Source organism: Stenotrophomonas sp. 80084_Sma (assembly GCF_056481995.1).
The window spans coordinates 1,351,318-1,574,830 of record NZ_CM151177.1; the positions used below are offsets into that span (position 1 = coordinate 1,351,318).

Sequence of the window (223,513 nt, forward strand, 5' to 3'; positions counted from 1 at the left end):
GTTCACCGTCCGCAAGATCTCGCACGGCTACGGCGTCGAGCGCGTTTTCCAGACCCACAGCGCCATCATCGACTCGGTCGAAGTGAAGCGTCGTGGTAAGGTCCGCGCCGGCAAGCTGTACTACCTGCGTGGCCTGGAAGGCAAGGCTGCCCGCATCAAGGAAGACCTGGCTGCCGCTGCTGCCGCCAAGGCTGCCCGTCTGGCCGAAAAGGCCTGATAAACAACTTCGGTTGTTGCCGCGACGGCCACCTTCGGGTGGCCGTTTGCGTTTCCGGCATCGCTTCGGCCACGATCAGGGGATGAACGACATCAACCCGCGCTATCCCGCCGTGATCCAGTCGGCGCTGCGCTTCCTCGACGGAAAAGGGCTGGCGCGCGTGCAGTCGGCACCGCTGCTGCATCGCCTTCTGTGGCGCATGGGCATCGCACTGCCACCGCCGATCCTGGCCGGCTTCGGCACCAATGCGCTGGTGCAGGGCCTGCTGTTCGGGCTGTTCTGGACCGCGCTGATGTGGCTGATGCTGTGGCAGGGCAGTGAGCGCCCGCTGGCCCTGCTGCTGGCGGCCGGCCTGGTGGCCGGTGCGCTGTTCGGCATTGTGATGGCGGCGCTGATGCGTTCGCTGCGCCGCCACCGCAAGCTGCCGGACTGGCAGCAGTTCCGGGCGCGGCAAGCGGACTGAGCCGATGGCGCACTGCGCCGTGACCGTTGGGGACAGGCCGCGCTAGGCTGCGGTTTCATCCCGATGGACGTGCTGTGCGATGCCTGCCAAGCGAACCGCACCTTCCACCGCGCCCGCGCTGTTGTCAGGCGGTAACCCGCAGATCGCCAAGGGCGAGGGCGATGCGCCGGTGCAGGCCTATATCGCGGCGATGCCGGACTGGAAGCGGCCGATCGGAGCACAGCTGGACGCGCTGATCGAACAGGCTGTACCCGGTGTGCACAAGGCAGTGAAGTGGAATTCGCCGATGTATGCGGTTGCGCCGGGCGAAGGCTGGTTTCTCAGCTTCCACTGCTTCACCCGCTACATCAAGGTGGCGTTCTTCCGCGGCGCTGCGCTGAAGCCGGTGCCGCCGGAGCCGTCGAAGAGTGCTGATACGCGCTACCTGCACATCCAGCAGGAGGGTGCGTTGGATGAGGCGCAGTTCCTCGACTGGGTGCGCCAGGCCGCGGCATTGCCCGGCGAGCGCATGTAAGTGCATCGTTCCGATCTCCCTGCCGACGAGAACCGCTGATGGCCACGCATGCACCGAACCCTGCCGATGCCGGAACCCCGGCCGCTGAACTGATCGATGCACGCATCGCCGAGCTGGGCGACTGGCGTGGCGAGGCGCTGGCACGCGTGCGTGCCTTGATCCACGAGGCGCTGCCGGACGTGCAGGAAACCTGGAAGTGGCGCGGCACGCCGGTGTGGGAGCACAACGGCATCCTGTGCACCGGCGAAACCTACAAACAGGCGGTGAAGCTGACCTTTGCCAACGGTGCGGCGTTGGCCGATCCGAAGGGCCTGTTCAACGCCAGCCTGGACGGCAACACGCGACGTGCGATCGACATCCATGAAGGCGCGATGCCGGATGCCGCCGCGTTGAAGGCACTGCTGCGCGCGGCGGCCACGTTCAACGCTGCCAAAAAGAAGCGGTAGAGCCGGCCGCTGGCCGGCTGTTGCGCGATGCTTCCGGAGGGGCTTGAGGTTGCCGGCCAGCGGCCGGCACTACCGTGGTAATGACCGGCGGCGAAGAAGAAACGGTAGAGCCGGCCGCTGGTCGGCTGTTGCGCGATGCCCCCGGAGGGGCTTGAGGTTGCCGGCCAGCGGCCGGCACTACCGCAGTGGCGCGGCATCCGGGTCGGCCACCGGCGACGGCGGGCAGGCCGGAATCTCCGACGGCGTGGCCAGTTCCTCGGCGTGCGAGGGCTTGCCCATCATCTTCGCCTTGCGCCAGCCGCCCCAGCGGTAATAGGCCAGCGACAGCAGCATCGACACCAGCGAGCTGACCGGGAAGCTCCACCAGATCGCATCGGCGCCCCAGTACGGCTGCAGCAGTTCGGCGAACGGCACGCGTACGCCCCACAGCGAACCGGCCAGGATCAGCAGCGGCGGAATCACCGCGCCGGTGGAGCGCACCACGCCGGAGATCACGAAGCTGACGCCGAAGAACAGGAACGAGCCGATCACCACGTGGTTGAGATGGCGGGCGATGTCCAGCGCCTGGCTGGCCGGTGGCAGGAACAGGGCCAGCAGCTGGCGATCGAACACCACCAGCGGCAGGATCAGCGCGCCGGTCAACAGGAAGTTGAACAGCACGCCCTGGCGCGCGGTGCCGCGCACGCGATCCCAGCGCTGCGCACCGACGTTCTGTGCCGCCATCGACGAGCACGCCGCACCGATCGCCATCGCCGGCATCTGCAGGTAGTTCCACAGCTGCAGGGCAGCGCCGTAACCGGCGCCGGTGTCGGTGCCGTACTGGTTGACCATGGTCATCAGCAGGATCACCGACAGCGAGATCAGCACCATCTGCAGGCCCATCGGCACGCCCTTGATGACCAGCGCCTTGAGGATGGTCAGGTCGAGCTTGAACAGGCGCATGTCGGCGCGGCCCAGCCACAGGGTGTGGCGCTTGTGCCGCATGTACAGCAGCAGGCCGGCCAGCGACAGCGTCTGCGCGACCAGCGTGGCCCAGGCCGAGCCGGCAATGCCCAGCGCGGGGAACGGCCCCATGCCGAAGATCAGCACCGGGTTCAGCACGATGTCCAGCGCCACCGACACCATCAGGAAACGGAACGGCGTGCGTGAATCACCGGCACCGCGCAGCGCGGCGGTGAGGAAGGCGAACGCGTACAGCGTCGGCATCGCCAGGAAGATGATCTGCAGGTAGGCCTCGGCCAGCGGCAGCGAGGCGGCCGGCGTGCCCATCGCCGCCAGCAGTGGATGGGCCATGAACCAGCCGGCGATGGCGATGATCACCGACAGGCCGATGAAGAAGGTGGCGCTGGTACCGACCACGCGCCGTGCCTGCGCGATGTCGCGCGCACCGATCGCCTGGCCGATCAGGATGGTCGAGGCCATGCCGAAGCCGAACACCGAGCCGATCAGGAAGAACATGATGTTGTTGGCGTTCGCGGTGGCGGTCAGTGCCGCCTCGCCGAGGAAGCGCCCGACCCAGACCGCATTCACCGAACCGTTCAGCGACTGCGCGATGTTGCCTGCCAGGATCGGCAGTGAAAACAGCAGAAGATTGCGGCCGATCGGGCCGGAGGTCAGGTCAAGCGGCGCTTTGGCCATGGAGTGGTGATCGATTCCCGGGAGGCGCACACTAGCACCAAGCCGGTTTGCAGGATGTGGCAATGCATCAACGACTGCAGGTGAAATGGAGCTTGGCGCTGGCCTTGATCGGCACCGCACTGGCCGCATGTTCGACAGGTGACCGGCTGGGCGATACCCAGGTGCGGCCAACCGACCGCCCCGAGTGCCTGGTCGGCAGCCAGCGCCAGGATCTTTCCGCCGGCGTTCCCACCCTGATCGGGGGCAGCGGTTGCCGCACCGACCCCGATAACCCGCGCCCCCTGAACAAGCCACCGGAGTAGTCCGCACCGATGCCTGAGCTTTCCCCGTTGTCGCCCAGTGTCCGCCTGGACATCTGGTTGTGGGCGGCCCGTTTCTTCAAGACCCGCAGCCTGGCCAAGCAGGCCATCGAGACCGGCAAGGTCAGCGTGGCCGGGCAGCGCCCGAAGTCCTCGCGCGCGGTGCGCGTGGGTGAGCAGCTGCAGGTCGACCGCGGCGAGGAGCATTTCGAGATCCAGGTGCTGGGCCTGAGCGACCAGCGTGGGCCGGCGCCAACGGCACAGCAGCTGTACGCCGAGAGCGAGGCTTCGAAGGCGCGCCGTGCCGAACAGCGTGCACTGCGCATCGCGGCACGCGATGGTTTCCAGCCGCCGGAACACAAGCCGGACAAGCGCGCGCGGCGTTTGATCCGGGCCTTGGGTGACATCGACGCGCTCTAGCGAAATCCTGATTCCAACGGATTGTTCCTATCGCGGTGCGAAACAAGGCGCCGGTCACGGTACGTTCGGATTGCGCTGGGCAGGCTGGTTTTTCACCTATCGAAGGCCTGCCCATGCGTCGTCTGCTGTTATGCCTGTCCCTGCTTGCTGCTGCGCCACTGCACGCTGCCGACATCACCTTCTGGGACGTTCCGCAACGCGGTGGCAACAGCATGAACATGTCGCCTCCGGACCGGAAATACTTCGAGGCGCTGCGTGCGACCGGTGCGACCTGGGTGCGGCTGGTGCCGGACAAGTGGAAGGGGCAGGGCGGTCGTGACTTCCTGATCGGCAACGCCGATGACTATCGCGGACTGGTTCCGGCCGACCTGGCCACGCTGCGGCGGGTGCTGGATGACGCCGATGCGGCCGGGCTGAAAGTGGTGCTGACGCCGCTGTCGCTGCCGTTGCTGCGCTGGAAGCAGCACAACGGCGATGTGGTCGACCAGCGCCTGTGGCAGTCCTTCGACAACCATGTGCCGGCCCGTCGCTTCTGGCATGACCTGGCCACGGCGCTGAAGGGTCATCCTGCCTTGGCCGCCTACAACCTCATCAATGAGCCGGTGCCCGAGTACGGTGCAGGCCTGGCCGAGCATGCGTCCACTGAGGCGATGCAGCGGTGGTATGCCGGTGTGCAGGACGGCCCACGCGATCTGCGCCGCTTCTACTCGGAACTGATCGCCAGCATCCGCGAGGTCGACACCGCGATGCCGCTGATGCTGGATGCGGGCTGGTATGCCGCCGCCGACGGTTTCAACTACTGGCCGGCACCGCTGGCGGATTCGAAGCTGCTGTACAGCGTGCACATGTACGAGCCGTATGCAGCAACCAGTGCACCGAACCAGACGCGTGCCAAACCCTGGCGCTATCCGGCGCAGGTGCCGTTCGGTGCAGGCAGCGAGCATTGGGATGCGGCGCGTGTACGCCGTTACCTGCAGCAACCGATGACGTGGGCCGCCTCGCATGGCGTCGGTGCCAACCGCATGGTGGTGGCCGAATTCGGCTGCATGCGGCGGTGGCCGGACTGCAGCCGCTACCTGCAGGATGTGCTGCAGGTGCTGGAGCAGGACAAGGTGCACTGGGCCTTCTACGCCTTCCGCGAGGATGGCTGGGACGGCATGGACTACGAACTGGGCGACAAGCCGCTGCCGTGGTCGTACTGGCAGGCGCAGGAAAAGGGCGGCCATGTCGAGCCGCCGCGTTCGATGCAGGCGCCCCTGTTCGCACCGATCCTGCAGCGTTTGAAGGCGGGCAACCGGTAAGCCGCCGGGCATGGCCCGGCGCTACCCATGGCGATGCCGGTAGCGCCGGCCCATGTCCGGCCAGGCTTTCCCTCAGCGCTTGCCGCCGAGCAGATTGCCGCCCAGCTTGAGCAGATCGCCCACGCCCAGCTGACCATCACCATCCTGGTCCAGCAGGCTGCCGAGCAGGCCACCGGCAAGACCGCCCTGTTGCTGCACCTGCTGCTTTTCCTGGCCCAGGGCCTGGCTGAGCGAGCCGGCATCGGCCTGGCCGCCGCCGAGACGCTGGGCGAGGAAGGCCATCACGATCGGGGCAAGAATCTGCAGCAGCTGGCTGGTGCGGCCGCTGTCGAGCTGGGTGGCCTGGGCCAGGCCGGTCTCCACCTTCTGCTGGCTGCCGCCGAAGATGTGGCCGAGGATGCCGGCACCGTCGCTGGCGGCACCACCACCACCACCACCCAGTACCGAGCCGAGCACGCTGCCCAGGTCCAGGCCGCTGTGGTTGTTCTGCAAGGCGCCGAGCAGGGCCTGCGCGCCCTGCGGCTGCGAGGCGTTGTTGCCCAGCGCGCCCATCAGCACCGGCAGCGCGGCACTGATCGCGCCGGAAGCCTGGGTATCGCTGATGCCGAGCTGCTGCGACACCTGCTGCAGCGGGGCGCCCTGCAATTTGGCGAGAAGTTCGTCGGTCAGGCTCATCTGCGGAATCCTTGATTGGGGTTGGGCGTGCAGAAGGTACGACGCGGACCGTTAAAACGGCGACGCCGCCTCACGGGGAGGCGGCGTGCCGTACACGGGGCAGGGCGATCAGAGCTCGATGTCTTCGGCGCCCGGGGTCGCGGTGGGGAAGTCCGCTTCCGGCTGCGCCGGCTTGAACGGATCCGACGGCTGGCTGGCCAGCGCCTTCAGCGCCGCGGCAACGCCGGCACCGTAGGCCGGGTCGGCCTTGCTGCAGTTGTCGATGTGGCGCTGCTTGATGAAGTCCGGCGCATCGCCCAGGGCGCGGGCGGTGTTGGCGAACAGGCGGTCCTTCTGCGCCTGGTTGTAGCTGCGGAACAGCGCACCGGGCTGGCTGAAATAGTCGGCGTCGTCCTCACGGAAATTCCAGAAGTCGGCGTCGCCGCGGATCTTCATCGGCGGTTCGCGGTACTGCGGCTGTTCCTGCCACTGGCCGTAGCTGTTCGGCTCGTAGTGCGGCAGGCCGCCGTAGTTGCCGTCCACGCGCATCGCACCGTCGCGGTGGTTGCTGTGTACCGGGCAGCGCGCGGCGTTCACCGGAATCTGGTGGTGGTTCACGCCCAAGCGGTAGCGCTGCGCATCGGAATAGGCGAACAGCCGAGCCTGCAGCATCTTGTCCGGCGACGGGCCGATGCCCGGCACCAGGTTGCTCGGTGCGAACGCGGACTGCTCAACGTCCTGGTACCAGTTGACCGGGTTGCGGTTCAGTTCGAACTGGCCCACTTCGATCAGCGGGTAGTCGCTCTTCGGCCACACCTTGGTCAGGTCGAACGGATGCACGCGGTAGGTTTCCGCGTCCAGCTCCGGCATGACCTGGATGAACAGCTTCCACTTCGGGAAGTCGCCCTTCTCGATCGCGGCGAACAGGTCGCGGCCGTGGCTTTCGCGGTCATGGCCGACCAGGATCTGCGCCTGTGCGTCGGTCAGCGATTCGATGCCCTGCTGGCTGACGAAGTGGAACTTGACCCAGAAGCGCTCGCTGTCGGCATTGGTGAAGCTGTAGGTGTGCGAGCCGAAGCCGTGCATGTGGCGGAAGCTGCGCGGAATGCCGCGGTCGCTCATCACCACGGTCACCTGCAACAGGGCTTCGGGCAGCAGCGTCCAGAAGTCCCAGTTGTTGCGCGCGCTGCGCAGGTTGGTGTGCGGGTCGCGCTTCACGGCCTTGTTGAGGTCGGCGAACTTGCGCGGGTCGCGCAGGAAGAACACCGGGGTGTTGTTGCCGACCAGGTCCCAGTTGCCTTCTTCGGTGTAGAACTTCAGCGCGAAGCCGCGGATGTCACGTTCGGCGTCGGCGGCGCCACGCTCGCCGGCCACCGTGGTGAAGCGGGCGAACATCTCGGTCTGCTTGCCGACCTTCTCGAACAGCTTGGCGCGGGTGTACTTGCTGATGTCGTGGGTGACGGTGAAGGTGCCGAACGCGCCCGAGCCCTTCGCGTGCATGCGGCGCTCGGGAATGATCTCGCGGTTGAGGTTGGCCAGCTTTTCCAGCAGCCAGACGTCTTCCATCAGCAGCGGGCCACGCGGGCCGGCGGTCTTGCTGTTCTGGTTGTCCACCACCGGCGCGCCGAAGGCCGTGGTCATCGGCGTGACCGGATCATCGCCATGCTTCTGCTTGGGCGTGGTGCTGAGCTCGCGCTGCTGCTCGGCGCCCTGATCCGGCGACGGGGCGGTGTGATACGGGCACTTGGCGTTGTTGTTGTCGGACTGGCTCATCGGCTGGCTCCTGGTGGCGGTGAAGACGTGGGAGAAACATCTTCACTCGACTTTAGCTATGGCCAGATGAAATGAATAATCGAATGATCCGTTCAGGTTGATAGGTTCTGTCAATTGAAACGCAGAATCGGATTTGCACAGTCTTTCAACAGGCCTCCCGCAAGGCGAGCGGGAGGCCATGGGCGTGCGCTGCGGCTACAGCAGTGCCTTCAACCGGTACAGGGCTTCCAGCGCCTGCTTCGGCGTCAGTTCGTCCGGGTCGATCGCCGCCAGCGCGTCCTGCGCCTTGCTCGACGGTGCTGCGAACAGGCCGAACTGCTGCGGCGCATCCAACGCCTGCGGCGCCAACTCGGCGGCATGGCTTTCACCACCGCGCTGTTCCAGCTCGGCCAGGCGACGCCGTGCCTGTGCCACGGTGGCGCGCGGCAGGCCGGCCAGTGCCGCCACCTGCAGGCCGAAGCTGCGGTTCGCCGGGCCATCCTTTACCGCGTGCATGAACACCAGCGCCTCACCGTGCTCGACGGCATCCAGGTGCACGTTGGCGATGCCGCTGCGGCCACCCTCGTGCTGCTCGTCGGCCAGCGCGGTCAGCTCGAAGTAGTGGGTGGCGAACAGCGTGTAGCAGCGGTTCTGGTAGGCCAGGTGACGGGCCACCGCGTCGGCCAGTGCCAGGCCATCGTAGGTGGACGTGCCACGGCCGATCTCGTCCATCAGCACCAGCGAATGGGCGGTGGCGTGATGCAGGATGTAGCTGGTTTCGGCCATCTCGACCATGAAGGTCGACTGCCCGCGGGCAAGGTCGTCACCGGCGCCGATGCGGGTCAGGATGCGGTCGATCGGGCCGATCAGCGCACGGCTGGCCGGCACGAAGCTGCCGATGTGGGCCAGCAGTACGATCAGCGCGTTCTGCCGCATGTAGGTCGATTTACCGCCCATGTTCGGGCCGGTGATGACCAGCATGCGACGGTCCGGATGCAGATCCAGATCATTGGGTTCGAACGGCTGCTCGCGCACCGCCTCGACCACCGGGTGGCGGCCACGCTCGATCTTCAGGCACGGCTCGGCCTGCAGCTCCGGGCGCGCCCAGTCCAGCGCCTGCGCGCGTTCGGCGAAGGCGGCCAGTACGTCCAGTTCGCTCAGCGCGGCGGCGCATTGCTTCAGCGGTTCCAGTTGGCCGCCGAGGGTGTCCAGCAGCTGCTCGTACAGGTACCTCTCGCGCGACAGCGAGCGGTCACGCGCGGACAGCACCTTGTCTTCGAACGCCTTCAGTTCTTCGGTGATGTAGCGCTCGGCATTGGTCAGCGTCTGGCGGCGGGTGTAGTGCACCGGCGCGCGGTCGGACTGGCCCTTGCTGATCTCGATGTAGTAGCCGTGCACGCGGTTGTAGCCCACCTTCAGGGTGGGAATGCCGCTGCTTTCGCGCTCGCGCTGTTCCAGGTCGACCAGGAACTGGTCGGCGTGGGTGGACAGGCGGCGCAGCTCGTCCAGCTCTTCATCGAAGCCATCGGCCAGCACGCCGCCATCGCTCAGCTTCAGCGGCGGCATTTCGGCGATGGCGCTGGCCAGCAGCTGCGCGCACTCGTCGTGTTCGCCCAGCGCCGCATGCAGCGTCTGCAGGCGCGGCGAATCCAGTGGTGCCAGCACCTCGCGCACCGCCGGCAGCAGGCCCAGGCCGTCGCGCAGGGTGGAGAAATCGCGCGGCCGCGCCGAACGCAGCGCGACACGGGTGAGGATGCGTTCCAGGTCACCGAGGCGGCGGAACTGCTCGCGGATGTCCGCATCGCTGCCGCGATCGATCAGGGTTTCCACCGCATGGTGGCGCTGTACGAGCACCTCGCGCAGGCGCAGCGGGCGGTGCAGCCAGCGCCGCAGCAGGCGCCCGCCCATCGGCGTCACCGTGCTGTCGAGCACACCCAGCAGCGTATTGCGGGTGTCGCCATCAACACGCGTATCCAGTTCCAGATGGCGGCGGGTAGCGGCGTTCATCGCGATCGCCTCGCCGGCGGTTTCCATCGCGATCGAGGTCAGGTGCGGCAGGCGCTGCTTCTGGGTTTCCTCGACATAGCCAAGCAGGGCACCGGCCGCAGCGGTGGCGCGCGGCTTGTCGTCGATGCCGAAGCCGCTCAGGTCATGCAGCTTGAAGAAATTCAGCAGCTGGCGGCGGCCGCTGTCGGCATCGAACAGCCACGGCGCGCGGCGACGTACGCCGGTGCGCTGGCGCAGGAACTCCGGCCAGTTCTCTTCATCGGGCACCAGCAGCTCGGCCGGTTCCAGCCGTGCCAGTTCGGCTTCCAGCGCGTCGTCGGTTTCCACCTCGTTGACCAGGAAGCGGCCGCCGGCCAGGTCGGCCCAGGCCAGGCCGTAGCCCTGCTTGCTGCGCGACAGGGCCATCAGCAGGGTGTCGCGGCGTTCATCCAGCAGCGCCTCGTCGGTGACCGTGCCGGGGGTGACGATGCGCACCACCTTGCGCTCGACCAGGCCCTTGGCCAGCGCCGGGTCGCCGATCTGCTCGCAGATCGCCACCGACTCGCCCAGCGCCACCAGCCGTGCCAGGTAGCCTTCATAGGCATGTACCGGCACGCCGGCCATCGGGATCGGTGCGCCGCCGGAGCTGCCGCGCTGGGTCAGGGTGATGTCGAGCAGGCGCGCCGCCTTGCGGGCGTCGTCATAGAACAGTTCGTAGAAGTCACCCATGCGGAAGAACAGCAGCAGGTCCGGGTAATCGGACTTGGCCGCGAAGAACTGCTTCATCAAGGGGGTGTGCTCTTGACTCCCCTTGGATTCGTTCCGTTTTGTTTTTGAATCAGTGGCTTGCAATGGAGTCCGTCTCGGTGAGTGAAGGCGGGTTGCCGTCAGAAACGGCAAGTAACGGGGTTTTTTGTTGCGATGGTGTTGCGACGGCCGGTTGCTTGGGCAAAGATCGTGTTGCGACGCCAATCGGGACACGGACGATCATGCCAAAAAATGTTGCGACGGACCGCGCCACCCGGCGCCAGGCCACCAAGTTTAGTCTGACCCACCAACAGGTGATGGAGCTTTCAGTTCGGCGCATCCCTGCGTCGGGAGGCTTGGGCAAGCGCGCCAAGCTGGTGGAGCGGCCGGCGGAGCAGGGCGATAAGGCCTATCGCGTGCTGGATGGAAACCAAGGGGCGCCGGTAGGGTTTGGCTTCTACGTGGGCAAGACCCGGACGACCTATGAAGTGGTTCGGCGCGGAACGCAGGGGGTCCGCCGCTTTGCGTTGGGCAACGTCACGGACATGGGGCTGGAAGAGGCCTACTCCGTGGCCCGGGAGCTGATTCAGGAGCTCAAGGCGTCAGGCGAGAACCCGAAGACTCGGGCAGCGCGGGCTAGCCAGCAGCAGCAAGAGGACGGTCGACTGGCTCGGCTCACCGTGGCCGACTGTTTCGACGTCTACATCGCCGACATGAAGGACCGGGTGACCAAGCGACTGGTGAAGCAGTCCAGCCTGACGGCGTTGGAGGACAGCCTTGCTCGATTGTCACGTCCGGAAGTGGGGTTCGCTCAGCGGGCCGTGGCCGATGTGACCGACGACGACGTGGAAGCCGCGTTCGACGCGTTGCGCAAGAGCGCGATGGTCCGATCCAACCGCATTCCGACCCCGATGCGAGAAGCTTTGGCGGGCTACGAGGACTGGGCGGAGCTGGATACGCGGACACTGGAAAGCCTGGGGATCACGGGAAAGTATGTCCAGCGCGTCCGGGCCAGTGGCCTGGCCGCCACCGAACACAGCTTCACGGATGCCCATCGCGCGGTGGCCATGGTGCTGAAACGTGAGAGCGTCCTGGCGGGACGGGAAGGGCGAGAGTCTAGGCTGAGGCACAACCCCCTGCAGGCCATCTTTGATAGGCACTTGCTGAGAGGCGCCCGGAACCTCCGCAAGCATTATGAGAAGGCGGCGGTCCGCAATCCGCTGACCGACAACACGCTCCCAAAGGTGTTGCAGTCGATTGTGGGGCGCCGGGATGAGCAGGGTGGCCACAACGCCGGCGCGTCCGATTATCTGCTGCTGACCTTGCTTTGGGGCACGCGTCGAAGCGAAGCCGCGCAACTGCGCTGGATGGATCGCTGTTCCCACAGCGAGTTGATCCAAGAAGAAGTGTCATGGGTCTGGCTGGGCCAGCCCGGGGAGATCAACCGCTATACGAAGCGGGAGGGCCCGCAGGTCTTCATGTTCGACACCAAATCGGGCGAAGAGCGCTTCCTGCCGATCAGCTACTTCGCGGAGAGGGTGCTGCGACTGCGCTTTGAAACCCGGCTGGACGACGACGGTGCCCTGCGCGAACTGGCTGCAGCAGAGTCGTTGCTGAAGTCAGCCAAGGCCAAGGGGGCGGCACGAACGGTCCTTGCTGCACTGGAGGCAGGCGTCCAGGAAGCGTTGCGCAAGGTGGACCGGACACGCTTCGTGTTCCCCGCCCGCTCTAGCCGCAGCAAGTCGGGCCATTACCTCGATAGCAAATCGATCCTCGCCAATGTGCGTCGCGACGCGGGCTTGGTTGGGCAGCAGGGAGATACGGGGGACATTCGGGATGACGTCGACCAGGGCCTGACCACGCATGATTTGCGGCGGACCCTTGGGCGTTATGCGGCCCTGAAGTTTGGCGAGAGCCGCATTGTCTCGCAGATGCTCCACCACCACGTCCGCACGGCCGGTGGCGATGGCATGTCTCCGGTCTCCGAACGCTACACGCAGCAGGAGTGGGCACGCCTTCGCGAGGCATTTGGTGAGGTTGAGGAGATGATGGTGGCCCGCAGTCCCCGGGTCTGGAACCGGCTCAAGGGGCTGGACAAGCCCCGCCTCGACGAGGCCGGCGAGGAGCCGGTTAAACTGTTCGCTCCAAGGAACAGGAAGTTGGCGCTGAGCCATGCAGACGATTGAAACGGTTCGCAGTGACGAGGACTACCGCGCCAAGCTTCAACGCGCGCTGGACCAAGAGCTGTCGCGCGCTGCAGCCGGCCTGACGCCCACCGTTTCAACCAAGGCCGCAGCCCAGTTTCTCGGGGTGCATTTCGACACGCTGGGCGAGTGGCGCCGCCGGTCGCCCCCGCTGGGGCCGCCCTTTCAAAAAGGCGCGGGCAGCCTTCACGGCGGGGCCAATCAGCACGTCCGCTATCTGTACGAGGATCTCGTCGAGTGGCAGCGCGCTCGATTGGGTCGCTCAGCCAAGGAGCGCCGGCTGGTGGCAGAGGAAGACGCTCTGCGCCAGCAGATCCGCGAGCTCGAGCGGGAGCTCGCGGTAAAGACGGGCCGGACGGAGTTGGAGAAGCTCAAGAAGGCGGTCGGCAAGGGCGTGTCCTTCCTGTCGTTGCGAGACTGCGTGTCGATCAGCCATGGGTGGGTAATGAGCGACGGCTGTATCGCCGGTCACGTTCTCTCGGTCTCGGAAGATCTGCTGGACCGGGCCCTGGACGAAGGCAACGTGTGGGATGCATCGCTGTCCGAGGCTCTGCTGGAGGCTTGGGTCAGCGTCGACGCAAGAGAACCCTACGACGCCGCCATGAGCGCTGCGTTGGACGAGGTGGAAAAGGTCTTGCGGGTGGCGCGTTCTTCTGCCCGCCAAGACGCATTGGACGACTCTCTGCCTGAGCCTGCCCGACCCGCAAAAGATGTCGGTGGCGGTCGATTCCGCTTCTGAGGCCGCCCAGTGAGAGAACGCCAGCCAACAGCTAAAGGTCGAGACCCAGGGATTATGGGGGGCAAGCGTCGTGGCCGGCCTCGAAAAGATCCGACGTCACCGCTCGTTACATTGAGCGAGCAACATCAGGACGAGCTATCGCGAGCAAGAAAAGGCTTGGAGCCTGATGTGAGCGGCGCCGTCGCCGCTTACACGATGGGCATCAGCCTAGACTCATTGAACAGTCGACGCCGGGCGGGGAAGGGGCTCTTTCCTGATTTCACGAGGGCGAAGAGCAACAAAGGTGGCACCCGTTACAACTGGAGATCCGTCCTGGATTGCAGCGAGGCGGAGGTGAACGGGCGATGGATATCGGCCGGCCGCCAACGTATCGAAGAGGATGAGGCAAGTGCGCTGTCGGCAGCATTGGCTGTAGCCAAGATCAGGCGCGCTGAGGCCGATGCCGAGATTGAATCCCTGACAAAGGCACTCAAGCGGCTTGGCATTAAGGCGCTTGAACGCGTGCTGCCTTGGGCGGTGGATGATCGAGGGCGGGTGCTTGGCTCTGCCGCGGCCTACCCTGCCCACCTCGCAAAGCCTCACACGACCCTGGAGGCGCTCCAGATGCCCTGGGTCGAGCGGCGTCTGCACGACGTGCTGATGGACGCTGTCGACTCGATCCTGAGCGATGTCCGCCAAGCGCTGAACAGGGCGCGTGAGGCAAGCCTCGGCTGAGGCAAAGGCTTACCGCGAAATGGGATGCCCGAATGCCGGGTCCTCGCGCACTTTGTCGTGAAAATGATTGCTTGCAAGCCCTTGAAAAACGATCACTTTCAGTGATTTAGCCCTTCATGGGAGGTCGCCAGCGAGTGGGTAGGATGGGCGCACAAGAAACGGAGACGCCCTTGAACACTTCCCCCGCCTACCAGGCCCGCCCAGTGGCACTGCTCTCAGCACGCACTTTGGGTCGGTGCCTAAGGAAACCTGTAGTCCGGGCGTGACCGCTTCCGAGTAAGGGCGTAGGTCAGGCCAAGCGGCTCACTACTTCGATCACTTCTTCCGCGCGGCAGATCTGCCGCGACGGCGAAGCTTTACCCAAAAACCAAGGAGATGCTCCCGTGGGACTCGATATGTTTGCAGGAAAAACCCGTAAAGACGTGGTGGACAACACCGCCGTGCCGATCATGGAATGGCGCAAGCACCCGGATCTGCATGGCTACATGCAGGCGCTGTATGCCAGCCGGAGCGGCTGCAAAGACCCGATGAAGTTCAACAAGAAGCCCCTGTTTCTGTCTAGGCAGGACCTGGAGGACCTCCGGCAGGCCGTGCTTTCCGGACAGCTTCCGAAAACGGAGGGGCACTTCTTTGGCGAGTCTCTTCCCGAAGAACAGCACTTCGACCTGATCTTCATCGATGGAGCGTGCCGCCTCATCGATCAGGGTTGGAATGTCTTCTACGACTCGTGGTGGTGATCTCTGTCCTCTCGTACCGCTACCCAACCTTCCGCATCCATCAACCTTCGGAGTCCATCGTGAGCAAGAAGCCCAGCAGCAAATCCCGCCGTAATCGGAAGTCGAATCGTTCCTCTCGATCTCATGGAGCGATCGTTCCGCAGATCTATTTGACGACCAGTGCGGCTTCCCTCATTGAGGGGATGGATAGCATTGAAAGGGAACTCTTTGAAATGACGCTCCCGGACTTGCTGACGTCGGAGGAAGTCACGTCCTGCATTCAAGTTTACGGTTCTTACCGAGCAGTCGTGACCCATTTCGACACGCAGTTTGTGGTCGAGTCCGTGGGGTGCCGCGCCGCTACGAAAGGCCATTCATCCAAGCCCGGCTTTGTTCTGGATACATACGATCAGCATGCACCCGGCGATTTGCAGCCTCCCTCGTGGCTCGGCAGCTTCCAGCCCCTCCTGCGCACGGCGCCGCTGCCCGGCTTGCAGTCCGAGTCGTAACCCCAACCCGGGCAGCGATCGCCTTTCCGGGCTTGCCTAAGGCAGTGCGGGCATCGCTTGCCTCTCTGCTGGCGCGCAGTAACCCAACCCCATAAAGCAAACGTTCAACGCGGCCCTTTGGCCGTGAGGGCGGAGCTTTGCCAAATCATCAAGGAACAGCCAATGAAACAGCGATACACCATCAGCGTCACCGGCCCGGTGTGGGTCGACTACAGCGTCGCCATGGATGTCACGTGTGTGTCCGATGCGATCAACCATCTTGAATCGCTTGATCCTGAAATCGCCGCACAGTGGCTGATTGAGTCATCGGCCTACTCTCTGGAAAGAATCGAACACGAGGTATGCGGAGGCGTGGGGGACGCGGTGTACGAGGCGATCCCGGACTACGTGTTCAACCGAGCCGGTGAGATGGAGTTCGGATCGGACGAGGAGGACGACCACGATGGTGTCGCCGATCCCGTCGCGCCCGCGTTGCCGCAACGCCTCTTGCTGACGGCGACGGGGCTCGCCAGCCGCCGCTACACCTTCGAAGCCGAGTCATGGGAAGACGCATTGAGTCAGTTTCACGGGCTCAGCACCGAGGAGCTCAATGCGCCGACGTGGAGCATTTGGGGAATTGATCTGGACGTGGACGTCAGCCTTGTCGTGGGGGCATTGGTCGAGGGCGGTGAAGCCGACGAAGACGCGCTGGAAGACATTGCCATGCACCTGGACGTGCAGCTGCCGTAGATGCCCTTGCTGTACCTCGGACCCGCTACGCAGGTCTGAATCCCTCGAACTAACAACAACTCCCTATCAACCATAAGGTGTGCACATTGAACATCCTCTCCGCTTCGTCTGACCCGAACAACCTCTTCATGCCGAAGGAGCGCAAAACCACCTCCATCCCCCGGACTAAAAAGCTCGCCGCAGCCACAGTTGGTTTCGACCGCTTGCCGCAGTTCGAGACAACCACCACTTGGCTCACCCCTCCGGAGCATATTTGGGGCAGCCCGAGGGAAGGCTTCACGGGCCTGGGGCCCTTCGACCTGGATCCGGCAACGCCCGAGAACGGGATGCCGTGGCCCACCGCGGCTCGGATGCTCAAGCCCAGCGATGACGGCCTGGCGTCGGAATGGCCGGCGGATGCCTTCGTTTTCATGAACCCGCCGTTCGGCCGGGGGCAAGAGGCCTGGATGGAGAAGATGGCCAACCACCCGGGGGGCGGCATCGCCCTGGTGTTTGCGCGAACCGAGACCCGCTGGTTCCAAAGTTTCGTGCTGAACCACCCCGATGTCAGCGCGGTGGTCTTCCAGGAGGGCCGCTTGAAGTTCCACCGGGCCAACGGAGACGTAGGTGACGCGCCCCCTGCTGGCCCTGCGTGGATTGCCTACGGCGAGGAGGGCGCCCGTCGCTTGAAGCGGGCGGTCAGGGAGGGGCAGATCCGCGGATGTTTCCTGGAGCTGGACTTTGCCCGGGTGAGTTCTGGGGTGGGCGCTGACGTGGGGGCGGCCAACGATGAGTAAGGGCACTTCGAAGAAGGCAAAGCCGACCGATCCCCGCAACAATGCTTACCAGCGGTTGTTGAAGGCTATCCAAGCCATCCCCGGGGAATCGCCCAGGGAAAAGATGCGCAAGTTCACCGCGTTTGCGCTGAAGGTTTGCGTGATCAATCAGGCCGAGGAGTTGTTCACCCGGGGATTTGGGCCCTTGGTCGCCTGGTGTGACTTGACGCTGCTTGGGACTGACGTGCAAGGAAGCGAGGATTGGTGCCACGAAGCGGGCCAGGCCTACGGCGGCGCAGTGGAAACCTTCGAGCCGTTCGAATGCATCCTGGGCCGATTGTTTAATGAGTTGGTGTGGTCAGGGAAAAAGAACGACGCTCAACATTTCACCCCTTGGGGCTTGGCGAGGGCGATGAACGCCTTTGCTCAAGCGCCTCAAAAAGACGAGTGGCCCATGGGTGACCCCACCTGCGGAGCCGGCACGCTGTTGCTTGTGAAGCTTCACGAACTGGCCGGGAAGGATTCGAAGGCCCTTCGGGGGCTTACCGTGAAAGCGAACGACCGCGATCCGTTGTGTGCTGCGATGACCGCACTTCAGTTGCTGTCAAACCAGTTGATCTGGCGGATGCCCATCGGGCGCGTGGTGGTCGAGTGCAAAGACATCATCACTCAATACCTGGAAACGCGGGTGGTGTTTTGGTCTCTCACGCGAGATCGGTTCATCGCCATGGATGAGGAGATCCGGCTCGAGAAGGCCAACCGGGTGACGGGCGCTGACATGGGGGCGGCCAACGATGAATGAGGTCGCCAACCTTGTGAAGGCCATCCGCGCCATCCCTTCCACTCCTGGCAAGCCGTGGAATCCGCGGGTTGCATTCGAAACGTTCGTTCAGCACGCACTGATGTCAATGGCACATATCCACGCAGACACCAAGGGTCACCTCGACACCAAAGTCCTTGCTTTTGGACCCTTGAAAAAAAATGTCGAAGAAGCGCCTGAAGTGGTAGCAGCCATCAACGCTTACATCAAAGCGGTCTTCGCAAGCAGGCCGTTTGACGATGTCCTGGGACGGGTCCATGCCGAGCTGCTGGCCAGGAAGGGTGGGGAAGGGCTGGGTCAGTCTTTCACTCCCGGCGATCTTCTCGATCTGGTTCAAACCCTTGCCACCAGGCATCGGCCTGGTGGGAGCGGAGCCAAGGTCTACGACAGCTGTTGCGGCGCGGGTTCGCTTGCCCTTGCCGCGATCAGGAGTCAACAGAAACACCTTCCAAGCGAAAAAATCCTGGTGCTGGCGGGGGACATCGATCCGTTGTGCGCAGCGATGACGGCTTTGCAGATCCACGCGAATCAAACGTTTCATTTCTTGCCGCTTGGGGCGGTCAAAGTCACGGTGGGGAACGAACTGATCGGTCCCAGGCGCCCCGGGTTTTGGTCCCGCTTCCACCTCTACGAGTAGAGGCCGGAGGCCCGCCTTTCCCTCTTCAAGACTCGGCGGCGAGCAGCCGCCGGCTCTTGCTTCAAGCCGCTTTTGCTCTTGTTTTTCCTAACAGGTAACAAGCACCTGTTACCCCCTTGTTACCCGTGAAAGCCTTGTCCCATAAGGAGGTAACAAGGGGTAACAGGGTAACGGGTGGATCGCGAGCTCCCGATGGGTGTATGCATGGATGTTGTGAGCGGTGAGTGGATTTTTCTTGCGTGGATCTCTTAAACCACTTGTTACCTTGTTACCACCTGTTACCCCCAGTAAACATAAGGGTTTGAAGGGTAACAAGTGGGTAACAAGCACTTGCTACCTCCCAGGCTGATGCTTGAGGTATTTCACACTTTCAAGTGTTTCTGGAGCATCGAAAGCAGAAACGAACATCCGTTGGCGCGAGCCCTTGCCAGTTCCGTAAAGCCTGCTTAGATGGATTTGTGGCCACAACAGGACCACAAATCAAGAAACGGAGCAGGCAGTGAAGACGAAACGCGAAAAGACCGCACGGGATGAGTTGTTGAAGGCCCGGGTCAGCAAAAGTTTTAAGGCGTTGGTGGAGGAGACGGCGGTGGCCCGTGGGCAAACCCCTTCCGAGGCCATGCGTCAGGCGCTTCAAGAGTGGGTGCATCGCCCCAGTCAAGCGGCATAAAAAACCCCGGGTGCGAACCGGGGCGTTTACTACTAGGGATTACAACATGAAGAGTAAGTCGAAGACTGGCCCTGTCAAGGGCGGGGAGGCCAATGGCGACGCCGTTGATCAGGCTCCGAAGAAAAAGGGCAAGGCCTTTGGGGCCGATGCCAATCCCAACGACGCCACGGATGACCTGGGCGTTATTGGGGAAGACCTCTCGTTTGAGCTGGCTTATGCCGACGATATGCGCCGCGCCAACTGTTTCCGCATTGGCGGCAAGATGGACAACGGCGAGATCGATTTTTCGCTGTATCAGTGGAATGAGTCCGAAGGCATCTGGGCCCCGCAAGCCACCCGGGAAGTAGAAGCCCACGCGTTGGACTGGATGCGCAAGCACGCCCCGGAGGACGCCAAGCAGAGCAGCGCGACCAGCTGCGTCAAGACGGCCATTCTCGAAATGATCCGCTTGCCTGGCATGAAGTTGCCTGAAAGCCAGCATCGGGCCATCGTGCCGCTGAAGGGCGGTTACCTGGAGATCCTCAAGGACGCCAACAAGAAGGCCTACATCGAATACCTGCCGGCCGACCCCAAACACGGGATCACTTCCTTGGTCCCAGCGAAGCTCAACCTCGACCAGGTGAGGTCCGGCCGCTACACCCCCAAGCCGTTGGACCCCAAGTCGCGGTGGGCCAACTACCTCGACCGCTTCATGCCGGACATGGCCGTGCGTGGGTTGCTTCAAGAAGCCATGGCGTCGTCGGTCATGCCGATGTGCCTTGAGAAGGCTTTCCTGCTGCTGGGCAGCGGCAGCAACGGCAAGAGCACCTTGCTTCACGTCCTGCGCGCCATCCACCCGAAAAATACGGCGGTCCGCATCGACAAGCTGGACGGCCAGTTTGCGATGGCACCCCTGGCATCCAAGACCCTTTACCTTGCAACCGAGGCACCCAAGGTCCTCTCCGATCCCATCCAGCAGGTCTTGAAGGCGCTTATCTCTCGCGATCCCATGTCCGCGGAGAACAAGGGCAAGGACGCTTACACCACGGTTCCTCGGGGCACGCTCTTTCTTGCCCTGAACGCCATGTTCTCGGTGACGAGCCACGAACACGGCTTCTGGCGAAAGATTTGCATGATTCCGTTCAACGTGCGCCTGGTCGAAAACGACAAGAACCGCGATCAGGACTTCTACAAAAAGCTGACCGGAGACCCGGCAGAAATGGCCGTGATCATCGACTGGCTGTTGGAGGGGGCCATGCGCCTCATTGAGCGTGGCGGCCTGCCTGAGGAAATGCCCGACGCCGTGAAGGCGCTTGCCGAGCAGACCCGGCAAGAGACGGACACCACGGCATCTTATTTCGCCGAGCGCATGGTCATCGAAGAAGAAGGCACGTGGACCGACAAGAACGACATCTATGCAGACTACCGAAACTACGTTCTGGATGAGCTGGGCCGCAAGCCGGTGGGTGCTGAAGAGCTTTGGAAGCGGGTGCGCGAACGGATGCCGGGGCTCCAGCAGAAGCAGAAGAAGGCGACGAAGGGATCGAAGGCCGAGCGCTGGGTCAACCTGCGCGTGGGGGGATTGAAGCCGCGCCTGGAGGGCGGGGCTCCCCAGGCCATCCCGGACGAGGAGGTTCCGTTGGGTGACCCTCTGAGCAAAGAGGCCATGGAAGCCATCGCCCTCCTGTCGGGCGCACCGATGGCTGAAGCCGCGTAGGCCTTTACAACCGGCGATGGTGCGCTATTGCAAAGGGGTATCCAAACCAAGACGGAGCCCCCATGCCATCGCCCGACCACATTCCCGAAGACGCTTTCCACGAAGAAGCTATCACCGCTGCCGATCTAGAGAGCCCAGAGACACCGGAAGCGGACCCGCAATACTTGCTCGTGCAAAGCGGGTTTGGTCTCCACGTCCGTCTGGGAAAAGACGGCGACCAGGGATTGCGCAGCGAGGACGAAATCGCCGAGCTGGTGCGGCGAGCGTTGTATCACCGCAAGAGTCTGACCCTTCATATCGAGTTCTGACCCCATCTACCCACAACCACCTGTTGAGAGGCGCAGGAGGTTGAAAAAGATTTGAGGCAACCACCCATGTCCAAGTATTCCGATCTCATCCAAGCCACCGCCGAGCGAATGCTCGACCTCATGAAGCAGGGCACCATCCCCTGGCGCCGACCCTGGAACGACCCCGACGCCCCGAAGAACGGCTCGATCAACGGGCCGTGGAATCCAACCTCGGGCAAGTCCTATAGGGGCTCGAACACACTGATCCTTCTCGGGGCGCAGATGGCCCATGGCTACAACGACAATCGCTGGCTGACCTACCGGCAGGCAGAAAGCATTGGGGCCCAAGTCAAGCGCGGCGAAAAGGGCCAGCAGATCGCTTACTGGGATTTCAGCAAGGCCGGCAAAGCCAAAGACGGTGCCGAGCCGTTGACCGAAGGCGAAGAGAAGAGCGGATACCAGGGACCATCGGTGTTCGTCGCCACGGTGTTCAATGCCAGCCAGATCGACGGCATGCCGGAGCCCCCGCCGCCCTTCGTCATGCCCGAGTCGATCCGTAACTTGCGTGTGCGGGAGCTGCTGGACCGTCACCAGCCGAAGGTTCACCACGACGGTGGCAACCGGGCGTTCTATAGCGTCGCTGCCGATTCAATCCACCTGCCGAAGCACCACACTTTCAGAGATGACGTCAGCTATCAGGCCACGCTGCTCCACGAACTGGCCCATTGGACTGGAGCGAAGCACCGCCTCGACCGAGACCAGACCGGGCGATTCGGCAGCCAGGACTACGCCAAAGAGGAGCTGGTTGCAGAGCTGTCCAGTTTGTTCATTTCCGAGCGCCTGGGCATTGGCTTAGGCAGGCAACACGAAGAGCAGCATGCGGGCTACCTGCAGAGCTGGATGAGGGCGCTTGAAGACGACGCGAAATGCCTGTTCCGCGCGGCCAGCCAAGCCGAGAAGGTCATGACCTTCCTCGACATTCCCGCGTTCGAGCGCGAACCGCTGCCGCAGGTCAAGAAGGAGCAGGGCATGGACCAGAGGCGGAAGGCGGAAGCCGACCGAAGGTCCCCATCGCGACGCAAGGAGCGCCAGGTTGCTTAGCGCAGGTAGGGGGTTGACCTTTTGAGGTTTCGAGTTAGAAATGAATGTGCTGGGGGAAGTCCCGGCTGTGGTCCGATTCCTCTACTTCTAACTGAGAACTTTTCCAGGGTGAGCGGTTAGAAGGTGGTTGGGTGGTTATCCTTGCTGTTTTTGGTGGTTTCCGGTGGTTGCTGTCGCCGGGGTGGAAAGAATGCTTAGTTAACCGACCTGAGAAATCAATAACTAGGCGCCATGTTTTTTCTTGAGCTTCTTACGCTGGGTTGAGAGGGGTGGCGAAAGCCGCCCCTTTTCTCTTTGCAGCCCCTTGCGCATCCCCCTTTCTTTGTTAAGACATGAGTATCACTCACCAAGCGGAGGAACCATGGCTGGCAATGTCTTTTCAAATCTACTTCGACCCTTCATCCGTCAAAAGGACACGGAACTACCAGGCGTGGCTTCTTCTGAGCCGCTTGAACCCCCGGTCCGGGAGCGCTTGGATGATTCAAGCCAGCGGCCAGTGGCTTCAGCGGAGCCGGCAACCCTTTCGCCCGTTGAGGGCCCTCAAAGTGTGCCCCCATCGTTCAACGATGAGGCAACGGATCGGTTGGGGAACACTTTGGCCTTCGCTGGTCTGAAGACGAAGGGTCGCTTCGAGCACGAGGTAAGGCAGGCCATCGAAGACGGCGCCGATGTGAAAGGGTATCGCGACGCGCGCGGCGATTCCGCCTTGCATAAATGTCAGGAGCCGTGGCAGATGGAACTGCTTATCTCGGCTGGGGCGGATGTTCACGCGTTGGACAAACAAGGGCGTTCGCCTTTTGATCGCCTGTTGAGCACATACCAAAGGGAACCCGCTTGGTCCGAAAAACCTACTGCGGAAGGTTTGGCGCTGTTGGCGAAGGCCGGAGCGGATGTCAATGCCCTAAGCCAAGGGCAATCCGCTCTGCATGTTGCTGCGAAGCGAGGGCTTGAAGGCGATTGCCACATGCTTATCGATGCCGGCGCCGACGTGAATCTGCGGACGGACGGGGGAGACACCCCGCTCCACCTGGCCAGCGACCCAAGCGTTGTGCTGCGCTTGCTGGATGCCAAGGCCGATCCCTCCCTGCTGAACTCGAATGGCGAGCCAGCGCTAAAACATGATCCTATGCTTTATCGAGAAAGTATTCGGAACCACCGAGACGATTTTTCGCCGCGTGAGCGCGTCGATGCGGCGACCGACCCGATTTTCCTGGCCGAGACGCCCAGCGAGCTTGTCGCTGCGTTGGGGCAGGGCGGTAGTGTGAGGGACACCGATGCGCTGGGCCGAACCGCGCTTCATTACGTCAAAACGGGGGAGATGGTGCAGGCGTTGGTGTTGGCCGGGGCCCAGGTTGACGCAAAAGACATGGAGGGAAACATTCCTGCCCATACCGCGGACGAGCGCGCGATGGAAGAGTTGGTCGATGGGGTGGGGAGAGGCGTTTCGCAACACCATGTGGAGAACGACAGGGGGGAAACCCCTTATGCGACCCGGGATCACTACCACGAGGCTCGGTATTGGGATGCCGAAGCGAAAGAGCAGGCCGCGGAAAAGGCGGAGCAGACGAAGGAGGCGCAAGACCGCGTGTTCAACATTGTGGAACTCATTGAGGCCGGCGACGCCAAACGTCTGCTGGAGCAGGTGGATCCCAACGAAGAACTGGTCAGTCGGAACCGAACGTTCAACATCGACGGAGACGAGGGCTGGGCTTACAACGACTATGCCGGCTACAGCGTCCTTCACGAAGCGGCGAAGCAGGGGAACACGGAACTCTGCCGAGAACTGGTGTTCGCAGGGGCGGACTGGAACAAAGAGTGTAAGCTCGTCGGCGAGCAAGGCTTTGACAACTACGTCAACGGCTTTCGAAACGAGCCTGGCATGAAGCCCATCGATTTTGCGAGCAAACGAGAGACCAAGTCGTTCTTGAGCAACGCTGAGAACGAGCTGCGATGCCACAACCGATCCAAGCTCTTGGACGAGCTTCTTCCCGCTGCCAACGCTTGGAAACCACCGGAAGGCGGGTTTGGGGCCGACGCCCAACGGCAGGTCGGTGCGGCCATGAAGGCCCATGGGCAGGACGGCCAAACCCTGGAAGCCCCTCGCTTGCGAGCGCGCTTCTAAGGCCAAGGGAAAGGGCGGCGAAAGCCGCCTTTTCTTTTCCCGATCCCCTTGCGCAAACCAAACCGTTTGTTATGGGTAGTGCAACCCATTCAAAAAAGGAGGCCTCATGCGCGCGTTGATTCTTTCTCTGGCCCTTGCCAGCCTGCTCCCCCTTGCCGCCAGCGCCGCCGAGCCCCGTAGCGATTCGGTCGCCGTTGCCGTCGGGGTGAATGCCACCGTGATCACGCCGCACACCATCGCAGTAAGGGTCACACACGCCTGGGAGGCGTCCCCCACGGAAACCGCCACCGGGGTTCAGTCCTTCGAACCCATGGAAGCGCCGGGCCGTGGCCCATACGCGGCTTACAACTCAATCTTGAAGAAGAACCCCGCAACACGCGAAAGCGTCACGCTGTGGGTGATTGACGAGGCGCAGCGCTACTACACGCTCCGAGTGACGTATGAGCGCGTCCCATGCCGCGACACGCGAAACAACGGTGTGGATGACAGCGTATGTGCGCTGCGCATCGCTGGCCGCATTCTGCCGTTCTACATGCAGGGCGACGAGCAGGGGGCTTTTGAGGTGGGGGATCAAGTTTTTCTCCGCTCCGAAGGGACCGCGCAGCCAGTGATTACAGAGCTTGAGGCAGCTTCCGTATCCGTAGTCATCGGTGCGGGCAGAGAAAATGTAGCCGTTGGAGGGCAGCGCTGATGAAATGGCTCGCATTTTTCCGCAAGCGCCCCGATGCCGCGCTGAGCATCGAGGACTTCAAGCAATCTCCAGGCCACGTTTTGATGGACGAGAGCGGATACCTGGGCCTTTCTCACGAAGCAGCAGCCCAGATCGATCGGTTGCGCCAAGCCAAGGGCTGGGGCGTGCGCTCTGCCAACGCGGCAACGACCGGCAAAGGGCGGCGCTAATGGGAGCCACATTCAAAAGCATTGCCCACCATTACGGTCACCTCATTCTAGACGGCATGGATTGCTCCCCTGCGCAACCTCACGAGCTGCACCACCTGCCAATGGCGTGGAATCTCAAGCCCAGCCAGTGGGGCCAACCTCTCACCTTCCAAGCGCGCCCTCTCAGAAGTCACCCGGGGGGCCGCCCATGGTGAGCGCGATTCTTTTGCTGACCCTGCTCGGCCTCATGGTCCTGGTCCCTCTCTGGACGCTGAAGCGCTTTGCCGACGCCAAGGCAGCCTGGCAACGGGTGAGGGGCGGTGAGCGAGACGCTCGCACGCACGGCCGCGTCGTGATCCATGGCGGGCTGTTTGGAGTTGGGATGGTGGTCATCGCCGCGTTCTTGGCCCAAGCCACCTTCAGCGTCTGGCACCAGCTCGCCACCGGGGGAGGCCTGTTTGTCCTCGGCACGGTCGCGGTGCTCTGTCTGCTGGCCTTTTTCTGGGGCAAGGGGAGGTCGCGCGGATGAGTGCGTTGACGATGCTGGTCCTTTCCATGCTGGTCCTTGCTGTGTTTCTCTGCTCGGCGGCGTTTCTCTCTTTTATGATCGCGTTGACTTACCCGACCGTAAAGCAATCGCTGGCCCTTTTCTGCGCCGGGAAGCGCGACGCATCGCTCTACGTGGATTTCGCGATTTTTATTTTTGGGGGGATCTTCGCGGGTTGCGTCCTCACGCTCGCATTCGGGGCGGTGGTAATGGCCCTCAACATTTCCAGCGCTGAGGACGCCGCTCTATACGCGGCCACCTTGCTTAGCGCGGGGCTGGGCTACTGGGTGGGCCGATGACACGCGAGCCGTCCACCTTGTTTGCCCCAGGCGTTCTTCCCGGGCCGGATGGCATCGAGCTGTTGCCGATGCCCGCAGACATCCGGGCCATCTACGACGCAGCCCAACGCAACACGCCTTTCAGCAAGGACGTGGACGACGCCCTGGCCGCGCACCGCAACGCACACGGCGAAGCGGAGCAAATCGAGCACGCCCAGCGTGTGGATCCTGCGGATGCCATGCCCTCGGCGCGCTACCGGGCGTATGTGAGCCAACGCCGCTATGCGGTCCGCGCCTGCATTCAGGCCGGCATGGCACGAAAGGACATCGCAAGGTTCCTCGGGGTGGCTGTTTACACCTTGCAGAAAGATGCTCAAGCCCTTGGACTGCGGCTGCCGGTCAGCCAACGACAACCGAGGAGCATTGCAGGGCACTCGGTTGAGGAAGTGCTGAGCCTGCTCCACGAACTGGGCACCCACACCCGTGTGGCGGCTCGGATCGGCGTCACGCAGCAAGCGGTTAGCCTGTTTTGCAAGAAATACGAACTGGACATGCCGCAAAACGGAAAGAAGGCGGTTGTTCTGGCTCGGCGCAAAGAGGTGCGCCGGTTGAGCGAGGCCGGCCTATCGGTGTCTGAAATGGCGCAACAGTTGGCCGTGCCATACGCGTGCATAGCGGCCGACCGCAGAACGCTGAAGCTGCCGCGTGTGCGTCCGCCGGCAGAGAAAATGACCCTCTTGGGCTTGAGTCGAGCAGAGATCGAGGCCCTTCTTGCTCGATTCCAGACCATCAAGGCAGTGGCGTTGCATCTCGGAACCAGTGGGGCGCATGTGTCCTCGTACATGAAGAGGGCCGGCCTCAAAGCGCCACGGGACGGGCGATGCCGCCAGGCCAACACACCATCGACCGACCGCAAACCGCTGAAGCTTCCGGGCATGCGTAAACCGGCGGAGAAATTGACCCTCTCGGGCTTGAGTCGAGCAGAGGTCGAGATCCTGCTCGCCCGATTCCAGACGGCCAACGCTGTGGCTCTGCATCTTGGGGTCAGCGCGTCGTCTATATCTGTTTACATGAAAAGAGCAGGTCTCAAAGCGCCGCGCGATGGGCGACGTCGTCAGGCCACTCCATCATGATTCCACGCAAAGGCTTCCTCGGCGGCCGTTCCCCGGCCCAGGTTCAATCCTTGCTGGACGAAGGGGTGACTCAGCGCGCCTTGGCCCAACGCCTGGGCGTCACCCACCAAGCCGTGAACCGCTTTGTCCGGCGGCACCGCCTGGCGGGCTCCGGACGGCAGGCGTTCCGGGACCGCCAAGCCCGCGAGCTCGCTGAGCGTCGCCAGCAGGTGCAGCGGCTGGTCCGAGCCGGGCTGACCTCGGTCGAGGTGGCCCAGCGCTTGGACGTGTCGCCGGCCACCATCGGCCTGGACCGCCGAGCCCTTCGTTTGGGGCGTGTCCTGAAAGGGCCGGAGCAGCGCAGCTTGCAGGGGCTGGGCCTGGACCAGGTTCGGGCTCGCTTAAAGGAGGTCAGCCGGGCTCAGTTAGCGCGGGAGCTTGGGGTGAGCAGCTCGGCTGTCTATCGCTACTGCGGGAAGGTGGGCCTCAGCCGTCCGTAGCCTAGTTGCCTCTTGGCCCGGCGGTCGTTAAGTGGCCCAGCATATAGTTCGCGATCTGGCTCCGATCACGGGAAGGTCATTTCGATCAAAGGCTTAGCCGCCGTTAGGCTTTGGAGCATTGGCCGAAATGCACCCTCTGAACGATACTTGGTGCCTGTTCGATGGGATGTATTCGATGCCGCTGCTCAACTGGTCTAACCGTGATGAAGACCTGACCCGTTCCGCCCTGACGCCCTACCGCCTTCTGGAGCCGGTGGCCAGCTTGTCCTATGGGGAGGTCGACTCTCCGAACATGCTGATCGAAGGCGACAACTTGGACGCTCTGAAGGCCCTGCTGCCTTACTACGCAGGGCAGGTGAAGTGCATCTTCATCGATCCGCCTTACAACACTCGCAGCGCCTTTGATCATTACGACGACAACCTTGAGCACGCCAAGTGGCTGTCGATGATGTATCCGCGCCTAGAGCTGTTGCGAGATCTGTTGGCTGAAGATGGATCGATTTGGATAACCCTGGATGACAATGAGGCCCATTACTTCAAAGTCATTGCTGATGAGGTGTTCGGCCGTAAGAACTTCATTGCAAACGCGATTTGGCAGAAGGTCTTCTCTCCGAAGAACAGTGCTCGACATCTTTCCGTCGACCATGATCATCTGTTTGTCTATGCAAAAGACGCAGATATTTGGCGTCCGAACGACATGCCTCGGTCTGAGAGGCAAACTGCCACATACAAGAACCCCGATGAAGATCCGCGTGGTCCGTGGACCTCAGGCGACCTTTCAGCGCGCAACTTCTATGGCGCTGGAACATATCCGATTACTTGCCCCAGTGGCAGGGTAATACCTGGCCCTCCAAACGGAATGTATTGGCGTGTGTCGAAGGAGAAGTTTCAGGAAATGGATTCCGATGGGCGGATCTGGTGGGGCGCTGCAGGGAACAACGCTCCTCGAATAAAAAGATTTCTTTCGGAAGTCAAGCAAGGTGTAGTTCCTCAGACGATCTGGATGAACTCAGATGTCGGAAATACGCAGGAAGCGAAAAAAGAGGTCGTCGCACTTTTTGGTAGTGAAAACTTCATGACGCCGAAGCCTGAACGTCTCCTTCAACGTGTCATTCACATAGCGTCTGAAGAGGGGGATCTTGTTTTGGATAGCTTCCTAGGCTCTGCGACTACTTCTGCGGTTGCTCACAAGATGCGCCGGAAATGGATTGGGATAGAAGTCGGTGAGCACGCTCGGTTGCTTGGTCAACCCAGGATGAAAAAGGTTGTTGATGGTGAGCAAGGAGGCATCTCAAAAAGTGCCGACTGGAGGGGCGGTGGCGGCTTCCGCTTCTACAAGCTCGGTGTGCCCGTGTTCGATGATGCGGGCCACATCCGCGAGGGCATCAAGTTCGAACACTTGGCCGCCCACGTCTGGTTTGCCGAAACAGGCACCGCACGCTCCACACGTGCCCCCAAGCAACCGTTTCTGGGTGAGCACCATGGGATCGGCTACTACCTGCTGTTCAACGGCATTCTCGGGGATGAAAGCAAGAGTGGCGGTAACGTGCTGACCAAGCGGATCTTGAAGGGCTTGCAGCCCTTTGAGGGGCCCAAGGTGATCTACGGGGAGTCCTGCGACTTGCCAAAGGAGCGTCTGGAAGAACTCCAGATCACCTTCAAACAGACCCCCTACGACATCAAGGCACGCTAAGCATGGCTCTTTCCCTCAAGGTGTATCAGCAACGGGCCTTGTCCAGCCTGGCCCAGTTCCTCGAAGACGCCCGGCTGACCGGCCCGGCATCCGCGTTTGAGAAGAACGCGGATGCCGGTCTGGTCACCCAATACAAACCCATGCCTCATCTCGAGGCCTCGCCCTACGTGTGCCTACGCATTCCGACGGGCGGCGGTAAAACGGTCATGGGCGCGCACATCATCCAGGCGGCGGGCGACGCCTACCTCGAGCGCGAGTTCCCGCTGGTCATGTGGATGGTCCCCACCACCCAGATCAAGACCCAGACGCTGGAAGCCTTCAAGAATCCCCGACACCCCTACCGCCAAGAACTGGACGAGGCGTTCGGGGGCAAGGTCGCTGTGTTCGATGTGGAGGACTTCACCCACATCCGCCCCGCTGACTTGGGCACCAAGGTGTGCGTGGTCATTTCGACCATGGCGGCCCTGCGCGTGGAGAACCAGGAAGGTCGCAAGGTTTACGAGCACCACGAAGATCTGGAGCCTCACTTCGCCGGCAGCGTGTCCGACTTGCCCTACTTGGAGCAGAACAAGGCGGGAAAGGCCATCGCGTCCTTCGCCAATCTGCTGAAACTTCACGGCCCGTTGGTCATCACCGACGAAGCCCACAATGCCAACACGCCCCTGTCCTATCAGGTCTACGAGCGGCTTGGTGCCAAGGTCGTGGTGGAGCTCACGGCCACGCCGGAAGCCAGCAAAAGCAATGTGTTGGTGAGCGTCAGCGCGTTCGAGCTCAAAGTTGCCAATATGATTAAGTTCCCAGTCGTGCTCAAGGAGCACGTCGGGCAATGGGAAGTCGCAGTGGGTAGCGCCGTGGCTCGCCGTAACGAGTTGGGCAAGACCGCGCTGGGCGAGCCGGACTATATCCGTCCCATCCTGCTGATTCAGGCTGAGAACGCCAAGGGCACTGCCACGGTCGAGGAGGTCAAGAAGCACCTCATCGACAACGAGAAGGTGCCCGAGAAGGCGATTGCCATCGCCACGGGCGATCAGCGCGAGATCGACGGGGTGGACCTGTTCGCCAAGGACTGCCCCATCGAGGTCATCATTACCAAGCAAGCGCTCAAGGAAGGGTGGGATTGCTCCTTTGCCTACGTCTTCTGCTCGGTGGCCCAGGTCAAGAGCGACAAGGACATCCAGCAGCTGCTGGGGCGCGTTCTGCGCATGCCGTATGCCACCCGCCGCAAGCAGGAGGCCATGAACAAGGCCTACGCGCACGTCACCACTGCGGCGTTCAATCTGGCTGCCGCAGAGCTCACCAAGTCGCTCATCGACATCGGGTTCAACCCTCTGGAGGCCGTGGGGGCGGTGCTGCCGGATCCCACACCTGGGCCCGGCTTGGACTTGCAAGGCGGCAAGGTCAATCCGGTGCCCGTGACGCCCAGGGCCACCATTGCTGTGAGCAAACAGCCTGATCTTACCGGCATCCCTGCTCGGGACCAGGCCAGCGTTGTATTCACTCCGAACGAAGAGGGTAAGGGGGGCTTGGTAGAGATCACGGGCGAGGTTGACGATTCCACGGTGGAGGCCATCACCAAGGTTGTGCCAACCAAGGAGCGCGAGGAGGCGGTCGCCACCATCGAGCGGCACCAGATCGCATCCAAGGCCGTCAAGGCACCCAGCCAGAACGGCGCAGTGTTCAGCGTGCCGCGGCTGGGGGTCATGGAGCAGGGCGAGCTGGAGTTCGTGGAGAGCGGTGCCACGCCGCCGGGCTTCACGTGGGACTTGCTGGCCTATCCCCCTGACTTGACCAGCCTCAAGTTCAACGCAGACAGCAAAACCTTTGAAGTCGATTTGGTGGACGAGAAGGTCAGCTATACGCCGATTGATGACGACGTGAACACTTATTTGCCAGGCTTCGCCAAGGACCGCACCCAAGCGGACTTGGTGGGCTGGCTGGACCAAAAGATCCGTGATCCGGGGGTCAAGCAGCCCGTGCTGCGGGAGTGGTTGCGCCGGTCCATCAGCGGGCTGTCCGAAGATCGGGGCTTCTCGCTATCGCAACTGCTCAATGGCCAGTTCGTGCTCCGACGGAAGCTCGGAGAGCAGCTTCAGATCGCCAAGGCGGAGGCGCTTAAGGATGGCTTCCAGCAGGCCCTGTTTGGTGCCGACGCTGAGATCGTGGTCAGCGACGAGCCCGATGCCATGTTCACCTATCCGGCGGACATGACCCAGTATCCGGCGCATGCCTACTACCAAGGCGGCACGTATCGCTTCCGCAAGCACTACTACCCCCTCGTGGGCGATCTTCAATGGAAGACCGCCGGGGGCAAGGTGGGTGAGGAGTTCCTCTGCGCCCAAGCCATCGACCAACTGGATGAGGTTGAGTTTTGGGTCCGAAACTTGGTGGACAAGAGCCAGTTCTGGATGCCGACGTCCAAGCAGCGGACCTACCCGGACTTCGTAGCAAAGCTCAAGGACGGTCGCCTCCTGGTCGTCGAATACAAGGGCGGCGACCGTTACACGGCGGACTCTGAGAAAGAGAAACGCATGATCGGTGAGCTGTGGGCCTCCAAAAGCAAGGGCAGGGGGGTCTACCTCATGGCCCAGCTGACGGACGAGAAGGGCAACAGCGTCACCGAGCAACTTAAAGCAGCGATCTCTAAATGATCAGGTGTGAATGCAATATTCGCAGCCGATGAGACGGAGGCGCGCGAAGATGGATCTGAAACCAACCAATGGAACAGGGGCAATGATTATTGACGATGTGAGCAGTGCAGGTAAGCAGGCCGAAGGTGATCTGTTCAAGGCTTTTGATGAGCTGGGCCTCAATCCATCCGATGAGCAAGTTCAGCAGTTGAAGGCTGCCGTCAGCGGGATCGTTAACGTTAAGCTCAAGGTTGGGGTCTTTGGGCAAACCGGTATGGGGAAGTCGTCCCTTTGCAATGCGCTATTTGGTGCCGAAATCTCCAAGGTTGGTCACGGCGTATCCATGACGCGCCAGCAGACGGAAGCGCAGATCAACCTGGGCAATGGGGGCGGCATAACCCTTGTGGACTTTCCCGGTTTGGGGGAGGACGAGGAGCGCGACGAGGAATACAAGGCGCTCTACAAGAAGGAGATGCCAAAGATGGATCTCATTCTCTGGATGCTGGCTGTCAATGATCGGAAGAACAAAGACGACATCCTTGCACATGAGGAGCTGGTCAGGCCGATTGCCAAGGAAAACGCCATTCCCGTGATTTTTGTTGCCAACAAGGCTGATGCGGCGCAGCCCTCGGGTGACTGGAACTTGGAAAACAACCGCCCCAGTCTCAAGCAACAAAAGTCAATCGACGCTGCGGTCCTGGGCTCTACTGACGAGAACGGCGTCTTGACAAAGGGCTTTGTGCAAAAGTTCTCCGTCGAGCATTCCGATATCTGTGTTGTTTCGGTCGATAAGGGCTACGGGCTGGTGCGTCTCGTAGACACCATTGTGAGGTCTCTTCCTGCCGACAAAAAGTTTGGTGTGGTCCGAGAGGCAAAGAAAGAAACGGTATCCGAGCAGGCGAAGACTGAAGCTAAGGAAGGGCTCTTCGATACCATCAAGCGCGAGGTGATGCGTGTTGTCAAGGAGGCCGCACCGGCTCTTGCGGCCGCAGCTGCCAAGAAGTTGATTGAGATCGGTTTGGGCTGGTTGCGGAAGAAGCCCAGCTTCCGGATCTAACGAGGCATCGGGGCATGATTCCCAAACGGCCGCCTTACTTCTTCATGTGTCGGAACTGCCTGCATAAGTTTGAGCGCAACATCCCGGTCGGTCTCATTTGCCCTGTTTGCCGGTCTCTTCGGATAGTGTCGAGACCGGTGATGAAGTGAACCAGCGGGCCCCGTCGGGACCCGCTCACTGCTAGGCGTTGATGGTGGATTGGTCGAATATCCTAGGGCTGGGGCCGCGCTCTGTCTCAACGGATAAGACGTGTGCATGGAAGTATGGCGACATCAAATACAAGGAACTGGGGACAAATGACGGACGATCTGAACAAGGCCCGCGAGCTAGCGGCGATGCCTGCGCGCAAGAGGCCTGTGCTGCTCATCGCTGATCGGAAGGCATTGGCAGAAATGACAGCCAGGGCAGAAATTCATCCTTGGGTCAGCGGATATCTGGGGCTCTACCGGCAGAAGGCATGGTGGAACCCGCAGGCTTGTCTGATTGAGGCTGGCGAGGACCTATACGCGGAAAAGAGCGCGTCGCTTCGCGAAGTCGATACCCCTGACGATCAGCTGATTGAGAGGTTGGGAAAGGCTCTGAAGTTCACCATCCCTCTGATCCGACTGACTCCAGCAATCGCCGACGATGTGTTCACCTTTGATTATTTGAAGCCCATCGAGAACGGGAAGTTCTATGTGCTCCACCCCGTTCGGCATAGCCACTACGTGTTAGCGGCTGATTACCCCCAGCGGGTTCTTGTCGAGACTCATTCGACGTTCTTGAAGCTCGCTGCTGCCTTGGGGGCTAAGAGTGTGAAGCTCACTTCGGTCACTGCGGAGGAGTCGAAAAAAGGTGGGGGATTTAAAGCACCCATTGAGGAGATTAAGGCTGTATTGGGGCTAAAGGCTTCCGTAGACGAGTCGGTCAGTGCCACGTATTCGCACGAGAAGACCTTTGATAAGCAGTCGCAAGCGCCTCACGTCCCTGAAGATTTGAAACAATGGGTCGAGAGCGATACAAACCTTGAAACGATGGCGCACCTCCGCCTGAAGAACGGTGTCACCAAGGACCACGTGAGCATCTCGGTCGCGAGAAAAGCAGGTGTCGATGCTGAGTTGCTCGCAAAGGTGGGAGACAAAGAGGCCAGCGCGAACGCGACGTATCATGCTGCGTCGACCTCTACTTGGCATTTCGCAGTCGAATACCATCCCCTCTAGCAACGGATTGCACCCATGAGCTTGGAAAAGATTTGCCTGGCCGCAGCACTGCTGGCCCTCCCGGCCGCCGCGCCAGTCCTCGCCAAGCAGGGCGAGGTGTGCTCATCGAAACCATCAGCCACAAACAACACGCTCTCCGACAGCATGGTGTCTGAATGCAAGACGGCGGGCGCCGCCACCATTCCGAAGCCCTACAGCTAAGGCTGGAAGGTCGTGACGACGCTGCCCCAGGCTAACATGGGCACGGATCCCAAGACCGGGTTGCCGCAGTCCAGATTTGCTTGGACGGTGGTGGTGGAGCACGACTGATGACGCAATCCATTCAACCGTATTCCGAAGAGGGCTTTGCCGCGTTCCGCGAACAGGCCCAGCAGGCGCAGGAAGCCCTTGTCGCAATGCGCAACGCGCTGGAAAACTTGGCCAAGGAGGAAGGAGTCTCTCCTGAGGTATCGCTGGAAAGGGAGATCCCAGATGGCCCGTTCTTCCCTCAAGGCCAGGCCGGTGTGGACCAGCTGAAGCTCATTCCCGGGCACGAGCCCCTGATGGCTAGCACTTCCACATCGCTGTCTGGTTGGATGGAATGGATCAAATCTCAGGTGATTGGATGACTAGTGGAATGTTGAAGAGTAGTCAGGAAAGTGCTTGGGGAACTGACGCAATGAGACATCAACTTCGAACTAGGTTCATGCACTACGCACGGACGTTTCAAGGGAAACGTGGACTCAAGCGATTTAGCAATGCTTCCAGTCAGACGCCCAACCTATATGTCTACTTTGCCGGGAGGAGTGCTGGCTACGTTCACGAGTGGCGGCTGAGTGGCTCCGATTTGATATTAGGGCACTTTGCTGTTGATAAGGCGCTTGAGGGTAAGGGGTTCGGTGAGTCGCTTTTACGTGGATTTGTCTGTTCAGCTCAACGTGAGCTTGGGATCAAAAGAGTTGTTTTTAGGCTGCGCAAGCACTCGCCGGCTTATACGAAGCTTCTCTTGAAAGTGGGCGCGATTGATACCGGTCGGGTGGTTGACTTCAATCCTGAGTGGCATTGGATGCTTCCTGCTCTTGAAAGGCGCTGCTTTTTTTGGCGGTGGGTAAAGCATCTACGAAGCAGATTTTCAGCATAGCCTGATGCTTGCAACTCACCGAGTCGCGGTCGCTTGCGCTCGGCGCTTGGACGCGATTTGAGCCAATGGTCCCAACCTTTGCAAATCGGGATAGGCAGAATCCTGCCCATCCCATGTTCCTCGGGATCGTTCGGCCGGCTCACTCCGGCCTATTTTTCGCCTAGTGTCAGGCCTCGCCTCGCTGGGCTTGGCGGTCCCTGGTGAGCGCAACCGCCTCCTCATACGTGGCTGCTTTGCCGCTAAGAAGCAGGTCCAACGCGACCCGGTGCCGGGCGGTGTAGTAGATATTCCCCAGTGGCAACACCGTCGCTGGACGCATCGCGGGGCCAAGGGTGTAGACGAAGTGCGGAGAATGGGTCTCCGGCCAATGCGGGTCTACGTCCTGAAGCCGATCAACCGTGTCTACGCGCTCGATGAAGTGGACACTTCGGAACTGCGATAGGTAACGGAAGCCGATGTAGGCCGGCGGGACAGTGGGCCAGCCATTGCCACCGATGGGATGGAAATACTTGCCCTGCTTGGTTACGACATCGATCCAGGTCAGCTCTTGAGAGCTGGGCATCAAGTCGCGGCTTAGCGAGACCACATAGGCGAGCGAGTCAAACGCGTTGGAGGTCATTCCATATTCCGATAGGTGTAAGGCGAGCTGGTCCAGCCACAAGCGTTCGATTTGGTTTCTGGTCGCAGCAAGAGCCCGCTTCGCCATGGCACGGATTTCAGACCAGGAGAGGTGATCGACGGGGATGCCCTCGACGTCCGCAGGAAGGTGCCGAACGGCCCAATCCTTCCGAGCCGCGCTGACCGAGATGAGCCGCTTGTGCTGCACATTCGAGTCGGCCAAGCGATGGACATACCGGGCAAGTTGCGCATGCGTGGCCACCTGCCAGTGTCGCTTGGCTTCAAACACCAGATGAAAGGCCGTGCCTGAAAGAACCTCCAAATCAGTGAACCCGCGATCCTTCATGCCGAAGTCTTGGCTGGAAAGCGCCACCTGTGCCAACGGATCAAGCCCCATGGCACCGAAGAGCTCCGCACGAAGCGCTGCGGACTGCTCCAGGCACCATCCCAGGGCATAGGTGCCCGCGTTCTCATCGCAGCCGGCTAGCCCAAAGCAACTGACGGGTTCTGCCCCCCGAATCAACATCAAAGCCTCCTTGCAGTGGGGCAAGGCATCGCCCCTACTGGGTCGACTGATGTTGCCAGAACTTCTGGTTTTGGGGCCACCACTTCCCCGCGTTGACGCGCCTCATCACGAGCGCGCGGAAAGCATCGGGGGAAGGGGCTGGCCCCTTCCGCTTATGCCTGCACTGGTTGCATCGGGCATGTGCGGCCACCACGTTCCCGGACACGTCTCGGCCCCCGTCTTGCTGGGCCAGCAGGTGTTCGGCGGTGCACTGAAAGGCTTGAGCCTTGCGGGACTTCAGTCCCAGTTCTGATGGGGCTTCGAGCCACATCGGCAGACCGCAATAGAAGCAGCGGCCCAACTGGGCATGGAAGGCGGACGTGCGGAGGGATTTGCGGCGTTTGGTCGTCATGGAAAGCTCCGGAATCGAAAAAAGATTCCCGCGCCCCCATTGGGTGGACCTCGGGCACCCGGAGCCTACTGGCATGCGGGCACAACACCGACGCTTCAGCGACCGGCGATTGCTTTTTAGCTTACTCGTGTCTTCGGTGCAAGCGCTTGGGTTGGCACCTCCAAATCTTGTTGCCCGATCCTCTTGCGGAAATGGATTTATCGAGTATTGGTGAAGCAAGCCCAAGCCGGGCCCTTTCCCCTTTCCCCAATATCCGAGGAGGATTTTTCATGCGCAAGACCCTTTCTTTTTCTCTGGCCTTGATGGCCGCGTTTTCTGCCACTTCGGCGTCCGCCGCTGACGTCACCGAAGACCTGATCATTTCTGCGACCGTGAACAACGAGTGCAGCCTGCTCGTGACCCAGCTGAGCGGCGGTGAATACAACGGTTTGGCGGTTGGCACGCAGGGTTATTCCAACGGCGCGTTGCTGGTGCGTTGTAACCAGGGCACGGCCTTTAGCATCGTGCCCGGCGATGGGTTGAACTACGGCGCCGCGATTGCTCGTCCCAATCACCGCGCCGTGTCCGATGGGGCCGGAAACTTCGTCGCCTACGGCCTCTTCAAAGATCCTGGTGTCAGCCAGATATGGGGCAGTGGGGCCGATGCTTGGGAGGGCGTGGGAACCGGTGAGCAGCAGATGATCGGCATCGGTTATGCCTTCTATGATCTGAACAAGGTGCCCGGCGGAACCTTCTCCGACACCATCGCCGTGACCCTGACTTACTGATCCTCAGCCGTTTTACTTGAAGCCCCCGGAAATCTCCGGGGGTTTTCTTTTGGTGGTGGGTTGACAACTTTAAAAGTTTTGTTTGGATCAAAGGAGTTGATCGTTTCGGAGGAATGATGTTGAAGCGTTTGTTGGTGGTTTCATTGTTTTTGCTGGGCGCCGCTCCTGCATCGGCGGGCAACGTGTCGTTGTTTCCCACAAGCATCGTGGCCCCGGCTGGAGAAAGGGCAGGCGCGTTGACCTTGGAAAACCATGGGAAAACCCCCGAGCGTTTCCAAGTGACGGTGCTGGACTGGTCCCAAGACGCCAGCGGGCAGGACGTGACCAGCCCCGCCAAGGCGGTGCTCGCGGCACCGTCCGTGGTCGAAATCCCGCTTGGGTCCCGCCGGGCCGTGCGGTTGGTGCGCACCCAAGGCATCGGCACGCCGGGCTACTACCGCGTGCTGCTGCGCCAGTTGCCCCAGCCGTCCACGGCGGGCCAGGTGCAGTTGTTGATCCACCAGAACCTGCCGGTGGGGTTTGAAGACGCCAAGGCCGGTCCTCCCGTGCTCAGGGCGCGCTTCACCGCCGACGGGCTTCTGCTGACCAACACCGGTTCGACCGCCGCGCGCCTGACCGCCGTCGGTCCTCAAGGCATGCCGGCATGGCGCGAAGGGGCGCTGGGATGGGTATTGCCAGGGCAGAGCAAGCACGTGGAGCTCAAGCCTGGCCTCAAGGCGTCCAAGCTCTCAATCACGGTCAACGGGGCTCCCGTCGTCGTCCCCGTGAACTGAGGGCGACACGTGCGGCGGGGAAGCGTCCTGGGCCTCGCGCTGGTCCTGTCCATTGGCAGCGCGCACGCGGCCATCCCAGACGGGGTGGAACCCGTGCTTGCAGCGGCTATCCTGGCCAACGGCCAGCCCGCCAAAGACCCCGTGTTGCTCTGGCAGCAGAACGGGGCTTGGGTCGCGCAAGCCACGACTTGGCAGCAGCTCGGCGTGACCCTTCGCCCGGGCGAAGAGGGGCAGGACCTGACTGACCAAGCCTTGGGCGTCTCGGTGGCTTACAACCCCGAGAACGCCACGGTCCGGCTCACCATCCCCGCCGACCGCAAGCCAGCCCAGCAGCTCACCCGACGAGGCACCCCGGTTTCCCAGGTCTCGCCGGCCATCGGGGGCGTCTTGGTCAACTACAACCTCGCCACCCAGATTGCAGGCGGCCAACAAGCGACGTCCTTGGCACTGGAGGCGCGCACCGGAGGGCGTTGGGGCGCGGTCTCCACCACCGGGCAGTTCAACCAATCCCCCGCCGGGTTTGGCATGCGCCGCGGCATGACGACCTGGCAGAAGGACGACCTGCAGCGCCAACGAACCTGGCAAGCCGGCGATGTCTACGCCACGCCCCGCATCGGCCCCGTGGCGCTGGGCGGCATTCGCCTCGCGAAGGACCCGGCAGCGCTGGATCCGCTCACGCCGACGTGGCCCGTCCCGACCTTGGGGGGCATCGCGCTGGATCCGGGGCAGGTCAAGGTCCTGTCCAACCAAGCCGAAATCACGCGCCAGGACGTCAAGGCCGGCCCCTTCACCGTGGACAGTCGAAACGTGGCCTTGGGAGCCAGCCAAACGGCTGTGGTGGTGCGAGACGCCTACGGCCGCCAGACCGCCGTTTCCACTGCACGCCTCTACGTCGCCCCAACCCTGCTGCGTCCTGGACTCTCCGCTTGGGAAATCGCCGCCGGACAAGTCCGCGAAGACGAAAACCGCTACGGCACGGCCGGCGTCAGCGCGTCGTGGGCCAAGGGCGTCAACGACCGCTGGACCATCCGAGCCGGTGGTCAGGTGGACGAGAACGGCAAGGGCAACGTCACCGTGGGTTCCACCTGGGCCCCGGGCACCTGGGGCGTGCTCGACGGGGAGGTGGGGCGCTCAAGCGACGGCGGGACGCGTTGGGCTGCTGCCTACGACTACCGAGGGCCCACCTTTGGCCTGCGGCTGGAACACGAAGAAAACGACGGTTTCTGGCGACTGCAGATCGAGACGGCGCTGCCCATCGCTTCGCGCACCCAAGCCAGCGTTTCCTACCGCCCGGATCGCCGCTTCACTTTGCGTGGCATCTACAGCGCCATCGACACGGGGCGCTCCAGCCTGGCCTTCGCTTCCTTGGGCGTGAGCGCGAACCTGGGCACTGCAGGCCAGGTGTCCGCCAACGTGCTGAAGGACCTCAACGGCGGCGATCTCCAGGTATCGGCGACCTACACGTATCGCTTCGGCAGCAAGGCCAGCGTGGGTGTGCGGGCCCGCCAGGCCCCAGGCCAGGATGCCCTGACCACCCGAGCGACCTACCGCACCGAGGGCGGCCTTCGCGTGGCTGCAGAGCACACCGAGGGCGATCAGGGCAGCACCCAGGCCACGGCGGATGCCATGACGCGTTACGGCGACGCCCGGATCATGCTGGACCGCTACGACGGGCAAACCCAGGTGGCGGCCAACTTCTCCGGCGCCGTGTTCCTGGACCACCGCGGCGTGGCCTTCGGGCGACCCGCCTACGCCAGCTTCGCCGTGGTGGATGTGCCGGGCCAAGCGGGCGTGCCGGTGCGGGTCAACGGCGCACCGGTCGGCCAGACCAACAAGCAAGGCCGCGTGCTGGTCACCGACGTTCCCTCCTTGCTGCCCACCACCGTCAGCCTCAAGGACAAGGAGCTGCCGGTGGGCGTGGAGATCGGGGAGACCGAAAAGCAATCGGTGGCCCCCCGCCAAGGCGGTGTGCGGGTGACCTTCCCCGTGCTGACGCAGAACGCCCGGGCCTTCACTCTGACAGGGGCCAGCATCGCGCCGGGCACCCTGGCATCTACGCCGAACGAACAAGCAATGGTGGGCTACGACGGAGCGCTCTACCTGGAACACCCCGAGCCGGGGATGGCCGTTGAGGTGTCGGACGTGTGCAAAGCCGTGTTGCCGTCTCCACTGCTGGGCGTGGACGAAGTGGCGAAGTTAAGGTGCAACTAGCCGCTCAGATCTCCCTCGCGAGTGGGCGGCACCCCTAGCACTCTTGCCTTTGCAGCAATGACTGCGCAAACGGTCAACCCACATTCCGGGCAAACCGCAGGCTTGAGGAGCCTCTCTGGCAAGATAGGAACGATGGCCCCGCATTCGCAGCGCAGCCCCAGGGCTTCGACCTTCTGCACCCGTCGCTCCGGGTCCCCCTTGATGGCCAAATAGCTCGAGTTGCACTTGGTATTCGGGCAGAAAACGGGCTTGTCCCCCGCTTGCTCTGCCGGGCCGAGAATCAGCACATGGCCGCAGTCGACGCATTTGCCCGTCGCGAGATCCTTGCCGGCAGCGATCAGCGTCGAGCTCGCAACCTCTTCCAGCTCACCGATGAGAACACGGAGCCTTTCGATCTTCGGCCGTGCGTTCGTCAGATCTTTGCGCAAATGGAGAAAGCTCCCCAACGAGTTGTAGTAACTGCGAAACTTGCCCCAAGGAATGCGTTTGGCCTCGCCTATCGGCAAAAAATCCTTGTCCTTGAAAGCGGCCTTCAAGTCAGTTGAGGCGAAATCGAGGTCTTCGGGCAGCGGCGTGACCGAGATGGAAAAGCTGGCTGTTTGATCAGAGTTGGGGTCGAACGTGGCCAGCATTTTGATGATCTGGTCCGGTCGCCATTCGCGAGCAAGCTCGGTGGAAACGTCTTCACCGTATGCAGCCAAGTTCTGATAAGCCACAGATTCCAAGCAGAATCGTAGTTCCAGCGCGGCGTAGATGAATGACGCGTCATCGCCCCTGCTGATTAGTTCTTTAGCCGTGCTTAAACGTTCCGCGATGTTGTAAAGGGCCATAATCAAAGGTTACTCGATTGGAACTCGGGATCAAGTTAACAGCCGCCTGTAGGCACTATCTCCCAACGAGATTGCCTAAATGCGTGGGCGGGACTAGAGTTCGTGGAAGGGGGGATGGCCAGACCAGTTGAGAAGGAGCGCCCAATGCCCATCAGGGCCGTGGTGTATGTCAGCGAGGCATCCGACGCGTTGCGCGGCGATCTGCTTGGCCTCCGGAGCGGCAAGCTCCAGGAGCTGGTCGACGACGCAACTCGATTTAACCGGGACGCAGGTGTCAGTGGGGTGCTCTTGTTCGACGGCACGCGCTTCCTCCAATACATGGAAGGCCCCCCGGACGGGTTGGACGTGGTGTTCTCCAGAGTGCTCGGTGCTTCGAGCCATCACGATCTGATCGAGCTGCAAAGAGGGACGATCACGGATCGTCGCTTGCCTTACTGGCCTATGCGCTGGTTGCCTGTGGAAGTCCAAGAGCTGAGCGAGGTCGCAGAGGGCGACTGGGCCGGCTTCAAGGTGCGGGGGGATGGAGAAGCGTTGAACGCAACCGCGATCGACCGTTTAATGTTCCTAGTGAGCAGGCGCGCACTGGTAGGAAGGTGAACCAGTGGCGACCGCCAGGCAGCGCAAGGAATCCGACCCCTACGTGCAGCCCAAGTCTTCGTGGATCGCCGTAACAAGCTGTCGGAAGCGGTAAGGCTTCGGGAGAAATCGAACCTTCTCGGGCAGCGGGGGCAGCTGCGAGCGTTGAAGGCCAGACGCGAGCATGACGCGGGCCTGGGGTTGAGCAACCGCGGCTTCCGCCGCGACCTCCAGCCCGTCGGCGCTGTCCGGCATGTTGAAGTCGGTCACTACCACCGCGAACTTGGCGCTGCCGCGCAGGAGGACGAGGGCCTCGTCCCCGTTGCTGGCGGGAGTGACTTGGAAGCCCTGAGAGGTCAGGGCCTCGACGACGACGCTGCGGAGATCGTCTTCGTCTTCAACAAACAACACGTGGATCGGCATCTCAATGCTCTGGTGCGGGGAAGCAAAGGCTGACGCGGGTTCCCTTCCCAAGCTCGCTCTGGAGCTCGGTGAACCCGCCGGACTGGGCCGTGAAGCCAAACACTTGGCTCAAGCCCAGCCCGCTGCCCCTTCCGATGGGTTTGGTAGTGAAAAACGGTTCAAATACCCTGGCCTGCTGGTCCGCCTCAATCCCTGAACCGTCGTCTCGGACGCTCAAGCAGATGTAAGGGCTTTCACTGGCGTTGGGCAACGTAGGATCGCGGGTTTGCCGCGCAGAGGCCGTGATGAGGATCGTTCCGCCCTTCGGCATGGCATCGCGGCTGTTGCACACCAGGTTAAGGATTGCGGCCTCCAGCTGTGCTTTGTCCAGCGACAAGGTCGGAAGGCCTCGAGAAACCTCGACCGTCAATGCGATCGCGTCGCCGGCAGAGCGGCGCAGCAGCGCTTCGCATTCGGCCATCAAGGCGGCCAAATCGACGGCCTCTGGCACCAGGGTTTGGCCCTTGCCAAAGGTCAGCAACTGCCGAGTCAGAAGGGCCCCGCGCTCAGCGGCCCGCTGCGCCGTGTCAATGAGCTTGGCCACGCCCCCGTCTTTGACCCGCAGGCTGATGAGGTCCAGGCAGTTGGCCACGATCGTCAACAGGTTGTTGAAATCATGGGCCAAGCCCAGCGTGAACTTACCGATGGCCTCCATCTTCTGCGCCTGCAGGAGATCGCGCTGGGCTTGGAGCAGCTGCTCCTGCGCTTCGTGGCGCTCGGTGATGTCGCGGGTGATTTTGGCAAACCCCACCAGTTCCCCGTCTTCCCAGATGGGGTCTATCACCACACTGGCGCGAAAGCGCGTTCCGTCTTGGCGCAACCGCCAGCCTTCGGCGACATAGCGCCCCTCCAAGGCCGCGGTCCGCAGGTTTCGCTCTGGTAGGCCGGCTTGGGCCTCCTCGGGCAGGTAGAAGCGGGAAAAGTTGGTGCCGACCACGTCGGCAGCCTGGTAGCCCTTGATTCGTTGCCCACCCGGGTTCCAGGTCTGGATCACCCCGCTGGGGTCGAGCATGTATAGGGCGTAGTCGGTGACCGAGTTCACCAGCAGGGCAAACTGCCGGCTCTCGTCCCTCAAATCGGTTTTCGCTTTCGCTGGTTGGTTCATGGGTCATCCTCTCGGCAGGGCCACCGAAGGGCGACAGAGTGCGCAGTGTAGAAGAGCGACGGCCGTCATCCTTTTGCGCCCTCTTAACAAATCGGGCGAGCCCTCGGGCCACACTGTCCAATCGTGGCACATCCACTCAGAGCGCTTGTAGGGAGAAAGTCATGGGATTGGACGGCAAAGCAGTAAGGGTTCTTCTTGTAGAGGACGAACCCACTCTCATGATGGTCTTGGAGCAGGCCATTGCCCAAGTCGGCTACGACGTCTCCAAGACGGCCGAAGATTTGCCCACAGCCTTGGTATGCGCCGAGGAGGCGGCCTTCGATGTTGCGGTGCTGGACGTCAACTTGAACGGGGTCGAGTCTTACCCCGTGGCCGATCGCTTGGTCGAGTTGGGGGTGCCGTTCCTGTTTACGACCGGTCTTGGGGCCAACCGGCTGCCCGAACGCTTCAAAGGCACGCCCTTCCTTGAAAAGCCTTTTCGCCTGAAAGAGATCGCCGCCGCCCTCCAGTCCCTTCGCCAGGAACTGGAGGTTCACTGAGTTTCCGGACCTAGCACCGGTCGGGACCTTCGGGTCCCTTTTTTTATTTCAGCGGGGCGGCGGTCTGCTGGTAGGTGCCCACGATCTCGCTCACGCCCAGGATGTGGCCCTTCGCGGCCTTCAGCACCTCGTCCCGCGTTGCCCCGGCCTTCATATCAAGCACGGTGTCCAAGGCCAACAGCTGGAAATGGTAATGGTGCGGTGGATCCTCGACCGGCGGTTTAGGGCCAAAGTAGCCTACCGAGCCTCGGCTGTTGGCCCCCTGCAGCATTCCCTCCGGTTTCAGCAGCCGTGGATCGACGGGCAGGCCCTCCGGCAGTGATTGTGTGGTGGCTGGGATGTTGTAGGCCACCCAGTGAACAAAGGGCTTGACGTTGGCCGCGTCCGGGTCCTCCATGATCAGCGCATAAGACTTGGCACCAGGCACCGGGCTCCACGAAAGAGCGGGCGACGCATCGTCGTGATACGCGCTGAAGCGGGAAGGCAACGCTTGGCCCGAGGAGAACGACGGAGAGCGGATCTCGAACGCAGCGGCGTTGCCGATCCGATCCTTGGCCAACGGGACCCCCGAGCCTTGATTGACTTGGGCCATCAAGGGCCCGCTAGGCACTGCCGCCGCGGGGGAGGCGGACGCTTGGCCCTGGCCGTAAGTCACACGGTAGATGACGCCGTTGGCATCGTCGCCAACCAGCAGGGCCCCCCCCCTTGGTCATCGCCAGACCGACGGGCCGTGCGATGTGCGCTTGGCCGTTGTCGACCAGGAAGCCGGTCAAGAAGGGCTCAAAGCCGACCGGCTTGCCGGCGTCGAAACGAACCCGCACCACCTCGTAGCCCGACGCAGGCTTGCGGTTCCAGGAACCGCGCATCGTCACGAAGGCGTCCCCCCGGTAAGCTGCCGGAAACTGCTGGCCGGTGTAGAACAGCATCTGCATGGGGGCCGCGTGGGCGGTGTAGCCCAGCACCATGGGCTCGCTTGTCGCCGCCCATTGCTGTTTGCTGATCTGCCCTGGCGGTGTGCTCTGGGGATTCACCCCGTCCTTGCCCCAGATGTGGGGCCAACCATACTTCTTTCCTTTCTGAATGCGGTTGAGCTCCTCGGGCTGCTCATCGTTGCCCAAGTAGTCGATGCCGTGATCCATCCCCCACAGCTCCCCCGTTTTGGGGTCCCAAGCAAAGCCGATGGTGTTCCGCAGGCCACTGGCGAAGATGGAACGGCTCTTGCCATTCGGCGAGGACCTCAGCAGTGCCGCGTGCTCGGGATTGGTCTCGTTGCACGCGTTACAGGACGAGCCCACGCTGATGTAGAGCATCCCATCGGGGCCAAAGGCCAGCGTGCGGTTGGGGTGCTGACCGCCATCGGGCAGGTCGTTGATGATCCGTTCCTCTGGACCCAACGTCCCGTCGGGGTGTATGGGGGCGCGATACACGTCGTTGGCCGTGGCGACATACAGCTGCCCGTTGGCGATGGCCAGGCCGTGCGCCCCTGGACGCGAGAAGACCACCTTCGGTTCGGCGTCCAAGGCTCCGTCTTCATTGGCATCCTCCAGCAACAGCACGTCGCCTTGATCTCGACGTGAGACATAAATCCGCCCGTCTGGTGCCACGGCGATGATCCGCGGATTCTGAAGGCCTTGCGCAAGGGGACGCACTTGGAAGCCACTGGGCACCGTCAGGGCCTGAACGCGCTCGGGCGTCGCATCTACCTTGGCGGGTTTGAACGTATGGACGTTGGCTTGGACGTCGGTTCCGTCCCCCTGCTGAGCGAAGGCGAGGGAGGGGGCCAAGAAGACGAGCAAAAGCGCGGAACGGGTCATGAGGATGGCCTGGCGCTGAGGAGCGTTCAGCATGTGGCGGGAGCGGTCAATGGCCTGCGAATGCGTTGCATGCGCGCCGTTCACCACGAGGGCCATCGATCTCCAGGCCCACGCACCGCCGGTCTGAGATGCTCCGCCGTTCGCCAAGCCTTCACTCGGGGATCGCTTGATCCGCATCCCAGCCTCGATACGGTAAGGCTTCGCCCGACACGAGAGGAGGACATCCATGGCAGAGCTCAAAGAGAACCTGTTGGACTGGCTGCGCGACGCACACGCAATGGAGCAACAGGCGGAGACCATGCTCAAGGGGCAGGCGTCCCGCATCGAGCACTACCCGGTGCTGAAGGCGCGCATCGAGGAACACATTCAGGAAACCATCGGTCAACGCGAACGGCTGGAAGGGTGCATTAAGCGCTTGGGCGGCTCGCCGTCGACCCTCAAGGACGTGATGGGCAAGATGGCAGCCTTCGGTCAGGCCGTCGGCGGCATGACGGCCTCCGACGAGATCGTCAAAGGCGCGATGGCCGGTTACGTCTTCGAGCATTTCGAGATCGCCTCCTACACGGCCCTGATCGCCGCAGCGAAGACGGTGGGCGATGCAGAAACGGCCCGGATCTGCGAAGAAATCCTCGTGCAGGAAGAGGCGATGGCCGACTGGCTGGCGGCCCACCTGCCCGAGGTGACCGAAGAGTTCATGGTGCGCGACGCCACGCCGGGCGTCGAAGCCAAAAAGTAACCGCTGCGCCGCGCCGGCCGGGTTCACGCCCGGCCGACGCGGCCGGGCCTACAACGAAAGGCCCTAGGATTGGAGGCGGCTGGCATGCCCAGGCCCATCTGGAGTGGTTCGTTGTCCTTCGGGCTGCTCAACGTTCCGGTGTCCCTCATGTCCGGCGAGCGTCGCATGGATCTGAGCTTTCGCATGTTGGACGCACGAAACAAAAAGCCCATTCGCTACGAGCGGGTCAACGCCGAAACCGGCGAAGAAGTGCCTTGGAAGGACATCGTCAAAGCCTTCGAATACGACAAGGGCAGCTACGTCGTCATAGAGAAAGAAGACATCGCCGCGGCCGCCCCCGAGACGCACGAGTCCATTGACGTGGAGGCCTTTGTCGACGCCGAGAGCATCGGGCTGAGGTTCTTCGAAAAACCCTACATCTTGGTGCCTGGCAAGAAGGCCGAAAAGGGCTATGTCCTACTCCGAGAGACCCTGAAGGAAACCGGCAAGGTGGGCATCGCCAGGGTGGTCATCCGCACGCGCGAATACATTTGCGCGGTGATGCCCGAAGGCGATGCGTTGATCATGATCCTGCTTCGCTACCCGCAGGAGTTGGTGGCTCCGGACGAATACAAACTGCCGCAGGGTGGGGCGTCGGACTACCGGGTTGCGCCCAAAGAGCTCGAAATGGCCAAGCAGCTGATTGAGAGCATGACCTCTGAGTGGGAGCCGGACAGCTACCAGGACGAGTTCCGCGAGCGCCTGTCCGACATCATCAAGAAGCGGGTCAAGCAGGCCGGTGCCACGACGACGTTTGAGGAACCGGAGCACCGCGAGGACTCGGCGACCAACGTGGTGGATTTCATGGCCTTGCTCCAAAAGAGCTTGGAGACCAACAAGCGCACCCCGGCGAAGGCAACGCCGGTGAAGACCGCCTCCAAGCCCTCCGCCAAAGACAGCAAGCCTGCCAAGAAGGCCGCCGTTAAGAAGGCGTCAGCCAAAAAAGCTGCAAAGAAGGTCCCCGCCAAAAAGGCTCGAAAGAGCGCCTGATCACCCAAGGAGAATCCCATGAGCGACGACAAGAAGAACACCGGCAGCCCGGACCGCGACCGCATCAACGTCAACGAAGACTACGAGCTCCAGTATTGGACCAAGGCGCTGGGCGTGTCCGCCGACGAGCTCCGGGCCGCCGTCAAAGCCGTGGGCCCCACCGCTGCGGCCGTTCGCAAGCACCTGGGCAAGTAACGAGGAGCCGTCATGTCCTTGGTCGAATACCGCCGCAAGCGCCGCTTTGACCAGACCAAGGAGCCGGAGCCTGGCAAAGCGCTGCCCCAAGGGCAGCGCGCCATTTTCGTGGTCCAACTCCACCACGCCAGCCGCCGGCACTACGACTTCCGGCTGCAAATCGGCGACGCCCTGAAGAGTTGGGCCGTCCCCAAAGGCCCCAGTTACGACCCCAAGGTCAAGCGCATGGCCGTGGAAGTAGAAGACCATCCCGTCGACTACGCCAGCTTCGAAGGCGAGATCCCCAAAGGGCAATACGGTGGTGGGCACGTGGCCCAGTTTGATCACGGCGTCTGGGCCACCCAAGGAGACCCAGAGGCACAACTTGCCAAGGGTCACCTGCGCTTCGAGCTGTTTGGCACCAAGCTCAAAGGCGGGTGGCACCTGGTCCGCTCCGGCAAGCCTGCCCGTCAGCCGCAGTGGCTGTTGTTCAAGGACGACGATGCGTATGCGAGCGATCTGGAAGCGGACGATCTGCTCGCCGATGTGTCGGCGGCCCCAACGGCAGACATCAGGAGGGCCGGCGGCGGTAAAGCCGACAAGAAGAAGCTCAAAGCCCTCCCTGCAAAGCGTGCGCGACGGAAGAACTGGGCCAAGAAGGCCTTGGTCCTGCCCAAAGCGAAAGAGGCGGCTCCGCCTTCCGGCCCCTTCGAGCCCCAGTTGGCCACGCTGGGGGAGGCCCCGCCGCAGGGCGACCAATGGGTCCATGAGATCAAGTGGGACGGGTATCGGATCCTCGCAACGGTCGCCGATGGGGCCGTCCGGCTCTGGTCCCGCAACGCGTTGGAGTGGACCGACAAGATCCCCGAGATACGCGACGCCGTGGCGGAGTTGGGCCTTACCTCTGCTGCCTTGGATGGCGAACTCATCGCCGGATCGGGCACCAAGGAGGACTTCAACCTGCTCCAGGCGACATTGTCCGGGGAGCGGCAAGGCGCGCTGGCCTACGCGCTCTTCGACCTGCTCTACATCGATGGCGTGGACGTGGCCGCAGCACCTCTGTTGGAGCGCAAGGCGCTCCTGCAGGAGCTACTGGCGGGCCAGGCCGGCCACTTGGCCTTCAGCTCTCACGTCCAAGGCGACGGCAACGAAGCCTACCGCCTGGCTGGCGAACAGCACTTTGAAGGCATCATTTCCAAGCGCGCCGATCGCGGCTATCACCCCGGCCGCAGCGACGACTGGCGCAAGACCAAGCAGCTGGCCAGCGACGAGTTCGCCGTGGTCGGTTACACGGCCCCCAAAGGAAGCCGCAGCGGCTTTGGCTCGCTCCTTCTGGCCAAACCTGATCCCAAACACGGTTGGCTCTACGTGGGCCGGGTGGGCACCGGGTTCTCCGACGCGTTGATCAAGGACGTGAGCAAGAGGATCCAAGGGGGAGGCAAGAAGCCCACGGCCTACGTGCCCACGGAGGACACCGATCTTCGGTCTGCCACGTGGTTCGAGCCACGCTTTGTGGTGGAAGTGTTCTATCGCGGCATCGGGGGGCAGCAACTGCTGCGCCAAGCCTCCTTGAAAGCCGTGCGGGCCGACAAGGACGTGGCCGATCTGACCGACTCAGACCGAGCCCCGGTAAAGGGCGGCCGCGGGAAGCGGGCATCGGCGGTGCCTTCTGCCCGCAAGACCGCCCCAACGCCTCAAGCCGATCGCATGCCGCCCAAGCTGTCCTCCCCGAGCAAGGTCCTTTTCCCTGGCGACGGCTATACGAAGCAAGACGTTTGGGATTACTACTCGGCGGTCATGGATCACCTGCTCCCAGAGGTGATCAATCGGCCCCTCTCGATCATTCGCTGCCCCGCCGGCACCGGCAAGCCTTGCTTCTTCCAGAAGCACCACACCGCCGGGCTGGAGCTGGTGGACTCGGTCAAGTTGAAGGAGGACAGCGGCATCAACGCCCACTACTTGGTGGTCCGGGACGCGGCTAGCTTGCTGGAGCTGGTCCAGTTCAATGCCCTGGAGTTCCATCCGTGGGGAAGCCACGCGGAGGAGCCCGACCGTGCCGACCGGGTGGTATTCGATCTAGACCCCGGCCCAGACGTGCCTTTCGCGGAGGTAAAAAAGGCTGCCACTGATATCCGGAAGCTTCTGGCCCAACTAGAGCTGGAGTCCTTCCTGCGGGTATCCGGAGGCAAGGGCCTTCATGTCGTGGTGCCCCTCAACCCGGGGTGCGACTGGGACCTGACCAAGCGCTTCGCCAAAGGATTCGCCGACGCGCTGGCCCAGTCGGAACCTCAGCGGTTCTTGGCCACCGCCACCAAGGCCCTGCGAAACAAGCGGATATTCGTCGATTACCTCCGCAACGGACGAGGAGCCACCGCCGTGGCATCCTATTCACTGCGAGGGAGGCCTGGCGCTCCGGTGGCCATGCCCTTGGCGTGGAGTGAGCTGGCCAAGCTCAAGCGGGCTGACGCGTTCACGATCAAGGACGTGCCGGGCAAGCTGAAACGTCGCCGCAAGGACCCTTGGGAGGGCATCGATGCGTTGAAGCAGAACTTGTCGAAATGGGCCCGAAACGACTAGCCCCTATCCCCGCGGTCGTGTCCGAGCGTAGACGGGCAGACGCGAGCGTCGTTGGCAGCTGCCGAGCACGTGATGAGCACGCGGGCTTGATGCCGGCTCCTGTCCAATGAGCCTCATGCAGTGCGATGCTCCCGCTCCGACCCCGGTGACCGTCTGGACCATCGGGCATTCCACTCGACCTTGGGACGAGTTCTTACAACTGCTGTCCGCACAGGGCATCTCGGCGGTCGCGGACGTGCGTCGCTTCCCAGGATCGCGTCGTCACCCTTGGTTCGCATCCGAGCAGATGGCTGAGACGTTGCCAGCGCACGGCGTGGCGTATCTCTGGATTCCTGAACTGGGCGGGCGGCGCAAGGTGCAGCCGGATTCGCCCAATGGTGCGTGGGACAACGCCGCTTTTCAGGGCTACGCAGACCACATGGCGACCGCCGAGTTCGCCGGCGGGCTATCGAAGGTGCTTGCACTGGGGGGCAAACATCGGACCGCGCTGATGTGCGCGGAGGCACCGTGGTGGCGCTGCCACCGACGTCTCATCTCCGACCTGCTGATGCACCGGGGCCATGAGGTGTTGCACATCATGTCCCACGCCGAACCCAAGCCGCATCCGCTGAACCCGATGGCGCAGGCCGTCGGGCCAGCGCTTGTCTACCCACCGGCTCAGACGGAGCTGTTCTGAACCAACCAGTAGGGCGATCGCGTGTCGCGCACGCCCGGCGCATTTCCCCCATCGAGCAAGCGAAGATGACCAGTCCAAGCCCACCAACCTCGCAGGACCTGCCTGCCTTCGACGCCATCGTGATCGGCGGAAGCTATGCGGGCATGTCGGCTGCCTTGCAGTTGGCGCGCGCTTGCCGCACGGTGTTGGTGATAGACCACGGGCAGCCCCGCAACCAACGCGCTGGGAAGACGCACGGGTGTTTGGGGTGGGATGGGGTGAGCCCCGCAGCCATGCTTGAGACCGGTCGCCGGCAGTTGCTCGCCTACGAGCGAGTGCAATGGGCGACCGATGAGGCCACCGACGCCGCCGGTTCACTCGAGGCAGGGTTCCGTGTCGATTGTGCATCCGGCGATTACTACTACGCCCAGCGACTGCTACTTGCGCACGGCGTGGAGGATCGGTTGCCCGACGTCCCGGGGCTCGCGGAGCGATGGGGAAAAACCGTCCTCCATTGCCCCTACTGCCACGGCTATGAAATCTGCGGAACAGCCATCGGCGTGCTTATTGCGTCCAGATCCGAAGCGATGGACCAAGTCAGGGCGCTTTCTCAGTGGGGACAGATCACGGCGTTCCACGACGGCGCGCTTTCTGCGTCGGAGGTGGAAGAGCTTTCTCTGCAGCTGAGGGGCATCGGTGCGACCCTGGAGAAGGAGGCCCTGGTTGGCATGACCGGCAAAGCGTCCTTGACTCTCGCAGACAGCAGCTCCCGCGAAGTGGAAGCCTTGTTCGTCCACCCGGAAACCACGTTGGCCTCCGGCTTGGCCAAATGCTTGGGTTGCGCAACCGAGGACGCGGGATGCATCACCACGGATTCGGCCAAGCAATCCACCATCCCAGGGGTGTTCGCGTGCGGCGATGCAGCCCGGTTTGCAGGGAACATCGCCCTGGCGGTGGGGGAGGGAGCCTTGGCGGGCGTGGCCGCACACCGATCTTTGCTTGGCTTGCTCCCCTAACGCAGGCCCCGAAGGGCTCAAGAATGTCTCTATTTCCGTCCAATAGGATCAATCGCTGAACGGCGAGGGCCGCTCTCGAGTGACTGAAGCAGCGCTCCGGTCGTGCGCACTTGGACGCTTCCTGTGGATCGCAGCAGCGTCAGCGCGGCGGACCTGCGCTTTGGCAGGCACGCCGTGGCGTCGGAGATGACAACGGTAGAGAACTCCCGCGAGTGTGCGTCGATAGCGGTGGCGTGAATACAGGAATCCAAGGCCATGCCTACAAGCACCAGGGTGCGAACGTCCAGCTTTGCGAGAAGCACGGCCAGTGGGGTCGCCAGGAACGCCGAGTGCTTCGGCTTGAGCACCGTGTAATGATCCGGACCAGGGAAAAGGAGTCGCGCAATGTCACCGGCCGGACCGTCCTCATGGCGACACACTTCCGCCAGCTGGTGAAAGCCGCACTTCCAGTCGCCAAAGTTGTCGTTGGCATAGATGACGGGCCAGCCCCTTTCGTCAAACGCCGCTCGAATCTGACCGGCTTTTTTCGCGGCCCGGAGGGCCAGCGGTGCGAGTTGCTGCCCATCGGAAAATTTGAACTTGCTGAACAGGTCGATGATCAGGAGGGCGGGGGAGCTCACCTCAGTCCCCCGTCTGTGAATGCGGCGCTTCCACCGTCTTGGATTGTGGCGAATCCTTCTGACGCAGGAAGATGGTCAGCACAACCTGCGCCAAGACCGCTAGAAACTCGCTTTGCCAGTTCTGCATGGACTCAAACCAAAAGTCGCTGCTGGAGAGGTGATCGGTAAACGATGGGGGCAGCAACCCGTCGATTTTCCTGAGACTTGGCCCTCCAACTTCCCACTGCCTGGAGCGAGAAGGAGAGGAAGAACAGGAGAAAGAAAACAATGGCCAAAGAGTGGCCGTAGAGGCTCTTCCAGACGTCCCCCTTGCGCACGGGCCAAGGAACCGGCCCTGATCCTACACGGGGCTCTTCTTCTGCTGGGTCGAGGGGCCCCGACTCCGCCGAGCCGGCTTGGCGCAGCCGGACGGTGAGCAGGACATACATGCCCATCTGGAGGAACTCGCTTTCCCAGTTCTCGAAGGTGGCGCTGCTGAAGTGGCCCGTGGTCAGGTAGCTCCAAAACGGCAGAGACTTCAAGCCGTGCTGCGCCAGTTCCTCGTTATGGACCTGCCATCCGGTCAGCGCTTGAGCCACCAGGAAGACGGCCATCAGCGCGAACAACACGATCGACAGGCCATTGCGACGCCACATGTTGTTGCCCTCCCGTAAGAAAGCGGGCCCGCAGGCCCGCTCCGACGTTACTTTTTGCTGGCAGCGCTCTGATTGCCGCCTTGCTCGGCCAGCATGGTCAGCTTCTCGTCCGTCGCCTTTTCCTCCTCCAACGTCTCCAGAAGGTAGGGCAGGGCGTCCTTGTAGCCCAGCTGTTTGGCCAACGCCGCGATGGTGCCGTAGGAGGCGATCTCGTAGTGCTCCACCTTTTGGGCACCGCCAATCAGGGCGGCGTCGCGCACCGGGCCCTTCTCAATGGAATCGATCACTTCCTTGCCTTCCTCCACCAAGCCTTCCATCGCTGCGCATTTGATGCGCTTCAGGCGGATCCCCAGCACCTCCACGACCTGATCGATGCGTTCGATCTGCCCTTGGGTCTCTTCCAAGTGGGCCTCGAAGGCGGCGGCCAGGTCCGGATTCTCCGCAGCACGGGCCAGGCGGGGCAGGGCCTTGGTCAGCTGCTTTTCAGCGCTGTAAATGTCAGAGAGCTCGTGCACAAACAGTTCTTCAGCGGTCTTGATAGCCATGTGGGCATCCGAGTTAGGGAGAGCCATTACCCTGCCCCGCTGGTCGGCGACGATGCGTGAAGGACCGGTGCAATCAAGGTTATGACACGCGCGTAGCGGAGGAAACGGAGAAATCTGCACCATCAGACGTGCCCAGAAAGGGAAGCGGTCAGGGCCGGAGCCCTGCGCCCTGTCAATGAGGAACTCCCCGGGCCGGTCGCCGACATGGGAGTTATGATGAACGTCCCTCCCACGGCGTGGTCCCATGCGCTTGAGCAAACTGGACATCGCCATCGGCCACTTGGAAGCCGCGTGCGTGCTTTATCTGGCGCGACTTCACCCCGCCACCGTCGTGCTTCTGGCCGGGACGGCAGAGGACATGCTCCGCGCGCTGCCCCCGGCCAACGACACCCCCACCATTGGCGAGCACATGCTCCAGGTGGCTAGGCAGATGAGCGCTCGCCAAGATCTGATCTACCGTGACATCAAAGAGGACATGGTGGGGCTGCGGAATGCAGTGAAACACGCGACTCGAGAGGGCGAGCACCACGTGGATCTGTTCCCCGTCGACGAGCACCGCTACCTCTTGGGCGCGTTGCTGAATGCGTTTCGCTGCGGCGCTCACTTCTCTGCGGCGATGACAGAAGCGTATGTGCGGATCGCCGATGCCGAAGGATGAATAGCCTTGCGAAGCGAGTGAGCGCAGTTAGACCTTGGACTGTCGAACCCTCAGGGTCTTCGCTTTCGCCCCGAGGACCTCAACGACCGTCCGGGCGGCGTAGCGCAGTTTCAAGGCCATTCTTGGCGCGGGGCAAGCGCAGTGTTGGATCTTCACGTGTGGCTCAACTGGCGCTCGGCAAGATTCCCGCATGGATACCCCCGACGTTCCTGAAAGTGGCTTGACCATCAAGCTTTATCGCGAGAAGGGCAGTTGCACGCTTCGATTGGAGGATCTTCCTAGCAATCCTCCGAGCGACGACGAACTTCTTTGGGTGGATCTATGCGGGGCTCCCAATCAGCAAGCCGAACAGGTGTGGCGCGCGCTGAAGTTGAATCCCGCGTCCCTGCCGAGCAGTCCCATCGCCACCAATCCCCGGCTTGAAAAGTTCGCCGACCATTTTATGGCGCGCGTGGTAGCCGTGTTGCGTGGGAAGGGGCTGAAGTTCCAGGGCGCGGTGTTGACCGTCGTGGCTGGGGCGAACTTTGCGGTGACCCACCACGACGAAGACATTGCCTTCTTGGCTGATCTGCGGGAGCGGGAACCCGAGAGCGCCCGCGACATCGGCTGCTTGGGCGAGGCGAGCTTCGTGGCCGCATTGTTGGATTGGCATCTTTCCACGTATTTCTCCGCCGTCGCGCTGTTTGAGGTGGAGATCGAACGGTTGGAGAGTCGGATCTTGTCTGATCAGCCCCCTGGGCGCTCGGCCCTGCCCGAGCTCGCCGCGCTCCGAGCCGCGGCCTCTCGGCTCCGACGGATGCTGGCACCGCACCGAACTGTCTTCGACGGCCTCTCGCGGCCGGACTTCGTGCCTGACGGGGCCGAAGAGGTGGCGCGGCACTTGCGCGATCTGGACGACAGGTTTGAGCGAGCGTTGGACGTGGTCGAGAACGCCCGAGAGCTCGTTGTTGGCAGCTTCCAGCTCTTCAGCACCCAGACCGAGCTCCAAACCAACGAACGCATGAAGCTGCTGACCTTCGTGACGGTGGTGACCGGCTTGCTGGCCGTCATCGCGGGCGCGTTGGGCATGAACTTCGATGCCAACTTCTTCGGCATGAAGACCGAAGGCTTCTGGATTGCGGTGGGCATCATGGCGGGGCTGGGCGCGACCTCCATTTTCGTCGGGCGAAAGCGCGGGTGGCTGTAATCCTGCCCCGGTCCGTGGCAGATAGGGTTTCTGCGAGGCACAGGCGGAAACCTGCCTGAATCCGCTGCGTGTCGTCCCTGGTCCCAGCTTCAGGTAATGGATCGGAGGCTGCCCCGTCAGAAAGTTGGCGTTCTCCTGAGGGATTCAGACTGGCTTTCGATCTTCATGTCTGCCATGAAGTAGTCTGGGATGGATGGTGAAGCGCAGGTTAGAAAACGATGCAAGGGGGAGTGAGGAGTGCTCAGTATGATTCGCTTTGCAGCGCGCTCGATGGGATTCATGGAAGGCAGGAGCTGACGGAGTTCGCTTCGGATTGGGGCCTCCACCGCAGTCCTAGCGAGGATGGCACAGTGGAGGTATGGAAAGGCGCGGCGATGGGGGCCGGCGTTGAGATCTTGTTGCTTCCGCCCGTGTCCGCTTCCAGCGACTGGGCCATCTCGACGCTGGTCACGGTCGGAGGCCGGGTCGAGCATGTCAGACGACGTCCGTTTCGGATCTGACGAAGAGTGGCTGCTAAACGCCTACCACGGCTTTCCTTGGTGCAGCCAATACTGGGTCAGCAGGGAGGCGGCGCGTCGGTTCGCCGACGTCGACGCCAAGCCAGGACCTGTCCCACCACGGCCGTGAGCAGCAGCAGGGCATTGGTCACCACGAATACCGTTGACCCCAAAAGTGCACTGTAGACGGTGAACAGGGTGGACGCGGTCATCTGACCGACGAACAGCCACTTGGAGACCGTTTCGGGGTGGGGAGACTGCCACTGTTTGATCGTTTGCCGGACCAGCGTGGCAATCAGCACTACGGTTGCAGCCCAGCCGAGAACATCAGGATGCATGGCCGCTCAACCGTCCTTTGAGTCGTGGACAGTTGAACCGTCTTGGTCGTGCGCCGGGCGCTTATGAGGCTCCTCAATGATTTCCTTGTTGAGGATGCGAACCTCACCCACCATCAGCAGGCGCATGTCGCGCACGATGTAGTCGGCCAGCGCCTCATTGGTGATGTCGTCACCGGCGATGTCCAGCCGGAAGCCTTGGCCCTGAATCCCGCCCCCGTTACTGAAATCAATCTCGAAATCAAAGCACACCCGCTTATCCATGTTGCCCTCTCCATCGGTGAGATTGGGCGGCACTGAAGGGCCGCTTGCTACGCTAAAGGCGATCATCGGCGTAAGGAGGGCAGCCCACAACTGGCCCCATGCCCGGATCTGAGGGCAGGCTCACTGCCGTTCCCGCTTTCGGCGGTCGTAGAGTTTCATGTCCGCGCGATTGATGGTATCGGCCACCGATTCCCAGGGCCGACCAATGGCGCAACCGCCGGAAAAGCGGATCGGTGCAGGTCAGCGTGGCCGAAATAGTGCGGCGGGCGTTGAACGATTTCTGACCGCGCCAGCACCCGTGGTGGTGCCCGTGTGCGACAAGATCCTGGCTTGGGGACACTAAATCCACGGTCGCCAGTGGAAGCACCCGGAAACCCTCCGGGCCGTGTTTGAAAGTCGGCTCATCCTGCACCCGGCTGATCCGTCTGACGACACCGCAAGCGCTTGGAACTGGGTCAAGGCATGCTTGCCAGCGCAAGTGTGGACGCGCATGGAGGCTCCAACCCCAGCAGAGCTTGAGCGGGTCATACAGACCGATGCGAAGGCCCGGGAAGCTTTGCTTGCTCCACGCCTGGAGCTATCCGAGGAAGAAACGAGGCGATGCTTTGACGTTCGGTTGATCGCCGGACTGGCCATGACCGTCGCCCGGAAAGGATGGCCAGGGGCGCCATTGATGCATGGCGCGTATGGCCGCCACTGGATCATCGAATCGACCGCGAGCAAGAGGGAAGATATCCTTCTGCAGGACATCGGATTGCGTGTCTGGGCCGAGTCGATGGCCATGAAGGCCAATCGCGCCACCCAGCAGGACGCTGCATCCGACGACACGCCGATCTCCAAAGGGTTCCTAGTGATGCACGAGACGGGCAACTGCTGAAGCCGTTCTTGGGTGAGGATGGGAGCTATTCCTGAAGCTCCGTTCAGGCCTAAGAGGGGGCTCCCTCTTAGCGCGTAGAGCCCGGCTCTGGCGGTCCGTAGCCTTTCAGTCACCAACTGACGAGGCAACAACTCATGACGAACGCAACGCCGATGTTCCCCCTGGCCCCCGAGCACCGGGATTTGGGCATTGTTGGCTTGGCCCAGGCCGGCACGCCCGCTCGCACCATCGCCGCTGCGGTGGAAGTGGAGCTGCTCACCGATGCGGGGACCGAGCCGATCCTGCCGCCACGCACGTTCCGCATCGAAAACATCGAGTGGGACACCGAGGGCGAGTTGGCGGAGCAGCTCCCGAGCGAAGGAACAATCACCGTCCCCGGCTGGGAACACGGTGAGTTGTCTGACCCCAACGGCGCCGAATATCAAGCGTTGAGCGATTTCAGCGACCTGCACGGCCACTGCATCCAGGGCAGCAAGGTCACGGAGGTGTTCCATGTCTGATCTCATCCCGGGCATGCACCTCCCCGAGTTCCTGGCTCGCCGCGACCAGGTGTTGGGCGGCTACCAACGCGCCTTCGAGGCGTTGCTGGACGCCAACGAGCAGGCCAAGCAGGCGGGGCTTGATGACTTCTCGACGCTGGAAGGCTACAGCGCAGGCGAGGGGCGGTTGTGGGAGCGCGTCTGCCAGGCCTTGGGGGCCGTCAATCGCCGGTATTCCAAGGAAGCGGAGCCCGAACCGCTCCAGATCCTCATGGAGCGCATCACCCCAGCCGTGGACGCTGCTTGTTGGACCCAGTTGATGACCCTCTCCGGTCTGTGGTCCTTCATCGACAGCAAGCGGCGGGTTGAATGGAACGAAGCGATTCGCCTGGGGGCTGGTTTGCGCGACACGGGCAAGGCGACCGCGCCACCCCCAACGCTCACGGCAGAAAACGTGGCGGCCACGTTTCAGTCTATCCACGCCGAGCGGGGGCAGATGCTCAACGAGGGCTTGCTGGCACTCTTCCGGGGGTTGTCGTGGGACTACAAATCCAACCTGCCCGTGTGCTTGGCCCCGAAGTTGATTCTTAAGGGGCACTTCGAGGCGCAGGACCGTTTCAGCACGAGCTGGTATCCCGATATCAGGAGTTCCAACCAATTGGACGATCTGATTCGGGCACTTTGCCAGGCCGACGGCAAGCCCGAGCCAGATTCGCGGAGCGGCTCAAGGCGATTTGCAGGCGCTCAAGACATGACGGGCGCCCCCTGGGAACCGTATTTCGAGTTGCGTCGCTTCAAGAACGGCAACGCCCACGTCATCTTCCACAAGCACGCCATGGGCCTGGTGGACAAGCTCAATGCCCGGATCTCGGAACTGATGCCCGGGGCGCTGCCGGCGCCCCGGTAGCGGCTGGACATTGCGAGATTGCACGGTAGAACCTGGGGATGAACACACCCGAGCTTGGTGGGCCCATTGTTGGAGGCCGGTGCTTGGCGAGAGAGCTTCAACCATGCCGGCATGACCCCGGTCCATTTGGCGTCCGACAACGGCGACACGGAGAGCTGCCTGCGGTTGATCGCCGCGGGTGTGGACGTGGCCCTGAGTGACTTCCAAGGGCGAAGCCCCGTGGCACTGGCCAACCGAAAGCCGGGTATGAGTCGTTGAGGGTTTACAGTGGTCTCGCAAAACGGCAGGATCGGGGTTTGATCAACCCCAAGGGAAAGCCGTGGCACTGACGCTTGAACAAATCCGAAAGAAAAAGGCCGAGGCCGAGGCCTTGCTGGCCGAAATGGAAAAAGCGGAAAGCGAAGCGGTCGCCGCTGAAGCCGGGGCCAGCTTTGCAGGAGTCTATGAGACCTTGCAGCAGTTTGGGCAGCATTACACAACGAAGCAGAAGAACGATCTGAAGGCGCTGCTTGAGCCACGCAAGGCGGTTTCCGCGAGCGCCGGCATCAGTCGCGCCCCGAAGTTCCAGATCCCGGACGGCACCACCTGGGCTGGCACTGGACGTCAGCCGAAGGCCTTCCTTGCGTGGGCCGAAACCGCCGAAGGCAAGGCGTGGAAAAAGAAGCACCCGGACCAGGAATGGCCGGCGCACCCGTTCAAGGCCTGATTGCCATTGAGCGTTGCAGACAGCGCCCCGGGAAACCGGGGCTTTTTTTGTGGGCGTTGAAACCAAGGGAAGGCAAAGCGGGGCTGGGGCGGGAGCCCCGGCCCATGTCCTAACCCTCCCCGGTGGGGGCTTTTCAGGCGCGGCCCAGGCCGCGTTCTTTTGATCTCTTGAAAAGAAAAAAGCAACGCCAAAATCAAAAGCGGTTCAAATCAAAAGCGTTGTGTGGAGAAGGGGCGGGTGGGCCTCGGCTTCCGCCGGGCCCGGCGCTTAGCTGGAAAATGTGCTGCGCTTCAAGTTCTTCAACGCTTTGCTGCCACTTTGGCAGTTTTGATATTTGGTCGATAAAACGTGGGGTGAAAGTATTGCGATTTTTTGTAGGCGGCTTAGTTTGAGTGGGTAGCGAGGGAGTGCCCCCTCTTCAAAGGTTTTCGCATGATTGCTTATGTTATTGGCCGGTCAGGCTTTGCTCCCCTTGGTTGTCGGGGGTGCTTCTAATGGCCCACCACCACGCCAGCCCTATCCAACTCAAGACGGGCGAGTGGGGCGCCCGGGTGCCCACCCAGAATGTTCAGAACGGCGACAGGCTCACCGTGGTTGCCCGGAGCGGCAGCTCGTGGGAAGCCGTCGTGGTCGGCGTGGTTTGGCAAGGCCCGGAGGCCGCGATTTGCCAAACCGCTCGGGGGCTCATGCAGTGTGGGTGCTGCGGGGAAGTGGGGCAGAAAGGGGCCTATCCCTTCTCAACGTATCCGGCAGAGATGCAGCGTTGCGACGATTGCGGGGGTTCGGCATGAAGACGCCAGCAACGAGTCGCCGCAAACGCTTCTACGCATACCAGCGCCGCTCGGGTGGTCAGTGCTACTTCGATAAGAACATGCACGCCCACCTCCAGCGGTATCCCCATACCATCGGCCATTACCACCTCACGCGCTTCCTGGGCACTTCCGCGTTGCTGACCGCTGAAGAAGCGGCCGCCCAAGGATGGATGGCCAAGCCGCACGGGAGCCCTGCATGACCAAACGCTACATTCTCCGCCCCCCAGAACGTTTGGTCGAAACCATCCACGAGACGTGGATTGACGCGCCCAGCAAAGCCGCGTTTCAAGCCCTGGCCGCCGCGCAAGGCCTGAGCATGCGCGCTGCACTGGCTCAACTCATCGAGCAACACGCCCAGATTCGAGAACCGTTTTCCCCTCGATGCCCGACGCCGTGGGCCGGAGAGGCAAAGGGGCGAGAGCGCTATAAAACCGCGCTTCCCAGTGTGCAGGTGGCTCCCCAGGTCGCCATGGCCCTGATCATCGACGGCAACCGGGCTGGGATTCGTCAGACAGAAGCCGTTCGCCAGTTGGTCTGGCGATGCATCCAAGCCTGCGCCTGACGAATCGGACTGCCTTTTGCGGGCATGGGGCCAAGGACAGCCACGCGGACGCTGGGGCGGAAGCCCCGGCCCATGTCCTAACCTCCCCGGAGGGGGCTTTTCAGGCGCGGCCCCGGGCCGCGTTCTTTTGAGCTCTAGGAGAGAGAAGGCAACGGCAAATGCGGCTCAAAGCAAAAGCGTGGTGGAGAAAAGGCAGGTGGGGCCTCGGCTTCCGCCGGGCCCGGTGTTTGGCGGGAAGTGGAAATATGAGAGGTTTCAAGGTTTTGGCGTTTTCTGCCAATGCCCGTCAGTTTTGCATTCTAGTCAGAAAAATACAGGGTCAATCTATTGCGAAAAGTTGGTTTTCTTTTACTTTGAGATCAGAGAGGAGCGCCGATGCTCTTTAACCAAAGGAAACCCCATGTTGACGTTCTTTGCTTTTTGCCTCTTGGCTGGATTGGTCGCCGGATTGGCCATTGCTGATCGATTGGATGCGCTCTGATGAATACCCGCAGCCAAACCCAAGCGCCCGCCCGGTCCTCCACCCCTGGAGCCCTCCTGCGATTCCTGTTCGACGCCATGTCGGGGATGGGGGCGGCCAAGCTGGGATGGGAGATGGTCACCGACCCCAAGGCCAAGCTGTCGGACATCGCCCTCGGCGTGCCGCTTTGCCTGGCTCCTCCAACGATTGCGGCCACCTGGGCGCTTTGCTTGTTCGGCATCGCCCAACACCACCAACTTTTTTGAAACCAGAACCCCTGACAACCACGGAGGACCCCGCTCGTGCGCAAACTTTTCAACAAACTGCTCAACATCGCCATTTTTGGCATGGTTCTGTTCGCCCTGGACCAAGTCCCGGAACGCCTGGATCGCATGTCGCAAACCGCCCAGAACCTGGTTCAGCAGGTGGGCTACTCGGGCCCCATGCAGGGCATCCCCTCGGGCGTGCCGGACGGTTACGAGTTCTGATGATCCCTCCGCCCTGGCCACCATCCGAGCTCGTTCGCCTCGCATGGACGGCGCGCCGGGATATTGCTGCCAGGCAGCAGCTGCTTCAGGCGTTCCACGAGGGGGCCGATTTCCATTCCCCTCTATCCAGCAGCGATTTAAACAACGACCCGTTCGCCGTCACTGGGGATTGCGTCGCAGGCGTGGTGGTTTGGGAACTGACCGGCGCCAAAGACGCGGAAGAGTGGCTGCACGCGTTTCTTCGCGCGCACGTGCTTCATCAAACGGGCGTAGCCCGATTTCCCGGCCCCGTTGGGTCCGTAGACCACGGTCATCTGGCCTTGGCTGAGGTCCAATGCCGCGTCCTCGCCAAGGGCATTGACGCCGCAGATGGAGGAGACCGAGTCGATGCGAAGCTCAGCGGCGGTGGGTGTCCCCAAGATGGTTCCCGGTGCCAACGCCGGGTGGGGAGCATCCAGCTTCTTGGCTGCCTCGGCCAGGCAGTGATCCGCCAGCGCCTCCATCTCCTCTTCGTTCGGCATGCGGCGGTGCTGGATCACCGCGGAAGCGGCCATGCGCAGCCAGCTTGGGCGGCCATTCAACCACTCTTCCAGAGTCGTAGGCGCAGCGGCCCCATTCTTGTTCGCCATCGGTCACTTCCCCTGTGAATGGCCAGAGCCAGGAAGGCTTCGTCCCCCTCCTCAATAGTGACGTGGGTCACATTTGGAGGCAAGTCGGTGATGGTGTTAGGTGCGAGGGAGAAGAGGCTCAAGGATCGGCAAGGCTGGCCGATAACGGGGATTCGAGGCCGAATCAAGGACGTTGGGCAATGTCGACAGATGCACCGAGTTCCACCACAAAAATGATGCCTTCCCCTCTCCGATGGGGGCTTTGTCTTCTGGGTGTGGCGATGGTTTCGGGTGCCGCAGCCCTTTTCTATCATCCCGCCAAGCAAAGCTCGGTTGAGCTTGACGGAAGCTTGAAGCCGTTGAAGGTTGAGGTGCGTGAGATCGAGCCCTCGACGTTGAGTGCCGCGCTGTTGGGTGGCGGTGTGATATTGATCCTATTTGGAGCAAACGGGCTTCCTTTGCTGCGCTTTTCTGCCGCTGGCATTTTTGCAGAGACGCATCCGGTTGCAGAGATTGCCCAAAAGGTTCTTAAGGAAAACCCCGAGCTCTTGCAAAACTCCGAACCGGTGAGATCCGGAGCTGAGTCACGCTCAACCCCAGATGAGGAGGGGGACGGGGAGGAAGAGCCGTCAGAGAGCCAGAGCGCGGCAGCAACCATTGAGCAAAACGGTATTAAGGTGAAGGTCTATGACCTTCGCAGTGTCCCATCTCGACTACTGGCCGATTCGATCTCAAAGTGGCCCGGCGGAAATCCGCCTGCAACTATTGATCAGTTTGAGTTTGCGTCCAAGCCGGAGGGCCGAGGCAACAAGTCTTGGACGGTGAAGTTTGGCGGGTTTGACCCACTTGTGGTGACCTACGGCGGAAACGGGAAGACGCGCGAAGCCACGGTTCGCTTTGCTACCAAGTGAGGGCGGAAGCTACTTCCTAAGCGACTCTGGGGGTGCCTTCTTTTCGACGGTTGGTGATGGGGTGGAACATCTGCATCTTTAAGGAAAGCTCGATACTAGGCGACAGCGCGCGTTACTCGGCCGCGGCTGTGGACTTGCCTTCAAGCAGTTTGGCGAATGCTTCGCGCTCTTGAGTCGGCAGCTTGACGAGCGCGTTCAACATGTCCGCCAAGCGGGACTGCTGGGAGACGCTCTCCATGCTCAGGGCGAGAATGGCTTCGGACATGCTTGGCGTCGTTGCGACCAAGTAAGCCGGTGGCACTTCCAGTGCTTCGGCCAGCTTGAAAAGGGCTTCCAGACTGATCGACATCGATCCCGACTCGTAGCGGGAGATGCGGGCGGATGCAGTGTCTTTGTCCAACCCCATACGCACTCCAACCTCCCGTTGGCTCAATCCCCTCAGCTCGCGGGCTTGGCGCAGGCGCGCCGCCACGATCGCCCGGGGAGCGGACGGGGCTGCTGTCATGGGCTGAACGGATGCAGTGCAGGCATGCGGGCAGGATGACGGATGACCTACGCCCCGGGTAGACTCTACGTGACACGTAAGTTGCAGGCAACCACGGCAAGGAGCAGGGCATGAAGCATTGGACAGGGGGCATTTTCGCTGTTGCGTTGATGGTGTCGGCCGGGGTCCAAGCCCAAGAGGCAAAAGGACTGCTGCGGCAGATCGGGCAGGCGATCTCGGGGACGCCCAGGACAGTCAGTGAACGGGCAAGGAGCCCCTATTTGGAACCAGCGGGGACTTACTGGGACGACGGCGACCCTCCGATGCTCGACGGCTACACCCGGATCCGGTGGGGCTTGGCGGCCACCGCTTCGGCCGGTTTCGGCATGTGCGAAGACAACCTCTTTGCCCAGGCCAAGGCCGGCGCGGCGCTGACACCGGCCATGCGGACGCACTGCATTGGCTCATGGGGGCACCAGTTCAAACGCGTAGGGCTGCAGGGCGACCCGGCGTCTGCGTTTGAAGCCAAGGCGCGGCAGATCGCCTCCACCGACGCGTTCTACCTGCGGCCCTACATCGACGTGGAGATCGACCCCAGCACCAACATTCTCCACGCCTACGTGCTGGTCATGAACCACGACTGGTATCCCCGCTCGCCTGACTTTCTTCCGACGGCTGTTATCGGCCCTTCGCCGTTGGGCAAGGGCAGTGCGGTGGTCGGGGTCGAGCATGGTGGGCGCTACCATGCCGCGCTGCGATTGAAGCCCGAAGACGCGGCCGAGCTGCGACGGGTGGGGCGCGACGCCACGGGAGACCGAATCTTTTTCAAGGTCGTGGAGGGCAGGTTGAAGCCCAACGGCCTGCCCGACATCGTTCTGCAAATCGACCGGCTCGAGATCGGCTACAAGAATCAGATCATCGGCATCACCCCCTCCAAAGACAAGGACGCATGACATGAAGCACGCACTGATCGTGGCCGCAGCAGCGGCACTTTTGACCCTGACGGCCTGCTCTGGCGACAAGGGCCCCACGAAGGAGGACGGGGTGAAGGTCGTGGAAGGCTTTTTCACCGAGCAGGGGAGGCAGGCAACCCTCCAGCGCTCTTGGCGGTTTGAAGTGACCGACGCGGGCGGCTTGGATCTCGACTGCGAGAAGAAGGCGAATGGGGATCAAGAGTGCTTGGTCAGCGGGTCAGTGAAGGCCCTGGGTTACATCGGCGGCCAGCCCACCAAGGAGGAGCCGAGCGCCCTTAAGCCGAAGCTGCGGGCCCTGTTCCGCCCGCAAGGCGAAGGTTGGCAAGTGGTCGAAGTGACCGACGAAGGGACGTCTGCGGGCTAAACGGGCCGCAGTCCGCCGCTTGACTGCACGCCGGTCCCGATCAAGCGTGCAGCCATCCAACAGGGGAGGACCATATGAACCGCGATCCGCCGCAGCAAGTTGTGTATGCGCCGCCGGGCCCATCCGCGCTGATCCTCCCGAGCGTCATCTTGGGCCCGTTGGGCCTGGTTGGGCTGGCGGCCGGCGTGGAGGTGATGAAGCGCGACTTCTTCATCGGCGTGGTCTGTTGTGTGCCCGGTGCGCTCGTCTTCGCGTTTTTGGCATTTTGCCTGGCGCTCCACATCCGCGCTCAGCGGCTTTGGGACTGGCACGTCCGAACGGGGCGGATGCCGTATTTTCGGAAGCACGGCTTCCTTAAAGGGGCGCTGCTCGGGGGCGGATTGGGCGTGGTAACGGTGGTGGCGGCCGCCGTTCTGGGCTTCAAATATGCCGATCATCCCCAGTTTGGGGAGATCGCTACCGCAGCGTTTTACTTGGCTTGGCTCTGGGGCGTGCTGTTGATCGGCGTGCTGGCCGTAGTGTTCGGGTGGGTCAAGCGGGCGTGGGATAGAACGGCCCTCCCCGGATGATGCTCTCTGCAACTGGCCGCCTAGTCTGAATGATATATTCGCCTACCTAAGCAGCACCACGCCGGACTTACGACCGCGCCGTTCATTGGGTCAGGAAGACCAGCTGGTGCCGCCTAATGTCATTCGCAACGCGCTTAGGTAAGCGTGCGGAAACTCAATCAGGGGGAGTCATGAATGTTATCCGAATCGTAGTCTCAGCATTGGCTCTAGTGCCTATTGCATGTTTTGCTAAGGGGCCTATAGGTATTGGAAAGCTTGAGGTTGGAGTGTCGCGCAGCGCCGTTGAGGGCCTTTCGCCCACTGACGGGGTTTACCTTGCCGCTCCTCTGGAGCCTTACGAATACAAACATTCAAGTCCAGTGTCGGGCGAGGATAAGTTTAATACGAAGATCGTCAGTCCTTTGAGTGACCAGCCTCAAGAGGCGGTTCTTACGTTCGTCGCAGGGCAGTTGCAATCGATAAATATTGATCTGGGTGATTCCAATCGGATCGTGGATAGCGTCAAGTCGTTGATCACCAGCAAGTATGGTGAGCCCAAGGTGGACAACTCCATGAAAGAAGAGCAGTGCGTCTACAAGGGCGGGCAAAACTTCAAGGTTTCGTCGGGAGCGATTCGCTACGAGTGGAAGCAGGATCGCCCAAATGCAGAAGCGGTCACAGCGTCGCTGTCGGATGTGGTGATGGACATGTGTCCTTCCAACCTGCGCTATGCGATTGGTGCGATCAAGGTTAAGAGTTTGACGATTGGTATTGCCAAGCCCGAGAAACCAGTGGTGAATCCCTTCTAAGGGCAAATCACCTGTTCTCGGGCTCTAGCTCGATGTCAGGTTGGCCCCCGGCACGTCAACGTAATCTCTTGATAGTCCACCCGCACCGGGTTGTAGAACTGGCGATACCAGTTGAACGCCAAGGTCTGACCCACGTTGTGCTCGTTGCACGCCGGCAGGCCTTGCTGGGTGCCAAACCCACCGTTGGGCGTGCATCCGGGCTGGCCCGTGCAGGTGGAATAGGGCGTCGAAGCCACCACCGACGACTCGGGCCACTCCCAGCGATAAGGATTGTTGGTCTTGCCCACCAAGTCGGACGCGCACGCTTGCCGGCACACGGCCAAAGAGGTGCCGCCGCTGGTCCAGTTGTAGTCGCAGTAGTGCATGCCCATGTTGGAGACGCATTCGAAGTCGTAGGAATAGGCGTAGCGGATGTTCCCGGCGTCCGAAAGCGCGTTGCATTGCTCTTCGTAGAAAGCCGACTCGCTCACGTTGGCGGGCCAGTTGCCGGGCATCGGTGCCGGCGTCTCGACCCGTTGGATGGGCACGTTGGCGATGGCCCAGTCCAGCTTTGCTTTCTCCGCTGCTGTCAGGCGCACCACAGCGTCGGGATACCAGTAAGAAATGCCACTCGAACCCGAGGGCGGCGGCACGTCCTGCCCATCGGCCGAGTGCCACGCCACAACCTGCAAGCTGCCATCGCTGCAGCGAGCAGCCGTGGGCTTGCATGTGTTGACCTCGTTGCGACGCGCCCCTGTATCCACCCAGTTGGACCAGCCGCCATAAGTGGGGCCGGGCAGAGCGGTGGTGCCAAACGGGCAATGGGTAAACACGTCCCTCGACCGCACCTGCCGCCCTTCCCAGGTGTGCGTGCCAGCTTGACCCGACGGGCAGGCTTGCGACGTGGGGAGCCATTGATCGCGTTCCTCACGGGTGGTCCCCGGGCAGGCCTGGCAATCCCTCGTCGTCACGGCCGCCACCGTCTGGGCTTGAACCCACGCCTCGGGATGCTTCCACGCGGCGTCTGAGTTTGGATCCACGTCGCCGGGAGCGCAGACCTGGCGCGTGCGCACCGTCTCTGTGCCCCACGTGCCCGCCGGACAGCTCGCCCGGGCCGCCGAGCTTTCCGATTGCCGGCACGGCACCAAGGCCGGCGGAGCCGGGGTGGGGACCGGCGTTGGGAGCGGCTGAGGCACCGCAACGCTGGGCGCAACAGGAAGCGGCGGAACCGCCGGGGAAGGAGCAACCCCAGGGCTTGGCGACACGCTCCCAGGAACGCCCGGCACTGCATCGGGCACGCTGGGAGCGGTGGATACGGGGCCAGCCGGTGTCGGCGTTGAAGGGCCAGGGACGGCGGGCGTGGAGGGCAGGGGAAGCGTGGGCACCACGGCCACCGACGAGCCGGCCACAAGGCCTGAGTAATAAACGACATCGACCACGGCCCCATCGGCCCCGCACGCCAATCCCAAGCCGGGGATGTCTAGGGTTCCGCCGTTGCCCAACAAAACACTGGTGTTGCCCACGATCACGTCCCGCACGTTCGCGTCGCCTGCGATGGCGGAGACGAACGGCACGCAGGCCCGCGCAGGAAGCCCAGACAGCCCCACGGTGAAGGCATCTCCTGCCAGGCGCACCGTGGCCGGGGCCACGGTCACCGCGCCGCCCCATGCGTTGCTCATGGTCGCTGCGCTGCCTTGGCGGAAGTCTGTGGGGGCCAGCCCATCTTCAAGCACGTTCAACGTGCTGACGCCGCGGAACGAGCCGACGATGCCATGGGACCGATCAACGCGGCTGGCCAGGTCCCGAACGTTCTCGACGTCCGACGCCAGGTTGACCCGAGTGGTGACGCGGGGGTAGACCCAGAACGCGGCGGCCCCCATTGCGGTGGCAACCCCCAATGCGAGCAGCAACTCGACCAAGCCAAAGCCTGGGGCGGAAGAACGGCGGCGAGGGCGCGCATGCGATGTCATGCACTTCAGCATGCGACACCACCGCGTTTTGACAAGCCCTGGCGACAGTTTTCATTTTTAGTCAAAAATCTTTCAAATCAATGGGTTGACAGGGATCTGGGGAGTGGTTCGATCGTGGTGTAGGAGCGGTTTAATGGGTAAGCCGACCTATCCACAAAAAGAGAGTGAAGACATGAAGATTCATCCCGTCGAGCCTGCCAGCACCGACCTGGCGCATTTCCAGATCCACACCGCCACGCAGTTTCTGGATTGCACGAACGGCTTGAATCAGCTGGCCAACAAGCATCGCCGGATCCAGCGCTTGGCCACGCGCGCCCGTTATGAGCGGCGTGGAAGAAGGAAGAGGAGCGGTTCGCATAAGCCTTTTGAACCTCGCCCCGCTCTTTGTTGGTCTCTTGGGAGTCGCGGTGTTCGATGACCCCCGCCTTCTCAAGGCGGCGGCGGTGACGGCGGCCGGATTGTCATCATAGGCAACGACTGCTACGGGAACTGCGAAGGGACGGAGGGGAAGCGAACTCCTGCTTACCCGAGACCTCAGCAGCCAAAGCAGATCCGGCCGAGAGGTCATTTATCGCCCTCTAGCCTCGCTCATCCGCGTAAGATTGATCCCAGCCTACCATTGCAAACCGGTCATGAAGACAGAGGGTTTCCGCCACACCATGCGAGACACGATGGGTGGGCATACCTACGTTGTCACCATCACCAGTCCGACCGATGAAGTCTTCCACTACTTGGCGACGGTAGACGGTGTGGACGTCAAGGTGCGGGAGAGGGGTGTGATCCGCAATAAGGGCGACGCGATGCAGCTAGCCTTGGCCGCCGTCGAACGGCACATCGCAGACCTGTCTCACAAGATCGCCCACGATTCGACTACGGCAAGTTGATAGCGCACCAGCGTTGTTCTGAAACTGCGGTTCTCGCAACCGCGTGTGGCTAACCGCCGTGAGTGGATCTCTGGCGCGCGTGGGAAGCAGGGGCTGCCTCCCCTTGGGCTGCGGCCTTACGCCAAGATCTGGCGCAGAAGCAACAAGCCACCGACCGGGTTGCCGGCGTGATCCAGCGAGCGGTCCAAACTTCCCCACGGGGCGACGAACAGCCGATCCAGCACAGTGTTGGGCTGCATAAAGCAGCACATGTCCCAAGCCGGGAAGCGCCGGGTTTCGATCAGCGATTCCCAAGCACATGGAGGTTGGTGTGGTCATCGCTGGCCCTGATGCGTCCAATGGCGCCTTCTATGCCATCGTTTGGTCCCTCCACGTATTGGAGAAAGCGGGCTCCATCGAAGAGCATCGCTCCTGTCACGCCGCCTAGCCGGTTGAAGCGTTGTGCACCGCGCACGATCTGATCGAGGCGGGTGGAATCAATTCCCGGGTCGGCAACGCTTCGGTAGGCAACGGCTCGCAGCATGGATGGGCTCGTTTGAAGTGGATTGAACACGATACTCCCTGGTGGTTCGCCGCGCTTGGCCGATCCAGTTCATCGCGCACCTGACTAAATCGGCTTCACGTGAGGCTCAGCAGCGCAGCACGCTGCCTTCTCCCTCGCCGTCTGATGCTAAGCCATACGCCACGGTTGGTAACTTGAATGTGCGAGCGGGACGCGAATGAAAGCTGTGGTGCGGCTGGTGAGACTGGACGGTTTCGCTTGGTCTGGGTCGAGCGCGTGAGCGCGGGTCCGCAGGCGGTGTCCAAAGCGCTGAAAGTCCACGCCCGTTGCCACATGTGCGACAGTGATTTCGTTTCAAGCGAGCCCATTGGGCTGACATCGATCTCCGGTGGCGCCGTGCTCAGCTGCAGCCATTGCAGCAACCGCTAGGCGATAGGTCAGGGCCTCTTCGACGATCTCCCTCCGGCATCACGCTGACTGGCGCTTTGATCGACGCGTCAAATGCCGCTGCAAAGGCGATCCCGGCGTCACTGCTCCAAAGGCGCCAAATCTCCTCCAGACCCAGCATGGCATTCGCGTTGCATCCCGGACAAGTGACCCAGACACCCGCGTTATCCGTCTGCAGTCCGCCACCGATGGTGACGGTGGACCTAGCTCGGCACGCTTGGCAGGTCATCAGGATAGCTGCAGATCCAGCCCTCGCCCCCTTGCTCAGCAGTGTGGGATCGACTTGGTGGATTACAAAGTCGGTCGAAGATTGCATTGAACAGTCAACGCGAAGAGAGAGCGCTGTCGGAAGCGGAGCGAGCAGTGTGAGATGTTTCTGACCGAATATGAACAGGATCACTGATGAAGACGGGTGCATTGCCTAGACTGTTCAATCAACTCGATTTCCCGGTTCCAAGCACTAGTAGGAGGTCAGAAGTGGGCGATTGCAACGGCAACAAATGACGCGGCTGGCTTTCACGCCGATATCACGCGGTTGTGGCGATCTTCACTTGTAGCGGACAGGGGACTGCTGAGCGCCAATGGCCCGGGCGCTCAGAGGTGCTGCCACCCCACGGGCCTGCAGGACCCCCGCCATGGACCTCCTTTTGTCTCTTGCTCTTGTGATCTTGGCTGCCGCAGCTGCGTTGGGGTTGCTCCAACTCGCAATCGCGCTTTTCAAAGCGCCGTCGTGTCGGCAATGGCTGCGCCGCGGAGAAGCGAAATGATGCGTTCGTTTCGCTACGCCTACCAAAAGGCTCGCACTTGGCACGGCTCCGTGCCGACATCGATTTGGGCCGGATTTCGCTATTCGTTGACTGGCGACACGGGCTACTTCAAGTCGCACGGTGGATGGCGTCTGTCTCGCGTGCACCGCGGAACTGAATCGGCGGAGCCATGAGCGCCTCGGTGCTCAAGCTGAGCCTGGCGAGGCAGTTAAAGGATTAGGCCCTGCGCAGCCTGCTCGGGTTGTTTCGCCCGGAGAACGGCATGTTGTGGTGCTGTGAGCGCGCCTACCTGGACGGCCGAAATGGTGGGCAGCGCGTGGGCGTTGCTCTCACCGCTGCCGCTGTCTGATACTGAACCCGTCCATCGCTGGAAGCTCCCAAGTCGGTCGTCCACGGGCGACAGGCGGGACGAATCGATCAACCCGGTCAACAACGAGCAGCCCGATGATACGCAGCAAGCTGGCTCACAAGCGCGTTCTCGCCCAAGGCGGATCAGTTCTGGTCTGGTTGACTTCGTTCAAGAAAAAGTACCTCTTCACCGCTAGTGGCATCGGGACGCCTGGGCAGTACGGTGTGGAGCTACGGCAGGACACGAAAGCAAGTCGGAGAGCCCTCCAGGTTCGCTTTTCGGGTCGAAGTTCCACGAGGTGTCCGTGGGCGATGAATCAGCGTCGATGATCACCCTCCATCGGTCTTTGACGTCGGCTGGACCGCGAGATGGAATCTTTTTTCTCTGCAGCACTTCGGTCGTTGAGGCCGCAGTCCTCGCGCACCTCGGGGCGACGCTGCCAACTAGGTCAACTCTCTTGCAGCCAGCTTGATTTAGAATGGTCCCAACCATGGCGCATCCTTAACGGTTCAGAAGGACCGCACCTTCGGTCCGAGCCCGACTGCGTTTTCTACACAGCTGATCTACTCTTGGCCTGTTTAGACTCACTGGTGCGGAGTTGGAGGTGGCCCTCAATGCCCAAGTGTGCGCTGGTGTTCGTGAGCGCGGCGGTGGATGGCATCGCTGATGAGCGCTTGCCCGAAGTCATGCGTGCAGGCCGAGAGTTCAATGCCAAGTGCGGCTCGCGTGCAGTTGTATGCTTCGACGGCAGCAGGTTTTTAACGTATATGGAAGGCACAGCGAGTGCGGTGGCTGCGAGCTCCGTTTACACCGAGTCCGTCACCCTGCATACCGAAATCGTTGAGCTGGCGCGGGGATCCATCCAGCAGTTGCGGTTCCCTGCGCATGCATTGCTCTTCCTGCGGATTTCAGAAGCCGAGCTCAAAGCACTGATGAGGTCGAACTGGGTGAATTTCTCCCAACGCTTCGGAGGGAAATTCATCCCAGAAACGGGGATGGAGCGGCTTGCCGCATTGGTCGGCAATCGTCTCGATGACGTTCCGCAGTGATGGGTAACGGATTTCCTCTGTAGGCCGCCCGATTCACGTTGCACAGTGGAAGCAGGGGAGTCATGAATTTGAGGCATTCGACAGGGGCATGCCATGCGGTTGGAATTTACTCACAGCCACATCTACCCAGGGGCCACCGCGTCCCTGACAGGCGAGCAGGCTGAACTGGGCGAGAGAACCACCTGCTTGGTCGAGCTCAGTGACGGCGTGGTCCTCTCGACCAGCTGTCTGATTCAAGGGGGGGAGATCATGCTATTCATGCCGGACTACCTGACCGCCCGTGGGGCAAAGATTCCGGCAAAGGACTGGGTGCTGCGGAAGGATCTGGAAACAGGCGCCTGGAAGGCAAAATCAAAGGTTGCTGTGTAGCACTTGTTGCTCTTCCCGACCCGTCAGGTTGTTGGGTCTGAAGCAATCTTAGGAGCGTGTCATGCCAAACCGTGCGGTGGTTTTTGTGAGTGAGGCCAGCCCCTACCTTAGCCTTGGGCGGCTGGTTGAGTTGATGGCCGACGCGGAGCGGTTCAACAGACAGGCCGGCGTGACCGGGGTGACCTTGTACGACGGGGCCCGGTTCCTGTCCTACATGGAGGGTCCACCGGATGGCCTTCGCGTTGCCTACGCCAGGGCATCCGAAGCGCGCAGCCACCTGAACTTCATCGAGTTGGCACGCGGGCGTGTCTCGCAACGTCGGCTGCCGCGGTGGCCTATGCGGCTGTTTGAGGCCAAGGAGGGCCAGCTGCAGAGCATCGCGATGGCAGACTGGGCCAGCTTCTCTCAGCGGGGCGATGCGGACGCAATGAATGCAACGGCGATGGATCTCCTTGTGCGCTTCACGGGAGGGCCGTCTGCCTCCGTCTACGTGGGGCCCCTCTCGAAGCCACTCTGAAGAATTCATCTACGGGGTCGTCCGCGCAGTCCGCACGCCAGATACCGCTGCCCGATCCCTCTATTGCCGCAGCAGAAATATGACCAAGAGGCGCGCTGTACGCTGACAGCCCACGGCACAGCGAAGGGACCGAGCGGCGCTGTTGGAAAGCGCTCAGCCAGTACGTTCACCAGCAAAAAGCCAGACCAGCGGCTAGGCGGTTTCGACCACTGGTTTGGTGCGCGGCGCACGTTGGCCTAGAAAGGCCAGTGGCTAGGGGTGCCGATCACGACGATGCCCTGAATTGCCGGGGCGTCACCTAGGGCGAGGGGGAGTCACCCCGTTGGTTCGGCGGCGCCAACTGGGGTCAGCGCCATAGCGGAGAGTTTCACGATTGTCGCGTCCATCGGACGCACGGACATCTTGCTAGGACGGAGGTCAAGCGCCAGTGAACAGGCTTGGGTCCAGCCGCGCGGGAGGGCTACCCAACCTGGATGGCGGCCAGAGCGTCTTTTGTTGAGAGAGGCCGGCCGTAATGCCATCCCTGGCCGATGGCGTCCGGCGCGATCCGGTAGAGCAGCAAATCTTGCTCTTCTGTTTCGACGCCTTCTGCGATGACATCCAGCCCAAGCTCACGTGCGATGCGATACATCCCTGGCAACACGGGCCGCAGGGGGGAGTCCTCGTTGATAGCGGCCACGAACATGCGATCGATCTTGATTCCTCGAAACGGCGATTGGGCGAGGTGGGAGAAATTCGCGCTGCCCGTCCCGAAGTCGTCGATCAAGAACCGGTATCCCAGAACCGAGAGGGCCTGCATGTTGCTCTTGGCGGTGGCAGACACGAGTTCTTCCCGTTCGGTGATCTCGATGCGAATTTGTTCGGGGAGCACGCCAAAATCGGTGGTAACGCTGCTGATGTAGCGAACGATGCACTCTTGGGCCATGTCCACAGGCTCGGCATTGATGCTCACGTAGAGGTTCCTGTGCTCCCGCAAAGCGGGGGCGAGGTCATTCATGGCACGGGCCAGGACGTATCGAAAAAGATCAGGACTCAGGCCGAGGCGGTGGGCGATGGGCACGAAGATGGCCGGCGGGATTTCATCGTCTCCCGGCGGGCGCCAGCGGCTGAGCGCTTCAAATCCCACGAGCTCCCGCGTGCCAATCCGACGCAGGGGCTGGTAGGCCAGTTCGATCTCGCTGCGCTTCAGCGCAAGCACCAGCCGTTGCTGGATGGTTTGCCGTGCCGTGATTCGGTGTTTGATCAGCAGGAACGCCAGCAACAGCCCCATCGTCGCCCCGGCTGCCAAGATGGTGGTGAGCAACGCCGAGGGCAGCTCGGACACCACGTGCCTAGGGCTGGTGACGAAGGCGCAGACGTCAGCCACATGGCTGCAATGCTGAGCTTGGACGACAGAGGGGTTGCCGACGCGGCTGGTCGGGGACAAGGTCCGGAATGCAAATGATCGGTCCTTCGTTTCGATGCTGATGGAGCTGCTGCGCGCAGGGTCCAAGCTCTCGAAGGCAGACGGAGAAGACACGGTGAACGTGTCGCCTTGGGCGATCAGATTGGACCCGGTGTAGGGGGAGCCAACGAGATCCGATGCATGCCAAATCCGGACACCTCCGCTGGAGAAGCGTGGAGCGGGGAGGCTGTAGGGGCGCGAGCGCCCCCAAAGGGCGCTGCAGACAAGGCGTCCGTCTTGGATGCGACCGATGTCGCTCATATAGCTGGAGCGAAACGCAATCTCTTTCAGCGAGTCAATGTCGGCGGCCGAGCAGCGAGGCAGCCCTATGCGAGACGCTTGTTCGGCCGCGACGCGCCTTGCGAGAGAGATAGCCTCCGAGCGTGCCACCGCGGCTTCTGCCACTGCCTCCGATCCTTCCTTGTCACGGACGTAGAGAATGGCTTGGGCGACGGCGAGCATCGCCAGAAGGCACACCGTCGTGGCCCCTACGACCGTCAAGGCATAGCGAACCCGATCCTTTCGAACGCTCAAAGCAACCCCCGATCTGAAACGCGCCATCGCTTCGCTGGGCTTCCCGCCTCATTTACCTTGTTACAGGTTTATCGGCAAGCTGCCCATGAACTTCAGCCCCACCTCCACTGGCTTGCAAGCCTTGATCGAACAACCACGCATCTGCGTCTGAACTGTACAGCCGCAGGCCGTGAGCGAGGCGACCGCCAGCGTTGACAACTGCGGCGGCCAATTATCGTAGATCAATACTGTTACACGGTTGGCGTGGGCAGGCGCTTGGTCGAGCCCAAGCTTGCGAGGGCACGCCTGCGCTCTCCGTCAGACACCCGATGCAATGGTGCTGTGGTGCAAGGAGCGGACGGGAGAGGTGTCGGCAGCTTGTGGGCGATGGCGCCTACTTTGGGGCGATGGGCGCGCTAGGCTGCTCTTTGATCAGCCAAGCGAGGAAGGCCAAACGATTCGGGAGAATTTCAGGTCGAACGCCCAGGCGCAGATTGCATTCGAATTCGTCGAAGTAAGCCATTCCAGCCGAGAACTCCACGCTGTTGGGTCGCATCGACTTGACCTTGGCAAGCGGCTCATCGACGGCCCCGCTACAACACGCCTTCAACATCTCCATCAGCTGCGACTTACCCACCTCGGTGAGTCCAAACCGGGCTGGCTTGCCCGGCTGGAACCAAACCAGGTCTTGATCACACAAGGCCGTCAGCCTCGTTTGCGAGGGACGAAACCCCTGGGCCGCCATGCACAGGTCTGCGAAGTGATCCAGAGGAGCGGTCATAGCGGTGGTTGTGTTCGCTCATGCAAGGCCATGCGTGTCACTGTGAGGCCCACCGATCGAAGGCGCAAGCCTCTTTGCGTTCAGCGTGGACGAGGCCCGGGCTGGCCTTAATACCGGTGGCGGCCCCCAGACAGATCGAGCGCTCCCTTGCTGGAGCTCCCATCCCGCGAGACGTGTGATGGAACAGGTACACCCATTGGACGATGACCGCCACGATTGGGCCGGCAGGTCGCCCACGGTCCATGGGGGTGCTGCTAGGGCTGGCCCCCTCCCCGCGTGTCTCAGCCGCCCAAGCGGATGGCGTCGTTTGGAGAGCTGCGGCCCACCTTTCCCATGAATTCCGATGATCAGCAGCCTTGTTCTTAACATGCAGTCCCTGAGCGATGGTGGGAGTGTTTGTGTCTGGCGCACCACGTTCAAGGGCAAGGTCTTCTACACCGCATGCGGGGTCGGAACCCCTGCAATGGAGCATGTCTCTGAGCGGACGGCGGTGGCTAAGCGCGCGCTTCAGGATCAGGCTGACCAAGCGGGCATGCAGCGCCAGCACGACGTGTTTGTGAGAACCCCCTAAGCCGCAGGAATCAGCATCCACTCCACGCTCACGGAGGCCTACCACCACGAGGCCGTGTTTTTCCTGTGCGCTGATCCGGCGGTTGAGCAAGAGCTTACTGCATTTTTGAACGTTGTAGCGTCGTAACATATCGCCTGGAAGGCTACTGACTACGAGACTGGTTTGACGGAAGTCGGCGGGAGCGAGCCCCTCCCCGAGAACGTTCATCGTGCTGGCGCTGCGTAGCGAGCCGGCGACGCCGTGGGAACCTTCAATACGGCTGGCCAGATCCCGAACGTTCTCCACATCCGACGCCACGTAGAGCCGGATGGCGACACGGGGGTAGACCCATAACGCGGCGGCCCTAATTGCGGTGGCAACCCAGTGCGAGCAGCACTCGACCAGGCCAACGCCTGGGGCGTTAACAGGAAGGCGAGGCCAGTAGTGACGTGTCATGCACGTCGACATGCGACAGAACCGCGTTCTGGCAAGCCCTGAGAGTAGTTTCTGTTTTTAGTCAAAAATGCTTCAAATCAATGGGTTGACACGGGTTGAACTTGTGGTTGGATCAGTGTGTAGGAGCGGTTTAATGGGTAAACCGACCTATCCACAAAAAGAGAGTGACGACATGAAGATTCATCCCGTCGAGCCTGCCAGCACTGACCTGGCGCATTTCCAACTCCACACCGCCGCGCGGTTCCTGGACCGCACCAATGGCCTCAATCAGCTGGCCGACAAGCACCGCAGGATCCAGCGCTTGGCCACCCGCGCCCGCCATGAGCGGCGTTGGAAGAAGGAAGAGGAGCGCTTCGTATGAGCATTTTGAACATGGCCCTGCTGTTTGTCGGTGTCCTGAGCACCGCGGTGTTCTACCGGGACCTGGTCGCCAACCCCATCTCCGCCGGGCGCGCCCTGATGCGCTTCTATCAACTGCCGGCGGAGCATCGCCAAGGAAGCGTTCTGCAAGAGGTTTCGAAGGCGTGGTGGAGCATCGTGCTGGTGGCCCTGGTGCTCATCGGGGTTCTGGGAGGTGGGCAATGAGTGCCGGGACCGAAAGCCTCATCAGGGCCATCCAAACCAACGACCCGCTGGCCTTCTATGGGTGGCTGCACACACTCAAGGGGACGCCCGACCTCGATGCTGGCGTGGCCGGCGATCCTGGGATCACACCGTTGGCGGTCGCGAGCGTCATGTACTCCAAGGCCGTCCAGTCGGACCGGATCTTGGCGGCGCGCTATGCCGCGATGGTCGAAGCGCTCATGGACGCCGGGGCCAACCCGCTGGTCCGGATTGGGGAGCGGTTCGTGGTGCGACGGGGGCACACGGGGAAGCTGGAGCGGCGACGGGTGGACGAAGGCCGAACGCTGGCGGAGGTCTGCGGGGGCGTTCTTTGCCCGGCCATGCAGGCATGGTTTGGACGCCAACGGGCAGGCGAATGGTCCCACACCGCGCTTCATCGGCCTCACCCCGCCTACGCCCACCTCCGTCGCAACCATAAAGCCGTGGCCTGACGCCCAGGCCGGCGGCTGCTCGCCGCCGAAAAGCGGGGTGGAGACAACGGCAGGGTGGGCCACGGCTCCCGCCGCGGCCTGAGGTCGCTGAACCTCCGACGTCTGCACGGCTAAACCCCTCTAGCTGCACGGCCCTTGCGGGATTAGGTTTGCACCGTAATGTGTTGCACAACCTACCCATAAAAGGAGCCCATCTCATGCGCCTCGTTGTCTGTTGCTTCAAAGGGGGCGTGGGGCGCACCACGCTTTCGCTCAACCTCGCCGCCGCGTTCGCCGGCCAATCCCGCGTGCTCGTCAACGACCGCGACCCGCAATGCGGTTCCGTGGCCTGGTCAGCGATGAGCGACGGGGAAACCCCGTTCACCGTGAGTCGCTCAAGTTCGCCTGGATTTGACCTGGAGATCCAGGACATGCCGCCCAGTGCCCCAGTGAAAGACCAGTTGCCGGACGCGGACCTCTATCTCGTCCCAACGCTGCTCGACGGCGGCAGCTACGTTGTCTACCTGCGGACCATCGACACGCTGCGACGTCAGGGTAAGCCCATCCTGCCGGTTGCCAACCGGGTCAACCTCAAACGGGCGGAGCACCGCCGCCGCCTGGAAGATACCAGCTTGGCAGGCGCCATCGTCATTCCCGAGCGGGCGGCGTTGGCGAGCTACTACGAGCTCGGCGAGACCGTGTTCTCCATGCGCGGCGCTGGCGTGGATAAGGCGCGTGAGGACATTCTGCGGGTAGGTCAGGCTATCCAAAAAAGGTTGGTCAACCCGGCGCGGGGGAAGGCATGATGGACATCCCAATGCTGCCCCTGCCGGACCTCATGGCTGCCCAAAAGACCCCCGCCAAGAACGCCGTTGCCAAGAAGGCCCCGGCCCGCAAAGACCTGTCCAAGGCCGCGAAAGTGGTCCACGCCAAGCCGGAACGCACGTATGCGCCGCTCATTGATCTGGGCCAGTTTTCCGAAGGGCAACTGGCAGAGCTGATGGTGGCTGCAGGGGACGCGCCTGGGCGGAGAACCTATTTCGACTACTCCGAGGAGCGGCCCTACCTGCGGGACGGCCAGAGGGTTCATCTGGACGTGGGACGCGACTCCACCATGTTCGACTACCGCGACGAGAACGGGGCGCGTGTGGAGCGAACGATGGTCACCGTGCCGCCCAAGCTCCGGGAGCAGATTCAGGACGTCACCGGGGAAGAACAGCCGATTCTCACCACCGCGCTCATTGCGCTGGCTTCCTGGGCTTGCCAGGAGCTCAAAAAGAGCAAGCGTCGCCTCGTCGTGACCACGGCAACCGATGACCTGGATCCAATGCGGAGACAGGTTCGGAAAGCCATCGTGGGGCGGGCGAGGAAACAACGGTAGCCCTGGGTTGGTAGTGAACGACAGGCGGCCATGGGCCGCCTTTTTTATGGCTGGCGGCGGGTGGAAAGAGCAACGGCAAAAGCGGCTAGAGCAAAAGCGTTGTGGAGAAAAGGCGGGAGGGGCCTCGGCTTCCGCCGGGCCCGTGCTTGGCTGGAAGTGTGAGGTGTTTCAGGGTTTTGGTGTCTTTTGCGGTTGCCCGTCAGTTCTGCACTTTAGTCAAACAAATGTGTTGTTTTTGAGTTTACATTTTTATGCCCTGTCGTAACCTGGATTTGTAGGGAGGCAATACCGCTGACCTGAAAACCAAACAAGGATTCATCATGAAAACCCCTCGCCGCCAAACCCTCGAAAACCGCGCCGCCCGTTTGGGACTGCGACTCTCCGAAGCTGGGCTCCACGTCAAAATGGAAGCCGCCAACAACTGCGAAGCCATGCCGCGCTGGGAACTCTCGGACGGGAAACACCAATCCAGTCTCCGCGGGTATGCCACCCTGGCCGAGGTTTCCGAAGCGTTGGATCACGAGGAAATCGCTGCAGAGCTATGAGCAGGTCCTACGCCATCCCTCGGGTGGCAGTGAAAGACAGGCGGCCATGGGTCGCCTTTTTTATGGCTGGCGGCGGGTGGAAAGAGCAACGGCAAAAGCGGCTAGAGCAAAAGCGTTGTGGAGGAAAGGCGGGTGGGGCCTCGGCTTCCGCCGGGCCCGGTGCTTGGCTGGAAACGTGAGGCGTTTCAGGGTTTGCGTGTTTTCTGCGGTTGCCCGTCAGTTCTACACTTTAGTCAAATAAATGTGTTGTTTTTGAGTTTACATTTTCAGGGCCTGTCGTAACCTGGATTTACAGGAAAGCAATACCGCTGACCGAAAAGGCCAAAAAGGTAACCGCCATGCAAAAAAACACTTTCACCATCGAAGCTGACTACTCCACCAACAGCTGGAGCAGCAACTGGGAGCCCATCGACAACGCGGAATACTCGACACTCGCCGAAGCCGAAGCCGGCATGGAAGATCTGGAGCAGAAACTGGGCTGGCGCAACATGCGCATCGTGGATGAAACGCGTTTTGTTTGGGCCTACGGACAGGAGGGCGAGGATGAAGATGCCTAAGCTCTATGCCATCCAATCCAAGCAACCGGCCCCGCGCCGGTTGTCTGGACCGAAGAAAGAGCTGATCTACGTCGATGCATCCAACGTTCTGATTGAAAGCGATGCGCATGTCCTAGATATGCGAGAGCTTCTCAAGCTCCACAAAGAAGATTTAAAAAAGAGGAGCAATAGCGTTTTGCAGGAGATCGCTCGTGGTTCGTAACCCCTACGCCATCCGACCCAAGCAGCCGGCCCCGCGCCGGCTGCCCACGGTTCGCATTGCCCCGGCCAAGGCGGCCGCATTCCGGGCTCTCGCTCGCCAGCAGGGGCTCACGGCCAGCAGTGCATTGGCTGCCCTGGTGGCCGCCCATGCCGACATCCGCCAGCCGTTCGGGCCCCGGGTCCGTGCCCAGCATGGGCCTGATGGGATGCGCTACGGCGCGGTGCTGCCCGATCCCAAAGTTTCTGAAGAAGTGGCCAAGAGCCTGATCCAAGACGCACGAGCTGCTAGGATCTCGCTGGGCGAGGCGATGCGGCAGTTGGTTGACCGGTGCCTGGAGCAGAGCAGGTGAGGCGGGGAACAAACGGGGGAGGGGAAGCGGCGGCCTGAGGGTCGCCTTTTTTATGTCTGCAGTCTGGCGGACACTGGTTCGGAAGGGGCAGGTGCCCCTTTGATGGGGGCAGGGGTAGATGGTTGGGGGATAGTAGAGCGGTGGCTGGGGCGGAAGCCCCGGCCCATGTCCTAACCTCCCCGGAGGGGGCTTTTCAGGTGCGGCCCCGGGCCGCGTTCTTTTGAGCTCTAGGAGAGAGAAGGCAACGGCAAAAGCGGCTCAAAGCAAAAGCGTGGTGGAGAAAAGGCAGGTGGGGCCTCGGCTTCCGCCGGGCCCAGTGCTGGGCGGGAAATGTGAGGCGTTTCGGGTTTTCGGGTTTTCGGGTTTTCTGCGGCTGCCCGTCAGTTCTGCACTTTAGTCAAATAAATGTGTTGTTTTAGGGTTTACATTTTTATGTCCTGTCGTAACCTGGATTCATAGGAAGGCAATACTGCTGACCGAAAAGGCCAAAAAGGTGACCAACATGAAAAACAATACTTTCACTGCCGAAGAATCCGTCATGATCGACTTGGGGCTGAACCCGGGTTTAGTGGAAAACTATTCCGAAGTCTCCCTGGAGCCCGTCAGCTTCGAAAAGGAAGAGGGCTTCTCTTGGGGCTCTCGCTGGATCGCCGTCCACGAGGCGCACTGTCACAACGATAATAGACTGATGGCAGACGGCCGAGAGTTTGTTGTCACAAAGGCCAACCCGACGTTCAAAACCTTGCTCAACGCTTGGCGTGAGGAGCAGCAACGAGCTGGGTGAGGTGAGGCATGGGGGGAGACAAAAGGCGGCCAGGGTGCCGCCTTTCTTTTGTCTGCTCCCCCGTCACCGCTCACCCCATACGCTCCCCAGCATGGATCCCCTCATCACACCAGACGGCCGTTACCTCATCGTCCGCGGGCGCCTCTGGCGAACCACCAACCCGGGCCTAAGCGAGCCGCAGAGGGAGCGACTGGTCCACGAGCTGATGGACGCCCGGCGTGCCGTGAAGTCAGCAAAAGCCAACCAGGATGGGGAAGCACTCGCCGCCGCACGGCGCGCCGTGGACAGCGCGAAAACGGGCTTGGGCGAACGTGGCCCGGTGTGGTGGACGGACGGGGAGCCGGATTGGAACCGGCACTTGGTGAAGAACTCTCCCTATGCAGGGTGGTTCTACCAACAAGCCAATGGTGAGGCGGAGGCCGGCGAGCTGTAGGATGTGGGCTTAGACCGACTTCCGCCTCATGCGTCAGGGATGCTGTAACCATGGCAAGGATCAAGCCCATCGACTTCCCCGTGCTCCTGGTCGAGTGCGACACAACTGGCGTGACGCGAGATGACCCGATCATTCACATCATGTGCGTGCTGGTCGAGAAGGGGCAGGACGGCAAAGCGCGTCCTGCTGCCATGTATACCGGCTACCAGGAGGTGGCCAGACCTTCCTCGGAAGAGGCGTTCAAGGCACACGGTATCCCAGATGAGCGGCTGAAAGGGGAGAGCCTCGACGTGGAGCAGATCCGCGGTCTGATCGCCCAAGCCGGCTCCATTGTTTCAAGGAGCCCACGGTTCAACGCCAAAAAACTTCACGCGCTAGTGCCCGAGTGCTTGGAGAAGCGTTGGTTCCCCTATCCCCACAGGATTCAGAACTGGCGCTGGGAGCATTTCCCGGCCGTGGCTCGCATGGCGATCATGTGTGGTGAGGTGGAGAACGACGGCTATGGAACCATCTATCACCTGTCCGAGCTGCTAAAAATCGAGGCAAGCTCATACGAGGTGGTGTTTGACGAGGACGGGCCGCCGACGCTGACCGTCAAGTTCGGGAGGCGCAAGGTGCTGGAATGCTTCCCCGAGGCCTTGCTGAAGTGTGTAGAAGGGGATCGGTTCCGCTTCCATGGGAAGGAGGGCTACGACTTCATCACCGCCTACTGCGACTCGGGCGATGCCTACCGTGATCGCGCCTTCCGCTTGCAAACAACCCCCTCGAACCTGGCGCTGTCTGGGACGTGGGCCTACCTGCAGAAGATCAAGGGCAACGAATACCTCATTGGTGCATAGGCCAGCATTTCGCGCCGAGCGTTAGCCCGTGCTCTCGTTTACCAATCGCGCCCAGACAGTCTGTAGAGATCTAACCTCATCGCTCCACGCCCGGTATTCGTCCAGCGGCATCGGGGCCTCCAGGCCGCGCTTCACCCGCTCCAGGTATTTGCTCTTCCGGGCCATAGCCCCGCGATACGCCAGCTCTGCTTCATCCAACCGGTCAGCCCGCTTAGCGGCCTTCAGCTGGGCCAGCCGCCGAACCGAATCCGGGTTGGTGGACAGCACTTTGGGAGCATGAGGCAGCAACGGGCCTCCGGTCATCGGGACGCGCTTGTGGTTACTGACAGGGTCCATCACTCGGTGGCGCCAGCACTCTCTCCACTCGTTTGCATCGAGCGGGCCGCCGCCTGGCACGTCCAGCTGCACGACGATCCCGTGGTCTTCAATCAGCGACCACACGGCCCTCAGGAACGCGTCTACCGGCACCCGCAGAAGCGTCACCTGGCCCTCTGCCAGCACCTCGCCCCCGTCCCGCATTCGTAACGCCAGCAGGGCCTCGCTCAGTGCCAAGGCATCGCCTGACCGGGTGCTCCAGCCCACCAGGCCTAAGCTCTCCCCATCCATCTCACCCGACCAGGCGTAGACCCGGAAGCGGGGCTTTGAGAAACGCGCCGACAGGTGGGAGAGCACGCGCTCGCGCTTGGAGTGCCGGCTCAACGGCGTGAGGTGGTTCTCTGCATACAGCAACGCAGAGCGCCGCCGCTCCGTCAGCAGGGCAACCCGGTCAGGGGCCGCTGACGCTTGCCAGTCCGACCAGCTAACCACGTCTCGCAGTCCCTTGGCAGCAGCGCAGGAACGGCAGGCAGGCACCCAGTTTTCGACCACGGAAGTTGGCCCTCCCAGTTGCGCAGGCACCAGCGACGTAGCCGTCCAAGACTTGGGAGAGGACAGGTCCAGAGGAGCGGAGCAGAACGCGCAGGCGTTGCCGAACTCGGACAAGACAGCTTTGCGTTGCCAGCCGTTGGCCTTGCCTTCCAGCGGGGCATCCGCTCGGGCGATGGCATCCACAAAGGGGGCAAGGTCAAGCACGGCGCACCTCCGACTCGTTCAACTAAGCCCCGGCACCCGGATTCCCAGGCAGGGGCAGAGGGGGAGCGCAGGAACCTGAAAAAGATTTGGCTAAAACGCTTTTCCGGGCCTGTCGAACCGTCCCAACAACCGCCGATCTCAAACCAACAACCCGCTTCTCCGATCCGTTCCCAGGCCAGCACTCAACCCGCAACCGCTGATCGAAAGCCGGGGGACAGCGAACGAGAGCAAGGTCAGCCCGCTTGACTAAAACGGATTGACTCAAGGCTTTCCAAGCACCCGAAAGGGAAGCAAGAACCGCAGCACTCCACCACCCGAACCCCCAAGCAGAGTTGACTAAAACGGATGGAGACAGGGCTTTCCGAACACCCCGGCAGCGTGACTGAACCCAACCACTTACGCGATCCCATGCTGGCCTCCGCTTGACTAAAGCGAACAGGGGCAGGGCGCGGGAGTGGGGAAAACGGTGGTCCCGGATTTTTGAGACAGGGGGGACGGAGTCGGTGGGGAGGTGGGGAGCTGGCTGGGTGGGGAGGAAGGCTGCGGGGGCTGGCGAAAACGTTTTTGAGCGGCTGAGCGTGGCGGGAGTGAGGGGCACTGGGGTCTCCGGGTTCGTTAAGGGTTGGGACTTTCCTTTACTTCTACCCCTGAAAACCGGAAGAGCAAGATCGGTGGAACGAAAACTGGGGGGAGGACTGCGGGGAAAGAGATTGGCTGCCCATTCACCGTTCAAGGTTTACCGAAGGGTGAAGGGAGTAGGCCATACACAAGTCGCACTGAAGTGTTTTTCCGGCTTGGCTAGAAACGCGCAGCGTTTCCACCCATCCAAGCCTTGCGGCGCCTTTCTTTTAGCCTTGGCTAACAACTTGGCCAACAGTTCGGCTGAAAAATGGCCGGCATCCCAGCAAAACAGCAGAAAAACGGCTTAGCCCACTTGCGCTTCCAAAAACTCCTGCTAATCCATTGGGTATGGATTTTCATTGCAGGGGGTTAAGTGGGTCGTCCGTCGCTTCTAACCAAATCTTTCAGCATCGCTCCCGATGAGTTGGAGAGCGCGCGGTATTGCGCGAAAGAGCAAGGCGTTTCCTTGAACAAGTATTTGCGCCTGGCGGTCTTGGAAAAGAACCGGGGCGTGGTTCAGGGGCTGGAGGCGTCCGATGCGTTGGGCGACATCCGAGCCACGGTCCGCGAATCCGAAACGCGGAATGCCCTTGCCCTAGAAAGCGCGCTGGCTGACTTGCGAGCGGAGCAGAGCGCGGCGCTTCAGGCCAACGAGGACCTGGTGGTGAAAACCCTTCAAGCGTTTTCCCAGTTCCTGGCGCAGCAAGAACCCGACGCCGAAACCCTCTCCAAGCAACCGGCCACCAAAGCAGCAAGCCGTGGGCCGGTAGCCAATCCGGCGTTCCTGCCTCCCAAGCCCTACTAACCCCTTTCCCAACTACCTCATAAGGAGGCATACCCATGAAGCGTTTCATCCTCACTCTCACCATCGCCGCGTTGCTGGCTCCGGGGCTTTCGTTTGCCCAGGACACCCCCCAGCCCGAACCCCAGAAGAAGACCGACAAGCTGCGCCTGTTCAAGGCGGGCGGGATTGGCTGCGCTGCCGGTGCAGGCATCGCTCTGCTGACCGGCAAGAAAGACAAGGCCCTGACGGCGTGCGCTGCCGGCGCGGTCGTTGGCGGGGTCGCGTCGTATCGCGCGCAGGTCCAGGAAGCCCAAGCAGTGGCCGACGCTGCCAAGGCTGCGGGGCTGGATGCTCAGGTGCATACCAAGACCGTTGAAGCCAAGGACGGCCAGGCCGAAGCCCTGGACAAGCTGGTCATCCGTTATCCGGCCGCTGACATGCAGCCGGTGAGTGCCAAGACCGCTGCCACGCTGGACAAGCTGGCCGCGCTCCTGAAGGCGAGCAAGGAAAAGCTGACGGTCTCCTTCAGCGGTGCGGACACCGCCGTGTGCCAGGTGCCGGTCGTTGAGCTGGCAAAGCGCGGCGCGCTTCAGAACGCCACGGTCGATGACCAGTGCGGCCGGGGCGATTACGCCATCACGGTTTCGCCGATCCCCGACGTTCGCTAAGCCAACCGAGAGCTGGGGGGCGAAAGCCCCTTGGCTCAAATCTTTTTCAAGCGCCTGGGAGGAACCATGACACCCGAAGAACTCATCAAACAACGCAAGCAGCGCGAGCTGCTCGCCAAAGCAGCACAAGCCAAGACCACCGCGCCCACGGACGCGGAGAAGCTCGTCAGCGATGCGACAAAAGAAAACTTGAAAACCGCAGGCCGGCTGGCTGCAAGTTTTGGCAAAGCCTTGGCAGACAAAACCAAGCAAGCGGCCTCGGTCGCCGCTGAGAAGGGGCGAGAGGCGCAAGAAGCGTTGGCCCGGCGTGCGGAAGAGGCCAAGGCGCGCAGGGAAGCCGAAGCCGCCGAGAACGCGCGCTTGGAGGCCGAGCGCGCCCAAGCGTTGGTCGAGCAAGAAGCGACTGCCCAGCCCGAGCCGCGGGTGATTGAGCCCGAGCCCGTTCAAACTGATTCCGCTCCCGAAGCGCCCGAGCCGGTTGTTGAGGAGGTGGTTCCCGAGCCGACACCAGAACCAGAAGCAGGCCCCGCGCCTGTCATCAAAGAGCCGGTCAGCGCTCCTGCGCCTGCCGTCAGTGAAGCCGTGGACGCAACGCCTGCCGCTCCAGTGCCGGCCGAGCTGGTGGCCCCGTCTGTTCCGAACCCCGAACCGAGCAAGTCAGCTCAAGCCCCGGCACCGGCCCCCAAGGCGACGTCGACCCGGGCCCCGGTGAAACCGGAAGCCCTCAAGGCCAATCCGGCCGGTGAGGCGTCGGCGAAGGCCAGCAACAAGAAGGGCTGGCAACTTCTGGCTGGGTCGGGCGTGGCCGTCCTTGTGCTGGGTGGGGCGTTGGCGTGGTGGACCACTCACCGCTCCAGCGAAACCGCTCCGCTCCAAGACAAACCGGCTGCAGCAGTGACTGCCCCGGCCCCCGTCGCCGTGCCAGTTGCTCCGGTTGTATCCGCGCCGCCCCAGGTCGAGGAGCCCAAGCCCGTGACTGCCCCGGTGGAAGAGAAGGCCGCGGTCGCTGCCCCGGTTGTGGAAGCCCCGGTGCTGGCAGAGCCACCTAAGGCCCAGACCCCGGCAACTGCCCCGGCGTCAAAGCCGGTGCCGGTTTCGAAACCAGCTGCAAAGCCCAAGCCGGCCCCCAAGCCTGTTGCTAAACCCGAGCCGAAAAACGATTGGCAGGACCAAGCCAACAGCGATATCGACGCGTGGGCAGAAAAGATCAGGTGAGGTGCTTGCGCTTATCGAAAGCCTTGCTAGAAAGAATGTGTATCCATGAAAGATGGGAGGAAAAATGTTTGGGTGGTTGTTTACGCAGTATCGAAAGCCCGGAAAGCTCCACTTCGGATCGAAGTGGCTCAACCTGCATGGGCGATTTTTCATTGGTAACCCAGAAAGATTTGGGCTCTCCGATTGCCGAGAGAACGTCCTGACCTCGTATTACTACCTGCGGGCGGACCGGAAGATGCCGGTGGCAAACGATGAGGACTTTGATGCCTGGAGGATGGACGGCCTGCGCGCCAGCCAGGTTCGGCACGCCAGCGAAAAACATGTGTCCAAAGCCGGCTTTCTTGTCACCTCCGCCGCGTGCGTGGCCCTTTGCTTTGGGGCATTGGTCGTCAACAAAGTGAAAGGAACACGCCCTTCGCCGGCGGCGATCCAACTCGCGCCCTCGTTGTCGTTGAACGAGTGCAAAAAGAAATGGACGAGCGGCACCATCACGCCTCAGGAAATCGTGGCGTGTCAGGCGCTATCTCAAACCAACAACAACAACAACGGGAGGCACTGAGCATGTTGCTATCGCTGATGGATTGGACGGTCGGTATTGGCCGCAAGCTGTTCAAGAAGGACGATCAAGCGTCGAGCACGCTGGAGCAAATCATTCTGGACGGCAATGACCGCTACGAAAACTTGGTCGGGCGCTTTGACGTGAGCGACCGCGTGAAGAGCCGCGTGCTGGACGTTCCCCCGGAGGACGTAGACATGGCGGTCGAAGCGGGCGCTGTTTTCGACGAGAAAGAGATGGCACTGGTTGTGCCCGAAGAACTGGATCTGGACCAGTTCCATCCGTGGTGGCCGAAGGTTCCGGAGGATCTGCGCAACACCCAGGCCCGCATGATCATCACCAAGGAAGGACGTCGTGCCGAAGGCTTCGTGCTGGGGGACGACATGGCGCTGGGCGGCGACAGCACTGCAACCTCGCTGATGTATCTGGCCTTCCCGCTGATCGGTGCGGTTCAATACTTCTTGGGCTCGCTCATTGGCGCTTTTAGTTACGTGGTGCTGCTGGCCGCGATTCCTTACTTTGTTGCGTTGAAGCAAGCGGAAGGGATGAAGGAAGCCTTCAAGGGCCTGGCCCTGATGGTGCTGCCCGTGCTGATTGCAACCGCTTCGGCGGCGTTGTCGTCCGCGCTCCAAGTGGACGCGGCCAGCATGGGGCAAGCAGCGGTTGACCCGATGAACACGGGAGCGGGGATGATGGCGGTCGCTGCGGGCTTTGCCAAAATGGCGGGCATCGTTCTTCTGATCTTGACCATTCCTGGCCTGCTGTTGTTCGCGGCCTTCCTGAGTGCGGCCTCGCATCCCCACCGGGGCGTGCTGGGCGGAACCGCCGAGCGCTTCATTCAGATGATGAAGTGGATGGTGGTGATCTTGGCCCTGGTGGGGATCGGCTCCCTTCTCCCGGACGGAATGGGCGTGGCCGTGGCGTTTGTGATCGCGGCCATGTATGCCCTGCAGTTCACGGAAGGCAACTTCGTTCAAACGGCCGCTCGCCTCTATCTGCAGAACTTGGACAACAACCTGGCGACCCAGGGGGCCCTGTCCAAGTCCCACGTGAAGGCCCGCGAGCAGCAGGCTGCCGAAGCGTTGCGCGACAAGACCCCGCTTTTGAAGGTGGGTCGAGCGTCTGGTCACCTGAACGACCGCGGCCATGGCTTTGCGCCGGACAAGGGCACGGTGATGATGCTGTCCTGGCGCGACCTGACCCAAGGCCTGATCGTCTACGGGCGTATCGGTTCGGGCAAGTCCTTCAGCGTGCTGCGGCCGTTGGCCCGTCGCTATCGCGAGTCCGCATTGGCCGTAGGACTGCGGAATGAACTGAAGGGGAGCGCCGCGGGCGAGACCGTTCTTGATGCGAAGCGCAGCGGGGGTGGAGCACTCATCCTGGACGCGAAGGACGGCGCCATCATCTCCGATTTGGGCAAGGACGCGTTTGATATCGTCGTGCGCGCAGGCATGTCGGTGGCCCCCTACGAGGGCCTGGAGCCCGATCAAATCACCAAGGCTCTTCGCGGCGCGACCGGTGGCAAGGTCGATGAGAAGTCCAAGCTCTGGAGCGATGGTGGCGACGCCTTCCTCTTCCACACCGGCATCATCCTAAAAGCCGCATGCCAGCATGAGCAGGCCTACCGAAACTTCTGCATCGCCAAGCTGGAAGGGCTGGAGCACGCCCGGTTGATGATGCTGTTGGAGCGGGAAGAGCTGGAGAAGCGCGGCATGGGCTTGGAAGACCTGGAAGCGGCGCTGGCTCGCGTGGAAGAGCAGATGGGCACCTACGCGATCGTAGCGGAGGCTTCCCGAAACTGGTTCTACACCCCATTCCACCATGCCAAGCTGTTGGCGATGGTCGAGCAGGTGGTGCCGACCCCGCGTGGCGGGGAGATTGCCAGCGCTCGCGTGCTGGAGTTGGTGAACTGGTTGGGGTTGGAGCGCCCGGATACGTCTAGCACGGACGAAGAGCGGGAGGCCTATGCCGCCTACTCCCGGGACTACCACAACCGCTTGGCCACCCGGTCCGAGACCGTCCATCCCGACTTGCTGCGTCCCATGTCCCAGCTGCAAAGCTCGTTGGAATGGGCATTGCTGGGCGTTCCCGCAATGCATAAGGAGCAGCGCCAGTCCTTCACGTTGAACTCGCGGGGGCTCATCGAAAAACTGCTTCGGGGTGAAAAGCTCCGGACGGCGGATGACATCCCGTGGCATTCCGTTGAACGTGGGGAAGTGGACGTCTCCCAAGCGCTTTACGGAAAGTTCGTGGGCTTGTTCCTGCCCCCCACGCAGTTCGGCGAAGCGGGCGACATGATGCAGCGGTTGCTCAAGCAGCGTGTCATGAACGGCATTCGGGCACGCGGGGCGCACGGCGACAAGTGGCGCGAAATGCTGCCGGGCCAAACCGACGTGCTGCTGATGATGGACGAGGCGCATTTGCTGCTGACTTCGGACGACGTGCTGCTCTTCAGCACCTCCCGAAGCCTGGGGTTGATGCCGGTGATCGCGGTGCAGGGCCACGACAGCCTTATCAACACCTACGGGTCGGAGAACGAAGCCGATTTGCTGGCCAACACCATGCAATCGGTCATCGCGCTCAACCACTCGTTTGTCACACGCAACTACTTGATGAAGCGGCTGGGCAAGGCTCAGTTGACCACCTTCAAGGAGCCGACGCGTGGCATCGATTTCTCGGGTGGCTTGACCAACTTCCGCCACAGCGTTCTCAACGACCCGAACCACCCCTATGCAGCGGCCTACGAGCAAATGCTGATGCAGGGCGCAGGCCGCTTGAGCGCGCTTCGCGTGGATCCGGCGACGGGGCGCAAATGGCGCGTCGGGGCTGAAGACACGGTGGGCCAAGAGGAGCTGGCACGGGACATCGACATGCCCACAGGGGGCAAGCGGGAGGTCCTGCCGCTCTTCCTGGAAGAGGAATACCCGGCCCTGACCGCTGCACGCGGCAATGCGATTGTCTCGCTCTGCCGGGCAGGCGTGAGCCGCACGGACTTGGCCGAGATGATGCCCAACGACTGAGCCCAAAAAGGGCAAGGCAACCCTTGCCCTTTCCCAAAATCGATCAATGCTGACCTAACCATCCATTTCCTTGAAGGAGGACTTTATGAGCAATGCCCACTTCGACGTCTTCAACGACCTGCTGGGCGCTCGCGATAAACGGCGAGCCAAGCTGGCCGGAGAGCGTCCAAACGACCACCAACCGCAGAAGAAAGCAGTCTTCGACCAGTCGCTGGCGAAGGACCAGGCCGATATCCAGGAGAAGCAACAAGCCGTTTTGGACTGGGCCAAGCAAGCCAAGCCCGACGAGATCACCGACGCACGAGAGCGCTTGCACGCACAGGTGCAGCAGCGCGCTGAAGACGCGCCCAAAGACAAGCACGCCCAAGTGGTGTTCAGCACCGTGGACGAATGGCGACAGAAGCGCCAGCAGAAGGACGGGGGGCAATCCTTGGGGGAAAACATCCCCATGCTGACTGCGGCCCAGCGGCAGCAAACCATCGGGCCTGGTAAGTTGGGCTACGCGCACTACGCCGCCAGCGCGAAGAAGGAAGCAGACTTCATGAAGCGCTATGAGGCGAACTTCGACTGGGACAAGCACGAGGCCCAAGTCCAGAAGAACATCTACCGTCAATGACGGTCCATTCCCCGCGCCGCATCCAGGGCCCTTCGGGGCCCTTTTTGTTGGGCGCGTTCCCTTGTTTGTGAGTGGATCGATCTACCCATAAAAGCAAACGTCAAAAGCGGCGGGGTGGGGGTTGGAAAAGAGAAGAAAGGTTTTGACTAAACATCAAAAGTGTCGATCAATCGAGATTTTCAGGGTTGCCAGTTTTGTGAGATGTGGTTGACTGTAATCAGTTAAACACAACCGGGGGAGGTCCCTATGTATATTTTTGCCGATGCTTACGAGTATGCCGTGGACAATGTGGGGAACCTGTTGATCACTTTGGGCGCGTTTTCGGTGGTGAGCTACGTGGCCGCCAACGTGGCGGGGTTGCTGGCATGATGACGTGGTTGAAGGAGGATTTGGAGCAGATGGATCTGCACACCGTTTCGCTTTTCCTGCAAACCGGGGTTTTGATTGGCGCGGCTTTCATCATCAAGATCGCTTGCTGATTGCCAAAACCGAAAAAGACGGTATGCAAAGGGGATGGAACCCCAACACGACAACCCAGTAGGCAACCCAGGTGGGGGCGATTTCTTGAATCGTCCCCACGAGCCGTTGCTTTATCCCATTCTCCACCCTCTGACGCTGGCCCAGTTCTACGGGAAGCATCACGCGGCCGCCGCTGCCGCCGATGCGCGGGAAGTGTTGGACCTGGCCACGCGGTTCTGCCGAGAGGCCCAGGTTTCCGGGTTGGACACCCAAACCGACGCTGGTTTTGACTGGGTGCTGACCCCCAGCCGTTTCTCCAACCGCATTTCCCTGGAGCTGGGGCAGGGCGGCCACGCCGCATTGCTTCAGGTCGATCCGGACCTGTCCGCTCACCCGCTCGACGCAGCCATCCATGCCGGCGTGCTGGGCCACAAACCCCTGGCCTCCGCCTACGCCTTGCTCCCGGCCGAGCAGCGGGAGGGGCTGTTGAGAGAGCTGAGGGAATCCATCGACCAGGTCCAGTCGAACCGTTCCGCAGCGAAGCAGCTCCAGGCCCTCCGAGCCCTGCCTGAACTGCCGGTGCCGTCTCAGCCGCCTCTGGACATCGCCCAACTGCTCCGGCGGTTTGAGGTCCCCGATGCCCAAGCCCGGTTGGCGGCGGACCACGTCAAGGCGACCTATCGAGAAGCGCTAACCACGATGCATGGTAGCCAGGTGCTGGCAGCAGCCCATGCGCATGCCCCGCACTTGGGGCTATACGGAGCCCCTTGGCAGACGTGGCTTTGCGAGAACGCAACGACCGGGAACCTCGATGGGGTGGAGGCCTGTTTGCGCATGCATGCCGAGCCCAATGTGCCCGACGCCAACGGCGAGACGCCGCTACACCTCGCCGCGCGCCACGGCCACCCCGGCATCGTTCGTCGGTTGATTGAGGCCGGCGCGGACCCCGCCTTGGGGAACCCCCGCGGGGAGACTCCCCTGCATGTGGCGGCCCAACACAAACGCGCGCAGTGCTGCCTGGAGCTCATGGCCGCAGGCGCGGACCCGGGGCAGTTGGATCGTGAGGAGCGCAAGCCGGGCGATGCTCACCGGGAGAAGGCACGTGAGCAAGTCCACGGTCTATGACTGCTGGAGCTGGACGGTTCCGTCGAGTATTGAACCGAGCCGCGAGGTGCGTTATTGGCCCCAGGCGTTGCTCTCCGGTTCGGTCATCGCAGCCCTGACGTATCCGGCCGCGCTCTGGCTGGGCTGGCAAATCCCATCCTCACACTCGCTGATGAACTTCGGTCAGGGACTGACTGGCAGCCTGGCAGCGCTGGGCAACCTTGCCACCGGCACGATCTCATTCCGAGAGCCTGCCGCCGCATTCTGGGAGGTGGCCAAGGAGCAGGCAACGTTTGGCACGTTGGCACGGGTCGGCGTTGCGGCAGGCTTGGCAGGGTGGGTGTCGGCGTGGGTGACCCGACGGGGGTTAATCCCTCGAGCCAACCAGTGGCACGTTTCGGGAGCTCAACTGCTTGAAGGCAAGGAAGCGGTTGCCGAAGCCCGTCGCCGTTCTCTCAGTCCAAAGGAGTCTCGTTCAGAGACGCACGCAGTCTCCATCCACCCGGAATGGATGCGATCAAAGAAGGACTGGGCCCAGCACATGTTCATTTGGGGCGGAACAGGCCAAGGCAAGTCCGTCATTCTCAAGCACATCCTCGCTCAGGTCGTCGGTAAGAACAAAAAGGCGTTCATCTACGACATCAAGGGGGATTTCACGGCCATATTCCGGCGCCCGGTGATCGTCTGCCCGTTTGATAGGCGGAGCTACGTCTGGGACGTGGGGCAAGATGTCGCAACGCAGACACAAGCCTCAGCATTTGCACAGTCGATCATCCCGCCGGAAAGCGGAGCCGGTGCGTTCTGGGCCACTGCCGCTCAGACCCTGTTAGAGGGGTGTGTCCGCGAACTGCAGGCCACCCGGCGACGGGATTGGGGCTGGGCGGACCTGGCTGCGTTGCTCGCCAGGCCGGCCAAGTCCATGTTCGAGGCCATGTCCGTTTACTTCCCTCGCGCAGCGATGCTGATCGCGTCTGAGGACTCCAACACGACCGGCAGTGTCCTCGCCTGCCTGGCCAACGGCACCGCCGTGATTGATCGCTTGGCGACTGCGTGGCCAAGGCGAGACCCGAAGCGGAGCTTCTCAATGGTGGCGTGGATCCAAGACGGATACAAAGGACGCAAACAGCTGATAGTGCAATCGGGGCCGGATCCATTGCTCGCACGCGCGTATATCAGCGCGATGGTCAACATTGCTGTTCCGGAAATCCTGGCATTGAAAGACGATGAGCGAGGTCGTCACCTGGGCTTCTACTTCGACGAACTGACCACGGCCGGAAAACTGAACATTGAACCGCTGATCGCCGTGGGCAGAAGCAAGGGCGTCTCGCTGGTCGCCTGCGTGCAGGACTTGAGTCAGATCCAAGACGTCTACGGAGACAAGGCCGCCCAAGCGTTCGAGTCGATGATCGGCACCGTGGTCTGCTGCAAGACCGCCGGGGCAACAGCGATCGAGCTGGCCGGCAAGATGGGCAAAAGAACCGTGGCTTGGCGCACGCATGACAAGAACGCCACGCTCCACGAGGAGTCGAGGGCCGTAGTTTCCCCCGGCCGTCTGATCGATGATCTAGGACCCAGGAAGGGAAAGCAATACGGCCCTGAAGGGTGGGGCATCCGGGCCATCGTCCAGACCACCGGTGACTTGCTCCTGCTGGACTGGCCTGGCGTGAGTTATCCGAAGGTTCGAGAGGGACAGAAGCGGGCGAAATGGACGAAGCAGGGCGCTCGCCCGGTGGAGCAAAAGCCCATGCCACCGTGTGACGCGCAGAGCGCCGCAGAGGTCCAGCGGGTCTTGAAGATGACCGCCGACCAGGCCGCCGCGGAGCTGCAAAAACGCGGTGCCACGCCGCCGAAGCTCCGCGCCGTTTCAGACGACGAGCTGGAAGCCATCTTCCGCAAGTAGTGGGGTTGTGGAGTCGCTGGGTTTTGGTAGATCTGAAGGGATAGCCAGGACCTGGAGAACTCATGATCAACACCACACTGCTGAAGCGAAACGCCGGGGGAACCAAGGGTGGTTCTGCGTCGATTTACTACCTCTTGGCCCAGGAAAAGCTCTCTGAAGAAGCCGAGCAGGCAAGCATGGCCGTTGGCTACTACAGCCGCTCCGCGCCGAGCAAAGAGGCGCAATCGAAGTTCTACGGCGGCTTGGCCCAGCACCTGGGTCTGGCAGGCGTCCGCGCCACGGAAGAGCTGATGATTCCGCTGACGGATGGATTTGACCCCAAGACCGGTCGAGCGCTATGCCACGGAGCCGGGGATCGCGGACAGGTCAAAGTCCGCTTTGATAAGACCGGCAAGGCCCCGTTGCGCGACAAAGACGGCAAGGTGGTCACGTATCTGGCCGGTGGGCATCGCATCGGCTTTGACCTGACAATCAGCGCACCGCTGGATATCTCCGTGGCGTTTGCACTGGCGTCCGATCCGGCAGAGCAAGAGGCCATTCATGCCGCGCACCGCAACGCGGTCCAGCGGGCGATGGCAGCCTTCGAAGCCATGTCCGAAACCCGGCGCAACAAGGCCGGGAAAGACGTCATTGGGGTGGATGGGTTGATCTGGAGCAGCCATCACCACTACGCCTCACGAGCCGACGAAGCGACCGGGGAGATGGGCCCGAACCTCCACACCCACAACCTGCTCTACAACCTTTCCTTGGGCAACGACGGCAAAGAGGCCAGCCTCTCTGCTGAAGAAATCTACCGCTACCGCAAAGCCATGGATGAGGTCTACAAGACCGAGCTCTACCAGGGCATGAACGCGCTGGGCTATGGGGTGGACCGCATCCGTGAACTGGACGACGACGGCCAGGAAACCGGGCGCGTCTACGCGCGGATCGCGGGCCTGGACGAGGAGGTGACGGATCGCTATGGCAACCGCCGCAAGGAAATCCTCGCTTACGCGGCCAAGCACAACGTGTCTAATCAGCAGGCCACGTTGGCCACGCGCAAAGACAAGGACGAGCCGCCTTACCAGGAGCTCATCGCGCACTGGCAGGACACGCTGAAAGGCTTCGACGTATCCACGGAAAGCCTGAAGCAGGCCAAGGGCAACGCGCACGAAATGGAGCAAAAATCCCCGGCAGAACTGCTGGAGCGGCTCCATGAGACCGACGCCATCTTCTGCGACCACAACCTCTTGGAGGTCTTGGGCCAGGAATACGCCGGCAGCGTGACCGTGCCAGAGCTCTACGGCTTGGTTGAAGCGTTCAAGAAGGAGCACGGCCTGGTGCTGGTCAACCCCATGCGCCTGCACGACGACGACAAGGGCGACTCGCTGGCAAGGCGGCATACCCAGGAGCGCTACTGCGCCCCGTGGATACTCCAGATCGAGCAGGAGGTGGTGGCCTTCGCGATTGACCGAGCCAAGGAAACCCATCACCACGTGCCCCAGGCCGACGTGGACCGGGTGGTGAAAGACTACGAGAAGGCCAAGGGCTTTCAACTCTCCCAAGAGCAGCGCCACGCGCTGGACCACATCACCCAGGGCAGCGGGGGCGTGGTCAATCTTTCCGGGCTCGCCGGAACCGGCAAAACGACCATTAGTGAATGTTTTAAGGCCGCTTTCCAAACCCAAGGATTCGAGTTGCTGGGTGTCTGCGTTTCCAACGCAGCAGCAGAGAAGCTGGAGGCGGAAAGCGGCATGTCCAGCGTGAGCATGGCGCAGATGCTCCATGATCTGGACGAAGGCAAGATGCAGTTCCGCAAGACGGACGTCATTGTCGTGGACGAGGCCGGGATGGTGGACGCTCGCAACACCCACAAGCTTTTCAGCTACGCCGCCAAGGCTGGGGCGAAGGTCATCATGCAGGGGGACGTGGAGCAGCTTCAGCCCATCGGGGCTGGGTCCGGCTTTCAGTTGAGCAAGCAAGCGGTGGGCGACGCCAAACTCACGGAGATCCGACGCCAGGGCAAACAGGAAGACCGAGACACCGCGCTGTCGTTCTACGCAACCGATGAAAACGGCCAGGTCATCGACCTGAAGAAGGCCAGCCGTTCCCGGGCGCAGACCCTCGACAAGGGCAACGAAATCAAGGCCCGGTTGCTCGACACCATCCGCGAAACGGCCACGGAGAAGGAAGCCCGCGAGCGCTTGCTGCACGAATACTTCGAAGACCCAACCCCGATGCAGGAGAAGTTGGTCATCGCCCACACCCGTGCAGACGTGGCCGCGCTCAATGCGGGCATCCGGGCTGGGTTGAAAGAACGGGGAGAGCTGGGCCAGGACGAAGTGGTGATCGAGGCCCGGGACAAGGGGCGCAAGTTCGACTTGGCGTTGTCCAAAGGCGATCAGATCGTCTTCACCGCGAAGAACAAGGACCTGGGGGTCATCAATGGCACCCAGGCCGTGGTGGACAACATCAAGCCCTCAAGGGCGGGCGGCTACGACATCAGCGTGTCCATTCGCTCGGAGACCAAGGGCGACGGGCGGCGGCTGACGTTCAACAGTTTTGAGATGAAGAGTTTTCAGCATTCCTACGCAGGGACAGTGCATAAGAGCCAAGGCCAGGGCAAGCGGGAGGTCTACCACCTGGCGAACCTGGGCATGCTCGACGCCCACAGCGCCCTGGTGGCCTTTACCCGTCTCACGAAGGGTTCCTACCGCATGTATGCGACGTCCGATGACGTGGAGCGGTTGAACGAGCGGCTCGGGTTGGAGCGCTTGAAGGAGACCGTGCTGGACGCTGGCTTGGTCAAGGACACCAGAGCCGCGCAGCGCAGCGGGGCCAAGGTGACGTTGGACGACTTGCTGAAAAAGCAGGTCGGGGAAGTAGAGCAGAAGGCATCCAACCGCCCGGGGCAGCAGCGCAGCGGCGCGGAGGTCAAGTTGGATGCCCTGCTGAAGGAGCACCAGGAGCAGAAGCAAGCGAAGATGGCCGTGGCGAAGATGAGCGAATCCGAGCGCAAGGCCCGCCAACTGCTGGAGGTGTTCGAGCTGGCACGAGGACAGAAGGCCAAGCCCGTGTTGCCGGTCGCACAGCCCGTCCAGCGCGAGCGGGTGCGCCAGGGCATGGATCGGTGAGTAACGCAGGGTTGCGGCGGAAGCCGCAGCCCATGGCTTTTCCCTCTCAAGACGCTTTTCAGGCGCGGCCCTCTGGCCGCGTTCTTTTCAAGAGCCGGCGGCTACTCGCCGCCGCAGTCTGAAAGAGGAAAGGCGGGTGGGCGTCGGCTTCCGCCGGGCCCCTGCTCCCGTATCAAGCTCGGTTCTTCACGATTCGGTGGTTATGAAGCGGGCGGATAAAGTTGGCAGGTGACGACTTGTCCAAAGGTTGCGCCCTGACTTGGTAGAGGCCGCTTTCGCACTTGCGAAGGAGGTCTGCCTCGTCAGTGACTTCAACCGTTCCATCCTTTGTATTCCCTTGCTTTGCCAGGCGGAAAGCCACGCGTCCCGTGTCTTTGTTCTTCATCATGACAGGAACGACCTTCTTCCCATCTCCGCGGACCAGGTGGAAGGTCTGGGCAAAGCGGTCATTGGTGGTGCTGGTCATCGGAATGCTGTCCTTGGCGACTGGGGCCTGGGTTGGAGTGCTTGATGCAGTGGGGCGTGGGGGCTTTGTAACGGCAACGGTCGGTGCGATTGCAGATGGCACCACAGGGGCTGAGCCAAGGGCCTTAAGAGCCAGCTGCAGCTTTCGCCCTGACGCGGATCCCATGTCCCCGCCCAGCCAGTGCTTGAACTCACCGTTGGCGGGGCTCGGGTGCGCAGCGAAGACCCAGGTCCGGCCCTGCGCAGTGAATGCCACCTCGTTGATGTTCCGGTAGTCGGAGAACCGGTCTGCCATCAGGGCCTTGACCCCTTTGATGTAGGCATCCGTGGTTCCCAGCATCACCACCTTTTCGACGCTGGCAGGCAGCGGGCTCAAGTGCTGCTCCACACAGGAGCGCATGACCTGCCGGGTGAACGTCGCCGAAGCCGCCTTGGGCATGATGGTGCCGCTGGTGGTCAGCTTGCCGTCGATGTCCAGCGAGAGGCCGCAGCGAATCAGCGACGCGGCACCCAGCCAACGGCTTGACGCCGAGAGGGCTTGATCGACTGTCTCCGTTCCCAGGTCGATGCCCAGCGCATCCAGAACCTGGCGTAGGCGAGGGCGCATGCCGGCGAAGGCAACCCCGTCGAAGTTGCCTGACTGAGAGGCGGAAATCTGAGTGGCGCCCTTGGAGAATCCCAGCACAAGAACCGTGGGCTCGCTGGTGCCCCAGTAGCCTGGATTGGCGCGTAGATGCCATGGCCCCTCAACGCGCAAATCGCTGTTGGAAGCGTGGCAGTTTCGGCAAGCCTGCCATCCGTGTTGCAGTGTCATTGAAGCCCCTGTTGTTTGTGAGGGCAACATATTTAGGACACGTTCCGTAGGCGCGCAACAGATTTCTTTAGGCAGTTTGTAGGCGATACGAGCGATTCCTATTTGAGCCCTCGCTTCACCGACCAATCCCAAAGGCCAGCAGCACCAGCAGCAGGACACCGGGGTAGACGAAACACCACTTGAACACCGTCCACCCAATCCCGCTGCTCCCCATGCTCCCACCCCCAGCCGGCGTTGGCGCAGCACCAGGCCACGTATAGCCCGCAGCCAATGACTTCATGTGCCCCGTGGTGCGGCGACGCGGATTGCGGATGATGAGGCCCGGCGGCTTGCTATAGATTCGCCAGCCATGCTGAAAGGCCTTGTAGCGCCACGCGTATTCGTGAGCCTCCGCATCGGCCTGGGTGCCCGTCATGCTCGACAGCGGCACGAACGAGAATCGGCGCCCCTGCCAGCCCCCACGAGCACTGCGGTGCTGCTGCTCGCGTTGCTTTAAATCGACGGTCTGCCCCACGTAGCAGCACCCGTTGTCAAAGAACAACCCGTAGAGATGGCGTGGGCGAGGCAGGTATTTCTGATTGCGTTTCCAGTTCAAAGTCCTCCCAAGATGGGTATACCTACATACCCATAAAAGAAAGATCCGATTCGTCAAGGCTCGCCACGAACAAAGGCCCCGAAGGGCCCTTGCCGAGATACGATCACCTCCGTTTTCCACCACGCAATCGTTTAACGCCCCAGGTTGATGCTCAGGCCGAACCCGGCCACCGGCTTGTTGCCAGAGCCGAAGGACAGGCCCGCCGAGACGCTGACCTTCTCGCTGACTCGTGCTCCCCAGCCCACGGCCATTGCAGCACTGCCACCCGAGAAGCCAACGCCGACATTCAGGTTCACCTGGCCGACGGCAGCCCCGCCGTTCTGCGCAGCAGCCGTCGCCATCTGGGTCATCGCGCCCATCTGCGCCCCCAGGCCATTGATTCGGCGATCTTGGTGACGGAAGCGGCGGTCGGTTTCCGTCCAGCGGTCATCCCACACCTGCTGCATTTCGTAGACCTGCCCACCGTTCACGGCATCCGTGGACCCGCGTTCGATGCGCCCCGGAGCAACGTTGGTCACGCGTTGATTGCCGGCATTGACTCCCGCAGTCGTAACCGAGGGACCACCTTGAATGGAGACGCCTTGGGCATTGACCGCGGTCGAGCCGACGCTCAGCGACCCAGCGTCCGACAGTTGCACGTTGTCGCTGACTGCAACGGTTTGGCTTCCGTCCGCGTTCGTGGTGACTTCGACGTTCTTGCCCGCCTTTGCAATCGAGCCCGAGCCGGTCCCGGTGGCTCCGTCCACCCCATCCGTGCCGGCAGGTCCTTGGACCCCTGGCTCCCCTTTCAGGCTTGCCAGCCAATCTTGTTCATTGCCTTGGAAGCCGTTGGCCAACGCCACCTCGTAGGCGCTTAACCCATCTGCGCCGCGCGGGCCGGGCGTGCCGGAACCGCTGCCTGGGTTTTGTTCAAGGAAAGTCACCCGTCCATCCAGGTCGTCCAAAGCGGCTCCCACAGTTTGATGCGTGGCACCGCTGCGGAACTGATAAATGGGCGCGACAAAGTTGCCGTTGACGAACGTGGCACCACCGCCCAGCGCTTGGGCCGCCTGACGGACCTGTCCGAGGTTTGCGACGTCGGTGTCTGAGGTGCCGGCCCGAACGTTAGTGATTCGGCGGGTGCTCTGGCCTCCGTCCTCAAAGGTGGATCCCACGCTGACTTCGTCGCTGGCCCAGCAACGGCTATGAGAACCCAAAGCGACGCAATCCTGCGCTCGGGCCTCAGCCCCAACGCCTAGTGCAAGTGACTGAAATGCATCGGCAACGGCAGAACTGCCTATGGCGACTGCATGGTCAGCGTTTGCCTCTGCCAAGGTGCCTTGAGCAATCGATGCATTGCCCCGCGAACGGCTGAAGTAGCCAAAGGACATGGAAAGATCCCCACTGGCTTGTGACTGGACACCAACCGCCAAGGAATGGGCTCCGGTAGCCGCGGATTGTGCCCCCAAGGTCATGGCAGCTTCGCCCCCCGCGTAGCTCAGCGTGCCTACCGCAACGGCGTTCACCGCCGCGGCGTTCGCGGCCTGGCCCGTCGCAATGGAGTTCGCACCGGACGCTTGGGCATTCGTGCCCGACGCCACCGCGTTGTCTGCGGAGGCGTTGGCTTGAACGCCCGTGGCGATGGCCCCGTTCCCGGAGGCATTGGCATAGGCCCCCGTTGCAGTGGCATTCGGGGCTGAGGCTTGGGCGTATTCCCCGGTCGCCGTCGAGTTGGGTTCCGAAGCCGTGGCCCCGGTTCCCGTGGCGGTTTGAGCAAACGATGGGGAGGCAAACAACGAGGCCCCCATCAAAGCCGTTAAGATCGAAATGCGAAGCGGCGACATGAAAACCCTCCCGAGTATGGACTGATACTTCATCCATAACAGGCGATTGCATTTCCGCAAGTCGATCAGGTGATCTTTTTCAAGGTGTTAGGGAAAGTTGCAAAACAAACCCGAGCCGGGAGCATCCAGCTCCAGGTCATCCGGTTTTCATTGCCCCAGGCCAAGCACGCCGTTTCCATCCCCGCAGGGCACCAAGCCGGTGCCAGCGCACGGGCCAGCACTTCCGAAGAGGGCTCCCCGGTCACCGAAGGAAACGCGCCCGGCTTGTGTTTACCGTAGCGGTAGGCCCACTTGGCCTGGCCGCACTCGGCTTTCAGCTCGACGTGCGGATAGTCTTTCGGGCTGGTCCATCGGCCGCCCCAGTTCAGCCCCACGATCTCCGCCAGCTCCCCAAAGCGTTGATAGCCGGCCATCACATGGGCATCGTCCAGGTTCCAGCTGGGCTCCCCGTTGACGAACACGGCGGCATCCAAGGCCAGCCCGAAGTTGTGGCAGCTGGAGAACGCTCCAACGCTGGTCACGCCGGACCCGGAGGCAAGCAGGGCCGCCTGGCGCTCGGGGCTTCGATACCCTTCCACGGGCCGCACATCAAACCCTTCCGCGGCCAGCTGGGCCTGGACGGCTTCCACCTTTTCCCGCAGCGCTGGGGAAACACCTTTCCACATCCTTTCGCTTTTCGGATGGAAGAACCGGTAAATGGCGCCGTGCGCCTTAGGGGTTTGGTAAATCCAGGGGCTGCTGGGCTTGGGTTTGGGTTGAACGGTCGAACACCCAGCCAGTGTCAGGCAAGCCAGAACGACGGCGATGGTAAAGCGCGGTTGCATGCTTTCCTCCCAGAAAGGTAGATAGATGCTTTCAGGGGTAGTGGATTTTCAGGAAAGCGCAAGCGAGCTAAAAAAAGCCCCCGAACGACCGGGGGAGGAGGCCTGCAGCTCGGGGGCTTAATGAGGCAGGGAAAAAGAGTAAGAAACCCTGCCCCGTTGCAAGCCATAGCACACACAAGGGCAAGAAGTCAAACCGATTGCCGATCGCGTGACAGGGGCAGAAGGCGCGTGGCATTGGGCGGTCAAGGCGGATGCCGGTGACTGGGCCTGGGGATGACGGGTGGCCGCACAGCGCGTAAGTAAGAGGGAAGAGTTGTTGCGATAGTGTTGCGGCGGTCAGGTCAGAGTATTGGCCTGGCTGTCCGGGCCTTGCCCAGCAAGGCTTTCGCGCTCGAAAATGAACAGACGCTAATGATGCTTCATCAGCGGGGTGTGTTCCTTGGACGCCTTGGCGTTGCTGGTGTTGTCTTTTGTATCAGTCACTTGGGGCGTTTCGCGTCTTGGCAGGGCGTCGGGGCGTGGCCACGCGCAGGCATGGCCGGAGAGGACATTAGTGTAGCGACCTGGGGCGGTCGATGATCCGCGGCACCCGCGCTGGGCCCGGGGGCTGTCCGTGTGCCAACGCCTGCGCCCCTGCGCCGGCACTTTGGTTGATTTCCCCAGGGGCCCACGGTAGTGTCAGCCCCGGCGATTTCCGCCAAGCGGCCTCCATGGAAACCGGGGCGACTTATCCCCCGGGCGGGCGTTGATGGAAAGAACAAGCATGACTGCAGCCTGCATGGCCGCCGAACCTCGTTACACCTGGCGTACCGTCCTGCTGAGCATCCTGGTCGCCATCGTTCCGCTTGCCGGCTCCGCACCCTACACCTTGCTGAAGGCGGTGCTGCTGCTGGCCCTGCTGGTCACCGGCGTGGTTCTGATCCGCCGCCAGCCCGATGTCCGCCTGCGCTACCGCATCGCCCGGTTCATCGTGATCGTCTGCTTCCTGCGCCTGGCCTATGCCTTCTACAGCATCCTCTGGCACGGGCTGCGCTGGAACGAGCTGGATCTGCCGGCGCAGACACTGCTCTACCTGGGTACCGCTGCCGTGTTCGCCACTGCGCTGGACTGGCGCCTGATCTGGAAGATCTTCGCCGTGTCCACCCTGGTCTTCGGCGGGTCGTGCATCGTGCAGCACCACGTGATGGGCCTTGAACGCGCGCACGGTTTCAGTGGCGGCGAATGGACCGCCATCGAGTTCACCATGGTGACGCTGTGCATGGCGTTGTTCTCGGTCATCCGGTTGATCCAGCCCAATGTGCATCCGGCCGAACGCTGGCTGCACGGCGTGGCCATCGCCGTTGGCGTCTACGGTTCGATCCTGGCGCAGAGCCGCGGGCCGATCCTGGCGTTCATTCCCGCCATGCTGATGGTGATTGCGGTGCACGTACGGCGCACCCGGCGCTGGCGGGGGGCACTGGCCTTCGTCGGTGCCCTGGTCATTGGCGTGGTCGGTGCCACCTCGGTGCTGAACCATGAGGTGATCCAGCGCTTCGGTGAGGTCAGTGGCGAGATCTCCGGTTTCAACCAGGAAAACGAGGTCGGCTCGGTCCGCGAGCGCATCGCCATGTGGGGCGTGGCGGTCGACGCCTTCGCCGAGCATCCCGTGGCAGGGGTGGGCCTGAACCAGTTCGGTACCTATGCACGTGAGGGCATCGCCCGCGGCGAGGTGTCCGAGTCGATCTTCCGCTACAACCACCCGCACAACGAGTACCTGGAAGCGGCGGTGACCGGTGGCGTGCCGTTGCTGCTGATCATGCTGCTGGTCTTCATCCTGCCCGGCATTCATTTCGTGCGACGTCTCGGCCACGCCGACGACATCACCGCGATGATCGCCACCGCCGGACTTGCCGTGGTCATCGTCTATGCGCTGTCGGCGTTCACGGACAACGTGTTCTACCGGGCGATGCCCCATTCGTTCTATTTCTACCTGGTGCTGGGCTTCATGCTGGCGACCGCCTTGCCTGCGCGCGACCTGCGCCGGCCAGGGAGTCCCTCCTGATGGCGCATATCCACCTGCTGGCCGCCGACAACCAGCGTGGCCTGTCCCATGACATCCAGGTGATCGAGCGCTCGTTGCAGCAGCTCGGGCACATGGTGACGGTCAGCCGTCTGGACGCGGTGCGCAATGGGGGGGCCTGGAAGCTCCGCGGGATGCGCCTGCGCAGGCTGCTGGCCTCGTGGCTGAGCCTGGGGCGCACGCCGGCCCGGTTCGACATCAACATCTCGCTGGAGCATGTCCGGCCGGCAAGCTTCGGACTGGCCGAGGTCAATCTGTTGATTCCGAATCCGGAATGGGTGTCCGCACGCAGCCTGCGGATCCTGCCGCGGTTCGATGCGTTGTTGACCAAGACCGAAGACGCTACGCGCATCTTCAACGCACTGGGCATGCGCGCGCTGGAAGTCGGTTTCTGCAGCCGTGACCGCTACGACCCGGCGGTGCCGCGCAGGCCGCGCACTTTCCTGCATGCGGCCGGTACCAGCCGCATGAAGGGGACGGCTGCACTCGTCAATGTCTGGAAGCGGCACCCAGAGTGGCCCTTGCTGACCATCCTGCGCGGCGGCCCTTCGGACGAAGATGAGGGCGGGGCCGCGAACCTGCGGATCGTCCGCGAGCGCCTGCCCGACCAGGAGGTGCAGCGCCTGCAGAACGAACATGCGTTCCACCTGTGCCTGTCGCAGACCGAAGGCTGGGGCCATTACCTGGTGGAAGCGATGAGCTGCGGGGCGGTGGTGATCACCTGCGACGGCGCGCCGATGAACCAGATGATCGACGACAGCCGCGGCATCCTGGTTGCCGCGCACGAGGGCGAGCCCTGCCATCTGTCCAGGACCTGGCATGTGGATGAGAAGGCGCTGGAACAGGCCGTCGAGCGTGCGCTGGCGATGGATGAGGCCGAGTGGACCCGGCTGGGCGCCAATGCACGCGCATGGCACCTGGCCAGCGAAGTGGCGTTCCCACGCCGGCTGGGCGAGGCCCTGGCCAAGCTTTGAGCTGATGGGGGCTGGTTGCTGCAGAGTGCTCAGCCTGGCACCAGGGTGATCTGCGGATGGCTGCCGAAGATCTCCATGACGATCTCGAAGTAGGTCTGTCCCTGGCCAAGTGACAGTGCCGTCAACTGAGCGTGGATGGCCGGACCGTTGAACCTGCCGCCCTGATCGAGTTTCGACTGCAGCCAGGCGCGTGTGGTCTCGCGGCCCAGTGCCTCGCGGCTGTGGGCGATGTCGCGCCACACCACCGTGGCGGTGGCATGACCGGCGAGCGCGCCGTAGCCCCCGTGCAGCAGGTCATCAAGCGCGTCCAGGCTTGCGCCCAGCTGCCAGTCTTCGTCGGCCATGAATACACGATTGATTTCCACGTAGAGGCTGGCGATGTCGTTGATGGACGCGCCTTCGATGTGCAGGATCCGTGTCATCTGCAGACTGTAGCCCTCCGGGGCGACGGTTGTAACCGGCGCAGATAATCCGGGCCGCCCTGGATGGGGTGGCGTTATTATGGTGTTAATCCTGCGTGATTTTCATCGGGCGCTGGCGTGTCAGCGGTATTCGATAAGGATATGGCGCCATTATTGGCCGCTGCATTTTCTGACTGCCTGCACAGTTCCATATATTTGGATCGGTCCATATATAAAGTCCCGTAAAGTTTCCCTCCGCTGCGCCGCCATCGAACGTACGGCCACGATCAAGGGAATTGAGATGCTTGCCTTACGTAATCTCCGTGTGGGATCCCGGCTTGGCGCCGGCTTCGGTCTGCTGTTGCTGTTCATTATGGCCATCGTCGGCCTGGTGCTGTATGGGAATCAGCTGAAATCCGCCCAGTTCGAGAAAGTGGTGGACGTCAACATGGTGAAGATGCGCCTGTTGAATGACATGCTTGATACCAACAACGCGGTGCTGATGCATCGTCGCCTGATGGTGATCAAGCGGGGTGACGAGTTCGACAAGGATTACCAGCGTGCCCAGGAGTTGTCGCGGACCTATGACGGTATCTGGGCCAAGTACATCAAGATTCCGCGTGACGCTACCGGCGATACCCTGGTCGCGCGCATCGAGGCGGCCCGCAAGGCCACCGATGCATCAACCCAGCAACTGCATGAGCGCATGAAGGCGGGGGATTTCGATGGTGCAGCGAAGGAGCTGCTGGCCGAGCACGGATTGGCAACGGCCTGGAATGAATCCATTTCGGCCCTGCTGCGCCACCAGGAAACACTGACCGAACGCAGCCGCGAAGAGTACCGCGCAACCGAATCGTGGACCGGCACGCTGTCGATCGCGTTCGGGGCACTGAGCCTGTTGCTGGGGACGTTGGCGGCCTGGGCGATCACCCGCAGCCTGACCCGCCCGCTGGAAGGAGCGGTGAAGCTGGCCGACGGCATCGCCAGTGGCCGCCTGGACAGCAGCATCGACGCCACCGGCAACGACGAGGTGACCCAGCTGCTGAAGTCGATGCAGCGCATGCAGGCACAGCTGCAGTCGGTGATGGCGGCACAGGGAGAGCTGGCCCGCCAGCACGATGCCGGCAGCCTCAGCTACCGCATGGACGAGAGCGCGTTCCCCGGTGACTACGGGCGCATGGTGCATGAGACCAATGCGCTGGTTGGATCGCACGTGCAGGTACAGAACCGGCTGATCGAGGTGATGAAACACTACGCACGCGGCGATCTGTCGGTGGACATGGACCTGCTGCCCGGCGAGAAGGCGGCGATCACCCAGGCGATGGACGAAACCAAGTCCAGCCTGTCGGCGATCAACAGCGAGATCCGCCGGTTGGCGACAGCGGCCGCGGCAGGCGACTTCAGCCTGCGCGGCGACGAAGATCGCTTCGCCTATGATTTCCGCGACATGGTGGCGGGGCTGAATCGCCTGATGCAGACCACCGACGAGAATCTGGTGCAGGTCTCGACCCTGCTGCAGGCCATCTCGCGCGGTGACCTGACCGTGCACATGCAGGGCGATTTCCACGGTGTGTTCGCGCGCATGCGTGATGACTGCAATGCCACGGTCGATCAGCTCAAGCAGATCGTCGGTCGCATCCAGGCCAGTGCATCCAGCATCAACCTTGCGGCAGGTGAGATCGCCTCGGGCAACACCGACCTGTCGCGGCGTACCGAACAGCAGGCGGCAAACCTGGAAGAAACGGCAGCATCGATGGAGGAACTGACCTCCACCGTGAAGCAGAATGCCGAGCATGCACGGCAGGCCAACCAATTGGCCATCGGCGCGCATGGTGTTGCTTCCCAGGGCGGTGAAGTGGTGGGCCAGGTGGTCACCACGATGTCGGCCATCGAGGCATCGTCGAAGAAGATCGCCGAAATCATCTCGGTCATCGATGGCATCGCCTTCCAGACCAATATCCTCGCGCTGAACGCGGCGGTCGAAGCTGCGCGCGCCGGCGAGCAGGGCAGGGGCTTTGCGGTAGTGGCCAGTGAGGTGCGCACGCTGGCGCAGCGCTCGGCGGGTGCGGCCAAGGAGATCAAGGGCCTGATCGAGGATTCGGTCGGCAAGGTCGCCGACGGCTCGGCACTGGTCCGCCAGGCGGGCACCACGATGGGCGAGATCGTGGCCTCGGTGCAGCGCGTGACCGACATCATGGCCGATATCTCTGCTGCCTCCCAGGAGCAGAGCTCGGGCATCGAACAGGTCAACCAGGCGGTGGTGCAGATGGATGAGACCACGCAGCAGAATGCGGCGCTGGTCGAAGAAGCCAGTGCTGCAGCGCGCTCGATGGAGGAGCAGGCCAACCTGCTGGCCGAGGCGGTTTCGGTGTTCCGCACGGGGGCGGTGACCGCCGCCGCCGCGGTGCGCCCGGCGCTGGCTGCCGTGGCGGCATCGGTTGCGCCGGTACGCCGGCCCGCGGTGCTGTCGCCGCGGATCGAGCCGACGCTGGCTGCCAATGCGGGTGGCTGGGAAGAGTTCTAGCAAGGCAGCACGCCGGCAGGGAGACGGCGCCCATCGCGACGGCTGGTCGCGATGGGCGCGGATTTTCTTCCTGAACGCGCGATGGCCGATGAGGTGGCGGACACGCGCATTTCACTTCCGGTTGCCAACCGCGGGAGGACACTGGCGCCATACCGGAACTCAGGAGATGGCCATGAAGACCTCGACCCGATTGCTTGTGCTGGGCACCCTGCTGGCAGCTTCGTCGGTGGCCGGCGCGCAGACCTATGGCCCGCGCGATGAGGGACGCAAGTTCAACGACGGCAGCCGCGTGGTCTGCAAGAACGTGGAAGTGCAGCGCAACTCGCGCGATCCGAACCGCATCACGGGTACCGCTACCGGCGCCGTGATCGGTGGCCTGCTCGGCAACCAGGTAGGCGGCGGCAACGGCAAGAAGCTGGCCACCGTGGCAGGCGCCGTTGCAGGTGGTGCGGCCGGTCGCCAGATCCAGGGCAACAGCCAGCAGAAGAACGGCGACCGCGTGGTGGAACGTCGCTGCGAACGCGTCTACCGCTGATCGATCGCAGCCAGACCCCGCTTCCCCTTCCACACCGCAGTACTCGAACGTTACGGAAAAAGGGGACGGAGGGGATTAAGTCGCAATCGCCCAAACCGGCCGTTTACGACTTAATCCCCTCCGTCCCCTTTTTTGCGAGGAGGCGCCAGCTGGCGAGGCTGCCGTAGAGCAGCAGCAGGGCGCTGAGGGTGACCAGTTCGTGGCTGACTTCGGCCAGGCGGGCGTCCATCTGGTTCAGGCGCACCATCAGGTTGATGCCCGAGGTGGTCGGCAGAAGCTGCGCCAGCCAGACCAGCGGTTGTGGCGTCATCACTGCCGGCCACGACAGGTTGGCCAGGAAGAACAGCGGGATCGAGGTGGCGATGATGTACTGGAAGGCGCGTTCGCGGGTGCGGAAAAAGCTGCCGACGAACAGCCCGAAGGCCACGGTGGCGGCGATGAACAAGGTGCCGCCCAGCAGCTGGCCCAGCGGATTGCCGCCGCGCGGGTAGTCCTGCACCCAGGCGGTGAAGCCGGCGTAATAGAACAGGCCAAACAGGCCGATCAGGCCGAAGCCCAGTGCCATGCCGGCCAGCGTCGGCAGGTCGAAGCGCAGGCGCCGGCCGAGTGCGAGACGACGGCCACCGAGCAGGACGCCGATGCCCATCAGCAGGGTCTGGTGCACGATCAGCTCGGCCACGCCCGGCACGATGGCGCTGCCGTAGCCTTCCTGGGTGTTGTACAGCGGGCGCTGCACCAGCGTGACCGGTGGTGCCTGCGGTGCGCCCATGAAGGCGGCCTGGCCGACCACGGCATCACGTCCGAACGCGCCCAGTGCATCGGCCACGCTGCCCAGCACCCAACTGGCACGGCCCAGGTAGGCGCCGTTGCCGAGCAGCACCAGCTTGGCCGGATGGCCGCGCAGGATGTCGCGCTCCAGGTTGGCCGGGATCAGCACGATGCCTTCGGCGTGGCCGGCTTCCAGCTGCTGGCGCGCGCTGTCGATGTCTGCCGGTTGCCCGACCACGCGCGCAACACGGAGTGCATCGAGCTTGCGCAGCAGCTCGCGGCTGGTCGCGCTGTGGTCTTCATCCACCACCAGCACCGGCAGGTTGCCGGCCACCTGGTGACGATACGCGGCCGGGTAGAAGAACGAGTACAGGATTACCGCGCCGACCATCACCACGATCGCATAGCGGTCGCACAGCACCGCCATCAGGGTCTGCCGCAGGCTGCGCCACAGTGCGCTCATGCGTCGGCCCCCGCCGGTTGCGCGGCTTCGGACGTACGCGCGAAGGCGATCAGGCGCAGCCCACCGATGCCGCCAGCCACCACTGACATCAGCAGCAACGTGGCCAGCGGCCATACCGAAACCTGCAGCGGCGAACCGATGAACTGCTGCTGGGTCTGCAGCTTGATATAGGCGCTGAGCGGCAGCAGCTGATGCCAGACGCGGGTGAATAACGGCCCGTCCAGCACCGGGAAGGTTGCGCTGGAAAATGCCAGTGCAGTACCGATGCTGAGGCCGACCGCGGACAGCGCGGTACCCATGTCGCGGGTGACGCCGACGAAGAACAACGCGTAGGCCGCAGTAGCCAGATAGAACAGGGGTTGAGCGAGCAGCAGCAGGAGCACGCTGCCGGCCACACCATCACCGCGCAGCCAGGCCAGGTAGCCGATGCCGAGCGCGCCATACAGCGAGAACAGCAGGACGTACGGCGCGGTCTTGCCGGCAATCGCCGGCCACGGTGTGCGGCCGAGCCAGGCGGGCAGGCTGCCGTCGCGGATTTCTCGGCCGAGGCTGCCGGCCACCGCAAGTGCCAGCACCAGCGACAACACCGCCGGGACGATCAGCGGCAGCAGGAACAGCTCGTAGCTGCGCGCCGGGTTGTACAGGATGTCCGACTGCACCGCGATCGGTGCCGCACGCAGCTTGCCCGGGCCGACCTGCAGGCCGATGCGCTCGCGCAGCAGGCGTGCGTTCCAGGCCGAGACCGCGTCGCCGATATCGCGCGCCGCGGACTGGCCGGTGGTCATGTAGGTGGCGTTGTAGTAGGCGAACACCGTGCCCTGGCGTCCACGCAACGCCTGCCGGGTGACATCGCGCGGCACCAGTACGATGGCGAATACATCCAGCCGACGCAGCTGCGAACGTGCATCTTGCATGTCCGCAGGCTGGCTGGCGATGCGCACGCCGGGGCTGGCATCGAGCATGCGCAGCAGCAGGCGGCTGTCGCTGCTGTGGTCGAGGTCGACCACGGCGATCGGGATGTCGCGCATCACCGAGGGCGTGAACATCCACGCCATCACGGCCAGCATCAGCAGCGGCAGCAGGGTGACCAGCAGCAGGTCGGCGCGGTTGCCGCGCAGCGACCGCAGCTCGCGCCGCCAGCTGGCGGCGAAGCTGCTGCTGTCGGGGCTCAGTGCTGGGGCCATGCGAACAGCACGCTCATGCCGGGGCGGAAGCCCTCGATGCGGCGTACCGGGCGCACCCGCACCTCGAAGCTGCGGACGTCGTAGCCGGACGACTGGCGGGTGGTCCGCCAGGTCGCATAGTCACCGGCCGGATTGATGAAATAAACCTCGAACTCGCCGTCCTGGCCAAGCGCCGGCACGCTGCCCTGCAGCTTGCTGCCGACCTTCAGGCCCTGCATCTGCGATTCGCGCAGGTTCATCGCCACCCACATGCGGTCGATGTCGACCAGGGTGAACACCGGATAGCCCGCTGGCACCAGTTCGCCCGGGTCGGCCATACGCTTGTTGATCTCGCCGGCCACCGGCGCGCGCCCTTCCACTTCGACGCGCGCGGCGTTGACTTCGGCCACCGCGCCCTGTGCCTGTTGCACCTGGCCCTGCGCGGCACGCTTGTCCTGCTCGCGTGCGCCGGCCAAGGCCATGTCGTACTGCGCGCGGGCGGCACGCGCCAGTTCGCGCGAGCTGGTGGCCTGGGCATGCGCTTCATCGCGCTTCTGCCGGGTCATCACCCCTTCGTTGAACAGGTTCTGCACGCGCTGGTAGGTCGCTTCAGCCAGCGTCGCACCGGCTTCAGCCCGCTTCCAGTTCGCTTCGGCGGCGCGGATGTCTTCGCTGCGCGCACCTTCGTCGGCCTTGTCGGCCACCGCCTGTGCGGCGGCCAATGCGCCGTGCGCCTGCTGCTCCTTGGCGGCCACTTCGGGGCTGTCGAGCAGGAACAGCACCTGCCCGGGCTGCACGCGGTCGCCCTCGCGCACCTTCAGTTCGGCCACGCGCGCGGTGATCTTGGCGGCCACGTTGATGGTGTCGGCATCGGCCATGCCCTGGATCTGGTCGGCCGGGCTGCGCCAGGCCAGCCACAGGCCGAGCACCACCACGACCAGCAGCACCACTATCAGGATCGGGCCCAGACGGCGCTTGGCCGGGGGCGTCGTTGCATCGTCGTGCAGCACATCACTCATGGTCGATCACCTCGTCCGCACGCCGCCGGAACTCTTCGAAACGGTCCATCTGTCCACTGACCTCCAGCAACTGTGCCAGCGCAATATCGTATTGGTAGGCGGCCTGTGCGCGCTCGACGCGGGCGCCGCCGAGGCCGAGCCGCGCGTCGATCACATCCAGCGAGGTGGCCTGGCCTTCGCGGAACGCCAGCTCCTGCAGGCGCAGGTTTTCCTGTGCCTGGGCGATGCTGCTGTCGAGCAGCACGTACTGCTGGCGCGCGGTTTCCAGTTCGTTCCAGGCCTTGCGCACGCCCAGTGCGACCTGGTTCTCGGCCTCGCGCAGGCCCGCTTCGGCCTGGTCCTGCTGCGCACGCGCGGCGCTGATCTGCGCCGGCCGCGAATTCGGCGACAGGAAGGTGTACTTCAGGCCGATGCCAAACGCCCAGTCCGGATCGGTCAGCATTTCGTCGCGGCGGCGGAAGTCGTACTGGCCGAAGGCGAAGATCTGTGGTTTCAGCTTGGCCTGCTGCACGCGCACGCCCTGTTCGGCCTGCGCCACCATCGCCCGCAGGCGTGCGATCTGCGGTTGGCGCGCCTGCGCCGTACGCTCGAAGCTGGCCACCGGTTCCAGCGGCACGCGCTGCACGAACAGCGGCGACACCGGCTGTACCTCGCCACCACTGCGCAGCAGCGTGGCCAGCGCCGCCTTCAGCGTGGCCAGGTCGTTCACCGTTTTCTGGTATTCGCGCTCGGCCTTGTCGCGGGCCACGGTGGCCTGCAGGCGCTGGGCGCGGGTGGCGAAGCCCTCGCGTTCCAGCTTCTCTGCGTCGGACAGGTGGCGGTTCAGGCCATCGCGTACGTCGCGCCGCACATCCACTGCCTGCTCGGCCAGGCGCTGGCCGAAATAGGCCTGGGCCAGCTGCACGGTTAGCGATTGGCGCTGAGCCTCGCGCTCGGCGCTGGCCTGCTCGTGGGCAGCGCTGGCGGCACGTTGCGCGGCCGGAATCACGCCGCCGGTGTACAACGGCAGCACCGCGGTAACCACGGGCCGGGTACGCCAGTCGCGTTCGGTGAATGACAGCGGTGAGTCGATGCCATAGGCCTCGGCGACAGGTGCCAGCGAACCCAGTGGCAGGGTGAGGGTCTTCTGGAACTGCAGGCGGCGCACTTCGCCGGTAATCTCCGGCAGGCGCAGCAGGCGCGTGGCGTCCTGCAGGTCCTGCTTGTTGCGCACCGCTGCGTCGGCGGCGGCCAGTGCATCGGAGACCTGCTCCAGGCGCTGGCGTGCCTGTTCCCAGTCCAATGCGGGTGCATCGGTGAGGCTCTGCGCCGGCACAGCCAGGGGCAGGCAGGCTGCCAGCGCCAGCGCGGCCTTCGCGCCGTGCATCCTTGTACGTCGGCCGATCACGCCCATGCCGTCCCAATGGTGAAGAAGTGCGCAAACGGTAGTGCGCGCGGCGTGAAGCCCGGGTCTGCGATCATCGGTTTGTCCTCAACGAAGGGTGCCGCTGGCTGCAGTGCGCAGCGCCTGCGTGATGTGCTGCAGCGTGCTTGAACGCACGGCGGCATGCTGCCAGTACAGCGGCACATCGAGCCAGCGGCGGGGTTCCAGTACCACCACGCGGCCGGCGCGCACGGCGGGCGCGACCAGGGTTTCCGGGGCCATGCCCCAGCCGAGTCCGCACGCGGCGGCTTCGACGAAACCGGTGGAGGAGGGCAGGTAGTGTAGCGGCGGCTGCAGTCGCGCGCGGGTCAGCCGCCGCACGAAGCGCCACTGCAGTTCATCCTTGCGGTTGAACACCAGCATCGGTGCGCGCGCCAGGGCCGTGGCCTGCATGCCGTCGCGGAAGTACTGGCGGGCGAAGCTGGGCGAGGCGATGGCGTGGTAACACATGGCGCCGAGCGGATGCACGTTGCAGCCCTTCACCGGTTGGCTTTCGGCAGTGACCGCGCCGAGCACGCTGCCATCGCGCAGCAGCTGCAGGGTATGGTCCTGGTCATCCATGCGCAGGTCGAACAGGTAGCCATGGCGCTGGTGCAGTTCGGCGATGGCCGGTACGAACCAGGTATCGAGCGAGTCATCGTTGACCGCCAACGGGATCGGCGTGCGCGCTGCATCGCTGCCGCGTTCGGGCAGCAGTTCGGCCAATGCCTCGGCCTCCAGCGCCTGCATCGGCCGGACCCGGCGCAGCAGCGCTTCGCCTGCGGCGGTGGGCCGGCACGGTGCCTGACGTACCACCAGTACCTGGCCGAGCCTGTCCTCCAGCGCCTTGATCCGTTGCGACAGGGCCGACGGGCTGATCGACAGGCGGCGTGCCGCGGCGTCGAAGCTGCCTTCTTCCAGCACCGCAGCAAACGCGGCCAGTTGCGGATGTACCAGATCCATGCCGGTGCCTCTTCAGTTTTCCTGCACAGGATAAAGAAAAATCAGATTGTCTAAACAGGGTCAGCGGCCGCACCCTGCGCGTCCTCTCGCTGCCTGGCCTGTCCTGATGTGGATCGCCGCTACCGCCGCCGGCCTGTTCGCAGGTGCCGGCCTGATCATCGCCATCGGTGCGCAGAACGCCTTCGTGCTGCGCCAGGGCCTGCAGCAGCGCCATGTGGGCAGGGTGGTGCTGGCCTGTGCCGGCGCGGACATCGTGCTGATCCTGGCCGGCGTCGGCGGCATGGGCGCGCTGGTGCTGCAGTGGCCGCTGCTGCTGCAGGTGCTGCGCTTCGGTGGTGCGGGCTTCCTGCTCTGGTATGGCCTGCAGGCGGGGCTGCGCGCATGGCGCGGTGGCAGTGCGCTGGCCGCCGCCGAGGCGCAGGGCGGCAGCGGACGGCAGGTACTGCTGACCTGCCTGGCCTTCACCCTGCTCAACCCGCACGTCTATCTGGATACCGTGGTGCTGCTGGGCAGCCTGTCCACGCGCTACCCGGGCGATCTGCGCTGGGCCTTCGCCGCCGGTGCCTGCATTGCCAGTGTGGTCTGGTTCTGCACGCTGGGCTATGGCGCGCGCCTGTTGCAGCCGGTGTTCCGCAGGCCGGGCGCCTGGCGTGTGCTGGATGCAGGCGTGGCGATCTTCATGTTCTGCCTGGCGACGTTGTTGCTGCTGCGTCCTTTATCGCCATGAGTGCGTGACGTACGCCGGTGTTGCGTATGTGTTCCACCGGTACGGTTCACGTGGCCGGATACTGCGCGGATACTGCGCGGATAATGCGCGCCTGGTCGCGACCCCGCCGCGCATGCCGTCGTTCGGCAGCCCCCCGGTCGCCTGTGTTCTCGTTGTACGACCGCCACGGCGCGGCATCGGTGTTGCATGAAAGACAATCTACAGCTGCTCCTGTCCCACCTGGGGCGCACCTTCCTGTTCGGCCTGATGATGGCGCTTCCGCCTGCGTTGGCCTGGCTCGACATCCATTGGCTGGGCAATGCAGTCGGCGAGTGGTCGCTGGTCGAACTGACCCAGGAAGGCTTCCTGGTCGCCAGCGTGGCTGCCTTCGTCCGGCTTGCATTGCGACGTGCCGATGATCGGGCCTTTGCCGTTCTGGCGGCCGCGCTGTTCGCCTGCATGCTCCTGCGTGAAATGGATGAGGCGCTGGACCTGATCGCACACGGCTTCTGGAAGTACCCGGTGGCCGTGCTGATCATCGGCTCACTGGCCTGGGCCAGCCGCGACTGGCGCCGGGCCATGCCGGCGCTGGTGCGTTTTCTCGTATCCCGGCCGGGTACCGTGATGACGATCGGCCTGGTTCTGCTGCTGTTCTATTCGCGTCTGATCGGCATGACGTCGTTGTGGACCGGACTGCTGGGTGACCAGTACATCCGCGTGTTCAAGAACACCATCGAAGAGACCACCGAACTCCTTGGTTACACCTTCATTCTCGCAGCCAGCGTCGGCTATGTGGCACAGCGGGTACGCGAACCGCTGACGGCACGGAAGCGCGCCGTGCACGAGGGTGCCGGGATGCAGCAACGGCCACTCTAGGCGGCATCCACCGCGCACAACGGCGTCTCGCCGGGGCGCAGGGTCAGTACGCGCACGCCGGTGCGGGTGACCGTCACCGTATGCTCGAACTGCGCCGACAGCTTGCCGTCGCGGGTGTACACCGGCCATTCGTCCGGCTGCTGGCGGATGGCCGGCTTGCCCTGGTTGAGCATCGGTTCGATGGTGAACACCATGCCTTCTTCCAGCACCATGCCGGTGTTGGGATGGCCGTAGTGCAGGATCTGCGGTTCCTCGTGCATCTCCTGGCCGATGCCGTGGCCGCAGTATTCCTTCACCACGCTGTAGCCGTGGCTGCGCGCGTGGCGGGCGATGGCGTGGCCGATGTCGCCCAGGCGCGCACCAGGACGCACGGCGGCAATGCCTTTCCACATCGCCTGGTAGGTGGTCTGCACCAGCCTGCGCGCGGCGTAGTCGACCTCACCGACCCGGTAGGTGGTGCTGGAGTCGGCGATGTAGCCGTTCTTCTCCAGGGTGATGTCGAGGTTGACGATCTGGCCGTTGCGCAGCACGTCGGTGGTGCTGGGTACGCCGTGGCAGACAACGTTGTCGATCGAGGTGTTGAGCACGTACGGGAAGCCGTACTGGCCCTTGCTGGCCGGCCTCGCCTGCAGCTCATCAACGATCATGCGTTCGACGAAATCGTTGATCTCCATGGTGCTTCGGCCCTGCAGCGGCAGCTGGTCGAGTGCGGCGAACACCTGCGCCAGCAGGCGGCCGGATTCGGCCATCAGCGCGATCTCGTCGGGGCGCTTGATGATGCCCATCGGCTCAGACCTGGCCCGGCGGCAGCAACGGGGGCTGCACGCCAGCCGCGCGCAGCTCGCTGGCGACGATGTCCTGGAAGCTCAGCGTGGGGTTCAGCTCGCACAGCATGCCGACCCGGATCCAGAAGTTGGCCTGGGCGTTGATCGAGCGGCTGGAGACGGTACAGGCACGGCGCAGCTGGTCGTGCAGGGTGTCATCGATGTTGACGATGCCCATGGGCGGTCCTGAAGGAGGGGGTATACGAAGCGTATATGTTTCGTATATCCGGCTCAAGGCCGCCCGGTTCAGCTCGCGTCGGTGGCGAAGCGCAGGCGGTTGCCGTCGGGGTCACGCAGCAGCATCTCGCGGCTGCCCCATTCGGTGTCATGCGGCGGCTGTTCGATGGGGACGCCTGCGGCGCTGAAGGCGCGGTGCAGAGCGTCGACGTCCTCTACGATGAAGTACACCGCGCCGCCGACCTCGCAGTCGCCGCTGTGTTCGGTGAGGAAGATCGTCTGGCCGTCGCGGGTGAGCTGGGCGAACAGCGGGAAGCCGGGTTCGAAGCGGTGTTCCCAGTCAACCACGAAGCCTAGTCCCTGCACGTAGAACGGCAGGGTGGTGTCGGCGTGGCGCATGCGCAGCTGCGGGATGACGGTCTGGGCCATGGTGGCGGCTCCTGGGCTGGGAACCCAGTGTAGTGCCGAGCCATGCTCGGCCATCGCCCCCTGTAGAGTCGAGCCATGCTCGACTGCTGTTTGCCGTCCGCTGAGTCGAGCATGGCTCGACTCTACAGAAAGCGATAGCGATAGCCGAGCATGGGCCCGGCACTACCGAGGCGCTCAACAGGCGGTCGGCACCGCGGCCATCGCCGCCAGCAGTTCGCGGTTCACCTGCTGGTGCCGCGCCTGCCACAGCGGTAGATCCCCGGCGCTGACGTCAGGCTGGCCATCCAGCGACGACAACCAGCGCTTGAAGCGGCTCTGGTAGTTGGCCAGCGACACTTCGCCGGTGATGTCACTGCCGACCAGGCCGCCGGCACGCAGTGCTTCAATCACCACCAGCGCGTGTTCCAGCTGGAAGCGGCCCTGGTCCCAGTTGCTGCGGGCGACGTCCTCGGCAAACACATCCTTGTCGATCGACAGGTAGGTCGGCTGCGGCGACTTGGCCTGCTCGGCGGCGAACGCGGCCACCAGCGCTTCGGGATGCTCGAAACGGCGGAAGGCGTGGCCCATGCCGAGACGATGCCCCCAGCCCACGTCCACATCCATGCACCAGTAGGTCAGGCGACTGCCGATCAGCGGGCGCCAGTGGTTCTCCCAGGCATGGCCGAGGCCGATGTCGCTGGAGGTGATGCCGAGCACGTGGATGTGCGAGATCTGCGGCAGCTTGCTGGCGGCGTTCACCCACGACCCGCAGTGCATGCCGAACGGGAAGCGCATGTTGTCCGGATGGTTGTCCAGCACCACCAGCTGGAACGGCGCCTGCGTGCGCATGCGCTGCAGCAGCGGCAGGCTGAGGTGGTGGAAGTCGCCACTGCCGAGCATTACCGTGCCGAGCTGGGCCGGCAACGGTGCCAGCACTTCAGTGGCGAAACGGTTCAGGGTGGCATTGCGGCAGGCGAAGCGCAGTGGATCGTGCCATTGCGGCAGGGCCAGGGTCTGCGCCTCTGGCAGCGGCAGCACGCCACCGTCCAGGTCCAGGATCAACGGGGAACGCAACGGCATCGTTCAACCGCCTCCATCAGGTTCGCCCTGCAGGTACGGGGCCAGCCTGCGCAGGGCGGCGCGCAGCAGCGGGGAACGGGCGTGGATCGCATGCCGGGTGGAGGTGAAGCTGGCACCCAGTTCGGCCTTGATCCGCGAATCGGTCCAGCCGGCCACGTAGTGGCTCAGGCTGTGCTGCAGCGCGTATTCGAGGTTGTGCATCCAGCTCACCGCGTACAGGTTGTGCTCGCGGGACTGCGGATAGGCCAGGCCGATGTACTTGTCCACCAGCTTGCCCGCATGCACGTAACACAGGTTCCAGCCGATCAGCTGGCCCTGGTGGCGGTACAGGAACATCCGTCCCTGGCCCTGGCTGTCGGCCAGAAGATGCTGGAAGTAGGGCAGGTCGAGCTGGTCGAAATGCACCGCGCTCTGCGCGTACACGCCCAGGTACAAGGCATACAGTTCGGCCTGGAGCTGCGGGTCGGCCAGGGCCGGATCGCCGGTGGCGATGCAGTCGATCTGCAGGTCGTCGCGCGAGCGCAGCTTGCGCCGGATGTTCTTGCGGCGCGAAGACGACAGGCGGCCGAGATAGCCATCGATCGAATCGAAATCGATCGCCACCCAGGCCAGCGGCATGCCTTCCAGTTCGACGAAGCCGCGTGCCAGCAATGCCTGCAGGAAGGCGCCGCTATGTGCGTTGGCGGCATCATCCAGCAGCGGTGAATCGATCGCCAGGTCCTTGACCACCAGCAGGCGGGTATCGCCGATCGCGTGACGCGTCACGTCCTCAGCCAATGCTTCTGGTGCGACGTGCGCGGGCAGCGGGGTGTACTCGGTGCTGGTGGCACCGACGAAGCGGGTTTGCCAGGTGATCCATGGCCGCCACAGGCGCGACAGCGGCAGGCCAAGCAGCTTGCCGCGCAGTGCGTCGTCCATCGTGGTGGTCAGGTCCAGCGGCGCACGGAAGGTCGGCAGGCCGCTGGGCAGGCGGCTTGCCTCGAATCCGAGCGGCGGGTGGGCCAGGAAGCCCTCCAGCAGCGCGGCCGGTTCCAGCGCAGTGCTGGACGCACGTGACGTCATCTCCATCGGCACGGGAACCGGCAGCGCATCCGACCTCAGCCCTTGGCCTTGGTCAGCGCCTGGTCGAGCAGGGTGATCGCCAGGTCGATCTCTTCGTAGCTGATGTCCAGCGACGGCGCGAAGGTGATCACGTTCTTGTACCAGCCACCCACGTCGAGCACGAGGCCCATGCGCTTGCCGTCGTGCAGCAGGTCACCGGCCAGGCCGATGTCGACCATGCGGTCCAGCAGTTCCTTGTTCGGGGTGTAGCCGTCGGTCTGGCAGATTTCCGCACGCAGGGCCAGGCCCAGGCCGTCGACATCGCCGATTTCCGGGTGGCGCTTCTGCAGGCCACGCAGGCCGTCGAGGAAGTACGCGCCCTTTTCCGGCACGGTGCGCTCGTAATCCATTTCCTTGCCCAGCTTCAGCACTTCCAGGCCCAGGCGGGTGCCCAGCGGGTTGGAGTTGAAAGTGGAGTGGGTGGAGCCCGGCGGGAACACGGTCGGGTTGATCAGCTCTTCGCGCGCCCACAGGCCCGACAGCGGGTTCAGGCCGTTGGTCAGCGCCTTGCCGAACACCAGCACGTCCGGGGTCACGCCGAAGTGCTCGATGGCCCACAGCTTGCCGGTGCGCCAGAAGCCCATCTGGATTTCATCGACGACCATCAGGATGCCGTACTTGTCCAGCACGCGCTTGAGGCCGGTGAAGAAGTTGCGCGGCGGGATGACGTAGCCGCCGGTGCCCTGGATCGGCTCGACATAGAACGCGGCGTACTCCGCCTGGCCGACCTTGGGATCCCACACGCCGTTGTATTCGCTTTCGAACAGGCGCTCGAACTGCCACACGCAGTGGTCGGAATACTCTTCCGGGGTCATGCCCTTCGGGCGACGGAACGGGTACGGGAACGGGATGAACATCGCGCGCTCGCCGAAGTGGCCGTAGCGGCGGCGGTAGCGGTAGCTGGAGGTGATCGACGACGCACCCAGGGTACGGCCGTGGTAACCACCTTCGAAGGCGAACATCAGGCTCTTGCCGCCGCGTGCGTTGCGCACGATCTTCAGCGAGTCTTCGATGGCCTGCGCGCCGCCGACGTTGAAATGCACGCGGCCGTCGAGGCCGAACTTCTCGTGCATGTCCACGGCAATGGTCTTGGCCAGCTGCACGCGGGTCGGGTGCAGGTACTGGCTGGCGACCTGCGGCAGGGTGTCGATCTGGTCCTTCAGCGCGTCGTTCAGGCGCTTGTTGCTGTAGCCGAAGTTGCAGGCCGAGTACCACATCTGCAGGTCGAGGTAGGGCACGCCCGCACCGTCGAACATGTAGCTGCCTTCGCCGCGCTGGAAGATCTTCGGCGGGTCGACGTAGTGGACGGTATCGCCGAAGGAGCTGTAACGGGCTTCGTCGGCCAGCAGCTGCGCGTCGGAGGCAGCGGCGTCGGCGTTCTTGTCAAAAATGTTCATGCAGTTCGGTTCCGTGAAGGACGTTCGAAAGAGGTAGCGGGGGCGTGCTTGGAAGGGAGTGCTCAGGCGGTGGCCAGCAGCAGGGGCAGTACGGCGGGCTGCGGGCTGGCGTCGATACGACGTGGCTGCAGCAGGCTGCCATCGAGCAAGCGCGGCAGCAGTGCGATTGCATCGTGGAAGGTATCGATGGCGGCATGCTCGATGCCGGCATGGGTGCAATGGGTGATCAGGCGACGCTTGGCGAACACGAAGTCGGCATCTTCGGAGACGCAGAAATCCGAACTGCCATCGCCGATCATCAGCACACGCGGTGCTTCGTTGGCGCGCGCCTGCGCAGCGCAGGTGCACTTGCAGGTGCCGCTGCGGCAGCCTTCGGCCTGGTAGGGCGATTCCAGTTCCCAGTGGTCATCGCACCAGCGCAGGTGGTTGGCCACCACCGGCAGTCGCGACAGGCCGTGGTTGGCGAGGATGCGGTGGATCGCATGGTCCAGGCCGTCGCTGACGATGCGCAGCGGCACGCCCAGCTGTTCGGCACGGCTGACAAAGGCGGCAAAGCCCGGATCGATCTGCACCTGGTCCAGGTGGGCGTCGAGCGTGGCCGGGTCCAGCTTCAGCAGCCTGACCTGGCCCTGCATGCATTCGCGCGAGCCGATCTTTCCCGTTTTCCACTGGTCTTCCAGTTCCTGCCAGCCCGGCTGGCCGTATTTCTCCAGCAGCGAGTCAATGACATCTTCGAGGCTGATGGTGCCGTCGAAGTCACACAGGATGCTCCAGTGCATGGGCAGGTCCGTCGATGAAAGGAACGTCCGGCGCGATGCCGGGCCAGGCTCAATGTAGGCAGGCAGCCTTTCTCGTTCCTTTCCTGTTGAAAGCCTGCATTGCAGGGCGCGGAAAGCGTTCAGGAAGGTGCATGGATGAATGCGTGAGGCGCACTCCATCCGTGCGTCCTGGCGTCACGCGCGGGCCAGTGCCCGCAGTATTTCGGCGGTCTCTTCACGGGTCTGCCAGGCGCTGTTGCCGAGGGTCAGCATGCGTGCGGCGAAGTCGCGTGCGTTGGGCATGTCGTCCTGCGGCACGATGCCGCGCAGGTAGGCATAGCCGGGCAGGGCATGGATGAACATGCGGCTGGCGCCAAGCCCGCGTGGCCACAAGTCCTTCAGTACCGCATCGCGGGCGCGTTGGCTGGGCAGCAGCAGCATTAACAGTGGCCAGGTGCCACCGCTACCGGCCAGCCCATCGACCACCTCAACGGCGGGCAGCTGTGCCAGCTGCACCCGCAGCTGCAACGCACGCAGCCGACCGGCCTGAAGGAATGCCGGCAAGCGCCGCGCGGCATGCGCGCCGATGTTCTGCCGCCACTGGCTGACCCGGTGCTGCGGGATATCCAGCGGGAAAATGTCACCGACCGCATCTTCCAGATCGCCACGCTGAAGCGCATTGCGCAGTGGATTGCCATACACCAGTGACAGCAGCGAAGGGCGATAGCAGGCAGCAAGGCCCAGCAACTGCAGGCTCCGCAGCAGCTCCCAGCGCAGGCTGGAGCGAACGTGCTGGACGGCATGTTCGGCCAGCGCAGCACGCAGTTCGTCATCGCGGCTGACCAGCAGGCCGCCTTCATGCAGGCTCAGGCCCTTGCCGGCGGCCAGGCTGAAGAATCCGATATCGCCGCGCAGGCCGACACTGCTGTTGCCGACCCGTGCGCCGAGTGCCTGCGCGGCATCTTCGATCACCCAGGCGCCGGCGTTGCGGGCGACTTCGCAGGCCAGCTCGACATCGGCAATGCGCCCGCCCAGGTGGGTGGGCAGGATCGCCAGCGTGCGCGCATCGGCCAGCCGCTTGAGCTGGCCGGGGTCGAAGTCGAAATGACCGCGCCGGGTATCGCACAACTGCACGCGCAGGCCCAGGCTGTGCACCGCGATCGGCACCAGCGGGCAGGTATAGGCCGGCATGATCACGGTGTCGCGCTTTGGCGCACGCTTGCGCAGCGTGCGCAGGGCGATCAGCAGCGCGTGCGTGCCGGAACAGGTCAGCTGCAGCGGCGGTGTGCCGAGCTGGCTGGCAAGGATGTCACGCAGGTCGCCGCCACCGGGAAGGAAATCGCTGGCCTGCATCGGCAGGCCGGCGGTTGGTGGCAGTTCGCGCGCGAACAGGCTCATCGCAGCGCGCTCACGGGGTGCTTTCGGCAGGGCTGTGCGGGTCGTGCGCCTCGGCGCGGCCGAGGCAGACGATGCCGGCCACGATCAGTACCGCACCGAGCAGATGGTGCAGGGTCAGCGGCTCGTTCAACAGCCACGCCGACAGCAGCAGCACGCTGATCACTTCCAGGTGCGAGGCAGCAAAGGCGGGACCGATCGGCGCATGGCGCAGCAGGCTCATCCAGGTGAAGAATGCACCCACGTAGCCGAGGATGGCGCCGTAAACCCACGGCTGCGACAGCACGCGCAGCAGCCAGGCGGTGTTGGCCTCGACCGGCAACGCGGCGTCACCGGCGTACTTGAAGCACAGTTGGGCCAGCGTGTCGAAAGCCATCAGCAGCGGGAAGCCGATCACATACAGGCGCCTCATGAGCCGGCCCCCACCACGGCTACGCCGGCGGTGACCAGCAGCATGCCGGTCACCCGCAGCGGCGTGAGTTTCTCGCGGAACAGGAAACGGCCGGCGATCATCAGCGCGACGATGTTGATCGAGCCCAGCAGCACGCCCTTGGACAGCGGCACCAGCGACAGGAACGCGATCCAGGCGACGAACTCAAGCACGTAGCAGGCGATGCCGATCCACAGCCAGGGACGGCTGAGCATGTGTTTCCAGCGCTGCAGTCCTTCGCCCTCCTGCGGGTCGCTGGCGGCGGCCTTGAAGGCGAGCTGGCCACCGGTATCGAGCACGACATTGGCCAGCCACAGCAGCGTGGCAAGTGCCCCCATGTCAGGCCACCGCCTTGAGCACGCCAGTGCGTTCACCGATTTCGGTGAAGAAGCGCGCGCTGCGGCGGATCACATCGCGGCGTTCGCGGTCGATGGTGATCATGTGGTAACTGTCTTCCAGCACCACCAGTTCCTTCGGGCCGCTGACCCGCGACATCACCAGCTCGGCGTTGCCCATGCTGGCCACGTCGTCCTCGCGGGCGTGCATCACCAGGCACGGCGCGGTGACCTGGTGCAGGTGGCGGCGGGTCCAGTTGCTCAGGGCGCGCATTTCGGCCAGGGCGTGCCAGGGGTTGCCCGGCAGGCCGGCGGCGGCGCTGTCGCCGGACAGCATGGCGGCACTGACTTGTGCACGCAGGCGCTCGTCACGCAGGCCGTACGGCGGCTCTTCCATGAACATGCGGTCGCGGCCGATGTTGAAGCGCTTGAACCACGGCAGCAGGAACGAGAAGCGGGCCACGGCGGGGATGTTCCAGCCGTCATAGCGGAAGGTGGCGCCGTACACGCCAACCCCGGACACCCACTCGGGGCGACGTGCAGCCAGTGCCAGCGACAGCACCGCGCCCATCGACAGGCCGCCGACGAACAGCTGGTCGACCTTGCCGCGCAGGGTTGCCGCCGCATCTTCCACGCCCTGGTACCACTGTTCCCAGGTGGTCGCCAGCAGGTCATCCACGCTGCCGCAATGGCCGGGCAGCTGCACGCCGTGCACGGTGAAACCGGCGTTGTTCAGCCCTTTGCCCAGCATGCGCATTTCCGCCGGGGTGCCGGTCAGGCCATGGACCAGCAGCACGCCCTGTGGGCCACCGGGGAGGAAGAAGTCGTGCGATTCGGTCACCTGGCGGCTCCGGGACGGCAGTGGGGATGGCAGGATCGCAAGCGCGATTTTCGCCAGCCTTTCAGCGCCCCGGGCCGGGTCAGGGCGCCTTCAGCAGCGGCAGCGTGATGGCGACTTTCAGTCCGCCACCTGGGCGGTTCAGGAAGCTCAGGCGGCCGCCGAAGTGCTCCACCGCCTCGTGCGCGATGGCCAGGCCGAGGCCGGTGCCGCTGGCAGCGGTGCCCGGCGCCCGGAAGAAGCGCTCGCCCAGCCGTGGCATCACGTCGTCGGGCACGCCAGGGCCGTTGTCTTCCACATACAGTTCGACATCATTGTCGTCCAGCGCGTGCACGCCCACCGTGACGGTTGCATTGCGGCCGGCATAACGCAGGGCGTTGTCGATCAGGTTGTCCAGCGCTTCCTGCAGCATGGCGCCGTTGCCCAGTACACGCAGCGGATGGGGACTGCCGCGGTAGCCCAGATCGATGCCATCGCGGATCGCCTCCGGTACGCGCATGCCGACCCACTGCGGTACCAGCTCGCACAGGTCCAGTGCCTCCACGGTATCGGGCACGGTCTGCGCCCGGCTCAGTGCCAGCAGCTGGGTGCTGACCCGCGCGGTGCGCTGGTTGAGCCGGCGGATGTGCTGCAGCGCCTCGCGCACTGTATCGGGGTCGCCATGTGCCAGTGCCTGGTCCACATGCAGGGCCATGCCCGCCAGCGGCGAACGCAGCTGGTGCGCGGCATCGGCGATGAAACGGTTCTGCAGGGTGATCATTTCCGCCTGGCGGGCAAACAGATCATCGATGGTGCTGATCAGTGGCTGGATCTCCTCGGGCACGTCGGCATCGGAGATCGGCGCCAGTTCGCCGCGGCGCTGGGCCAGGCGGGTCCTCAGCGGGGTCAGGATACGCAGGCCATAGGTCACGCCGAACCAGACCAGCGCTGCGGTACCCAGCGCCAGCATGGTCATCAGCGGGATGATGATCATCAGGATCTCGCGCGCACGCTGCCGGCGGTCGGCCATGCTCTCGGCCACGGTCACCGCCAGCTGGTCCTGCGGATCGTTCATCGCCTGCGTGCAGACGGTGGCCATGCGCACCTGCTGGCCATTGAGGTTGCCGTCGTACAGCGCCGGATGCACGCCGGTGCAGTCCTGCGAAGGGGCGTACGGGCTGAAGTCTGCATTGCCGCTGAGCGTACCCATGCGGCTGCTGTCGACGTTGAAGTAGCGATGGCCGTCGGGGTCGTACTCGATCAGGAAGCGCGCCTGCGGAGACAGGTCGCTGGTCACCGGCATGGTGCTCAGCATCTGCGCGAACGAATGCGTGTCGTCGATCAGGTTGCGGTCGTGGATGCGGTTGGAATAGTCCAGCGCAACGTAGTAGGCCAGGATCGTGTTGAACGTGAGCAGGCCCAGCATCGGCAACGCCAGGAAGGCGAGCAGGCGCCGACGCAGGCTGGGTGGTCCACTGATCACGGGGCGCTGTCGTCCTGCGCGTCTTCCAGCATGTAGCCCAGCCCGCGCACAGTGCGGATGCCCATGCCGCCGGGCTGCAGCTTGCGGCGCAGGCGGTGCAGGGCGATGTCCAGGCCGTTGTCGGTGAGGTCCTGGCCCCAGTCGCACAGCGCTTCCACCAGTTGCGCGCGCGACACGATGCGCTCGGCGCGTACCGCCAGTGCCGACAGCAGGCCGAACTCGCGCGCGGTCAGTTCCAGCGACTGGTCGTCGATCCACACCCGGTGCCCGGCCAGATCGATACGCAGGCGGCCGATGCGCAGGTCCGGGTTGCCATTGCTGGTGACCCGCCGCAGCTGCGCACGCACGCGTGCTTCGAATTCGTCCAGCGCGAACGGCTTGACCAGGTAGTCATCGGCGCCCAGGTCGAGCACGCGCACGCGTTCGGCCAGGCCATCGCGGGCGGTCACCACCAGCACCGCCAGGCCATCGCCGCGCTGACGCAGGCGCTGCAGCACATCGCGGCCATCCAGCTGAGGCAGGCCCAGGTCCAGCACCAGCAATGCGTACTGGGTCGAGCCCAGTGCCGCGTCGGCGTGCGCGCCGTTGTCGACGTGGTCAACCACGTGCCCCTGCCGGCGCAGCGAGGCGCACAGGCCGGAGGCGATATCCGGGTCGTCTTCAGCAATCAGAACGCGCATGCGCGGGGGCTCCTGTAACGGTCAGGCCCACCGGATGGACGGGGTGGGCCTCTCTCGGCTGCCGAGGGTAGCCGCAAACCGGGTGAAGGTGGAGCGCGCCGCCGCCGCCCGGTGCCGTCGCGCTGTCCCTTCATTCAGTCCTGCAGGCCCGGCTCACCCGGCGCCAACGGCACCCGCGAGCCATCCAGCAGGCCACGGCTGAGCCTGCCATTTTCGATGAACAGCAGTTCGCCGTTCTCGCCGTTCTTGATGCTGCTGTCGATGGCGATCACGCGGTCGCCATGGAAGCTGCTGACGTGTGGCATCGAGGTGTGGCCGACCACGATGCGTTTGAGCTGCAGGCGGTCGAGTACGGTCTGCACCCCCGCGGTGTCGAGGCGGCCATCGAAGTAGCCGCGGTACCAGATCGGGCTGGTCTTGCCGTCATACAGCGGTGCGGTGGCCGGGTCGGCCTTTACTTCGGCCTTTGGCAGGCCCAGTGACGCCTGGTAGGCCGCATTGGTGCGCGCCGGGTCCAGCGCCAGCTGCACTGCCTCGGGCGAAATACCGCCGTGCAGGAACAGGGTGTCGCCGATCTTCAGCAGCACCGGGCGGGTGCGCAGCCACTGCCCGATCACCGAATCGGCACCGTACAGCTGCGGGTAGCTGCGGCCGAGCAGCTGCGCGCTGCGCAGGTACTTCGGGTTGACGTAGCGCAGGTCGTCGTACAGCACCATGGTTTCGTGGTTGCCGAGCACGAAGTGCACCGCGCCGCCGGCGGCGGCCGCCTGCAGCTGCAGGCCATACAGCAGCCAGAAGGCCTCGGTCACCTGCGGGCCGCGGTCGAACACATCGCCGGCGATGACCAGCGTGTCCTTGCCCAGCGCCCAGCGATCCTGGGCATCGATGACCTGGTGGGCGCGCAGCAGGCGCACCAGCAGCCCGTACTGGCCATGGATGTCGGACAGCGCAACGATGCGCGGCACGGCCGGCAGCACGGAAACCGAAGGCGCATTCGGGGCAGCCACGTGCACCGAGTGCTCGTAGCCGCAGCGCGGGGCGATGTCGGTACCTGCGGCCTGCGTGGCAAGCGTGTGCGACTCGACCTTGTCGTCGCAGATCCACTTGGCCTGCAGCTGGTCGCCCTGGCGGAACACATAGGGGCCATCGGCCTGCACGTGGTCGGCGGGCGCGGCAACCTCGCGGGCCTGCGTGGTTGCTGTGGCGCAGGCCAGCAGCGGCAACAGCAGGGCGGTCAGCAGGGAAGGGCGATCGCGCGACATCGGCGGCATCCAGTGGCGGAAAGACCCGATGCTAACCGGCGCGGGTGTTCGTCGGTGTGCGCGAATGGGCGGATCAGGTGTCGCGCCCGCCGTCCCTGAGCTTGCGCACGCGGGTGGCGGTGGGCTGAAGTGGCTGGCCGTCGCGCCCGCGCGGCTGCATGTAGGGCAGCGGCCGCCGCGTCGCCGATTCGATCAGCTGTGAATGGGCTTCACCGGCCTCGAAGCGATGGCGTTCACCCCATTGGCGCAGCGCGACCAGTAGCGGGAACAGTTCCTGGCCAGCGGCGGTGAGCACGTATTCCTGGTAGGCCGATCCATCGGAGGCCGGCTGCAGCTGCAGGACGCCGGCCTCTACCAGCCGGCGCAGGCGGTCGCTGAGGATGTTGCGGGCCGCGCCGAGGCTGCGCTGGAAATCACCGAAACGGGTGACGCCATCGAAGGCATCACGGATGACCAGCAGCGCCCAACGGTCACCGAGCAGATCGGCGCTGCGGGCGACGGGGCAGGGGCTGTCGGCGTGCATGGTGGACCTCTCTGATGTGGTTGCAGTTTAAAACCAATGGCAGTAGCCTGCATCAAGTTTCAAATTGCAACCACATCATGAGTGCCATATCGCTTCCCCGCCCGCTGCTGGTCCTGCTCGCGGTTGCCGCAGGTGCCAGCGTTGCCAACGTCTATTACGCGCAGCCGCTGCTGGATCAGCTTGCACGCGCCTTTGCGCTGGACCGGGCCGTGGCTGGCGCGGTGCTGGCTGCTACCCAGGCCGGTAGCGTGCTGGCGTTGCTTGGCCTGCTGCCGCTGGCGGACCGTGGTGACCGGCGACGCCTGCTGCGGCTGCAGTTGATCGCATTGGTGCTGGCGCTGCTGTGGCTGGCAGCGTCACGCACGGCGGGCTGGCTGTTGTCGGGCATGCTGCTGGCCGGCTTGCTGGGCACGGCGCTGACCCAGGGCCTGATCGCCTATACCGCCATGCTGGCACCGCCCGAGCAGCGCGGTCGCGTGGTCGGTGTGGTGCAGGGCGGCGTGTTCATCGGCCTGCTGCTGGCGCGCGTGGTGTCCGGTACGGTGGCGGCGGCCTTTGGCTGGCAGATGGTCTACCTGTTGTCAGCGATGGTGATGGCGGGGTTGGCGGCGCTGCTGTGGCGGCGCCTGCCCGCAGTACCGGTGCCGTCGGTTCCCCCACGCTGGCGCGAGCTGCTGGGCTCGATGCTGGGCATGCTGCGCCGCGATCGAACGTTGCGCGAGCGTGGGCCGCTGGCACTGCTGCTGTTTGCCGGCCTCAATGTGTTCTGGGCGGCGGCACCCTTGCCGCTCTCGGCGCCACCGCTGCATTGGTCGACCGCCGCCATCGGTGCACTGGGCCTGGCCGGGGTGATCGGTGCGCTGCTGGCGGCGCGGGTAGGGCACTGGATGGACCGTGGTTTCGCGCATCCGGTCAGCGTCGGTGCGCTGTTGTTGATGCTGGTTGCGTGGTGGCCCTTGCTGGGCCTGCCGCAGTCGCTGTCGTTGCTGCTGTTGGGCGTGATTGTGCTCGACCTGGGTGGGCAGGCACTGCACGTATCTAACCAGGCATTGCTGCTGCGCGCGCCGGCTGAACAGCATGGACGCCTGGTGGCTTTGTACATGCTGTTCTATGCGGTGGGCAGTGGTGCCGGTGCAGCGGCCGGGCCGTGGATGCAGGCGCGCCATGGCTGGCCGGCGGTATGCCTGTTGGGGGCGGGCATCGCGTTGCTGGCGCTGCTCTGGTGGGCAGCGTGGTGGGTGGTGGCGGTGAAAGCAGCGGCCGGCGGCCGTATCGGTAGTGCCGGCTGTCAGTAGAGTCGACTGTCAGCCGACTGCTCTTCGCCCTGCGCGCGAAAAACCCCGCGGTGCGCGCGATAGTCGACCCGCGGTCGACTCTACCTGTCCTGCCGTCATCGCTGCAGTGCGCGCCGTCCCGGCGCTTCCTGCAGGTCCGCACTGGCCACCACCACGCGGTTGCGGCCGCTGCGCTTGGCCTCGTACATTGCCGCGTCGGCACGGGCCATCAGCCGCTCGTAGTCCGGATGGCCGTCGTGGCCGGCCACGCCGATGCTGGCGGTCAGTGCCAGCACCTGGCCGTTGGCCAGTGCCACCGGCGACTGTGCGATCTGCCGCCGCAGGCTCTCGGCGATCACGGTCGCCTGCGATTCGCTGGCAGCCACCAGTACCACCACGAATTCTTCGCCGCCATAGCGGAACAGGTAGTCGCTGCCGCGCGTGAGCTGGCCGAGCAGGCCGGCGACGTGCTGCAACGCGCGGTCGCCGGCATCGTGGCCGTGGCCGTCGTTGATTGCCTTGAAGTGATCCAGGTCGAGCAGCAGCAGCGAGAATGGTGTGCGGTTGCGTGTGGCCAGCTCGATTTCCCGGCGCAGCACGGTGGGCAGGAAGCGACGGTTGAGCAGGTTGGTCAGCGCGTCGCTGCCGGCATCCAGTTCGCCGATGCGCTCGAACAGCAGTGTCATCAGGGTGCGGATGGCGGCCAGGTCCTCGCGGATGGCCGGCAGCACCGCCAGTCGCTGCGCCGGAGCATCGCCGCTCGCGCGCTGCAGGTGGCCATCAATGCGGGCCATCAACTGGCCCACCTGCTGCGTTTCGCTGCTTTCGCCGAAGCTGGGGATGCCCTTGTGGGTGAACCACAGGCCGAACTCCGAGGTAGCCAGGCTGGCGTTGTCGCTGGCCTGCACGTGGCCGGCCAACGCGTAGAGCAGGGCGTTTTCCCAGTCCAGCAGCAGTGCGCGCTGGCGCTCGCGTTCGGTACCGACGTTCTGTACCAGCGAGAACAGCCGGTAGGCGGCGTCGGCACGGGTGGAGCGCTCGCGCGCGTGGGTGTAGGCCAGGGTCATGCCTTCCATGGCGATATCCATGATCGCGCTGAGGCAGTCGATGGCGGCAAAGGCGGTGTCGCTGTCCGGTGCATCGTCGCGCAGGCGCACGAACAGTTCGTGCTTGAGGACACGCGCACCGCGGGTAACCAGGTCGACCGGAATGCCGACGCGGGCGTGCACGTCGCCGATGATCCGCTGTGAGGCCACGGTGTTGGCGATGCCGCTGGCATCAGTGGTCAGCAGCTGCGCCAGCCAGCGCTGCATGGCCGGCTGCAGGCGCTGCTTGACCTGGTCGTGGGACAGGAAACGGCGCGCACGGGTGTCCTGCAGCAGCACTTCGTAAAAGCGCTGGGCCAGCGCGGGTGGGGCATCGGTAGCAGCGGCCTTGAGCAGCGCGGTGGCGGCAGGGCCGGCCTTCAGCAGACACTGCTGCCAGGCCTCGGCCAGCGGCTGGCTGGCATCGTCCAATTGGGGTGGTTCCACGTCGATCTCTGACTGCGTACGGCAAACCACGGGTATCGGCCGCGGCGGCATACGGTTGATGGCGGGTTAGCCGGCCAGTTTACGCGCGGTGCAGGGTTGCACGGTGCGCAAACCACATCGGCGCCGCTGCGGCAATGAGTGAACGCATTTGAGAATCAATCGCATTGATGGGAGAATGCGCGCACGGAACGGGCTGCAGGTGCCTGCTGCAGGACTGCTCCGCCTCCCCCTCGTCGTTGCCTCAAGCCCTTTGCCAGAGGCCCCGTAGCCCTGCCAGAAGGTCCTGATCATGTCCCCTGCCGTTGTCCTTTCGCCGCGCCCGCTGGCGCTTGCCGTTGCCGCCCTGCTGGCCGGCAGCGCCCTGACCGCCCACGCCGAAACCGACGCCACCGATATCGACACGGTGCACGTCACCGCCTCGCAGATCGCGCGCCAGGCCCTGGGTACCTCGACCATCACCGCAGAGGACATCGCCAGGCGCCCGCCGGCCAACGACATCGCCGAGCTGCTGCGCACCATGCCCGGCGTCAACCTGACCGGCAACAGTGCCTCGGGCCAGTACGGCAACAACCGCCAGATCGATCTGCGTGGCATGGGCCCGGAAAACACCCTGATCCTGGTCGACGGCAAGCGCATCGGTGCGCGTGATGCCGTGCGCATGGGCCGCAGCGGTGAGCGCAATACCCGCGGCGATACCAACTGGGTGCCGGCGGAAATGATCGAGCGCATCGAAGTGCTGCGTGGCCCTGCAGCGGCACGTTATGGCTCGGGTGCTTCCGGTGGCGTGGTCAACATCATCACCAAGCGCCCGACCGGCGACCTGACCGGCGCGGTCGACCTGTATGGCCTGGTGCCCGAGCACAGCGCCGAAGGCGGCAGCGAGCGCGTCGGCCTGCAGCTGAGCGGGCCGATGACCGACACCCTGTCGTTCCGCCTGTACGGCAATCTCAACAAGACCGACGCCGATTCGCTGGAACTCAATCGTGACTTCGCGACGAATCCGAACGCGGTGCCGCCGGCCGGTCGCGAGGGCGTCAAGAACCGCGATGTCAACGCGCTGCTGCGCTGGGACGTGACCGCCAACCAGGTGGTCGAATTCGAAGCCGGCACCAGTCGCCAGGGCAACATCTATGCTGGCGACCGCGCGGTCAGCACCACCGGTACCTCGACACCGATCGATCTGGGGGCGTTGGCCGAGCAGCAGGCCGAGACCAACCGCATGTACCGCAACACCGGCGCGATCACCCATCGCGGCCGCTGGGGTGATGTGACCTCGCGGGTAACGGCTGCAGTGGAGGCGGTGAACAACTCGCGCATCAACGAAGGCCTGGCCGGTGGCCCGGAGGGCAGCTTCAACGGCACCGACTGGTCGACCTCGCGCCTGCGCAACTACCAGCTGGACGGCGAAGTCAGTTTCCCGACCACGCTGGGTGGTGCCGAGAACATCTGGACGCTGGGCTTTGAATACCTGGACAGCCGCCTGACCGACCCGTACTCGATGAGCCAGTCCAGCAGCAGCGGCGGCGGCATCCCGGGGCTGTCGGCCGATCGCGCACGCGGCAAGTCCGACGCGCAGACCACCGCCGTGTTCGTGGAAGACAACATCTACCTGGGCGAGCGCTGGATCGTCACCCCGGGCCTGCGCTTCGACCACCACAGTCAGTTCGGCAACAACACCAGCCCCAGCCTCAACGCGCAGTTCCGCATCAACCGCGACTGGGTGGTGAAGGGCGGTATCGCCCGTGCATTCAAGGCGCCGAACCTGTACCAGTCGAATCCGGACTATCTGTATTACACCCGGGGCAATGGCTGCCCGAATGCACTGCCGAGCCTGGGCGCCGGCTGCTACATGCGCGGCAACTCGGACCTGAAGGCGGAAACCAGCCTGAACAAGGAACTGGGTATCGAGTGGGCTCCGCAGAGCGGCTGGCAAGCGTCGTTGACCTACTTCCACAACGACTACAAGGACAAGATCCAGGCCGGGTACAACCAGATCGGGCTGACCGCCGACACCAAGGGCCGCATCTTCCGCTGGGAGAACGCACCCAAGGCGATCGTGCAGGGTCTGGAAGGCAACCTGGTGGTCCCGCTGCTGGGCGAGCAGGGCAACCGCCTGAAGTGGAGCAACAACTTCACCTACATGGTGGAGAACGAGAACAAGAGCACCGGCCAGCCGCTGTCGGTGATTCCGAAGTACACCGTCAACACGATGCTGGACTGGCAGGCCACCGACAAGTTGTCGCTGCTGCTGACCGGCACCTTCTACGGCAAGCAGAAGCCGGCCACCACCAACATCAACAATGATCCGCGCTGCACCGGCACCTGCGATCCGTCGATCGCGCTGCAGGACCGTGGTGCGTACAACATCTGGGGCGTGAGCGCGCGCTACAAGGTGACCGAGACGGTCAGCTTCGGTTTCGGCGTCAACAACCTGGCCGACAAGCGCCTGTTCCGCGAGGCCAACAGCAGCGATGCCGGCGCGGCGACCTACAACGAGCCGGGCCGCGCGTACTGGGCCAGCCTGCGCTTCGGGTTCTGACCGCAGGCGGACGTCGGTCCGCTGCGTTCGCCAGGCGTGGCCTGGCGTTGCCGGCCGCGCTCCGGTAGCACCGGGCCATGCCCGGTGAGGGACCGCGTGGCCTGCAATGTTATAAACACCGTGATAGTTTCCCAACGCCCTCCGGCGTAGCCTGCCTCCCATCGCAAAGGAGCTGTTGCCATGGGCCACGACCACGATCACCTGCCATCCGAGATCCGCCACGAGAAACCCTTGTGGTGGGCACTCGGCCTGACCTCCACCTTCCTCGTCGTCGAGGTGGTGGGCGCGTTCTGGACCAACAGCCTGGCACTGCTGTCAGACGCAGCGCACATGGCCACCGATGCGCTGGCGCTGATGATCGCACTGGTCGCGGTGCGGCTGAGCCGGCGCCCGCCGGACGCGCGCCGCACCTACGGCTATGCGCGCCTGGAAGCGCTGGGCGCGATGATCAACGGCGCGATGCTGTTCGTGGTTGCCGGCTATATCCTGTGGGAGGCCATTGGACGTTTCCGCGAGCCGCAGGAGATTGCCTCGTCGGGCATGCTGGTGATTGCCGCGGCGGGCCTGGTCATCAATCTGATCTCGATGCGCCTGCTGCAGGCCGGCAGCGGCGAGAGCCTCAACGTGAAGGGCGCCTACCTGGAAGTGTGGGCAGACATGCTCGGCTCGGTGGCCGTGATTGCTGGCGCGCTGTTGATCAAGTGGACCGGCTGGAAGCCGATCGACCCGATCCTGGCGGTGCTGATCGGCCTGTGGGTGTTGCCGCGCACCTATGTGCTGATGCGCGAGGCGATCAACGTGCTGCTGGAAGGCGTGCCCAAGGGCATGGACGTGGCCAAGGTGCGCGACAGCCTGTCCGGCCACGCTGCGGTACTGGACGTGCATGACCTGCATGTGTGGGCGCTGGCCTCCAGCACCCCGGCGCTGACCGCGCACATCGTGATGCGCGACGGCACCGATGCCGATGCGCTGCGTCGTGATCTGGGCGGGCGCCTGCACGATGACTTCGGCATCGAGCACGTGACACTGCAGATCGAAGCGGACCACTGCGGCGAAGCCTGTGGTGAGCCGGCGCCGGCCAAGGCCGGCGAGCACGAGGGCCATGAAGGCCATGACCACGGCGAGGACGCGCAGGGCCACCGCGGCCACGTGCATCGCTGAACGAGGATGGCGACCGCGCCGGGTGATGCCCGGTGCGGTCATTCGTCCCGTCGCGAGGCCAGCCGATCCGCCAGCCGGGTCGGTTCCGGCAGCCGGTACCCGCGCAGGGTGCGCTGTACCCAGTCCAGCGCGGTATCCGCACTGACCCGATGGCCACCGGCCACGAACAGCGGCTTGCAGCGAATCTTGCTGCGCAGCACCCAGCCCAACTGTTCATCGCCATCCAGCAGCGGCGTATGCGCACCGGCCTCGGCGCCCGGTTCGACGAACCTGCCCACCAGCTTCGACTTGGCCACGCCGATGCTCGGCAGGTCGGTGACCACGCCCAGATGCGCGGCCACGCCCAATCGTCGCGGGTGGCTGATGCCATGGCCATCGACGAACACCAGGTCCGGCGTATGCGGAAGCAGCGCCAGCGCGGCCAGCAGTGCCGGCAGCTCGCGGAAGCTGAGCAGGCCGGGGATATAGGGCATCACCGTGGGGATGCGCGCGATCTCCTGCGCCACGGGCTGCAGCGTCTCCGCGTCCAGCAGTACCGCCGCGGCGCGTGTGATGGCGCCATCATCCTCGAAGCCGACATCCAGCCCGGCCAGCCAGCGCACCGTGCGTGGCAGCCGGTCCTGGCGTTCCACGCGACCGGCCAGCTGGATCTGCTGCTCGCGGGCCGCGGCGACGCTGCCTTCCCAGCGTCCGGGGTCGATCACCGTATTCATTGGTTGCAGCATCGCATGTGTGGGGCCACGGCACGGTGAGCGGCGCCCGGGGCTACAATGGCGGCCTGCCTTTCCTCGCGTTGGAGACCCTGCAGTGACCCGTAAACTCGTACTGTTGCGCCATGGCCAGAGCCAGTGGAACCTGGACAACCGCTTCACCGGCTGGGTCGATGTCGACCTGACCGAGCAGGGGCGCCGGGAAGCGGCTGCCGCCGGTCGCCTGATGCGCGAGGAAGGCCTGCAGTTCGACGTCGCCCACACCTCCGTGCTCAAGCGCGCCATCCACACCCTGCAGGGTGCGCTGGCCGAGCTGGAGCAGGACTGGCTGCCGGTGAACAAGTCCTGGCGCCTCAACGAGCGCCACTACGGCGGCCTGCAGGGCTTGGACAAGGCCGAGACCGCGGCCAAGCACGGCGAGGACCAGGTCAAGGTGTGGCGTCGTTCGTACGACATCCCGCCGCCGGCGATGGACCTGGAAGATCCGGGCCACCCGATCCATGACCGTCGCTACGCTGGCCTGGACCGCAACGCGTTGCCGGGCACCGAATCGTTGGCGACCACGCTGGACCGCGTGCTGCCGTACTGGCACGACGCCATCGCGCCGCAGCTGAAGGACGGCAAGACCGTGCTGGTCACCGCCCACGGCAACTCGCTGCGCGCGCTGTACAAGTACCTCAACAACGTCTCGCGCGAGGAAATCCTCGAGCTGAACATCCCGACCGGCATCCCGCTGCTGTTCGAGTTGAACGACGACCTGACGGTGCAGTCGTTCCGCTATCTGGGCGACCCGGAAGCAGCGCGCAAGGCCGCTGAAGCCGTGGCCAACCAGGGCAAGGCGAAATAAAACAGAAGGCCGGCGCAAGCCGGCCTTCGTTTTTTTGTAGAGTCGAGCCATGCTCGACTGCTGTTGGCCTCTTGCCGCAAGGACAATAAACCCGGAACGGAGAGCAGTCGAGCATGGCTCGACTCTACATAAGCGCGTCCTGTGACCTTTGGCCGGTCCCACCGCAGGCCTCCCCGGCTACCCTGTGAAATTACCCGCAGGAGAGCCTCATGAACGTCCGCAACCTGGTCCCGCTGGGCCTGACCATCGCCATCGCTGCCTCGCTGGCGGCCTGTGGCAAGAATGAAACCGCGCCGGCGGCCAGCGCCGACGCCAAACCGGCCTTCGACCTGTCGCAGATCAAGACGCCGCTGATCTCGCTCAACAGCGCCGACCTGGATCCGTCCATCTCGGCCTGTACCGACCTCAACGGCTTCGTCAACAGCAAGTGGCTGAAGGCCAACCCGGTGCCGGGCGACCAGACCACCTGGGGCAGCTTCGAGATCCTGCGCGAGCGCTCGCTGGAAGTGCAGCACGCACTGGTGCAGCAGGCCGCGGCCAGCCAGGCCAAGGCCGGCTCGGTGGAAGCCAAGATCGGTGACATCTGGAAGACCGGCAACGATGAAGCCAAGATCGAAGCCGCCGGCCTCGCTCCGCTGCAGCCGCAGCTGGACAAGATCACCGCGCTGAACGACACCGCCGCCATCACCCAGTACCTGCGCGACAGCCAGGCCGAGGGCAAGGGCGTGCTGTTCTCGCTGTTCGCCAATGCCGATTACAAGGATTCGGCCAACGTCATCGCCTACGTCGGCCAGGGCGGCCTGGGCCTGCCGGAGAAGGGCTACTACTTCGATGACGCGCAGGCCAAGATCCGCGACGCCTACGTGGCCTACATCGCACAGGTGCTGACCCTGTCCGGCGTGGACGCGGCGCAGGCCGCCGAGCAGGCCAAGGCCGTGATGGCCTTCGAAACCCGCCTGGCCAAGGCCTCGATGTCGCGCATCGAAATGCGTGACCCGGCCAAGCGCTACAACCCGCTCAGCGCCGCCGACGCCGACAAGCTGACCCCGAACTTCAGCTGGACCGCGCTGTTCGACACCCTGAAGGTGCCGGCCGCGCAGAAGTTCTCGCTGGCCCAGCCGGGCTTCTTCAGTGAAATGGACAAGATGCTGGCCGACGTGCCGGCCGCCACGTGGCAGGCCTACCTGCGCTTCCACACCATCGACGACGCCTCGCCGTACCTGAGCAGCCAGTTCGAGAAGGCCAACTTCGATTTCTATGGCACCACCCTGCGTGGCCAGAAGGAAATGCAGCCGCGCTGGAAGCGCGTGCTGGAGTCGGTCAACGGCGGCATGGGTGAAGCCCTGGGCCAGCTGTACGTCGACGCCGTGTTCCCAGCCGAATCCAAGGTGGCCATGCAGCACCTGGTGGAAAACCTGTCGCAGGCGCTGAAGGCGCGCCTGGAGCAGCTGCCGTGGATGGGCGAAGAAACCAAGAAGAAGGCCCTGGAGAAGTGGGCCAGCTTCACCCCGAAGATCGGTTACCCGGACAAGTGGCGTGACTGGGCGGGCCTGCAGACCAACGGCGACAGCTACCTGGGCAACATGCAGGCGGCGCGTGCGTTCAATTACCGCTACATGCTGGACAAGATCGGCAAGCCGGTGGACAAGACCGAGTGGGGCATGACGCCGCAGACCGTCAACGCGTACTACAACGCCACCAAGAACGAGATCGTGTTCCCGGCCGCCATCCTGCAGGCGCCGTTCTTCGACGCCAAGGCCGATCCGGCGCTGAACTACGGCGGCATCGGTGCGGTCATCGGCCACGAGATGATGCACGGCTACGACGACTCGGGCAGCCAGTTCGCTGCCAACGGCAACTTCGACAACTGGTGGACCGACGCCGACCGCAAGGCCTTCACCGAACGTACCGACCAGCTGGTCGCGCAGTTCGATGGCTATGAATCGGTGCCGGGCGTGTTCGTGAAGGGCAAGTTGACCCTGGGCGAGAACATCGGCGACCTGGGCGGCCTGACCGTGGCCTACGACGCGTTGCAGATGGCGCTGAAGGAAGATCCGAAGGCGAATGTCGAAGTCGATGGTCACAGCCAGGACCAGCGCTTCTTCATGAACTGGGCCACCGTGTGGCGCCGCAACTTCACCGACGGTGAGCTGCGCGTCCGCCTGAACACCGACCCGCACGCGCCGGCCAACTTCCGTGCCAACGGCGCGCCGTCGAACATGCCGTCGTATGCCGCTGCGTTCCAGTGCAAGGCCGGCGACGCGATGGTGCGTGCCGACGACAAGCGCGTGGTGATCTGGTAATCGATCGCACGTGATGCGTGATGCAGAAGGCCCGGCGAATGCCGGGCCTTTTGTTTGTCTGATCGGTAGCGCCGGGCCATGCCCGTCTCAGGCCAGCGCCGGCTCCTGCGCCAGCATGCGATGGAAGCGCTGCAGCACGTAGGGATCGATCAGGCCGCCGGATTGCTCGTCAATGATCCGCAGCACCTTTTCGTGCTCCATCGCGGTGCGGTAGGGACGCACGCTGGTCATCGCGTCGTAGGCATCGGCGATGGTGACGATGCGTGCACCGAGTGGAATGTCTTCGCCGCGCAGGCCATCGGGATAGCCACTGCCATCGAAGGCCTCGTGATGGGTGCGGATCAGCCGTGCCACCGGTACGGCATCGCTGCGGCCGGTGGCCATGAAAATGTGCTCGCCACGCACCGGATGCTCGCGCATGATCGCGCGCTCCTCGTCGGTATGCCGGCGCGGGGCCAGCAGCACATCGTCGGGAATGCCGATCTTGCCGATGTCGTGGAAACGGGCGGCCAGGCCGATCTGCGCGCAGGCTTCATCGTCGAGATCGCAGCGTGCGGCCAGGCGCTGCGCGAGCAGTCCGACGCGATCGCAGTGGTGGCGGGTGTAGGCGTCGCGCATCTGCAGCGACATCGAGAGGGCATCGATCAGGCAGGCCTGCGCGTGCAGCAGGTCGGGGGCGGGTACGGCGTCAGGAAACATGGTCATCCGCCCGCACCGGGTGGGGACCGGTGCGGGGTATTCGGGGGCGATCAACCCGGGGCGAGGGTGGTCAGAAGGGCGCGGGCCGCATTGAAGCGGTCTTCCGGCAACGGCAGCGGGTGCTTGATGCGCAGCTTGTCAGGCCCTTCCATGGCGTAGAGATTGGGTTGTTTCTGGATCAGCTGGATCACCGCCATCGGATCGATGTTCGGCTTGGACTCGAACACGATGCGGCCACCGTTCTCGCCCAGGTCCAGCTTGCGGATGCCCAGCGTATTGGCCTTCAGCTTCAGCTCGGCGATGGCGAACAGGTGCTTGGCCGCATCCGGCAGCAGGCCGAAGCGGTCGATCATCTCCACCTGCAGTTCGCGCAGCGCATCACTGTCGCGCGCGCTGGAAATGCGCTTGTACAGGGTCAGGCGGGTGTGCACGTCCGGCAGGTAGTCTTCCGGAATCAGCGCCGGCACATGCAGCTCGACCTCGGCACCGCGCACTTCCTCGCCGGCATCCAGGTCGGGCAGTTTGCCCTGCTTGATGCTGCGCACCGCGCGCTCCAGCAGCTCGGTGTAGAGGCTGAAGCCGACCTCGGCCATCTGCCCGCTCTGGTCCTCGCCCAGCAGTTCACCGGCACCGCGGATTTCCAGATCGTGCGTGGCCAGGGTGAAGCCGGCACCGAGCTCGTCCATCGACGCGATCGCTTCCAGGCGCTTTTCCGCATCCGGGGTGATCGAGCGGCGGTCGGGCGCCACCAGGTAGGCGTAGGCGCGGTGGTGCGAACGACCGACGCGGCCACGCAGCTGGTGCAGCTGGGCCAGGCCGAAGCGGTCGGCGCGGTTGATGATGATGGTGTTGGCGTTGGGGATGTCGATGCCCGATTCGATGATCGTGGTCGACAGCAGTACGTTGAAGCGCTGCTTCTGGAAATCAAGCATCACCTTTTCCAGCTCGCGCTCGGGCATCTGCCCGTGGGCGATGCCGATGCGCGCCTCCGGCACCAGCTCGGACAGCTCGCGCTGCATGCGGCCGATGCTTTCCACGTCGTTGTGCAGGAAGTACAGCTGGCCACCACGCGCCAGCTCGCGCTGGAAGGCTTCGCGCAGCAGCGCATTGTCCCACTGGGTGATGAAGGTCTGCACCGCCAGCCGGTTCGGCGGCGGCGTGGCGATGATCGACAGGTCGCGCAGGCCGGCCATGGCCATGTTCAGCGTGCGCGGAATCGGCGTGGCGGTCAGTGTGAGCAGGTGCACGTTGGCGCGCAGCGCCTTCAGTGCTTCCTTCTGGCGTACGCCGAAACGCTGCTCCTCGTCGACGATGACCATGCCCAGGTCCTTGAACTTCACGTCCGGCTGCAGCAGGCGATGGGTACCGACGATGACGTCGATGGTGCCGGCGGCGACCTTTTCCAGCTCGGCCTTGATTTCCTTGGTGGTCTTGAAGCGCGACAGCACCTCGACCTTCAGCGGGTAATCGGCGAAACGGTCGCGGAAGTTGCGGTAATGCTGTTCGGCCAGCAGCGTGGTCGGCACCAGCACGGCCACCTGCTTGCCGGCACTGGCGGCGGCGAATGCCGCACGCACCGCCACCTCGGTCTTGCCGAAGCCTACGTCGCCGCAGACCACGCGGTCCATCGGCTGGCTGCTGGCCAGGTCGCGCAGGGTGGCGTCGATCGCGGCCAGCTGGTCCGGGGTTTCCTCGAACGGGAAACCGGCCGCGAACGGTTCGTACATCGCGCGGTCTACCTGCAGCGCCAGGCCAGCACGGGCCTGGCGGCGGGCCTGGATCTCCAGCAGCTCTGCAGCCACGTCGCGCACCTTCTCGGCGGCCTTGCGCTTGGCCTTGCTCCACTGTTCGCCGCCCAGCGAATGCAGCGGCGCGGTTTCCGCCGAAGCACCGGAGTAGCGGCTGATCAGGTGCAGCTGGGCGACCGGCACATACAGGCGGTCGCCCTTGGCGTATTCGATTTCCAGGAACTCGCCGGGCATGCCGCCGACGTCCATCGCAATCAGGCCGCGGTAGCGGCCGACGCCATGGTCCTCGTGCACGATCGGCGCACCCTCGGTCAGTTCACCGAGGTCGCGGATGATCGCTTCCGGCTCGCGGCCGGCACGGCGCGTGCGGCGGGTGCTGCCGGCGCGCTCGGGGAACAGCTGGCGCTCGGTCAGCACCGCGATGCGCGGATCGTCCAGTGCGAAGCCATCCTCCAGCGGCGCCACCGCGATCGCGAAGCGCGCATCGTCGGCGAGGAAGCTGGGCAAGTCGGCCACCACCGGCGGCTTCAGCTCGGCGGCCTGCAACACTTCCAGCAGCGCCTCGCGACGCCCGGGCGAATCGGCGGCAATCAGCACCCGGCCCGGATAATGGCCGAGGAAGGATTTCAGCGCGTCGCCAGTGGGGGCCTCGCGCGCGGCCACCGGCAGCGGCGGCAGCGGCTGGTCGCCCAACGCATGGGCATCGGCGATGCGCGCGTGGTCAGCCGACCACACTTCGATGCGCGGGGCATCGTTCAGACGCTCGCGCAGTAGTTCCGGCGACAGATACAGCGCCGACGGCGGCAGCAGCGGCCGTTCCACATCGTGGCGGCGCTGCTCGTAACGCTCGCCGGTCTGCGCCCAGAACGCCTCGGCGGCTTCGCCGGCACCGGCGCAGACCACCGGCAGGCTGCCGTCGGGCAGGTAGTCGAACAGGGTCGCGGTGCGTTCGAAGAACAGCGGCAGGTAGTACTCGACGCCGGCCGGGGCCAGCCCGGACTTCAGATCCTGGTACAGCGCGCTGCGCCGGGTATCGACATCGAAGCGTTCGCGCAGCGTGGCCAGCACGCGGGCGATGCTGGCTTCGTCCATCGGTACTTCGCGGCCCGGCAGCATGTGCACCGCCTCGACCTTGTCGAGCGAGCGCTGGCTTTCCGGGTCGAAGGCACGGATCGAGTCGATGTCCTCGTCCAGCAGCTCCACCCGCAGCGGCTCGTCGGCGCCCATCGGGAACACATCGAGCAGGCCGCCGCGCACGGCGAAGTCACCCGGGTCCATCACCTGCGGGACGTTGCGGTAACCAGCACTTTCCAGGCGACGCTTCTCGGCTTCCAGATCCAGGCGCTGGCCGACCTTCAGGTCGAAGCTGCCACCGATCACGTAGCTGCGCGGGGCCAGCTGCTGCAGCAGGGTCTGCACCGGCACGATCACCAGGCCGCGTTTCAGCGTGGGCAGGCGGTGCAGGGCGGACAGGCGCTGCGAAATGATGTCCGGATGCGGGCTGAAGCGGTCGTAGGGCAGGGTTTCCCAGTCCGGGAAGGCCACCACCGGCAGGGCCGGATCGCCGCCGAGCAGGGTCTGCAGGTCGGCTTCAAGCTGGTTGGCTCCGTGGTTGTCACGGGCGATCACCAGCAGCGGGGCGTCGTGCGCACGCGCGGCCTGGGCCAGATACCAGGCCAGGGCGGTCGGCGATGCGGGGGCGCGCCACCAGGCGCGGAGCTGGCCGGCGCGCGGCAGCGGCGGGGCGGGGTATGAGGTACGCGACATGGACCCCGGATTTTAGCAGAAGCCCGATCGAAGCCCGGCGAGTCGTGCCGGCCGTTGGCCGGCCGCCTCATGTGCGGTTGGGGGAACGCAATGCCGGCCAGCGGCCGGCACTACCGGAATGACGCGCCGGGCGATGCCCGGCGCATCCATCAGTTGTCCAGCTCCAGCACCATCCGCACCAGGCCTTCGGCACCGGTCGGGTGCGGGACCGGCTTGAAGCCCAGCGAGGCGGCCAGCTGCTTCATCGGCTCGTTCTCGGCGGCAACGTCGCCGTAAAGACGGTCCAGGTACTTGCCGCGGCCCCACTTCACCAGCTTGCGCATCAGCTGCCGGCCGAGGCCCTGGCCAATGAGGAAGCGGCTGATCAGGATCGCGTACTCGGCTTCACGGGTACCGGGGATGATCGAGGCCCGGGCGACCGCGCCGACCACCGCTTCGCCAGCGGGCAGGGATTCGGCTGCGACCAGGGTGATCTCGGTCTTGGGATTCGGGTGGGTCAGGCGCTGGGTGGTTTCCGGCGACAGCTCGGTCACCGCCTGCAGGAAACGATCACGGATTTCTTCCGGCCCGAACAGGCTGAACGCCGCTTGCAGCGGCGCGCCATCTTCCGGGCGGATGGGGCGGATCAGCAGCTCGTGGCCGCTGGGAGCCTTGAAGATCTCATGCCAGGGCGGCATGCGGTTGCGAGTGGCCATACCGGGTGATTCCTTGGTGGTCCATCGATTGTGGCATCACCGGGGCTGCATTCCGTGAACGAAAGGCTCACAGCGGTACAGCCTCGTGAAGGCCGTTATTCGGGGGCTTTGAGCCAATCCAGGCGGGTGCTGGCACCGGGTTCACCCAGGTGCTGGCGCAGCGCCGGCAGGGCCGGGCCGACCACCCGGTCGAACTGCCAGGGCGGGTTGAGCAGCAGCATGCCGCTGCCGTTGAGGCGCAGCGGCGAGTCGTCCGGCCGCACCAGGAACTCGATCGTCATCGCCGATTTCACCGGCAGGGCGGTGGCCTTGCGCAGGAAGTGCAGGATGGTGCGGCGCTGCTTGATCGGGAACCACACCGCGCAGGTAGCCTGCGGCCAGCGCGCCAGGGTCTCGGCCAGCGCGGCCAGGACGGCCTGGTATTCGGCGTCCTGGGCCTCGTAGGGCGGGTCGATCAGCACCAGGCCGCGGCCGATCTTGCTGCCGTTGAACTTCGGCGGCAGCAGCGAGCGCAGCAGCGCATAGCCATCGCCCGCCCGCACGTCGACGCGGCTGTCATGGGCGAACAGGGCCTTCAGCGTGGCCGTTTCGGCTTCCTGCAGCTCACAGACCGCCATGCGGTCCTGCGCGCGCATCGCCTGCGCGCTCAGCAGCGGCGAGCCCGGGTAGTTGGTCAGGGCGCCCACCGGATTATCGGCCTGCACCGCCTTCAGATAGCGCTCGACCACCTCCGGCAGCTTGGGCTGGGCCATCAGCCGCATGATCCCGGATTCAGCCTCGAGGGTCTTGCGGCTCTCTTCGCTGGCCAGCAGGTAGCGGCCGGCGCCGCCGTGGGTGTCGAGCACAAAGAACGGGCTGTCCTTGCGCTTGAAGCTGTCGATCAGGGCCAGCTGCACGATGTGCTTGAGCACATCGGCGTGGTTGCCGGCATGGAAGGCGTGGCGATAGTTCATGGGCGGCAGTGTACGGGGCGGCGGCCGCAGCGGCTATGCTGCGCGCCATGACAGCTCCTGTTGCCCATGTCCTGGTGGTCGAGGACGAAGCCGCCATCGCCGAAACCGTGCTCTATGCGCTGCGCAGCGAGGGCTATGCCGCCAGTCACTGCCTGTTGGGCGGTGAGGCCCTGCAGCGGCTGCAGGCCGGCGATATCGATGTGCTGGTGCTGGACGTGGGCCTGCCCGATCTTGGCGGCTTCGAGGTCTGCCGGCGGCTGCGTGCGCAGCCGGGGCCGGCGGCGCAGCTGCCGGTGATCTTCCTGACCGCGCGCAACGACGAAGTGGACCGCGTGCTCGGCCTGGAGCTGGGCGCCGACGACTACATGACCAAGCCGTTCTCGCCGCGCGAGCTGGTCGCACGGGTGCGTGCACGCCTGCGCCGTGCGGCGCCGGTCGTCGCAGCGCCCAGCGCCGATGCGGGCTGGCAGGAGCATGGCGCGTTCGCCATTGACCGCGAGGGCCGGCGCATCCGCTTCCGCGGCCATGCGCTGGACCTGACCCGCTATGAGTACGCACTGCTGGAAGCGCTGCTGCAGCGCCCGGGTGCCATCCTCAGCCGCGCGCAGCTGATGGACCGGGGCTGGGACAGCAGTGCCGACAGTGCCGACCGCACCGTCGACACCCACGTCAAGACGCTGCGCGCCAAGCTGCGCGCGGCCGGTGCCAGCGACGACCCGATCCGCACCCACCGTGGCCTCGGCTACGCGCTGGAGGTCTAGCCGATGCGCCTGGTACTGAAGCTGTTCCTCGGCTTCTTCCTGATCACCGGCATCGCCGCGTTCTTCGTGATGCGCGTGTTCGTCAACGAGGTGAAGCCCGGTGTGCGCCAGGCGATGGAATCGACCCTGGTCGATGCGGCCAACGTGCTGGCCGAGATGGCCGCCGCCGACGTCAAGGACGGCACCATCCGCAGCGGCAGCTTCACCCGCAACCTGGCCAAGGCGCGGCAGCGCGACCTGAAGGCAATGGTCTGGCGTTTCCCCAAGCGCTCGCTGGATTACCGGGTGACCATCACCGATGCCAAGGGCATCGTCATTTACGACTCGCTGGGTCGTGACCTGGGCCGCGACAATTCGCGCTGGAACGATGTCTACCGCACCCTGCGCGGTGAGTACGGCGCGCGTTCCAGCCCCGAGATTGCCGGCGAAGAGGGCGATACGGTGATGCATGTGGCGGCGCCGGTATATGACCCGGCCGACGGCCGCACGCTGATCGGCGTGCTCAGCCTGGCCCAGCCGAACCGCAGCATCGATCCGTTCATCGCTGCCAGCCAGCGCGCCATCATCGAGCGTGGTGCGTGGCTGATCGGGCTGTCGGCGCTGGTCGGCGTGCTGGTGACGATGTGGCTGACCACCGGCCTCGGCCAGCTCAGCCGCTATGCACGCGCGGTCAGCGCGGGCGAACCGGTGCCACCACCACGGCGCCGCCGCGACGAGATCGGCGATCTCGGCCAGGCGCTGGAAACGATGCGCCAGAAGCTCGAAGGCAAGGCCTACGTCGAGCAGTACGTGCAGTCGCTGACGCACGAGATGAAGAGCCCGCTGGCGGCGATCCGCGGTGCCGCCGAGCTGCTGCAGGAGCCATTGCCGGAGGCCGATCGCGTGCATTTCGCCCGCAGCATCGTCGACCAGCAGGAGCGGCTGACCGAGACCATCGACAAGCTGCTGGCGCTGGCCGAAGTGGAACAGCACGGCTGGCTGCAGACGCGTGACCCGATCGCGCTGCCGGCATTGCTGGCCGATGCGGCGGCGGCCGCGCAGGTGCGCGCGCAGGCGGCCGGCGTGCAGGTCCGCATCGGCAGCGTGCCCGACCTGCGGGTGCAGGGCGACGCCTACCTGCTGCGGCAGGCACTGCACAACCTGATCGACAACGCGATTGCCTTCTCGCCGGCCGGCGCGGAGATCGCGCTGCAGGCCGAGGTGGACGGGCAGGGCGTGCGCCTGCAGGTGGCCGACCGTGGCGCCGGCATTCCCGACTACGCGCGTGAGCGGGTGTTCGAGCGCTTCTATTCGTTGGCCCGCCCCGGCAGCGGGCGGCGCAGCTCCGGCCTGGGCCTGCCGTTCGTGCAGGAGGTCGCGCGCCTGCATGATGGGCGTGCCAGCGTGGATATCCGCGAGGGCGGCGGCACCGTGGCCAGCCTGTGGCTGCCTTTGGGTGTGCCAGGCCAGCGCCCGCGCCGCTGACTTCACACTCGCTTCAAATTCGCCACAAACCCTGCTCACCGCGGCGGTCCATCCTGCAGCCCTCTCCAACGAGGATGGACCATGAAATCCCTGAAGATGCTGCTGCGGTTCGCCATTGTCGGCGGGCTGATCCTGCTGCTGCTGGTGCCGCTGACGATGATCCGCGGGGTCATCAACGAACGTAGCGCGTACCGCGACGAGGCCTTCTCACGGGTGGCCGACAGCCGCGCCGGTGCACAGCAGCTGGTGGGCCCGGTGCGGGTGGTGCCGTGGGTGGAACGCAAGCAGGTTGAACTGGTCGACCCGCTGGGCGTCAAGAAGACCGAGGTGCAGGTCACCGAGGGGCACTGGCTGCAGATGCCGGCGTCGCTGGAGGTGGGCGGCGAGATGCTGCCGAGCCAGCGTGAGGTCGGCCTGTTCAAGGTGCCGGTGTACAGCTGGAACGGCCAGATGAAGGCGACGTTCGCTGCAGACGACTATCCGGTGAAGGCCGGCCGCAGCTATGGCCAGCCGTATGTGGCGGTGGGCATTTCCGATGTGCGTGGCCTGGTCGGTACGCCGAACCTGCGCGTGGATGGCAAGCAGCTGCGCCTGCTGCCTGGCGTTGGTGCGGCCAGCGAGGTGGGGCGAGGCCTGCACGCACCGGTGGCCGGATTCGCCGAAGACCATGGCGGCACGCTGGCTGCCAGCACCGTCGAACTCGAGCTGCGCCTGGATGGCAGCCGCATGCTGTCGGTGGTGCCGGTGGGCGATGACACCAAGATCGCACTGCGTTCGAGCTGGCCGCATCCGTCATTCAGCGGTGCGTTCCTGCCCAACGAGCGTCGCGTCGACGCACAGGGCTTCGATGCGCGCTGGGCGGTGTCTTCGCTGGCCTCCGATGCACAGCGACAGCTGCGCAATGATGGTGCGGTCGAGTCGCAGGCGGTGACGGTGTCACTGGTTGATCCGGTCGATGCCTACACCCAGGCCGACCGTGCCTCGAAATACGGCGTGCTGTTCGTGCTGCTCACCTTCGTCGGCTTCATCCTGTTCGAGCTGATCAGGTCGCTGCGCATCCACCCGCTGCAGTACCTCATGGTGGGCCTGGCGCTGGCGATCTTCTTCCTGCTGCTGATCAGCCTGTCCGAGCACATCGCGTTCTGGAAGGCCTACCTGGTCTCGGCGGTGGCCTGTATCGGCCTACAGGCGGTGTACCTGGCCAACGTGCTGGGCCACTGGAAGCGCGGCCTCGGCTTCGCTGCGCTGCTGACCGTGTTGTATGGCGCGCTGTATGGCCTGCTGGTGTCGGAGAACAACGCGCTGCTGATGGGTTCACTGCTGCTGTTCGTGATCCTGGCGCTGGCGATGTGGGTGACCCGCCGGGTGGACTGGTACGCGCTTGGCGCGGAACTGAAGTAAGGAGCACGCCATGAGCTGGCGCCAGGGATTGCGGCAACGGGCACGGCAGGGCATTCCGGCCCTGCTGGAAGTGGATGCGCTGCTGCAGGCACATGGCGTGCTGGCGGCCCTGCCGGGGGCACGGATCGCCCCCGGCCTGGTCCGCTTCCAGCTGGCGGCGGCGACCTGCGAGGGACTGCAGGGCCAGGGACTGGCCTGGCTGCAGGGCGCACGGCAGGGACGCGGTGCGCTGGCCGGCAGGGTGCCGCGCTACCGGCCATGGAAGGCCGGGGCGGAGGCGCTGGCCGAGATAGGTATCGGCGGCCTTCCGGATGGCTGGCCGGCACACGCGGCGGTGTACGGCTGCAGCAGCATCGACCGGCGGCACTGGTTGCTGCTGCTGCCCGAGCGGGCGCAGTTGTGGCTGGGATGGAGTGGATGATTCGGTTGTTCATCCACGCATGGCGTGGATCTACTGTCGCTGTCCATGACCGATGGGACGGTATCCGCGCGCCCCTGCTGGCTAGACTCGATGGGTTGATGATCGAGCCGAAGGGCAGGGGTGCGATGTGTTGAAGTGGGGCATGCTGGCCGCAGCGCTGGCGATGGGTGGCAATGCAGGCGCGCAGCAGCGCGAGCCGGTGGACCTGGACATGGTCAGCCGCATCCGCCAGGAGGCCTTCCACCGTTCGCAGGTGATGGACACCTTCAGCTACCTCACCGAACGCATCGGTCCGCGCCTGACCAACTCGCCGGCGATGGGCCGCGCCAATGCGTGGACGCGTGGCAAGTTCAACGAATGGAAGCTGGACAACGTCCACGACGAAGCCTTCGACGACTTCGGGCGTGGCTGGGAGTTCACTTCGGCCAGCGTAGAGATGCTCGGTGACCGCGTGCAGCCGCTGCATGCGCTGCCCAAGGCCTGGACCCCTGGTACCAAGGGCCCGGTTGAAGGCGAGCTGGTGCAGGTCGAGATCAAGAAGCCCGAGGACATCGAGAAGTACCGCGGCAAGCTGCGCGGCAAGATCCTGCTGCTGGGCGAGGCGCGCGAGTACAAGCGCGGCACCGAGGCGGATTCGCACCGCCACGACGCCACCTCGCTGGAGGGCCTGCAGGAGTTCACCCTGCCCAAGGACAAGGACGCCACCGCCGAGCGTGCGAAGCGGGTCAAGGAATACCAGGAACGCCAGCAGCTGGCGACCAAGGTCAATGCGTTCTTCGTGGAAGAAGGCGCGCTGGCCTCGATCAGCATCAGCAGCTGGGACAACGGCATCATCCGCGTTGCCGGTGGCGGCTCGCGCAAGGCCGGTGAATCGGTGGGCATCCCCGAACTGGCGATGATCAGCGAACACTTCAATCCGCTGGTGCGCGCGCTGGAGGCCAAGCAGACCGTGCGCCTGCGCGTGGATGTGGCTGCGCGCTTCACCGACGAGGCCGACCAGCCGGGTTACAACACGCTGGCCGAGATCCGCGGCAGCAGCAGGCCCGATGAAGTGGTGATGATCGGCGCGCACCTGGATTCCTGGCACAGTGGTACCGGTGCGGCCGACAACGCGGCCGGCGTGGCGGTGATGATGGAAGCGATGCGCATCCTCAAGGCCACCGGCGCCAAGCCCAAGCGCACCATCCGCGTGGCGCTGTGGAGCGGCGAGGAGCAGGGCCTGATCGGCTCGCAGGCCTATGTGGCCAAGCACTTCGGCCGTTTCCCGGAACCCACCGATCCGGCGCAGAAGGCGCTGCCGGCCTCGCTGCGCGAGCCGACCGGCGCGCTGCAGAAGACCCGCGACTACGGCAAGTTCCAGGTCTACTTCAACATGGACAACGGCTCGGGCCGCTTCCGTGGCATCTATGCACAGGAAAACCTGGCGGCGATGCCGATCTTCGAAGCCTGGCTGGCCCCGTTCCATGACGTCGGCGCCACCACCGTGGCCACCCGCAACACCGGCAGCACCGACCACATCAGCTTCGACCGCATCGGCCTGCCGGGCTTCCAGTTCATCCAGGACCGGCTGGACTACTTCACCAACGTCCACCACAGCCACCTGGACACCTGGGACCACGCCGAACCGGAAGACCTGAAGCAGGCCGCGGCCATCGTCGCCTCGTTCGCCTACAACGCCGCGATGCGCGAGCAGTCCTTCCCGCGCAAGGTAGAACCGTAAAAGGGGACGGAGGGGATTAAGTCGTTTCTCCCCTCCGTTTCCCGGTCGCAGCCCCAGGAGCTGGGCAATCGCGACTTAATCCCCTCCGTCCCCTTTTTCCGTCGGGGGCGGTGGGCTGGTAAAATCGGGGGATTCCCGTTCCTCGAGCCGTCCATGACCTGCCGCACCCGCTTCGCCCCCAGCCCCACCGGTTACCTGCACATCGGCGGTGCCCGCACCGCGCTGTACTGCTGGCTGGAGGCCCGCCACCGTGGCGGCGAGTTCGTGCTGCGCATCGAGGACACCGACCGTGAACGCAGCACCCAGGGCGCGATCGACGCGATCCTGGAGGCGATGGAGTGGCTGGGCCTGGACTATGACGAAGGCCCGATCTACCAGACCGACCGCGTCGCCCGTTACCTGGAAGTGGCCGAGCAGCTGGTGGCCGACGGCAAGGCGTACTACGCCTATGAGACCCGCGAAGAGCTGGACGCGATGCGCGAGGCCGCCATGGCCAGGCAGGAGAAGCCGCGCTACAACGGCGCTGCACGCGAACTGGGCCTGCCGCGCAAGGACGACCCGAACCGCGTCATCCGCTTCAAGAACCCGCTGCAAGGCACGGTGGTGTTCGACGACCTGATCAAGGGCCGCATCGAGATCGCCAACAGCGAGCTGGATGACATGGTCATCTTCCGCCCGGACGGCTACCCCACCTACAACTTCGCGGTGGTGGTGGACGACTGGGACATGGGCATCACCGAGGTCATCCGCGGCGATGACCACATCAACAACACTCCGCGCCAGATCAACCTGTACGAAGGCATCGGCGCGCCGGTGCCGAAGTTCGGCCACATGCCGATGATCCTGGACGAGCAGGGCGCCAAGCTGTCCAAGCGCACCGGCGCGGCCGACGTGATGCAGTACAAGGACGCCGGCTACCTGCCGGACGCGCTGCTGAGCTACCTGGCCCGCCTGGGCTGGTCGCACGGTGACCAGGAGCTGTTCAGCCGCCAGGAGCTGATCGACCTGTTCGACGTGAAGGACTGCAACTCCAAGGCCTCGCGCCTGGACATGGCCAAGCTGGGCTGGGTCAACCAGCACTTCCTGAAGACCGAGGACGTGGCCGCGATCGTGCCGCACCTGGTCTACCAGCTGCAGAAGCTGGGCCTGGACGTGGCCGCCGGCCCCGCCCCGGAGGACGTGGTGATCGCCCTGCGTGAACGCGTGCAGACCCTGAAGGAAATGGCCGAGAAGGCCGTGGTCTGGTACCAGCCGCTGACCGAGTACGACGAAGCGGCGGTGGCCAAGCACTTCAAGGCCGGTGCCGAAGTGGCGCTGGGCAAGGCCCGCGAGCTGCTGGCCGCCCTGCCGGAATGGACCGCCGAGTCGGTGGGCGTCGCCCTGCACGACGCGGCCGCAGCGTTGGAAATCGGCATGGGCAAGGTGGCCCAGCCGCTGCGCGTGGCCATCACCGGCACCCAGGTCAGTCCTGACATTTCCCATACCGTTTACCTGGCCGGCCGCGAGCAGGCCTTGAAACGCATTGATGTGGCCATCACCAAGGTAGCAACGGCCTGAGGCATCCTTGCCAGGCCCGAACCGGAGAACACGCATGCCCGCCAAGACCGCCACTGCCTGTACCGCCCCGCACCACCACGTCCACGACGCATCGGATTTCGTGGCGGTGGTCGAGCGCGTCTCGCGCGAACGCGGGCTGCGCCTGACCCCGATCCGCGCCAATGTGCTGAAGCTGATCGCCGAGGCCGGCAAGCCGGTCAAGGCCTACGAGCTGCTGGAATGGGTGCGCAACGGCAAGGGCGTGGGCGCTGACGCCCCGCCCACCGTCTACCGCGCGCTCGACTTCCTGATGGCCAATGGCTTCGTGCACAAGCTGGAATCGGTCAATGCCTTCGTGGCCTGCCACCATCCCAGCAGTGCCGCGCACTCGGTGCCGTTCCTGATCTGCAACAGCTGCCACAGTGCTGTGGAGCTGGAAGACCGCGAGATCGTCACCCAGCTGGAGAAGCGCGCCAAGGAGCTGGGCTTCCAGCCGCAGGCGCAGACCCTGGAAGTGCACGGCCTCTGCGCGCGCTGCGCGGGCTGAGTCGCGGCGCGTACCCGGACTGAGCCGCACGCTCAGTCCCGGGCGGCGTGCTCTTTCAGACGCTTCAGGGCGCTGCGCTGTGCGTCGACCAGTACAGGGTCGTCCACCCGCAACTGCTCGACCCAGGCGAGCGCTGGTACCGGGTCGGCATGGCGCACGAAATACAGTGCCTGCGCCAGGAAATGCACATTGGGCACCCTGGCGTCCCAGATGAGCTTGGCGATACGCAGCATCGACGCCTGCATGCCGGGTGTAACCTCAACGCCGGTCTTCCCCGAAAGCGCGGTATTGAGGCAGTAAAGCGCCTGGCAGGGCAGATCACGCGGTGTGCCCGCACGCGACCAGTCAGCGCGTTCGGCAAAGTCCAGCAGGATGGCAATGGCGGCGGGGCCACCCACATCGGCCAGTGTGCCGAGCGCGAACACTGCCAGCTGGGGGTCACCCAGCATATCGCGCAGGCCCTCAATGCCCTGGCGTCCCCAGGCGGTGCAGGCCTTGGCCCAGCCGCCGAACGGTACGACCCGGCTACCATCGCCCAGCAGGCCATCATCCGGCCAACCGTGCAGTATCCGCAGCCGCTCAATCTCCTCGCCACCTTCGGCGCCGTGCTCCTGCACGAAGGCGATCAGATCTTCCGCTTCCAGCATGTCCTTGGCCGCCCGCCTGGCCAGTGTCGTGAATTTCATCGTCTTCCAGCGATCCTGATCCAGATCCGCAACGGTAGCGGATCAATGGGGTGAAGGCAGTCAGCAGCCTGCACCCTAGTCCATCGGCTTGGACCGGGTATCCACCCGCACGATCACCGACATGCCGGGCCGCAGCTGCGCGGCCAGCGTCTGACCTTCATTGATCGATATCCGCACCGGCAGCCGTTGCACCACCTTGGTGAAGTTGCCGCTGGCGTTGTCCGGGCGCAGTACGCTGAACTCCGAACCTGTGGCGGGTGCGATCTCCTGCACGCGGCCGCGCAGCACCTGGCCCTGGAACGCGTCCACCGAGAACGTGGCCGGCTGACCGATCGCCATGCCCCAGGTCTGGCCTTCCTTGTAGTTGGCCACCACCCATAGCGTGTCAGGCACCAGGAACAGCAGCTGCGAACCGGCGGCGACGTACTGGCCCACGCGCACGCTGGCTTCGCTGATCTGGCCGTCGCGCGGTGCGTGGATCACCGTGTTGGCCAGGTCGATGCGCGCCAGTTCCAGTTGTGCCTGTGCACTTTCCACCTGGGCCTCCAGGCTCTTGCGCGCCACCTGGGTCGACACCAGCGTTTCCTCGGCGATGCGGATCTGCGCCTGCGACTGCTGCACGCTGGCCTGTGCCGAGGCCTGGGTGGTGCGGAACTTGTCGCGGTCGTTGACCGACACCAGTTGCTGCGCAGCCAGTTCCTCGTAGCGTTTCAATTCATTGCGCGAACGCTGCAGCTCGGCCTGGCCGGCCGACAGCGTGGCGTGCGCCGAAGCGATCTGCGCACGATTCTGTGCCTGCGACTGGTCCGAGTTGGCCAGTGCCGCACGTGCGCTGTCCAGCGTTGCCTGCGCCTGGGCGACACGCTGCGTGTAGATGCGGTCATCGATGCGCAGCAGCGGATCGCCCTCCCTTACGTGCTGGAAGTCCTTCACCAGCACTTCGGTCACGTAGCCGTTCACCTGTGGCGCCATCACTGTGATCTGCCCGCGCACATAGGCGTTGTCGGTCACCATCACGCTGCTGGTGAACGGCCACAGGTGCCAGGCGCGCAGGATCAGCGCAATGCCCAGCAAGGCCACCACCACCATCACCACCACGCTGCGCGCGCTGGGCTTGAGGTACTTCGGCGCGGCAGCCGGTGTCGCGGGCGTGGGCGCAGGCGCCGCATCGGTCGGCGGCGGTGGAGTGACGTTGTCGGCGTCGATGTCGTCGGGGCGGGGCGGGACGGGAGGCATGGAGGAGGACTCAGCGGGGCGCGGCCGGCGTGACCGCAGCGGGGGAAGTGGGGTGGCGCTTGCGCCATTGCTTGAGCACGGCGGTGCGCAGCGACAGCAGCAGCAACCAGCACAGGAAGCCGATCGCCAGCCATCCGCTCAGCGTGAACACGTCATTGAAGCCTCGCACGTTGGCTTCGCGGCGCGTGGTCTGCGCCAGCTGCGCGCTGCCCTGCGCGCTGCGCAGCACCGGGTCGGTGATCTGCGCGCTGTACAGCTGCTGCTGGAGGCGCAGGCGCTGTGCCACCACCGGATCGGCCGGGTCGAGCTGGCTGGTCAGTGCGCTGGAATACAGCTGCTCGCGATGCAGCTGGAAGGTCCCCAGCACTGCCGAACCTGCCAGGCCGCCCAGGGTCTGCGTGATCGACAGCGTCACCAGGAAGGTGATCATGTGGTCCACGCCTTGTTTCAATGCGGCAGAGATGCCGAGCATGATCAGTGGGCCCATGAACATGCCGGCACCGATCGAGGCCAGGAACTGGCTGGCGTAGAAGTCGTGCGGCCGGTCCAGGCTGGTGCGGTGCTGGTCGAAGAACGCGGCGGCGCCCAGCAGCAGGATCGCCATCAGCAGCTGGGCGATCAGCCGTTTCGGGCCGAAGGTCAGCGAAGCGCCGGCGATGCCGACGATCACCCCGGCCAGGATCACCACGAACAGCGGCCGCATCTGGTCAGGTCCCATGCCCAGCGTGCGCATCAGGTTGACCACGCCGTAGGACTGCTCGGTGGTGAGGAAGCGGATCAGGAAGGCACCGACGATGAAATGCAGTACCGGCAGTGTCGACAGCCAACGGATCTGCAGCAGCGGATTGCGCCGGTAGTGTTCGATGATCAGTGCGACGGTGGTCAGCGCGATGGAGGCGATCAGCGCCCAGCCCAGCCACTGTGTGTTGAGCCACCAGCGCGTGTAGCCCTGCGCCAGTACGATCACCAGCAGCGCGACAGCCGGTGCGAGCAGGGCGAAGGTGAGGAAGTCCAGTGGCTCGAAGGCTTTCACCTGGATGCCGGGCGGCAGCTTCAGCACCACCACTGCCGCGAACGCGCACAGGGCGAGCCCGGCTTCGAACGAATACAGCTGGTGCCACTGGCCGGTATCGACCAGGCCTGGCGAGACGATCCAGGCAATCGGCACCGCCAGCTGCGAGAGGCCCACGCCAACCACCAGCAGGTTGCCGGTGAAGCGGCGTGGCAGCGCCTGCAGCATGTACAGCGTGCCCAGTGTCGAACAGGCGGCGCCAGCGAAGCCGCTGGCGGCACGGGTCAGCATCGTGGTCTCGAAGCTGCCAACGAACAGGTGCAGCACCGCCAGTGCTGCGTACAGACCCAGGCCGATCTCGGCGAACAGGCGGATGCCGTACTGCTGGCGGAACTTGAAGGCCAGCAGGTTGGCCGTGACGTTGACCATTGCATAGGCCGCCACCAGCCAGCTGCCCTGGGTCGGGGTCAGTGCCAGCTGGCCCTGCAGGAAGGGCAGGTTGGCGGTGACCAGCGCATTGCCGAGGCCACCGGTGATCGCCACCAGCAGCGACACCAGTGCATAGGCCACACGTCGATACGGTGGGTGCCAAGGCATCGACGCCGAACCGGGCATGGTCGGCTTCTCGTGCTCCTCCCAATCCGGAACCGGCTTCAGATACGGCTGGACCATCAGCGGGCCTCGCTGGTTGCTCCCTGGAGACCCCCGCGCAGCAGCTGCAGGGCACGCCCGGCCAGGTGGGCACGCTCGTCGCGGGTCTTGCCGCGCAGGGCTGCGCCCAGCATGCCCGAGATCAGTGAAATGTCCGTCTTCTCCAGGTCGGCACGGCACAGGCCGGCGGCCTTGGCACGGGCGATCGGTGCTTCCAGCAGATCGCGCACGGTCTCGCGCGCGGTGCGCATGGCTGGCACGTCCGAATCGACTGCACGCCAGTAATCGGCCAGTGCCGGCGAATCGATGATGCGCTGGGCCATACCCTCGAACACTTCGAAAAGGGCATCGTCGCGGTCGCCGAGCTGCTCGATCTGGCGCCGGATACGGTCGACCGTACGTTGCAGCAGTGCCTGGATCAGCGCGGTGCGGTCGGGGAAGTTGCGGTACAGGGTGGCGCGGCCCACCTGGGCGCGTTCGACCACCAGGTCCAGCGGGGCGGTGACACCGTGTTGGCCGAACACATGATCGGCGGCGTCGAGGATGAGGGCACGGCGGGCAGCAGCATCGGCACGTTGGGCAGTCATGGAATTATTTTCGGACAAAAGTGTCCGATTGGCGAGACTTTGAGTGACGGGATTGTCCGCTTGTTGTGGTACGCACATCTTTGTGACGAATGCGTGATGGATGCTCCATAAAGAGATGGGGGCCAGAAGGCCCCCATCGGATCTGCTTGCATTGGATCCACGCCATGCGTGGGCTGAGGCTGGGGTCAGAACCCATTCCTCTGGAATGGGATCCGACTCCACTACGCGATCAGAAGAACGCGCGGATGCCGAATGCGACACCACGGCCCGGCAGCGGCGAGTAATCACGCAGCAGCGAGGTATGCGGGCGCACTTCGCGGTTGGTCAGGTTGCTGCCATCCAGGAACACTTCGTAGCTGTTGCTCGCGTTGCGATCCCAGCGGTAGGCCAGATGCGCGTCGACCAGGGTGTAGCCGTCGCTCGGCGCTTCGTTCTGGGCGACATCCTTCTGGCGGCTGTAGCGGACCGCACCGACCGAGGCGCGCCAGCCGTCCTTCGACCAGCGCAGGTCGGCGCCGACGCGGGCCGGGGCGATGCGCGGCAGGTAGCCGGTGTTGGCCAGCTCCACGCTGTAGTTGTGGTTGTGGTCGCCATGCGGCACGGCGATGTCCAGGTTGCGGCTGCCGCTGCCATCCAGCTTGGCCTTCACGTAGTCGCCGAACACGCGCAGATCCCAATCACCGGCGCCGCCTTCGAACAGGTGCACCAGCGCTTCGGCTTCGGCACCGCGGAACACCGCATCCTGCTGCGTCCAGGCGCGGACCGGCAGACCCTCGGTAACGCCGGTGTCGGCCAGGTAGATGAAGTCCTTGAACCTGGTCTGGTAGACCGACGCGGAGAAGTCCAGGCGTTCGCTGTGGGTGTGGATACCCAGTTCCACGCGCTGGCCGCGCTCGGTCTTCAGGTTGGCGTCGCCGATTTCCAGCGAGCGGGTGGCGATGTGCGCGCCGGCGGCATACAGCTCTTCGTTGGTCGGTGCACGCTCGGAGCTGTCCACGCCGATGCGCAGGTCAACGGCATCGTTGAGCTTCCAGATGCCGGCCGCAGACAGGTTGGTGGCGCCGAAGGTGCGGCGGCGATAGTCACCGGTCGGGTCCAGCTTGACCTGGTCGTGGCGGCCGCCCAGCTCCAGCTTGAACGGGCCGAACTGCTTTTCCTGCAGTACGAACAGTCCGATGTTCTTGGTGCCGGTATCCGGAACGAACGCCTCTTCGCCCTTGGCACCGAAATCACTGTTGCCGAACTGCAGGCCGAACGCGCCGTCCCAGCCACCGATCTGCTGCTGCACCGCTTCCAGGCGCGCCTCGATGCCACGGTTGGTGAAGCGGGTGGACGGCGTGCCGGCTTCCAGCTCCACGTGCTCGTAGTCGGTGTAGGCCACGCGTGCATTGATGTTCTTCAGGAACGAGACCGGGTTGTAGATGCCGGCCTTGGTCTCGAAGCGGTTCTGCACCATGTCGATGCGCACGTCATGCTCGTCGCCGCCTTCCTCTTCATCACCATGGTCGTGGCCGTGGTCATGGCCATGATCATCGCCATCGGCATGCACGTGCGCGCCATTGGGAATGCCGTAGTTGGTGCGGTAGGTGCTGGCCGATACGCCGAAGTAGCCGCCGTCGCCCAGCCAGGTCGCGCCGACGCCGCCGGCGCGGGTGCGGATGGAGCTGTTGTCGAGGCGGCCGCGGCGCGGTTCTTCGCCTTCTTCGCCCGCGTGGTCATGGTCGTGATCGTGATGGTCTTCAAGGCTGTCGATCACTGCATAGCCGGGAATGCGGTAGTCGTCCCCATTGCGCACCAGGCCGTCCACATGCAGCACGACATTGCCGCTGACGCCATCGAGGCGGAACATGCCGCTGCGCTCGTTGTTCACCGAATTGCCGCGCAGCTCGGCGCGGCCGCTGAGCGGGCGCTCCGGCAGCTCGCGGGCGATGCGGCCATCCACCACATTGACCGCGCCACCGATGGCGCCACTGCCGAACAGCAGCGTGGCCGGGCCCTTCAGTACTTCGATCTGGTCGGCCAGGAACGGCTCGATGCTGGTCGCATGGTCGGCGCTGACGGTGGAGGCATCCATGTTGCCCATGCCATTGGACAGCACGGCCACGCGCGGGCCTTCCTGGCCGCGGATGATCGGGCGGCCGACGCCGGGGCCGAAGAACGTGCTCTGCACGCCCGGCAGCTTGGCCACGGTATCGCCGAGGGTGCCGGCCTTCTGCTCGTCCAGGCGTTCGCCGGCCAGCACCTCTACCGGGCGCGCCAGCGATTCGGCATCGCCCTGCAGCGGCGACGCAGTCACCTGCACCGACGACAGTTCGGTCAGGTGGCGGTCACGATGAGCGCTGTCATCGCCGGCGGCAAAGGCAACCGAAGGCAGCAGGGCGGCGAGGGCCAGAGCGAGGGAATGCGGCTTCAACCGCGGGGTGTGGGCGGGCATGGAGCGGGTCCTTTGTTACAGTGTATCAATCGCTGGGCGCACGTATCCCGTCAGCGGGACAGGGGGAGGGAAACCGTGCGGGTCGGGAACAGATGTTATATTATTCCATAACGATTCGCCGACCCTGCTGGAAGTCATGTCCCTGTCCTCACGCCTGCGCCACCTGCTAGACCGTTTCGGCGCCACCGGTTCGATGCTGTGCGCGGTGCACTGCGCGGTGATCCCCGTGCTGCTGGCGGCGGCGCCGTCGCTGGGCCTGTCGTTCTGGCTGAGCGATGGGGTGGAACAGGCGCTGGTGGTGTTCGTCACCCTGCTCGGATTGTTCAGCCTGGTCTGGGGCTACCGCCGGCACGGTGCGCTGCGTGCGCTGGGCTTCCTGATTCCCGGCCTGGTCGCGTTGTGGGCCGGCGTGCTGTACGACCCGCTGCACCACAATGCGGTGCCACACGCGGTGGTGATGACCATCGGCGGCCTGCTGGTGGGGGTCGCCCATCTGGTCAACCTGCGCCTCAACCACGGTCACGTGCACGACGCCAGCTGCGCGCACTAGGCGCTCCGTGATAGGATTTTCGATCGTGCGCGGGGGCGCCCAGCAAGGCGGCCCCGCCGAACCCGTGTCAGTACGGGGTAACCAGATTTCACATTTGAGGAGTTGAAGACATGGGTAAGGGTGACCGCAAGACCGCCAAGGGCAAGCGCTACAACGCCAGCTACGGAAACGCCCGTTCGCACACCGCGAGCAAGGTCGCCGTAGGCGCCGCCGCTCCGGTTGCCAAGAAGACCGTGGCCAAGGCTCCGGCGAAGAAGGCTGTGGCGAAGAAGGCCGTCGCCAAGGCCTGATCCGGCCTGGACCGGTTCAACGAAAAACGCGGCGCCTGGCGCCGCGTTTTTTTATGCCTGTCCGGCGAGCCGAGCGTGGGCTCGGCTCTACAACCGGATCAGCGCAGGGTTTTCTTCAGCGTTTCCGGATTGCCGTCGTTCGGTGCAGCCGGCACCTGCAGCAGGTCGGCCAGCAGCGGGTAGACGTCGACATTGTCGAAGCCATCGATCACCAGGCCTTGGCGGAACGACGGGCCGCTGGCCACGAATACCGCGCGCATGGAGGGCAGGGCATTGTCGTAGCCATGCGAGCCACGATCCTGATGGTCTCGCTTGGCGATCTTCTCCTGGTGCAGGGCATCCCAGCCTTCATCCATCATGCAGACAATGGCGGGAATGCGCGGGTGGGTGCCGTAGTGCAGGCGCGCCGGCAGATTCTCTTTCTTCCAGCACTCATACCGGTCGTGACGACCGAGCAGGGCGCGCTCGGCGGCGGCTTCGTGACCGGCCAACGGCGCAAAACCCACCGACTGGCCCTGGTTGACGTTGCGCGCGATGGCCGGGTCGACCATTGATTCGGTGGAGATCACCTGGCCGACCGGGACGCTGGCCATGCCATGGTCGGAGACCACGATCACGTTGGTGGTCGCGGCCAGGCCGCGCTGCTGCAGGCCGTCGAGTACCTGGCCGATGATCTGGTCGGCGCGCACGATGGCGTCGGCGTACTGCTTCGATTCGGGGCCGTAGTTGTGGCCGGCCTTGTCCACGTGCTCCATGTACAGCGTGGTCAGGCGGGGGGCATCGGCATCGGTCTGTGCAAGCCAGTCCAGCACGATGCCGGCGCGCTGCTCCAGTGGTTCCTTGCCGTCGTACACGCGCCATTGGCTTGGGCGCACACCACGGATTTCCGATTCACTGCCCGGCCACGAGGTGGTGGCCGAACGCACCCCGGCGTTCTCGGCGCCGACCCAGATCGGTTCGCCGCCCCACCAGCCGCTGGTGGTGACCGCCTCACGGTTGCTCAGCTCGAACCGCCCTAGGGCCTCATCGTCCATGCTGTTGTTGACGATGCCGTGGTGGTCCGGGCGCAGGCCGGTGACGATGGTGTAGTGGTTGGGGAAGGTCAGCGACGGATAGGACGGGGTCATCCAGCGTGCACGCACGCCGCCGTCGATCAGGCGCTGCAGGTTCGGGGTCAGGCCGCGGTCCAGAGCATCGGCGCGCAGGCCGTCGATCGAGATCAGCAGCAGCTTCGGCGGCGCAGCCGCAGCGACAGCGGTGGGAGCGGAGGCGGAAGGGGCGGGCGCGGTGGTGCAGGCGGCCAATGGCAGCAGCAGCGCCAGCGCGCAGGTCAGGCGTACGGAAGTCATCCGCCCATGATAAGCCGGTGCAATGACCACCCCAAGACACGTTGCGCCGAAGGGCGCAGCGTGTCCGCGCATTTTTCCTTATCCCTGCGCCATCGACGCGCGCCCTTGAACAACAAGGGGGCTCCTCACCAGACATACCCCGTCGATTGCATTCCACCCCTGATGCGGCCGGAGCGTGTCGACCAAGGTCGACACCTACCCACAGCCGCGCGTACCAATAATCGCCGTTACCAGCAGCCGCGTGAACCTGTCGCAGGCGGGGCGGTGTCGGATTGCGGGGTGTCCGCGGCATGGATGCCGCGGCCAAGCCTACAAGGACGTACTTGCGGCGTCCCCGCAATCCGACACCGCCCCGCCAACCCACGGATAGCCCGCTTTTGACGTTGACGTTGACGGTGATTCGGCGGGTGCAGGGCGCAGCCCTGCCGGAAAACCTGCCCCTCAGGCGAACAGCGGGGCCTGGCGTTGTTCCAGTCGCAGCAGTGCGGCCTTGGTTTCCAGGCCGCCACCGAAGCCGGTCAGTGCCCCGTTGCTGCCGATTACACGATGGCAGGGCAGGATGATCGGCAGCGGATTGCGCCCATTGGCAGCGCCGACGGCGCGGGTCGCACTGGGCTGGCCCAGGTGCTGCGCCAGCTGCAGGTAGCTCCAGGTCTGGCCGAACGGGATCAACGCCAGCGCCTGCCACACGCGCAGCTGGAACGGCGTGCCGCGTGGCGCAAGCTCCAGGTCAAAGCTGCTGCGTTCGCCGTGCAGGAACTGCAGCAGCTGCTCGCGTGCTTCCGGCAGCGCATCCGGCGCGTAGTGCCAGTCGTCGCGCCCGCGTGCCGGGTGGCGGTTTTCCGGGAACAGCACGTGGGACAGGCCACGCTCGTCACCGGCGATGGTCAGCACGCCGATCGGGCTGTCGAAACGGTCGAACAACAAGGTCATGTCGGTTCTCCAACGAAAGTGCCGGACAGGTGCCACAGGTGCAGCACGGCATAGGCACGCCAGGGGCGCCACGGTTGCGAGCGCGCTTCGGTCGCGCGTTCGCTCAGGCGCTGGCCCTGCGCATGGCCGAGCACCTGCTGCAGTACCAGGTCACCGGCCGGGAAGGCATCGGGCTGGCCGAGCCCGCGCAAGGCGATGTACTGCGCGGTCCACGGACCGATGCCGGGTAGTGCCACGCAGCGGGAAACGAACTCTTCCAGCGCCTGGCCCGGGCCGAAGTCGAGCGCGCCACTGGCACAGGCGGCGGCAAGCGCACGCACGGTGGCGGCGCGGCTGCGCGGCAGGCCGATTGATTCCAGTGGCGCCTCGGCCAGTACCTCGGGCGCCGGAAACTGGCGATCGAATTCCGACCGCATGCCCGGCAGGTGCGCGCCATAGGCATCCACCAGCCGCCGCGCGAAGGTGGTGGCCGCGGCCACGCTGACCTGTTGGCCGAGCACCGCGCGCACGCCCACTTCGAAGCCATCCCAGCCGCCCGGGACGCGCAGCCCGGGACGCTCGGCAATGCCGCGCGCCAGCAGCGGCTCTTCGCCGAGCGCGGCGTGTACCTGCTGCAGGTCGGCGTCCAGATCGAACACGCGACGTACGCGGCGCACGATGTCCGGGATCAGGCGCGGATCGACCGCGCCCAGCTGCAGGCGCAGTTCCGGGCGCTTGGGGTCGGCAGTGACGCGCAGCAGGGTGGGGCGCTCGGGTGTGCCGAGCACGCGCTGGTAGCTGTCTTCGCCGATCAGCTCGATGCCGGGCAGGCTGCGCTTGCGCAGGAAGGCCAGCATGCGTGGGAAATCCAGTGGTGGCCGGTATGCCAGACGCAGTACCAGGCAGCCATCGTCGGCGGCCAGCGGCTGGTGCTGGCGACGCAGTGCCGTCGGTGCCATGCCACAGCCCTGCAGGAAGGCGGTATTGAAACGGCGCAGGCTGTTGTAGCCGGCGGCCAGCGCGACGTCGGTCACCGGTAGCGTGGTCTCGGTCAGCAGCTGCTTGGCCAGCAGCAGGCGATGGGTGGCGTGGATCTGCCCTGGCGTTGCGCCCAGATGTTCGACGAACAGGCGCTGCAGCTGGCGCGCGCTGAGTCCGATCTTCTCTGCGAGGTCGGCTACCGGCTGTTCCTGCAGGAAGCCACCATGGATCAGGGCCAAGGCGCGCTGTACGGTCTGCCCGGCCAATGCCTGCTGCGCCTGCGGTGCCAGCTCGGGGCGGCACCGCAGGCACGGGCGGTAACCGGCTGCCGCGGCAGCGGCCGCAGTCGGGTAGTAAGTGATGTTGCGCGGCTTCGGCGGCGGTGCCGGGCACATGGGGCGGCAATAGATGCCGGTGCTGCGCACGGCGGTGAAGAACACGCCGTCGAAGCGTGCGTCGCGGGCCAGGCGGGCGCGGTCGCAGGCGGCGGTGTCGAGGGCGAGGGCGGTGTCCATGGCGCCAGTCTAGGCGTGTGCGGGCGGGGATACTCGCCGGATTCGGACATGGATGCTGGAGGGGGGGCTGGCAGGGCTTGCAGCCCTGCACCCGCAACGTCAACGTCAACGTCTCAATCAAAAGCTGGCAGTCCGTGGGATGGCGGGGCGGTGTGGGCTGTCAGGACACGCCGTAAACCCGTCCATGGGGGCTCGATGGCGCCATCCATGGCGCCAACGGTCCTGTCAGCCCACACCGCCCCACCTCTGACAGTTGGTCGCTGCAGTTGGTGGGTGCCGACCGTTGGTCGGCACGCTTTTGCTGTTGGTAGGTGTCGACCTTGGTCGACACGCTTTTTCCCAAGGGTCAGAAGGGGTTCAGTGCCACGCGCTGAATGCGCGGCCTGGACGGGTAGACTGTGGTTCTTGCTCCCATGAATCCCGGTTGCCCGATGTCCGCCAAATTCCGCTGGTTGCCCCTGTTGTGCCTGGCCCTGGCGGGCTGCAGTCAGTTGGAGAATCCGGGCAATGTGACGGCTGCCGACAAGGCGGCGCGGGCGCCGGCCAGCGATGGCGAGAACATGGTGTCGATCAATGCGGCTGACGCACCGCCACCGCCGGCGCCGCCGCGCAGCCGGGCGGATCGGCCGTGGCCGCAGGCGCAGTTGGAGAATGGCCGCGCCTGGGTCAGCTGCAGTACCGAGTACGCCGGTGAGGCGGGCGATGGCGTCGAGCTGGAGGGCCTGCAGCGCGAGCAGATTGCCCAGGCCCTGGCGCCGTGTGCCGAGCGTGGTCTGATGCGGGTGCGTTACGCCGGCAAGATCAATCCGGGCTTCGCCGAAATGATGTGGCGACTTGCCGTGGTCGCCGATGAACAGAAGATCCACAAGCGCATCCTCGATCTGGACTCCAGCGGCGGCCAGGTGGAATCGGCGATCGTCGCCGGTGACAGCATCGGTGAATCGGGCTGGACCATCTGGGTGCGCGAGGGCTCGATCTGCCACAGCGCGTGCGTGTTCGTGCTGGCCGCCGGTGACAACCGCCTGCTGTCGGGCAAGGTCGGCATCCACCGCATGATGCGCATCAGTTCCAAGGCCACTTCGCGCGCTGAGCTCAACCGCGAGCTGCACGAGGTCTACGACAACGTAAAGGACTACCTGCAGCGCAACGGCGTGGCGGTGGGCGTGGCCGATCTGATGATGACGGTGCCCAACCGCAGCCTGCGCCTGCTGACGCCGGACGAACTACGCCAGTACGGTCTGGATGGCACCAACGCGGTGCAGGACGATCTGGAACGGATCAAGCAGATGCGCGCCTGCGGCGATGACTTCGTGCAGCGCAAGGATGCGTTCCTGATCGCCTTCGACCAGCAGTGCAAGCGCGAAGGCGCCGACATGGAATCGATCAACAGCTGCGGCCAGGCACTGAAGCAGCGCTTCGGTTTCCCGGATGCGGTGTGCCCGGAAGAAAGCCCGCTGTCGGAAATCGATGTGGCAACGTTGCCGCCGGCACCGTCGGAGCCGCCGCCGGTGGCCGAACAGGCGCCAGCAGACACCGGCACGCCTGCCGCGCAGGCCGATGCCGCAGCGGTGGAAGGCAGCGCCCACGCGCGCTGACGAACAGCTCACCGCGCTGGCGTAGACTGCGGTTCTTTCCCGAGAACCGGCGGTGTCCATGAAGCGCGTGCTCCTGCTGCTGTCCCTGCTGCCCCTGACCGCATTGGCGCAGGCACCCGCGCCGGCCACGCCTGCACCGGCACCCGCGCGCCCCGCACCGGCATCGCCGGCGGCTGCGAAACCGGCCACGGCCGGCGCTCCGGCGTTGACTGCCGCGCAGCAGGCGCAGGTGCAGAAGCAGGATGCGGAAATGGGCGCGGCCGCAGTGAAGGCGGCGCAGCTGGTCGATGCCAACCGCGCAGGCGAGTTGTGGGATGGCGCTTCGGCCGTCGCGCGCCGCGCAGTACCGAAGGCCGCCTTCGTCAGCCAGTTGACCGCCGAGCGCACGCGCCTGGGTGCGCTGGCCGGGCGTGGCCAGCCGACCATCACCCGGGTCAAGTACAGCGCCGGTGCCGCGGTGCCGGAGGGGCTGTACATCAACGTCAGCTTCCCGACCCGTTTCGCCAACAGCGCGCAGCCGGTACGCGAGCTCGTCTCGTTCCGTTTCGACGAGGACCAGGTGTGGCGCCTGGCCGGTTACAGCCTGCGTGCGTCGGCACCCTGAGGAGATGATCGATGGCAACTGAACTGACGATGCTGGCCTGGTCGGTGCTGCTGGGCTTTGTCTACATCTTCGCTACCTCCACCGTGGTCACCCGCGAGCGCGGGATGAAGTGGAATGCCTCGGCGCGTGATGGCGAAGCCAGGCCACTCAGCCCGCTGGCCGGGCGCCTGCAACGTGCGCAGGCCAACTTCCTGGAGACGTTCCCGTTCTTCGCTGCCGCCGCCATCGCAGTGGTCGTGGCCGGGCGCGGCAACGACACCACGGCGCTGGCGGCGCAGGCCTACTTCTGGGCGCGCGTGGTCTACCTGCCGCTGTATGCCGCGGGCGTGCCCTACGTGCGCAGCCTGGTCTGGGCAGTGTCGCTGCTGTCGATCCTGGCGCTGGTGTTCGCGTTGTTGTGATCCCGGCCTGATCCAGATCAAGGCCGGTCAGGTGCGCGGCGCTATGCTGGCGCGGACTGAATCAACGGCAGGAGGCGCGCATGCGCAGGATGGACGTGGTGGTGGTCGGCGCCGGACCGGCGGGGCTGTGTTTCGCGCGTGCGCTGGCCGGTAGCGGCCTGCAGGTCGGGCTGGTCGAAGTTCAACCGCGCCAGGCCCTTGCCGAGGCCGCCTTCGATGGCCGTGAGATCGCGCTGACCCATGCCTCGCGGCAGAGCATGGAGCAGCTGGGGCTGTGGCAGCGCCTGCCGCAGGCCGAAGTCGCTGAACTGCGCGATGCCAAGGTGATGAACGGCGGCTCGCCGTTCGCGCTGACCTTCGCCAGCAGCCAGGTGGACGGTCAGCCGCTGGGTTGGCTGGTGCCCAACCATCTGATCCGCCGCGCTGCATGGGATGCCGTGCAGGGGCAGGACGGCCTGGAGCTGTTCGACGGGCGCAAGGTGCTGGGCGTGCAGGCCGATGCGCAGGGCCACGTGGTCAAACTCGATGACGGCAGCCAACTTCATGCGCGCCTGCTGGTCGCCGCTGACAGCCGCTTCTCCGCAACCCGCCGCATGCTCGGCATCGGCGCGCAGATGCGCGACTTCGGCAAGTCGATGCTGGTGTGCCGCATGCAGGTTGAGCGTGATCATCACCACACTGCCTGGGAATGGTTCGGCTACGGCCGCACGATGGCGTTGCTGCCGCTCAACGAAGGCCAGGCATCAGCAGTGATCACGCTGCCACCGCGGCAGATTGAAGAACTGCTGGCGATGGACGAGGTGGCCTTCGGTGAGGCCATCGGTGCCTGCTTCGAACACCGTCTTGGCCGCATGCAGCCAGTGGCCACGCCGCAGGCGTATCCGCTGGTGGGTGTGTACGCGCACCGTTTCGTCGGCGAGCGTTCGGCGCTGATCGGCGATGCCGCCGTCGGCATGCATCCGGTCACCGCACATGGCTTCAATCTGGGCCTGGCCAGTGCGCAGCGGCTGGCGCGGGGCATCGTCGAACAGCAGCGTCGCGGTGCCGACATCGCCGCCGCCGGCATGCTGGCCAGCTACCAGCGCGGTCATCGGCTGGCATCGAGGCCGCTGTACGAGGCCACCAACGCGATCGCCAGCCTGTATACCGACGATCGCCGCCCGGCGCGGCTGCTGCGCGCGGCCGGCCTGCGCCTGGCGCAGGGCGTTGCGCCGTTCAGGCAGCTGATCGCCTCGCACCTGACCCAGCGCGTGGCCTGAACCGGTTCAGATCAGCCCGTTCAGATCAGCCGGCGGCCAGCACGCGGATCTGGCTGTCGGCGAATTCAACCACCTGGCCTGCGCGGATCTTGCAGGCCTTGCGCAGTTCGACCTCGCCGTCGACCCGCACCTGGCCGTCGCTGATGACCATCTTGGCCTCGCCGCCGCTGGTGACCAGGTCGGCCAGCTTGAGCAGCTGCTTGAGTTCGACGTAGTCACCGTCGAGGTCGAATTCGAGAATCTGCATGGAGCGGGGTTCCTGGGGAAGGGCGCAGCAGCGGCCGGGCCGGTGAAGAGGGCGCGTATTGTGCGCCAGCTTGGGGCATGACGGTACGCGCACGGCAAGCTGTACGCCTTGTTCAGGATCAATGCGGTATGATTCCGCTCTGAGCGAGTGAAATCTCCTCCAACCGAGCAGCGCCAGGGCACGCGATAAGAAGGGCGCCCAAAGCGCGGACCATCACCTTTTTTATCGCACTGCCAGGAAGACGGCAGTGTCTTCGGAGTTCCCCATGTCCCAAGATTCCCAAGCGCCGCTGCAGTTTGCGCAGCTCGGCCTGTCCGAGCCCGTGATGCAGGCGGTCACCGCCATCGGCTACGAAACCCCGTCGCCGATCCAGGCCGCCACCATCCCGGCGATGCTGGAAGGCCGCGACGTGCTGGGCCAGGCCCAGACCGGCACCGGCAAGACCGCAGCGTTCGCGCTGCCGGTACTGTCCAACATCGACCTGCAGCAGATCAAGCCGCAGGCCCTGATCCTGGCACCGACCCGCGAACTGGCCATCCAGGTTGCCGAGGCGTTCCAGTCCTATTCGTCGAAGATCCCGGGCTTCCGCGTGCTGCCGGTGTACGGCGGCCAGCCGTACGGCCAGCAGCTGTCGGCCCTGCGCCGCGGCGTGCACATCGTGGTCGGTACCCCCGGCCGCGTGATCGACCACCTGGACCGCAGCACCCTGGACCTGTCAGAGCTGAAGACGCTGGTGCTGGACGAAGCCGATGAAATGCTGCGCATGGGCTTCATCGACGACGTCGAAGCCGTGCTGAAGAAGCTGCCGGAGCAGCGCCAGGTGGCCCTGTTCTCGGCCACCATGCCGCCGCAGATCCGCCGCATCGCGCAGACCTACCTGCAGGACCCGGTGGAAGTGACCATCGCGGCCAAGACCACCACCTCGGCCAACATCCGCCAGCGTTACTGGTGGGTGAGCGGCATGCACAAGCTGGACGCGCTGACCCGCATCCTGGAAGTCGAGCCGTTCGACGCGATGATCATCTTCGCGCGCACCAAGGCCGGCACCGAAGAACTGGCCAGCAAGCTGCAGGCCCGTGGCCTGGCCGCTGCCGCCATCAACGGTGACATGCAGCAGGCCCAGCGTGAGCGCACCATCGCCATGCTGAAGGAAGGCAAGCTGGACATCCTGGTCGCCACCGACGTGGCTGCCCGCGGCCTGGACGTGGAGCGCATCAGCCACGTGCTGAACTACGACATCCCGTACGACACCGAAAGCTACGTGCACCGCATCGGCCGTACCGGTCGTGCCGGCCGCAGCGGCGAGGCGATCCTGTTCGCCACCCCGCGCGAGAAGGGCATGCTGCGCCAGATCGAGCGCGCCACCCGCCAGCCGATCGAAGAGATGCAGCTGCCGAGCGTGGAAGCGGTCAACGACACCCGCATCAACAAGTTCACCTCGCGCATCAGCGAAACCCTCGGCGCCGGTGGCCTGGACTTCTACCGCCAGCTGCTGGAGCGTTTCGAGAACGAGCAGAACGTGCCGGCCATCGAAGTGGCTGCCGCGCTGGCCAAGATGCTGCAGGGTGACACCCCGTTCCTGCTGCAGCCGCCGGTGCGTGCCCCGCGTGAAGAGCGCGCACCGCGCGAACGCTTCGACCGTGGTGACCGCCCGGAACGTGGCGATCGCTTCGACCGCAACGAGCGTGGTCCGCGCTTCGAGCGTGGCCCGCGCCGCGACGACGCCGAAGGTGGCTTCGAGCAGCGTCCGCGCCGTGAGGTTCCGCCACGTGGTGCGCCTGAGCAGGGCATGGAGACCTACCGCATTTCGGTCGGCCACCAGCACGGCGTGAAGCCGGCCAACATCGTTGGCGCCATTGCCAACGAAGCTGGCCTGGAAAGCCGCTTCATCGGCCGCATCGACATCCACGACGACTTCTCGCTGCTGGACCTGCCGGCACAGATGCCGCCGGACGTGCTGTCGCACCTGCAGAAGGTGTGGGTGTCCGGCCAGCAGCTGCAGATGCGTGCGCTGGCTCCGGGTGAAGACACCAACCCGGCCCCGCGTCCGTTCAAGCCGCGCTTCGACAAGCGTGGTCCGGGCGGCCCGGGTGGCCCGCGTCGCGGTGGCCCGGGCGGTCCGGGTGGCCACGGTGGCGACCGCGGCGGTGACCGCGACAGCCGCCCGCCGCGTCGTGACGGCTTCAAGCCGCGCGGCCCGCGCAGCTTCTAAGCCGCACCTGCGGTCCTGAACAACGCCAGCCTCCGGGTTGGCGTTGTCCGTTATGGGCCTGGAAAAGGGGACGGAGGGGATTAAGTCGTTTATGCCCGGCAGTGCGCTTATGCCGAAAACGACTTAATCCCCTCCGTCCCCTTTTCGCATGGCAAACACATTGCCGGTCATAGGCTGGGCCGGTTCCAAGGGAGGTTGTCACCGCAGCACATTCGGGGGGATCCGGGATGGGTAGAAGTGGCACGGACCAGCAGAGCCGGCGGGTGCCGATGACCCGTGGCCTGGGATTGCGCTTTGCGTTGTTAACGGGCATGGCGATCGGGTTGGTCGCGCTGTCCGCGTTGATCCAGGAACTGCAGGCGGCCTCGACGGCCTGGATTGCCGGCCAGGGCTACTGGTCGCGAGGGCAGCAGGATGCGACCGCTGCGCTGAGCCGCTATCTGGCGCGTGGCGATGCGCAGGACCTGGATGACGCGCGCCAGGCCCTGCGGATTCCGTTGGGGGATCTGCAGGCCCGGCTGGCGCTGGAACAGGCGGTACCGGACGAGGAGAAGGCCCGGCAGGGTTTCCTGCAGGGCGGCAACGCGCGCGCCGATATTCCACGCCTGGTGTTCTCGTTCCGCTACGCCCGTGACCTGGGAGCATTCCGCGAAGCCACTGCACTGTGGCGGCAGACCGATGGTGATCTGGAGGCTGTGCAGGCCCTGGTCGCCGAGCTGCAACGGAGGCATGCGGCAGGTGAACTGCCCGTGGCCGACCGCAATCGCTACCTGCAGCAGCTGCGGGATCTCGACCGCCGCCTGCAGGTGCAGGCCCAGGCGTTCTCGCAGGCGCTGCTGAGGATGGCCACCATGGTCCGGATCGCCACGCTGATGGTTGGCGGCCTGTCGGTGCTGGTGATCAGCCTGATGGCAGTGGCGCTGGCGCGTCGCGTCGGCAAGGATCTGACCGAGCACGAGAGCCGCTTCCGCGCGGCCTTCTACCAGGCCAATGTCGGCATGCTGAAGCTCGACACCGATGGCCGCGTGGTCGAGGCCAACCAGGCGATGGCGGATATCCTCGACTACCGGCGCGATGTGCTGCTGCAGATGCTGCTGGGTGACCTGCTGATGGAGGGGGAACTGGTCCTCGACGGTGTCGGCCGCATCGACTGGGACCGGCAGCTGCGGCCGAGCGAGCTGCGTTTCCGGCGGCGCGATGGCAGCCTCGTCTGGGGACGCTGGAGCGGTACCGCGGTTCGCAGCTCGGGCGGTGGATTGTCGGTGTTCGCGATCATCGAGGATGTCAGCCAGAACCATGCACTGGCGCGCGAGATCGAGCATCACGCCAGCCACGATCCGCTGACCGGCCTGATCAACCGCCGCGAGATCGAACGCCTGCTGGAACGCGCGCTGCTGCAGGTCCGGACGGACGGTGGTACGCATGCGCTGTGCTACATCAACCTGGACCACTTCAAGCTGGTCAACGACAGCTTCGGTCATGCCGCCGGCGACCAGATGCTGCGCGGTTTCGCCGACTATCTGGTGGCGGCGGTGCGTGATGGCGATTGGGTCGGCCGCCTGGGGGCCGATGAGTTCGCGGTGTTTCTCGCCCACGCCGGCCAGGATGAAGCCAAGCGGGTACTGCAGCGGGTGATCCGCAACCTGGGCCAGGCCACGTTCCCGATCAGCGAGGGCAGCCCGCAGTTGAGCTGCAGCATCGGCGTGGTCGAGGTCAGTGCCGAGGCGCCGGACGCGAACTGGTTGATGAGCGCCGCCGACAGCGCCTGCTATGCGGCCAAGCAGGCCGGTCGCAACCGTGTGCACTGCTTCAACGAGAACCGCATGGCGCTGGAGGAGCGGCGGCAGGAGGCCGAGCGTCTGCAGGGTGTCAGCCTGGCCATGGCGGAGAATCGCATGCTGCTGTACGCGCAGCGCATCGCCCGCGTGGGCGATCCGTCCTACCTGCATTACGAGGTGCTGGTGCGCATGCGTGGTACCGATGGCAGCCTGCATCTGCCCGGTCAGTTCATGCCGGCGGTGGAGCGATACGGCATGGCGGTGGCGCTGGATCGGCACGTGCTCGGGCTGTTGTTCCGCCACCTGCAGGTCTGCCCGGCACACGTGCGCCAGCTGGGCCTGTGCAACGTCAACGTTTCGGCGCAGTCGATCGCCGAGCCGGGATTCCTCGCCTTCGTCTGCGACCTGCTCGAGCGCAACCGCGCGCTGGCCTCGAAACTGTGTTTCGAGATCACCGAGACCGCGGCGATCAGCAACCTCAGCCAGGCACGCGCTTTCATCGATGCGGTCAAAGCGCGTGGCTGCCGGATGGCACTGGATGACTTCGGCTCCGGCCTGTCCTCGTTCGGCTATCTGCGCCAGCTGCCTGCGGACATCCTGAAGATCGACGGCACCTTCGTGCGTGACATGGACACCGACCCGGTCAGCTACGCCACGGTGCGGGCGATCAGCGAGCTCGGGCGGGAACTGCAGATGGAGGTGGTGGCCGAATGGGTGGAAACCGCCGAGGTGGCTGGCGCACTGACCCGGCTCGGCGTGCAGGGCCTGCAGGGCTACGCGATCGAGCGGCCGCAGCCGCTGGAACGGATGACCCTGAGTGACCTGAGGCCGGTCCGCCTGGTGGCGGTGAAGGGGCCTCCGGCCGCTGGCTGAACGGCGCACGGCGACTTTGGTCTACACATGCGTGGCGTGCCCGGCTGCGATAATGCGCGCCAGGGGCGACGCGCAGTGGGCGCGGACGTAAGCAGGAACAGGATGTGGCGTGGGCGTCAGGCAGTGGCGGTACGAAACAGGGGCGCTGCTGGTCGTCCTGCTGATGGGAGTGTTGCTTCCCGGTCTGGTGCACGCGCGCCTGGCCGAGGCCGGCCGGGATTTCCTGCTGGTTGGCGCACCGACGGACGAACCGACACCCCATCGTGGCTGTACGCCCGCGATGCTGGCCGGGCCGCGCGAGCAGGTAGAGGTACCGGCGCCGCCCGGGGGCTGGTCGGGGCAACCCCAGGCGCTGGATGTGTTCAACGTGTTCGCTGGCGAAGTCCGCGTACAGCATGGTGACCGCGAGATCTGCGGCAACATGCACGATGCGCGCACCCGTGATTCGCGCTTCCGCGCCGGCATCGGCCTGGTGGCGGTGCCAGCGGCAGGCAGCCATGAGCCGTTCCTGGTGTCGTGGCAGGCGCCGCTGAAAGCGCGCTGGGTGCCGACCTTGCGGCTGGGGGCGCCCAGTCCGGTCCAGCAGAACGATACCGCCCGCCTGCTGGTGCGCGCGGCCTGCATCGCGGTGGCGATCGCGCTGGCGCTGTCGGCATTGATGGCCTACCTGACCACCCGTGACCGCAGCTTCCTGGTCTACATCGGCGCGACGATCGTGGTGGTGGTGTGGCAGGCGGTTCTTGGCGGCTTGAGCGGCTACCCCGAACCGTGGCTGCCGGTGGGCGAGCGCGGCGCATGGTGGCTGCTGGCGCTGACCGCCGCGACCCAGGCGCTGGTACTGCCCGCTCTGTGGCGCCTCAACGGTGGGGACCGCTTGCTGCCGCGCTCGCGGCCGGCACAGCAGGCTGTGCTGTGGGGCCTGATGGGACTGGCCGCGCTGGTGCCGTGGCTGCGCTGGGACACCCTGGCGCTGGTCGCGCAGAGCCTGCAGCTGACCTTCATCCTCGGTTGCCTGTTGTCACTGGCCGCTGGCATGCGTGCCTGGTTGCGCGGTGACTGCTGGGCGTTGGCGGGCCTGGCGGCGCTGGTGCCATTGCTGGTGATGATCGCAGCCGATGCCAGCAGTGCGGGGTGGCTGCTGGAGTACCGGGTGGAAGCACTGCAGCTGTCGGTGACCTGGCTGCTGATGATGGCCGCCTATGCCATGAACCAGCGGCTGGGCCGGCTGCGCCAGCAGCGCGATGAACTGCGCCAGCTGGCCGAAACCGATGGCCTGACCGGGCTGCCCAACCGCCGGGCCGGCCTGCAGCAGCTGGCCCGTCACCTGGCACAGGTCGACCGTGAGCGCGGCCCGCTGGTGATCGGTTTTCTCGACATCGACCTGTTCAAGGACATCAACGACCGCCATGGCCACGCGGTGGGCGACCAGGTGCTGGTGGCGGTAGCGCGTGCCCTGCGCACGGCAGTCCGCAGCCAGGACGAAGTGGTGCGGATGGGCGGCGAGGAGTTCCTGCTGCTGATGCCGGGCATGCCGCGCGAGGCGGCGTCGGCACGCCTGGACCGCCTGCGCCAGCGCATCACCGAAGCCGGCCAGGCCCTGCAGGTGCCGGGCCTGGAAGTGACCGCCAGCATCGGACTGGCGCAGTGGCGGCCGGGTGAGGATGACCTGGCCGGGCTGCTGCGGCGGGCCGACCATGCCATGTACGTGGCCAAGCGGGCGGGTCGCAACCGGGTGTTCGACGGCGAAGAGCTCGATCCGCCGGCCCCGGCATGAAGCGCAGCGGGCGGCGATGCCGGATAATGGACCGATGACCACCCGACTCAACAAACATATCGCCGACACCGGCTTCTGCTCCCGCCGCGAGGCCGATCGCCTGATCGCCGCCCGCCGCGTCACCGTCAACGGCCACGCGGCCGGCACCGGTGCGGTGGTGGGCGAGGAAGACCAGGTGCTGGTCGACGGCCAGCCGCTGCGCGCGCGCGTGGCACGCAAGCCCGGCGCCCGCCGCCACGTCTACATCGCGCTGAACAAGCCGGTGGGCGTCACCTGCACCACCGAAACCTCGGTCAAGGGCAACATCGTCGACTTCGTCGGCCACGAACAGCGCATCTTCCCGGTCGGCCGCCTGGACAAGGAGTCCGAAGGCCTGATCCTGATGACCAGCAACGGCGACATCGTCAACCAGATCCTGCGTGCCGAGAACGGCCACCAGAAGGAGTACCTGGTGGCGGTGAACAAGCCGGTCACCGACGAGTTCCTGCGTGGCATGGCGCGCGGCGTGCGCATCCACGACCAGATGACGCTGCCGTGCAAGACCTCGCGCATCGCCAAGTTCGGATTCCGCATCACCCTGCAGCAGGGACTGAACCGGCAGATCCGCCTGATGGCCGCCGAGTTCGGCTATCGCGTGACCCAGCTGCGCCGCGTGCGCATCGACAACATCAAGATCGGCGCGCTGAAGCCGGGCCAGTGGCGCAACCTGACCGAGCAGGAACTGCAGGGCCTGCTGCCGAAGCAGCTGGACTGGTAACGCGCGGTAGTGCCGGCCGCTGGCCGGCTGCACCAGGCATCGAATGAGCGCGGGATGCCGGCCAGCGGCCGGCACTCCCCGTTGTGCGGATTGCGCACCGGCATCAGCTAGACTCCGCAGTGACCTGCCGGAATGTGACGCTGCATGATCAAGCCCGACAAGCCTGCCAACGAAGCCCTTCGGCTCGAGGCGCTGTACCGCTACCGGATCCTGGATTCGCAGCGTGAGAAATCCTTCGACGACCTGGTCGCGATCGCCAAAGCGGTCTGCGGTACCTCGATGGCGGCGGTGACCCTGATCGACGTCGAACGGCAGTGGTTCAAGTCGATCCAGGGCATCGACGCGGCGGAAAACCTGCGCAGCGAATCGATGTGTGGCCACGCCATCCTGCAGCCGCAGGAAATCATGGTGGTCGAGGACGCGTTGCAGGACATCCGCTTCCACGATAATCCGGTAGTGACCGGCGACCCGCACATCCGCTTCTACGCCGGTGCGCCACTGATCAGTTCCGATGGCCTGCCTCTGGGCACGCTGTGCGTGTTCGATGCACATCCGCAGCACCTGCCCAGCGACAAGGCCGAGGCACTGGCCGCGCTGTCACGGCAGGTGATGCTGGTGATGGAGCTGCGCCGTTTCGCGCTCGACATCCAGAAGCACATGCTGGAGCGCGATGACTACGAGCGCCTGTTGGCGGAGTACCAGGACGTGCTGCTGGCGCAGAATGCCGACCTGGCCGAGCAGAGCCGCACCGATGCGCTGACCGGCCTCCCCAACCGCCGCGCAATGGCGGCGGCACTGGAAGAGGCGGTGGTGGAGATCGATGGGCAACCGGGCGTCGCCTGCGTTGCGTTGCTCGACATCGATCACTTCAAGCACATCAACGATTTCCAGGGCCACGCCACCGGCGACCGGGTGCTGGCCGAGCTGGGCGTGCTGCTGCGCTCGCACTTCGCCGGCCGCGGCATGGCCGCGCGCTACGGCGGCGAGGAGTTCGTGGCGGTAATGCCGGGCACCGACCTGCACACGGCCGAACTGCAATGCGAGTTCCTGCGCCTGGCCGTGGCTGACCTGCCGCTTGGATTCCCGGTCACGATCAGCATCGGTGTTGCCCAGCACCAGCCAGGTGAAAGCGTGGATGACATGCTGGCGCGCGCCGACAAGGCGCTGTACCGGGCCAAGGGCAATGGTCGCAACCGGGTGGAACGGGCGGGCTGAGCCCTGCATGCAGTAGATCCACGCCATGCGGGGATGCTTTTGCAGATGAGGTAACGCCGTGTCGCGGCCTGTGCGATTGCGCCCGGCGAATATGCCGTTCCTGTTCCCACGGACACAACCATGCTGCAGACCCTGGCCATCGCCCACTATCGCTCGCTGCACGGGCTGATACTGCCGCTGCAGCAGTTGAATGTGGTGACCGGCGACAATGGCAGTGGCAAGTCCAGCCTGTACCGCGCGCTGCGCCTGCTGGCAGAGACCGCGCAGGGCGGCGTCGCGGCGGTTCTGGCCCGCGAAGGTGGGCTCGGTTCGGCGCTGTGGGCGGGGCCGGAAAAAATGGACCGTCGGGTTGCTGCCGGCGAAATCCCCTTGCAGGGCGGCCCACGTCAGGAATCGGTGGGATTGAAGCTGGGCTTCACCACCGACGAGTTCGGCTATGCCATTGACCTGGGCTACCCACCGCCCAGCCGTTCGGCCTTCGCACTGGACCCGCAGATCAAGGCCGAGGCGATCTGGGCCGGGCCGTTCCTGCGCAGCGCCAACCTGCTGGTCGACCGACGTGGGGCAATGGTGCGGCAACGCCATGCGCGCGGTTGGGATCTGGTCGATGACCGGTTGTCGCTGTTCGACAGTCTGTTCACCCAGGTTGGCGATCCGCAGCGCATGCCGGAAACCATCGCCCTGCGCGAGTACATCCGTCGCTGGCGCTTCTACGACCATTTCCGCAGCGACGCCGATGCCCCGGCACGGCAACCGGCGATGGCCACGCGCACGCCGGTGCTGCATCACGACGGTCGCGATCTGGCGGCGGCCTGGGTGACCATCCTCGAGATCGGTGATCCGGGCGCACTGGCGCGCAGCGTGGAGGATGCGTTCCCGGGCGCCACGGTGGGGTTCGAGGAACTGGATGGCCGGCTGGCCCTGCGCTTCCACCAGCCGGGGCTGCTGCGGCCGTTGTCGATGGCCGAGCTGTCCGACGGCACGCTGCGCTTCCTGCTGCTGGCCGCGGCACTGCACACGCCGCGCCCGCCGCCGCTGCTGGTGCTCAACGAACCGGAGACCAGCCTGCATCCGGACCTGCTGCCGGCGCTGGCGCGGCTGATCATCGCGGCCAGTGCGCGCAGCCAGGTGTGGGTGGTCTCACACGCCAGCCGACTGATCGCAGCACTGGAGCAGGCGCCCGGCTGTCATTCGCTGCATCTGCACAAGGAACAGGGGCGCACGCTGTTGAGCGGGCAGGGCTTGCTGGATGCCCCGGCATGGCACTGGCCGCAGCGCTGACAAGGCGATTCGCACCCTGCGCGGATATGCTCAATCGGCGATGTTGCGTGCTTCCGACGTACCGAGAATCTCCGGGTGCTGCACCGGCTTGCGGCGGTTCAACAACGGATGCAGGAACACCGCGCCGACGATGATCGCCACGCCCAGGTAGAACCACGGCGTGACCTCGTGCTGCTCGCGCAGCAGCACCACTGCCAGCACCACCGCGTAGACCGGTTCCAGGTTGGTCACCAGCTGCACGGTGTAGGCGCTCAGGTGGCGTAGCGCGACCAAGGCCAGGGCGAACGGCAGCAGCGTGCAGAACCCGGCCAGTACCAGTAGCAGGATGCCGTCGTGCAGGTCCGGAACCACCCATAGTGGGCTGGCCAGCGCCGGCAGCAGGTAGGGCATCAGCGGTGCCAGCAGGGTCAGGGTGAGGGTGCCGGCGCCCAGCTCCAGTGCGGTGACTGTAAGCGGATCGGCGTGGCTGACCATGCGCTTGTTGAGCGAGCCGAACACCGCCACCAGCAGCGCCGATATCGCGCCGATCAACACACCCAGGCGCATGCCATCGGGCACGCCACCGACCACCAGTGCAACACCCGGCAGCACGGCCAGGCCGAAGGCGAGTTCACGCAGCTGGAACGGTCGCTTGGCTACCCACGGTTCGATGATCGAGGTGAATACCGGCGCCAGCGCGATGCAGGTGGCGGCCACCGAGGCGTTGGCCAGCTTCACCGCGCCGTAGAACGTCAGCCAGTGCAGGGCGACCAGCGCGCCGATGCCGGCGTAGCCCGCCACCAGGCGCAGTGGCAGGGTGCGCAATCCGCGCCAGACCCGCGGCAGCAGGGCCAGCATCGCTGTCACCAGCAGCATGCGCCACCAGACCAGCGGCAGCGCGGGCAGAGTGATCAGCTTGCCGAGGATGGCAGTGACGCCCCACAGCAGGACACAGAAGTGGATCTGCCACAGCGCTTTGCGGGTGTCGGGTGTGCTCATCCGCCTATTGTGAGGCAAGGCGGCGCCCGTCGCGCATCGGTCGTGCTATGCGCCGCCGTCCACGTGCCGCTGTAGCGCCATCGCCGCCGCAGGATTGCGCGCTTTGGCGGCGCCGATGCACAGCAGGTAGACCTCGCGCGGCTCTGACGGTGCCTGCCCGGCGAGGCAGGGCAGGTCGGCTACCGGCTCGCCGCGTGACCAGCGTCCTGCGCGCTCCGCCCAGCGCTGCTGCACGGGTGCCGGCAGGCCCTCGTTCAAGCGGGCCTGGCTGCGCTTGATCCTGGCGTAGACGAAGCCGGCACTGACATCGCCGTGTAGTGGCGCCTCGTCGCTGTCCTCGATCACCAGCGCCACGCCATGGCGGCGCGCGGCGGCGACCAGTGCCGGGCCATGTGCCTCGGCGTTGCGGACCTCCAGCGCATGCTGCAGCGGCACGCCGTCCAACTGCTTCGGCAGCTGTGCCATCAGTGCGTCCAGCGCTTCGGCATCGGCCGGATGGCGTGGGTCGAACTGCCACAGCAAGGGGCCGAGCCGGTCACCCAGCGCGAGCGCCGCCTGCAGGAACGGCGTTGCAGCCTCCACAGTGCTGGACAGGTCGCGGCGCTGCACCAGGTAGCGTGGCGCCTTCATCGAAAAACGGAAGCCGTCCGGCGTCTGCGCCGCCCATTGCGCGCACTGGGCGGCAGTGGGCGTGCGGTAGAAGGTGCCGTTGATCTCGATGCAGCGCAGCGCGCGGCTGGCATGGGCCAGTTCCTCGCGTTGCGGCAGGCCCGGCGGATAGAACATGCCACCGCGCCATTCGGGAAACACCCAGCCACCGATACCGCAGCGGATCGCGGCCTGCGTCGTTGCGGCCATCACTGGCCGTGGTCCGCGCGCCACGGATCGTAGCTGCCGAACCACCACATGTAACCTTCCGGGTCGGCACAGGCGTAGCCACGGCCACCGTAGTCCTGGTCGGCAATGTCGATGACGATGCGGGCACCGGCAGCCTTGGCCCGCGCATAGTGCGCATCGGCATCGGTGACGATCACGCAGGCGCTCTGCGTCTGGCGGCCGCCGACCTCGTCCGGCATCACCGCCAGCTTGGACCATTCGCCGCTACTGCTGCTCGAGCCGAGCATGATCATGCCGTTGCCGTATGTCAGCTGCGCATGGAACACCGTATCGCCGTCGGCATACACCGCCTGGACGTGAAAACCGAAGGCGCGTTGCAACCACTCGATGGCGGCCTGCGCGTCGCGGTAGCGCAGGCACGGAATGATGGTCGACCCGTTGCTCGGTTGTCCGTTCTCGCCCATGACACCCCTCCTATGGCACAGGGCAGGCTGCACCCGGGGCCGTTACCATCGCGCGAAACCCTGGTGACGGCCTGCACATGGCCGCCACCCCTGTTCGGAGATCGTGCTGGATGAAAACCTGGATTGGAGGAGCCGTGCTGCTGGCGTGCACGACCATGGCGAATGCTGCCACCCCGGCGCAGCTGCAGGACCTGGATGCCACCGTCGAGCGCGTGCGCGCACAGTTCGACGTGCCCGGCATTGCCGTGGCCGTGGTCAAGGATGGCCAGGTGGTGCTGGAACGCGGCTGGGGCGTGCGCGAGCAGGGCAAGCCGGAACCGGTGCAGGCCGATACGCTGTTCGCCATTGCTTCCAACACCAAGGCGTTCACCGCCACCTCGCTGAACCTGCTGGCCGAGGACGGCAAACTGAAGATGGACGACAAGGTGATCGACCACCTGCCGTCGTTCCGCATGTCCGATCCGTTCGTGACCGGGCAGATGACGATCCGCGACCTGCTGTCGCATCGCAGCGGGCTGAGCCTGGGCGCAGGTGACCTGCTGTTCTGGCCGACCACCTCCTACAGCAATGCCGAAGTGGTGGAGCGGCTGGGCAAGGTGCCGCTGAAGGGCGGTTTCCGCGAGAGCTATGCGTACGACAACATCCTGTACGCGGTTGCCCAGCAGGTGATCGAGCATGTCTCCGGCATGAGCTACCAGCAGTTCCTGCAGACCCGCATCTTCGACAAGGTGGGCATGGCCGGCACACGCTACAACGCCGATCACCTGAAGCCGGGCGACAAGGCCGCGGTCGGCCACGCCAAGTACGATTTCAAGGACCTGCGTACCGTTGCACCGCTGACCTGGTCGAACAATGCCGGCGCCGGTGGCATCTATTCCAGTGCGCACGACATGGCGCGCTGGATGCAGGTGCAGCTGGACGAAGGCAAGCTGGCCGATGGCACCGCGCTGTTCAGCGACAAGAGCCAGCAGCAGATGTGGCGGATGATCACGCCGCAGTCGATTCCGGCGCCGAGCGTGCCGGAGCTGGCGCCGGCGCGGGCCAACTTTGCCGGCTACGGCGAAGGCTGGAGCCTGAGCGACTACCGTGGCCGGAAGCTGGTCTGGCACACCGGTGGCTGGCCGGGCATGGTTTCGCGGCTGACCCTGGTGCCGGGCGAGAAGCTGGGCGTGGTGGTGCTGACCAACCAGGAAGTGGGCGCGGCGTTCAACGCGATCACCCTGAGCGTGCTTGATGCCTATCTGGGCGGCGAGAAGCACGACTGGGTGGATGCCTATGCCAAGGCCGTGGCCAAGGGCCAGGACAAGGCTGACGAGGCCTGGGCCAAGCACCAGAACGCGCGCGACAAGGGCAGCAAGCCATCGCTGGCACTGGCCGGCTACACCGGCACGTTCCGCGACCGCTGGTATGGCGACATGCAGATCAGCGCCCAGGGCAAGGGCCTGCGCCTGCGCTTCATGAAGACTGCACAGCTGAGCGGTCGGCTGGAGCACTGGCAGCACGACACCTTCATCGTGCGCTGGGACGACCGTTCGCTCAACGCCGACGCGTTCGTGAACTTCAGCCTGGATCCGGACGGCAAGGTGCGCGAGGTGCGCATGCAGTCGATCTCCGACCTGACCGATTTCAGCTTCGATTTCCAGGACCTGCTGTTCGCCCCGGTGAAATGACGTCGCCGGGCGTGGCCCGGCGCTGCCGTTTGACGAATCCCATCGGTAGTGCCGGCCGCTGGCCTGCAACCTGATGATCCCCGGAAGCGTCGCGAGGGGGCCGGCCAGCGTCCGGCACTACCGGAACCGCGGCGATCATCGGCTGGCGTACACACGCGGCGTGGGATACTCCGCCGGCTATTGATGGCGAGGGAATGCGATGTTCCGTTGGTTTGAATCCCTGATTCCGGTGTTCCCGCCCGTGGACGGGCGCATGCCGCCGCGCAAGGTGGTGCCGTTCTACCTGCACTACCTGCGCCCGGTGTGGCCGGTGCTGCTGGCCACCCTGATCGCCGGCCTGCTGCTGGCGCTGGTGGAAGTGGCAATGTTCGATTACCTGGGCCGCATCGTCGACATGGTCGCCGAGCAGCCGGGGGGCGATTTCTTCAAGCGCCATGCCAATGAGCTGGGCTGGATGCTGTTCATCACGGTCATCGCGCGGCCGATCCTGGTCGGCCTGCACAACCTGCTGGTCAACCAGGCCATCGTGCCTGGCCTGAGCAACCGCTCGCGCTGGCTGATGCACAACTACGTGGTGCGGCAGAGCCTGAACTTCTTCCAGAACGACTTCGCCGGCAGCGTGGCCAACCGGGTGATGCAGACCGGTACCTCGCTGCGCGAATCGGCAGTGCAGATGGTCGACTCGCTCTGGTACATCGTGGTCTACACCGGCACCGCGCTGTACCTGTTCGCGCAGGCCGACTGGCGCCTGATGGTGCCGTTGATCCTGTGGCTGCTGGCCTATGCAGTGATCCTGGCCTACTTCGTTCCGCGCGCGAAGGAACGCGCATGGATCGCCTCCGAAGCGCGTTCCAAGGCGATGGGCCGCATCGTTGATGGCTACACCAACATTCCCACGTTGAAGCTGTTCGCCCATGGCGGACGCGAGCAGGCCTATGTGGCCGAGTCGATCCAGGAACTGGCGGTCAAGCACCGTGCGCAGACCCGCATCACCACCGGCATGGACCTGACCATCGCCATCGTCAACGGTTTCCTGATTGCCGGTACCTGTGGGCTCGCGCTGTGGCTGTGGAACGGTGGCCACATCACTGTTGGCGCGATCACGCTGGCGACCGGCCTGGTGATCCGCATCCACAACATGTCCGGCTGGATCATGTGGACCATCAACGGCATCTTCGAGGACATCGGTACGGTGCAGGATGGCATCACTACCATCGCCCAGCCGCTGACCGTGCAGGACCGCGAGGATGCAGTGCCGTTGCAGGTGACCCGTGGTGGCGTGCACTTCCAGGACATCCACTTCCACTACGGCAAGAAGGGCGGTGTGATTGCCGGCCTCGATCTGGTGGTGAAGCCGGGCGAGAAGATCGGCCTGGTCGGTCCTTCCGGTGCCGGCAAGTCGACCCTGGTCAACGTGCTGCTGCGCCTGTACGACCTGGAAAGCGGCCGCATCCTGATCGACGATCAGGACATCGCCCATGTCACCCAGGAGAGCCTGCGCCAGCAGATCGGCGTGGTCACCCAGGACACCTCGCTGCTGCATCGCTCGATCCGCGACAACCTGCTGTATGGCCGCCCCGATGCCACTGACGAGCAGCTGCATGCCGCCGTGGCCAAGGCGCGCGCCGCAGCCTTCATCGATACGCTGGTGGACGGGCAGGGCCGGCGTGGCTACGACGCGCACGTGGGCGAGCGCGGCGTGAAGCTGTCCGGTGGTCAGCGCCAGCGCATCGCCATCGCCCGCGTGCTGCTGAAGGACGCACCGATCCTGGTGCTGGATGAGGCGACCTCGGCACTGGACTCGGAAGTGGAAGCGGCGATCCAGGACAGCCTGGACCAGCTGATGGGCGGCAAGACGGTGATCGCGATCGCGCACCGGCTGTCGACCATCGCACGCATGGACCGGCTGGTGGTGATGGACCAGGGCCGCATTGTCGAGACCGGCACCCATGCCGAGCTCATTACGGCCGGTGGCCTGTACGCGCGCTTGTGGGCGCGGCAGACCGGTGGTTTTGTGGCTGCAGACCAGTAGACCCACGCCATGCGTGGATGCATTCCCTGGGGTCGGAGGCCCGCATGATTCGTTCTCTACGCCCCCTGCTGCTGGCGCTGGTGCTGGCACTGGTCGCCACTGCCGCAGCCGCTGCATCGCCATCAGTGGAAGGCGAAGCCCTCGAGCAGGTCATCCTTCTCAGCCGCCACAACCTGCGCGCACCGGTGGTGGCATCGGGTGCGTTGGCCAATGCGACTCCGGAGCGCTGGCCGAGCTGGGACGTAGGCGCCGGCGAGCTGACCACCAAGGGCGGCGTGCTGGAGGTCTACATGGGCCGCTACATCGGCCAATGGCTGCGGCAGGCAAAGTTGATGCCGGCAACGGGCTGTCCGCAGCCGAGCGACTTCCACGCGCACGCCAACAGCCTGCAGCGCACCCAGGCGACCGCACAGTTCTTCGTTGCAGGTGCCTTCCCGGGCTGCCACGTGACGGTGGAACAGCGCATGCCGCTGGGCACGATGGATCCATTGTTCAATCCGGTGATCCACAACAGAGACACGCTCTTCCGCGAGCGTGCGCTGTCGGCGATGCAACAGGCGCAGGCCGCATCGGATCTGGCACCGGCGCTGGCGGCGGTGGAGGCGATCACCCGCTACCCGCAGTCGGCTGCATGCGCAGGCCGCAGCGAATGCCACCTGACGCCGGCCGATTCCATTTTCAGCGCAGAGCCGGGCAAAGAACCGCGTACTTCCGGTTCGCTGGCCCTGGCAAGCGGGTTGGTCGATGCCTTGTTGATGGAGCACTACCAGGGAAGTGGCATTCCCGGCGAAGGCTGGGGCCGATTGAACACGGAGGACCAATGGCAGGCGCTGGCGCAGGTCCGCAACCGCTACCAGGACATCCTGTTCGGAACACCCGAGGTGGCGCGTGACGTGGCTGCGCCGCTTTTGGCAAGAATAAACGGGCTGTTCGAAGATCCGGCGTCACCGAAGGTGAGCCTGCTGGTCGGCCACGATTCCAACATCGGTTCCGTGCTGGCGGCGCTGGGAATCACGGACTACACGTTGCCGGGCCAGTATGAGAAGACACCGATCGGCGGCCTGCTGCAGTTTGAACGCTGGCGTGATCGTGGGGCCGGCGAAGTGCGTTTCCGCCTGGCCTACGTCTACCCGACCACCGCGCAACTGCGAGATGCGCTGCCGTTGAGCGATGTACAGCCACCCGGTCGGGTGGAGCTCGCGCTTCCCGGGTGTGGGCAGAATGGATGCAGTGACGTGCAGTTCGAGCGCGTGCTGCATCGCGCGGTGAATTGAATGCCATCCACGCATGGCGTGGATCTACTGGCAGGCGGGTAGTAGATCCACGCCATGCGTGGATGGGTCCATCCCGGGACGCCGAACAGAAAACGGCCCGGGTTTCCCCGGGCCGTTCCGTTTCCAACTCACACCTGCGCGATCACTCGATCGGCTGGTCCAGCATCAGCTGGCGTGCGAAACGCACCGGCGGCGCGCCGTAGGACAGCATCTGGTCGTGATAGGCCTTGAGGTTGAACTTGTCGCCCAGCTTGTCCTGCATCGCCTTGCGGGTGTCGAAGTGTTCCTGCGCACCGACGAAGTAGGTCGGCAGCTGTGCCGAGGTCAGCTGCGCGCGCACCCACTTGCCCGAGGCTTCGCTCTCCTGCTGGAAGGCGTCGTGGGTCATCAGGTGCATCGCCTTCTCGCGATCCCAGTTGTCCACGTGTACGCCCTGGTCGAGGATCGCGTTGGAGATCGTGCGCAGGTAGAACTTCAGCTGCACCAGGTGGAACAGCGGGTCGTTGTTGAGGTAACCCTGCTCCTGCATCATCCGCTCGGTGTAGACCGCCCAGCCTTCGGCGAACAGGCCAGAACGCAGCACCGCACGCAGGGTGGAGGGGAACTTGGCCGAATGCCAGCCTTCCAGGTAATGGCCCGGAGTACCTTCGTGGATGCTCAGCAGGTGGATCATGCGCGAGTTGTACTCACGCAGGAACGAGTCGACCTGCTTGTCGTTCCAGTCGTCCGGAATCGGCGACACGGCGTAGAAGGTCTTCAGGTTCTTGTCCAGCGGGCCCGGCGAATCGCAGTAGGCCACGGCCACGCCACGCTGGAATTCCGGCATCAGGATGATGTCCACCGGCGCGTCGGGCAGGGTCATCAGATCGTGCTCGCGCACGAATGCGGTGGACTGCTCCAGTGCGGCCTTGGCATCGTCGACCACCTTGTCGCGCGCCGGCTTGTCGGCATAGGCCAGCTCCAGCGCGGCCTCGATCGCCTTCTGCTGCTGCTCGTCGGTCGGCTGTGACGGCATCTCCGGTGCGCCCGGCTTGTCCTTCAGCACGGTCTGCGCGATGCCGTACATGTCTTCGCGCACGCGCTTGAGTTCGGCGCGTGCTCGCTCACCGATCTCCTGGCGCGACAGCGACGAGTTCAGCGCGAATTTCAGCTTCTGGTCGTACTTTTCCGCACCGATGCGGAAGTCGCCCTTGGCGTTCGGCACCAGGGTCTTGTCCAGCCAGGTCTGCTGTTCGTCCACCGCCTTCTTCAGGCCATCGATGGCGGCCTGCAGGCGCTGCTGGTCGGCCTGCGGCAGTTCGCCGATGTGCGGGGTGATGAAGGTATCGACGATGCTGAGGATGCCCTTGTTCTGCTTGGCCACCGTCTCGGCATGGATCTTCGGCACGCGGGCCGGATCCAGGTTCTCGCGGGCCTGGGCGAAGATCGCCGGCAGCTTCTCCATGCGCGCGGTGGCCGACTTCAGGCGCTCGGGCAGCGGTGCGAACTCACGGGCCATCAGGCCGTAGATCGCGCTGCCGGCCACGCCGTTGTACAGCTGCGGGTCCCACTTGCCGGACTGCATGACCTCGGCATTCCAGATCTCGGACTGCAGCTGGTTGCGCAGGATCGCCGCGTCCACCTGGTTTTCGCGGCCGAGCTTGGCCACCTCGATCTTGTCCAGCTCGCCCAGCAGCGCCTTGTAGGCGGCCAGGGTCTTCTGCTGGCCGGCGGCGCTCAGGTCGTCGATCTCGCTGTCGTAGCGGTGGTCACCGATCTGGGTGGCGCTGACCGGCGAGAGCTGCATCCAGGTGTCCAGGGCGCGCTTGGACAGGTCGGCGAAGGCGGCATCAACCGCCGCGTCACCGGCCTGCTGGCTGGCGGCCGGGGTGGAACCGTTGGTCGGGGCGTCGGCCGGCTGGCAACCGGCAAGGGCGGCGACCAGGGCGAGGGCAAGAAGATGCGGGCGCATCGGCGTTCCTGTACTGGGGTCAATTCCCGAGCATAGGCCTCCGGGGCTGCTTTGTCCCCGTGCCATAGGATTACCATGGGCACTGACAAGGACCCTCCAGCGGAGCGCAGGACATGGAATACCAGGGAAGCTGCCATTGCGGCAGGATCGCATTCACCGTACAGGCCGAGGCGCCGATCAGCGACGTCATCGACTGCAACTGCTCGATGTGCCGTCGCCGCGGCAGCCTGCTGTGGTTTGCCCCGCGCGAGGCGTTCCAGCTGAGCACCAATCCCGCGGACGTGGCCACCTACCACTTCAACAAAGCCCACATCGATCATCACCACTGCCGCGAGTGCGGCGTTGCCCCCTACAGCGAAGCGGTGGACCCGCGCACCGGTACGCCGATGGTGGCGGTGAACGTGCGCTGCGTACCGCAGGTAGACCTGGCCACGCTGGCGGTGATGTCCTACGACGGAGCGGCACTGTGACGCCGCTGCGCGCGTGGACGCGTGTGGTGGCAATGCCGGTGCTGCTGCTGGCGCTGGCGGCCTGTGCCAAGAACGGCGAGAGGGCGCAGGAGGCGGGTGCGGCCGCTGCCGATGCTGCTGTCGCTTCGCCGGAAGGTGCGTTCCTGGCCTACGAGCATGACGTGCAGATCCAGCTGGAAGCGGCGCAGATTGCACCGCGCATCCAGCAGGTGGCGCAGGCCTGCCAGAGCGCGAAGTTCGGTGACTGCGCGGTGCTGCAGGTCGACCAGCGCAGTGGCGAGCAGCCCAGCGGCGAGGTCAAGGTGCGCATTGCGCCGAAGGGCACCGAGCCGTTGATCGCTCTGGCCGGTGAGGGGGGCACGCTGCAGTCGCGCAATACGCGCGCCGAGGACCTGGCGCAGGAGGTAGCAGACACCGCACTGACCAAGGCGCGGCTGGAGAAGGAACATGCGCGGCTGCTGTCCTACCAGGACCGCAAGGACCTGAAGATCGAAGACCTGATGGCGATCACCACGCGCCTGTCGGAGATCGAAGCGGGCGTCGAGCAGGCCAACAAGGATGCCGCCCAGCAGCGCCGGCGCATCGATACCCAGCTGGTGACGATGCACTTCGACACCACCTCGGGCCAGCGCAGCCGCAGCGAGATCGGTGAGGCGCTGAGCGAATCGGGCAGCATCCTCAGCACCAGTATTGCGTTCCTGATCCGCGCCGCGGCCGCGTTGCTGCCGGTAGCGGTGCTGGCGTTGATCGCGGCCTGGGGGGTGCGGGCGTGGTGGCGTCGCCGCCGTCGCACGCTGCCGCCCACCCTTTGAGGACAAGGTTGATGCCGGCAGCCAGCCGGCATCAGCCCTCGTCGGTCTCGTACTCGACGAACACATCCAGCTCCAGCGCCAGTTCCTGCACCGCATCGCGCACCTTCTGCGCGGTGCTTTCGTTGCCGACTTCCACCTCCAGTTCGTGGATGCCCGGGCCGATGTCATCGGACAGCCCGGCAGAACTGGAATCGTCGTCGTCCATGTGCGGCATCAGGTCGTCGGTTTCCTCGACATGTTCGATGCCGTCCAGGCCGAGCAGCAGGTCGCTGATGGCACGGGCGTCGTCTTCGGTTCCGGTGATGCGCAGTCGCAGCATGGCCATGGCGTCGATACGGTGTGGGGTTGCCTGCAGCCTAGCCAGCGTGAAGCAAAGAACGGGTGAGGGCGCAGTCAGCCGTGCGTGGCCGGGCGCCCGAGCAGGCTTTCCGGCAACGCGGGAATCGGCGTGCGTTCGTCCTGCGCCTGCTCCAGCAACCAGTCGATGAACAGGCGCGCGGCGTGGCTCGGCGGTTGCCCTTCGGCATGCACCACGTGATACGCGTAGCGCGCCTTCAGCGCCGGGCCAGGCAGGCGTACCACCTCGTAGCGCTGCAGGTAGGGCTGCGCGATATGGGTACGTGCCAGCACCGTGCCCATGCCGTACACCGCGGCACGCATCGCATCGGTACTGTCGGCGAAGGTGTGCATCGGCGGCAGTGGCGAGGGTGGGCGCACGCCGGCATGGCGGAACCAGTCACGCCAGCCCTGCGGCGACAGATCGGTCAGCAGCGGCAGGTCGGCGATGCGCGCCGGATCGACCAGCGTTTCGACCCCGGCCAGCGCCGGCGAGGCCACCGGGAACAGGTAGTCATCCATCAGGTGCTGTGCACGCAGGCCTGGCCACTGGCCCAGGCCATAGCGTATGCCGACCTCCGGACCGTTGTCGTCGTAGCGGTCCAGACCGCTGCCCGTGTGCAGTTCGATGCGGATGTGCGGATGGGCCTGGGTGAAGCGTGGCAGCCGTGGCAACAGCCAGCAGTAGGACAGCGAGCGCAGCGTGGTGATCCGCAGCGGCACGCTGTCGGCATCCGGCTGCAGATGATGGGCGACGGCCGCGACATCGGAGAAGGCGGCGCTGGCGGCGTCGGCCAGCTGCCGGCCCTCGGCAGTCAGGCGCACGCCGCGGGCGTGGCGCAGGAACAGCCGGGTTTCCAGCACCTCCTCCAGCCGGCGCACATGGTGGCTGACCGCGCTGGCGGTCAGGTGCAGCTCCTGGGCGGCCTGGGCGAAGTTCTGGTGGCGCGCTGCAACCGCGAACACGGCCAGTGCGGGGAGCAGGGAAGGGCGTAGCTGCATGTCCAGCCTCAAACCATATTTGTGGCTGGCAGCGATACTACGCGCTTGTACGGCGGGCGTCTGCGCCCGATCCTGTCTGCCTTGGCGAGGAACAGACGATGGACGGAGGCAGGGCATGAATGCGGTCCCACAGGCGGCCGAGCGCGACTGGCGCACGCCGCTGGAATTGACCCTGCTGGGCGCCATCTGGGGCTGCTCGTTCCTGTTCATGCGGGTGGCGGTGCCGTCGTTCGGCCCGTTCGCGCTGGTCGAGGTGCGGCTGGTGCTGGGCGCGCTGGTGCTGCTGCCGTTCCTGTGGCGCGCCCGCGCGCAGTTCCGCCGCGGCGCTGGCTGTGGCTGGCACCGATCGGCCTGATCAACTCGGCGCTGCCGTTCGTGCTGTTCGCCTATGCCGCCGAACAGGCACCGGCCGCGATCGGTGCGATCTGCAATGCGATGACCGTGCTGTTCGCCGCGCTGATCGCTTTCCTGTTCTTCGGTGAAAAGATCGGCATGCGCCGTGCCGGTGCGCTGCTGGTCGGCTTCGCCGGCGTGGTGGTGCTGGCCACCGCCAAGGTCTCTGGCCTGAGCATCGGCACCGCGGTGCTGGCCGGTGCGGCGGCCTCGCTGCTGTACGGCCTGGGCGTGAACCTGGTGAAGCGACACATGACCGGGCTGCCGTCGGCGGCCGCTGCGGCAGCAACGCTGTCCTGCGCTTCGCTGTGGATGCTGCCGATGGCGGTCAGCCATTGGCCGCAGGCGGCGATTCCGGCCAAGGCCTGGGGCGCAGCGATCGCGCTTGGCGTGGCCTGCACCGGGCTGGCGTTCCTGATGTTCTATCGTTTGATCGGCCGTATCGGCCCGTCGCGTGCATCCACGGTGACCTACCTGATTCCGCTGTTTGGTGCGGCCTTCGCGTGGTTGTTCCTGGGCGAGCCGGTGACGCTGCAGATGCTGATTGCCGGTGCGTTGATTCTGGGTAGCGTGGCGGTGAGTCAGAAGGGTTGAGGTGTTTTGCACGTGGCGCGTGCTGAAGGCGCTTCATTGTTCATGGGCGTTACTTTTCTTTGTACGCAAAGAAAAGTAACCAAAAGAAACGTTCCGCCGGTCACGAGCCGATGCTGCGCATCGGTGCCCTGCGCTCCTCGGCCCGTCGAGGGACGGCGCGGGAACTCGCTGCGCTCAGACACCCGCGCCTCTTCGCCCTCGCCGGACCTGCGGTGCTCGGCTCGCTCAAGGCGGACCCAGATCAAAGGCCACAGCTGCACCCAGTAGATCCACGCCATGCGTGGATGCTTTTGCGGTTGATCTTGACCTTCCAGTCCGCCTTGAGCGAGCCGAGCATCGCAGGGGAATCAGGGGCGAAGAGGTGCCGATGTCTGAGCGCAGCGAGTTCGGCACCGCCCCCTGATTCACCGAGAAGCGCAGGGGACCGGCGTGCGAAGCACGGCGGCTCGCGACCTGGCGGCGCGTTTCTTTTGGTTACTTTTCTTTTCGCGCGAAAAGAAAAGTGACGCCCATGAACGATGAAGCACCTTCAGCACGCGCCACGCGCAGAACCCGCGACGGCGTTACTTCACCGGCACCGGAACATTGCAAAGATCGATATGCCCCGCCGGGCGCTTGTAGAAATCATCCACGCGATTCCGCCGCGCTTCCACCGTATCGGCGAAGGTCTTCGAGTCGGTACGCAGTACCTGGATCGGCGTGCGCTCGGCCACCGGCACATCGCTGGCACGGCGGATCGACACGATCGGCGTACGCAGCTTCGGGTCGGTGTAGAAGCCCATCGGCGCCGGGCCGCGCGGGGTCGCGCTGAGCAGCTCCATGCCCTTCAGCACGCGGCCGACCAGGGTGATGTTGCGGTCCAGCTGGCGCGGCGACTGGCCGGTCACCACGTACAGTTCGGCACCGATGCTGCTGTCTTCCTCGTTGCTGCGGCCAGCGCCGAGCATGCCGTAGCAATGCGCCAGCCAGGCCTTGCCGGCCTGCGGGTCCTGGCCGACCGGGAAGCCGTCGACGAAACCGGTCTGCGCGGCCCAGCCATCGCGATCCGGCAGCACGCTGACCTTCAGGCCGGCGCTGGCGCGTTCGAATTCGGCCGGCAGCTTGCGTTCGGCGCTACCGAACGGCTTGGCCTTGGCCGCATCATCGGCGTCGGCATCGCCGAACTGCACCACGAAGTTGTCCTGCGAGCGGTAGATGCTGGTGCCGTCCCAGAAGTGCTCGCGGGCGAAGGTCTGGATGTTGGCGACATGGCGCGGAGCGAACTGCGGCGCCAGCTCGATGATCACCCGCCCGGCCGGCAGGTCCATGTACAGCAGGTTGGCCGGGTCCGGCGTGCGCCAGTCGCTGGCCGCCGAGGCATCGAGGATCTGCTGCGGGCTGCGGTAGGGCGTGGCCGCGCTGGCCATGACGGGCAGCAGGCAGGACAGGGCGAGGGCGGTCAGGGCAAGGCGACGACGGTGCGGCATGGGATCCCCGGAACATGAACGAGGCTTCGATTCTGCGTGAGCGGCCCGGCCACGCCAACCGGCAGAGTGACTAACGACACATTCGCTATACCGAACTTCACACTACTGTGGACTTCAACGTAGTGGAGGGCCGGTCATGTCCGAGGACGATGTCCAGCTGAAGAAGTTCCAGAAGGAACTCAGCGCTGGAACGGTGTCGCTGGCCCTGCTGGCGGTGCTGGCCCGGGCTGGGGAGCCGCTGTACGGCTACCTGATCGCCAAGGAGCTGGAGCGGGTGGGCGAGGGCGTGCTGAGCGGCAAGCAGAGCGCGCTGTACCCGGTGCTGCGCAATCTGGAGGGCGCCGGCCTGCTGGAAAGCCATGTGGAGCCGTCCAGCAGCGGGCCGCCGCGGCGCTACTACCGCATCAATGAACGTGGCCGCGAGGTGCTGGCGCAATGGCGCCAAGCCTGGCAGGCCACACGCGATTCCGTCGATTCCGTGTTGGAGGGGGTACCGCAATGAACGACCCGAGCCTGGCAGGCCGAGCCCTGCCCACGACCATCCCGCAGTACCTGGCGCAGCTGCGCGCGTCATTGGAAGGCGCCGACCCGGCGATGGTGCAGGACGCGCTGTACGACGCCGAGGAATACCTGCGCTCGGAGCTGGCGGCGCAGCCCGGCCGCAGCGAGGCCGAGGTGATCGCCGACGTTGCCGGCAGCTACGGTGCGCCGGACGAGGTAGCCGAAATCTACCGCGAGACCGAAGTGACGGTGAATCGCGCGCTGCGTACACCGCGTGCGGATACCGCACCGGTGCTGCGTGCGGCGGCGGAAGCCAGTGGTGTCGAGCCGGCCGCGCCGCCACCAGCGCCGGTACAGCGCTCGCTGCTGGCCCGCTTCTTCGGCGTGGTGGCCGATCCGCACACTTACGGTGCGCTGTTCTACATGCTGCTGTCACTGGCCACCGGCATCTTCTTCTTCACCTGGGTGGTGACCGGCCTGTCGCTGTCGCTGGGCCTGCTGATCCTGATCATCGGCATCCCGCTGACCGTGCTGTTCTTCGGTTCGGTGCGCGGGCTGGCGCTGCTGGAAGGGCGGCTGGTGGAAGCGCTGCTGGGCGAGCGCATGCCACGTCGTCCGCGTTACACCGACCGCAGCCGCACCTGGCTGCAGCGCATCGGCGACATGTTCACCGATGGCCGCACCTGGCTGACGCTGCTGTACTTCGTGCTGATGCTGCCGCTGGGCGTCATCTACTTCACCATCGCGGTGACGCTGCTGTCGCTGTCGCTGAGCCTGATCTGGGCGCCGGTCGCGGCGATCTTCAGTGGCGACATCCCCGGCGTGTACATCAACGACGTGAACGTACTGCCGATGGCGGCCTCGCCGCTGGTGGCAATCGCGGTTGCCGCGGCGGGGGCGCTGCTGCTGCTGCTGACGATGCATCTGGCACGCGGCATCGGCAAGCTGCATGGGCTGATCGCCAAGAACCTGCTCGTGCGGCTGTAAGCGGGTGCGGACGCTCCGGTAGGTGCCAACCTTGGTTGGCACGATCCATCAGTGCAGGGGCGCTTGGCGGAATTCGCTTTGGTAGGTGCCAACCTTGGTCGGCACAATCCTTCAGATACCGGGATTCAGGGTAGAGCGCCAACCAAGGTTGGCATCTATCAGGGCGTACCGACCAAGGTCGGCACCCACCCTGGGCGAGTTACCCCGCCTTTCGCCGCAACGGGGTGACGTTGCTCTTCTTCTTCGTGACCTTCGCCGCCGGTGCTTCGGCATGCGCGGCGAAGAAGTCGCGCACCTTCGGGTACACGACTTCGCGCCAGCGACGGCCGCTGAAGATGCCGTAGTGGCCGGCACCTTCGACGATGAAATGCTCACGGCGGCCAGCGTCGATGCCGGTGCACAGCGCCTGCGCGGCTTCGGTCTGGCCGAGGCCGGCGATGTCGTCCAGCTCACCCTCGATGCTCAGCAGCGCGGTGTCGCGGATCGCCGACGGATCGACCTTCTCACCGTTGACCACCCACTCGCCACGCGGCAGCAGGAAGTCCTGGAACACCACGCGGATGGTATCCAGGTAGTACTTGGCCGGCATGTCCAGCACCGCGTTGTACTCGTCGTAGAAACGACGGTGCGCGTCGGCGTCTTCCAGGTCGCCCTTGACCAGGTCGGTGTAGAAATCCCAGTGCGAGCTGAAGTGGCGGCTCGGGTTCATCGACAGGAACCCGGCGTGCTGCAGGAAGCCCGGGTACACGCGGCGGCCGGCGCCGGGATAGCTGGCCGGCACGGTGTGGATGACGTTGTTCTCGAACCACGACAGCGGGTTCTGCGTGGCCAGGTTGTTCACTGCAGTCGGGCTGCAGCGCGCGTCGATCGGGCCACCCATCATCACCAGCGTGCGCGGCGTCGGCTCGCCACGGCTGGCCATCAGCGAAACCGCCGCCAGCACCGGTACGGTCGGCTGGCACACGCTGACCACGTGCAGGCGCTCCACGCCGAGGTGGCGGATGAACTCCTGGATGTAGGCGATGTAGTCGTCCAGGCCGAACTCGCCTTCGCTGGCCGGCACCATGCGCGCGTCGACCCAGTCGGTCACATACACGCGGTGGTCGCGCAGCAGCGTGCGCACGGTGTCGCGCAGCAGCGTGGCGTGGTGGCCGGACAGCGGCGCCACCACCAGCACGAACGGCTGGTTGAGCATGGTGTGCAGCTGGTCGGCTTCATTGCTGTGGCGCTTGAAGCGCAGCAGCTTGCAGAACGGCTTGCTCACTTCCTCGTGCACGACGATCGGCACGCGCTCGCCATCGACGTCGATTTCGTTGATGCCCCACTCGGGCTTCTCGTAATCCTTGCCGATGCGATGGAAGAGTTCATTGACCGCCGCCAGGCGATCAGCGCCGGGCATCTGCGACCACCAGTGGCCCTGGTTGGCGAAGAACCTGGCGTTGGCCTGGGCCTGGTGCACCCAGGGGGCGAGCAGGTTGCGGGTCAGTTCGTGCAGTTGATAGAGCATGACGACCGAATATGTATGGTCATATGTTGCCGCGCAGCATATCCCATCCGGGTGTCCCGCAGGTTAAGTTGGCTGAAAATAATGAATCCGGATTCACATCCGTTCCAGCGCGGCCGCATCGCCTGCCGGGGCGGGGCCGAGCCAGCAATGCGACCCTACCGGCTGCAGACCGTGCCGGGCCAGCGTCCGCCGGTACCAGCGCGCCGGGCGGGCCTGGAAACCCTCGTGGTCGCCCTCGAACGCGTCCTCGGCGGCGAAGGTCTCCAGGAAGGCCACGCCGCCTGTCAGCTCCGCCACGCCGGCCAGTCCGGCACGCAGCTCACGGTCGGGCACGTAGTGCATCACGTCCGAGCAGATCAGCAGGTCGACCGGGGCGCAGGGCCGCAGCCAGGCGAAATCACCGAAGCGGGCCAGGTGCAGGTTGCGGGTGCGGCCGTAGCGGCGCACAGCGTACTCGCTGCTGTCGAAGCCGAGGTATTCGACCTTCGGACGCAGCTTCAGCAGCGGCGCGCGCCAGGCGCCTTCGCCGCAGCCGATATCCAGCACGCTGCGGATCGGTCGCTCCAGGTAGTACTCGGCGCTGGCCACAGCCAATGCCACCTTGCGTGCCAGGCGGGCGCTGCCACCGATGTCGGCGCTGCGGTACCAGCGTTGGAAGTAGGCGGCGTCGTAGGTCTTGTCCATGGGGCGGTCGCAGTGGTGAAAACGGCGCTTATCGTACGGCGTTGCGGCGTGCCATGCGTCGATGTGTCGCGGCGCTGGGGCGTGGGGTGGCCCGGCCACGGCATGCGAGAATGGCCGCCAACCTACGCCAGCCGCCGGAGCGAGCGCATGCAGAGCTACTACTGGGTCAAGACCTTCCACATCGTGTTCGTGGTGGCGTGGATGGCGACGGTGTTCTATCTGCCGCGCATCCTGGTGAACCTGGCCGAGACCGCTGGCCAGCCGGCGGTGACCGAGCGCCTGCAGCTGATGGGCCTGCGCCTGTACCGCTTCGGCCACTCGATGTTCGGTCTGGCATTCCTGCTGGGTCTGGTGCTGTGGCTGGGTTACAAGGTCATTCCGGATTTCCCGACGATGGTTGCCTCGGGCGGCGCCGGTTGGCTGCATGCCAAGCTGGGGCTGGTGGTGCTGCTGCTGGCGTATTTCATCTGGATCGGGCGCCTGCTCAAGGGCGTGGCCAAGGGCAGGGCGCTGCCGTCGTCGCGCGCGCTGCGCTGGATCAACGAGATCCCGCTGCTGGCCTTCATCCCGATCGTGTGGCTGGTGCTGGCCAAGCCATTCTGACGCGGGGTCATCTGCACCCGGTAGATCCACGCCATGCGTGGATGCCGCCAGGGCGCAAACGAAAGAGCCGGGCGATTGCCCGGCTCTTTCGTTTCTGCAATCACCTGCGTGTTGCCGGCCAGCGGCCGGCACTACCGGGCTTAGGCCGCTTCGTACGTGCCGTAGCTGCGCAGGCGGGCGTAGCGCTGTTCCAGCAGCTGCTCGGTGGACAGCTTGTCCAGCGCGTCCAGCTCGTTCAGCAGCACCGCCTTCAGGCGCTTGGCCATCTGCGTCGGGTTGCGGTGGGCGCCGCCGGTCGGCTCGCGCACGACCTTGTCGACCAGGCCCAGGCTCTTCAGGCGCGGGGCGGTCAGGCCCAGCTGTTCGGCGGCATCCTTGGCCTTGCCGGCATCCTTCCACAGGATCGAGGCGCAGCCTTCCGGGGTGATGGTCGAGTACACCGAGTACTCCAGCATCACGGTGCGGTCGCCCACGCCCAGCGCCAGCGCGCCGCCGGAGCCACCTTCACCGATCACGGTGCAGATGATCGGCACCTTCAGTTCGGCCATCTCGATCAGGTTGCGTGCGATCGCTTCGGACTGGCCGCGCGATTCGGCATCGATGCCCGGCCAGGCGCCGGCGGTGTCGATCAGGGTCAGCACCGGCAGGCCGAAGCGCTCGGCCATCTTCATCAGGCGCAGGGCCTTGCGGTAGCCCTCCGGCTTGGGCATGCCGAAGTTGCGCTTGATCTTTTCCTTGGTGTCACGGCCCTTCTGGTGGCCGATCACCATCACTGCACGGCCGTTGATGCGTGCCAGGCCGCCCATGATCGCCTTGTCGTCGGCGAAGGCACGGTCGCCGGCCAGCTCCTGGAACTCATCGAACATGACGCGTAGGTAGTCGGCGGTGTACGGGCGCGACGGATGACGGGCCAGCTGCAGTACCTGCCACGAGGTCAGGTTGCGGAAGATCTGCGCGGTGCGCATGCGCAGCTTGTCCTGCAGCGCGTGCACTTCCGCCTCGACATTGACCGCCGGCCCGGCACTGGCGTTGCGCAGTTCCTGGATCTTGGCTTCCAGGTCGGCGATGGGTTGCTCGAAGTCGAGGTAGTTCGGATTCATCGGAAGCCGTCGTGTAAAGAAGAGGGGAATTCTAGCCGAATGCGTGCAAACCACCCGTACGCCTTCGTCTGGAAGGCGACGGTAGCGCAGCCGGGCAGGGGGCGCCAGTCAGCTCAGGGCACCACCAGGGCGCTGCGGCCCATCAGCTGGCTGCGCTGGGAAACGAAGTCGTTGTAGGCCTCGTTGGCCTCCCGGCCCAGCCCGCTGCCCAGGGTGGCGGTGGCCGAGGTGAAGGCCATCTGCGCGGCGAAGTCCTGCTTGCGCAGGGCCTTCTGTTCATCGGCGGTGGTGGCCTTCAGCCAGCGCGCATAGACCTCACGCAGCGGCGCGGCATGCGCCTCGAAGGCCGGCACCAGCGCCGGCAGGCTGGCCGGGGCCGGTTCCAGGCTGAACGCCGGGGCCACGTAGCCGGCCGGCTGCTCGCGCTTGAACGCACCCGGCTCGCCCATGCCTTCTTCGACGTAGGCGATGAAGGCGGGGGCGGTGAACACCTTGGCCACGATCTGGCCACCACTGGCGTCGACGTGGGCCACCACCTTTTCCTTCGGGAAGGGCTCGCGCACGCCGTAGGTCCAGGTCTTGTCGATGAACAGTTCGTGGTGCTTCTCGAACGGGCCTTCGAAGTCGACGCCACCCAGCTCGATGCCGGCCTTGCCGGTGCCGAAGTTCTTCAGCTTGCTCTCGTCGGTGACGTAGATCTCGCGGGCGACCACGTACTCGCTCAGGGTCGGGTTGATCAGGCCGCCACGGCCATCGACGTAGACGATGAAGCGCACATCACCGAGCTTGTCGGTATGCAGGCGATGCTCGCCGACGGCCAGCGAAATCGGGCGCGAGCCCTGTGCGGCCACCGGCAGGTCCTTGCCATCGATGCTCAGTGCCAGCGGCGTGTCGGTCGGGTTGTCGATCTGGAACTCGACCTTCGAGGGCGAACAGGCGGCCAGGGCCAGCGCGGCGGCGAACGGGAACAGCAGGGTCTTCATCGGCAATCGTCCTTGATACATGGAACGGGAAAGCAGGGATTTCAGCAAAAACCAGGGAGCCAGCTTCAGCTGGCCCACGGCGGGCTGTAGCGCACCTTCAGGGTGCGCACGGCGGGGTCGGCGCGCAGCGCCTCCATCAGCTTGGAATCGATGCGTACCGCGCTCTGCCCGGACACATCGAGCATGCCGGCGACGCCGCCGTGCGGCCCCTTCAGCAGCAGGTCCAGGCGCAGCGGCGTGCGGCCAGGGCGATGGCGGTCGAGCAGCGCATCAATGCGTTCCCAGACCGGGCGCTGCTGGCGCAGGTCCAGGCGCAGCGAGAGCCGGGTGGCGTAGTTGGCGCAGACTTCGTCGAAGTCCCAGCACTGGCGGATGCGCAGCGCGAAGCCACCGTTGAATTCGTCCTCGCGCAGGCCACCCTTGACCACCAGGATGCGGTCCTTGGTCATCAGGTGGCCGAACTCGGCCATCGCGTCGGAGAACGCGCTGCACTCGACGCGGCCACGGCCGTCCTCGAGCTGGATGAAGATCTGGCTCTCACCCTTGCGGCGCACGCCGACCACCTGGCCGGCCAGCACGGTCTGTACTTCCGGGCGCCAGCGCTTCTCGCCGCCGCCGCCGCCACCGCTGTTGGCGCTCCAGATCTTCTCCACCGAGCCCAGGTCGTTGCCGACCAGGTCGCGCACGTCGTCGCGCCAGGGATCGAACGGGTGGCCACTGAGATAGAAACCCAGCGTGTCGCGCTCGCCATTGAGGCGCTGCAGCAGCGGCCATTCCTCGGCTTCGGGCAGGTCCAGCTGGATCGTGGTCGCGCTCGGGTCGGGGCCGCCGAACAGCGAGTTCTGCCCGGACGCACGTTCGCGCGCCATCTGGTCGGTGGCCTTGATCACTTCCGGCAGCTGCAGCATCAGCGAGGCGCGGTTATGCCCGAGCTCATCCAGTGCGCCGCAGTTGATCATCGCTTCCAGCGTGCGCCGGTTGAGCTTGGCCGATCCGACGCGGGTGCAGAAGTCGAGCAGGTCCTTGTAGTCGCCACCCTTCAGGCGCTCGTCCACGACGGCCTCGCAGGCACCCTGGCCGACGCCCTTGATCGCGCCAAGCCCGTACTGGATGGTGTCCGGGGTCACGGCTTCGAACATGAAGGCGGAGTGGTTCACCTTCGGCGGCAGCACGGTCAGGCCGAGGTTGCGCACCTCGTCGAGGAAGCCGACCACCTTCTCGGTGTTGTCCAGGTCCGAGGACAGCGTGGCCGCCATGAACTCGGCCGGGTAATGGCGCTTCAGCCATGCGGTCTGGTAGCTGACCAGCGCGTAGGCAGCGGCGTGCGACTTGTTGAAGCCGTAGCCGGCGAACTTCTCCATCAGGTCGAAGATCGCGTCGGCCTTGGCCTCGTCCACGCCGTCCTTGGCCGCGCCTTCGCGGAAGATCTCACGGTGCTTGGCCATTTCGGCCGGCACCTTCTTGCCCATCGCGCGGCGCAGCAGGTCGGCGCCGCCCAGCGAGTAGCCGCCGACGATCTGCGCCATCTGCATCACCTGCTCCTGGTACACCATGATGCCGTAGGTGTCCTTCAGGATCGCTTCGGTGCGCGGATCGGGATAGATGATTTCTTCCTGGCCGTGCTTACGCGCGTTGAAGGAGGGAATCAGGTCCATCGGGCCGGGACGGTACAGCGACACCAGCGCGATCAGGTCTTCGAAACGGTCGGGGCGCGCGTCCTTCAGCAGGCGGCGCATGCCCGAGGATTCGAACTGGAACACCGCGCCGGTGTTGCCGTTGGCGAAGATGTCCTTGTAGGTGGGCGTGTCGTCGAGCGGGATCGCGGCGATGTCCACCGGCGGGATGCCGGCGCGCTCATGGCGCTTGTTGATCGCCTTCACCGCCCAGTCGATGATGGTCAGCGTGCGCAGGCCCAGGAAGTCGAACTTCACCAGGCCGACTTCTTCCACGTCGTTCTTGTCGAACTGGGTGACCGGGTTCTTGCCGAGGCCGTTCTCGTCGTGTTCGGCGTACAGCGGGCAGAACTCGCTCAGCGGCTCGGGCCCGATCACCACGCCACCGGCATGCTTGCCGGCGTTGCGGGTCAGGTCTTCCAGCTGCAGCGCCAGGTCGATCAGGTCGCGGACATCGTCCTCGGTCTCGTAACGCTGGATCAGTTCGGCCGACGCCATTTCCGAGCTCGGGCCTTCCTTGCCCTTGCCCAGCGCATCCTTCAGGTGGATGCCGAGGATGTTCGGGATCAGCTTGGAGACACCGTCGACCAGGCCATACGGGAAACCGAGCACGCGGCCGGAGTCGCGCACCACCGCCTTGGCGGCCATGGTGCCGTAGGTGATGATCTGGCTGACGCGCTCGCGCCCGTACTTGCGCGCGACGTAGTCGATCACCTCGTCGCGGCGGTCCATGCAGAAGTCGATGTCGAAGTCGGGCATCGACACGCGTTCGGGATTGAGGAATCGCTCGAACAGCAGGTTGTACGGCAGCGGGTCCAGGTCGGTGATCTTCAGCGCCCACGCCACCAGCGAGCCGGCACCCGAACCACGGCCGGGACCGATCGGGATGCCCTGGTTCTTGCCCCATTGGATGAAGTCGGCCACGATCAGGAAGTAGCCCGGGAAGCCCATCTTGATGATGGTGTTGAGCTCGAACTCCAGGCGCTCGAAATACTCTTCGCGGGTCTTGCCCGGCGCCAGTGGATTCTTCTCCAGGCGCTCTTCCAGGCCATCGCGCGACATCTTCTGGATCCAGGTGTCCAGGGTCTCGTCGTCGGGCACCGGGTAGTTGGGCAGGAAGTAGGTGCCCAGCCGCATCTCGATGTTGCAGCGTTCGGCCAGCGCCAGCGTGTTGTCGATCGCATCGGGGATGTCGGCGAACAGCGCACACATCTCCTCGGCCGACTTCAGGTACTGCTGGTCGCTGTACTCGCGCGGGCGCTTGGGATCGTCCAGCACGCGGCCGGTGGAAATGCATACGCGCGCTTCGTGCGCGCTGAAATCCGTCGGCGACAGGAAGCGTACGTCGTTGCTGGCCACCACCGGCAGGCCACGCTGGCCTGCGGCCATCAGCGCGAACTGGTTGAAGGTTTCTTCGCCCTCGCGGCCGGTGCGGGTCAGCTCCAGGTGCAGGCCGTCGCCGAACACGCGTTGCCAGTCGGCCAGCTGCTGCTCGGCCAGTTCATGCTTGCCGTCCAACGCCAGGCGCCCGGCCAGGCTCTGCCGGCCAGCGAGTGCGAACAGGTTGGCGTTGCCGGCCTTCAGCCAGTCCGGGTGGATTGCCACGCCGCCTTCCGGGCGATGGCCTTCCATCCAGGCGCGGGTCAGCAGGCGCGACAGGCTCAGGTAGCCCTCACGGTCGCGGCACAGCAGGGTCATCCGCCACGGGTCCTGGCCTTCCTCGGCGATCAGCACGTCGGCGCCGGCGATCGGCTTGATGCCCACGCCTTCGGCGGCCTTGTAGAACTTGACCAGCGCGAACAGGTTGTTGAGGTCGGTCACCGCCAGCGCGGGCAGGCCGAGCTCGACCGAGCGCGACAGCAGGTTGGCCTGCTTGGCCTTCTTCGGGTCCGCCTGGTCGGGCTTGGCCGGCACGCGGATGGTCGAGTCCGCCAGCGAGAACTCGGTGTGGACGTGGAGATGTACGAAGCGGGAGTTGGACATGCCGGACCAGGTTGGAGCGCGCGGGCCCCGGGTGCTGACGGAAGATCGTCGCCGGGGTCGGGATGCGCTGGAGTGCCCGGTCAGGGTAGCGAGGGCAGGGGGAAGCGACAAGGACTTGACGGTGCGCCGATTGCGCGAATGTCGCCGGGCATGGCCCGGCGCCAGCGGAGGCGTTCACATTGCCGTGAAAGCGCCGGACGATACCCGGCAGCCGTTGTTCAAGCGATGGCTGTGATCGCGGGGGCTGGCGCTGTTTCCAGGCACTCGCGCACCGGGGCGAAGCTGCGCCGGTGCTCCACGCAGGGGCCGTGCTCGCGCAGGGCGGCCAGGTGGGCCGGGGTGCCGTAGCCCTTGTGCTGCTCGAAGCCGTACCGCGGATGGCGGGCATGCACCTCCTGCATGTAGCGGTCGCGCGAGACCTTGGCCAGGATCGAGGCGGCCATGATCGCGCGGTCGATGCCATCGCCGCCGACCAGCGCCTGCGCCGGCAGTACCAGACCCTTGGGCACCACGTTGCCATCGATGCGCGCGAAGCCGGCCACGTGGGCGACCGCTGCGACCACGTCGCGCATGCCCTGCAGGGTGGCCTGGTAGATGTTCAGACGGTCGATGGTGTCCACGTCCACCAGCACCACATGCCAGGCCAGGGCGCGCTCGATGATGCGGTCATGCAGCTGCTCGCGGCGCGCCGCGGTCAGCTGCTTGGAATCGTCCAGGCCGTTGATGCGCGGCCGTGCCGGGTCGAACACCACGGCCGCCACCGCGACCGGCCCGGCCAGCGGGCCACGACCGGCTTCGTCGACGCCGGCGACCAGGCGCTCCGGCTCGACCACCGCCGCGCCATCGAACAGGGTCAGGCTGGCCGCTGCGGCGTGGCGGCGGCTCATGCCTGGGCCTGGTCGCGCATCAGCAGCTCGCCGACGGCGTCGGCGGCACGTGCCGACGCATTGCGGCGCAGGCGCTCATGCAGGCGGGCATAGGTGTCCTGCAGGTCGGTCACCCGCTGCGGGTGGTCGAACCATTGCTGGATGGCCGCAGCCAGCTTGTCCGGCGTGCAGTCATGCTGCATCAGCTCCGGTGCCAGGTCCTGGCCGGCCAGGATGTTGGGCAGGGCAAAGCGGTCGACCTTGATCAGGCCGAATGCCTTGACCAGACGGTAGGTCAGCTCGTTGACACGGTAGCCGACCACCATAGGCCGCTTCACCAGCATGGCCTCCAGGGTCGCGGTACCGGACGCCAGCACCACCACGTCGGCCGCGATCATGGCGTTGCGCGCCTGGCCGTCGAGCACATGCGAGTACGCGACCGGCAGCGCCGAGCGCGACAGCTGCTCTTCGATCAGCCGCTTGCATGCGGGGTTGGCGGCAGGCACCACCACGTGCAGGCCGGGGATGCGCTCGGAGACCTGCCAGGCGGCTTCGAAGAAGGGTTCACCGAGGCGCGAGATTTCGCCCAGGCGGCTGCCTGGCAGCACCGCCAGCACCTTGGCCGACGTCGGCAGGCCAAGCGCTGCGCGCGCTTCCTCGCGGTTGCCCTGCAGGGGGATGTCATCGGCCATCGGATGGCCAACGAAGCGTGCGTCGATGCCGTGCTTGGCATAGATGGGCGGTTCCATCGGGAACAGGCACAGCACCAGGTCGGCGCTGCTGCCGATCTTCTCGGCGCGCTTCTCGCGCCAGGCCCAGACCGAGGGGCTCACGTAATGCACGGTGCGCACGCCGCGCTGCTTCAGCCAGCGTTCGATGCCCAGGTTGAAGTCGGGCGCGTCGATGCCGATGAACACGTCCGGCTGCCATTCCAGCGCACGCTGGCGGAACGCGGAACGCAGTTTGAGCAGGCGTGGCAGATGGCGCAGTACTTCGGTCAGGCCCATCACCGCCAGCTCGCTGGCATCGTGCCAGGTCAGGCAGCCGGCGCTGCGCATGGCATCGCCACCGATGCCGGCGAACTCGGCATTCGGAAAGCGTGCCTTCAGTTCGCGCACCAGGCCCGCACCCAGCAGATCACCGGAGGCCTCACCGGCCACCAGCGCGATCCGCAACGGGCGCTCGCTGAGCACCCGCTGCGCGGGGACGCTGCCGGCCATCGAGGCCAGCGGAATCACGGCGGCGCCGGCCGGCGCCTGGCCGGTCGTGCTGCTCATCGCAGCAAGGGCCTCTCGGCGTGCTCGATGAAGTCCAGCATGGCCTTCACGTCATCGCTGTCGCGCGCCTGTTCGGTCAGCTGCACCTTGGCTTCGGCCAGTGGCAGGCCCGCCACGTACAGCGTGCGGTAGGCACGCTTGATGGCGGAAATGCGCTCGGCGTCGAAGCCGCGGCGTTTCAGGCCTTCGCTGTTGATGCCGCGCGGGCGGCCCAACGAATCGGTGCCGACCATGGTGAACGGCGGAACATCGCCATTGGTCAGCGCGCCCATGCCGAGGAAGGCATGCGCACCGATGCGGCAGAACTGGTGGGCCCCGGCGAAGCCGCTGATGATCACGTAGTCACTCACGGTCACGTGGCCGGCCAGGGTGGTGTTGTTGGAGAACACGCAGAAGTTGCCGACATGGCAGTCATGCGCCACGTGCGTGTAGGCCAGCATCCAGTTGTCGTCGCCGATGGTGGTGATGCCGCCGCCGCCGCCGGTGCCACGGTTCAGCGTGACGAACTCGCGGAACACATTGCGGTCGCCGATCACCAGCTCGGTGCGCTCCCCTGCATACTTCTTGTCCTGCGGTTCGCCACCGACGGCTGCGTGGCCGATGAAGCGGTTGTCGCGGCCGATCTTCGTCGGGCCGTGGATGCTGCAGTGGGGGCCGATCACCGTGCCGGCACCGATTTCCACATCGGCACCGATCAGGGTGAACGCGCCCACCTGGACGTCATCGGCCAGGCGCGCGGCCGGGTCGATGACGGCGGTCGGGTGGATCCGCGGTGCGTTGTCAGTCATTCCTGCCTCCAGTGGATCAGCCCTTGGCGCCGGCGCACATGACTTCGGCCGAGGCAACGACTTCACCGTTGACCTTGGCTTCGCCGTAGTACCAGCCCATGTTGCGGATCAGGCGCTTCATCTGCACATCCAGCATCAGCACGTCGCCGGGAACGACCTGCTTGTTGAAGCGGGCGTTTTCCACCTTGACCATGTAGAACAGCTTGGACTGCGAGTCACGGCCGAGCGTGAGCTGGGTCATCACGCCACCGGCCTGCGCCAGCGCTTCGATGATCAGTACGCCGGGCATGATCGGGCGGCCCGGGAAGTGGCCCTGGAAGAACGGCTCGTTGATGCTGACGTTCTTCTGCGCAAGGATGCGCTTGGCGTCGATGTCGAGCTCAAGCACCCGGTCCACCAGCAGGAACGGGTAGCGGTGCGGGAGCAGTTCCTGGATCTGGCAGACGTCGATCGGAAGCTGCAGCGTGTCGTTCATTCTTTCTCCTTGCCAGCAGCCAGGACGCGGCGAGCCAATGCGTCCAGCTGCTTGAAGCGCGCGGCGTTCTTGCGCCACGTGCGGTTGTCGGTCAACGGGGTGCCGGACGAGTACTCGCCCGGCTCATGGATGGAATTGCGGACCACCGACTTGCCGGTGATCACGACCTTGTCGCAGATCTCGAGGTGGCCGACCACGCCAACGTGGCCGCCGAGCAGGCAGTAGCGGCCGATCCTGGCGCTGCCGGCGATGCCGGTGCAGCCGGCGATGGCCGAGTGCGCACCGATCTGCACGTTGTGCGCGATCTGCACCAGGTTGTCCAGGCGCACGTCTTCGTCCAGCACGGTGTCTTCCAGCGCACCGCGGTCGACGCAGGTGTTGGCGCCGATCTCGCAGTCATCGCCGATGCGCACGCCGCCGAGCTGCGGCACCTTGATCCACTTGCCGGCGTCCATGGCCAGGCCGAAGCCATCGGCGCCGAGCACGGCACCGGGATGCACACGAACCCGCTTGCCGAGCTTGACCCGGGTGACCAGGGTGACCCGCGCGATCAGTTCGCAGCCGTTGTCCAGGCTGCAGTCTTCGCCGATCACGCTGCCGGTGCCGATGATGCAGTTTTCGCCGACCACGCTGCGTGCGCCGACGGAGACGAACGGGCCGATATGCGCGCTGGCGGCGACCTGCGCGCTGGGATCGATGACGGCGCTGGGGTGGATGCCCGGCGGGCGCGTCGGCGCGATGTCGAACAGCGCGGCGATCTTGGCGAAGGTGGTGTACGGGTCCTTGGCCACAAGCGCGGCGCCGGGGGCGGCCTCGGCGTCGTCGGCACGCAGGACCACCAGCGAGGCCTGGCTGTCGGCCAGCTGGGCGCGGTAGCGCGGGTTGGCGAGGAAGGTCAGCTGGCCAGGACCGGCATGGGCGAGGGTGGCCACGCCATGGATGGCGGTGGCGGGGTCGCCGTGGACCTGCAGGCCGAACTGCTCGGCGAGTTGCTGGGCGGTGTAGGTGGGAGTATTCACGGCGGGAGTTTAACGTGTGACGGCATTGCGGTCATGCGGGGCGGTCATGCAGCCAACGGCAGGGCCCCTCGCGGCCGGCAGAGCCAGTGTCATGGGCTGGGTCGGACGGGGCGGGGCTGCGGGGGGCGGCGCAAGTACGTCCATGTAGCCTTGGTCGCCGCATCCATGCGGCTCACACCCCCGCAGCCCCACCCCGTCCGACCTCCGAGGGCGTGGCGCGAGTGCCAGCCACGGAAAAACAGAAAAGATCAAAAGCAGAGCGGGCGCTTCCGGCATCCAGGCCAAACGAAAACGCCGGGCAGAGCCCGGCGCTTCGCATCCCGTCTGGTGGAGAGCCCCCCTTCTGTTAAGGGGGCGCGCCAGCGGCGGCGGGGATAGGTGAAATGCGCGGGCAATTCACCGGAGGTGGATCAGTTCTGAGGAACGTTGTTCCTCAGAACTGGCCACCGAACGTGAATTGCAGCCGCTCGATCTTGTCGCCGTCTTCCTTCTTCAGCGGGAAGGCGTAGCTGATCGAGATCGGGCCGACCGGGGCGCGCCACAGCAGGGCCACACCGGTGGACACGCGCAGTTCGTTGGCCTTGAAGTTGTCCACGCCGGTGTAGACGTTGCCGAAGTCGACGAAGGCCGACACGCGTGCCGACGGGCTGTCGAACAGGCGCGGGAAGTAGGCTTCGACCGAACCGACGGTCTTCAGCGAACCACCCAGCGGCTGGCCTTCCGGATAACCGCGGGTCACTTCGCGCGGGCCGAGGGTGTTGTCCTCGAAGCCGCGCACCGAGTTGGTGCCACCGGCGTAGAAGTTCTCGTAGAACGGCAGGCCCTTGGCTGTGACCGAACGCAGGTTGCCGGCCTCGTCAGGCACCATCGCGGTCTTGTCGCTGCCATAGCTGTCGCCGTAACCCACTTCGGCGCGGGTGTTGATGACCAGCGACGGCATGATCGGCCAGTACTTGCTGATCTGGTAGTTCAGCTTGTAGTACTCGATGGTCGAGCCCGGCAGCGTCGTTTCCAGGCCAACGCGCTGGTAGGTACCACGGGTCGGCATGAAGTAGTCGTTGCGCGAGTCGCGTGCCCAGCCCAGCTCCGTGCGCCATGCATGGAAGGTCTTGCTGCCCAGTACGTTGATGTAGTCGATGATCGACTGCGGCGTCGAGCCTGGGTAGGTGGTGATCTGGTTGCTGTCGATGCCGAACATCAGCGAGACGGTATCGGTCTCGGTGATCGGCACGCCGAACACCACCTGCGCCGAACCATTGGTGCTGTTGTACTGCGCGGTGTTGAAGTCGGAGTAGTCCAGTTCGCGCCAGGACAGGTTGTAGCCCAGCGACACGCCGTCATCGGTGAAGTACGGGTTGGTGTAGCTGAAGCCGTAGCGCTGCAGGTAGCTGCTGCGCGAGGCTTCGACCGACACGCGGTTGCCGCCGCCGAGGAAGTTGTTCTGCGACAGCTGCACCGAGGTGGTCATGCCGTAGGACTGCGAGTAGCCCAGGCCGAACACGAAGCTGCCGGACGTGGTTTCCTTGACGTTGTAGACGACGTCGACCTGGTCGTTGCTGCCGCTCACGGCCGGGGTTTCAACGTCCACCGACTCGAAGTAGCCCAGGCGCTGCAGGCGGATCTTGGAGCGGTCGATCGCGGCCTGCGAGTACCAGCTGTTCTCGAACTGGCGCATTTCGCGACGCATCACTTCGTCGGACGTACGCGTGTTGCCACGGAACAGGATGCGACGCACCGACACGCGCGGGCCGGGCACGACCTGCATGTTGATCGCCACGGTCTGCTCGGGGCGGTTGGTGGTCGGGATCGGGTTCACCTTGGCGAACGCGTAGCCGATGTTGGACAGCGAGTTGGTGATGGTGTCCGAGCTGAATTCCAGCAGCGCACGCGAGAACGTGTCGCCGGACTTCTGGATCACCATGCGCTCGACGTCCTCCTGCGGAAGGATCGTGTCGCCGCTGACCTTGATCTCGGAGATCTTGTACTGCGCACCTTCGGTCACGCCGGCGGTGAGGAACATGTCGCGCTTGTCGGGGCTGATCGACACCTGGGTCGAATCAATGCTGAAGTCGACATAGCCGCGGTCGAGGTACCAGGAATTGAGCTTTTCCAGGTCGCCGGACAGCTTTTCCTTGGAGTACTGGTCGTCACGGCGGTACCACGATGCCCAGTTGTGCTCCTTGGACTCCCAGGTCTCCAGGATGTCCTTGCTCTCGAACTTCTCGGTGCCGACCAGGTTGACGTGACGGATCTTGGCCGCCTTGCCTTCCTTGATGGCGATCGCGATGTCCACGCGGTTGCGGTCCAGCGGGCTCACCGTCGGGGTGATCTCGACGTTGTACTTGCCGCGGTCGTTGTACTGGCGACGCAGTTCCTGGGTCACGCGGTCCAGGCTCAGGCGATCGAAGGTGCCGCCCTCGGTCAGGCCGATGTCGGACAGGCCCTTGAGCAGCTGCTCGGACTTGATGTCCTTGTTGCCGGTCACGGTCAGCTTGTTGATCGCCGGGCGTTCCTTGACGGTCACCACCAGGATGCTGCCCTGGCGGTCCAGCTGCACGTCTTCGAAGAAGCCGGTCTTGTACAGGGCGCGGATGGTCTCGCCGACCTTGTTGTCGGTGACCGTCTCGCCACGCTCCACCGGCAGGTAGGTGAATACCGTGCCCGAGCTGATGCGCTGCAGGCCATCCACGCGGATGTCGCTGACAGTGAAGGGCTCGGCTGCCTGGGCCAGGGCGGGAGCGCCGGTGACGGCGGCGAGGGCGAGGGCCAGCAGGCGGCGATTGGGGAGTCGCGTCATGTCACGTCCGGTAGGAAGGTCGATTTCATTGGTGCGGGATGCCGACGCTGTAGACGGCAACAACGTGGAAAAGTTCATCGCGGGACCAGGCCGAGGATGTCGTTGTAGAACGCCAACCCCATCAGCCCGGCCAGCAACGCCAGGCCGATGTACTGGCCGGCGGCGATGGCACGCTCGCTCAGCGGGCTGCCCTTGACCAACTCGATAAGGTAATACAGCAGGTGGCCGCCGTCCAAGATCGGGATCGGCAACAGGTTGATGATGCACAGGCTGAGTGACAGCAGGGCAAGGAACTGCAGGAACCAGTCCAGGCCGCGTTTGGCCGAGATGTTGGCTACCCGGGCGATGGTGACGGGCCCGGAAACGTTCTGCAGCGAGGCTTTGCCGGTGACGATGCGGCCCATCATGCCCAGCGAATCGGCCGCCAGGCGGCCGGTTTCGCGCACGGCCACGGTGACCGCGTCGAGCGGGCCATAGCGCAGCAGGGTGTCGTAGGGAGGGCTGAACGAGGTCGGGAACTGCACGCCGATCTGCCAGATCGGCTCGCCCTTTGAATCCTTGCCCTGGCGCGGGGTGACTTCCAGCGCCAGGCGCTCGCCGCCCCGCAGGACCTCGATCATGCCCGGGCCGCCGGCGCGGCCCAGCGTCTGGATCTCGCCGATGACCTGGTCGGCGCCGTCGATGCGCTGGCCGTCGATCGCTACGATCAGATCGCCCGGCTGCAGCTGCCCGGCCACCACGGAGTCCGCGGTGAGCGACTCGACCAGCGCCGGTTGCAGCCACGACTGCCAGTACAGGCCAGCCAGGATCGGCACGCGCCGTTCATCGAAGCCGGGGGGCAGCTGCGACAGCGGCAGGCTGCGCACGCGCACCTGGTCGGCCGGGTCCAGCACTTCCAGCTTCACGTCGCGGCGGTCCATCGCGGCGGCGGTCAGCGCCATGCTGGCCTCGCCGAGGGTGACCACCGGGCGCTCGTCCACGCGCAGCACGCGGTCGCCGCTGGTCAGGCCGGCGCTGGCGGCGATGCCGCTGACACGGCCGATGGTCGGCGAATAATCCTGCTTGCCGATCACGAACATCGCCCACAGCAGCAGGATGCACAGCAGCAGGTTGGCGATCGGTCCGGCGGCGACGATGGCGATGCGCTGCCAGACGGTCTTGTGGTTGAAGGCCTGACCGCGCTCGTGCGGGTGCACTTCGACCTCGCGCTCGTCCAGGAACTTCACATAACCGCCCAGCGGGATGGCGGCGATGGCGAACTCGGTGCCGTGCCTGTCCCGGCGCGACCACAGCGGCCGGCCGAAGCCGACCGAGAAGCGCAGGATCTTTACCCCGCACAGGCGCCCGACCCAGTAATGCCCGAACTCGTGGAACGTGACCAGCAGCCCGAGGCTGACAATCATCCACCAGACCGATCCGATGAAGTCAGTCATGCAGGCTCACAGTGGCGGGCAGGGGCGGCGTCGTCATGCTGGGCGAGGCGGTCGTTCAGGCGGCGTCGATGGCGTTCAGGGTCAGCTGGCGTGCCCGCTGGTCGGCGGACAACAGGACCTCCAGTGTATCGGCTGGCTGGGTCGGCAGTGTTGAAAGAGCGTTAGCAACCAGCTCCGGGATGGTCAGGAAACCGATCCGGCCCTGAAGAAACGCTGAAACCGCCTCTTCATTGGCAGCGTTCAGCACCGCCGGGGCGGTGCCGCCGGCCTGCATCGCCTGCCAGGCCAGGGCCAGGCAGGGGAAGGCGTCGGTGTCCGGGGCCTCGAAATCGAGCCGGCCCTGGGCCAGCAGATCCAGCCCGGATACGCCCGATTCAATGCGTTGTGGCCAGCCCAGGCCAACGGCCAGTGTGGTGCGCATGTCCGGCAGGCCCATCTGCGCCAGAGTCGAGCCGTCCACGAACTCGACCAGCGAGTGGACCAGGCTCTGCGGGTGCACCAGCACTTCGATGCGCTCACCGGGGATGCCGAACAGGTGGTGGGCCTCGATCACTTCCAGGCCCTTGTTCATCAACGTCGCCGAATCGACCGAGATCTTCGGCCCCATCGACCACTTCGGGTGGGCAACGGCCTGGGCCGGGGTGACCTGGGCCAGCTCGGCGCGGCTGCGGCCACGGAACGGGCCGCCGGAGGCGGTCAGCAGGATGCGGCGCACGCCGGCGCCATCGACGCTGGCATCGCGCGAGCGCAGGCACTGGAAGATCGCGCTGTGTTCGCTGTCGATCGGGATGATCTCGGCGCCGGCGCGTTCTGCGGTGCGGGTCAGCAGCTCACCGGCCAGCACCAGCGATTCCTTGTTGGCCAGCAGGATGCGCTTGCCCGCGGCGGCGGCGGCCAGGGTGGAAGACAGCCCGGCCGCACCGACGATGGCGGCGACCACGGTGTCGCAGGCATCGCTGGCGGCCAGCTGGTCCAGCGCGGCATGGCCGGCATGCGCCTCGGTGGCCAGTCCGGCATCGCGCAGGCCATCGCGCAGCTCAGCGAACAGCGATTCGTCGGCGATCACCGCGTGCGCGGGCCGGTGCTGGCGGCACAGTGCCAGCAACGCCTGCACCTGACGACCGGCGGCCAGCACGGTGGCCTGGTAGCGCTGCGGGTGGCGGGCGATCACGTCCAGCGTGGAGGCACCGATCGAGCCGGTGGCGCCGAATACGGCGACCCGGCGCAGGTCTGCGACAGCATTCATGGTCAGAACCCGAAGATTTCCTTGCCGAGTGCGAACACCGGCACTGCAGCCAGGACGCCGTCGACACGGTCGAGTACGCCACCATGGCCCGGAATCAGGTGGCCCGAGTCCTTGGCGCCCGCGTGGCGCTTGATCAGGCTTTCGAACAGATCACCCAGCACCGAGGCGAACACCGCCACCACCGAAGTGATCAGCAGGCCCGGCAGGTGTGCGGTATCGATGCCGGCCAGCCAGCCCAGGCCGACGGCCACGGCGACACCGGCCAGCAGGCCGCCGAACAGGCCTTCCCAGGTCTTGTTGGGGCTGATGCGCGGGGCCAGTTTGTGCTTGCCGAAGTGACGGCCGGCGAAATAGGCGCCCGAATCGGCCGCCCAGACCAGTGCCAGCGCAGCCAGCAGCCACAGGTGGCCCTGCTTGCCCGGCGGATCGCCGCCGGCATGGATCAGCACCAGCGCGGCCCAGGCCGGAACGATGGCCAGCGTACCGGCCAGCATCTTCACGATGCGCGAGGGTGCCGACGGCTGCGCGCCGAAATTGAAGAAGCGCAGCCAGACCAGCGCCGCCAGCCACCAGGCAACACCGGCCAATGTGGTGATCTGGAACAGCACCAGCGTGCTGCCATCGGCCCACACCAGCAGCACCATCAGCAGCAGGTTCAGTACCAGCAGCACGGTGCGCGCCAGGGTGTCTTCGATGCCGGCCAGCTTCAGCCACTCCCACAGGCCGATCAGCAGCACCGCAGCGGCCGCCGCTGCCAGCCATTGGGTCGGCAGCAGCAGGATCGCGGCAATGGCGACCGGCGCCATGATCAGCGCGGCAAGGACTCGGGTCTTGGTCATGGGCTGGAAGTCTCGGTGGCCAGTGCGGCGATCTGGGCGCTGGTCAGGCCGAAACGACGCTCACGGCTGCCGTAGGCGTCCAGCGCCTGCTGCAGCAGGGCGGGATCGAAGTCTGGCCACAGCGCCTCGGTGAACCACAGCTCGGTGTACGCCAGCTGCCACAGCAGGAAGTTGCTGATGCGGGTGTCGCCACCGGTGCGGATGAACAGGTCCGGTGGCGGCAGGTCGGCCAGGGCGACCTGGCTGCCCAGCAGCGATTCGTCGATCTGTTCGGGCAGCAGGCGGCCGGCGGCGACTTCAGCGGCCAGCGCGCGCGCGGCACGGGCGATGTCCTGGCGGCCACCGTAGCTGGCGGCGATCGACAGGGTCAGGGTGGTGTTGTCTGCGGTGCGCTGCTCGGCCAGCTGCATGCGGCTGACCAGCCCGGCACCGAAGCGTTCGCGCTCGCCGATGAAGCGCACGCGCACGCCACGCCGATGCAGCTCGTCCACTTCGCGGTCGAGCGCGCCGAGGAACAGCTTCATCAACGCATCGACTTCTTCCTGCGGCCGGCCCCAGTTCTCGCTGGAAAACGCGAACAGGGTCAGCGCCGGAATGCCCAGCTCAAGGCAGCGCTCGATGGTGCGGTTGACCGCACGCGCGCCGGCCCGGTGGCCGATCACGCGCGGACGACGGCGCTGCTGTGCCCAGCGCCCATTGCCATCCATGATGATGGCAATGTGGCGGGGCAGGGCGGCCGGCAACGGAGGCGGGACTGAAGGCATCGACTTCAGACCGACAGGAGTTCTTTTTCCTTGTCGGCAACGACCTTGTCGACGTCCTTGATGTTGGTGTCGGTCAACTTCTGGATGTCGTCCTCACCGCGCTTCTTCTCGTCTTCGCTGATCGCCTTGTCCTTGACCAGCTTGGCGATTTCCTTGTTTGCGTCCTGACGGATGTTGCGGATCGCGATCTTGGCGCCTTCGCCTTCCTTCTGCACCTGCTTGGCCAGCTCCTTGCGGCGCTCTTCGGTCGGCGGCGGCATGTTGATGCGGATCGCGGTGCCCAGGGTGTTCGGGGTGAACTCGGCGTTGTAGAGACCCTTTTCGATCTCCTTGATCATGCTCTTGTCGAACGGCGTGACCAGCAGCGAGTGGGCGTCGGCGTTGGAGATCGATGCGACCTGGTTCAGCGGGGTGCTGGCGTTGCCATAGGCGCTGACCGTGACGCGGTCCAGCAGGGCCGGGGTGGCGCGGCCGGTGCGGATCGAGGTGAGGGTGTGCTTCAGAGCGTCGATGCTCTTGGCCATGCGCGTCTGCGCGTTGTTCTTGATGTCGTTGAGCATCGCCCGGTCCTGGGTGTAACTGGAATCGGGCGATTATAGGCGAATACGGGACGCTGCCGGGCCAGAATCGGCCCGGAGCTCGCCTGGCGCTCAGGCTCAGGCCGGGTCGCGGCCCTGGACCAGGGTGCCGATGTTCGCGCCGCTGAGGATCTTCAGCAGCTCGCCCGGCTGGCCCATGTCGAACACGCGCATCGGCAGGTCGCTGTCGCGGGCCAGTGCGAAGGCCGCGGTATCCATCACTTCCAGGCCGCGGCGGATCACTTCGTCGTAGCTCAGGCTGTCGAAACGGACCGCGTCGCTGTGCTTGTTCGGGTCCTTGTCGTACACGCCATCGACCTTGGTGGCCTTCAGCAGCAGGTCGGCACCGATCTCGATCGCACGCAGCGCGGCGCCGGAGTCGGTGGTGAAGAACGGGCTGCCGACGCCGGCGGCGAAAATCACCAGGCGGCCCTTTTCCAGGTGGCGGATGGCGCGGCGGCGGATGTAGTCCTCGCACACGTCGTTGATCTTGATCGCGCTCATCACGCGGGCCTTGGCGCCCAGCTTTTCCAGGGCGTCCTGCATGGCCAGGGCGTTGATGACCGTGGCCAGCATGCCCATCTGGTCGCCGGTGACCCGGTCCATGCCGCCAGCGGCCAGGCCGGCGCCGCGGAAGATGTTGCCGCCGCCGATCACCAGCGCCACTTCGGCACCGGCCTGCTGGGCTTCGATGACCTCACGGGCCAGGCGATTGATGACCTTCGGGTCGATGCCGTAGTCCTCATCTCCCATCAGCGCCTCCCCGGACAGTTTCAGAAGGATGCGACGATAGGCGAGCTTGGACATGGGGACCTCGGGTGCGTGGAAATCGCGGGCGATTCTACGCGCATGCGGCGTTGGGCCAAAGTGTTTTGTGCACTGCGGCGCGAAATCCTGCCGTCCGCCCCGCTCACGCGGGGCGTCCCGTTCAGCCCAGCTCGGCGCCGGCGGTGGCTGAAAGCTCGTCGTGGCCGAGGGCGCCGGGGGAGCGGGCGATCACCCGGTTGCGGCCCAGGTTCTTCGAGCGGTACAGCACATCGTCGGCTGCGCGCAGCAGGTCCTGCACGTCGGCAAAGCGTTCGTAGCCGCCCTGGGTGGCCACGCCGGCGGAGAAGGTGACGAACAGCGGGCCTCCTTCCAGCTCGGCCATCGGCGTGGCGACGATGTTGGCCAGCACACGCCGGATCACGTCCAGCGCCACCGATTCACTGGTGTTGGGCAGCAGCGCGACGAATTCCTCGCCACCGAAGCGGGCCACGGTGTCGCTGTTGCGCAGCTGGCCCTGCAGCTTGCCGGCAAAGGCGCGCAGCACCTCGTCGCCGGTCAGGTGGCCGTGGGCATCATTGATTTTCTTGAAGTCGTCCAGGTCGATGAAGGCCACCGACAGCGGCCAGCCCTGGCGCCCGGCGCGCAGGAACTCCTGTTCCAGCACCGCCTCCAGCTGGCGGCGGTTGAGCACGCCGGTCAGGGCGTCGCGGTGGGCCTGGTCGGCCAGGCGCTTGGCCCGCGCCTCGAATTCGTCGGCGCGGCGGCGTGCCTGATCGGCATCCTGCAGCTCGCGCAGGTTGCGCAGGGTGGCCAGCTCCTGCGCGTGGTCGATCAGCTCCCGGACCCGCGAGGGCGAGTTCAGGCCGGCCTCGAACAGGCTGGCGATATCTGGAAGGGCATCGCTGATGCGGGTCAGTACCTGATCGAAACGGGCGCTGTCGAGCTCCAGCCGGTCATGCACCTGGTGCAGAGCGCGTTCGCGGGCGGCATCGGCGTCTTCGTCCAGCCAGATGTCAGCGACAGCGCCGGACAGCTGCACGCAGGCCTGGAACGGCGAATCGGCAGCGTCGTCGTCCTCGCTGTGGCTGATGCTTTCCACCAGGTAGCGCGGCAGGCCCCATTGCTCGGCCACCCAGGCGCCGACATCGGCGTGGCTGCAGCCCAGTTCCTCGCGCTCGCGTGCGACCAGATCGGTATTGTCACGGGCTTCGCGCAGCAGTGGCAGGTAGCGCTCCGATTCGGCCTGGGCCAGGCACAGCACACCCAGGTCCTGCAGCAGCCCGGCCAGCATCAGTTCCTCCAGCCGGCGCAGGCCGCGCGCCTGGCCCAGCTGGCTGGCGGCCAGGGCGCTGAGAATGCTGCGCTTCCACGCGCGCTGGCGCAGGTCGTGGTCGGCACCGCCGCCACCGGTCAAGCCCTGGGTCACGGTGAAGCCGAGGGCGAGGCTGATCGTGGCATTCAGGCCGAGCATGGTCAGCGCCTGGCCGAGGTTCTCGATGCGGCGGCGGCTGGCGTACAGTGGCGAATTGGCGATGCGCAGCATGCGAGCGCTCAGCGCCATGTCGATGGCGATGATGTCGGCGGCGGTGGCGATGTCCGCTTCCGGGTCCTGGGCCAACTCGATGATGCGCAGGGCAATACCGGGTGGCGAGGGCAGGTTGCGGCAGAGCGCCAGGGCAGCTGTCAGCTCGGGAGGCATGTCGGGTCGTTCAATTCCATTGGGACAAGAATACCTAGGAATGCATCACAGTCCGCGATTTTCGTTCCTGCTATGTGACTGTGGATTCCCTGCGCCGAGTATCGGCTTGATTCGCGCGCAACGCAAAGGTGCCGGTTGTGCGCACCAACGGTGCGCACCGGCCGATGGGGCATGAGTTCATCCCTTGGCCCATACATAAAAAAAGAGCCGCGGTTTCCCGCGGCTCCTTCTGGTCGCTTCACAGCCGGAAGGCTGGAATCAGACCTGCATCGCCTTGGCAACTTCAGCGGCGTAGTCTTCCACCACCTTCTCGATGCCTTCGCCGACGATCAGCAGCTTGAAGCCAGCCACGTCGGCGCCAGCGGCCTTGACCACCTGCTCGACGGTGGTGTCGCCCAGCACGTAGGTCTGGCCGTACAGGGTCACGTCGCTGACGATCTTGTTGATCTTGCCGCTGATGATCTTTTCCAGGATCTCGGCCGGCTTGGCCTTGTCCTTTTCGGACATCTTGGCCAGCTCGATTTCCTTTTCCTTCTCGACGAACTCGGCCGGGACGTCCGCAGCCTTGTTGTGCGGCGGCTTCAGGGCTGCCACGTGCATGGCCAGGCCACGGGCCAGCTCGACGTCGCCGCCGACCAGGTCGACCAGCACGCCAACCTTGCCGTTGGTGTGGACGTAGGCGCCGATGGTGTTGTTGCCATCAACCTTCACCATGCGACGGATCTGGATGTTTTCACCCAGGGTCTGCACGGCGGTGGCGCGGGCTTCTTCAACGGTGCGGCCATCGGCCAGCTTGGCAGCCTTCACGGCTTCGACGTCGTTGGCGCCCGATGCCAGGGCGGCAGCGGCGACGGCATTGACGAAGGACTTGAAGTTGTCATCGTTGGCGACGAAGTCGGTTTCCGAGTTGACTTCGACCAGCACGGCCTTGCCGCCATCCTGGGCCAGGCCCAGACGGCCTTCGGCGGCCACGCGGTCAGCCTTCTTGTCGGCCTTGGCAGCGCCGGACTTGCGCATGGCTTCAGCAGCAGCGTTGATGTCGCCGTTGGCTTCGGTGAGAGCCTTCTTGCATTCCATCATGCCGGCGCCGGTGCGCTCGCGCAGTTCCTTGACCAGGGAAGCAGTGATTTCCACGGGATTACCTCACGAAAGAAAGGGGTTGGGCCGGCATGGTGGCCGGCCCGTGTGACACGGTCCTGTCACGCGCCAAAGGCTGCGCGCAGGGAGGGTGGACGCCGGGCGTCCACCCCGGGGCCTGGATCAGGCCTGGGCGTCGTCGCCCTTCTTGGCAGCCTTCTTGGCCGGAGCGCGGCGGGCCGGCTTCTCTTCGCCTTCGGCAGCAGCTTCGGCGAACTCTTCCTCACGCACCGAAGCAGCGTGCGGCGCAGCAGCCTTGCCTTCCAGCACGGCGTCGGCAGCGGCGCGGGCGTACAGCTGCACAGCGCGGATGGCGTCGTCGTTGCCCGGGATGGCGTAGTCCACCAGTTCCGGGTTGTAGTTGGTGTCGACCACGGCGATGACCGGGATGCCCAGCTTCTTGGCTTCCTTGATCGCGATGTCTTCGTGGCCGATGTCGATCACGAAGATGGCGTCCGGCAGACGGTTCATGTCCTTGATGCCGCCCAGCGAGGCTTCCAGCTTGTCGCGCTCGCGACGCAGGCCCAGCACTTCGTGCTTGACCAGCTTCTCGAAGGTGCCGTCGGTTTCACCGGCTTCCAGTTCCTTCAGGCGGGCAACAGACTGCTTGACGGTACGGAAGTTGGTCAGGGTGCCGCCCAGCCAACGCTGGTTCATGAACGGCATGCCGCAACGCTCGGCTTCTTCCTTGATGGTTTCGCGGGCGCTGCGCTTGGTGCCCAGGAACAGGACGGTGCCGCGCTTCTGGGCAACCGACGAGATGAAGTTCATCGCATCGTTGAACAGCGGGACGGTCTTTTCCAGGTTGATGATGTGGATCTTGCCGCGGGCGCCGAAGATGTACGGAGCCATCTTCGGGTTCCAGTAGCGGGTCTGGTGGCCGAAGTGGACGCCGGCTTCCAGCATCTGACGCATGGTGACCTGGGGCATTGCAATACTCCTGATATGGAACCGGCGATTCCGCCCGCGGGGATAGGTATGCGGGACGCGTGGAAGCGCGGATGGTTCCGGGGTTGGGCTTCCCTGTTGCCTCCGTGGCCGAACTCCTTGCGGAGCACCCCGGCACGGATGGGGGCAGCAGGTGTGGATTCACCGGTGACGTCCGGTGTGGACGGTCTCCCGCGCACGCAGGCGGCAGGAATCCGGTCGATTATAGCCCGCTGGGAGCGCTCGCTGCAATTGCCGGGTCCGGCGCGGTCAGATCGACCACGCGGCCGTCCTGCAGCCGGGCCTGGAAATGGCCACCGGCATAGCTGTCGGCATGGACGGGGAGGGCCCAGCGGCGTTCCCGGCCCGCCAGCAGGTAGCCGGCCAGTCCCGGCAGCAGCAGGGTGCGGCGTCCATCGCCGGCGACGAACGCAAGATCGTGCAGGCGGGCGTGAACGGAACCTGCGTTGCGCAGTCGCAGAAGAGGCTGCGACGTGCCGGATTCGATTCCGGCATGCAGGTCCGGCCGCGCCAGGGGCGCCGCATGCCCCCGGAACAAGGGCAGCGAGTAGCGTGGCAGGCCCGGTCCGCTGGGGCTCAGGATCACCCGGTAGGCCTGCTCGACGGCAACGGGCGACGTCTCCCGAGGCAGCAGCCAGATGCGTTGACGGGTGCCGGGCGGGAGGTCGAGCCGGGCGGGGCTGGCCAGGATCTGGTCGCTGGGCCGCAGCTTTTCCGCATCGACCTGCTGTTCCCAGGCCAGGATCCGAACCTCGCCCTGCCAGCGGCCGGGCCCGGGGTTGTACAGCCACAGCTCGCCGTGCCCCCCTTCGGCGGGCAGCTGCAGGGTGGTGGGCACCAGGTCCAGCGCCGCAGCGGGCAGTGCCAGCAGCAGTGCCAGCAGGCTCAGCAGGATGCGCATCAGTAGATGAGGGTCACGGCAGGCGCCGCGTCGTCGCTGTCGGCCGGCGGCGCGAGGTCGCGGATCTGTTGCGGAAGCTCGGGCGCGTCGCTGCGCCGGTGCGGTGCCGTGCATCGGGTGTTGCCGGCATCACTGCTGCAGCCCTCGACCACAGTCAGCCGGATCTGCAGGGAGGTGCTGCCGGGATCGGCCCACGCGGGCGTACTGGCGACCAGCATCGCCCCGATCAGAAGTGCGCGAACCACCTGCCATCCACCGTACTGTAGGACCCGTTGCGCGGTATCGGCCGGATCGGCCGAATCTGTAGGCTCGACTGCCAGTCGACTGGTCCTGGCGCAGGAGGGATGCGCACATCCACGCACGGCGTGGATCTACCGGAACCCACCCCGGTGGGTGCCGACGATTCCAAACCCACCCCGGTGGGTGCCGACCATTCCAATCCATCCCGGTGGATGCCGACCATTCCAATCCATCCCGGTGGATGCCGACCGTTGGTCGGCACACAGGTCAGTAAGTGATCGTCACCTGCACCAGATCGTTGTAGGTACCGGCCGGGGGCTGGCCGGTGACCGGCGGCACCCGGCCATGGATGGTCAGCTGCTGCGCGCTGCCATTTCCGGTGCCGCCAACGGTATCGACATTGAGGGTATTGCCCCAGCGCAGGCTGCGCGCGGCGTCGCGGTACAGCTCATAGGGGAGGTAGTAGGTGCCGCTGCCAATGGTGGTGGCCATGCGCCGGGTGGTGGAGGCGGCGGGGTTGTTCTGGCCGTTGTTGAGGCTGATCTGGTAGGCGGTGTTCTTCAGGCAGGTCAGCGTGAGCGTGGCGGTCCGGTCGATGTTGGCGGAAATGCTGCCGGTGACGTTGCCGAAGTCCATGTTGGTGGTGACGTAGCTGCCGCATTGCGGCAGCACGTTGGCAGTGGCAGTGAAGCTGAAGGCCGCACTGGTGCTGTTGGTGCCGGTTGCGCCGCCGTTGCAGGCGGCCGGCACGGTGGCGTTGCCGAGCAGGACTTCGTTCCAGGCCCAGGTGAGCACCACGTTGGCGCCACTGAAGGTGCTGCTGTAAGCACCCGAAGCGAGGATCTGGTTGGCGGGGATCTGCGCGAACAGCTGCACGGACTGCGCACCGCTGCCGCCGGTCAGTAGTGGCACGTTGTAGCTCATGGTCAGTTCCTGTGCCGGCGGCGTACCGCGTGGCACCAGGCCGGTGACCTGGCCGTAGCTGGCGTTGTTGTAGAGCTGGAAATTCATGGTGTCGCTGCTGGAAGTGGACATCGTGCGGAAGGTGGAGGTGCTGCCGCCGCCACTGCCTGCGCCGATACCCACGCAGACGCGGACGCCGGTGGTGGCCAGCAGGCTCAGTGCGGCGGTGGTGCAGGTCACCGTGATGTTCAGCGTCGCCGCCGTAGGGCCGGGAGCGTTGCTGTTGATGTTGCCGAACGGCAGAGTCGGGTTCGCGGTTGCCGTGCAGACCGCTGTCGCCTGGGCCGGTAGTGCCACGAGCAGGCCGGCGAACAGCAGCATGCCGAGCAGCAGCACTCTCATTGCGCCACCTCCGGGATGCACGGCAGCGGTGCCGGCTTCGGCCGGGCGCCGGACGCCACTACCTTGGGCTGCTCGGGTACCTTCACCCGGCACTGGCCGCGGCTGGTGGTGATGTACAGCACGCTGCCGGCAGCGACGTCTTCCAGATACAGCAGGCCGTCATAGCCCACCGTGGCCTGGCGTCCGCCGGGCAACTGCACTTCGCTGCCCACTTCCAGCGGCTGCCCGTCCATGCTCTGCAGCGTCAGGCTCAGAGAGGGCCGCGAGCGCAACTGGAATGTCACGTGGGTCCCAGCGCGCTGGCGCGGCGTCACCCAGTCCTCGATGCGGTCGGCACGCATGTCCTCGGGCAGGTCCAGGGTGTCGATCGAGACCCGGTTGCGCTGCCAGGACAGCAGCGGGCTGACCAGCAACAGGCCACGATCATCGGTGACGCCGATCAGGCGGTTCTCCAGCCGCACCGGCACGCCACCGACACCATTGGTGCTGATCACCGCGAATGCATCGGAGACCTCGCGGGTGGCGAACGCGTGCCCGCCCATCCAGACCAGGCTGCCACTGGCGCTGCCGTAGGCATAGTTGAGCCCGCCCTGGCGCGAGGCGCCGAAGGAGTAGCGGCCGACGTCATTGAGGATGCCGACTTCGGCCAGGCCGCCACTGCCGTCCTCGCCGTGGCGCACCTGCGCGCGCCAACCGATGCCGCCTGCACTGCCATCGCCGGGCACCGGCTGGGTAACGTCGGCCACCCAGGTCTGGCTGTCGCCATTGCGCTGGCTGGACAGGCTGGCCTGGCGGTTGTTGCCCAGGCTGGCGGTTACCGACAGATAGATGCTGCGGTCATCACTCTGGTCCAGGTTCTGGTTCACCGAGAGGTAGGCTGACCAGCGCTGGCTCCAGGTCCGCGACCAGAACAGGCTGGCGTAGCGGTTGTCTTCGCCATCGGGGTAGCGCAGGCGCAGGTAGCTGGCGCTGAGCGTGCCCAGCCGCAGCAGGTCGGCGCCGACCGTGGCCTGTTCGCTGATGCTCGGCGGCAGGTTGCCCTGCAGTGCGCCCAGGTCGCGGTAATCACCATGGCTGCGCACGGTGCGCAGATTGACGTTGAGTCGGCGGTTGTTCCAGCTGTAGCCCAGTGCCCATTGCCCGCCCTGCAGGCCGTGATAGTCACTGTGCGCATAGGCGGCGTTGAACACGCCCGCGCCACCCAGCAGCCACCCGCCGCCGATGCCGGCCTGGGCCAGGCCACCACCGCCTTCGGCATGCGCTTCACCGGTGAAGGTATCGCTGATGCCGCCGCGCCAGCTGGCACTG

The 223,513-nt window shown here is 64.7% G+C and carries 220 protein-coding genes and 2 pseudogenes (2 of these 222 running past the window's edge); 127 read left to right on the plus strand and 95 right to left on the minus strand.

What is annotated here, in order from left to right; genetic code table 11:
* From rplS to ACZK3W_RS06270, 4 genes are all read left to right on the plus strand, one after another.
* A protein-coding gene (rplS, locus tag ACZK3W_RS06255) for a 50S ribosomal protein L19 (RefSeq protein ID WP_005408597.1) crosses the window boundary here: on the plus strand, positions 1-217 show its 3' portion. 185 nt of this gene lie to the left of the window's left edge; only the last 217 of its 402 coding nucleotides appear in the window; the start codon falls outside the window, past its left edge; it ends in the stop codon at positions 215-217.
* Between the two features lie 82 nt (positions 218-299).
* Entirely contained in the window at positions 300-680 is a 381-nt protein-coding gene (locus ACZK3W_RS06260) for a DUF6404 family protein (protein WP_049462347.1), read from the plus strand.
* A gap of 79 nt (positions 681-759) precedes the next feature.
* A complete protein-coding gene (locus ACZK3W_RS06265; protein WP_032127553.1) occupies positions 760-1,194 on the plus strand; it encodes a DUF1801 domain-containing protein in 435 nt (144 codons plus the stop codon).
* 38 nt (positions 1,195-1,232) lie between these two features.
* On the plus strand, positions 1,233-1,640 hold the full coding sequence (locus ACZK3W_RS06270; RefSeq protein ID WP_253143365.1) for a DUF1801 domain-containing protein: 408 nt from the start codon (positions 1,233-1,235) through the stop codon (positions 1,638-1,640).
* Between the two features lie 177 nt (positions 1,641-1,817).
* Here the strand turns inward: ACZK3W_RS06270 and ACZK3W_RS06275 are convergent, their stop codons facing one another.
* Entirely contained in the window at positions 1,818-3,278 is a 1,461-nt protein-coding gene (locus ACZK3W_RS06275; RefSeq protein WP_049399635.1) for an MATE family efflux transporter, read from the minus strand.
* A 62-nt stretch (positions 3,279-3,340) separates the two neighbouring features.
* Here ACZK3W_RS06275 and ACZK3W_RS06280 point away from each other — a divergent pair, with 62 nt between their 5' ends.
* From ACZK3W_RS06280 to ACZK3W_RS06290, 3 genes are all read left to right on the plus strand, one after another.
* Complete coding sequence (locus tag ACZK3W_RS06280; protein ID WP_478450589.1) at positions 3,341-3,580, plus strand: hypothetical protein; 240 nt, start codon at positions 3,341-3,343, stop codon at positions 3,578-3,580.
* Between the two features lie 9 nt (positions 3,581-3,589).
* Positions 3,590-3,997 carry an RNA-binding S4 domain-containing protein gene (locus ACZK3W_RS06285; protein WP_004149153.1) on the plus strand — a complete coding sequence of 136 codons (408 nt, stop codon included), beginning with the start codon at positions 3,590-3,592 and terminating at the stop codon, positions 3,995-3,997.
* Between the two features lie 113 nt (positions 3,998-4,110).
* A complete protein-coding gene (locus ACZK3W_RS06290) occupies positions 4,111-5,298 on the plus strand; it encodes a glycoside hydrolase family 5 protein (RefSeq protein ID WP_032127549.1) in 1,188 nt (395 codons plus the stop codon).
* A gap of 72 nt (positions 5,299-5,370) precedes the next feature.
* Here ACZK3W_RS06290 and ACZK3W_RS06295 read toward each other — a convergent pair whose 3' ends face one another.
* From ACZK3W_RS06295 to mutS, 3 genes are all read right to left on the minus strand, one after another.
* The gene (locus ACZK3W_RS06295; RefSeq protein ID WP_049424483.1) at positions 5,371-5,973 is read right to left on the minus strand and encodes a DUF937 domain-containing protein; all 603 of its coding nucleotides are present in this window, start codon (positions 5,971-5,973) and stop codon (positions 5,371-5,373) included.
* Between the two features lie 108 nt (positions 5,974-6,081).
* Positions 6,082-7,725: a catalase gene (locus ACZK3W_RS06300; RefSeq protein ID WP_478445585.1), complete on the minus strand. Its 1,644-nt coding sequence runs from the start codon at positions 7,723-7,725 to the stop codon at positions 6,082-6,084.
* Positions 7,726-7,920: 195 nt separating this feature from the next.
* Positions 7,921-10,542, minus strand: coding sequence for a DNA mismatch repair protein MutS (mutS, locus tag ACZK3W_RS06305; RefSeq protein ID WP_478450590.1), 2,622 nt, complete (start codon positions 10,540-10,542; stop codon positions 7,921-7,923).
* A 251-nt stretch (positions 10,543-10,793) separates the two neighbouring features.
* Here mutS and ACZK3W_RS06310 point away from each other — a divergent pair, with 251 nt between their 5' ends.
* The 26 genes from ACZK3W_RS06310 (at position 10,794) to ACZK3W_RS06435 (ending at position 34,636) form a co-directional block, all read left to right on the plus strand.
* A complete protein-coding gene (locus tag ACZK3W_RS06310; protein ID WP_229298516.1) occupies positions 10,794-12,623 on the plus strand; it encodes a site-specific integrase in 1,830 nt (609 codons plus the stop codon).
* Positions 12,610-13,380 carry a nucleotide-binding protein gene (locus tag ACZK3W_RS06315; RefSeq protein WP_008266608.1) on the plus strand — a complete coding sequence of 257 codons (771 nt, stop codon included), beginning with the start codon at positions 12,610-12,612 and terminating at the stop codon, positions 13,378-13,380. Before ACZK3W_RS06310 ends, ACZK3W_RS06315 begins: the two co-directional genes overlap by 14 nt.
* Positions 13,381-13,548: 168 nt before the next feature.
* A complete protein-coding gene (locus ACZK3W_RS06320) occupies positions 13,549-14,094 on the plus strand; it encodes a hypothetical protein (protein ID WP_049446852.1) in 546 nt (181 codons plus the stop codon).
* Between the two features lie 383 nt (positions 14,095-14,477).
* On the plus strand, positions 14,478-14,831 hold the full coding sequence (locus ACZK3W_RS06325; RefSeq protein ID WP_040008476.1) for a hypothetical protein: 354 nt from the start codon (positions 14,478-14,480) through the stop codon (positions 14,829-14,831).
* A 59-nt stretch (positions 14,832-14,890) separates the two neighbouring features.
* The gene (locus tag ACZK3W_RS06330; RefSeq protein WP_146256386.1) at positions 14,891-15,319 is read left to right on the plus strand and encodes a hypothetical protein; all 429 of its coding nucleotides are present in this window, start codon (positions 14,891-14,893) and stop codon (positions 15,317-15,319) included.
* Between the two features lie 162 nt (positions 15,320-15,481).
* A complete protein-coding gene (locus ACZK3W_RS06335) occupies positions 15,482-16,048 on the plus strand; it encodes a hypothetical protein (protein ID WP_008267292.1) in 567 nt (188 codons plus the stop codon).
* Between the two features lie 86 nt (positions 16,049-16,134).
* Positions 16,135-16,824: a phage N-6-adenine-methyltransferase gene (locus ACZK3W_RS06340; RefSeq protein ID WP_229298517.1), complete on the plus strand. Its 690-nt coding sequence runs from the start codon at positions 16,135-16,137 to the stop codon at positions 16,822-16,824.
* A complete protein-coding gene (locus ACZK3W_RS06345; RefSeq protein ID WP_146256385.1) occupies positions 16,817-17,605 on the plus strand; it encodes a DNA methyltransferase family protein in 789 nt (262 codons plus the stop codon). The genes ACZK3W_RS06340 and ACZK3W_RS06345 overlap by 8 nt, the downstream gene beginning before the upstream one ends.
* Positions 17,598-18,260 (plus strand): N-6 DNA methylase, encoded by a 663-nt coding sequence (locus ACZK3W_RS06350; protein ID WP_049451765.1) that lies wholly within the window; start codon positions 17,598-17,600, stop codon positions 18,258-18,260. Before ACZK3W_RS06345 ends, ACZK3W_RS06350 begins: the two co-directional genes overlap by 8 nt.
* 499 nt (positions 18,261-18,759) lie before the next feature.
* Positions 18,760-18,930, plus strand: coding sequence for a ribbon-helix-helix protein, CopG family (locus tag ACZK3W_RS06355; RefSeq protein ID WP_140222693.1), 171 nt, complete (start codon positions 18,760-18,762; stop codon positions 18,928-18,930).
* Between the two features lie 46 nt (positions 18,931-18,976).
* Positions 18,977-20,626 carry a DNA primase family protein gene (locus ACZK3W_RS06360; protein WP_164089599.1) on the plus strand — a complete coding sequence of 550 codons (1,650 nt, stop codon included), beginning with the start codon at positions 18,977-18,979 and terminating at the stop codon, positions 20,624-20,626.
* A 62-nt stretch (positions 20,627-20,688) separates the two neighbouring features.
* Positions 20,689-20,934 carry a hypothetical protein gene (locus ACZK3W_RS06365; RefSeq protein ID WP_040008462.1) on the plus strand — a complete coding sequence of 82 codons (246 nt, stop codon included), beginning with the start codon at positions 20,689-20,691 and terminating at the stop codon, positions 20,932-20,934.
* A gap of 66 nt (positions 20,935-21,000) precedes the next feature.
* A complete protein-coding gene (locus ACZK3W_RS06370) occupies positions 21,001-22,014 on the plus strand; it encodes an ArdC family protein (RefSeq protein WP_008264731.1) in 1,014 nt (337 codons plus the stop codon).
* A 361-nt stretch (positions 22,015-22,375) separates the two neighbouring features.
* On the plus strand, positions 22,376-24,136 hold the full coding sequence (locus ACZK3W_RS06375) for an ankyrin repeat domain-containing protein (RefSeq protein WP_080354581.1): 1,761 nt from the start codon (positions 22,376-22,378) through the stop codon (positions 24,134-24,136).
* A 106-nt stretch (positions 24,137-24,242) separates the two neighbouring features.
* Entirely contained in the window at positions 24,243-24,827 is a 585-nt protein-coding gene (locus ACZK3W_RS06380) for a hypothetical protein (RefSeq protein ID WP_024957517.1), read from the plus strand.
* Positions 24,827-25,036 carry a hypothetical protein gene (locus tag ACZK3W_RS06385; RefSeq protein ID WP_008266166.1) on the plus strand — a complete coding sequence of 70 codons (210 nt, stop codon included), beginning with the start codon at positions 24,827-24,829 and terminating at the stop codon, positions 25,034-25,036. Before ACZK3W_RS06380 ends, ACZK3W_RS06385 begins: the two co-directional genes overlap by 1 nt.
* A 187-nt stretch (positions 25,037-25,223) precedes the next feature.
* Positions 25,224-25,544, plus strand: a complete 321-nt coding sequence (locus ACZK3W_RS06390) for a hypothetical protein (protein WP_040008455.1) — start codon at positions 25,224-25,226, stop codon at positions 25,542-25,544.
* Positions 25,541-25,861 (plus strand): hypothetical protein, encoded by a 321-nt coding sequence (locus ACZK3W_RS06395; RefSeq protein ID WP_478450591.1) that lies wholly within the window; start codon positions 25,541-25,543, stop codon positions 25,859-25,861. The genes ACZK3W_RS06390 and ACZK3W_RS06395 overlap by 4 nt, the downstream gene beginning before the upstream one ends.
* Positions 25,858-26,973: a hypothetical protein gene (locus tag ACZK3W_RS06400; protein WP_164089600.1), complete on the plus strand. Its 1,116-nt coding sequence runs from the start codon at positions 25,858-25,860 to the stop codon at positions 26,971-26,973. Before ACZK3W_RS06395 ends, ACZK3W_RS06400 begins: the two co-directional genes overlap by 4 nt.
* A complete protein-coding gene (locus ACZK3W_RS06405) occupies positions 26,970-27,452 on the plus strand; it encodes a hypothetical protein (RefSeq protein ID WP_164089601.1) in 483 nt (160 codons plus the stop codon). The genes ACZK3W_RS06400 and ACZK3W_RS06405 overlap by 4 nt, the downstream gene beginning before the upstream one ends.
* A gap of 175 nt (positions 27,453-27,627) precedes the next feature.
* Positions 27,628-29,145, plus strand: coding sequence for a site-specific DNA-methyltransferase (locus ACZK3W_RS06410; RefSeq protein WP_164089602.1), 1,518 nt, complete (start codon positions 27,628-27,630; stop codon positions 29,143-29,145).
* A gap of 2 nt (positions 29,146-29,147) precedes the next feature.
* Positions 29,148-31,793, plus strand: a complete 2,646-nt coding sequence (locus tag ACZK3W_RS06415) for a DEAD/DEAH box helicase (RefSeq protein ID WP_164089603.1) — start codon at positions 29,148-29,150, stop codon at positions 31,791-31,793.
* Positions 31,794-31,842: 49 nt separating this feature from the next.
* Entirely contained in the window at positions 31,843-32,829 is a 987-nt protein-coding gene (locus ACZK3W_RS06420) for a GTPase family protein (protein ID WP_180860794.1), read from the plus strand.
* A gap of 296 nt (positions 32,830-33,125) precedes the next feature.
* Positions 33,126-34,028, plus strand: coding sequence for a hypothetical protein (locus ACZK3W_RS06425; protein WP_164089605.1), 903 nt, complete (start codon positions 33,126-33,128; stop codon positions 34,026-34,028).
* A 15-nt stretch (positions 34,029-34,043) separates the two neighbouring features.
* On the plus strand, positions 34,044-34,229 hold the full coding sequence (locus ACZK3W_RS06430; protein ID WP_164089606.1) for a hypothetical protein: 186 nt from the start codon (positions 34,044-34,046) through the stop codon (positions 34,227-34,229).
* 107 nt (positions 34,230-34,336) lie between these two features.
* On the plus strand, positions 34,337-34,636 hold the full coding sequence (locus tag ACZK3W_RS06435; protein ID WP_164089607.1) for a hypothetical protein: 300 nt from the start codon (positions 34,337-34,339) through the stop codon (positions 34,634-34,636).
* Between the two features lie 678 nt (positions 34,637-35,314).
* Here ACZK3W_RS06435 and ACZK3W_RS06440 read toward each other — a convergent pair.
* Both ACZK3W_RS06440 and ACZK3W_RS06445 read right to left on the minus strand, forming a co-directional pair.
* The gene (locus ACZK3W_RS06440) at positions 35,315-36,292 is read right to left on the minus strand and encodes a hypothetical protein (protein ID WP_164089608.1); all 978 of its coding nucleotides are present in this window, start codon (positions 36,290-36,292) and stop codon (positions 35,315-35,317) included.
* A gap of 34 nt (positions 36,293-36,326) precedes the next feature.
* Complete coding sequence (locus tag ACZK3W_RS06445) at positions 36,327-36,683, minus strand: HNH endonuclease (protein WP_164089609.1); 357 nt, start codon at positions 36,681-36,683, stop codon at positions 36,327-36,329.
* 269 nt (positions 36,684-36,952) lie between these two features.
* Between ACZK3W_RS06445 and ACZK3W_RS06450 the strand changes: the two genes are divergently transcribed.
* The 3 genes from ACZK3W_RS06450 (at position 36,953) to ACZK3W_RS06460 (ending at position 40,434) form a co-directional block, all read left to right on the plus strand.
* A complete protein-coding gene (locus tag ACZK3W_RS06450; protein ID WP_164089610.1) occupies positions 36,953-37,450 on the plus strand; it encodes a Csu type fimbrial protein in 498 nt (165 codons plus the stop codon).
* A 116-nt stretch (positions 37,451-37,566) separates the two neighbouring features.
* Positions 37,567-38,223, plus strand: coding sequence for a fimbrial biogenesis chaperone (locus ACZK3W_RS06455; protein WP_164089611.1), 657 nt, complete (start codon positions 37,567-37,569; stop codon positions 38,221-38,223).
* A 93-nt stretch (positions 38,224-38,316) separates the two neighbouring features.
* The gene (locus tag ACZK3W_RS06460) at positions 38,317-40,434 is read left to right on the plus strand and encodes a fimbria/pilus outer membrane usher protein (RefSeq protein WP_219631560.1); all 2,118 of its coding nucleotides are present in this window, start codon (positions 38,317-38,319) and stop codon (positions 40,432-40,434) included.
* Here ACZK3W_RS06460 and ACZK3W_RS06465 read toward each other — a convergent pair.
* A complete protein-coding gene (locus ACZK3W_RS06465) occupies positions 40,431-41,264 on the minus strand; it encodes a hypothetical protein (protein ID WP_008267208.1) in 834 nt (277 codons plus the stop codon). The genes ACZK3W_RS06460 and ACZK3W_RS06465 overlap by 4 nt on opposite strands.
* A gap of 144 nt (positions 41,265-41,408) precedes the next feature.
* Here ACZK3W_RS06465 and ACZK3W_RS06470 point away from each other — a divergent pair, with 144 nt between their 5' ends.
* Positions 41,409-41,861, plus strand: a complete 453-nt coding sequence (locus tag ACZK3W_RS06470; protein ID WP_164089614.1) for a BLUF domain-containing protein — start codon at positions 41,409-41,411, stop codon at positions 41,859-41,861.
* A gap of 39 nt (positions 41,862-41,900) precedes the next feature.
* Here ACZK3W_RS06470 and ACZK3W_RS06475 read toward each other — a convergent pair whose 3' ends face one another.
* On the minus strand, positions 41,901-42,263 hold the full coding sequence (locus tag ACZK3W_RS06475) for a response regulator (RefSeq protein WP_049433813.1): 363 nt from the start codon (positions 42,261-42,263) through the stop codon (positions 41,901-41,903).
* Between the two features lies 1 nt (position 42,264).
* Positions 42,265-43,407, minus strand: a complete 1,143-nt coding sequence (locus tag ACZK3W_RS06480; RefSeq protein ID WP_164089615.1) for a two-component system sensor histidine kinase NtrB — start codon at positions 43,405-43,407, stop codon at positions 42,265-42,267.
* A gap of 161 nt (positions 43,408-43,568) precedes the next feature.
* Between ACZK3W_RS06480 and ACZK3W_RS06485 the strand changes: the two genes are divergently transcribed.
* Complete coding sequence (locus ACZK3W_RS06485) at positions 43,569-43,946, plus strand: response regulator (RefSeq protein ID WP_164089616.1); 378 nt, start codon at positions 43,569-43,571, stop codon at positions 43,944-43,946.
* Between the two features lie 43 nt (positions 43,947-43,989).
* Here ACZK3W_RS06485 and ACZK3W_RS06490 read toward each other — a convergent pair whose 3' ends face one another.
* Together ACZK3W_RS06490 and ACZK3W_RS06495 are read right to left on the minus strand one after the other, a co-directional pair.
* Complete coding sequence (locus tag ACZK3W_RS06490) at positions 43,990-44,538, minus strand: YbhB/YbcL family Raf kinase inhibitor-like protein (protein ID WP_478450594.1); 549 nt, start codon at positions 44,536-44,538, stop codon at positions 43,990-43,992.
* Between the two features lie 10 nt (positions 44,539-44,548).
* Positions 44,549-45,856 (minus strand): PQQ-dependent sugar dehydrogenase, encoded by a 1,308-nt coding sequence (locus tag ACZK3W_RS06495; protein ID WP_478450595.1) that lies wholly within the window; start codon positions 45,854-45,856, stop codon positions 44,549-44,551.
* Between the two features lie 130 nt (positions 45,857-45,986).
* On the opposite strand from ACZK3W_RS06495, the gene ACZK3W_RS06500 reads away from it, so the two are divergent.
* The 6 genes from ACZK3W_RS06500 to ACZK3W_RS06525 all read left to right on the plus strand — a co-directional run bounded on the left by ACZK3W_RS06500 (position 45,987) and on the right by ACZK3W_RS06525 (position 51,947).
* Positions 45,987-46,496 carry a ferritin-like domain-containing protein gene (locus tag ACZK3W_RS06500; RefSeq protein ID WP_024957537.1) on the plus strand — a complete coding sequence of 170 codons (510 nt, stop codon included), beginning with the start codon at positions 45,987-45,989 and terminating at the stop codon, positions 46,494-46,496.
* Positions 46,497-46,580: 84 nt separating this feature from the next.
* On the plus strand, positions 46,581-47,525 hold the full coding sequence (ku, locus tag ACZK3W_RS06505; RefSeq protein ID WP_099470387.1) for a non-homologous end joining protein Ku: 945 nt from the start codon (positions 46,581-46,583) through the stop codon (positions 47,523-47,525).
* Positions 47,526-47,543: 18 nt separating this feature from the next.
* The gene (locus ACZK3W_RS06510) at positions 47,544-47,720 is read left to right on the plus strand and encodes a DUF3606 domain-containing protein (protein WP_008266817.1); all 177 of its coding nucleotides are present in this window, start codon (positions 47,544-47,546) and stop codon (positions 47,718-47,720) included.
* A 12-nt stretch (positions 47,721-47,732) separates the two neighbouring features.
* On the plus strand, positions 47,733-50,276 hold the full coding sequence (ligD, locus tag ACZK3W_RS06515; RefSeq protein WP_164089617.1) for a DNA ligase D: 2,544 nt from the start codon (positions 47,733-47,735) through the stop codon (positions 50,274-50,276).
* Positions 50,277-50,382: 106 nt separating this feature from the next.
* Positions 50,383-50,952 carry a DUF488 domain-containing protein gene (locus tag ACZK3W_RS06520; RefSeq protein ID WP_049453278.1) on the plus strand — a complete coding sequence of 190 codons (570 nt, stop codon included), beginning with the start codon at positions 50,383-50,385 and terminating at the stop codon, positions 50,950-50,952.
* A 65-nt stretch (positions 50,953-51,017) separates the two neighbouring features.
* On the plus strand, positions 51,018-51,947 hold the full coding sequence (locus ACZK3W_RS06525) for an NAD(P)/FAD-dependent oxidoreductase (RefSeq protein WP_164089618.1): 930 nt from the start codon (positions 51,018-51,020) through the stop codon (positions 51,945-51,947).
* A 29-nt stretch (positions 51,948-51,976) separates the two neighbouring features.
* Here the strand turns inward: ACZK3W_RS06525 and ACZK3W_RS06530 are convergent, their stop codons facing one another.
* From ACZK3W_RS06530 to ACZK3W_RS06540, 3 genes and pseudogenes are all read right to left on the minus strand, one after another.
* Positions 51,977-52,567, minus strand: coding sequence for a cysteine hydrolase family protein (locus tag ACZK3W_RS06530; protein ID WP_227851961.1), 591 nt, complete (start codon positions 52,565-52,567; stop codon positions 51,977-51,979).
* A 1-nt stretch (position 52,568) separates the two neighbouring features.
* Positions 52,569-53,202: pseudogene (locus ACZK3W_RS06535) on the minus strand (DUF6766 family protein).
* A gap of 47 nt (positions 53,203-53,249) precedes the next feature.
* Complete coding sequence (locus tag ACZK3W_RS06540; RefSeq protein ID WP_164089619.1) at positions 53,250-53,747, minus strand: YciE/YciF ferroxidase family protein; 498 nt, start codon at positions 53,745-53,747, stop codon at positions 53,250-53,252.
* Positions 53,748-53,997: 250 nt separating this feature from the next.
* Here ACZK3W_RS06540 and ACZK3W_RS06545 point away from each other — a divergent pair, with 250 nt between their 5' ends.
* The gene (locus tag ACZK3W_RS06545) at positions 53,998-54,405 is read left to right on the plus strand and encodes a hypothetical protein (RefSeq protein WP_164089620.1); all 408 of its coding nucleotides are present in this window, start codon (positions 53,998-54,000) and stop codon (positions 54,403-54,405) included.
* Between the two features lie 190 nt (positions 54,406-54,595).
* Entirely contained in the window at positions 54,596-55,591 is a 996-nt protein-coding gene (locus ACZK3W_RS06550) for a magnesium transporter CorA family protein (RefSeq protein WP_164089621.1), read from the plus strand.
* Positions 55,592-56,147: 556 nt separating this feature from the next.
* Here the strand turns inward: ACZK3W_RS06550 and ACZK3W_RS06555 are convergent.
* On the minus strand, positions 56,148-56,426 hold the full coding sequence (locus tag ACZK3W_RS06555) for a hypothetical protein (protein WP_164089622.1): 279 nt from the start codon (positions 56,424-56,426) through the stop codon (positions 56,148-56,150).
* A 6-nt stretch (positions 56,427-56,432) separates the two neighbouring features.
* Complete coding sequence (locus tag ACZK3W_RS06560; RefSeq protein WP_040008411.1) at positions 56,433-56,687, minus strand: hypothetical protein; 255 nt, start codon at positions 56,685-56,687, stop codon at positions 56,433-56,435.
* A 490-nt stretch (positions 56,688-57,177) separates the two neighbouring features.
* Between ACZK3W_RS06560 and ACZK3W_RS06565 the strand changes: the two genes are divergently transcribed.
* The 9 genes from ACZK3W_RS06565 to ACZK3W_RS06605 all read left to right on the plus strand — a co-directional run bounded on the left by ACZK3W_RS06565 (position 57,178) and on the right by ACZK3W_RS06605 (position 61,978).
* Positions 57,178-57,564: a hypothetical protein gene (locus ACZK3W_RS06565; protein WP_164089623.1), complete on the plus strand. Its 387-nt coding sequence runs from the start codon at positions 57,178-57,180 to the stop codon at positions 57,562-57,564.
* Positions 57,565-57,698: 134 nt separating this feature from the next.
* Positions 57,699-58,064, plus strand: coding sequence for a hypothetical protein (locus ACZK3W_RS06570; RefSeq protein ID WP_164089624.1), 366 nt, complete (start codon positions 57,699-57,701; stop codon positions 58,062-58,064).
* A complete protein-coding gene (locus ACZK3W_RS06575; protein WP_164089625.1) occupies positions 58,057-58,950 on the plus strand; it encodes a DUF4942 domain-containing protein in 894 nt (297 codons plus the stop codon). Before ACZK3W_RS06570 ends, ACZK3W_RS06575 begins: the two co-directional genes overlap by 8 nt.
* Before the next feature lie 111 nt (positions 58,951-59,061).
* On the plus strand, positions 59,062-59,208 hold the full coding sequence (locus tag ACZK3W_RS06580; RefSeq protein ID WP_164089626.1) for a hypothetical protein: 147 nt from the start codon (positions 59,062-59,064) through the stop codon (positions 59,206-59,208).
* Positions 59,209-59,269: 61 nt separating this feature from the next.
* The gene (locus ACZK3W_RS06585) at positions 59,270-59,656 is read left to right on the plus strand and encodes an H-NS family nucleoid-associated regulatory protein (RefSeq protein ID WP_057502459.1); all 387 of its coding nucleotides are present in this window, start codon (positions 59,270-59,272) and stop codon (positions 59,654-59,656) included.
* 787 nt (positions 59,657-60,443) lie between these two features.
* The gene (locus tag ACZK3W_RS06590; RefSeq protein WP_130519092.1) at positions 60,444-60,668 is read left to right on the plus strand and encodes a hypothetical protein; all 225 of its coding nucleotides are present in this window, start codon (positions 60,444-60,446) and stop codon (positions 60,666-60,668) included.
* A complete protein-coding gene (locus tag ACZK3W_RS06595) occupies positions 60,665-61,030 on the plus strand; it encodes a hypothetical protein (RefSeq protein WP_164089627.1) in 366 nt (121 codons plus the stop codon). Before ACZK3W_RS06590 ends, ACZK3W_RS06595 begins: the two co-directional genes overlap by 4 nt.
* A gap of 480 nt (positions 61,031-61,510) precedes the next feature.
* Entirely contained in the window at positions 61,511-61,756 is a 246-nt protein-coding gene (locus ACZK3W_RS06600; protein ID WP_164089628.1) for a hypothetical protein, read from the plus strand.
* A gap of 36 nt (positions 61,757-61,792) precedes the next feature.
* Positions 61,793-61,978, plus strand: coding sequence for a hypothetical protein (locus ACZK3W_RS06605; protein ID WP_032960292.1), 186 nt, complete (start codon positions 61,793-61,795; stop codon positions 61,976-61,978).
* Positions 61,979-62,115: 137 nt separating this feature from the next.
* Here the strand turns inward: ACZK3W_RS06605 and ACZK3W_RS06610 are convergent, their stop codons facing one another.
* Positions 62,116-62,607, minus strand: coding sequence for a hypothetical protein (locus ACZK3W_RS06610; RefSeq protein ID WP_239521506.1), 492 nt, complete (start codon positions 62,605-62,607; stop codon positions 62,116-62,118).
* Between the two features lie 179 nt (positions 62,608-62,786).
* On the opposite strand from ACZK3W_RS06610, the gene ACZK3W_RS06615 reads away from it, so the two are divergent.
* Positions 62,787-63,497 (plus strand): hypothetical protein, encoded by a 711-nt coding sequence (locus tag ACZK3W_RS06615; RefSeq protein ID WP_164089629.1) that lies wholly within the window; start codon positions 62,787-62,789, stop codon positions 63,495-63,497.
* Between the two features lie 112 nt (positions 63,498-63,609).
* Here the strand turns inward: ACZK3W_RS06615 and ACZK3W_RS06620 are convergent, their stop codons facing one another.
* Positions 63,610-64,002 (minus strand): helix-turn-helix domain-containing protein, encoded by a 393-nt coding sequence (locus tag ACZK3W_RS06620; RefSeq protein ID WP_145513027.1) that lies wholly within the window; start codon positions 64,000-64,002, stop codon positions 63,610-63,612.
* A gap of 110 nt (positions 64,003-64,112) precedes the next feature.
* Here ACZK3W_RS06620 and ACZK3W_RS06625 point away from each other — a divergent pair, with 110 nt between their 5' ends.
* From ACZK3W_RS06625 to ACZK3W_RS06640, 4 genes are all read left to right on the plus strand, one after another.
* Positions 64,113-64,934, plus strand: a complete 822-nt coding sequence (locus ACZK3W_RS06625; RefSeq protein WP_049452604.1) for a hypothetical protein — start codon at positions 64,113-64,115, stop codon at positions 64,932-64,934.
* A gap of 1 nt (position 64,935) precedes the next feature.
* The gene (locus ACZK3W_RS06630) at positions 64,936-65,319 is read left to right on the plus strand and encodes a hypothetical protein (protein WP_049452605.1); all 384 of its coding nucleotides are present in this window, start codon (positions 64,936-64,938) and stop codon (positions 65,317-65,319) included.
* A gap of 74 nt (positions 65,320-65,393) precedes the next feature.
* Complete coding sequence (locus ACZK3W_RS06635) at positions 65,394-65,888, plus strand: hypothetical protein (protein WP_227851957.1); 495 nt, start codon at positions 65,394-65,396, stop codon at positions 65,886-65,888.
* Positions 65,889-66,154: 266 nt separating this feature from the next.
* Positions 66,155-66,676, plus strand: a complete 522-nt coding sequence (locus ACZK3W_RS06640; protein WP_152904938.1) for a hypothetical protein — start codon at positions 66,155-66,157, stop codon at positions 66,674-66,676.
* A gap of 35 nt (positions 66,677-66,711) precedes the next feature.
* Here the strand turns inward: ACZK3W_RS06640 and ACZK3W_RS06645 are convergent, their stop codons facing one another.
* On the minus strand, positions 66,712-68,574 hold the full coding sequence (locus tag ACZK3W_RS06645) for a type 4 pilus major pilin (protein WP_164089630.1): 1,863 nt from the start codon (positions 68,572-68,574) through the stop codon (positions 66,712-66,714).
* Positions 68,575-68,758: 184 nt separating this feature from the next.
* Between ACZK3W_RS06645 and ACZK3W_RS06650 the strand changes: the two genes are divergently transcribed.
* Both ACZK3W_RS06650 and ACZK3W_RS06655 read left to right on the plus strand, forming a co-directional pair.
* Complete coding sequence (locus tag ACZK3W_RS06650) at positions 68,759-69,043, plus strand: hypothetical protein (protein WP_139042365.1); 285 nt, start codon at positions 68,759-68,761, stop codon at positions 69,041-69,043.
* 214 nt (positions 69,044-69,257) lie between these two features.
* On the plus strand, positions 69,258-69,509 hold the full coding sequence (locus ACZK3W_RS06655; RefSeq protein ID WP_049452607.1) for a hypothetical protein: 252 nt from the start codon (positions 69,258-69,260) through the stop codon (positions 69,507-69,509).
* A 280-nt stretch (positions 69,510-69,789) separates the two neighbouring features.
* Here ACZK3W_RS06655 and ACZK3W_RS06660 read toward each other — a convergent pair whose 3' ends face one another.
* Positions 69,790-70,032, minus strand: a complete 243-nt coding sequence (locus ACZK3W_RS06660; RefSeq protein WP_080353422.1) for a BLUF domain-containing protein — start codon at positions 70,030-70,032, stop codon at positions 69,790-69,792.
* Between the two features lie 2,156 nt (positions 70,033-72,188).
* Between ACZK3W_RS06660 and ACZK3W_RS06665 the strand changes: the two genes are divergently transcribed.
* From ACZK3W_RS06665 to ACZK3W_RS06675, 3 genes are all read left to right on the plus strand, one after another.
* Positions 72,189-72,623 carry a BLUF domain-containing protein gene (locus tag ACZK3W_RS06665; RefSeq protein WP_049452608.1) on the plus strand — a complete coding sequence of 145 codons (435 nt, stop codon included), beginning with the start codon at positions 72,189-72,191 and terminating at the stop codon, positions 72,621-72,623.
* Between the two features lie 93 nt (positions 72,624-72,716).
* The gene (locus ACZK3W_RS06670) at positions 72,717-72,992 is read left to right on the plus strand and encodes a hypothetical protein (protein WP_049452609.1); all 276 of its coding nucleotides are present in this window, start codon (positions 72,717-72,719) and stop codon (positions 72,990-72,992) included.
* A 61-nt stretch (positions 72,993-73,053) separates the two neighbouring features.
* Entirely contained in the window at positions 73,054-73,509 is a 456-nt protein-coding gene (locus ACZK3W_RS06675; protein WP_049452610.1) for a BLUF domain-containing protein, read from the plus strand.
* 460 nt (positions 73,510-73,969) lie between these two features.
* Here ACZK3W_RS06675 and ACZK3W_RS06680 read toward each other — a convergent pair whose 3' ends face one another.
* A complete protein-coding gene (locus ACZK3W_RS06680; RefSeq protein WP_164089631.1) occupies positions 73,970-75,415 on the minus strand; it encodes an EAL domain-containing protein in 1,446 nt (481 codons plus the stop codon).
* 445 nt (positions 75,416-75,860) lie between these two features.
* Positions 75,861-76,247, minus strand: coding sequence for a hypothetical protein (locus ACZK3W_RS06685; protein WP_049433975.1), 387 nt, complete (start codon positions 76,245-76,247; stop codon positions 75,861-75,863).
* Between the two features lie 343 nt (positions 76,248-76,590).
* On the opposite strand from ACZK3W_RS06685, the gene ACZK3W_RS06690 reads away from it, so the two are divergent.
* The 13 genes from ACZK3W_RS06690 (at position 76,591) to ACZK3W_RS06750 (ending at position 83,377) form a co-directional block, all read left to right on the plus strand.
* Complete coding sequence (locus ACZK3W_RS06690) at positions 76,591-76,818, plus strand: hypothetical protein (protein ID WP_049452612.1); 228 nt, start codon at positions 76,591-76,593, stop codon at positions 76,816-76,818.
* Positions 76,819-77,386: 568 nt separating this feature from the next.
* A complete protein-coding gene (locus ACZK3W_RS06695; protein ID WP_140222678.1) occupies positions 77,387-77,614 on the plus strand; it encodes a hypothetical protein in 228 nt (75 codons plus the stop codon).
* A complete protein-coding gene (locus ACZK3W_RS06700; RefSeq protein ID WP_164089632.1) occupies positions 77,611-77,838 on the plus strand; it encodes a hypothetical protein in 228 nt (75 codons plus the stop codon). Before ACZK3W_RS06695 ends, ACZK3W_RS06700 begins: the two co-directional genes overlap by 4 nt.
* A complete protein-coding gene (locus tag ACZK3W_RS06705) occupies positions 77,835-78,308 on the plus strand; it encodes a hypothetical protein (protein ID WP_164089633.1) in 474 nt (157 codons plus the stop codon). The genes ACZK3W_RS06700 and ACZK3W_RS06705 overlap by 4 nt, the downstream gene beginning before the upstream one ends.
* A 197-nt stretch (positions 78,309-78,505) precedes the next feature.
* Complete coding sequence (locus tag ACZK3W_RS06710; protein WP_164089634.1) at positions 78,506-79,093, plus strand: ParA family protein; 588 nt, start codon at positions 78,506-78,508, stop codon at positions 79,091-79,093.
* An 11-nt stretch (positions 79,094-79,104) separates the two neighbouring features.
* Positions 79,105-79,668: a hypothetical protein gene (locus ACZK3W_RS06715; protein WP_164089635.1), complete on the plus strand. Its 564-nt coding sequence runs from the start codon at positions 79,105-79,107 to the stop codon at positions 79,666-79,668.
* 320 nt (positions 79,669-79,988) lie between these two features.
* Positions 79,989-80,213, plus strand: a complete 225-nt coding sequence (locus ACZK3W_RS06720) for a hypothetical protein (RefSeq protein ID WP_139726877.1) — start codon at positions 79,989-79,991, stop codon at positions 80,211-80,213.
* 338 nt (positions 80,214-80,551) lie between these two features.
* Positions 80,552-80,770, plus strand: coding sequence for a hypothetical protein (locus tag ACZK3W_RS06725; protein ID WP_024957698.1), 219 nt, complete (start codon positions 80,552-80,554; stop codon positions 80,768-80,770).
* Positions 80,757-80,972, plus strand: coding sequence for a hypothetical protein (locus tag ACZK3W_RS06730; RefSeq protein WP_024957697.1), 216 nt, complete (start codon positions 80,757-80,759; stop codon positions 80,970-80,972). Before ACZK3W_RS06725 ends, ACZK3W_RS06730 begins: the two co-directional genes overlap by 14 nt.
* Complete coding sequence (locus ACZK3W_RS06735; protein ID WP_049452731.1) at positions 80,962-81,321, plus strand: hypothetical protein; 360 nt, start codon at positions 80,962-80,964, stop codon at positions 81,319-81,321. Before ACZK3W_RS06730 ends, ACZK3W_RS06735 begins: the two co-directional genes overlap by 11 nt.
* A 502-nt stretch (positions 81,322-81,823) precedes the next feature.
* Positions 81,824-82,105 (plus strand): hypothetical protein, encoded by a 282-nt coding sequence (locus ACZK3W_RS06740; RefSeq protein ID WP_143578698.1) that lies wholly within the window; start codon positions 81,824-81,826, stop codon positions 82,103-82,105.
* A 91-nt stretch (positions 82,106-82,196) separates the two neighbouring features.
* Entirely contained in the window at positions 82,197-82,538 is a 342-nt protein-coding gene (locus ACZK3W_RS06745) for a hypothetical protein (RefSeq protein WP_164089636.1), read from the plus strand.
* Positions 82,539-82,588: 50 nt separating this feature from the next.
* Complete coding sequence (locus tag ACZK3W_RS06750) at positions 82,589-83,377, plus strand: hypothetical protein (RefSeq protein ID WP_164089637.1); 789 nt, start codon at positions 82,589-82,591, stop codon at positions 83,375-83,377.
* Positions 83,378-83,398: 21 nt separating this feature from the next.
* Here the strand turns inward: ACZK3W_RS06750 and ACZK3W_RS06755 are convergent, their stop codons facing one another.
* Positions 83,399-84,448: an HNH endonuclease gene (locus ACZK3W_RS06755; protein WP_164089638.1), complete on the minus strand. Its 1,050-nt coding sequence runs from the start codon at positions 84,446-84,448 to the stop codon at positions 83,399-83,401.
* Between the two features lie 1,087 nt (positions 84,449-85,535).
* On the opposite strand from ACZK3W_RS06755, the gene ACZK3W_RS06760 reads away from it, so the two are divergent.
* The 10 genes from ACZK3W_RS06760 (at position 85,536) to mobF (ending at position 98,504) form a co-directional block, all read left to right on the plus strand.
* Positions 85,536-85,874 (plus strand): hypothetical protein, encoded by a 339-nt coding sequence (locus ACZK3W_RS06760; RefSeq protein ID WP_136191681.1) that lies wholly within the window; start codon positions 85,536-85,538, stop codon positions 85,872-85,874.
* A gap of 35 nt (positions 85,875-85,909) precedes the next feature.
* Complete coding sequence (locus ACZK3W_RS06765) at positions 85,910-86,521, plus strand: hypothetical protein (RefSeq protein ID WP_164086872.1); 612 nt, start codon at positions 85,910-85,912, stop codon at positions 86,519-86,521.
* Between the two features lie 66 nt (positions 86,522-86,587).
* The gene (locus tag ACZK3W_RS06770) at positions 86,588-87,736 is read left to right on the plus strand and encodes a hypothetical protein (protein WP_057502222.1); all 1,149 of its coding nucleotides are present in this window, start codon (positions 86,588-86,590) and stop codon (positions 87,734-87,736) included.
* A gap of 64 nt (positions 87,737-87,800) precedes the next feature.
* Positions 87,801-88,295: a hypothetical protein gene (locus ACZK3W_RS06775; protein ID WP_180860193.1), complete on the plus strand. Its 495-nt coding sequence runs from the start codon at positions 87,801-87,803 to the stop codon at positions 88,293-88,295.
* 2 nt (positions 88,296-88,297) lie between these two features.
* Positions 88,298-91,312, plus strand: a complete 3,015-nt coding sequence (locus tag ACZK3W_RS06780; RefSeq protein WP_164086873.1) for a TraM recognition domain-containing protein — start codon at positions 88,298-88,300, stop codon at positions 91,310-91,312.
* Between the two features lie 85 nt (positions 91,313-91,397).
* Complete coding sequence (locus tag ACZK3W_RS06785) at positions 91,398-91,928, plus strand: hypothetical protein (protein WP_164086874.1); 531 nt, start codon at positions 91,398-91,400, stop codon at positions 91,926-91,928.
* Between the two features lie 246 nt (positions 91,929-92,174).
* Positions 92,175-92,297, plus strand: coding sequence for a hypothetical protein (locus ACZK3W_RS06790; protein WP_254918208.1), 123 nt, complete (start codon positions 92,175-92,177; stop codon positions 92,295-92,297).
* Positions 92,298-92,492: 195 nt separating this feature from the next.
* Positions 92,493-93,512 carry an ankyrin repeat domain-containing protein gene (locus tag ACZK3W_RS06795; protein ID WP_164086875.1) on the plus strand — a complete coding sequence of 340 codons (1,020 nt, stop codon included), beginning with the start codon at positions 92,493-92,495 and terminating at the stop codon, positions 93,510-93,512.
* Positions 93,490-95,391, plus strand: coding sequence for a type IV secretion system DNA-binding domain-containing protein (locus tag ACZK3W_RS06800; protein ID WP_164086876.1), 1,902 nt, complete (start codon positions 93,490-93,492; stop codon positions 95,389-95,391). The genes ACZK3W_RS06795 and ACZK3W_RS06800 overlap by 23 nt, the downstream gene beginning before the upstream one ends.
* A 62-nt stretch (positions 95,392-95,453) precedes the next feature.
* Positions 95,454-98,504 (plus strand): MobF family relaxase, encoded by a 3,051-nt coding sequence (gene mobF, locus ACZK3W_RS06805; protein ID WP_478450596.1) that lies wholly within the window; start codon positions 95,454-95,456, stop codon positions 98,502-98,504.
* A 172-nt stretch (positions 98,505-98,676) separates the two neighbouring features.
* Here mobF and ACZK3W_RS06810 read toward each other — a convergent pair whose 3' ends face one another.
* From ACZK3W_RS06810 to ACZK3W_RS06825, 4 genes are all read right to left on the minus strand, one after another.
* Positions 98,677-99,783, minus strand: a complete 1,107-nt coding sequence (locus ACZK3W_RS06810) for a hypothetical protein (protein ID WP_141097976.1) — start codon at positions 99,781-99,783, stop codon at positions 98,677-98,679.
* Positions 99,784-99,898: 115 nt separating this feature from the next.
* Positions 99,899-100,378, minus strand: coding sequence for a GIY-YIG nuclease family protein (locus ACZK3W_RS06815; protein ID WP_164086878.1), 480 nt, complete (start codon positions 100,376-100,378; stop codon positions 99,899-99,901).
* 131 nt (positions 100,379-100,509) lie between these two features.
* Positions 100,510-102,201: a YadA-like family protein gene (locus ACZK3W_RS06820; RefSeq protein ID WP_164090017.1), complete on the minus strand. Its 1,692-nt coding sequence runs from the start codon at positions 102,199-102,201 to the stop codon at positions 100,510-100,512.
* Positions 102,202-102,266: 65 nt separating this feature from the next.
* Positions 102,267-103,025 (minus strand): M15 family metallopeptidase, encoded by a 759-nt coding sequence (locus tag ACZK3W_RS06825; protein ID WP_164090018.1) that lies wholly within the window; start codon positions 103,023-103,025, stop codon positions 102,267-102,269.
* Positions 103,026-103,803: 778 nt separating this feature from the next.
* Here ACZK3W_RS06825 and ACZK3W_RS06830 point away from each other — a divergent pair.
* Together ACZK3W_RS06830 and ACZK3W_RS06835 are read left to right on the plus strand one after the other, a co-directional pair.
* Entirely contained in the window at positions 103,804-105,066 is a 1,263-nt protein-coding gene (locus ACZK3W_RS06830; protein ID WP_478450597.1) for an O-antigen ligase family protein, read from the plus strand.
* Positions 105,066-106,058, plus strand: coding sequence for a glycosyltransferase (locus ACZK3W_RS06835; protein WP_478450598.1), 993 nt, complete (start codon positions 105,066-105,068; stop codon positions 106,056-106,058). Before ACZK3W_RS06830 ends, ACZK3W_RS06835 begins: the two co-directional genes overlap by 1 nt.
* Before the next feature lie 29 nt (positions 106,059-106,087).
* Here the strand turns inward: ACZK3W_RS06835 and ACZK3W_RS06840 are convergent, their stop codons facing one another.
* Positions 106,088-106,480 carry a barstar family protein gene (locus tag ACZK3W_RS06840; RefSeq protein WP_049462356.1) on the minus strand — a complete coding sequence of 131 codons (393 nt, stop codon included), beginning with the start codon at positions 106,478-106,480 and terminating at the stop codon, positions 106,088-106,090.
* Positions 106,481-106,760: 280 nt separating this feature from the next.
* On the opposite strand from ACZK3W_RS06840, the gene ACZK3W_RS06845 reads away from it, so the two are divergent.
* Together ACZK3W_RS06845 and ACZK3W_RS06850 are read left to right on the plus strand one after the other, a co-directional pair.
* A complete protein-coding gene (locus ACZK3W_RS06845) occupies positions 106,761-108,983 on the plus strand; it encodes a methyl-accepting chemotaxis protein (RefSeq protein WP_478450599.1) in 2,223 nt (740 codons plus the stop codon).
* Positions 108,984-109,149: 166 nt separating this feature from the next.
* Positions 109,150-109,518, plus strand: a complete 369-nt coding sequence (locus tag ACZK3W_RS06850) for a glycine zipper 2TM domain-containing protein (protein WP_032127541.1) — start codon at positions 109,150-109,152, stop codon at positions 109,516-109,518.
* Between the two features lie 103 nt (positions 109,519-109,621).
* Here ACZK3W_RS06850 and ACZK3W_RS06855 read toward each other — a convergent pair whose 3' ends face one another.
* The 5 genes from ACZK3W_RS06855 to ACZK3W_RS06875 form a co-directional block, all read right to left on the minus strand.
* The gene (locus ACZK3W_RS06855; RefSeq protein WP_478450600.1) at positions 109,622-110,749 is read right to left on the minus strand and encodes an ABC transporter permease; all 1,128 of its coding nucleotides are present in this window, start codon (positions 110,747-110,749) and stop codon (positions 109,622-109,624) included.
* The gene (locus ACZK3W_RS06860) at positions 110,746-111,933 is read right to left on the minus strand and encodes an ABC transporter permease (RefSeq protein WP_478450601.1); all 1,188 of its coding nucleotides are present in this window, start codon (positions 111,931-111,933) and stop codon (positions 110,746-110,748) included. The genes ACZK3W_RS06855 and ACZK3W_RS06860 overlap by 4 nt, the downstream gene beginning before the upstream one ends.
* Complete coding sequence (locus ACZK3W_RS06865; protein ID WP_032127538.1) at positions 111,918-112,931, minus strand: HlyD family secretion protein; 1,014 nt, start codon at positions 112,929-112,931, stop codon at positions 111,918-111,920. The genes ACZK3W_RS06860 and ACZK3W_RS06865 overlap by 16 nt, the downstream gene beginning before the upstream one ends.
* The gene (locus ACZK3W_RS06870) at positions 112,924-114,324 is read right to left on the minus strand and encodes a TolC family protein (RefSeq protein WP_189720740.1); all 1,401 of its coding nucleotides are present in this window, start codon (positions 114,322-114,324) and stop codon (positions 112,924-112,926) included. Before ACZK3W_RS06870 ends, ACZK3W_RS06865 begins: the two co-directional genes overlap by 8 nt.
* A gap of 78 nt (positions 114,325-114,402) precedes the next feature.
* Positions 114,403-115,296, minus strand: a complete 894-nt coding sequence (locus tag ACZK3W_RS06875; RefSeq protein WP_478450602.1) for a LysR family transcriptional regulator ArgP — start codon at positions 115,294-115,296, stop codon at positions 114,403-114,405.
* 106 nt (positions 115,297-115,402) lie between these two features.
* On the opposite strand from ACZK3W_RS06875, the gene ACZK3W_RS06880 reads away from it, so the two are divergent.
* Together ACZK3W_RS06880 and ACZK3W_RS06885 are read left to right on the plus strand one after the other, a co-directional pair.
* Positions 115,403-116,023, plus strand: coding sequence for a LysE/ArgO family amino acid transporter (locus ACZK3W_RS06880; protein ID WP_032127535.1), 621 nt, complete (start codon positions 115,403-115,405; stop codon positions 116,021-116,023).
* 186 nt (positions 116,024-116,209) lie between these two features.
* Positions 116,210-116,878 carry a hypothetical protein gene (locus tag ACZK3W_RS06885; protein ID WP_032127534.1) on the plus strand — a complete coding sequence of 223 codons (669 nt, stop codon included), beginning with the start codon at positions 116,210-116,212 and terminating at the stop codon, positions 116,876-116,878.
* Here ACZK3W_RS06885 and map read toward each other — a convergent pair.
* The 15 genes from map to ACZK3W_RS06960 all read right to left on the minus strand — a co-directional run bounded on the left by map (position 116,875) and on the right by ACZK3W_RS06960 (position 129,548).
* Positions 116,875-117,657 carry a type I methionyl aminopeptidase gene (gene map, locus ACZK3W_RS06890; protein WP_478450828.1) on the minus strand — a complete coding sequence of 261 codons (783 nt, stop codon included), beginning with the start codon at positions 117,655-117,657 and terminating at the stop codon, positions 116,875-116,877. The two genes, ACZK3W_RS06885 and map, sit on opposite strands and share 4 nt — an antisense overlap.
* Positions 117,658-117,667: 10 nt before the next feature.
* Positions 117,668-117,880 (minus strand): ParD-like family protein, encoded by a 213-nt coding sequence (locus ACZK3W_RS06895; RefSeq protein WP_005412680.1) that lies wholly within the window; start codon positions 117,878-117,880, stop codon positions 117,668-117,670.
* A gap of 68 nt (positions 117,881-117,948) precedes the next feature.
* Positions 117,949-118,308 carry a bleomycin resistance protein gene (locus tag ACZK3W_RS06900; RefSeq protein WP_125894499.1) on the minus strand — a complete coding sequence of 120 codons (360 nt, stop codon included), beginning with the start codon at positions 118,306-118,308 and terminating at the stop codon, positions 117,949-117,951.
* A gap of 174 nt (positions 118,309-118,482) precedes the next feature.
* On the minus strand, positions 118,483-119,367 hold the full coding sequence (locus ACZK3W_RS06905; protein WP_253143358.1) for an arginase family protein: 885 nt from the start codon (positions 119,365-119,367) through the stop codon (positions 118,483-118,485).
* Between the two features lie 3 nt (positions 119,368-119,370).
* Complete coding sequence (locus tag ACZK3W_RS06910) at positions 119,371-120,435, minus strand: GNAT family N-acetyltransferase (RefSeq protein WP_253143357.1); 1,065 nt, start codon at positions 120,433-120,435, stop codon at positions 119,371-119,373.
* Positions 120,436-120,464: 29 nt separating this feature from the next.
* The gene (locus ACZK3W_RS06915) at positions 120,465-121,865 is read right to left on the minus strand and encodes an aspartate aminotransferase family protein (RefSeq protein ID WP_032127529.1); all 1,401 of its coding nucleotides are present in this window, start codon (positions 121,863-121,865) and stop codon (positions 120,465-120,467) included.
* 62 nt (positions 121,866-121,927) lie between these two features.
* Positions 121,928-122,644 (minus strand): MtnX-like HAD-IB family phosphatase, encoded by a 717-nt coding sequence (locus ACZK3W_RS06920; protein WP_478450603.1) that lies wholly within the window; start codon positions 122,642-122,644, stop codon positions 121,928-121,930.
* A gap of 174 nt (positions 122,645-122,818) precedes the next feature.
* Positions 122,819-124,021 carry a DegT/DnrJ/EryC1/StrS family aminotransferase gene (locus ACZK3W_RS06925; protein ID WP_125894494.1) on the minus strand — a complete coding sequence of 401 codons (1,203 nt, stop codon included), beginning with the start codon at positions 124,019-124,021 and terminating at the stop codon, positions 122,819-122,821.
* 10 nt (positions 124,022-124,031) lie between these two features.
* Complete coding sequence (locus ACZK3W_RS06930; protein WP_125894491.1) at positions 124,032-124,430, minus strand: DMT family transporter; 399 nt, start codon at positions 124,428-124,430, stop codon at positions 124,032-124,034.
* Complete coding sequence (locus tag ACZK3W_RS06935) at positions 124,427-124,786, minus strand: EamA family transporter (protein ID WP_012479558.1); 360 nt, start codon at positions 124,784-124,786, stop codon at positions 124,427-124,429. Before ACZK3W_RS06935 ends, ACZK3W_RS06930 begins: the two co-directional genes overlap by 4 nt.
* Position 124,787: 1 nt before the next feature.
* Positions 124,788-125,624, minus strand: a complete 837-nt coding sequence (locus tag ACZK3W_RS06940) for an alpha/beta hydrolase (protein ID WP_010483180.1) — start codon at positions 125,622-125,624, stop codon at positions 124,788-124,790.
* Between the two features lie 79 nt (positions 125,625-125,703).
* Positions 125,704-127,083 (minus strand): sensor histidine kinase, encoded by a 1,380-nt coding sequence (locus ACZK3W_RS06945; protein WP_005412674.1) that lies wholly within the window; start codon positions 127,081-127,083, stop codon positions 125,704-125,706.
* Positions 127,080-127,763: a response regulator gene (locus ACZK3W_RS06950; protein WP_014646433.1), complete on the minus strand. Its 684-nt coding sequence runs from the start codon at positions 127,761-127,763 to the stop codon at positions 127,080-127,082. Before ACZK3W_RS06950 ends, ACZK3W_RS06945 begins: the two co-directional genes overlap by 4 nt.
* 134 nt (positions 127,764-127,897) lie before the next feature.
* Positions 127,898-129,025 carry a metallophosphoesterase gene (locus ACZK3W_RS06955; protein WP_180837966.1) on the minus strand — a complete coding sequence of 376 codons (1,128 nt, stop codon included), beginning with the start codon at positions 129,023-129,025 and terminating at the stop codon, positions 127,898-127,900.
* 73 nt (positions 129,026-129,098) lie between these two features.
* Complete coding sequence (locus tag ACZK3W_RS06960) at positions 129,099-129,548, minus strand: winged helix-turn-helix transcriptional regulator (protein ID WP_049399611.1); 450 nt, start codon at positions 129,546-129,548, stop codon at positions 129,099-129,101.
* A 77-nt stretch (positions 129,549-129,625) separates the two neighbouring features.
* Between ACZK3W_RS06960 and ACZK3W_RS06965 the strand changes: the two genes are divergently transcribed.
* On the plus strand, positions 129,626-130,843 hold the full coding sequence (locus ACZK3W_RS06965) for an MFS transporter (protein WP_478450604.1): 1,218 nt from the start codon (positions 129,626-129,628) through the stop codon (positions 130,841-130,843).
* Between the two features lie 95 nt (positions 130,844-130,938).
* Here the strand turns inward: ACZK3W_RS06965 and ACZK3W_RS06970 are convergent, their stop codons facing one another.
* Positions 130,939-132,354 (minus strand): GGDEF domain-containing protein, encoded by a 1,416-nt coding sequence (locus ACZK3W_RS06970; RefSeq protein WP_478450605.1) that lies wholly within the window; start codon positions 132,352-132,354, stop codon positions 130,939-130,941.
* A 289-nt stretch (positions 132,355-132,643) separates the two neighbouring features.
* Between ACZK3W_RS06970 and ACZK3W_RS06975 the strand changes: the two genes are divergently transcribed.
* Both ACZK3W_RS06975 and ACZK3W_RS06980 read left to right on the plus strand, forming a co-directional pair.
* Positions 132,644-134,893: a TonB-dependent siderophore receptor gene (locus ACZK3W_RS06975; protein ID WP_180837969.1), complete on the plus strand. Its 2,250-nt coding sequence runs from the start codon at positions 132,644-132,646 to the stop codon at positions 134,891-134,893.
* A 180-nt stretch (positions 134,894-135,073) separates the two neighbouring features.
* Positions 135,074-136,054: a cation diffusion facilitator family transporter gene (locus ACZK3W_RS06980; protein WP_107432646.1), complete on the plus strand. Its 981-nt coding sequence runs from the start codon at positions 135,074-135,076 to the stop codon at positions 136,052-136,054.
* Between the two features lie 38 nt (positions 136,055-136,092).
* Here the strand turns inward: ACZK3W_RS06980 and nfi are convergent, their stop codons facing one another.
* Positions 136,093-136,767, minus strand: a complete 675-nt coding sequence (gene nfi, locus ACZK3W_RS06985; protein ID WP_478450606.1) for a deoxyribonuclease V — start codon at positions 136,765-136,767, stop codon at positions 136,093-136,095.
* Between the two features lie 94 nt (positions 136,768-136,861).
* Here nfi and gpmA point away from each other — a divergent pair, with 94 nt between their 5' ends.
* Together gpmA and ACZK3W_RS06995 are read left to right on the plus strand one after the other, a co-directional pair.
* Complete coding sequence (gpmA, locus tag ACZK3W_RS06990; RefSeq protein ID WP_019337589.1) at positions 136,862-137,611, plus strand: 2,3-diphosphoglycerate-dependent phosphoglycerate mutase; 750 nt, start codon at positions 136,862-136,864, stop codon at positions 137,609-137,611.
* Between the two features lie 209 nt (positions 137,612-137,820).
* Positions 137,821-139,914 carry a M13 family metallopeptidase gene (locus ACZK3W_RS06995; RefSeq protein WP_478450607.1) on the plus strand — a complete coding sequence of 698 codons (2,094 nt, stop codon included), beginning with the start codon at positions 137,821-137,823 and terminating at the stop codon, positions 139,912-139,914.
* 87 nt (positions 139,915-140,001) lie between these two features.
* Here the strand turns inward: ACZK3W_RS06995 and ACZK3W_RS07000 are convergent, their stop codons facing one another.
* From ACZK3W_RS07000 to ACZK3W_RS07015, 4 genes are all read right to left on the minus strand, one after another.
* Complete coding sequence (locus tag ACZK3W_RS07000) at positions 140,002-140,619, minus strand: HD-GYP domain-containing protein (protein WP_046983231.1); 618 nt, start codon at positions 140,617-140,619, stop codon at positions 140,002-140,004.
* 44 nt (positions 140,620-140,663) lie between these two features.
* Positions 140,664-144,128 (minus strand): transcription-repair coupling factor, encoded by a 3,465-nt coding sequence (gene mfd, locus ACZK3W_RS07005; RefSeq protein ID WP_180837971.1) that lies wholly within the window; start codon positions 144,126-144,128, stop codon positions 140,664-140,666.
* Positions 144,129-144,277: 149 nt separating this feature from the next.
* Positions 144,278-144,823: a GNAT family N-acetyltransferase gene (locus tag ACZK3W_RS07010; RefSeq protein ID WP_004150340.1), complete on the minus strand. Its 546-nt coding sequence runs from the start codon at positions 144,821-144,823 to the stop codon at positions 144,278-144,280.
* A gap of 95 nt (positions 144,824-144,918) precedes the next feature.
* Positions 144,919-145,776 (minus strand): 23S rRNA (adenine(2030)-N(6))-methyltransferase RlmJ, encoded by an 858-nt coding sequence (locus tag ACZK3W_RS07015; RefSeq protein ID WP_024958156.1) that lies wholly within the window; start codon positions 145,774-145,776, stop codon positions 144,919-144,921.
* A 35-nt stretch (positions 145,777-145,811) separates the two neighbouring features.
* On the opposite strand from ACZK3W_RS07015, the gene creB reads away from it, so the two are divergent.
* From creB to ACZK3W_RS07050, 7 genes are all read left to right on the plus strand, one after another.
* Entirely contained in the window at positions 145,812-146,537 is a 726-nt protein-coding gene (gene creB / locus ACZK3W_RS07020; RefSeq protein WP_080355454.1) for a two-component system response regulator CreB, read from the plus strand.
* A 3-nt stretch (positions 146,538-146,540) separates the two neighbouring features.
* Complete coding sequence (gene creC, locus ACZK3W_RS07025) at positions 146,541-148,001, plus strand: two-component system sensor histidine kinase CreC (RefSeq protein WP_125895781.1); 1,461 nt, start codon at positions 146,541-146,543, stop codon at positions 147,999-148,001.
* 81 nt (positions 148,002-148,082) lie between these two features.
* A complete protein-coding gene (creD, locus tag ACZK3W_RS07030; RefSeq protein ID WP_110711667.1) occupies positions 148,083-149,402 on the plus strand; it encodes a cell envelope integrity protein CreD in 1,320 nt (439 codons plus the stop codon).
* A 10-nt stretch (positions 149,403-149,412) separates the two neighbouring features.
* Entirely contained in the window at positions 149,413-149,823 is a 411-nt protein-coding gene (locus tag ACZK3W_RS07035; protein ID WP_125895780.1) for a hypothetical protein, read from the plus strand.
* 142 nt (positions 149,824-149,965) lie between these two features.
* Entirely contained in the window at positions 149,966-151,543 is a 1,578-nt protein-coding gene (locus ACZK3W_RS07040; protein WP_121503870.1) for a M20/M25/M40 family metallo-hydrolase, read from the plus strand.
* 153 nt (positions 151,544-151,696) lie between these two features.
* Positions 151,697-153,100 (plus strand): glutamate--tRNA ligase, encoded by a 1,404-nt coding sequence (gltX, locus tag ACZK3W_RS07045; RefSeq protein WP_125895779.1) that lies wholly within the window; start codon positions 151,697-151,699, stop codon positions 153,098-153,100.
* 34 nt (positions 153,101-153,134) lie between these two features.
* Positions 153,135-153,626, plus strand: a complete 492-nt coding sequence (locus ACZK3W_RS07050) for a Fur family transcriptional regulator (RefSeq protein WP_004150412.1) — start codon at positions 153,135-153,137, stop codon at positions 153,624-153,626.
* Between the two features lie 32 nt (positions 153,627-153,658).
* Here the strand turns inward: ACZK3W_RS07050 and ACZK3W_RS07055 are convergent, their stop codons facing one another.
* The 5 genes from ACZK3W_RS07055 to ACZK3W_RS07075 all read right to left on the minus strand — a co-directional run bounded on the left by ACZK3W_RS07055 (position 153,659) and on the right by ACZK3W_RS07075 (position 160,232).
* A complete protein-coding gene (locus tag ACZK3W_RS07055) occupies positions 153,659-154,273 on the minus strand; it encodes a hypothetical protein (RefSeq protein WP_125895778.1) in 615 nt (204 codons plus the stop codon).
* A gap of 114 nt (positions 154,274-154,387) precedes the next feature.
* Positions 154,388-155,548, minus strand: a complete 1,161-nt coding sequence (locus ACZK3W_RS07060; protein ID WP_125895777.1) for an HlyD family secretion protein — start codon at positions 155,546-155,548, stop codon at positions 154,388-154,390.
* 10 nt (positions 155,549-155,558) lie between these two features.
* A complete protein-coding gene (locus tag ACZK3W_RS07065; protein ID WP_293799423.1) occupies positions 155,559-157,232 on the minus strand; it encodes an MFS transporter in 1,674 nt (557 codons plus the stop codon).
* Positions 157,232-157,798 (minus strand): TetR/AcrR family transcriptional regulator, encoded by a 567-nt coding sequence (locus ACZK3W_RS07070; protein ID WP_293799425.1) that lies wholly within the window; start codon positions 157,796-157,798, stop codon positions 157,232-157,234. The genes ACZK3W_RS07065 and ACZK3W_RS07070 overlap by 1 nt, the downstream gene beginning before the upstream one ends.
* 229 nt (positions 157,799-158,027) lie before the next feature.
* Positions 158,028-160,232, minus strand: a complete 2,205-nt coding sequence (locus ACZK3W_RS07075; RefSeq protein ID WP_478450608.1) for a TonB-dependent receptor — start codon at positions 160,230-160,232, stop codon at positions 158,028-158,030.
* Between the two features lie 136 nt (positions 160,233-160,368).
* Between ACZK3W_RS07075 and ACZK3W_RS07080 the strand changes: the two genes are divergently transcribed.
* Both ACZK3W_RS07080 and ACZK3W_RS07085 read left to right on the plus strand, forming a co-directional pair.
* Positions 160,369-160,782: a MerC domain-containing protein gene (locus ACZK3W_RS07080; protein WP_008264835.1), complete on the plus strand. Its 414-nt coding sequence runs from the start codon at positions 160,369-160,371 to the stop codon at positions 160,780-160,782.
* A gap of 110 nt (positions 160,783-160,892) precedes the next feature.
* On the plus strand, positions 160,893-161,072 hold the full coding sequence (locus ACZK3W_RS07085) for a 30S ribosomal protein THX (protein ID WP_004150462.1): 180 nt from the start codon (positions 160,893-160,895) through the stop codon (positions 161,070-161,072).
* Positions 161,073-161,170: 98 nt separating this feature from the next.
* On the opposite strand, the gene ACZK3W_RS07090 is transcribed toward ACZK3W_RS07085, so the two are convergent.
* From ACZK3W_RS07090 to ACZK3W_RS07100, 3 genes are all read right to left on the minus strand, one after another.
* Positions 161,171-162,421, minus strand: coding sequence for an alkaline phosphatase family protein (locus ACZK3W_RS07090; protein ID WP_293799430.1), 1,251 nt, complete (start codon positions 162,419-162,421; stop codon positions 161,171-161,173).
* Between the two features lie 441 nt (positions 162,422-162,862).
* Positions 162,863-163,354, minus strand: coding sequence for a methylated-DNA--[protein]-cysteine S-methyltransferase (locus tag ACZK3W_RS07095; protein WP_012510484.1), 492 nt, complete (start codon positions 163,352-163,354; stop codon positions 162,863-162,865).
* On the minus strand, positions 163,351-164,829 hold the full coding sequence (locus ACZK3W_RS07100) for a DNA-3-methyladenine glycosylase 2 (protein WP_253143345.1): 1,479 nt from the start codon (positions 164,827-164,829) through the stop codon (positions 163,351-163,353). Before ACZK3W_RS07100 ends, ACZK3W_RS07095 begins: the two co-directional genes overlap by 4 nt.
* A gap of 431 nt (positions 164,830-165,260) precedes the next feature.
* Between ACZK3W_RS07100 and ACZK3W_RS07105 the strand changes: the two genes are divergently transcribed.
* From ACZK3W_RS07105 to ubiM, 4 genes are all read left to right on the plus strand, one after another.
* On the plus strand, positions 165,261-166,424 hold the full coding sequence (locus ACZK3W_RS07105) for a COG3904 family protein (protein WP_032128359.1): 1,164 nt from the start codon (positions 165,261-165,263) through the stop codon (positions 166,422-166,424).
* Between the two features lie 58 nt (positions 166,425-166,482).
* Complete coding sequence (locus ACZK3W_RS07110) at positions 166,483-167,028, plus strand: DUF4019 domain-containing protein (RefSeq protein WP_032128358.1); 546 nt, start codon at positions 166,483-166,485, stop codon at positions 167,026-167,028.
* 11 nt (positions 167,029-167,039) lie between these two features.
* Positions 167,040-167,429 (plus strand): MAPEG family protein, encoded by a 390-nt coding sequence (locus tag ACZK3W_RS07115; RefSeq protein WP_032128357.1) that lies wholly within the window; start codon positions 167,040-167,042, stop codon positions 167,427-167,429.
* A gap of 80 nt (positions 167,430-167,509) precedes the next feature.
* Positions 167,510-168,688, plus strand: a complete 1,179-nt coding sequence (ubiM, locus tag ACZK3W_RS07120) for a 5-demethoxyubiquinol-8 5-hydroxylase UbiM (protein ID WP_293791078.1) — start codon at positions 167,510-167,512, stop codon at positions 168,686-168,688.
* 25 nt (positions 168,689-168,713) lie between these two features.
* Here ubiM and ACZK3W_RS07125 read toward each other — a convergent pair whose 3' ends face one another.
* On the minus strand, positions 168,714-168,935 hold the full coding sequence (locus ACZK3W_RS07125; protein ID WP_012479588.1) for an RNA-binding S4 domain-containing protein: 222 nt from the start codon (positions 168,933-168,935) through the stop codon (positions 168,714-168,716).
* A gap of 265 nt (positions 168,936-169,200) precedes the next feature.
* Here ACZK3W_RS07125 and ACZK3W_RS07130 point away from each other — a divergent pair, with 265 nt between their 5' ends.
* The 6 genes from ACZK3W_RS07130 (at position 169,201) to ACZK3W_RS07155 (ending at position 178,825) form a co-directional block, all read left to right on the plus strand.
* On the plus strand, positions 169,201-171,147 hold the full coding sequence (locus tag ACZK3W_RS07130; protein ID WP_032128355.1) for a DEAD/DEAH box helicase: 1,947 nt from the start codon (positions 169,201-169,203) through the stop codon (positions 171,145-171,147).
* 227 nt (positions 171,148-171,374) lie between these two features.
* Positions 171,375-173,798: a putative bifunctional diguanylate cyclase/phosphodiesterase gene (locus tag ACZK3W_RS07135; protein ID WP_478450609.1), complete on the plus strand. Its 2,424-nt coding sequence runs from the start codon at positions 171,375-171,377 to the stop codon at positions 173,796-173,798.
* Positions 173,799-173,907: 109 nt separating this feature from the next.
* Entirely contained in the window at positions 173,908-175,572 is a 1,665-nt protein-coding gene (locus ACZK3W_RS07140; RefSeq protein WP_125893802.1) for a sensor domain-containing diguanylate cyclase, read from the plus strand.
* A gap of 34 nt (positions 175,573-175,606) precedes the next feature.
* Positions 175,607-176,329 carry a pseudouridine synthase gene (locus ACZK3W_RS07145; RefSeq protein ID WP_032128352.1) on the plus strand — a complete coding sequence of 241 codons (723 nt, stop codon included), beginning with the start codon at positions 175,607-175,609 and terminating at the stop codon, positions 176,327-176,329.
* 144 nt (positions 176,330-176,473) lie between these two features.
* On the plus strand, positions 176,474-177,544 hold the full coding sequence (locus tag ACZK3W_RS07150) for a sensor domain-containing diguanylate cyclase (protein WP_125893804.1): 1,071 nt from the start codon (positions 176,474-176,476) through the stop codon (positions 177,542-177,544).
* Between the two features lie 120 nt (positions 177,545-177,664).
* Positions 177,665-178,825, plus strand: coding sequence for an AAA family ATPase (locus tag ACZK3W_RS07155; protein WP_134951490.1), 1,161 nt, complete (start codon positions 177,665-177,667; stop codon positions 178,823-178,825).
* A gap of 30 nt (positions 178,826-178,855) precedes the next feature.
* Here ACZK3W_RS07155 and ACZK3W_RS07160 read toward each other — a convergent pair whose 3' ends face one another.
* Genes ACZK3W_RS07160 through ACZK3W_RS07170 form a run of 3 tightly spaced genes read right to left on the minus strand, consistent with a single transcriptional unit; the run spans position 178,856 to position 181,104 of the window.
* Positions 178,856-179,803, minus strand: a complete 948-nt coding sequence (locus ACZK3W_RS07160; protein ID WP_049461762.1) for a DMT family transporter — start codon at positions 179,801-179,803, stop codon at positions 178,856-178,858.
* A 45-nt stretch (positions 179,804-179,848) separates the two neighbouring features.
* Complete coding sequence (locus ACZK3W_RS07165) at positions 179,849-180,661, minus strand: DUF72 domain-containing protein (RefSeq protein ID WP_125893806.1); 813 nt, start codon at positions 180,659-180,661, stop codon at positions 179,849-179,851.
* A complete protein-coding gene (locus ACZK3W_RS07170; RefSeq protein ID WP_012510493.1) occupies positions 180,661-181,104 on the minus strand; it encodes a VOC family protein in 444 nt (147 codons plus the stop codon). The genes ACZK3W_RS07165 and ACZK3W_RS07170 overlap by 1 nt, the downstream gene beginning before the upstream one ends.
* A 110-nt stretch (positions 181,105-181,214) precedes the next feature.
* Between ACZK3W_RS07170 and ACZK3W_RS07175 the strand changes: the two genes are divergently transcribed.
* From ACZK3W_RS07175 to agp, 3 genes are all read left to right on the plus strand, one after another.
* Positions 181,215-182,774: a serine hydrolase gene (locus ACZK3W_RS07175; protein ID WP_180838103.1), complete on the plus strand. Its 1,560-nt coding sequence runs from the start codon at positions 181,215-181,217 to the stop codon at positions 182,772-182,774.
* 199 nt (positions 182,775-182,973) lie between these two features.
* On the plus strand, positions 182,974-184,806 hold the full coding sequence (gene smrA, locus ACZK3W_RS07180) for a multidrug efflux ABC transporter SmrA (protein ID WP_180838104.1): 1,833 nt from the start codon (positions 182,974-182,976) through the stop codon (positions 184,804-184,806).
* A gap of 44 nt (positions 184,807-184,850) precedes the next feature.
* Positions 184,851-186,080, plus strand: coding sequence for a bifunctional glucose-1-phosphatase/inositol phosphatase (gene agp / locus ACZK3W_RS07185; protein ID WP_125893815.1), 1,230 nt, complete (start codon positions 184,851-184,853; stop codon positions 186,078-186,080).
* 142 nt (positions 186,081-186,222) lie between these two features.
* Here agp and ACZK3W_RS07190 read toward each other — a convergent pair whose 3' ends face one another.
* Complete coding sequence (locus ACZK3W_RS07190) at positions 186,223-188,031, minus strand: DUF885 domain-containing protein (protein WP_180838106.1); 1,809 nt, start codon at positions 188,029-188,031, stop codon at positions 186,223-186,225.
* Positions 188,032-188,144: 113 nt separating this feature from the next.
* Here ACZK3W_RS07190 and ACZK3W_RS07195 point away from each other — a divergent pair, with 113 nt between their 5' ends.
* Both ACZK3W_RS07195 and ACZK3W_RS07200 read left to right on the plus strand, forming a co-directional pair.
* Positions 188,145-188,501: a GFA family protein gene (locus ACZK3W_RS07195; RefSeq protein WP_046983156.1), complete on the plus strand. Its 357-nt coding sequence runs from the start codon at positions 188,145-188,147 to the stop codon at positions 188,499-188,501.
* Positions 188,502-188,533: 32 nt separating this feature from the next.
* Positions 188,534-189,313 (plus strand): DUF4349 domain-containing protein, encoded by a 780-nt coding sequence (locus tag ACZK3W_RS07200; RefSeq protein ID WP_293791430.1) that lies wholly within the window; start codon positions 188,534-188,536, stop codon positions 189,311-189,313.
* Between the two features lie 31 nt (positions 189,314-189,344).
* Here the strand turns inward: ACZK3W_RS07200 and ACZK3W_RS07205 are convergent, their stop codons facing one another.
* Entirely contained in the window at positions 189,345-189,638 is a 294-nt protein-coding gene (locus ACZK3W_RS07205; protein ID WP_005415831.1) for a hypothetical protein, read from the minus strand.
* Between the two features lie 68 nt (positions 189,639-189,706).
* Positions 189,707-190,651 (minus strand): LysR substrate-binding domain-containing protein, encoded by a 945-nt coding sequence (locus ACZK3W_RS07210; protein ID WP_125893819.1) that lies wholly within the window; start codon positions 190,649-190,651, stop codon positions 189,707-189,709.
* A 115-nt stretch (positions 190,652-190,766) separates the two neighbouring features.
* Between ACZK3W_RS07210 and ACZK3W_RS07215 the strand changes: the two are divergent.
* A pseudogene (locus ACZK3W_RS07215) lies at positions 190,767-191,638 on the plus strand (DMT family transporter).
* Here ACZK3W_RS07215 and ACZK3W_RS07220 read toward each other — a convergent pair.
* A complete protein-coding gene (locus tag ACZK3W_RS07220) occupies positions 191,626-191,916 on the minus strand; it encodes a hypothetical protein (RefSeq protein ID WP_153856883.1) in 291 nt (96 codons plus the stop codon). The pseudogene ACZK3W_RS07215 and the gene ACZK3W_RS07220 overlap by 13 nt on opposite strands.
* 285 nt (positions 191,917-192,201) lie before the next feature.
* Positions 192,202-193,104: a peptidylprolyl isomerase gene (locus ACZK3W_RS07225; RefSeq protein WP_478450610.1), complete on the minus strand. Its 903-nt coding sequence runs from the start codon at positions 193,102-193,104 to the stop codon at positions 192,202-192,204.
* A 136-nt stretch (positions 193,105-193,240) separates the two neighbouring features.
* Here ACZK3W_RS07225 and ACZK3W_RS07230 point away from each other — a divergent pair, with 136 nt between their 5' ends.
* On the plus strand, positions 193,241-193,606 hold the full coding sequence (locus ACZK3W_RS07230; RefSeq protein WP_032128337.1) for a PadR family transcriptional regulator: 366 nt from the start codon (positions 193,241-193,243) through the stop codon (positions 193,604-193,606).
* On the plus strand, positions 193,603-194,592 hold the full coding sequence (locus ACZK3W_RS07235; RefSeq protein ID WP_478450611.1) for a sensor domain-containing protein: 990 nt from the start codon (positions 193,603-193,605) through the stop codon (positions 194,590-194,592). Before ACZK3W_RS07230 ends, ACZK3W_RS07235 begins: the two co-directional genes overlap by 4 nt.
* A 199-nt stretch (positions 194,593-194,791) precedes the next feature.
* Here ACZK3W_RS07235 and ACZK3W_RS07240 read toward each other — a convergent pair whose 3' ends face one another.
* Together ACZK3W_RS07240 and ACZK3W_RS07245 are read right to left on the minus strand one after the other, a co-directional pair.
* The gene (locus ACZK3W_RS07240; RefSeq protein ID WP_049461547.1) at positions 194,792-196,099 is read right to left on the minus strand and encodes a polyhydroxyalkanoate depolymerase; all 1,308 of its coding nucleotides are present in this window, start codon (positions 196,097-196,099) and stop codon (positions 194,792-194,794) included.
* 93 nt (positions 196,100-196,192) lie between these two features.
* Complete coding sequence (locus ACZK3W_RS07245; protein WP_293791161.1) at positions 196,193-196,783, minus strand: class I SAM-dependent DNA methyltransferase; 591 nt, start codon at positions 196,781-196,783, stop codon at positions 196,193-196,195.
* 147 nt (positions 196,784-196,930) lie between these two features.
* On the opposite strand from ACZK3W_RS07245, the gene ACZK3W_RS07250 reads away from it, so the two are divergent.
* Positions 196,931-197,386 carry a CopD family protein gene (locus ACZK3W_RS07250; RefSeq protein WP_049399558.1) on the plus strand — a complete coding sequence of 152 codons (456 nt, stop codon included), beginning with the start codon at positions 196,931-196,933 and terminating at the stop codon, positions 197,384-197,386.
* A 140-nt stretch (positions 197,387-197,526) separates the two neighbouring features.
* On the opposite strand, the gene ACZK3W_RS07255 is transcribed toward ACZK3W_RS07250, so the two are convergent.
* The 22 genes from ACZK3W_RS07255 to ACZK3W_RS07360 form a co-directional block, all read right to left on the minus strand.
* On the minus strand, positions 197,527-198,486 hold the full coding sequence (locus ACZK3W_RS07255) for an acetyl-CoA carboxylase carboxyltransferase subunit alpha (protein WP_032128332.1): 960 nt from the start codon (positions 198,484-198,486) through the stop codon (positions 197,527-197,529).
* A 113-nt stretch (positions 198,487-198,599) separates the two neighbouring features.
* Entirely contained in the window at positions 198,600-199,469 is an 870-nt protein-coding gene (locus ACZK3W_RS07260) for a hypothetical protein (RefSeq protein ID WP_180838112.1), read from the minus strand.
* Between the two features lie 65 nt (positions 199,470-199,534).
* A complete protein-coding gene (gene dnaE / locus ACZK3W_RS07265; RefSeq protein WP_121503847.1) occupies positions 199,535-203,125 on the minus strand; it encodes a DNA polymerase III subunit alpha in 3,591 nt (1,196 codons plus the stop codon).
* Positions 203,126-203,343: 218 nt separating this feature from the next.
* Entirely contained in the window at positions 203,344-204,012 is a 669-nt protein-coding gene (locus tag ACZK3W_RS07270) for a ribonuclease HII (RefSeq protein ID WP_478450612.1), read from the minus strand.
* Positions 204,009-205,211: a lipid-A-disaccharide synthase gene (lpxB, locus tag ACZK3W_RS07275; protein ID WP_100437555.1), complete on the minus strand. Its 1,203-nt coding sequence runs from the start codon at positions 205,209-205,211 to the stop codon at positions 204,009-204,011. Before lpxB ends, ACZK3W_RS07270 begins: the two co-directional genes overlap by 4 nt.
* 53 nt (positions 205,212-205,264) lie before the next feature.
* The gene (lpxA, locus tag ACZK3W_RS07280; protein WP_478450613.1) at positions 205,265-206,056 is read right to left on the minus strand and encodes an acyl-ACP--UDP-N-acetylglucosamine O-acyltransferase; all 792 of its coding nucleotides are present in this window, start codon (positions 206,054-206,056) and stop codon (positions 205,265-205,267) included.
* Positions 206,057-206,072: 16 nt separating this feature from the next.
* Positions 206,073-206,531: a 3-hydroxyacyl-ACP dehydratase FabZ gene (fabZ, locus tag ACZK3W_RS07285; protein ID WP_032128326.1), complete on the minus strand. Its 459-nt coding sequence runs from the start codon at positions 206,529-206,531 to the stop codon at positions 206,073-206,075.
* Positions 206,528-207,550 (minus strand): UDP-3-O-(3-hydroxymyristoyl)glucosamine N-acyltransferase, encoded by a 1,023-nt coding sequence (gene lpxD / locus ACZK3W_RS07290; protein ID WP_049455670.1) that lies wholly within the window; start codon positions 207,548-207,550, stop codon positions 206,528-206,530. The genes fabZ and lpxD overlap by 4 nt, the downstream gene beginning before the upstream one ends.
* A 433-nt stretch (positions 207,551-207,983) precedes the next feature.
* Entirely contained in the window at positions 207,984-210,347 is a 2,364-nt protein-coding gene (gene bamA / locus ACZK3W_RS07295; RefSeq protein ID WP_049421648.1) for an outer membrane protein assembly factor BamA, read from the minus strand.
* A 74-nt stretch (positions 210,348-210,421) separates the two neighbouring features.
* The gene (rseP, locus tag ACZK3W_RS07300) at positions 210,422-211,780 is read right to left on the minus strand and encodes an RIP metalloprotease RseP (protein ID WP_032127946.1); all 1,359 of its coding nucleotides are present in this window, start codon (positions 211,778-211,780) and stop codon (positions 210,422-210,424) included.
* Between the two features lie 55 nt (positions 211,781-211,835).
* On the minus strand, positions 211,836-213,026 hold the full coding sequence (locus ACZK3W_RS07305) for a 1-deoxy-D-xylulose-5-phosphate reductoisomerase (RefSeq protein WP_049399539.1): 1,191 nt from the start codon (positions 213,024-213,026) through the stop codon (positions 211,836-211,838).
* Between the two features lie 2 nt (positions 213,027-213,028).
* Complete coding sequence (locus ACZK3W_RS07310; RefSeq protein WP_010486331.1) at positions 213,029-213,865, minus strand: phosphatidate cytidylyltransferase; 837 nt, start codon at positions 213,863-213,865, stop codon at positions 213,029-213,031.
* Positions 213,862-214,629, minus strand: coding sequence for a polyprenyl diphosphate synthase (uppS, locus tag ACZK3W_RS07315; protein WP_032127943.1), 768 nt, complete (start codon positions 214,627-214,629; stop codon positions 213,862-213,864). The genes ACZK3W_RS07310 and uppS overlap by 4 nt, the downstream gene beginning before the upstream one ends.
* 5 nt (positions 214,630-214,634) lie before the next feature.
* Positions 214,635-215,189, minus strand: a complete 555-nt coding sequence (gene frr / locus ACZK3W_RS07320) for a ribosome recycling factor (RefSeq protein WP_032127942.1) — start codon at positions 215,187-215,189, stop codon at positions 214,635-214,637.
* A gap of 96 nt (positions 215,190-215,285) precedes the next feature.
* Complete coding sequence (gene pyrH, locus ACZK3W_RS07325) at positions 215,286-216,014, minus strand: UMP kinase (RefSeq protein WP_019659122.1); 729 nt, start codon at positions 216,012-216,014, stop codon at positions 215,286-215,288.
* 121 nt (positions 216,015-216,135) lie between these two features.
* On the minus strand, positions 216,136-217,674 hold the full coding sequence (locus ACZK3W_RS07330) for a GGDEF domain-containing protein (protein ID WP_049399536.1): 1,539 nt from the start codon (positions 217,672-217,674) through the stop codon (positions 216,136-216,138).
* Positions 217,675-217,932: 258 nt separating this feature from the next.
* Positions 217,933-218,808: a translation elongation factor Ts gene (gene tsf, locus ACZK3W_RS07335; RefSeq protein WP_032127939.1), complete on the minus strand. Its 876-nt coding sequence runs from the start codon at positions 218,806-218,808 to the stop codon at positions 217,933-217,935.
* Between the two features lie 126 nt (positions 218,809-218,934).
* The gene (rpsB, locus tag ACZK3W_RS07340) at positions 218,935-219,741 is read right to left on the minus strand and encodes a 30S ribosomal protein S2 (RefSeq protein WP_005408748.1); all 807 of its coding nucleotides are present in this window, start codon (positions 219,739-219,741) and stop codon (positions 218,935-218,937) included.
* Positions 219,742-219,961: 220 nt separating this feature from the next.
* Positions 219,962-220,660, minus strand: a complete 699-nt coding sequence (locus ACZK3W_RS07345; protein ID WP_125893837.1) for a fimbrial biogenesis chaperone — start codon at positions 220,658-220,660, stop codon at positions 219,962-219,964.
* On the minus strand, positions 220,660-220,878 hold the full coding sequence (locus ACZK3W_RS07350) for a hypothetical protein (RefSeq protein WP_049399532.1): 219 nt from the start codon (positions 220,876-220,878) through the stop codon (positions 220,660-220,662). Before ACZK3W_RS07350 ends, ACZK3W_RS07345 begins: the two co-directional genes overlap by 1 nt.
* Before the next feature lie 289 nt (positions 220,879-221,167).
* Positions 221,168-222,205: a Csu type fimbrial protein gene (locus tag ACZK3W_RS07355; RefSeq protein WP_293791274.1), complete on the minus strand. Its 1,038-nt coding sequence runs from the start codon at positions 222,203-222,205 to the stop codon at positions 221,168-221,170.
* A protein-coding gene (locus ACZK3W_RS07360; protein WP_293791277.1) for a fimbria/pilus outer membrane usher protein crosses the window boundary here: on the minus strand, positions 222,202-223,513 show its 3' portion. Its footprint extends 1,067 nt past the window's final position; the window shows 1,312 of its 2,379 coding nt (coding positions 1,068-2,379); its start codon lies beyond the right edge, outside the window; its stop codon occupies positions 222,202-222,204. Before ACZK3W_RS07360 ends, ACZK3W_RS07355 begins: the two co-directional genes overlap by 4 nt.

Coding starts and splice junctions, on each gene's coding strand:
- ACZK3W_RS06260 (WP_049462347.1), top strand. CDS start 300: ATGAACGACATCAACCCGCGCTATCCCGCCGTGATCCAGTCGGCGCTG.
- ACZK3W_RS06265 (WP_032127553.1), top strand. CDS start 760: ATGCCTGCCAAGCGAACCGCACCTTCCACCGCGCCCGCGCTGTTGTCA.
- ACZK3W_RS06270 (WP_253143365.1), top strand. CDS start 1,233: ATGGCCACGCATGCACCGAACCCTGCCGATGCCGGAACCCCGGCCGCT.
- ACZK3W_RS06275 (WP_049399635.1), bottom strand. CDS start 3,278: ATGGCCAAAGCGCCGCTTGACCTGACCTCCGGCCCGATCGGCCGCAAT.
- ACZK3W_RS06280 (WP_478450589.1), top strand. CDS start 3,341: ATGCATCAACGACTGCAGGTGAAATGGAGCTTGGCGCTGGCCTTGATC.
- ACZK3W_RS06285 (WP_004149153.1), top strand. CDS start 3,590: ATGCCTGAGCTTTCCCCGTTGTCGCCCAGTGTCCGCCTGGACATCTGG.
- ACZK3W_RS06290 (WP_032127549.1), top strand. CDS start 4,111: ATGCGTCGTCTGCTGTTATGCCTGTCCCTGCTTGCTGCTGCGCCACTG.
- ACZK3W_RS06295 (WP_049424483.1), bottom strand. CDS start 5,973: ATGAGCCTGACCGACGAACTTCTCGCCAAATTGCAGGGCGCCCCGCTG.
- ACZK3W_RS06300 (WP_478445585.1), bottom strand. CDS start 7,725: ATGAGCCAGTCCGACAACAACAACGCCAAGTGCCCGTATCACACCGCC.
- ACZK3W_RS06315 (WP_008266608.1), top strand. CDS start 12,610: ATGCAGACGATTGAAACGGTTCGCAGTGACGAGGACTACCGCGCCAAG.
- ACZK3W_RS06335 (WP_008267292.1), top strand. CDS start 15,482: ATGAAACAGCGATACACCATCAGCGTCACCGGCCCGGTGTGGGTCGAC.
- ACZK3W_RS06345 (WP_146256385.1), top strand. CDS start 16,817: ATGAGTAAGGGCACTTCGAAGAAGGCAAAGCCGACCGATCCCCGCAAC.
- ACZK3W_RS06350 (WP_049451765.1), top strand. CDS start 17,598: ATGAATGAGGTCGCCAACCTTGTGAAGGCCATCCGCGCCATCCCTTCC.
- ACZK3W_RS06360 (WP_164089599.1), top strand. CDS start 18,977: ATGAAGAGTAAGTCGAAGACTGGCCCTGTCAAGGGCGGGGAGGCCAAT.
- ACZK3W_RS06365 (WP_040008462.1), top strand. CDS start 20,689: ATGCCATCGCCCGACCACATTCCCGAAGACGCTTTCCACGAAGAAGCT.
- ACZK3W_RS06370 (WP_008264731.1), top strand. CDS start 21,001: ATGTCCAAGTATTCCGATCTCATCCAAGCCACCGCCGAGCGAATGCTC.
- ACZK3W_RS06375 (WP_080354581.1), top strand. CDS start 22,376: ATGGCTGGCAATGTCTTTTCAAATCTACTTCGACCCTTCATCCGTCAA.
- ACZK3W_RS06380 (WP_024957517.1), top strand. CDS start 24,243: ATGCGCGCGTTGATTCTTTCTCTGGCCCTTGCCAGCCTGCTCCCCCTT.
- ACZK3W_RS06385 (WP_008266166.1), top strand. CDS start 24,827: ATGAAATGGCTCGCATTTTTCCGCAAGCGCCCCGATGCCGCGCTGAGC.
- ACZK3W_RS06390 (WP_040008455.1), top strand. CDS start 25,224: ATGGTGAGCGCGATTCTTTTGCTGACCCTGCTCGGCCTCATGGTCCTG.
- ACZK3W_RS06395 (WP_478450591.1), top strand. CDS start 25,541: ATGAGTGCGTTGACGATGCTGGTCCTTTCCATGCTGGTCCTTGCTGTG.
- ACZK3W_RS06400 (WP_164089600.1), top strand. CDS start 25,858: ATGACACGCGAGCCGTCCACCTTGTTTGCCCCAGGCGTTCTTCCCGGG.
- ACZK3W_RS06405 (WP_164089601.1), top strand. CDS start 26,970: ATGATTCCACGCAAAGGCTTCCTCGGCGGCCGTTCCCCGGCCCAGGTT.
- ACZK3W_RS06410 (WP_164089602.1), top strand. CDS start 27,628: ATGCCGCTGCTCAACTGGTCTAACCGTGATGAAGACCTGACCCGTTCC.
- ACZK3W_RS06415 (WP_164089603.1), top strand. CDS start 29,148: ATGGCTCTTTCCCTCAAGGTGTATCAGCAACGGGCCTTGTCCAGCCTG.
- ACZK3W_RS06420 (WP_180860794.1), top strand. CDS start 31,843: ATGGATCTGAAACCAACCAATGGAACAGGGGCAATGATTATTGACGAT.
- ACZK3W_RS06425 (WP_164089605.1), top strand. CDS start 33,126: ATGACGGACGATCTGAACAAGGCCCGCGAGCTAGCGGCGATGCCTGCG.
- ACZK3W_RS06430 (WP_164089606.1), top strand. CDS start 34,044: ATGAGCTTGGAAAAGATTTGCCTGGCCGCAGCACTGCTGGCCCTCCCG.
- ACZK3W_RS06435 (WP_164089607.1), top strand. CDS start 34,337: ATGACGCAATCCATTCAACCGTATTCCGAAGAGGGCTTTGCCGCGTTC.
- ACZK3W_RS06440 (WP_164089608.1), bottom strand. CDS start 36,292: ATGTTGATTCGGGGGGCAGAACCCGTCAGTTGCTTTGGGCTAGCCGGC.
- ACZK3W_RS06445 (WP_164089609.1), bottom strand. CDS start 36,683: ATGACGACCAAACGCCGCAAATCCCTCCGCACGTCCGCCTTCCATGCC.
- ACZK3W_RS06450 (WP_164089610.1), top strand. CDS start 36,953: ATGCGCAAGACCCTTTCTTTTTCTCTGGCCTTGATGGCCGCGTTTTCT.
- ACZK3W_RS06455 (WP_164089611.1), top strand. CDS start 37,567: ATGTTGAAGCGTTTGTTGGTGGTTTCATTGTTTTTGCTGGGCGCCGCT.
- ACZK3W_RS06465 (WP_008267208.1), bottom strand. CDS start 41,264: ATGGCCCTTTACAACATCGCGGAACGTTTAAGCACGGCTAAAGAACTA.
- ACZK3W_RS06470 (WP_164089614.1), top strand. CDS start 41,409: ATGCCCATCAGGGCCGTGGTGTATGTCAGCGAGGCATCCGACGCGTTG.
- ACZK3W_RS06475 (WP_049433813.1), bottom strand. CDS start 42,263: ATGCCGATCCACGTGTTGTTTGTTGAAGACGAAGACGATCTCCGCAGC.
- ACZK3W_RS06480 (WP_164089615.1), bottom strand. CDS start 43,407: ATGAACCAACCAGCGAAAGCGAAAACCGATTTGAGGGACGAGAGCCGG.
- ACZK3W_RS06485 (WP_164089616.1), top strand. CDS start 43,569: ATGGGATTGGACGGCAAAGCAGTAAGGGTTCTTCTTGTAGAGGACGAA.
- ACZK3W_RS06490 (WP_478450594.1), bottom strand. CDS start 44,538: ATGGCCCAAGTCAATCAAGGCTCGGGGGTCCCGTTGGCCAAGGATCGG.
- ACZK3W_RS06495 (WP_478450595.1), bottom strand. CDS start 45,856: ATGGCCCTCGTGGTGAACGGCGCGCATGCAACGCATTCGCAGGCCATT.
- ACZK3W_RS06500 (WP_024957537.1), top strand. CDS start 45,987: ATGGCAGAGCTCAAAGAGAACCTGTTGGACTGGCTGCGCGACGCACAC.
- ku (WP_099470387.1), top strand. CDS start 46,581: ATGCCCAGGCCCATCTGGAGTGGTTCGTTGTCCTTCGGGCTGCTCAAC.
- ACZK3W_RS06510 (WP_008266817.1), top strand. CDS start 47,544: ATGAGCGACGACAAGAAGAACACCGGCAGCCCGGACCGCGACCGCATC.
- ligD (WP_164089617.1), top strand. CDS start 47,733: ATGTCCTTGGTCGAATACCGCCGCAAGCGCCGCTTTGACCAGACCAAG.
- ACZK3W_RS06520 (WP_049453278.1), top strand. CDS start 50,383: ATGAGCCTCATGCAGTGCGATGCTCCCGCTCCGACCCCGGTGACCGTC.
- ACZK3W_RS06525 (WP_164089618.1), top strand. CDS start 51,018: ATGACCAGTCCAAGCCCACCAACCTCGCAGGACCTGCCTGCCTTCGAC.
- ACZK3W_RS06540 (WP_164089619.1), bottom strand. CDS start 53,747: ATGGCTATCAAGACCGCTGAAGAACTGTTTGTGCACGAGCTCTCTGAC.
- ACZK3W_RS06550 (WP_164089621.1), top strand. CDS start 54,596: ATGGATACCCCCGACGTTCCTGAAAGTGGCTTGACCATCAAGCTTTAT.
- ACZK3W_RS06555 (WP_164089622.1), bottom strand. CDS start 56,426: ATGCATCCTGATGTTCTCGGCTGGGCTGCAACCGTAGTGCTGATTGCC.
- ACZK3W_RS06560 (WP_040008411.1), bottom strand. CDS start 56,687: ATGGATAAGCGGGTGTGCTTTGATTTCGAGATTGATTTCAGTAACGGG.
- ACZK3W_RS06565 (WP_164089623.1), top strand. CDS start 57,178: ATGGAGGCTCCAACCCCAGCAGAGCTTGAGCGGGTCATACAGACCGAT.
- ACZK3W_RS06570 (WP_164089624.1), top strand. CDS start 57,699: ATGACGAACGCAACGCCGATGTTCCCCCTGGCCCCCGAGCACCGGGAT.
- ACZK3W_RS06575 (WP_164089625.1), top strand. CDS start 58,057: ATGTCTGATCTCATCCCGGGCATGCACCTCCCCGAGTTCCTGGCTCGC.
- ACZK3W_RS06580 (WP_164089626.1), top strand. CDS start 59,062: ATGACCCCGGTCCATTTGGCGTCCGACAACGGCGACACGGAGAGCTGC.
- ACZK3W_RS06590 (WP_130519092.1), top strand. CDS start 60,444: ATGAAGACGCCAGCAACGAGTCGCCGCAAACGCTTCTACGCATACCAG.
- ACZK3W_RS06595 (WP_164089627.1), top strand. CDS start 60,665: ATGACCAAACGCTACATTCTCCGCCCCCCAGAACGTTTGGTCGAAACC.
- ACZK3W_RS06600 (WP_164089628.1), top strand. CDS start 61,511: ATGAATACCCGCAGCCAAACCCAAGCGCCCGCCCGGTCCTCCACCCCT.
- ACZK3W_RS06610 (WP_239521506.1), bottom strand. CDS start 62,607: ATGGCGAACAAGAATGGGGCCGCTGCGCCTACGACTCTGGAAGAGTGG.
- ACZK3W_RS06615 (WP_164089629.1), top strand. CDS start 62,787: ATGTCGACAGATGCACCGAGTTCCACCACAAAAATGATGCCTTCCCCT.
- ACZK3W_RS06620 (WP_145513027.1), bottom strand. CDS start 64,002: ATGACAGCAGCCCCGTCCGCTCCCCGGGCGATCGTGGCGGCGCGCCTG.
- ACZK3W_RS06625 (WP_049452604.1), top strand. CDS start 64,113: ATGAAGCATTGGACAGGGGGCATTTTCGCTGTTGCGTTGATGGTGTCG.
- ACZK3W_RS06630 (WP_049452605.1), top strand. CDS start 64,936: ATGAAGCACGCACTGATCGTGGCCGCAGCAGCGGCACTTTTGACCCTG.
- ACZK3W_RS06635 (WP_227851957.1), top strand. CDS start 65,394: ATGAACCGCGATCCGCCGCAGCAAGTTGTGTATGCGCCGCCGGGCCCA.
- ACZK3W_RS06650 (WP_139042365.1), top strand. CDS start 68,759: ATGGGTAAGCCGACCTATCCACAAAAAGAGAGTGAAGACATGAAGATT.
- ACZK3W_RS06655 (WP_049452607.1), top strand. CDS start 69,258: ATGAAGACAGAGGGTTTCCGCCACACCATGCGAGACACGATGGGTGGG.
- ACZK3W_RS06660 (WP_080353422.1), bottom strand. CDS start 70,032: ATGCTGCGAGCCGTTGCCTACCGAAGCGTTGCCGACCCGGGAATTGAT.
- ACZK3W_RS06665 (WP_049452608.1), top strand. CDS start 72,189: ATGCCCAAGTGTGCGCTGGTGTTCGTGAGCGCGGCGGTGGATGGCATC.
- ACZK3W_RS06670 (WP_049452609.1), top strand. CDS start 72,717: ATGCGGTTGGAATTTACTCACAGCCACATCTACCCAGGGGCCACCGCG.
- ACZK3W_RS06675 (WP_049452610.1), top strand. CDS start 73,054: ATGCCAAACCGTGCGGTGGTTTTTGTGAGTGAGGCCAGCCCCTACCTT.
- ACZK3W_RS06680 (WP_164089631.1), bottom strand. CDS start 75,415: ATGCTCGCCGTCGCCCAAGCCATTCTCTACGTCCGTGACAAGGAAGGA.
- ACZK3W_RS06685 (WP_049433975.1), bottom strand. CDS start 76,247: ATGACCGCTCCTCTGGATCACTTCGCAGACCTGTGCATGGCGGCCCAG.
- ACZK3W_RS06690 (WP_049452612.1), top strand. CDS start 76,591: ATGATCAGCAGCCTTGTTCTTAACATGCAGTCCCTGAGCGATGGTGGG.
- ACZK3W_RS06695 (WP_140222678.1), top strand. CDS start 77,387: ATGGGTAAACCGACCTATCCACAAAAAGAGAGTGACGACATGAAGATT.
- ACZK3W_RS06700 (WP_164089632.1), top strand. CDS start 77,611: ATGAGCATTTTGAACATGGCCCTGCTGTTTGTCGGTGTCCTGAGCACC.
- ACZK3W_RS06705 (WP_164089633.1), top strand. CDS start 77,835: ATGAGTGCCGGGACCGAAAGCCTCATCAGGGCCATCCAAACCAACGAC.
- ACZK3W_RS06710 (WP_164089634.1), top strand. CDS start 78,506: ATGCGCCTCGTTGTCTGTTGCTTCAAAGGGGGCGTGGGGCGCACCACG.
- ACZK3W_RS06715 (WP_164089635.1), top strand. CDS start 79,105: ATGCTGCCCCTGCCGGACCTCATGGCTGCCCAAAAGACCCCCGCCAAG.
- ACZK3W_RS06720 (WP_139726877.1), top strand. CDS start 79,989: ATGAAAACCCCTCGCCGCCAAACCCTCGAAAACCGCGCCGCCCGTTTG.
- ACZK3W_RS06725 (WP_024957698.1), top strand. CDS start 80,552: ATGCAAAAAAACACTTTCACCATCGAAGCTGACTACTCCACCAACAGC.
- ACZK3W_RS06730 (WP_024957697.1), top strand. CDS start 80,757: ATGAAGATGCCTAAGCTCTATGCCATCCAATCCAAGCAACCGGCCCCG.
- ACZK3W_RS06740 (WP_143578698.1), top strand. CDS start 81,824: ATGAAAAACAATACTTTCACTGCCGAAGAATCCGTCATGATCGACTTG.
- ACZK3W_RS06745 (WP_164089636.1), top strand. CDS start 82,197: ATGGATCCCCTCATCACACCAGACGGCCGTTACCTCATCGTCCGCGGG.
- ACZK3W_RS06750 (WP_164089637.1), top strand. CDS start 82,589: ATGGCAAGGATCAAGCCCATCGACTTCCCCGTGCTCCTGGTCGAGTGC.
- ACZK3W_RS06765 (WP_164086872.1), top strand. CDS start 85,910: ATGAAGCGTTTCATCCTCACTCTCACCATCGCCGCGTTGCTGGCTCCG.
- ACZK3W_RS06770 (WP_057502222.1), top strand. CDS start 86,588: ATGACACCCGAAGAACTCATCAAACAACGCAAGCAGCGCGAGCTGCTC.
- ACZK3W_RS06775 (WP_180860193.1), top strand. CDS start 87,801: ATGTTTGGGTGGTTGTTTACGCAGTATCGAAAGCCCGGAAAGCTCCAC.
- ACZK3W_RS06780 (WP_164086873.1), top strand. CDS start 88,298: ATGTTGCTATCGCTGATGGATTGGACGGTCGGTATTGGCCGCAAGCTG.
- ACZK3W_RS06785 (WP_164086874.1), top strand. CDS start 91,398: ATGAGCAATGCCCACTTCGACGTCTTCAACGACCTGCTGGGCGCTCGC.
- ACZK3W_RS06790 (WP_254918208.1), top strand. CDS start 92,175: ATGTATATTTTTGCCGATGCTTACGAGTATGCCGTGGACAATGTGGGG.
- mobF (WP_478450596.1), top strand. CDS start 95,454: ATGATCAACACCACACTGCTGAAGCGAAACGCCGGGGGAACCAAGGGT.
- ACZK3W_RS06810 (WP_141097976.1), bottom strand. CDS start 99,783: ATGACACTGCAACACGGATGGCAGGCTTGCCGAAACTGCCACGCTTCC.
- ACZK3W_RS06820 (WP_164090017.1), bottom strand. CDS start 102,201: ATGTCGCCGCTTCGCATTTCGATCTTAACGGCTTTGATGGGGGCCTCG.
- ACZK3W_RS06825 (WP_164090018.1), bottom strand. CDS start 103,025: ATGCAACCGCGCTTTACCATCGCCGTCGTTCTGGCTTGCCTGACACTG.
- ACZK3W_RS06830 (WP_478450597.1), top strand. CDS start 103,804: ATGGCCGCCGAACCTCGTTACACCTGGCGTACCGTCCTGCTGAGCATC.
- ACZK3W_RS06835 (WP_478450598.1), top strand. CDS start 105,066: ATGGCGCATATCCACCTGCTGGCCGCCGACAACCAGCGTGGCCTGTCC.
- ACZK3W_RS06840 (WP_049462356.1), bottom strand. CDS start 106,480: ATGACACGGATCCTGCACATCGAAGGCGCGTCCATCAACGACATCGCC.
- ACZK3W_RS06845 (WP_478450599.1), top strand. CDS start 106,761: ATGCTTGCCTTACGTAATCTCCGTGTGGGATCCCGGCTTGGCGCCGGC.
- ACZK3W_RS06850 (WP_032127541.1), top strand. CDS start 109,150: ATGGCCATGAAGACCTCGACCCGATTGCTTGTGCTGGGCACCCTGCTG.
- ACZK3W_RS06855 (WP_478450600.1), bottom strand. CDS start 110,749: ATGAGCGCACTGTGGCGCAGCCTGCGGCAGACCCTGATGGCGGTGCTG.
- ACZK3W_RS06860 (WP_478450601.1), bottom strand. CDS start 111,933: ATGGCCCCAGCACTGAGCCCCGACAGCAGCAGCTTCGCCGCCAGCTGG.
- ACZK3W_RS06865 (WP_032127538.1), bottom strand. CDS start 112,931: ATGAGTGATGTGCTGCACGACGATGCAACGACGCCCCCGGCCAAGCGC.
- ACZK3W_RS06870 (WP_189720740.1), bottom strand. CDS start 114,324: ATGGGCGTGATCGGCCGACGTACAAGGATGCACGGCGCGAAGGCCGCG.
- ACZK3W_RS06875 (WP_478450602.1), bottom strand. CDS start 115,296: ATGGATCTGGTACATCCGCAACTGGCCGCGTTTGCTGCGGTGCTGGAA.
- ACZK3W_RS06880 (WP_032127535.1), top strand. CDS start 115,403: ATGTGGATCGCCGCTACCGCCGCCGGCCTGTTCGCAGGTGCCGGCCTG.
- ACZK3W_RS06885 (WP_032127534.1), top strand. CDS start 116,210: ATGAAAGACAATCTACAGCTGCTCCTGTCCCACCTGGGGCGCACCTTC.
- ACZK3W_RS06895 (WP_005412680.1), bottom strand. CDS start 117,880: ATGGGCATCGTCAACATCGATGACACCCTGCACGACCAGCTGCGCCGT.
- ACZK3W_RS06900 (WP_125894499.1), bottom strand. CDS start 118,308: ATGGCCCAGACCGTCATCCCGCAGCTGCGCATGCGCCACGCCGACACC.
- ACZK3W_RS06905 (WP_253143358.1), bottom strand. CDS start 119,367: ATGCCGTTGCGTTCCCCGTTGATCCTGGACCTGGACGGTGGCGTGCTG.
- ACZK3W_RS06910 (WP_253143357.1), bottom strand. CDS start 120,435: ATGGAGATGACGTCACGTGCGTCCAGCACTGCGCTGGAACCGGCCGCG.
- ACZK3W_RS06915 (WP_032127529.1), bottom strand. CDS start 121,865: ATGAACATTTTTGACAAGAACGCCGACGCCGCTGCCTCCGACGCGCAG.
- ACZK3W_RS06920 (WP_478450603.1), bottom strand. CDS start 122,644: ATGCACTGGAGCATCCTGTGTGACTTCGACGGCACCATCAGCCTCGAA.
- ACZK3W_RS06925 (WP_125894494.1), bottom strand. CDS start 124,021: ATGAGCCTGTTCGCGCGCGAACTGCCACCAACCGCCGGCCTGCCGATG.
- ACZK3W_RS06930 (WP_125894491.1), bottom strand. CDS start 124,430: ATGAGGCGCCTGTATGTGATCGGCTTCCCGCTGCTGATGGCTTTCGAC.
- ACZK3W_RS06935 (WP_012479558.1), bottom strand. CDS start 124,786: ATGGGGGCACTTGCCACGCTGCTGTGGCTGGCCAATGTCGTGCTCGAT.
- ACZK3W_RS06950 (WP_014646433.1), bottom strand. CDS start 127,763: ATGCGCGTTCTGATTGCTGAAGACGACCCGGATATCGCCTCCGGCCTG.
- ACZK3W_RS06955 (WP_180837966.1), bottom strand. CDS start 129,025: ATGTCGCGCGATCGCCCTTCCCTGCTGACCGCCCTGCTGTTGCCGCTG.
- ACZK3W_RS06960 (WP_049399611.1), bottom strand. CDS start 129,548: ATGCACGCCGACAGCCCCTGCCCCGTCGCCCGCAGCGCCGATCTGCTC.
- ACZK3W_RS06965 (WP_478450604.1), top strand. CDS start 129,626: ATGAGTGCCATATCGCTTCCCCGCCCGCTGCTGGTCCTGCTCGCGGTT.
- ACZK3W_RS06975 (WP_180837969.1), top strand. CDS start 132,644: ATGTCCCCTGCCGTTGTCCTTTCGCCGCGCCCGCTGGCGCTTGCCGTT.
- ACZK3W_RS06980 (WP_107432646.1), top strand. CDS start 135,074: ATGGGCCACGACCACGATCACCTGCCATCCGAGATCCGCCACGAGAAA.
- nfi (WP_478450606.1), bottom strand. CDS start 136,767: ATGAATACGGTGATCGACCCCGGACGCTGGGAAGGCAGCGTCGCCGCG.
- ACZK3W_RS06995 (WP_478450607.1), top strand. CDS start 137,821: ATGAACGTCCGCAACCTGGTCCCGCTGGGCCTGACCATCGCCATCGCT.
- ACZK3W_RS07000 (WP_046983231.1), bottom strand. CDS start 140,619: ATGACCATGTTTCCTGACGCCGTACCCGCCCCCGACCTGCTGCACGCG.
- mfd (WP_180837971.1), bottom strand. CDS start 144,128: ATGTCGCGTACCTCATACCCCGCCCCGCCGCTGCCGCGCGCCGGCCAG.
- ACZK3W_RS07010 (WP_004150340.1), bottom strand. CDS start 144,823: ATGGCCACTCGCAACCGCATGCCGCCCTGGCATGAGATCTTCAAGGCT.
- ACZK3W_RS07015 (WP_024958156.1), bottom strand. CDS start 145,776: ATGAACTATCGCCACGCCTTCCATGCCGGCAACCACGCCGATGTGCTC.
- creB (WP_080355454.1), top strand. CDS start 145,812: ATGCTGCGCGCCATGACAGCTCCTGTTGCCCATGTCCTGGTGGTCGAG.
- creC (WP_125895781.1), top strand. CDS start 146,541: ATGCGCCTGGTACTGAAGCTGTTCCTCGGCTTCTTCCTGATCACCGGC.
- creD (WP_110711667.1), top strand. CDS start 148,083: ATGAAATCCCTGAAGATGCTGCTGCGGTTCGCCATTGTCGGCGGGCTG.
- ACZK3W_RS07035 (WP_125895780.1), top strand. CDS start 149,413: ATGAGCTGGCGCCAGGGATTGCGGCAACGGGCACGGCAGGGCATTCCG.
- ACZK3W_RS07040 (WP_121503870.1), top strand. CDS start 149,966: ATGCTGGCCGCAGCGCTGGCGATGGGTGGCAATGCAGGCGCGCAGCAG.
- gltX (WP_125895779.1), top strand. CDS start 151,697: ATGACCTGCCGCACCCGCTTCGCCCCCAGCCCCACCGGTTACCTGCAC.
- ACZK3W_RS07050 (WP_004150412.1), top strand. CDS start 153,135: ATGCCCGCCAAGACCGCCACTGCCTGTACCGCCCCGCACCACCACGTC.
- ACZK3W_RS07055 (WP_125895778.1), bottom strand. CDS start 154,273: ATGCTGGAAGCGGAAGATCTGATCGCCTTCGTGCAGGAGCACGGCGCC.
- ACZK3W_RS07060 (WP_125895777.1), bottom strand. CDS start 155,548: ATGCCTCCCGTCCCGCCCCGCCCCGACGACATCGACGCCGACAACGTC.
- ACZK3W_RS07065 (WP_293799423.1), bottom strand. CDS start 157,232: ATGGTCCAGCCGTATCTGAAGCCGGTTCCGGATTGGGAGGAGCACGAG.
- ACZK3W_RS07070 (WP_293799425.1), bottom strand. CDS start 157,798: ATGACTGCCCAACGTGCCGATGCTGCTGCCCGCCGTGCCCTCATCCTC.
- ACZK3W_RS07075 (WP_478450608.1), bottom strand. CDS start 160,232: ATGCCCGCCCACACCCCGCGGTTGAAGCCGCATTCCCTCGCTCTGGCC.
- ACZK3W_RS07080 (WP_008264835.1), top strand. CDS start 160,369: ATGTCCCTGTCCTCACGCCTGCGCCACCTGCTAGACCGTTTCGGCGCC.
- ACZK3W_RS07085 (WP_004150462.1), top strand. CDS start 160,893: ATGGGTAAGGGTGACCGCAAGACCGCCAAGGGCAAGCGCTACAACGCC.
- ACZK3W_RS07090 (WP_293799430.1), bottom strand. CDS start 162,421: ATGACTTCCGTACGCCTGACCTGCGCGCTGGCGCTGCTGCTGCCATTG.
- ACZK3W_RS07095 (WP_012510484.1), bottom strand. CDS start 163,354: ATGACCTTGTTGTTCGACCGTTTCGACAGCCCGATCGGCGTGCTGACC.
- ACZK3W_RS07100 (WP_253143345.1), bottom strand. CDS start 164,829: ATGGACACCGCCCTCGCCCTCGACACCGCCGCCTGCGACCGCGCCCGC.
- ACZK3W_RS07105 (WP_032128359.1), top strand. CDS start 165,261: ATGTCCGCCAAATTCCGCTGGTTGCCCCTGTTGTGCCTGGCCCTGGCG.
- ACZK3W_RS07110 (WP_032128358.1), top strand. CDS start 166,483: ATGAAGCGCGTGCTCCTGCTGCTGTCCCTGCTGCCCCTGACCGCATTG.
- ACZK3W_RS07115 (WP_032128357.1), top strand. CDS start 167,040: ATGGCAACTGAACTGACGATGCTGGCCTGGTCGGTGCTGCTGGGCTTT.
- ubiM (WP_293791078.1), top strand. CDS start 167,510: ATGCGCAGGATGGACGTGGTGGTGGTCGGCGCCGGACCGGCGGGGCTG.
- ACZK3W_RS07125 (WP_012479588.1), bottom strand. CDS start 168,935: ATGCAGATTCTCGAATTCGACCTCGACGGTGACTACGTCGAACTCAAG.
- ACZK3W_RS07130 (WP_032128355.1), top strand. CDS start 169,201: ATGTCCCAAGATTCCCAAGCGCCGCTGCAGTTTGCGCAGCTCGGCCTG.
- ACZK3W_RS07135 (WP_478450609.1), top strand. CDS start 171,375: ATGGGTAGAAGTGGCACGGACCAGCAGAGCCGGCGGGTGCCGATGACC.
- ACZK3W_RS07145 (WP_032128352.1), top strand. CDS start 175,607: ATGACCACCCGACTCAACAAACATATCGCCGACACCGGCTTCTGCTCC.
- ACZK3W_RS07150 (WP_125893804.1), top strand. CDS start 176,474: ATGATCAAGCCCGACAAGCCTGCCAACGAAGCCCTTCGGCTCGAGGCG.
- ACZK3W_RS07155 (WP_134951490.1), top strand. CDS start 177,665: ATGCTGCAGACCCTGGCCATCGCCCACTATCGCTCGCTGCACGGGCTG.
- ACZK3W_RS07160 (WP_049461762.1), bottom strand. CDS start 179,803: ATGAGCACACCCGACACCCGCAAAGCGCTGTGGCAGATCCACTTCTGT.
- ACZK3W_RS07165 (WP_125893806.1), bottom strand. CDS start 180,661: ATGGCCGCAACGACGCAGGCCGCGATCCGCTGCGGTATCGGTGGCTGG.
- ACZK3W_RS07170 (WP_012510493.1), bottom strand. CDS start 181,104: ATGGGCGAGAACGGACAACCGAGCAACGGGTCGACCATCATTCCGTGC.
- ACZK3W_RS07175 (WP_180838103.1), top strand. CDS start 181,215: ATGAAAACCTGGATTGGAGGAGCCGTGCTGCTGGCGTGCACGACCATG.
- smrA (WP_180838104.1), top strand. CDS start 182,974: ATGTTCCGTTGGTTTGAATCCCTGATTCCGGTGTTCCCGCCCGTGGAC.
- agp (WP_125893815.1), top strand. CDS start 184,851: ATGATTCGTTCTCTACGCCCCCTGCTGCTGGCGCTGGTGCTGGCACTG.
- ACZK3W_RS07190 (WP_180838106.1), bottom strand. CDS start 188,031: ATGCGCCCGCATCTTCTTGCCCTCGCCCTGGTCGCCGCCCTTGCCGGT.
- ACZK3W_RS07195 (WP_046983156.1), top strand. CDS start 188,145: ATGGAATACCAGGGAAGCTGCCATTGCGGCAGGATCGCATTCACCGTA.
- ACZK3W_RS07200 (WP_293791430.1), top strand. CDS start 188,534: ATGCCGGTGCTGCTGCTGGCGCTGGCGGCCTGTGCCAAGAACGGCGAG.
- ACZK3W_RS07205 (WP_005415831.1), bottom strand. CDS start 189,638: ATGGCCATGCTGCGACTGCGCATCACCGGAACCGAAGACGACGCCCGT.
- ACZK3W_RS07210 (WP_125893819.1), bottom strand. CDS start 190,651: ATGCAGCTACGCCCTTCCCTGCTCCCCGCACTGGCCGTGTTCGCGGTT.
- ACZK3W_RS07220 (WP_153856883.1), bottom strand. CDS start 191,916: ATGGCGTGGATCTACTGGGTGCAGCTGTGGCCTTTGATCTGGGTCCGC.
- ACZK3W_RS07225 (WP_478450610.1), bottom strand. CDS start 193,104: ATGCCGCACCGTCGTCGCCTTGCCCTGACCGCCCTCGCCCTGTCCTGC.
- ACZK3W_RS07230 (WP_032128337.1), top strand. CDS start 193,241: ATGTCCGAGGACGATGTCCAGCTGAAGAAGTTCCAGAAGGAACTCAGC.
- ACZK3W_RS07235 (WP_478450611.1), top strand. CDS start 193,603: ATGAACGACCCGAGCCTGGCAGGCCGAGCCCTGCCCACGACCATCCCG.
- ACZK3W_RS07240 (WP_049461547.1), bottom strand. CDS start 196,099: ATGCTCTATCAACTGCACGAACTGACCCGCAACCTGCTCGCCCCCTGG.
- ACZK3W_RS07245 (WP_293791161.1), bottom strand. CDS start 196,783: ATGGACAAGACCTACGACGCCGCCTACTTCCAACGCTGGTACCGCAGC.
- ACZK3W_RS07250 (WP_049399558.1), top strand. CDS start 196,931: ATGCAGAGCTACTACTGGGTCAAGACCTTCCACATCGTGTTCGTGGTG.
- ACZK3W_RS07255 (WP_032128332.1), bottom strand. CDS start 198,486: ATGAATCCGAACTACCTCGACTTCGAGCAACCCATCGCCGACCTGGAA.
- ACZK3W_RS07260 (WP_180838112.1), bottom strand. CDS start 199,469: ATGAAGACCCTGCTGTTCCCGTTCGCCGCCGCGCTGGCCCTGGCCGCC.
- dnaE (WP_121503847.1), bottom strand. CDS start 203,125: ATGTCCAACTCCCGCTTCGTACATCTCCACGTCCACACCGAGTTCTCG.
- ACZK3W_RS07270 (WP_478450612.1), bottom strand. CDS start 204,012: ATGAGCCGCCGCCACGCCGCAGCGGCCAGCCTGACCCTGTTCGATGGC.
- lpxB (WP_100437555.1), bottom strand. CDS start 205,211: ATGGCCGGCAGCGTCCCCGCGCAGCGGGTGCTCAGCGAGCGCCCGTTG.
- lpxA (WP_478450613.1), bottom strand. CDS start 206,056: ATGACTGACAACGCACCGCGGATCCACCCGACCGCCGTCATCGACCCG.
- fabZ (WP_032128326.1), bottom strand. CDS start 206,531: ATGAACGACACGCTGCAGCTTCCGATCGACGTCTGCCAGATCCAGGAA.
- bamA (WP_049421648.1), bottom strand. CDS start 210,347: ATGACGCGACTCCCCAATCGCCGCCTGCTGGCCCTCGCCCTCGCCGCC.
- rseP (WP_032127946.1), bottom strand. CDS start 211,780: ATGACTGACTTCATCGGATCGGTCTGGTGGATGATTGTCAGCCTCGGG.
- ACZK3W_RS07305 (WP_049399539.1), bottom strand. CDS start 213,026: ATGAATGCTGTCGCAGACCTGCGCCGGGTCGCCGTATTCGGCGCCACC.
- ACZK3W_RS07310 (WP_010486331.1), bottom strand. CDS start 213,865: ATGACCAAGACCCGAGTCCTTGCCGCGCTGATCATGGCGCCGGTCGCC.
- uppS (WP_032127943.1), bottom strand. CDS start 214,629: ATGCCTTCAGTCCCGCCTCCGTTGCCGGCCGCCCTGCCCCGCCACATT.
- frr (WP_032127942.1), bottom strand. CDS start 215,189: ATGCTCAACGACATCAAGAACAACGCGCAGACGCGCATGGCCAAGAGC.
- pyrH (WP_019659122.1), bottom strand. CDS start 216,014: ATGTCCAAGCTCGCCTATCGTCGCATCCTTCTGAAACTGTCCGGGGAG.
- ACZK3W_RS07330 (WP_049399536.1), bottom strand. CDS start 217,674: ATGCCTCCCGAGCTGACAGCTGCCCTGGCGCTCTGCCGCAACCTGCCC.
- rpsB (WP_005408748.1), bottom strand. CDS start 219,741: ATGCCCCAGGTCACCATGCGTCAGATGCTGGAAGCCGGCGTCCACTTC.
- ACZK3W_RS07345 (WP_125893837.1), bottom strand. CDS start 220,660: ATGCGCATCCTGCTGAGCCTGCTGGCACTGCTGCTGGCACTGCCCGCT.
- ACZK3W_RS07350 (WP_049399532.1), bottom strand. CDS start 220,878: ATGCTGGTCGCCAGTACGCCCGCGTGGGCCGATCCCGGCAGCACCTCC.
- ACZK3W_RS07355 (WP_293791274.1), bottom strand. CDS start 222,205: ATGAGAGTGCTGCTGCTCGGCATGCTGCTGTTCGCCGGCCTGCTCGTG.